The sequence below is a fragment of the Ditibartonella apihabitans genome (assembly GCF_002007485.1).
Taxonomy (GTDB): Bacteria; Pseudomonadota; Alphaproteobacteria; order Rhizobiales; family Rhizobiaceae; genus Bartonella; species Bartonella apihabitans.
In genome coordinates this window covers 807,400-1,038,085 of sequence record NZ_CP015820.1, presented here as the reverse complement: position 1 = coordinate 1,038,085, position 230,686 = coordinate 807,400, and the positions used below count along the sequence as shown (strand labels likewise).

200 protein-coding genes, 2 tRNA genes, 3 pseudogenes and 1 riboswitch (2 of these 206 running past the window's edge) are annotated in these 230,686 nt (G+C 45.1%); of the genes and pseudogenes, 90 read left to right on the top strand and 115 right to left on the bottom strand.

Going from position 1 to position 230,686, the window contains the following annotated elements; genetic code table 11:
• Window positions 1-364: the start of a nitrogen assimilation response regulator NtrX gene (ntrX, locus tag BBC0178_RS04660; protein WP_077971127.1), read on the bottom strand. It extends 1,001 nt beyond the left edge of the window; the window shows 364 of its 1,365 coding nt (coding positions 1-364); it begins with the start codon at window positions 362-364; the stop codon falls past the left edge of the window.
• 14 nt (window positions 365-378) lie between these two features.
• Window positions 379-2,631, bottom strand: coding sequence for a sensor histidine kinase NtrY-like (locus tag BBC0178_RS04655; protein ID WP_078039383.1), 2,253 nt, complete (start codon window positions 2,629-2,631; stop codon window positions 379-381).
• A gap of 706 nt (window positions 2,632-3,337) precedes the next feature.
• Here BBC0178_RS04655 and rirA point away from each other — a divergent pair.
• The 3 genes from rirA to BBC0178_RS04640 are packed head-to-tail and all read left to right on the top strand — an operon-like array spanning window position 3,338 to window position 5,603.
• Entirely contained in the window at window positions 3,338-3,805 is a 468-nt protein-coding gene (gene rirA, locus BBC0178_RS04650) for an iron-responsive transcriptional regulator RirA (protein WP_077971124.1), read from the top strand.
• A gap of 50 nt (window positions 3,806-3,855) precedes the next feature.
• Window positions 3,856-5,112: a bifunctional 2-C-methyl-D-erythritol 4-phosphate cytidylyltransferase/2-C-methyl-D-erythritol 2,4-cyclodiphosphate synthase gene (locus BBC0178_RS04645; protein ID WP_225868362.1), complete on the top strand. Its 1,257-nt coding sequence runs from the start codon at window positions 3,856-3,858 to the stop codon at window positions 5,110-5,112.
• Window positions 5,109-5,603 carry a CinA family protein gene (locus tag BBC0178_RS04640; protein WP_078039382.1) on the top strand — a complete coding sequence of 165 codons (495 nt, stop codon included), beginning with the start codon at window positions 5,109-5,111 and terminating at the stop codon, window positions 5,601-5,603. Before BBC0178_RS04645 ends, BBC0178_RS04640 begins: the two co-directional genes overlap by 4 nt.
• Window positions 5,604-6,026: 423 nt before the next feature.
• Here the strand turns inward: BBC0178_RS04640 and BBC0178_RS04635 are convergent, their stop codons facing one another.
• The 16 genes and pseudogenes from BBC0178_RS04635 to tpiA form a co-directional block, all read right to left on the bottom strand.
• Window positions 6,027-7,379, bottom strand: a complete 1,353-nt coding sequence (locus BBC0178_RS04635) for a ferredoxin reductase family protein (protein WP_078039381.1) — start codon at window positions 7,377-7,379, stop codon at window positions 6,027-6,029.
• A gap of 190 nt (window positions 7,380-7,569) precedes the next feature.
• Window positions 7,570-8,031, bottom strand: coding sequence for a type II toxin-antitoxin system RatA family toxin (locus BBC0178_RS04630; RefSeq protein ID WP_077971118.1), 462 nt, complete (start codon window positions 8,029-8,031; stop codon window positions 7,570-7,572).
• Between the two features lie 3 nt (window positions 8,032-8,034).
• Window positions 8,035-9,003, bottom strand: coding sequence for a lipoyl synthase (gene lipA, locus BBC0178_RS04625; protein WP_075869990.1), 969 nt, complete (start codon window positions 9,001-9,003; stop codon window positions 8,035-8,037).
• Window positions 9,004-9,076: 73 nt separating this feature from the next.
• Window positions 9,077-10,537 carry a dihydrolipoyl dehydrogenase gene (gene lpdA, locus BBC0178_RS04620; RefSeq protein ID WP_078040367.1) on the bottom strand — a complete coding sequence of 487 codons (1,461 nt, stop codon included), beginning with the start codon at window positions 10,535-10,537 and terminating at the stop codon, window positions 9,077-9,079.
• A gap of 26 nt (window positions 10,538-10,563) precedes the next feature.
• Window positions 10,564-11,205 carry an SGNH/GDSL hydrolase family protein gene (locus BBC0178_RS04615; RefSeq protein ID WP_078039380.1) on the bottom strand — a complete coding sequence of 214 codons (642 nt, stop codon included), beginning with the start codon at window positions 11,203-11,205 and terminating at the stop codon, window positions 10,564-10,566.
• 2 nt (window positions 11,206-11,207) lie between these two features.
• Window positions 11,208-12,593, bottom strand: coding sequence for a pyruvate dehydrogenase complex dihydrolipoamide acetyltransferase (locus BBC0178_RS04610; protein ID WP_078039379.1), 1,386 nt, complete (start codon window positions 12,591-12,593; stop codon window positions 11,208-11,210).
• 13 nt (window positions 12,594-12,606) lie between these two features.
• Window positions 12,607-13,995: a pyruvate dehydrogenase complex E1 component subunit beta gene (locus BBC0178_RS04605; protein WP_078039378.1), complete on the bottom strand. Its 1,389-nt coding sequence runs from the start codon at window positions 13,993-13,995 to the stop codon at window positions 12,607-12,609.
• A gap of 17 nt (window positions 13,996-14,012) precedes the next feature.
• On the bottom strand, window positions 14,013-15,053 hold the full coding sequence (gene pdhA, locus BBC0178_RS04600) for a pyruvate dehydrogenase (acetyl-transferring) E1 component subunit alpha (RefSeq protein ID WP_078039377.1): 1,041 nt from the start codon (window positions 15,051-15,053) through the stop codon (window positions 14,013-14,015).
• 128 nt (window positions 15,054-15,181) lie between these two features.
• Complete coding sequence (locus BBC0178_RS04595) at window positions 15,182-15,511, bottom strand: FtsB family cell division protein (protein ID WP_078040366.1); 330 nt, start codon at window positions 15,509-15,511, stop codon at window positions 15,182-15,184.
• Window positions 15,512-15,799: 288 nt separating this feature from the next.
• Window positions 15,800-16,210, bottom strand: a complete 411-nt coding sequence (locus tag BBC0178_RS04590; protein ID WP_078039376.1) for a TM2 domain-containing protein — start codon at window positions 16,208-16,210, stop codon at window positions 15,800-15,802.
• A gap of 221 nt (window positions 16,211-16,431) precedes the next feature.
• The gene (gene eno, locus BBC0178_RS04585; RefSeq protein ID WP_078039375.1) at window positions 16,432-17,706 is read right to left on the bottom strand and encodes a phosphopyruvate hydratase; all 1,275 of its coding nucleotides are present in this window, start codon (window positions 17,704-17,706) and stop codon (window positions 16,432-16,434) included.
• A gap of 92 nt (window positions 17,707-17,798) precedes the next feature.
• The gene (gene kdsA / locus BBC0178_RS04580; RefSeq protein ID WP_078039374.1) at window positions 17,799-18,632 is read right to left on the bottom strand and encodes a 3-deoxy-8-phosphooctulonate synthase; all 834 of its coding nucleotides are present in this window, start codon (window positions 18,630-18,632) and stop codon (window positions 17,799-17,801) included.
• 481 nt (window positions 18,633-19,113) lie between these two features.
• Entirely contained in the window at window positions 19,114-20,742 is a 1,629-nt protein-coding gene (locus BBC0178_RS04570) for a CTP synthase (protein ID WP_077973499.1), read from the bottom strand.
• A 250-nt stretch (window positions 20,743-20,992) separates the two neighbouring features.
• Window positions 20,993-21,450, bottom strand: a pseudogene (locus BBC0178_RS04565) (L,D-transpeptidase); the annotation flags it as partial.
• 753 nt (window positions 21,451-22,203) lie between these two features.
• The gene (gene secG / locus BBC0178_RS04560) at window positions 22,204-22,713 is read right to left on the bottom strand and encodes a preprotein translocase subunit SecG (protein WP_078039372.1); all 510 of its coding nucleotides are present in this window, start codon (window positions 22,711-22,713) and stop codon (window positions 22,204-22,206) included.
• A gap of 80 nt (window positions 22,714-22,793) precedes the next feature.
• Window positions 22,794-23,558: a triose-phosphate isomerase gene (gene tpiA / locus BBC0178_RS04555; RefSeq protein WP_077971085.1), complete on the bottom strand. Its 765-nt coding sequence runs from the start codon at window positions 23,556-23,558 to the stop codon at window positions 22,794-22,796.
• Between the two features lie 160 nt (window positions 23,559-23,718).
• Between tpiA and BBC0178_RS04550 the strand changes: the two genes are divergently transcribed.
• From BBC0178_RS04550 to BBC0178_RS04530, 5 genes and pseudogenes are all read left to right on the top strand, one after another.
• Window positions 23,719-25,608, top strand: coding sequence for a peptidyl-prolyl cis-trans isomerase (locus BBC0178_RS04550; RefSeq protein ID WP_078039371.1), 1,890 nt, complete (start codon window positions 23,719-23,721; stop codon window positions 25,606-25,608).
• Window positions 25,609-25,615: 7 nt separating this feature from the next.
• Complete coding sequence (gene trpD, locus BBC0178_RS04545) at window positions 25,616-26,644, top strand: anthranilate phosphoribosyltransferase (protein ID WP_078039370.1); 1,029 nt, start codon at window positions 25,616-25,618, stop codon at window positions 26,642-26,644.
• Window positions 26,634-27,428, top strand: coding sequence for an indole-3-glycerol phosphate synthase TrpC (trpC, locus tag BBC0178_RS04540; RefSeq protein ID WP_188317783.1), 795 nt, complete (start codon window positions 26,634-26,636; stop codon window positions 27,426-27,428). The genes trpD and trpC overlap by 11 nt, the downstream gene beginning before the upstream one ends.
• Window positions 27,429-27,510: 82 nt before the next feature.
• A pseudogene (locus BBC0178_RS04535) lies at window positions 27,511-27,932 on the top strand (cyclic pyranopterin monophosphate synthase MoaC).
• Window positions 27,913-29,139, top strand: a complete 1,227-nt coding sequence (locus BBC0178_RS04530; protein ID WP_078039368.1) for a molybdopterin molybdotransferase MoeA — start codon at window positions 27,913-27,915, stop codon at window positions 29,137-29,139. Before BBC0178_RS04535 ends, BBC0178_RS04530 begins: the two are co-directional and overlap by 20 nt.
• Window positions 29,140-29,246: 107 nt before the next feature.
• On the opposite strand, the gene BBC0178_RS04525 is transcribed toward BBC0178_RS04530, so the two are convergent.
• The 4 genes from BBC0178_RS04525 to yajC all read right to left on the bottom strand — a co-directional run bounded on the left by BBC0178_RS04525 (window position 29,247) and on the right by yajC (window position 33,511).
• Entirely contained in the window at window positions 29,247-30,098 is an 852-nt protein-coding gene (locus BBC0178_RS04525) for a phytoene/squalene synthase family protein (protein ID WP_078039367.1), read from the bottom strand.
• On the bottom strand, window positions 30,095-30,481 hold the full coding sequence (locus tag BBC0178_RS04520; protein ID WP_078040365.1) for an Mth938-like domain-containing protein: 387 nt from the start codon (window positions 30,479-30,481) through the stop codon (window positions 30,095-30,097). The genes BBC0178_RS04525 and BBC0178_RS04520 overlap by 4 nt, the downstream gene beginning before the upstream one ends.
• Window positions 30,481-32,727 (bottom strand): protein translocase subunit SecD, encoded by a 2,247-nt coding sequence (secD, locus tag BBC0178_RS04515; RefSeq protein WP_078039366.1) that lies wholly within the window; start codon window positions 32,725-32,727, stop codon window positions 30,481-30,483. Before secD ends, BBC0178_RS04520 begins: the two co-directional genes overlap by 1 nt.
• A 247-nt stretch (window positions 32,728-32,974) precedes the next feature.
• Window positions 32,975-33,511: a preprotein translocase subunit YajC gene (gene yajC / locus BBC0178_RS04510; protein ID WP_078039365.1), complete on the bottom strand. Its 537-nt coding sequence runs from the start codon at window positions 33,509-33,511 to the stop codon at window positions 32,975-32,977.
• Window positions 33,512-33,755: 244 nt separating this feature from the next.
• Here yajC and BBC0178_RS04505 point away from each other — a divergent pair, with 244 nt between their 5' ends.
• Window positions 33,756-34,619 carry an ATP-binding protein gene (locus BBC0178_RS04505; protein WP_078040364.1) on the top strand — a complete coding sequence of 288 codons (864 nt, stop codon included), beginning with the start codon at window positions 33,756-33,758 and terminating at the stop codon, window positions 34,617-34,619.
• Between the two features lie 74 nt (window positions 34,620-34,693).
• Here the strand turns inward: BBC0178_RS04505 and BBC0178_RS04500 are convergent, their stop codons facing one another.
• The 12 genes from BBC0178_RS04500 to BBC0178_RS04445 all read right to left on the bottom strand — a co-directional run bounded on the left by BBC0178_RS04500 (window position 34,694) and on the right by BBC0178_RS04445 (window position 46,775).
• Entirely contained in the window at window positions 34,694-35,878 is a 1,185-nt protein-coding gene (locus tag BBC0178_RS04500; RefSeq protein ID WP_078039364.1) for a peptidoglycan DD-metalloendopeptidase family protein, read from the bottom strand.
• A gap of 262 nt (window positions 35,879-36,140) precedes the next feature.
• Entirely contained in the window at window positions 36,141-36,800 is a 660-nt protein-coding gene (locus tag BBC0178_RS04495; protein WP_077971062.1) for a protein-L-isoaspartate(D-aspartate) O-methyltransferase, read from the bottom strand.
• Between the two features lie 4 nt (window positions 36,801-36,804).
• Window positions 36,805-37,569 (bottom strand): 5'/3'-nucleotidase SurE, encoded by a 765-nt coding sequence (gene surE / locus BBC0178_RS04490; RefSeq protein ID WP_078039363.1) that lies wholly within the window; start codon window positions 37,567-37,569, stop codon window positions 36,805-36,807.
• Between the two features lie 20 nt (window positions 37,570-37,589).
• Window positions 37,590-38,867: a serine--tRNA ligase gene (gene serS, locus BBC0178_RS04485; protein ID WP_078039362.1), complete on the bottom strand. Its 1,278-nt coding sequence runs from the start codon at window positions 38,865-38,867 to the stop codon at window positions 37,590-37,592.
• Between the two features lie 61 nt (window positions 38,868-38,928).
• On the bottom strand, window positions 38,929-39,726 hold the full coding sequence (gene tatC, locus BBC0178_RS04480) for a twin-arginine translocase subunit TatC (RefSeq protein ID WP_078039361.1): 798 nt from the start codon (window positions 39,724-39,726) through the stop codon (window positions 38,929-38,931).
• Window positions 39,727-39,747: 21 nt separating this feature from the next.
• Complete coding sequence (tatB, locus tag BBC0178_RS12310) at window positions 39,748-40,524, bottom strand: Sec-independent protein translocase protein TatB (RefSeq protein WP_078039360.1); 777 nt, start codon at window positions 40,522-40,524, stop codon at window positions 39,748-39,750.
• Between the two features lie 62 nt (window positions 40,525-40,586).
• The gene (locus BBC0178_RS04470; protein WP_077971052.1) at window positions 40,587-40,916 is read right to left on the bottom strand and encodes a twin-arginine translocase TatA/TatE family subunit; all 330 of its coding nucleotides are present in this window, start codon (window positions 40,914-40,916) and stop codon (window positions 40,587-40,589) included.
• Window positions 40,917-41,030: 114 nt separating this feature from the next.
• On the bottom strand, window positions 41,031-41,735 hold the full coding sequence (gene scpB, locus BBC0178_RS04465; RefSeq protein ID WP_078039359.1) for an SMC-Scp complex subunit ScpB: 705 nt from the start codon (window positions 41,733-41,735) through the stop codon (window positions 41,031-41,033).
• Entirely contained in the window at window positions 41,728-42,561 is an 834-nt protein-coding gene (locus tag BBC0178_RS04460) for a segregation and condensation protein A (protein WP_078040363.1), read from the bottom strand. Before BBC0178_RS04460 ends, scpB begins: the two co-directional genes overlap by 8 nt.
• A gap of 81 nt (window positions 42,562-42,642) precedes the next feature.
• Window positions 42,643-43,659 carry a beta-N-acetylhexosaminidase gene (gene nagZ, locus BBC0178_RS04455; protein WP_078039358.1) on the bottom strand — a complete coding sequence of 339 codons (1,017 nt, stop codon included), beginning with the start codon at window positions 43,657-43,659 and terminating at the stop codon, window positions 42,643-42,645.
• A gap of 90 nt (window positions 43,660-43,749) precedes the next feature.
• The gene (locus BBC0178_RS04450) at window positions 43,750-45,870 is read right to left on the bottom strand and encodes a molybdopterin oxidoreductase family protein (RefSeq protein ID WP_078039357.1); all 2,121 of its coding nucleotides are present in this window, start codon (window positions 45,868-45,870) and stop codon (window positions 43,750-43,752) included.
• A gap of 53 nt (window positions 45,871-45,923) precedes the next feature.
• On the bottom strand, window positions 45,924-46,775 hold the full coding sequence (locus tag BBC0178_RS04445) for a DMT family transporter (RefSeq protein ID WP_078039356.1): 852 nt from the start codon (window positions 46,773-46,775) through the stop codon (window positions 45,924-45,926).
• Window positions 46,776-47,061: 286 nt separating this feature from the next.
• Here BBC0178_RS04445 and BBC0178_RS04440 point away from each other — a divergent pair, with 286 nt between their 5' ends.
• The 9 genes from BBC0178_RS04440 (at window position 47,062) to BBC0178_RS04395 (ending at window position 55,353) form a co-directional block, all read left to right on the top strand.
• Complete coding sequence (locus BBC0178_RS04440; RefSeq protein WP_078039355.1) at window positions 47,062-47,826, top strand: L,D-transpeptidase; 765 nt, start codon at window positions 47,062-47,064, stop codon at window positions 47,824-47,826.
• 25 nt (window positions 47,827-47,851) lie between these two features.
• Entirely contained in the window at window positions 47,852-48,712 is an 861-nt protein-coding gene (locus BBC0178_RS04435) for a 23S rRNA (adenine(2030)-N(6))-methyltransferase RlmJ (RefSeq protein ID WP_078039354.1), read from the top strand.
• A 61-nt stretch (window positions 48,713-48,773) separates the two neighbouring features.
• Window positions 48,774-49,259, top strand: a complete 486-nt coding sequence (locus BBC0178_RS04430; protein WP_078040362.1) for a hypothetical protein — start codon at window positions 48,774-48,776, stop codon at window positions 49,257-49,259.
• Window positions 49,260-49,987: 728 nt separating this feature from the next.
• On the top strand, window positions 49,988-50,752 hold the full coding sequence (locus BBC0178_RS04420) for an SDR family oxidoreductase (RefSeq protein WP_078039352.1): 765 nt from the start codon (window positions 49,988-49,990) through the stop codon (window positions 50,750-50,752).
• 2 nt (window positions 50,753-50,754) lie between these two features.
• The gene (uvrC, locus tag BBC0178_RS04415) at window positions 50,755-52,767 is read left to right on the top strand and encodes an excinuclease ABC subunit UvrC (protein ID WP_078039351.1); all 2,013 of its coding nucleotides are present in this window, start codon (window positions 50,755-50,757) and stop codon (window positions 52,765-52,767) included.
• Window positions 52,768-52,937: 170 nt separating this feature from the next.
• Window positions 52,938-53,522 (top strand): CDP-diacylglycerol--glycerol-3-phosphate 3-phosphatidyltransferase, encoded by a 585-nt coding sequence (gene pgsA / locus BBC0178_RS04410; RefSeq protein ID WP_188317781.1) that lies wholly within the window; start codon window positions 52,938-52,940, stop codon window positions 53,520-53,522.
• A gap of 9 nt (window positions 53,523-53,531) precedes the next feature.
• Window positions 53,532-53,783 carry a molybdopterin converting factor subunit 1 gene (moaD, locus tag BBC0178_RS04405; protein WP_078039350.1) on the top strand — a complete coding sequence of 84 codons (252 nt, stop codon included), beginning with the start codon at window positions 53,532-53,534 and terminating at the stop codon, window positions 53,781-53,783.
• Window positions 53,784-53,786: 3 nt separating this feature from the next.
• On the top strand, window positions 53,787-54,260 hold the full coding sequence (locus BBC0178_RS04400; RefSeq protein ID WP_078039349.1) for a molybdenum cofactor biosynthesis protein MoaE: 474 nt from the start codon (window positions 53,787-53,789) through the stop codon (window positions 54,258-54,260).
• A gap of 241 nt (window positions 54,261-54,501) precedes the next feature.
• A complete protein-coding gene (locus BBC0178_RS04395) occupies window positions 54,502-55,353 on the top strand; it encodes a YbaY family lipoprotein (protein ID WP_078039348.1) in 852 nt (283 codons plus the stop codon).
• Window positions 55,354-55,494: 141 nt separating this feature from the next.
• Here the strand turns inward: BBC0178_RS04395 and ndk are convergent, their stop codons facing one another.
• Window positions 55,495-55,917 carry a nucleoside-diphosphate kinase gene (ndk, locus tag BBC0178_RS04390; protein WP_078039347.1) on the bottom strand — a complete coding sequence of 141 codons (423 nt, stop codon included), beginning with the start codon at window positions 55,915-55,917 and terminating at the stop codon, window positions 55,495-55,497.
• 232 nt (window positions 55,918-56,149) lie between these two features.
• Between ndk and BBC0178_RS04385 the strand changes: the two genes are divergently transcribed.
• Both BBC0178_RS04385 and BBC0178_RS04375 read left to right on the top strand, forming a co-directional pair.
• On the top strand, window positions 56,150-58,036 hold the full coding sequence (locus BBC0178_RS04385; RefSeq protein WP_078040361.1) for an ABC-F family ATP-binding cassette domain-containing protein: 1,887 nt from the start codon (window positions 56,150-56,152) through the stop codon (window positions 58,034-58,036).
• A gap of 643 nt (window positions 58,037-58,679) precedes the next feature.
• Complete coding sequence (locus BBC0178_RS04375) at window positions 58,680-59,969, top strand: MFS transporter (protein WP_078039345.1); 1,290 nt, start codon at window positions 58,680-58,682, stop codon at window positions 59,967-59,969.
• A 21-nt stretch (window positions 59,970-59,990) separates the two neighbouring features.
• Here BBC0178_RS04375 and BBC0178_RS04370 read toward each other — a convergent pair whose 3' ends face one another.
• Genes BBC0178_RS04370 through BBC0178_RS04355 form a run of 4 tightly spaced genes read right to left on the bottom strand, consistent with a single transcriptional unit; the run spans window position 59,991 to window position 62,344 of the window.
• The gene (locus BBC0178_RS04370; RefSeq protein ID WP_078039344.1) at window positions 59,991-60,242 is read right to left on the bottom strand and encodes a hypothetical protein; all 252 of its coding nucleotides are present in this window, start codon (window positions 60,240-60,242) and stop codon (window positions 59,991-59,993) included.
• Complete coding sequence (locus tag BBC0178_RS11825; protein ID WP_188317772.1) at window positions 60,239-60,406, bottom strand: hypothetical protein; 168 nt, start codon at window positions 60,404-60,406, stop codon at window positions 60,239-60,241. Before BBC0178_RS11825 ends, BBC0178_RS04370 begins: the two co-directional genes overlap by 4 nt.
• Window positions 60,406-60,855 (bottom strand): DNA polymerase III subunit chi, encoded by a 450-nt coding sequence (locus BBC0178_RS04360; protein ID WP_078039342.1) that lies wholly within the window; start codon window positions 60,853-60,855, stop codon window positions 60,406-60,408. The genes BBC0178_RS11825 and BBC0178_RS04360 overlap by 1 nt, the downstream gene beginning before the upstream one ends.
• 1 nt (window position 60,856) lies before the next feature.
• Window positions 60,857-62,344 (bottom strand): leucyl aminopeptidase, encoded by a 1,488-nt coding sequence (locus BBC0178_RS04355; protein WP_078039341.1) that lies wholly within the window; start codon window positions 62,342-62,344, stop codon window positions 60,857-60,859.
• A gap of 338 nt (window positions 62,345-62,682) precedes the next feature.
• Between BBC0178_RS04355 and lptF the strand changes: the two genes are divergently transcribed.
• The 6 genes from lptF (at window position 62,683) to rsmA (ending at window position 70,249) form a co-directional block, all read left to right on the top strand.
• Complete coding sequence (lptF, locus tag BBC0178_RS04350; protein WP_078039340.1) at window positions 62,683-63,873, top strand: LPS export ABC transporter permease LptF; 1,191 nt, start codon at window positions 62,683-62,685, stop codon at window positions 63,871-63,873.
• Window positions 63,870-64,961 carry an LPS export ABC transporter permease LptG gene (gene lptG / locus BBC0178_RS04345; protein WP_078039339.1) on the top strand — a complete coding sequence of 364 codons (1,092 nt, stop codon included), beginning with the start codon at window positions 63,870-63,872 and terminating at the stop codon, window positions 64,959-64,961. Before lptF ends, lptG begins: the two co-directional genes overlap by 4 nt.
• The gene (locus BBC0178_RS04340) at window positions 64,962-67,325 is read left to right on the top strand and encodes an LPS-assembly protein LptD (RefSeq protein ID WP_078039338.1); all 2,364 of its coding nucleotides are present in this window, start codon (window positions 64,962-64,964) and stop codon (window positions 67,323-67,325) included.
• A gap of 107 nt (window positions 67,326-67,432) precedes the next feature.
• Window positions 67,433-68,404, top strand: a complete 972-nt coding sequence (locus BBC0178_RS04335; RefSeq protein ID WP_078039337.1) for a SurA N-terminal domain-containing protein — start codon at window positions 67,433-67,435, stop codon at window positions 68,402-68,404.
• A gap of 2 nt (window positions 68,405-68,406) precedes the next feature.
• Window positions 68,407-69,429 carry a 4-hydroxythreonine-4-phosphate dehydrogenase PdxA gene (gene pdxA, locus BBC0178_RS04330; protein ID WP_078040360.1) on the top strand — a complete coding sequence of 341 codons (1,023 nt, stop codon included), beginning with the start codon at window positions 68,407-68,409 and terminating at the stop codon, window positions 69,427-69,429.
• Window positions 69,419-70,249: a 16S rRNA (adenine(1518)-N(6)/adenine(1519)-N(6))-dimethyltransferase RsmA gene (gene rsmA / locus BBC0178_RS04325; protein WP_078039336.1), complete on the top strand. Its 831-nt coding sequence runs from the start codon at window positions 69,419-69,421 to the stop codon at window positions 70,247-70,249. Before pdxA ends, rsmA begins: the two co-directional genes overlap by 11 nt.
• Window positions 70,250-71,123: 874 nt before the next feature.
• Here rsmA and gmk read toward each other — a convergent pair.
• The 11 genes from gmk to BBC0178_RS04270 form a co-directional block, all read right to left on the bottom strand.
• Window positions 71,124-71,792 (bottom strand): guanylate kinase, encoded by a 669-nt coding sequence (gene gmk, locus BBC0178_RS04320; protein ID WP_078039335.1) that lies wholly within the window; start codon window positions 71,790-71,792, stop codon window positions 71,124-71,126.
• 57 nt (window positions 71,793-71,849) lie between these two features.
• Window positions 71,850-72,737 carry a YicC/YloC family endoribonuclease gene (locus BBC0178_RS04315; RefSeq protein ID WP_078039334.1) on the bottom strand — a complete coding sequence of 296 codons (888 nt, stop codon included), beginning with the start codon at window positions 72,735-72,737 and terminating at the stop codon, window positions 71,850-71,852.
• A gap of 10 nt (window positions 72,738-72,747) precedes the next feature.
• Window positions 72,748-73,614 (bottom strand): IclR family transcriptional regulator, encoded by an 867-nt coding sequence (locus BBC0178_RS04310; protein ID WP_078039333.1) that lies wholly within the window; start codon window positions 73,612-73,614, stop codon window positions 72,748-72,750.
• A 93-nt stretch (window positions 73,615-73,707) separates the two neighbouring features.
• The gene (locus tag BBC0178_RS04305; protein ID WP_078039332.1) at window positions 73,708-75,000 is read right to left on the bottom strand and encodes an MFS family transporter; all 1,293 of its coding nucleotides are present in this window, start codon (window positions 74,998-75,000) and stop codon (window positions 73,708-73,710) included.
• An 84-nt stretch (window positions 75,001-75,084) separates the two neighbouring features.
• Window positions 75,085-76,830 (bottom strand): thiamine pyrophosphate-binding protein, encoded by a 1,746-nt coding sequence (locus tag BBC0178_RS04300; protein WP_188317771.1) that lies wholly within the window; start codon window positions 76,828-76,830, stop codon window positions 75,085-75,087.
• A gap of 1,416 nt (window positions 76,831-78,246) precedes the next feature.
• Window positions 78,247-79,227: an endolytic transglycosylase MltG gene (gene mltG, locus BBC0178_RS04295; RefSeq protein WP_225868361.1), complete on the bottom strand. Its 981-nt coding sequence runs from the start codon at window positions 79,225-79,227 to the stop codon at window positions 78,247-78,249.
• A 559-nt stretch (window positions 79,228-79,786) separates the two neighbouring features.
• Window positions 79,787-81,049, bottom strand: coding sequence for a beta-ketoacyl-ACP synthase II (fabF, locus tag BBC0178_RS04290; protein ID WP_078039331.1), 1,263 nt, complete (start codon window positions 81,047-81,049; stop codon window positions 79,787-79,789).
• Window positions 81,050-81,154: 105 nt separating this feature from the next.
• Window positions 81,155-81,391, bottom strand: coding sequence for an acyl carrier protein (locus tag BBC0178_RS04285; RefSeq protein ID WP_075870044.1), 237 nt, complete (start codon window positions 81,389-81,391; stop codon window positions 81,155-81,157).
• A 366-nt stretch (window positions 81,392-81,757) separates the two neighbouring features.
• Window positions 81,758-82,495, bottom strand: coding sequence for a 3-oxoacyl-[acyl-carrier-protein] reductase (gene fabG, locus BBC0178_RS04280; protein ID WP_077971010.1), 738 nt, complete (start codon window positions 82,493-82,495; stop codon window positions 81,758-81,760).
• Between the two features lie 15 nt (window positions 82,496-82,510).
• Window positions 82,511-83,455 (bottom strand): ACP S-malonyltransferase, encoded by a 945-nt coding sequence (gene fabD / locus BBC0178_RS04275; RefSeq protein WP_077971008.1) that lies wholly within the window; start codon window positions 83,453-83,455, stop codon window positions 82,511-82,513.
• An 87-nt stretch (window positions 83,456-83,542) separates the two neighbouring features.
• On the bottom strand, window positions 83,543-84,127 hold the full coding sequence (locus BBC0178_RS04270) for an undecaprenyl-diphosphatase (RefSeq protein ID WP_078039330.1): 585 nt from the start codon (window positions 84,125-84,127) through the stop codon (window positions 83,543-83,545).
• Window positions 84,128-84,464: 337 nt separating this feature from the next.
• Between BBC0178_RS04270 and rpsF the strand changes: the two genes are divergently transcribed.
• The 10 genes from rpsF (at window position 84,465) to BBC0178_RS04220 (ending at window position 94,731) form a co-directional block, all read left to right on the top strand.
• Window positions 84,465-84,875, top strand: a complete 411-nt coding sequence (rpsF, locus tag BBC0178_RS04265; RefSeq protein WP_077970990.1) for a 30S ribosomal protein S6 — start codon at window positions 84,465-84,467, stop codon at window positions 84,873-84,875.
• Complete coding sequence (rpsR, locus tag BBC0178_RS04260; protein ID WP_075870048.1) at window positions 84,875-85,123, top strand: 30S ribosomal protein S18; 249 nt, start codon at window positions 84,875-84,877, stop codon at window positions 85,121-85,123. Before rpsF ends, rpsR begins: the two co-directional genes overlap by 1 nt.
• Before the next feature lie 119 nt (window positions 85,124-85,242).
• Window positions 85,243-86,223: a hypothetical protein gene (locus BBC0178_RS04255; RefSeq protein ID WP_078039329.1), complete on the top strand. Its 981-nt coding sequence runs from the start codon at window positions 85,243-85,245 to the stop codon at window positions 86,221-86,223.
• Window positions 86,224-86,245: 22 nt separating this feature from the next.
• A complete protein-coding gene (rplI, locus tag BBC0178_RS04250) occupies window positions 86,246-86,854 on the top strand; it encodes a 50S ribosomal protein L9 (protein ID WP_078039328.1) in 609 nt (202 codons plus the stop codon).
• A 245-nt stretch (window positions 86,855-87,099) separates the two neighbouring features.
• Complete coding sequence (locus BBC0178_RS04245; RefSeq protein WP_188317770.1) at window positions 87,100-88,458, top strand: SAM-dependent methyltransferase; 1,359 nt, start codon at window positions 87,100-87,102, stop codon at window positions 88,456-88,458.
• Between the two features lie 311 nt (window positions 88,459-88,769).
• The gene (locus BBC0178_RS04240) at window positions 88,770-90,272 is read left to right on the top strand and encodes a replicative DNA helicase (protein ID WP_078039327.1); all 1,503 of its coding nucleotides are present in this window, start codon (window positions 88,770-88,772) and stop codon (window positions 90,270-90,272) included.
• A gap of 5 nt (window positions 90,273-90,277) precedes the next feature.
• On the top strand, window positions 90,278-91,678 hold the full coding sequence (gene radA / locus BBC0178_RS04235) for a DNA repair protein RadA (RefSeq protein ID WP_078039326.1): 1,401 nt from the start codon (window positions 90,278-90,280) through the stop codon (window positions 91,676-91,678).
• Between the two features lie 139 nt (window positions 91,679-91,817).
• Window positions 91,818-92,396 carry a CvpA family protein gene (locus tag BBC0178_RS04230; protein ID WP_078039325.1) on the top strand — a complete coding sequence of 193 codons (579 nt, stop codon included), beginning with the start codon at window positions 91,818-91,820 and terminating at the stop codon, window positions 92,394-92,396.
• Window positions 92,397-92,488: 92 nt separating this feature from the next.
• Entirely contained in the window at window positions 92,489-93,979 is a 1,491-nt protein-coding gene (purF, locus tag BBC0178_RS04225; RefSeq protein ID WP_418214911.1) for an amidophosphoribosyltransferase, read from the top strand.
• Complete coding sequence (locus BBC0178_RS04220; RefSeq protein WP_078039323.1) at window positions 93,979-94,731, top strand: SDR family NAD(P)-dependent oxidoreductase; 753 nt, start codon at window positions 93,979-93,981, stop codon at window positions 94,729-94,731. The genes purF and BBC0178_RS04220 overlap by 1 nt, the downstream gene beginning before the upstream one ends.
• A gap of 459 nt (window positions 94,732-95,190) precedes the next feature.
• Here BBC0178_RS04220 and pssA read toward each other — a convergent pair whose 3' ends face one another.
• The 4 genes from pssA to BBC0178_RS04195 all read right to left on the bottom strand — a co-directional run bounded on the left by pssA (window position 95,191) and on the right by BBC0178_RS04195 (window position 99,758).
• A complete protein-coding gene (pssA, locus tag BBC0178_RS04210) occupies window positions 95,191-96,048 on the bottom strand; it encodes a CDP-diacylglycerol--serine O-phosphatidyltransferase (RefSeq protein WP_078039321.1) in 858 nt (285 codons plus the stop codon).
• Between the two features lie 6 nt (window positions 96,049-96,054).
• On the bottom strand, window positions 96,055-96,753 hold the full coding sequence (locus tag BBC0178_RS04205; protein ID WP_078040357.1) for a phosphatidylserine decarboxylase: 699 nt from the start codon (window positions 96,751-96,753) through the stop codon (window positions 96,055-96,057).
• A 120-nt stretch (window positions 96,754-96,873) separates the two neighbouring features.
• The gene (locus BBC0178_RS04200; RefSeq protein ID WP_078039320.1) at window positions 96,874-98,754 is read right to left on the bottom strand and encodes an ABCB family ABC transporter ATP-binding protein/permease; all 1,881 of its coding nucleotides are present in this window, start codon (window positions 98,752-98,754) and stop codon (window positions 96,874-96,876) included.
• Entirely contained in the window at window positions 98,751-99,758 is a 1,008-nt protein-coding gene (locus BBC0178_RS04195; protein WP_078039319.1) for a LysM peptidoglycan-binding domain-containing protein, read from the bottom strand. The genes BBC0178_RS04200 and BBC0178_RS04195 overlap by 4 nt, the downstream gene beginning before the upstream one ends.
• Before the next feature lie 150 nt (window positions 99,759-99,908).
• On the opposite strand from BBC0178_RS04195, the gene BBC0178_RS04190 reads away from it, so the two are divergent.
• Window positions 99,909-100,484: an LOG family protein gene (locus BBC0178_RS04190; RefSeq protein WP_078039318.1), complete on the top strand. Its 576-nt coding sequence runs from the start codon at window positions 99,909-99,911 to the stop codon at window positions 100,482-100,484.
• A 94-nt stretch (window positions 100,485-100,578) separates the two neighbouring features.
• Here the strand turns inward: BBC0178_RS04190 and rarD are convergent, their stop codons facing one another.
• The 4 genes from rarD to BBC0178_RS04170 all read right to left on the bottom strand — a co-directional run bounded on the left by rarD (window position 100,579) and on the right by BBC0178_RS04170 (window position 104,693).
• Entirely contained in the window at window positions 100,579-101,541 is a 963-nt protein-coding gene (gene rarD / locus BBC0178_RS04185; RefSeq protein ID WP_418214910.1) for an EamA family transporter RarD, read from the bottom strand.
• Window positions 101,542-101,579: 38 nt separating this feature from the next.
• Window positions 101,580-102,248, bottom strand: a complete 669-nt coding sequence (locus BBC0178_RS04180) for a DUF421 domain-containing protein (RefSeq protein ID WP_077973494.1) — start codon at window positions 102,246-102,248, stop codon at window positions 101,580-101,582.
• Between the two features lie 45 nt (window positions 102,249-102,293).
• Entirely contained in the window at window positions 102,294-103,799 is a 1,506-nt protein-coding gene (gene cysS / locus BBC0178_RS04175) for a cysteine--tRNA ligase (protein WP_078039317.1), read from the bottom strand.
• A gap of 102 nt (window positions 103,800-103,901) precedes the next feature.
• On the bottom strand, window positions 103,902-104,693 hold the full coding sequence (locus BBC0178_RS04170) for an SOS response-associated peptidase (RefSeq protein WP_078039316.1): 792 nt from the start codon (window positions 104,691-104,693) through the stop codon (window positions 103,902-103,904).
• Window positions 104,694-105,042: 349 nt separating this feature from the next.
• Here BBC0178_RS04170 and BBC0178_RS04165 point away from each other — a divergent pair, with 349 nt between their 5' ends.
• From BBC0178_RS04165 to BBC0178_RS11680, 3 genes are all read left to right on the top strand, one after another.
• Complete coding sequence (locus tag BBC0178_RS04165; protein ID WP_077970952.1) at window positions 105,043-105,414, top strand: TIGR02301 family protein; 372 nt, start codon at window positions 105,043-105,045, stop codon at window positions 105,412-105,414.
• 83 nt (window positions 105,415-105,497) lie between these two features.
• Window positions 105,498-105,755, top strand: a complete 258-nt coding sequence (locus BBC0178_RS04160) for a hypothetical protein (RefSeq protein WP_077970950.1) — start codon at window positions 105,498-105,500, stop codon at window positions 105,753-105,755.
• Between the two features lie 14 nt (window positions 105,756-105,769).
• Window positions 105,770-106,438 (top strand): hypothetical protein, encoded by a 669-nt coding sequence (locus BBC0178_RS11680; protein ID WP_149867418.1) that lies wholly within the window; start codon window positions 105,770-105,772, stop codon window positions 106,436-106,438.
• A gap of 91 nt (window positions 106,439-106,529) precedes the next feature.
• Here BBC0178_RS11680 and BBC0178_RS04150 read toward each other — a convergent pair whose 3' ends face one another.
• Window positions 106,530-107,234 carry an HAD family hydrolase gene (locus BBC0178_RS04150; protein WP_078039315.1) on the bottom strand — a complete coding sequence of 235 codons (705 nt, stop codon included), beginning with the start codon at window positions 107,232-107,234 and terminating at the stop codon, window positions 106,530-106,532.
• A gap of 9 nt (window positions 107,235-107,243) precedes the next feature.
• Window positions 107,244-108,581, bottom strand: coding sequence for a dihydroorotase (locus tag BBC0178_RS04145; RefSeq protein WP_078039314.1), 1,338 nt, complete (start codon window positions 108,579-108,581; stop codon window positions 107,244-107,246).
• A 65-nt stretch (window positions 108,582-108,646) separates the two neighbouring features.
• On the opposite strand from BBC0178_RS04145, the gene ygfZ reads away from it, so the two are divergent.
• The 3 genes from ygfZ to BBC0178_RS04130 are packed head-to-tail and all read left to right on the top strand — an operon-like array spanning window position 108,647 to window position 110,658.
• On the top strand, window positions 108,647-109,522 hold the full coding sequence (gene ygfZ, locus BBC0178_RS04140; RefSeq protein WP_078040355.1) for a CAF17-like 4Fe-4S cluster assembly/insertion protein YgfZ: 876 nt from the start codon (window positions 108,647-108,649) through the stop codon (window positions 109,520-109,522).
• Entirely contained in the window at window positions 109,523-110,143 is a 621-nt protein-coding gene (locus BBC0178_RS04135; RefSeq protein WP_078039313.1) for a YfbR-like 5'-deoxynucleotidase, read from the top strand.
• A complete protein-coding gene (locus BBC0178_RS04130; RefSeq protein WP_078039312.1) occupies window positions 110,143-110,658 on the top strand; it encodes a tyrosine phosphatase family protein in 516 nt (171 codons plus the stop codon). Before BBC0178_RS04135 ends, BBC0178_RS04130 begins: the two co-directional genes overlap by 1 nt.
• A 72-nt stretch (window positions 110,659-110,730) precedes the next feature.
• Here BBC0178_RS04130 and panB read toward each other — a convergent pair whose 3' ends face one another.
• From panB to BBC0178_RS04080, 9 genes and pseudogenes are all read right to left on the bottom strand, one after another.
• Window positions 110,731-111,552 (bottom strand): 3-methyl-2-oxobutanoate hydroxymethyltransferase, encoded by an 822-nt coding sequence (gene panB, locus BBC0178_RS04125; RefSeq protein WP_077970940.1) that lies wholly within the window; start codon window positions 111,550-111,552, stop codon window positions 110,731-110,733.
• A 16-nt stretch (window positions 111,553-111,568) separates the two neighbouring features.
• Complete coding sequence (gene panC / locus BBC0178_RS04120) at window positions 111,569-112,411, bottom strand: pantoate--beta-alanine ligase (RefSeq protein WP_078039311.1); 843 nt, start codon at window positions 112,409-112,411, stop codon at window positions 111,569-111,571.
• Between the two features lie 97 nt (window positions 112,412-112,508).
• On the bottom strand, window positions 112,509-112,955 hold the full coding sequence (locus BBC0178_RS04115) for a GlcG/HbpS family heme-binding protein (RefSeq protein ID WP_225868343.1): 447 nt from the start codon (window positions 112,953-112,955) through the stop codon (window positions 112,509-112,511).
• Window positions 112,956-113,683: 728 nt separating this feature from the next.
• Window positions 113,684-114,414, bottom strand: a pseudogene (gene recO / locus BBC0178_RS04105) (DNA repair protein RecO).
• A 2-nt stretch (window positions 114,415-114,416) separates the two neighbouring features.
• Window positions 114,417-115,322 (bottom strand): GTPase Era, encoded by a 906-nt coding sequence (gene era, locus BBC0178_RS04100; RefSeq protein ID WP_077970932.1) that lies wholly within the window; start codon window positions 115,320-115,322, stop codon window positions 114,417-114,419.
• Window positions 115,315-116,022 carry a ribonuclease III gene (gene rnc, locus BBC0178_RS04095; protein WP_078039308.1) on the bottom strand — a complete coding sequence of 236 codons (708 nt, stop codon included), beginning with the start codon at window positions 116,020-116,022 and terminating at the stop codon, window positions 115,315-115,317. Before rnc ends, era begins: the two co-directional genes overlap by 8 nt.
• An 8-nt stretch (window positions 116,023-116,030) precedes the next feature.
• Window positions 116,031-116,810 (bottom strand): signal peptidase I, encoded by a 780-nt coding sequence (gene lepB, locus BBC0178_RS04090; protein ID WP_370541275.1) that lies wholly within the window; start codon window positions 116,808-116,810, stop codon window positions 116,031-116,033.
• Window positions 116,811-116,881: 71 nt separating this feature from the next.
• Window positions 116,882-117,292 carry a holo-ACP synthase gene (gene acpS / locus BBC0178_RS04085; protein ID WP_077970926.1) on the bottom strand — a complete coding sequence of 137 codons (411 nt, stop codon included), beginning with the start codon at window positions 117,290-117,292 and terminating at the stop codon, window positions 116,882-116,884.
• Complete coding sequence (locus tag BBC0178_RS04080) at window positions 117,289-117,900, bottom strand: DUF2062 domain-containing protein (protein ID WP_077970924.1); 612 nt, start codon at window positions 117,898-117,900, stop codon at window positions 117,289-117,291. The genes acpS and BBC0178_RS04080 overlap by 4 nt, the downstream gene beginning before the upstream one ends.
• 175 nt (window positions 117,901-118,075) lie before the next feature.
• On the opposite strand from BBC0178_RS04080, the gene BBC0178_RS04075 reads away from it, so the two are divergent.
• Window positions 118,076-119,272 (top strand): MFS transporter, encoded by a 1,197-nt coding sequence (locus BBC0178_RS04075; RefSeq protein ID WP_078039306.1) that lies wholly within the window; start codon window positions 118,076-118,078, stop codon window positions 119,270-119,272.
• Window positions 119,273-119,403: 131 nt separating this feature from the next.
• Here BBC0178_RS04075 and hemN read toward each other — a convergent pair whose 3' ends face one another.
• The 5 genes from hemN to rpoZ form a co-directional block, all read right to left on the bottom strand.
• A complete protein-coding gene (hemN, locus tag BBC0178_RS04070) occupies window positions 119,404-120,738 on the bottom strand; it encodes an oxygen-independent coproporphyrinogen III oxidase (protein WP_078039305.1) in 1,335 nt (444 codons plus the stop codon).
• Window positions 120,739-120,811: 73 nt separating this feature from the next.
• Window positions 120,812-121,564, bottom strand: a complete 753-nt coding sequence (locus tag BBC0178_RS04065) for a helix-turn-helix domain-containing protein (protein ID WP_188317769.1) — start codon at window positions 121,562-121,564, stop codon at window positions 120,812-120,814.
• A gap of 87 nt (window positions 121,565-121,651) precedes the next feature.
• Window positions 121,652-122,230 carry an orotate phosphoribosyltransferase gene (pyrE, locus tag BBC0178_RS04060; RefSeq protein WP_077970919.1) on the bottom strand — a complete coding sequence of 193 codons (579 nt, stop codon included), beginning with the start codon at window positions 122,228-122,230 and terminating at the stop codon, window positions 121,652-121,654.
• Between the two features lie 138 nt (window positions 122,231-122,368).
• On the bottom strand, window positions 122,369-124,597 hold the full coding sequence (locus tag BBC0178_RS04055) for a RelA/SpoT family protein (RefSeq protein ID WP_077970918.1): 2,229 nt from the start codon (window positions 124,595-124,597) through the stop codon (window positions 122,369-122,371).
• 133 nt (window positions 124,598-124,730) lie between these two features.
• A complete protein-coding gene (gene rpoZ, locus BBC0178_RS04050) occupies window positions 124,731-125,135 on the bottom strand; it encodes a DNA-directed RNA polymerase subunit omega (protein WP_077970917.1) in 405 nt (134 codons plus the stop codon).
• A 196-nt stretch (window positions 125,136-125,331) separates the two neighbouring features.
• Here rpoZ and BBC0178_RS04045 point away from each other — a divergent pair, with 196 nt between their 5' ends.
• Complete coding sequence (locus BBC0178_RS04045) at window positions 125,332-125,925, top strand: LabA-like NYN domain-containing protein (RefSeq protein ID WP_077970916.1); 594 nt, start codon at window positions 125,332-125,334, stop codon at window positions 125,923-125,925.
• Window positions 125,925-126,623 (top strand): uracil-DNA glycosylase, encoded by a 699-nt coding sequence (locus tag BBC0178_RS04040; protein WP_078039304.1) that lies wholly within the window; start codon window positions 125,925-125,927, stop codon window positions 126,621-126,623. Before BBC0178_RS04045 ends, BBC0178_RS04040 begins: the two co-directional genes overlap by 1 nt.
• A 401-nt stretch (window positions 126,624-127,024) precedes the next feature.
• Here BBC0178_RS04040 and smpB read toward each other — a convergent pair whose 3' ends face one another.
• Window positions 127,025-127,501 carry an SsrA-binding protein SmpB gene (gene smpB, locus BBC0178_RS04035; RefSeq protein WP_078039303.1) on the bottom strand — a complete coding sequence of 159 codons (477 nt, stop codon included), beginning with the start codon at window positions 127,499-127,501 and terminating at the stop codon, window positions 127,025-127,027.
• Window positions 127,502-127,522: 21 nt separating this feature from the next.
• On the bottom strand, window positions 127,523-128,407 hold the full coding sequence (gene dapA / locus BBC0178_RS04030) for a 4-hydroxy-tetrahydrodipicolinate synthase (protein ID WP_078039302.1): 885 nt from the start codon (window positions 128,405-128,407) through the stop codon (window positions 127,523-127,525).
• A gap of 280 nt (window positions 128,408-128,687) precedes the next feature.
• Here dapA and BBC0178_RS04025 point away from each other — a divergent pair, with 280 nt between their 5' ends.
• Entirely contained in the window at window positions 128,688-130,796 is a 2,109-nt protein-coding gene (locus tag BBC0178_RS04025; protein WP_418214909.1) for a lytic transglycosylase domain-containing protein, read from the top strand.
• Window positions 130,797-131,394: 598 nt separating this feature from the next.
• Here BBC0178_RS04025 and BBC0178_RS04020 read toward each other — a convergent pair.
• Window positions 131,395-132,069 carry a hypothetical protein gene (locus tag BBC0178_RS04020; RefSeq protein ID WP_149867416.1) on the bottom strand — a complete coding sequence of 225 codons (675 nt, stop codon included), beginning with the start codon at window positions 132,067-132,069 and terminating at the stop codon, window positions 131,395-131,397.
• A gap of 549 nt (window positions 132,070-132,618) precedes the next feature.
• On the opposite strand from BBC0178_RS04020, the gene BBC0178_RS04015 reads away from it, so the two are divergent.
• From BBC0178_RS04015 to BBC0178_RS03990, 6 genes are all read left to right on the top strand, one after another.
• Window positions 132,619-134,751, top strand: a complete 2,133-nt coding sequence (locus BBC0178_RS04015; protein WP_078039300.1) for a TonB-dependent hemoglobin/transferrin/lactoferrin family receptor — start codon at window positions 132,619-132,621, stop codon at window positions 134,749-134,751.
• A gap of 233 nt (window positions 134,752-134,984) precedes the next feature.
• Window positions 134,985-135,155 carry a hemin uptake protein HemP gene (hemP, locus tag BBC0178_RS04010; RefSeq protein WP_078039299.1) on the top strand — a complete coding sequence of 57 codons (171 nt, stop codon included), beginning with the start codon at window positions 134,985-134,987 and terminating at the stop codon, window positions 135,153-135,155.
• A gap of 14 nt (window positions 135,156-135,169) precedes the next feature.
• Complete coding sequence (locus BBC0178_RS04005; protein ID WP_078039298.1) at window positions 135,170-136,213, top strand: hemin-degrading factor; 1,044 nt, start codon at window positions 135,170-135,172, stop codon at window positions 136,211-136,213.
• Between the two features lie 102 nt (window positions 136,214-136,315).
• Window positions 136,316-137,164: a heme/hemin ABC transporter substrate-binding protein gene (locus BBC0178_RS04000; RefSeq protein ID WP_225868341.1), complete on the top strand. Its 849-nt coding sequence runs from the start codon at window positions 136,316-136,318 to the stop codon at window positions 137,162-137,164.
• Window positions 137,165-137,294: 130 nt separating this feature from the next.
• Complete coding sequence (locus BBC0178_RS03995; RefSeq protein WP_078040353.1) at window positions 137,295-138,374, top strand: FecCD family ABC transporter permease; 1,080 nt, start codon at window positions 137,295-137,297, stop codon at window positions 138,372-138,374.
• Window positions 138,371-139,156 (top strand): heme ABC transporter ATP-binding protein, encoded by a 786-nt coding sequence (locus BBC0178_RS03990; RefSeq protein WP_078039296.1) that lies wholly within the window; start codon window positions 138,371-138,373, stop codon window positions 139,154-139,156. Before BBC0178_RS03995 ends, BBC0178_RS03990 begins: the two co-directional genes overlap by 4 nt.
• Before the next feature lie 47 nt (window positions 139,157-139,203).
• Here BBC0178_RS03990 and BBC0178_RS03985 read toward each other — a convergent pair whose 3' ends face one another.
• The 3 genes from BBC0178_RS03985 to BBC0178_RS03975 form a co-directional block, all read right to left on the bottom strand.
• Window positions 139,204-139,806, bottom strand: a complete 603-nt coding sequence (locus BBC0178_RS03985; protein WP_078039295.1) for an alkylhydroperoxidase domain protein — start codon at window positions 139,804-139,806, stop codon at window positions 139,204-139,206.
• A 61-nt stretch (window positions 139,807-139,867) separates the two neighbouring features.
• Window positions 139,868-140,452: a CMD domain protein gene (locus BBC0178_RS03980; RefSeq protein WP_078039294.1), complete on the bottom strand. Its 585-nt coding sequence runs from the start codon at window positions 140,450-140,452 to the stop codon at window positions 139,868-139,870.
• A gap of 42 nt (window positions 140,453-140,494) precedes the next feature.
• On the bottom strand, window positions 140,495-141,505 hold the full coding sequence (locus BBC0178_RS03975; protein WP_078039293.1) for a putative FMN-dependent luciferase-like monooxygenase: 1,011 nt from the start codon (window positions 141,503-141,505) through the stop codon (window positions 140,495-140,497).
• 973 nt (window positions 141,506-142,478) lie between these two features.
• Between BBC0178_RS03975 and BBC0178_RS03970 the strand changes: the two genes are divergently transcribed.
• A complete protein-coding gene (locus BBC0178_RS03970) occupies window positions 142,479-143,642 on the top strand; it encodes an MFS transporter (RefSeq protein WP_078039292.1) in 1,164 nt (387 codons plus the stop codon).
• An 802-nt stretch (window positions 143,643-144,444) separates the two neighbouring features.
• Here BBC0178_RS03970 and BBC0178_RS03965 read toward each other — a convergent pair.
• From BBC0178_RS03965 to BBC0178_RS03950, 4 genes are all read right to left on the bottom strand, one after another.
• Entirely contained in the window at window positions 144,445-144,840 is a 396-nt protein-coding gene (locus tag BBC0178_RS03965) for a hypothetical protein (protein WP_149867414.1), read from the bottom strand.
• A gap of 149 nt (window positions 144,841-144,989) precedes the next feature.
• Window positions 144,990-147,197, bottom strand: a complete 2,208-nt coding sequence (locus BBC0178_RS03960; RefSeq protein ID WP_078039290.1) for a DUF262 domain-containing protein — start codon at window positions 147,195-147,197, stop codon at window positions 144,990-144,992.
• Window positions 147,145-149,340: a DUF262 domain-containing protein gene (locus BBC0178_RS03955; RefSeq protein ID WP_078039289.1), complete on the bottom strand. Its 2,196-nt coding sequence runs from the start codon at window positions 149,338-149,340 to the stop codon at window positions 147,145-147,147. The genes BBC0178_RS03960 and BBC0178_RS03955 overlap by 53 nt, the downstream gene beginning before the upstream one ends.
• Window positions 149,341-150,650: 1,310 nt before the next feature.
• Window positions 150,651-150,741, bottom strand: a tRNA-Ser gene (locus BBC0178_RS03950).
• A 592-nt stretch (window positions 150,742-151,333) separates the two neighbouring features.
• On the opposite strand from BBC0178_RS03950, the gene BBC0178_RS03945 reads away from it, so the two are divergent.
• The 12 genes from BBC0178_RS03945 (at window position 151,334) to BBC0178_RS03885 (ending at window position 163,453) form a co-directional block, all read left to right on the top strand.
• The gene (locus BBC0178_RS03945) at window positions 151,334-152,617 is read left to right on the top strand and encodes a porin (RefSeq protein ID WP_078039288.1); all 1,284 of its coding nucleotides are present in this window, start codon (window positions 151,334-151,336) and stop codon (window positions 152,615-152,617) included.
• Window positions 152,618-153,599: 982 nt separating this feature from the next.
• Window positions 153,600-154,721, top strand: a complete 1,122-nt coding sequence (locus tag BBC0178_RS03940) for a pyridoxal phosphate-dependent aminotransferase (protein ID WP_078039287.1) — start codon at window positions 153,600-153,602, stop codon at window positions 154,719-154,721.
• 5 nt (window positions 154,722-154,726) lie between these two features.
• A complete protein-coding gene (locus BBC0178_RS03935) occupies window positions 154,727-155,092 on the top strand; it encodes a DUF423 domain-containing protein (protein ID WP_078040352.1) in 366 nt (121 codons plus the stop codon).
• Window positions 155,093-155,248: 156 nt separating this feature from the next.
• Window positions 155,249-155,375, top strand: a riboswitch (TPP riboswitch).
• A gap of 160 nt (window positions 155,376-155,535) precedes the next feature.
• Complete coding sequence (locus tag BBC0178_RS03930) at window positions 155,536-156,498, top strand: FAD-dependent oxidoreductase (RefSeq protein ID WP_078039286.1); 963 nt, start codon at window positions 155,536-155,538, stop codon at window positions 156,496-156,498.
• Window positions 156,499-156,503: 5 nt separating this feature from the next.
• A complete protein-coding gene (gene thiS, locus BBC0178_RS03925) occupies window positions 156,504-156,701 on the top strand; it encodes a sulfur carrier protein ThiS (protein ID WP_078039285.1) in 198 nt (65 codons plus the stop codon).
• Window positions 156,702-156,706: 5 nt separating this feature from the next.
• Window positions 156,707-157,477: a thiazole synthase gene (locus BBC0178_RS03920; RefSeq protein WP_078040351.1), complete on the top strand. Its 771-nt coding sequence runs from the start codon at window positions 156,707-156,709 to the stop codon at window positions 157,475-157,477.
• The gene (locus BBC0178_RS03915; protein ID WP_078040349.1) at window positions 157,477-158,082 is read left to right on the top strand and encodes a thiamine phosphate synthase; all 606 of its coding nucleotides are present in this window, start codon (window positions 157,477-157,479) and stop codon (window positions 158,080-158,082) included. Before BBC0178_RS03920 ends, BBC0178_RS03915 begins: the two co-directional genes overlap by 1 nt.
• Window positions 158,082-158,837, top strand: coding sequence for a hydroxymethylpyrimidine/phosphomethylpyrimidine kinase (locus BBC0178_RS03910; RefSeq protein ID WP_335617868.1), 756 nt, complete (start codon window positions 158,082-158,084; stop codon window positions 158,835-158,837). The genes BBC0178_RS03915 and BBC0178_RS03910 overlap by 1 nt, the downstream gene beginning before the upstream one ends.
• Window positions 158,838-158,974: 137 nt before the next feature.
• Entirely contained in the window at window positions 158,975-159,496 is a 522-nt protein-coding gene (locus BBC0178_RS03905; protein WP_078039284.1) for an O-acetyl-ADP-ribose deacetylase, read from the top strand.
• Window positions 159,497-159,998: 502 nt separating this feature from the next.
• A complete protein-coding gene (locus BBC0178_RS03900; protein WP_188317768.1) occupies window positions 159,999-161,015 on the top strand; it encodes an endonuclease/exonuclease/phosphatase family protein in 1,017 nt (338 codons plus the stop codon).
• Between the two features lie 173 nt (window positions 161,016-161,188).
• Window positions 161,189-162,298 (top strand): acyl-CoA dehydrogenase family protein, encoded by a 1,110-nt coding sequence (locus tag BBC0178_RS03890; RefSeq protein WP_078039281.1) that lies wholly within the window; start codon window positions 161,189-161,191, stop codon window positions 162,296-162,298.
• Window positions 162,299-162,622: 324 nt separating this feature from the next.
• The gene (locus BBC0178_RS03885) at window positions 162,623-163,453 is read left to right on the top strand and encodes a uracil-DNA glycosylase (RefSeq protein WP_078039280.1); all 831 of its coding nucleotides are present in this window, start codon (window positions 162,623-162,625) and stop codon (window positions 163,451-163,453) included.
• Window positions 163,454-163,470: 17 nt separating this feature from the next.
• Here BBC0178_RS03885 and BBC0178_RS03880 read toward each other — a convergent pair whose 3' ends face one another.
• Window positions 163,471-164,385 carry a DMT family transporter gene (locus BBC0178_RS03880; RefSeq protein ID WP_078040348.1) on the bottom strand — a complete coding sequence of 305 codons (915 nt, stop codon included), beginning with the start codon at window positions 164,383-164,385 and terminating at the stop codon, window positions 163,471-163,473.
• A gap of 303 nt (window positions 164,386-164,688) precedes the next feature.
• On the opposite strand from BBC0178_RS03880, the gene pepN reads away from it, so the two are divergent.
• Entirely contained in the window at window positions 164,689-167,316 is a 2,628-nt protein-coding gene (pepN, locus tag BBC0178_RS03875; protein WP_078040347.1) for an aminopeptidase N, read from the top strand.
• A gap of 288 nt (window positions 167,317-167,604) precedes the next feature.
• Window positions 167,605-169,929 (top strand): PAS domain-containing sensor histidine kinase, encoded by a 2,325-nt coding sequence (locus tag BBC0178_RS03870; RefSeq protein ID WP_078039279.1) that lies wholly within the window; start codon window positions 167,605-167,607, stop codon window positions 169,927-169,929.
• A gap of 402 nt (window positions 169,930-170,331) precedes the next feature.
• Here BBC0178_RS03870 and BBC0178_RS03865 read toward each other — a convergent pair whose 3' ends face one another.
• The 9 genes from BBC0178_RS03865 to BBC0178_RS03825 all read right to left on the bottom strand — a co-directional run bounded on the left by BBC0178_RS03865 (window position 170,332) and on the right by BBC0178_RS03825 (window position 181,893).
• Window positions 170,332-173,253, bottom strand: a complete 2,922-nt coding sequence (locus BBC0178_RS03865; protein ID WP_078039278.1) for a bifunctional [glutamine synthetase] adenylyltransferase/[glutamine synthetase]-adenylyl-L-tyrosine phosphorylase — start codon at window positions 173,251-173,253, stop codon at window positions 170,332-170,334.
• Between the two features lie 183 nt (window positions 173,254-173,436).
• Window positions 173,437-174,858, bottom strand: a complete 1,422-nt coding sequence (locus BBC0178_RS03860; protein ID WP_078039277.1) for a sensor histidine kinase — start codon at window positions 174,856-174,858, stop codon at window positions 173,437-173,439.
• Entirely contained in the window at window positions 174,855-175,541 is a 687-nt protein-coding gene (locus tag BBC0178_RS03855) for a response regulator transcription factor (RefSeq protein ID WP_077973485.1), read from the bottom strand. The genes BBC0178_RS03860 and BBC0178_RS03855 overlap by 4 nt, the downstream gene beginning before the upstream one ends.
• Window positions 175,542-175,617: 76 nt before the next feature.
• Window positions 175,618-177,120, bottom strand: a complete 1,503-nt coding sequence (locus tag BBC0178_RS03850) for a Do family serine endopeptidase (RefSeq protein ID WP_078039276.1) — start codon at window positions 177,118-177,120, stop codon at window positions 175,618-175,620.
• A 155-nt stretch (window positions 177,121-177,275) separates the two neighbouring features.
• The gene (locus BBC0178_RS03845; protein ID WP_078039275.1) at window positions 177,276-177,746 is read right to left on the bottom strand and encodes a cytochrome c-type biogenesis protein; all 471 of its coding nucleotides are present in this window, start codon (window positions 177,744-177,746) and stop codon (window positions 177,276-177,278) included.
• Window positions 177,746-179,728 carry a heme lyase CcmF/NrfE family subunit gene (locus BBC0178_RS03840; RefSeq protein ID WP_078039274.1) on the bottom strand — a complete coding sequence of 661 codons (1,983 nt, stop codon included), beginning with the start codon at window positions 179,726-179,728 and terminating at the stop codon, window positions 177,746-177,748. The genes BBC0178_RS03845 and BBC0178_RS03840 overlap by 1 nt, the downstream gene beginning before the upstream one ends.
• A complete protein-coding gene (ccmE, locus tag BBC0178_RS03835; protein ID WP_078039273.1) occupies window positions 179,718-180,212 on the bottom strand; it encodes a cytochrome c maturation protein CcmE in 495 nt (164 codons plus the stop codon). Before ccmE ends, BBC0178_RS03840 begins: the two co-directional genes overlap by 11 nt.
• Window positions 180,213-180,231: 19 nt before the next feature.
• Window positions 180,232-181,386 carry a c-type cytochrome biogenesis protein CcmI gene (gene ccmI / locus BBC0178_RS03830; protein WP_078039272.1) on the bottom strand — a complete coding sequence of 385 codons (1,155 nt, stop codon included), beginning with the start codon at window positions 181,384-181,386 and terminating at the stop codon, window positions 180,232-180,234.
• Window positions 181,387-181,485: 99 nt separating this feature from the next.
• Window positions 181,486-181,893 carry an RT0821/Lpp0805 family surface protein gene (locus BBC0178_RS03825; RefSeq protein WP_077970860.1) on the bottom strand — a complete coding sequence of 136 codons (408 nt, stop codon included), beginning with the start codon at window positions 181,891-181,893 and terminating at the stop codon, window positions 181,486-181,488.
• A gap of 237 nt (window positions 181,894-182,130) precedes the next feature.
• Here BBC0178_RS03825 and BBC0178_RS03820 point away from each other — a divergent pair, with 237 nt between their 5' ends.
• A complete protein-coding gene (locus tag BBC0178_RS03820; protein WP_078039271.1) occupies window positions 182,131-183,498 on the top strand; it encodes an LLM class flavin-dependent oxidoreductase in 1,368 nt (455 codons plus the stop codon).
• A 136-nt stretch (window positions 183,499-183,634) separates the two neighbouring features.
• Here BBC0178_RS03820 and BBC0178_RS03815 read toward each other — a convergent pair whose 3' ends face one another.
• The 3 genes from BBC0178_RS03815 to BBC0178_RS03805 are packed head-to-tail and all read right to left on the bottom strand — an operon-like array spanning window position 183,635 to window position 185,993.
• A complete protein-coding gene (locus BBC0178_RS03815) occupies window positions 183,635-185,089 on the bottom strand; it encodes an ATP-binding protein (RefSeq protein ID WP_078039270.1) in 1,455 nt (484 codons plus the stop codon).
• Between the two features lie 13 nt (window positions 185,090-185,102).
• Window positions 185,103-185,768, bottom strand: coding sequence for a response regulator transcription factor (locus BBC0178_RS03810; RefSeq protein WP_077970857.1), 666 nt, complete (start codon window positions 185,766-185,768; stop codon window positions 185,103-185,105).
• A 21-nt stretch (window positions 185,769-185,789) separates the two neighbouring features.
• On the bottom strand, window positions 185,790-185,993 hold the full coding sequence (locus BBC0178_RS03805) for a hypothetical protein (RefSeq protein ID WP_078040346.1): 204 nt from the start codon (window positions 185,991-185,993) through the stop codon (window positions 185,790-185,792).
• Window positions 185,994-186,356: 363 nt separating this feature from the next.
• Between BBC0178_RS03805 and BBC0178_RS03800 the strand changes: the two genes are divergently transcribed.
• Genes BBC0178_RS03800 through BBC0178_RS03790 form a run of 3 tightly spaced genes read left to right on the top strand, consistent with a single transcriptional unit; the run spans window position 186,357 to window position 189,677 of the window.
• The gene (locus tag BBC0178_RS03800) at window positions 186,357-188,522 is read left to right on the top strand and encodes a transglycosylase domain-containing protein (protein WP_078039269.1); all 2,166 of its coding nucleotides are present in this window, start codon (window positions 186,357-186,359) and stop codon (window positions 188,520-188,522) included.
• A 32-nt stretch (window positions 188,523-188,554) separates the two neighbouring features.
• Window positions 188,555-189,151, top strand: a complete 597-nt coding sequence (locus tag BBC0178_RS03795; protein WP_078039268.1) for a DUF1214 domain-containing protein — start codon at window positions 188,555-188,557, stop codon at window positions 189,149-189,151.
• Window positions 189,144-189,677, top strand: a complete 534-nt coding sequence (locus tag BBC0178_RS03790; protein WP_078039267.1) for a DUF1254 domain-containing protein — start codon at window positions 189,144-189,146, stop codon at window positions 189,675-189,677. Before BBC0178_RS03795 ends, BBC0178_RS03790 begins: the two co-directional genes overlap by 8 nt.
• Before the next feature lie 5 nt (window positions 189,678-189,682).
• Here the strand turns inward: BBC0178_RS03790 and BBC0178_RS03785 are convergent, their stop codons facing one another.
• The 3 genes from BBC0178_RS03785 to BBC0178_RS03775 form a co-directional block, all read right to left on the bottom strand.
• A complete protein-coding gene (locus BBC0178_RS03785; protein WP_078039266.1) occupies window positions 189,683-190,030 on the bottom strand; it encodes a DUF1491 family protein in 348 nt (115 codons plus the stop codon).
• A gap of 244 nt (window positions 190,031-190,274) precedes the next feature.
• Complete coding sequence (locus BBC0178_RS03780; RefSeq protein WP_210187170.1) at window positions 190,275-191,090, bottom strand: peptidoglycan-binding domain-containing protein; 816 nt, start codon at window positions 191,088-191,090, stop codon at window positions 190,275-190,277.
• An 88-nt stretch (window positions 191,091-191,178) separates the two neighbouring features.
• On the bottom strand, window positions 191,179-192,327 hold the full coding sequence (locus tag BBC0178_RS03775) for a sensor histidine kinase (RefSeq protein ID WP_078039264.1): 1,149 nt from the start codon (window positions 192,325-192,327) through the stop codon (window positions 191,179-191,181).
• Window positions 192,328-192,744: 417 nt separating this feature from the next.
• Between BBC0178_RS03775 and BBC0178_RS11820 the strand changes: the two genes are divergently transcribed.
• Together BBC0178_RS11820 and BBC0178_RS03765 are read left to right on the top strand one after the other, a co-directional pair.
• Complete coding sequence (locus BBC0178_RS11820; RefSeq protein WP_225868340.1) at window positions 192,745-193,134, top strand: DUF5330 domain-containing protein; 390 nt, start codon at window positions 192,745-192,747, stop codon at window positions 193,132-193,134.
• A gap of 148 nt (window positions 193,135-193,282) precedes the next feature.
• Entirely contained in the window at window positions 193,283-193,708 is a 426-nt protein-coding gene (locus tag BBC0178_RS03765; protein ID WP_078039263.1) for a SufE family protein, read from the top strand.
• Between the two features lie 134 nt (window positions 193,709-193,842).
• Here BBC0178_RS03765 and BBC0178_RS03760 read toward each other — a convergent pair whose 3' ends face one another.
• Window positions 193,843-194,280 carry a Ros/MucR family transcriptional regulator gene (locus tag BBC0178_RS03760; RefSeq protein ID WP_078039262.1) on the bottom strand — a complete coding sequence of 146 codons (438 nt, stop codon included), beginning with the start codon at window positions 194,278-194,280 and terminating at the stop codon, window positions 193,843-193,845.
• 413 nt (window positions 194,281-194,693) lie between these two features.
• On the opposite strand from BBC0178_RS03760, the gene msrB reads away from it, so the two are divergent.
• The 4 genes from msrB (at window position 194,694) to BBC0178_RS03740 (ending at window position 198,316) form a co-directional block, all read left to right on the top strand.
• Window positions 194,694-195,113, top strand: a complete 420-nt coding sequence (msrB, locus tag BBC0178_RS03755; RefSeq protein ID WP_077970834.1) for a peptide-methionine (R)-S-oxide reductase MsrB — start codon at window positions 194,694-194,696, stop codon at window positions 195,111-195,113.
• Between the two features lie 31 nt (window positions 195,114-195,144).
• Window positions 195,145-197,232, top strand: coding sequence for a S9 family peptidase (locus BBC0178_RS03750; RefSeq protein WP_078039261.1), 2,088 nt, complete (start codon window positions 195,145-195,147; stop codon window positions 197,230-197,232).
• Between the two features lie 430 nt (window positions 197,233-197,662).
• Window positions 197,663-197,944: a hypothetical protein gene (locus BBC0178_RS03745; protein ID WP_225867992.1), complete on the top strand. Its 282-nt coding sequence runs from the start codon at window positions 197,663-197,665 to the stop codon at window positions 197,942-197,944.
• 33 nt (window positions 197,945-197,977) lie between these two features.
• A complete protein-coding gene (locus tag BBC0178_RS03740; RefSeq protein ID WP_077973481.1) occupies window positions 197,978-198,316 on the top strand; it encodes a hypothetical protein in 339 nt (112 codons plus the stop codon).
• A 93-nt stretch (window positions 198,317-198,409) separates the two neighbouring features.
• On the opposite strand, the gene BBC0178_RS03735 is transcribed toward BBC0178_RS03740, so the two are convergent.
• Window positions 198,410-199,006, bottom strand: a complete 597-nt coding sequence (locus tag BBC0178_RS03735; RefSeq protein WP_078039260.1) for a superoxide dismutase — start codon at window positions 199,004-199,006, stop codon at window positions 198,410-198,412.
• A gap of 361 nt (window positions 199,007-199,367) precedes the next feature.
• Between BBC0178_RS03735 and BBC0178_RS03730 the strand changes: the two genes are divergently transcribed.
• Window positions 199,368-200,066, top strand: a complete 699-nt coding sequence (locus BBC0178_RS03730) for a L,D-transpeptidase (RefSeq protein ID WP_078039259.1) — start codon at window positions 199,368-199,370, stop codon at window positions 200,064-200,066.
• 403 nt (window positions 200,067-200,469) lie between these two features.
• Here the strand turns inward: BBC0178_RS03730 and BBC0178_RS03725 are convergent, their stop codons facing one another.
• A complete protein-coding gene (locus tag BBC0178_RS03725) occupies window positions 200,470-201,990 on the bottom strand; it encodes a helicase HerA-like domain-containing protein (protein WP_078039258.1) in 1,521 nt (506 codons plus the stop codon).
• Between the two features lie 523 nt (window positions 201,991-202,513).
• On the opposite strand from BBC0178_RS03725, the gene BBC0178_RS03720 reads away from it, so the two are divergent.
• The 3 genes from BBC0178_RS03720 to BBC0178_RS03710 all read left to right on the top strand — a co-directional run bounded on the left by BBC0178_RS03720 (window position 202,514) and on the right by BBC0178_RS03710 (window position 205,189).
• Complete coding sequence (locus BBC0178_RS03720) at window positions 202,514-203,827, top strand: methylmalonyl-CoA mutase family protein (protein ID WP_078039257.1); 1,314 nt, start codon at window positions 202,514-202,516, stop codon at window positions 203,825-203,827.
• Between the two features lie 3 nt (window positions 203,828-203,830).
• The gene (locus BBC0178_RS03715) at window positions 203,831-204,859 is read left to right on the top strand and encodes a magnesium transporter CorA family protein (RefSeq protein ID WP_078039256.1); all 1,029 of its coding nucleotides are present in this window, start codon (window positions 203,831-203,833) and stop codon (window positions 204,857-204,859) included.
• A 96-nt stretch (window positions 204,860-204,955) separates the two neighbouring features.
• Window positions 204,956-205,189, top strand: coding sequence for a hypothetical protein (locus tag BBC0178_RS03710; protein ID WP_077970824.1), 234 nt, complete (start codon window positions 204,956-204,958; stop codon window positions 205,187-205,189).
• A 190-nt stretch (window positions 205,190-205,379) separates the two neighbouring features.
• On the opposite strand, the gene BBC0178_RS03705 is transcribed toward BBC0178_RS03710, so the two are convergent.
• Window positions 205,380-205,454 (bottom strand) — tRNA-Gln (locus BBC0178_RS03705).
• A gap of 641 nt (window positions 205,455-206,095) precedes the next feature.
• On the opposite strand from BBC0178_RS03705, the gene BBC0178_RS03695 reads away from it, so the two are divergent.
• Window positions 206,096-207,001, top strand: coding sequence for an MBL fold metallo-hydrolase (locus BBC0178_RS03695; RefSeq protein ID WP_078039254.1), 906 nt, complete (start codon window positions 206,096-206,098; stop codon window positions 206,999-207,001).
• Here the strand turns inward: BBC0178_RS03695 and BBC0178_RS03690 are convergent.
• The 8 genes from BBC0178_RS03690 to BBC0178_RS03655 all read right to left on the bottom strand — a co-directional run bounded on the left by BBC0178_RS03690 (window position 206,986) and on the right by BBC0178_RS03655 (window position 218,009).
• Window positions 206,986-207,771 (bottom strand): DUF1499 domain-containing protein, encoded by a 786-nt coding sequence (locus BBC0178_RS03690; protein ID WP_077970820.1) that lies wholly within the window; start codon window positions 207,769-207,771, stop codon window positions 206,986-206,988. The two genes, BBC0178_RS03695 and BBC0178_RS03690, sit on opposite strands and share 16 nt — an antisense overlap.
• Window positions 207,768-208,565, bottom strand: a complete 798-nt coding sequence (locus BBC0178_RS03685) for a polysaccharide deacetylase family protein (protein WP_078039253.1) — start codon at window positions 208,563-208,565, stop codon at window positions 207,768-207,770. Before BBC0178_RS03685 ends, BBC0178_RS03690 begins: the two co-directional genes overlap by 4 nt.
• A gap of 7 nt (window positions 208,566-208,572) precedes the next feature.
• Window positions 208,573-211,239 carry a pyruvate, phosphate dikinase gene (gene ppdK, locus BBC0178_RS03680; protein WP_078039252.1) on the bottom strand — a complete coding sequence of 889 codons (2,667 nt, stop codon included), beginning with the start codon at window positions 211,237-211,239 and terminating at the stop codon, window positions 208,573-208,575.
• 190 nt (window positions 211,240-211,429) lie between these two features.
• Window positions 211,430-214,888 (bottom strand): chromosome segregation protein SMC, encoded by a 3,459-nt coding sequence (gene smc / locus BBC0178_RS03675; protein WP_078039251.1) that lies wholly within the window; start codon window positions 214,886-214,888, stop codon window positions 211,430-211,432.
• 68 nt (window positions 214,889-214,956) lie between these two features.
• Window positions 214,957-215,649 carry a DsbA family protein gene (locus BBC0178_RS03670; RefSeq protein WP_078039250.1) on the bottom strand — a complete coding sequence of 231 codons (693 nt, stop codon included), beginning with the start codon at window positions 215,647-215,649 and terminating at the stop codon, window positions 214,957-214,959.
• A gap of 100 nt (window positions 215,650-215,749) precedes the next feature.
• The gene (locus BBC0178_RS03665) at window positions 215,750-216,271 is read right to left on the bottom strand and encodes a DUF721 domain-containing protein (RefSeq protein WP_078039249.1); all 522 of its coding nucleotides are present in this window, start codon (window positions 216,269-216,271) and stop codon (window positions 215,750-215,752) included.
• Complete coding sequence (locus BBC0178_RS03660; RefSeq protein WP_078039248.1) at window positions 216,271-217,245, bottom strand: SDR family NAD(P)-dependent oxidoreductase; 975 nt, start codon at window positions 217,243-217,245, stop codon at window positions 216,271-216,273. Before BBC0178_RS03660 ends, BBC0178_RS03665 begins: the two co-directional genes overlap by 1 nt.
• Window positions 217,242-218,009 (bottom strand): glycosyltransferase family 25 protein, encoded by a 768-nt coding sequence (locus BBC0178_RS03655; protein WP_078039247.1) that lies wholly within the window; start codon window positions 218,007-218,009, stop codon window positions 217,242-217,244. Before BBC0178_RS03655 ends, BBC0178_RS03660 begins: the two co-directional genes overlap by 4 nt.
• 638 nt (window positions 218,010-218,647) lie before the next feature.
• Here BBC0178_RS03655 and mutY point away from each other — a divergent pair.
• Window positions 218,648-219,754 carry an A/G-specific adenine glycosylase gene (gene mutY, locus BBC0178_RS03650; protein WP_078039246.1) on the top strand — a complete coding sequence of 369 codons (1,107 nt, stop codon included), beginning with the start codon at window positions 218,648-218,650 and terminating at the stop codon, window positions 219,752-219,754.
• 101 nt (window positions 219,755-219,855) lie between these two features.
• On the opposite strand, the gene BBC0178_RS03645 is transcribed toward mutY, so the two are convergent.
• Window positions 219,856-220,989 carry a site-specific DNA-methyltransferase gene (locus BBC0178_RS03645; protein ID WP_078040344.1) on the bottom strand — a complete coding sequence of 378 codons (1,134 nt, stop codon included), beginning with the start codon at window positions 220,987-220,989 and terminating at the stop codon, window positions 219,856-219,858.
• Between the two features lie 365 nt (window positions 220,990-221,354).
• Between BBC0178_RS03645 and BBC0178_RS03640 the strand changes: the two genes are divergently transcribed.
• Window positions 221,355-222,047, top strand: coding sequence for an HAD family hydrolase (locus BBC0178_RS03640; RefSeq protein WP_077970809.1), 693 nt, complete (start codon window positions 221,355-221,357; stop codon window positions 222,045-222,047).
• Window positions 222,048-222,336: 289 nt separating this feature from the next.
• Here the strand turns inward: BBC0178_RS03640 and BBC0178_RS03635 are convergent, their stop codons facing one another.
• Entirely contained in the window at window positions 222,337-222,882 is a 546-nt protein-coding gene (locus tag BBC0178_RS03635) for a hypothetical protein (protein ID WP_078039245.1), read from the bottom strand.
• Between the two features lie 189 nt (window positions 222,883-223,071).
• On the opposite strand from BBC0178_RS03635, the gene thrC reads away from it, so the two are divergent.
• The 4 genes from thrC to BBC0178_RS03615 all read left to right on the top strand — a co-directional run bounded on the left by thrC (window position 223,072) and on the right by BBC0178_RS03615 (window position 229,368).
• A complete protein-coding gene (gene thrC, locus BBC0178_RS03630) occupies window positions 223,072-224,469 on the top strand; it encodes a threonine synthase (protein WP_078039244.1) in 1,398 nt (465 codons plus the stop codon).
• Between the two features lie 80 nt (window positions 224,470-224,549).
• Window positions 224,550-225,836 carry a M16 family metallopeptidase gene (locus tag BBC0178_RS03625; protein ID WP_078039243.1) on the top strand — a complete coding sequence of 429 codons (1,287 nt, stop codon included), beginning with the start codon at window positions 224,550-224,552 and terminating at the stop codon, window positions 225,834-225,836.
• A gap of 22 nt (window positions 225,837-225,858) precedes the next feature.
• The gene (locus BBC0178_RS03620) at window positions 225,859-226,473 is read left to right on the top strand and encodes a GNAT family N-acetyltransferase (protein WP_078039242.1); all 615 of its coding nucleotides are present in this window, start codon (window positions 225,859-225,861) and stop codon (window positions 226,471-226,473) included.
• Window positions 226,474-226,485: 12 nt separating this feature from the next.
• Entirely contained in the window at window positions 226,486-229,368 is a 2,883-nt protein-coding gene (locus tag BBC0178_RS03615; RefSeq protein WP_418214908.1) for an EAL domain-containing protein, read from the top strand.
• A gap of 251 nt (window positions 229,369-229,619) precedes the next feature.
• Here BBC0178_RS03615 and BBC0178_RS03610 read toward each other — a convergent pair whose 3' ends face one another.
• The gene (locus BBC0178_RS03610; RefSeq protein ID WP_077970800.1) at window positions 229,620-230,204 is read right to left on the bottom strand and encodes a YqgE/AlgH family protein; all 585 of its coding nucleotides are present in this window, start codon (window positions 230,202-230,204) and stop codon (window positions 229,620-229,622) included.
• Window positions 230,205-230,320: 116 nt separating this feature from the next.
• Between BBC0178_RS03610 and BBC0178_RS03605 the strand changes: the two genes are divergently transcribed.
• Window positions 230,321-230,686 carry the start of a protein-disulfide reductase DsbD domain-containing protein gene (locus BBC0178_RS03605; protein ID WP_188317765.1) on the top strand. 444 nt of this gene lie beyond the right edge of the window, so 366 of the gene's 810 nt are visible here — the first part of the coding sequence; it begins with the start codon at window positions 230,321-230,323; its stop codon lies beyond the right edge, outside the window.

Here is a 230,686-nt window from a genome sequence, read left to right as displayed (position 1 = left end):
TTTCAAGCGCCCGCTCGGCAACCAAAATCAAACGATCCGCTTTGAACGGTTTTTCGATAAAATCATAAGCACCGCGTTTAATCGCCGAAACAGCCGTTTCGATATTTCCGTGGCCGGAAATCATCACAACGGGTAAATCAGGATAACGCGTTTTGATTTTATCAAGCAGTGCCAAACCATCCAGACGACTTCCCTGCAACCAGATGTCGAGAAAAATCAAACGCGGAACACGGTTTTCAATTTGCTGAAGTGCTTCGTCCGAATTGGCAGCGAGACGCGTTTCGTGCCCTTCATCCTCTAGTATTCCGCCGACCAGTTCGCGTATATCCGCTTCATCATCGACAATCAAAATATCTGAAGCCATCTTACTTAACCGTCCTATTTCTCAACATCTACTTTAACAACATCAGATTTGCCATTACCTGCTGCCGGAAAGACCATACGGATCATTGCACCACGACCATTATAAAAATTTACCGGTGCATCATGTAATTCCATATAGCCTCCATGTTCCTCTACAATTTTACGCACGATTGCCAGTCCCAATCCGGTCCCCTTCTCTCGTGTCGTTATATAGGGTTCCAATAATTTTTGTCTTTGTTCCTTGGGGAGGCCTTTGCCATTATCTATTATATCGGCAACGAGTTTATCCCCTTCGCGATAAGAACGCACGAGGATATGTCCCTCGATCGCTTTATCGACCGCAATTGCATCAATTGCTTCACTTGCATTTTTTATCACATTTCCGAATGCCTGCCCGATGAGCCGGCTGTCAAATTCGCCCATGAGTGGCTCTTCTCCCAAATCCCGCTCGAATTTGATATCATGACGTGACACTTCAACAAGGAAAAAGGCCTCTCTTAACGGCTCCCGCATATCAAGCAGGTGCATTTCCGGCTTAGGCATTCGGGCAAAAGACGAGAACTCGTCGACCATTCTTCCGATATCGCCAACTTGCCGTATGATTGTGTCGACACATTGGTCAAAAACATCCCGATCATCCGTAATCACCTTACCATAACGCCGGCGTATGCGTTCGGCCGATAATTGTATCGGTGTCAGTGGATTTTTTATTTCATGGGCGATACGACGGGCAACATCGGCCCATGCACTCGACCTTTGAGCCTCCACAAGATCGGTTATGTCATCAATTGTTAAAACCCATGATTGCCCGTTACCATCGTTTTCCTCCATCGTAACCTGCACATTATAAACCCGATTACGTCCGTCTTGTGAAAGTGTAACCTGTTCGCGATGATTTTTGCGTCCCGATGAACGCGCAACCTCGAATACTTGTCCAATATCCGCATTGAGCGACATAAGACTTTTCCCGACAACTTCGTTCGGATCAAGATTGAACATTGTCTGCGCAGAACGATTGATAGTCGTAACATCCCCGTTTTCGTCAATTCCCGCAACCCCTGCATTAACACCGGCAAGGACTGCTTCCGAAAAGCGGCGCCTCTCGTCTATCTGGTCACGCGCTGAAATCAACTCATTGCGCTGACTTTTAAGCTCGCTCACCATATAATTGAATGTCCGGGACAGTTGACCGATGTCACCATCCTTGGCACGAACGGGAACCACAACATCCATATTGCCGGAAGCAACATCATCGGCAGCGCCAATCAACAGGCGGATGGGCCGCACCAAACGGTCTGCCACGGCAATGCCTGTCCAGATTGCCGAAATCAACAGACTGAGAAACAGACAAAGATAAAGGACAGCAAAAGCTATTTGTGTCGGAACTCGATTTTCATTAAGATCACGATAACGTGCTGTATTGGCTTCAGTCAGACGCAAAGCCGATAAAACGCGTTCGTCAACATCCCGTACAAGATAAAGAAATGTATTTGGTATATCGTTCAGTTTTAATATGATACCGAAATAATCATGCTCACCGGGTTGAAAAGTGAACGGACTACCATTTGTCGCTTGAACAATGAGATTTGCTGGCGGTATTGGCAATTTGTCCTCACCACCGAGATTACTTTGCAAAAAAACCGTGCCGTTCGGACTTAGCAAAAAAGCTCCGCGCAAATCCCGCCCTGCCGCATGGCGCGTAAGCTGTAACCTGTATTCAGTGGGATTTAATGCCAGAAGCCTGCGGTTATCGAGCGCGAGAGCCATGGCATATGAAGAATTTTTCAGGTTTTGCAATGTCTCATCTGCGTAACCATTGGCGAGATCGATCGAGGAAGCCACAATCTGTCTAGTTGTTGTATCAAACCAACGATCGAGCCCCTGATTGAGTGTTACACCGGCAACAATTGCAACCACAACGGCAGGCAATGTTGCAACAAGTGCAAAAAGCGAAATTATTCTGACGTGAAGTCTTGAAGCAGCCCTTCTTGCTCTCCACGCTTGAATAATCGGCATTAACTCATAGCAAGCGATAGCTATAAGCCCGAGCACCCATACGCTATTGACGGCAATAAGGACAAGCGTCACGAAAGTGCTTGGAATAATTGGCGTAAAGCCCAACAGAATAGCAAAAGAAACAACTGCCGTTAGCAAAGCCAATGCAATAACCATGATTCCGAAGAATGCATGCATATTCCGTCGTTTGACGCCATATAAGCTTTTATCTTCCGGTTTTACCAATTCGCGATTCTTCCCGATCCAACCCATTGTTTCGACAATGATGCAACACTTTGTGGCGAAAATGCAACAGAAAGAATTGAACCTTCCCTAATTATGAAGGAAAAGTCCCCTTTTACAAAATGATAATGGAATTCATATCGAGTGAATTCATGATATTCATTCACATGCTTACCGAAATTTTTCTATAAAACTCGTTTATCATTCTAAAACGACTTCGGCAGATGTCCACTCATTGTCACCAATAATATAAATTCGCTCTATAAAATAGTCAGCACTTGTTCCTTTTGAAAAGCGGATAACGAATTTTGCAAAAATCGAATTTGTTGCATCTTCAAAATTCTGTTGTCATTGATGTTAAAATGGGTTGGAGCATATTCTTTTCCAATCACTAAACCGGAATAGATTCTGTCGGACGTTTTTCCCTATTTCACCTATGCGCTATTCGAGCGTCACAGGCATTGTCTAGTCTTTAGCTTCTCTTTCTTGTCATGTTACAATGTCTGGATATCCGGCTTGGTTTGTCAAAATCAGGACAAATTATGCTGCTAGGATAGTTTTAATGTTATTATTCTCGTCCACTTCATGCCGGTTGATTGCTTCCAATTACCAAAGCCAAAGACGCTTATTGACAATGATTTGCTAAAACCTTCTAAAAAAAGTAAAGAAAACATCTTCACATTTTTAAGAATCGTTCTAAATTATAGAGAGATGTCTCTAACAGAAAGGAATGGAAATGCGGCTCACAAAACAGACGAATTATGCCATCCGGATGTTGATGTATTGCGCTGCTAACGAAGGAGAGTTGAGCCGCGTACCGGAAATTGCCAAAGCCTATTCGGTTTCCGAACTGTTTTTGTTCAAAATTCTTCATCCACTGGTCGAAGCCGGATTAATGCAAACCGTGCGTGGACGTAATGGCGGCGTTAAGCTTGCCAAGCCGGCTGACGAGATTTTTGTTTCCGACGTTGTGAAAGTTACAGAAGAAAATTTTGCAATGGCGGAGTGCTTTGAAAGTGGTGCCATTGAATGCCCATTGGTGAATTCGTGCGGCCTCAATGCAACATTGAGTAAGGCTTTAAAAGCTTTTTTCGACGTGTTGAAGGCAACTTCCATTGCCGATTTGCAAAGGCCAACTTTCAGGGAACGTCTCGGTATCCATGAACATGACGAGCATGATGAAAACGCGAAAGTTTTGAACTAATATCCCAGTCGGAATTCACGTTATAATCTATTGTTTTGTTGTTATAATCAATTTTGAAGGGGCGCATCATATCCAACGCAGCCATCATATTAGCCGCTGGCAGGGGTGAACGCATTGGTTCGCCTGAAAATGGCCCCAAACAATATCGACCGCTTGGCGGTCATGCAGTCATTTTTCACACGCTCAAGCATTTTCTTGATAGCGGGCTGTTTTCAACCATCATATTGGTCATCCATCGCGATGACGAAATGCTTTGTCAAAAAGCAATTGGTGACTTGGCAGACCATGTCACGATTGTTCACGGTGGAAACACACGACAGATATCGACCCTTTGCGGTCTCCGCGCATTGAATAGTCTGAGTGTAGCCAACAAACCTCAATATGTATTTATTCATGATGGTGCACGGCCTTTTGTTTCCGGTTTACTTCTGGAACGGATTGATAATGCGCTGTCTCAAGATTTCGGAATCTTACCTGCTGTAGCCGTTTCCGATACACTAAAACGTGCCGATGATAACGGCATAGTTGTCGAGACAGTGCCGCGCGATCATCTCTTCGGGGCGCAAACGCCGCAGGCATTTCCTTTTTCTAAAATTTTAGAGTTGCATGAAAAAGCCGCGAACCTCGGATTAACCGGTTTTACCGACGATTGTGCCTTGGCGGAATGGGCGGGGTTCGGTATAAAACTTGTGGCTGGCAGCAGTGAAAATATGAAAATTACCTGGCCTGCAGATCTTGCTATTGCCGAATTGCGTATGAAAAAGGAAACCATGACAAATCAGGAAAAGCAGACACCCGCTTCTTTCCAATTTCCGGATGTTCGCACCGGTAATGGATATGATGTCCATCCATTCGAACCGGGCGACGGAGTGACGCTTTGCGGCGTAAAAATCGCTTATGAAAAGAAATTGAGCGGCCATTCCGATGCCGACGTTGCTCTTCACGCTTTGACGGATGCATTGCTTGCTACACGGGGCGCTGGAGATATCGGTACACATTTTCCCCCTTCCGACCCAAAATGGAAGGGTGTCTCGTCCGATATTTTTGTGCGTCATGCTGTATCCATTATAAAAGAATCCAAGGGGCGCATTGCCAATGTGGATATTACGCTGATTGCAGAAGGGCCGAAGGTTGGCCCCCACCGCAAGGAAATGACCGAAAAACTCATGGATATGCTCGGCATATCCGCCGACCGTATTTCGGTCAAAGCCACGACCAACGAAAAATTGGGATTTGTCGGGCGCAAAGAAGGAATTGCTGCAATTGCAACTGCGACAGTTATCTATCCGGGGAGTGTTCCAGAATGACTCTTATTGCTGAAGCCAAGGCAAAAAAAGTTCTTGAAGCCTGCCGTTTACACCATTTAAAACTGGCAACTGTGGAATCCTGCACGGGCGGCTTGATCATCGGTAGCCTAACCGATATTGCAGGCTCGTCCGACGTTGTGGAATGTGGTTTCATTACCTATTCCAACGAGGCAAAAAATAGGCTTGTCGGTGTTCCTTCCGATATGATCAAAACATTTGGTGCTGTGTCGAAAGAAGTCGCTATTGCAATGGCCGAAGGCGGTGTCAAACATTCAGGTGCCGATATTGCTGTTTCGGTTACAGGGGTTGCGGGTCCGGGTGGCGGCAGTGCCGAAAAGCCGGTTGGACTTGTTCATATGGCTGTCGCATTGGCAAATAAACCGACGCTTCATTTTGAAGCCCGTTTCGGCGATCTTGGTCGCGAAAACGTTCGTCATGCAACTGTCAAACGGGCATTGGATCTGGTTCTAGAAGCGATCGACAAAGCTTAGCCTTTTGATGATTGCTGCGCGTTACCACCACTAAGCGGCCAGTGCGATTTCAGTCTGGTACGGAAATCACTACCTTCCTTAGCTTTAATCGCAGTTTGCGATGGAGATTGACTTCAGGACACCGGTTACGGTCAAAGCTCCTCGGGGAATTGAAACCGGACCGGAGGAAATCAACTAACGATTCTTAATCAAGCTTGGCGAAATCTATATTTGTCGCCAATTTTTCACCCGCAACATATGCTATTAGGCGCGCTCCCCCTCGTGCAGGAGTTAAAGTTTCTGCGATTTAATACAGGTAATCTTGATAGAGCCGAAAAATCGGAATGAGGAGCGGCCTTTAACTATCCGATTTAAAGGCGTTCATGAGCAAGTTTGCCCCCGTTCCGACGATAAAATCGTACAACCTTTTGGAGCTATGTGAACCTATCGCAGTTGAAATAATTCCCGATGAAAATGCCGACGGGCAAAGCCACTTTTAACCATGTCATCTTCCAGCGTCTCACCGAATTTTATAGGCCCGCAAAACCATATTGACGATTGTTTCCAGTTCACAAATAGGTGCCTTAACAAGGATCCATTGAACCTTCCCTCTTCAGGCGTTAGCCAAATTTTCAATCTGACACCAGCCGATTGCGCCAATTCGACAAGCTTTTGTTTCTCGCTTTCACTAATCGTTTGGGCAACATAAACAAAGTCTATTTGTGCTTTATTGTTTTTCTTTGATGAAGCCAACTCGTCAAGTCTTGCAAGAAATGGCGTAATTCCTATGCCTGCGCCAATCCATATTTGTTCGTGTGATTTGTCGTCGCTAAAACAAAACTTTCCGTAAGGCCCGTCAACGCGCGCTTTCCTGCCGGTTAGATTCTGTTTTACGAGTTTATCGGTATAGTCTCCCAAACCTTTAACAAAAAACGTCAAAAAGGGTTTTTGCGGATTCCAATGGGACGCTATTGTGAAAGGATGTGCGCCTTCTCCTTTATCCAGTGTGACGAATGCGAATTGTCCGCTTTTGTGACCGGCCCAATTATTGGAAACTTTTAAAGTCAAGCGTACTGCATCATTGGCTTTATCAATCGCATAGTCCGTGACCGTCGCCGCGATATGACGGCCGAAGCCGAACCGTTTGAGCAAAACTGTAATTGCAGCAATGACCCCAAAAATTGATGAAACACCTACCAGCAAACCGAATGGCTCGCCCCAATAGGCAAATTTTGTCAACACAACCGCATGAAACACTAAAACAAGATATACCGCTGCAAAAATTGTATGGACATGAGCAAAAAACCGGTAAGGAATAAGCTTTATCAACGCAATAAGACACAAAACAACCGCTATATAAAAAGCCCATTCCCCAAAAAACTCGGCATTCTTTCTGGAAATCGAGAACACATATTCAAGCCCGACTTTTTGAGGCAAATTGGCTATATCAATATGTTGACGAACAGGCTTTACGAGCCATCCCCAGCCGACGGCCCATTTTGTTCCTTTGGCAAGGAGAAAATGGATAACAGCGGTAACAAGTGCGGTAATGCCAAGCCATTTATGAAGCCGATAGGCTTTATCAAGCCCACCCAATGCATCATCTATCACTCTAAGACGACAGGCAATTACCACGTCCATACTCATTGCCACAAAAGCGAGAAGACCTGTGAGCTGGATTGCTTCCCGCCTGAAAGCAAAATAACCATCTTTGATGCCGTAAAATTCGCCGGTTGCCAACCAGACCGCGACACAAATGAAAATGAACACAAAATACGTAATCTTCAAGTTTCTCATCAAGAGCCATAACCTGTCTTCTGTTTTTCGTCAGAAAATAGAATGGAATTGATAAAAATAAAACTTAAACTTATTTAATATATTGATTTCATTAAACTTTATAATTTTTATCCAGTTTAAAACCACATTTTGAAAACTGCTTTCAAAATGTTTTTTAAATCAGATGGCAAACTTCGTGATTAAACCGTCTTCAGGCCTCTGCCGCCCCGTAAATCTTGTCTGCCCGCATCTCGAAAGCTTCGGTAAAACGCTTGAATGCTATATCGAACATAGCGCCCATAAGCATGCCAAGCATCCGGCTTTTAAACTCGTAATCAATATAGAATTCAACTTCGCATGATTTGCCATCTTCAAGGGGCTTGAATATCCAGCGGTTTTCAAGGTAGCGGAATGGCCCGTCAATATAACGAACATCAATACGCCGCTCTTCTTTATCCAAAAGAACCTGCGTTGTGAAAGTTTCCCTGATCATTTTATAGCCAACTGTCATATCGGCAGTAAGCAGGGTTTTATTTCCCCTCTCTTCGCTCGAGCGAACGTTGAGGGATTCACACATTGGCAAAAATTCGGGATATCGTTCAACATCCGAAACAAGATTGAACATCTCAAGATCGGTATGCTGAACTTTCCGCTGGGTATTAAATTTTGGCATTCTTTATCCGCGTTGATGAGCCAGCTTTTCTGCGCGAGCTTTTCTCAGTGCTTCAAAATCTTCGCCCGCATGGTGTGACGAACGGGTTAGCGGACTTGAAGACATATGAAGGAAACCCTTGGTTTTGCCGATAATGGCGTAGGATTTGAACTCTTCCGGCGTAACAAAGCGGATAACAGGATGATGTTTACGCGTTGGCTGCAAATATTGGCCAATGGTCATGAAATCAACATCGGCCGAACGCAAATCATCCATCAATTGAAGAACTTCATTCCGTTCTTCACCAAGTCCGACCATAATACCGGACTTTGTAAAGATGGATGGATCAAGCTCCTTGACCCGCTGCAACAGTCTGATCGAATGGAAATAACGCGCACCCGGACGCACCGTCAGGTATTTTGACGGCACAGTTTCAAGATTATGGTTAAATACATCCGGCTTGGCCGCAACCACAGTTTCGAGAGCACCTTCCTTATGACGAAAATCAGGTGTGAGGATTTCAATGGTGGTACCAGGTGACTTTCTTCTGATTGCATGAATGACATCGGCATAATGCTGGGCACCACCATCGGGAAGATCATCACGATCAACAGAAGTGATTACCACATGTTTAAGCGCCATTTGTTTGACTGCATCGGCAACGCGTTCCGGTTCATCCTTATCGACAGGAAGAGGTATACCGGTTGCAACATTACAAAAGGCACATGCACGGGTGCATATTGCCCCTAAAATCATAAAACTTGCGTGCCTTTGCGTCCAGCATTCGCCTACATTCGGGCATCCGGCTTCTTCGCAAACTGTCACCAGATTGTTATCACGCACAATATGACGGGTTTCCGCATATTGCCCACGCAATGACGGCGCTTTCACCCTGATCCAATCAGGCTTTTTTAAAACCTCTGAATCCGGTCGATTGGCTTTTTCCGGATGCCGGACCCGTTTCTGCGATAAAGTGTCAACAACGGTAACCATTTAGTACCTCACGCTCTTTCTCCCCTCATATGGAGTATAAGCAATAAGAATGCAATTCACTTCTTGATGTTCGTCAGGCGTTCAAAACCTGCCCATAAGCATCAAGGACACTTTCCTTCATCATTTCCGAAAGCGTTGGATGAGGAAAGACTGTATGCATCAGCTCTTCTTCTGTGGTTTCAAGATTCATCGCAACCACAAAACCTTCAATCAGTTCGGTTACTTCCGCTCCAACCATATGTGCACCAAGCAACTGGCCGGTTTTTCGGTCAAATATGGTTTTGACGATACCCTGATCCTCTCCCATAGCAATTGCCTTGCCGTTTGCAGAAAACGAAAAATGCCCGACCCTTATGTCATAGCCTGCGGCCTTGGCTTTGGCTTCGGTCAATCCGACGGAAGCAACTTGCGGTGTGCAATAGGTGCAACCTGGAATCTTCCTCTTGTCCAAAGGTTCGGCTGTTTCAAGACCGGCAATATGCTCGACACAAATGACGCCCTCTTCTTCGGCCTTGTGGGCCAGCATAGGAGCACCCGCAACATCGCCAATGGCATAAATACCGGGCACATTGGTGCGTCCCCATTCGTCAATTACCACACAACCGCGTTCGGTTTTTACACCTAACGCTTCAAGCCCGATATTTTCTATATTTCCTTGTACGCCTACCGCAGAGATCAGACGCTCTGCAGTAACGGTCTCGGTTTTGCCATTTATATCAATGTGAGCTGTCACAGAATTGGACGTTTTTTCGATTTTCGAAACTTTCGCTTCGGTAAGGATTCGGATTCCCTTTTTCTCCAATTGCTTGCGGGCAAATGCAGAAATCTCCGCATCTTCAACCGGCATAATCTGCGGCATCATTTCCACAACTGTAACTTCCGCGCCCATGTCACGATAAAAGGAAGCGAACTCAATTCCGATGGCGCCCGAGCCCATAACGACGATGGATTTCGGCATAGTTTCAGGAACCATTGCTTCAAAATAGGTCCAAACCAGTTTCCCGTCCGGTTCGATACCCGGCAATGTACGCGGACGCGCGCCGGTTGCGACAATAATATGCTTGGCCTGATATGTCCCCTCGCCCAAAGTACCCTTCGGAATCGGGTTTTGTGGCTGCATAATTTTTTTGGTGATTTTGCCAACGACAATTTCACCAAGACCAGCGCCGGCAGCTGCCTTAGTGAGCTTTGCCTCACCCCAGATAATGTCGATCTTGTTTTTTTTCATCAAATAGCCGACACCGCCATTAAGACGGGCAGAAACAGTGCGGGAGCGTTGCACAACATCCTTGATGTTGGCCTCAATCGAACCGTTGAGTTTCAAGCCATAATCTTTGGCATGTTCGCTAAAATGTTTGATTTCTGCTGTTCTAAGCAGCGCTTTTGTCGGAATACATCCCCAATTCAGGCAAATACCGCCAAGGTGTTCGCGTTCGACAATAGCGGTCTTGAAGCCCAATTGGGCAGAACGGATTGCGGTAACATATCCGCCGGGGCCAGAACCGATAACAATAACATCATATGAATTTGCCAATTTTTCCTCCATGGGGAAAGATAGAACTAAAGGCCGAGAACGACATGTACCAACGGTTGAAGCCCTTTGCCAATTGCTTTTGTGTTGTTTTCGTCAAGATGAACACCATCCACAGGTGATGCGACTGCGACAGATGCAGCATCGAAGAAGGCACATTCCATCTCGTCAGCAAGATCCGAATAAAAAATCGACAGCTTTTTGGATTCTCCAATAGCACCACTAAAACGCTCGCCACTTAAAGGATGAGTGGTCTCCGCCAGATGAGGCGGAGAAACAATAATAATTTCCGGCGGTTCGGTCTGCGACATATAAGGATAGGATCGGACAATATTGACAAGCCGTTTCATGCCCAGACATGCTGCCATTGCGGAACCCGCAACAAATTTCTTCAAGTCATTGGTGCCCAGCATCATGATCACCAGATCAAGCGGATGACATGAACCCAGGACTGTCGGGAGGATTGCTGCACCATTCCGGTCGTCGATTGAAGTTTTATCATCAAAACAGGTCGTGCGGCCGCACAATGCTTCCTCGACAACTTCAATCGCGCCGTTGAATTGCTGTTCCAGCACACGCGGCCAACGAATTTCGTTGGTATAACGTGTTTGGTTTATCGGATTTAAGCCCCATGTCAGGGAATCCCCATAAGCCAGAACAGTTTTTTTCATTATTACACCAGCATGCTCATCGGGTTTTCAATGAACTTTTTGAAAGCTTGTGCAAGCTCGGCTGCCAATGCTCCGTCTACTGCGCGATGGTCGGTTGACAATGTCACCGACATAACCGTTGCGATAGCCAAGGCACCATTTTTAACGACAGCGCGTTGCTCACCTGCACCGATCGCAAAGATCGTCGCATGTGGCGGGTTGATAATGGCGCAGAAATCCTTGACACCATACATGCCCATATTGGAAACAGCAGTCGTTCCGCCCTGATATTCCTCAGGTTTCAACTTGCGTTCCCGCGCCCGTTTTGCCAAATCTTTCATTGCATTGGAAATTGTCGAAAGCGATTTTTCCTCAGCATGTTTGATGATCGGCGTAATCAAGCCGTTCGGAATGGAAACAGCGACCCCCACGTCCACAAATTTGTGGCGCATCATACCGCTATCGAGCCAGGAAACATTGGCATCCGGAACGGCTTTAAGTGCCAATGCAGTCGCTTTGATCACCATATCATTGACTGAAAGTTTGTAGGCCGGTTTTTCGCCTGCACTTGTTTTAACCATAGGGGCTGCTGCGTTCAATTCTGCACGCAATTTCAGCAATGCATCAATCTCGCAATCAATTGTTACATAAAAATGCGGAACTGTATGTTTGGATTCAACGAGACGTTTGGCAATGGTCTTTCGCATACCGTCGTGAGGTACGATTTCGTATTCATCGGTATTGAAAAGCTTCATTGTCAATTCGTCTGAAGACGAGCTTTCGAGCGAGACAGAAGACTGTACAGACTGCTCCACATTACTTGCAGCCTTGCCGGTGCCGTTGGCAAGAGCACTGTCAATATCGCGCTTGATGATACGACCATGCGGACCTGTGCCTGAAATAAGCGACAATTGAAGCCCGTTTTGTTTGGCAAGCCGCCGTGCCAATGGCGAGGCAAATATACGGTTGCCCTTTTCTGTACCCGGTGCTTGGGAAGTAACAGTGGCAGGCTGATTTAAAGCCGGAGATGCCTGAGCAGGCTGAACGGGAGCCGTAGCCGCTTTTGCGGGTGCAGCTGGTGTCGTCGGCTGAGCCGGTGCCGGAGAAGATGAAGGCTGTTTTTTCTCTTCGTCTTCAATCGCTTTGATGGCATCCTCGGCACTTTCGTCATCTTCTGCGAGAATACCGATCAAGGCATTCACTTTTACACCTTGTGTCCCTGCCGGAACGACGATTTTTACAAGTGTGCCTTCATCTGCGGCATCAACTTCCATCGTTGCCTTATCTGTTTCAATCTCGGCAACCGTATCACCGGGTGAGACTTTGTCGCCCTCTTTGATATCCCACTTTGACAAAGTGCCTTCTTCCATTGTCGGGGAAAGCGCCGGCATCGTGATTTTTATAGCCATAGTGCGTTCTCCTTCAGGCTTTGTAGGTGACAGATTTTACCGCATCAACAACCTCGGCAACGCTCGGCAAAGCAAGTTTTTCAAGGTTGGCTGCATAAGGCATAGGAACATCCTTGCCTGCAATTGTAGCAATCGGCGCATCAAGATAATCAAACGCCTGCTGCATTACACGTGTTGCAATTTCTGTTCCGACAGATGATTGTGGGAAACCTTCTTCGATCGTGACCAAACGACCGGTTTTCTTGACCGATTCAATAATTGTCGGCAAGTCCATCGGACGAACAGTTCTCAGATCTATCAACTCGACATCAATTCCGAGTTTCTCGAATTCCGGCAGTGCTTCAACCGCGTAATTCATCCCCATGCCCATGCCGACGATTGTTACATCATTACCGGCTTTATGGATGCGGGCTTTGCCGATTGGTAAAACAAAATCATCAAGCTTCGGCACGTCGAACTGATGGCCGTAAAGCAATTCATTTTCAAGGAAAATGACAGGATTGTCATCGCGGATTGCAGCTTTCAAAAGCCCTTTGGCATCTGCGGCCGTATAGGGCATGATAACCTTCAAGCCCGGCACATGACTGTACCATGATGCATAGCATTGCGAATGCTGGGCACCAACACGAGCGGCTGCACCATTCGGACCACGGAAAACCATAGGGGCATGCATTTGCCCGCCGGACATATAATGGGTCTTGGCCGCAGAATTCACAATCTGGTCGATTGCTTGCATGGCAAAGTTGAATGTCATGAATTCAACAACCGGACGCAAGCCACCGAACGCTGCACCAACACCAAGGCCGGCAAATCCCTGTTCGGTAATTGGCGTATCAATAACACGGCGTGCGCCGAATTCATCAAGCAGTCCCTGACTGACCTTATAAGCGCCTTGATATTGTGCAACTTCTTCACCAATCAGAAAAACCTTGTCGTCACGACGCATTTCTTCAGCCAAGGCTTCGTTCAAAGCTTCACGAACGGTCATTTTGACCATTTCTGTTCCTGCCGGAATATCAGGGTCGGATTGAACAACCCGCTCTGCAGGCTTCGGTGCAGCCGGAGCCGGAGCGGCAGGTGTGGATGCAGCAGATTGTGGTGTCTGTGGTGCTGCTTCTTTTGCCGGATTGACGGCATTTTTAATATCTGCCGCCGTTTCACCATCTTCAAGCAAAACTGCAATAGGTGTGTTGACCTTTACACCTGCTGTTCCTTCCGGAACAAGAATCTTGCCGATTGTTCCTTCATCAGCTGCATCGACTTCCATAGTGGCTTTATCGGTTTCGATTTCGGCAATCACATCACCGGCCTCGACCTTATCGCCTTCCTTTTTAAGCCATTTTGAAATTTTGCCTTCTTCCATTGTGGGCGAAAGCGCCGGCATCAAGATATCAATAGACATAGTCGCTTTCCTCGCTATTAAAGAAGAACATCGGTATAGAGCTCGGATACATCCGGCTCGGGATCATTTTCAGCAAAATCTGCCGCATCGGCAACGATAGCACGAACTTTTTTGTCAATGTCTTTCAATTCGTCTTCTGTTGCCCAACCCTTTTGAATACAACGGTTCTTCACCTGATTGATCGGATCATGTTCGGTCTTGACCTTTTCCACCTCTTCTTTGGTGCGGTATTTAGCCGGATCCGACATCGAGTGACCGCGATAACGATAGGTCTGCATGTCGAGAATAATCGGGCCTTTGCCTGAACGTGCCCATGCAACAGCCTCATCGGCTGCCGATTTTACAGCACAAACATCCATACCATCGACAACATAACCGGGAATTTCAAAAGACAAACCGCGACGCGAAAAATCAGTCTCGGCAGAAGCACGAGAAACTGCCGTTCCCATGGCATATTGGTTGTTTTCAATAACGTAAACGACAGGAAGTTTCCAAAGCGAAGCCATATTGAAGCTTTCATAGACCTGCCCCTGATTGGCCGCGCCATCACCGAAATAGACAAGCGTTACATTATCGCGTCCAAGGTATTTATTGGAAAAAGCCAATCCTGTTCCGATCGGAACCTGCGCACCGACGATACCATGCCCGCCAAAAAAGTTCTTTTCCTTGGAAAACATATGCATCGAACCGCCCTTCCCTTTGGAAAAGCCATCTTTGCGACCGGCGAGTTCAGCCATAACACCGCGAGGGTTCATACCTGTTGCCAACATATGTCCATGATCACGATAGGAAGTGATCACCTGATCGCCTTGTTTTATTGCTTTGACAGTTCCGGTGACTACCGCTTCTTGTCCGATATAAAGGTGACAAAAGCCGCCAATAACGCCCATGCCATAAAGCTGACCGGCTTTTTCTTCAAACCGTCGGATCAAAAGCATATCATGATAAAACTGAAGTTCTTCTTCTTTGGTGAATTCCGCCGGCTCAGGTGATCTGGCGGTATTGGTTAATACGGTCTGCGTTTTTTTCGCAGAAGTTTTTTTAGCCCGTGCTGCCATATTAAACTCCCTTAATTGGTGTTTTAAAAAATACGCTTTCCCCGCCGAACATACAAGCACTATAAATGTTTGTAAAACTTGGTGTAAAATATTGATTTGATTGTTTTTTAGAAATAAACAGAATTTTTTTATTTTGACAGATCACCTTGACCCGTCAGAACAACAAATTCATTCGGCTTGGAAAGATTTAGAATTTTACGGGCATATTCGTCAAGCATATCGCGCTCGATATGCCCGTCTTTTAAAAGCGAAACCTTTTTTTCAATTCCCTTGCGCTGCTCTTCAAGGGATTTGAGCTCGCTATTGAGACTTTCTATATGCCGTTCTACTTTAACGCGAGAATATAAACCATATTCACCGTGATAAATGTGGTAGCCAAAATAACTCAGCACACCAATCGTCATAAGCGGCAATATAAAGCGCCCCTTGATTGATCTGCGTTTCTGTTTTGTCCACATCATATTCTTTCCTGTCGAGCTTCTATCAGTCATGCACGATTTTGATTAAAGATAGATTACCGGAAGGCTAAATTCCTAAAAACAAAATGACGAAAAGCTTTTGCCGGTTGGATTTTTGGCATTTTAAAAAATAAACGTTATAGACATTTCAATCAATGCTATCTCGACCACTTGTCTCGTACAGACACATCAAAAGACAAACTTCACGAAGTTCATTGCCTGACAGATAATCCCAAAAATATTCACCTCTGTTTACCGGTATTGAACTTTCTAGTGATTATTTCCAAGTCAAAGATATTCGCTTGTGATCGGATTTCCGTCTTTATCTTTGAATTTCCCCATAAGGATCAGAATAAAATCGATAATTGACCAAATAAACGAAATGATCGAACCGATAACTGTAACCGTGAGCAGAAGCATCAATACGCCAGTACCGATTTTTCCGACCATAAAACGATGAACTCCGAAAATTCCGAAGAACCAGCATACGATTGCCATAACGACTTTCGAATGCTTGCTATCAATGCTTAAGGGAAAGATATTTTTGGCGATCGCCCCTTCTGCCACAAAATCAACCTTGATTCCGGCCGCCGGTTCACCTTGTCCGCTCCAGTCAAGCCGCGTAAATTCGTAACGGTTGTTATCGGCTCCCGAGATAAGACCTTTGTTCCTTGTGTAACTTATAATCGAACCGCGCATAAAAACTCCTGATCTTTTTAAAAAGCAAAGTGCCTCGGTTGAGTGAGCATTCAACTTTGCTTTTTGATAAACATTGCTATTTTGTGGGGTCAGACCACTGGTTTAAATATGTTGCGTGTTTCAAAAAGCTAGTCCGTTATAAAAATTAATGCAAAAATCAACAAAGAGCGGACTCTAAAGTCCGCTCTTCAAAAAAGAGTTTTGATATTGCTAATCTTCAATCAGATCCGAAAAGCGGAAATACCGGCATAGCGAGCCTGACCGCCCAGTTCTTCCTCGATTCGCATCAACTGGTTATATTTGGCAAGCCGGTCTGAACGGGCAAGAGACCCGGTCTTGATCTGCCCACAATTGGTGGCAACAGCCAAATCGGCAATGGTCGAATCTTCGGTTTCACCGGAGCGGTGCGACATAATTGCTGTATAACCGGCTTTATGAGCTGTTTCGACAGCATCAAGTGTTTCACTCAAAGTACCAATCTGGTTGACTTTGACCAGCAGCGAATTGGCGACGCCCATTTTGATACCGTCGCGTAAACGTGCAGAATTGGTAACGAAAAGATCATCTCCAACGAGTTGGCATTTTTTACCGATCCGGTCGGTCAGAATTTTCCAACCATCCCAATCGTCTTCTGCCATACCATCCTCGATTGTGATAATCGGGAAATCGCTAATGAGTTTTTCGAGATAATCTGCCTGTTGTTCGGCACTGCGCGTTTTGCCTTCGCCAGTGTAAACATAGGAACCGTTTTTATAAAATTCCGATGATGCACAATCAAGGCCGAGCGCGACCTGTTCGCCCGGCTTGTAACCGGCTGCCTTGATGGATTCGACAATGAATTCGAGCGCGGCTTCGGCACTCTTGAGATTGGGGGCAAAACCGCCCTCGTCACCGACATTGGTGTTAAGACCGGCGTCTTTCAAACGTTTTTTCAATGTATGAAAAATCTCGGCTCCGTAACGAACAGCTTCCTTGATTGTAGGCGCACCGACCGGCAAAATCATGAATTCCTGAAAATCAATCGGATTGTCAGCGTGAACACCGCCATTTATAATATTCATCATCGGTGTCGGCATCAAATGGGCTTGTGTGCCGCCAACATAGCGATAAAGAGGAAGACCGGCAGAGTTTGCGGCAGCTTTTGCAGTTGCCAGTGAAACTCCCAAAATTGCATTAGCACCAAGGCGCGACTTGTTTGCTGTACCATCCAGCGCAATCATCGCCTCATCAATCGCTATTTGATCTTCCGCATCAAGACCACCAATTTCCTGAAGAATTTCGCCGTTGACTGCATTCACCGCTTTTTCAACGCCTTTACCCTGATAACGTGTACCGCCATCGCGCAGTTCGACAGCTTCATGAGCACCTGTCGAAGCCCCCGAAGGCACCGCTGCCCGTCCAAATGCACCATCTTCCAAAACTACATCAACTTCGACAGTCGGATTGCCACGACTATCCAGAATTTCACGGCCAACAATATCTACAATTGCAGTCATCTCGCGTTTCCTTCCCGATCAGGGTTCGTTAGTTCTTTCATGATTAGACAAACTCTCTTTGCGAGGGAATACCTAACATCTCATAAAATCGATTAAAGCTTTTTTGCCAACCGGTCAAACGCCATCAATGTTTCCAACAGTTTCGGCAAATTTTCGAGCTTGACCATATTCGGCCCATCAGAGGGAGCATGATCCGGATCCTGATGTGTTTCCAGAAAAACACCGGCAACACCGACTGCCACAGCCGCGCGGGCAAGCGTTTCAACAAATTCGCGTTGTCCGCCCGAGGATGTGCCCTGCCCACCCGGCTGCTGAACAGAATGGGTGGCATCAAAAATGACCGGCGAGCCGAATTGTGCCATAATCGGCAATGCCCGCATATCCGAAATCAAGGTATTATAACCGAACGAGACACCCCGCTCACAAGCCATAACATTGGGATTTCCGCTCTCGGTAATTTTGGCCAGAACATTTTTCATATCCCAAGGGGCGAGAAATTGACCTTTTTTTACATTGATAACGCGGCCGGTTTTTGCTGCTGCCACCAGAAGATCGGTTTGACGACACAAAAATGCAGGAATTTGCAAAACATCGACATGAGGTGCAACAAGTGCACATTGTTCTTCTGTATGAATATCCGTCAGTACAGGAATACCGAATTCCCGTTTCAAATCATCGAAAACATCCATAGCCTTTTCAAGGCCGATGCCACGCTTGCTGTGCAAAGACGTCCGGTTGGCCTTGTCAAAACTCGACTTATAAACAACACCAATACCCAGTTTTTCTGCAATCTCTTTAATCTTACCCGCCATGTCAAACGCATGTTCACGGCTTTCCATTTGACATGGACCCGCAATAATTGAAAGCGGCGCACTATTGGAAAATACAACATTTCCTACAGAGACAGTGCTATTCGGTTTCGTCATCTAGTCCTCTAATCTAATCACTTTGATATGATTTTTGCTGATTGTCAGACCTTACCTTAAAAAACACAGTCTATTCAATATGATTGTTTTCAAATGCCGCTCAAAAGCAACAATCAACTGCTTTCGGTAATTTTGTACAAAAGAAAGCATCAATCCGGAAAGTTTTTAAAACCGTGACCGAGAATGAAATGCTCAATATCAAGATATCCGGTTCCGGTTTTTTGAGCCGAAAAGAAAAAATCCAAAAGCCGGTAATTAATCCAAAATCACGGACCTGATGAAAGCGTTATAGTGGAAAAACAATCACTATATCCCTGCAATCATTATATTCCTGAATAAATTTAACTGATCAAACAACTCGCAAAATTATTCAAACAAGTCGCAAAATTATTTGCTGCCAAAAAATTTGCAAAGCCCCTTATTGGAACTTTGCAAAATTCAAATATCAAAAACGAATACGATATTAAACCGATCGCCCTTATTAAACCAATCTGCCTTGTACCATCGCTGCTTTTATAAAAGAGGCAAAAAGCGGATGAGGCTCGAAAGGACGGGATTTCAGCTCTGGGTGATATTGAACCCCGATAAACCACGGATGATCCTTATATTCGATCGTCTCCGGCAAAACACCGTCCGGTGACATCCCTGAGAAAATCAAACCACAATTTTCAAGCCGCTCTTTATAGTCGATATTGACCTCGTAACGATGGCGATGGCGTTCGAAAATATCGGTTTTTCCGTAGATTTTTGCAATGGCACTATCTTCTTTCAGGATTGCTTCATAAGCGCCAAGGCGCATTGTGCCACCGAGATTGCCCTTTTCAGCACGTTTTTCCAAAGCATTCCCTTTAAGCCATTCTGTCATCAAACCAACGACCGGCTCGTCCGTGGGACCAAATTCGGTCGACGAAGCATTTTTGATACCGCCGAGATTACGGGCCGCCTCTATACAGGCCATCTGCATACCAAAGCATATACCAAAAAACGGAACTTTACGCTCGCGAGCAAAACGAATGGCCATGATCTTGCCTTCGGCACCACGTTCACCGAAAGCGCCGGGAACAAGAATACCATGCACTTTTTCGAGATAAGGCGTCGGGTCTTCTTTTTCGAAGATTTCCGATTCTATCCACTCGAGATTGACTTTGACCTTATTGGCAAGACCGCCATGAGTTAAAGCCTCGTTAAGAGATTTATAGGCATCTTTTAAGCCGGTATATTTACCGACCACAGCAATAGTGACTTCGCCTTCCGGATTGTGAAGACGACGATTAATTTCGATCCAGCGATCCATTTTCGGTTCCGGAGCCGGATCAATTCCGAAAGCAGCCAGAACTTCCGAATCCAGCCCCTCACGATGGTAGGCGATCGGAACGTCATAAATCGTATCGACATCAAGCGCCTGAATCACGGCTGACGGACGGACGTTACAAAAGAGCGAAAGTTTGCGCCGTTCCGATTCCGGAATAGCCCGATCGGCACGCACAAGTAATATGTCCGGAGCAATACCCACAGACTGTAATTCACGAACCGAATGTTGTGTCGGCTTGGTTTTCAATTCTCCGGCAGCGGGAATATAGGGCATCAATGTCAGATGCATATAGACCGTTGTATGAGGCGGTAATTCATTATGAAGCTGCCTTATTGCTTCCAAAAACGGCATTGCTTCGATATCGCCGACCGTGCCGCCAATCTCGCATAAAACGAAATCGTAATTCTCATTCCCTTCCATAATGAAATTTTTGATTTCATCGGTAACATGCGGAATGACTTGCACAGTCGCGCCTAGATAATCGCCACGCCGCTCACGCTCGATGATATTTCGATAAATGCGGCCGGTCGTGATATTGTCCTGCTTGTTTGCCGAACGACCGGTAAAACGCTCGTAATGCCCAAGATCAAGATCGGTCTCGGCGCCGTCATCGGTCACGAAGACTTCTCCGTGCTGATAAGGCGACATCGTGCCGGGATCAACGTTAAGATAAGGATCCAGCTTGCGGATCCTTACACGGTACCCGCGAGCCTGTAACAATGCAGCTAAAGCTGCTGCGGCAATGCCTTTTCCAAGGGAAGAAACCACGCCACCAGTAATAAAAACATATCGTGCCATGGGCTTATGGAGATAACCGTTCATTGATGATTCTTCCAGAAAAAAATTGGGTTTTCGCAATTTTTTCTTTTTAATTACGATTCCCGAAGGGCTATCCAAAAGACCCTATTTTTATGCTCTCTGCCGATTTTCAGCTTAAAAAGCCGGCCAAGACTTGAAAAACTGATTCGTTTTCAGCATTAAGTCATTGTTTTTATTAACAAAAAGCCCCGTATTAAACGGGGCTATTAAGAATGGATTTTTTACAGTTTCAAAGCACAACAACTTCTGTACCGACATCGACCCGATCATAAAGATCAAGCACGTCATCGTTGATCATACGGAAGCAACCATTGGAAGCAGAAGAACCGATTGTCCAAGGCTGGACTGTCCCATGAATACGAATATAGGTGTCTTTGTTACCCTGCCAGAGATAAAGTGCACGTGCTCCGAGCGGATTTCCCGGGCCCCCATCCATACCATTGGCAAATTTTGCGTAATGCTGGGACTACGTTTAACCATATCTTTTGTCGGAATCCAACGTGGCCATTCGCGTTTAAAACGAATATTGGCTGTTCCTTTGAACTGAAGCCCGATTTTACCAACAGCAATTCCGTAACGCCTTGCTGTTGTCGGTGTCTCGATCAGATAAAGGAAATAATTCTTGGGATCGATAACAATCGTCCCCGGTTTATAGCCGGAAAAGGATACGGTCTGAGGACGATATTTTTCCGGTACGTTATAACTTTTGACCGTTGGTATCTGAATATGTCCAACGGGCGCAACCGATGCGACTTGCGCATTATCGGCATCATCGCTATCAGCAATTTCTTCTGAAAAGGCAGCATGACCTGACAAAAAAAACAAGCCGGACAAACCGGCAATCAATAAACGGTGGATCATTTCAACTTCAATTCCGCGATGAAAGTTCGAGAGGTTTTACAACAAATTCGGTTTTAGCAACACTGTTGCTGTTCATACGACCAAATTTGTTTGTGCTCAATCTTTTTCAAGTAGCGCCATAAAAGTTGATTGACCGCTATGGCAGTCATGCAACACTTTGTTAAGATTTGGAATTTTTTTCTATTTGTCTGGGTAGAAGCTATTCTGCTAAAGTAATATTTCGCTCGGCCAACCACCAGAGAAAACAAAGTTAAAACCCACGTTCAAACCGTGAGATAGAAAATCCCTAATAGAAAATTTATTTGTTTTTCTTGCAGCTCTGAATGGTTTTTTTAACGAATACCATTCTTTTTTCGGTAAACCCTTCAGAAAATTTTAAACCCGATTTCCCGATTGGATGAAGAATTTAATCGGCGATAAAAATTATTTAATTGATCTAACGAACTACTATAAAATTTTTTGGGCCTAAAAATTCAACAGAAGACAACTGAGCGGTTTAAAAAACAAAAGGGCGAAAACCGCCCTTTATTTTCTGTAACCAATTGATCGGAATATCAAACTCCTACACCAAACCCTCGTTTAGTTGTTTGGAACCGGATTTTCCTGTTGCTGCGGCACCGGATTTTCCATAACCGGAGCTGATTTATTGCCATCTGTGGAAGATTTCTGGGCATCCGGCGTTGTCGTGCTTTGACCACTCTTCTGATCTTTACCACCAGACTGTTCAGAACCTGCCGGCTGATTTGCATTATTTGCCGGTGCTTGACCTTCACCTGTCGGTATCTGTCCCGATGTTGTCGACGGTGTATTTTGAGTCGGAGCTTGTGTTTCCTTTGCAGGAATACGATTGATAATATCGGCAGCAGGATTGGAAACACTATCCAGAACTACTAGAGCAATTGATGTTGCAAAAAAACAGAGGGCAAGAATTGCCGTCAGCCGTGTCAGCGCATTTTTTGTACCGCGCGCTGTCATAAAGCCGGAACCACCGCCAATGCCCAAGCCGCCGCCTTCGGAACGCTGTATCAATACAACGCCGACAAGTGCGATGACAATTAGAAGATGAATGACAATCAATACTGTCTGCATAAGCTCTGCTCTATTATTACCGTTCGCGGCTGTTTACACGTAATTTTACATAATCCAAGAGGCAAGACAAAAATCTTCAACTATAATTTCCGATAAGCGCCGCAAATTGCCAGAAAATCATTGGCTTTCAAGCTCGCTCCGCCGACCAGCGCACCGTCGACATTATGAACGCCCAATAATTCGACAGCATTATCAGGCTTGACGGAACCACCATAAAGCAAACGGAAGAGTTTTCCCGATTGTCCAAAACGGGCAACCAGCTTGTTGCGCATAAATTCGTGGACTTCACCAACGTCTTTAGCTGTCGGTGTTTTACCGGTACCAATTGCCCAAACCGGTTCGTAGGCAATCACGGTATTTTGCGGTGTTGCATGATCGGGGACAGAACCAGCCAATTGTTTTTCAATGACATCAAGCGTCTTTCCGCTTTCGCGTTCTTCAAGTTTTTCACCAACACAAATTATCGAAACCAGACCGGCTCGCCACGCCGCTTCGGCTTTTTGCCGAACAAGATCGTTGCTTTCATGATGGTCATTCCGTCTTTCCGAATGGCCGACAATGACGTAACTCGCTCCGGCCTCTTTGAGCATGGGAGCGGAAATATCTCCGGTATGGGCACCAAAATCGGCTGTGTGGCAATCCTCCCCGCCGAGAAGAAGTTTTTCGCCATCAAGACTGTCGGCGGCTCTGGAGAGCAAAGTAGCCGGTACACAAATTAATGCTTCGAATAAACGTCCAAGATCCGAATTAACACCAGCGGAAATTGCCCGCAACTCGGCAAGAGATTCGCCAGTGCCATTCATTTTCCAATTTCCTGCGACGAGCGGTCTAACATTCGGTGTCATGATTTTTCCTCAATAACAGTCTTAAAACAGCGCATTAATAGCCTTAACTAACAAATTACACCACTAAAGCAAGTGTTAAACCTTGCATATTGTGCGCCTTTGTTGCACATCCTATCAGAGCTTTTTGCTTAAATGAAGCCAATTAAAACGGAATTCGCCGATGCTTGATACAATACGAAGTGCTGTCAATTCTTGGATTGCCAAGGTTTTCCTCGGTCTGCTTGTTCTATGCTTTGTCCTTTTATGGGGAGTGCCGGAATTAAGAAGAACAAGTGGACATGACTTGTTCACATCGGGAAAATCCACAATCAAAGCCAATACTTACAGATTAGCTTTGCAAGATCAGATCAAGCTTTTTGCGAGCACCAATCAGCTACCACGTTTGCTTTCCGAAGCCGAAGCCAAGCAATACGGTCTTCCGCAAATGGCGCTTAGCCAGCTTCAGCAGGATGTATTGCTCGACGAGCAGGTTCGGCTGATGAAAATCGGCGTTTCAAAAGATGGAATTGCCCGTGCCATAGGCGCCGACCGGTTTTTTCAACAGCAAGGGCAATTCGATCGCACTATTTTTCTGAGCTATCTCAAACAAGAGGGGCTTCCCGAGGCTGATTTTATTGATTACCTGGCCGGTAAAGAGAAACGTAACCAGCTTGTCTATTCCGCAGTCAACGACATGGCTGCGCCCGACGTATTTTACTCGGCACTCCTAAATTACCGCAACGAAACACGCTCTGTCGATTATCTTCTCGTGACGAAAAAAGAAATTGGCGAAATTAAAGCCCCCACTTCCGAACAATTGCAAAAATCGTTTGACGCCCATAAGGCCGAATTTCACGCACCGGAATATCGTCAGGTCACTTTAATGGAAATGACACCGGAAAGCTTGCTTAAACCTGCCGATATTTCCGAGGATGAAATTAAGGACTATTATACCCGCAATGCTTCGCGTTTCATGTCACCCGAAGAACGTACGGTTCAAATATTGCGCTTCAAAACAAGACAAGAAGCAGACAACGCTTCCGCCAAACTCCGTAATGGAACGACTTTCGAGGATCTGGTCAGCAGTGAACATAAAACACTGGAAGACATTACCAAAGGTCCCGCAGCAAAAACCGGTTTCTCGTCGACCATTGCAAGAGACATTTTCGAACTGGAATTAAACAAGGTCAGTGATGTCATCAACGATCTTGAAGGACCGGTCATCATGCGTGTTGTAAAAATTACACCGCAAGGTCCTACTCCATTGGAAAAAGCCGAACCGGATATCCGCAATAGATTAGCCAAGGAAAACGCCGCAAATGCTATGCGCGATAATCATGATGCCATTGAAAATGCCCGTTTCGAAGGGGCGTCGCTTGATGAGCTCGCAAAACAATATAAGCTCGATTTGCGGAAGGTTACGATTGATTCAAAGGCCCAAACGCCTGATGGAAAAGCAGTAGCTGATTTACCACAACAATCTATGCTCGTTGATAATATCTTTCAGGCTACAGAAGGAGCCGATCTTGATCCCATTGCGATCAAGGGAGGCGGTTACTTATGGTATCGCGTTGACAAAATTGTCGATTCCCGTGACCAAACTCTGGATGAGGTTAAAGATAAAGTCGTCGCTTTATGGAAAGCCGGGGAAACACAAAGGCTACTCGACGAGAAAGCTTCGAAACTGGAACAGGAATTGAAAGATCACAAAACACTTGATGATTTGGCTCGAGAGCTTGGTGTGGCGAAAAAGACAGCTCGCGGGCTTAAACGTGGTGGTTCGGATGAAGTCCTGGGAGCTGATGGTATCAATGCGGCTTTCTCCGGTCCCAAGGGGCATAGCGGTGTGTCCAAGGCCGCTGATAAGGACCAGCGGATTGTTTATCTTGTAACAGAATCGGTTCAACCTTTGAACACCGACCCCAAATCGCTCGAGCCTCAGCTAAAGGCCAATATCGATGCTATGGTGGGAGCAGATCTCGGTCTTGCAATTTTGGAACTTGCCAATGCAAAGGCACCTGTCAAAGCCAATATCGCGAATCTTAAAGCAATAACCAACAACCTTCAGTGAGGATATCATGAGTGACCTTAAGCCTTTTATAAACAAGGTTGCAACGGGTGCTTCACTCACAAAAGATGAAGCCGAAGCAGCCTTTACAATCATGATGTCCGGTCAGGCAACACCTGCCCAGATTGGTGGTTTTTTAATGTCGCTCAGGGTTCGCGGCGAAACCATTGATGAAATCACCGGTGCTGTTGCGTCCATGCGTAAGAAAATGTTGCGGGTCGATTCAGTAGATGGCGCTGTCGATATTGTCGGTACTGGTGGAGATCAGTCAGGTTCTTACAATGTTTCGACCGCTACGGCTTTTGTTGTTGCCGGTGCCGGAATTCCTGTGGGTAAACACGGAAACCGTGCCTTATCGTCAAAATCAGGTGCTGCCGACGCTTTGGCGGCCCTTGGTGTGAATATTGATGCTACCCCTGAAATGATCGGACGCTGCATCCGTGAAGTGGGGCTAGGCTTCATGTTTGCACCAACCCATCACTCGGCGATGCGGCACGTGGGGCCTGCGCGTGTCGAACTTGGTACACGGACAATCTTCAATATACTCGGACCGCTTTCCAATCCTGCCGGCGTTACGAACCAGTTGATCGGCGTCTTTTCACCCCAATGGGTTGTTCCTATCGCCAAAGTTCTTCAGGGACTTGGCTCGAAATCACTCTGGGTCGTTCATGGCAGCGGCATGGATGAATTGACAACAGCAGGCGAAACCGACGTTGCTGCTCTCAAAGACGGCGTCCTAACAACTTTCACAGTGACCCCCGAAGATGCCGGTTTGAAACGTGTTACAATGGCAGACCTCAAAGGTGGCGACCCTCAATATAATGCACAGGCATTGCGAGCCGTTCTTGAAGGGCAACACGGAGCTTATCGTGATATTGTTCTTTTGAATGCTGCCGCCGCTTTCATCATAGCCGGAAAAACCGACACACTGAAACAAGGTGTCGAAATTGCCAAGCAAAGTATCGATCAAGGTAAAGCTAAAGAAAAGCTGGAACAATTGATAAAGGTTTCGAACGACCTTGGTGACAATAATGAGTGATATTCTAAAGAAAATTGAATCCTATAAACGTCAGGAAATAGCCAAAGCTAAAGAAGCTTTGCCGCTCGAAAACTTAAAAAAATTGGCCGCAAAGGCTGAAAAACCACGCGGTTTTTATAAAGCACTGAAAGCCAAGGAAGATAAAGGTCTTTTCGGTTTGATTGCCGAAATTAAGAAAGCGAGCCCGTCAAAGGGGCTTATCAGAGAAGATTTCGACCCGCCGGCACTTGCAAAAGCTTATGAAAAAGGTGGGGCAGCCTGTCTTTCGGTTCTAACCGATACCCCCTCTTTTCAGGGATCTCCAGAATTTTTGCGATTGGCACACAAAGCTTGTAATCTTCCTGCCTTAAGAAAAGATTTTCTCTTCGACACCTATCAGGTTTATGAAGCCCGCGCATGGGGAGCCGATTGCATTCTCATCATTCTTGCGGCGGTTGATGACAATTTGGCTAAAGCACTGGAAGAAACCGCATTCGAACTTGGTATGGATGTTCTCATAGAAACCCATAATGAAGCCGAAGTTGAGCGGGCATTAAAACTCAAATCGCCGCTTATCGGGGTCAATAACCGCAATTTGCGCAATTTTGAAGTTGATCTTGCCAATTCCGAGAGACTTTCCCATATGGTTCCTGATGATCGCCTGTTGGTGGGAGAAAGTGGCATTTTTACCCACGATGATCTGAAAAGATTGGAAAAAAGCAACATTCGTTCATTTCTTATCGGAGAAAGTCTGATGCGGCAGAACGATGTAACAAAGGCGACAAGAACCTTATTAGGACTATAAAATGAGCGATAAACTAACCCATGTGAATGCCAAAGGTGAAGCACACATGGTCGATGTCGGGGGAAAACGCGAAACCGACCGGATAGCTATTGCCCATGGTTCTATAAAGATGGCAAGGGAAACACTCGAAGCAATCGAAAATGGCAACGCCCCGAAAGGCGATGTTTTGGCAACAGCCAGAATAGCGGGCATTATGGGGCAAAAAAAACATCGGAGCTTATTCCGTTATGCCATCCCCTCATGCTCACAAAAATTGCTATCGACATTACCGCCGATCATGATTTGCCCGGCTATCAAATTACTGCAACCGTCAGTCTTAACGGCAAAACCGGTGTCGAAATGGAAGCTTTGACGGCTGTATCCATCACATGTTTGACGATTTACGATATGGCAAAAGCTCTCGATAAAAACATGATCATCAGCAATATTTGTTTATTGGAAAAGCGGGGAGGAAAATCTGGCACATGGAAGCGAGAAGAAAAAAATGCCTCTCATCAATGTTGACGAATCTCTAAACCGTTTACTTGCAGCAACTGAAACGCTTGAAAGCGTGCTTACTCCATTGACCAAGGTTGGACAGGCGCAAGTTCTGGCTCAGGATGTTATAGCCGAATTGACCGAACCTCCCTTCCGTTCCTCTGCTATGGATGGTTTTGCCATACGCTATCAGGATTACCGGCAAGACACGAAATTCCATGTTGTCGGAGAGGCCGCAGCAGGCAAAGGCTATGACGGAAAAATCGGCAAAGCCGAAACTGTCCGGATTTTTACCGGTGCTCCCGTTCCTGACGACGCCGATACCGTTATAATTCAGGAAAACGCCGTCATAGAAGGCGATAGCGTCTCTTTTACAAAAGTGCCCGAACCGAATGCCAATATTCGTCCCAGAGGCGGAAATTTCGAAAAAGGTGACAGTGTTCTTAAAAAAGGGCGTGTCATGACGCCTTCTGCTTTGGCACTTTGCGCGTCAACCGGCCATGGAGCGGTAAAAGTTGTCAGGCGTCCGAAAATTGCTGTCTTGGCAACAGGAAATGAGCTTGTAGAAGCTGGCGAGATCCCCGGAAAAGACCAGATCGTATGCTCGAATTCCTATGGTCTTACCTATCTGATAAGGGGCCATCATTGCGACGTTGTCGATCTCGGGATAGCTCGCGACAATGAAGAATCAATCCGCGAAAAGATTCACCGTGCAAAAGAAGAAAAAGTTGATCTTCTTGTCACCAGTGGTGGTGTTTCTGTCGGTAAATATGACCTTGTGCAAACTGTTTTGAAGTCGGAAGGTATGAAACTCGACTTCTGGAAAGTTGCAATGCGTCCGGGTAAACCCCTCATGTTCGGGGTTTTGCCACATGACCATAAAATGCTGGTTTTGGGGCTTCCCGGTAACCCTGTGTCAAGCATGGTTTGCGGCCATATTTTTCTGGTTCCGATATTGGAAAAACTTTCAGGAAGAACTTATCGCCCTCATATCGAAGACGCACTTCTTGCTGTCCCGTTGCCGGAAAACGGCCCGAGACGACATTTTGTCCGTGCCAATCTCACCGTTAACGCAAAAGGTGAAAGATGGGTCACACCGGTGCGTAGTCAGGATTCATCCTTGATACGGCTCATGGCCAATGCGAATTGTCTCATCATTCGGGAAGAAAACGGCACGCCGCTTCAAGTGGGCGAGCCATGCCGCATTTTCATTCCTGACGGCGCCGGCTTATAATATTTTCGGCGTGGTCCAGCTAATGCCGCGCTGAAAGACGATAACGACGCGGCATGCCATTTAAAATCGGGAACTATGCATGCATTTTCAAACCCGATGGTGCGGGTCTACAATATTTTTGGCATGCGTCCGGTTATAGCTGCTTTTGTAACAGCGAGATAATGGCGAAGCGGAGAAGGTGTGACACATTCTTTGAACGCCAATGTGCCTTTCTTTTCAATTTTTCGTAGCGCCTCCGGTATGATGGCCAGAGGTAGAAAAACCGGACGCACACTGACTGGCAAGTTTTTATAATATTGATAGAATTTCTGATAATGTTTTTTATCGAATTCGATTGCGGCGTTTAAAAGTTTTTTCTGCTGTTCTGATTCTTTATGAGGGGCAGAAACAATAAAATCCTCTGCCGTTGCCTCAACAATATTCTTCGGAAAATATTGGCGCCCATTTGCTTTTAACAAGGGGAGCGAACGTAAGAGCCGACACATAAAATCTGCAACACCGCCGTGTCCTGACGCTTCCGCCGTCAATGACGACGCATTTTTTTCGAGAATCTGGCATGCAAGTTCCAAAAGCGCACTTGTTGTTTCACCGCAATAGCCTTCAAGACTTGTGAGATCAGGCATTTGATCATCATAAAAATCAAACACACGTGCATCACAATAGCGTAGCAGCGCTGCTTTCGGTAAATCATATTGCCGGATAGTTGAAAGCAATGCACTTAAGACGGGATTGCCCTCACCCGTTTTACCGGCTTCGATTGCATCACGCCACCAACGCAAACGAATTTCACCAATCATCGGCTCATGCACTGTTTCCGAAATTCGATTGATCTCGACATTAAAAGCAAAAAGGCTCGCAAGTCCTTCGCGATATTGTAGCGGTGCGAATAATATCGAGAGATAGCGATCTCTATCGCTCTCTTTTAACAGTTTTAAACAATAGGAAGCTTCTTTATTCATTCAACTGCATAAAGGAGTGCGGCGACTGCACGATCTTCCGCCAAGAGAACATTAAATGTACGAACTGCAGCGCCGGTACTCATCGTGTCTGTAGAAATATGTTTTTTGCGCAGAACCATTCGCAAGTTTTCAGGCAACCTTAACAAATTTTCTCCTGTACCAACGAGAAAAACCTCGATTTTATCAGCTTCATCAAGAACATGCTTTATGTCCTCCATGGTCGGCACAGGCGTTTTCATTTCCAGACCATATATGCCGGACGGAACGCAAATGATCGAGCCCCGATTCGACATATCGGCAAACCGGAAACCACCATTTCCATAAGCATCAATAGGCGCACGTCCGGGGAAATGTGCCTCCCTCATCTTGATTGCATCAGACATCATGAACCCTTACCGTCGGTCTGGTTCGGCTTGACTCTCAAGAGCACCAGCAATGGACCGGCTATAAATATAGAAGAATATGTGCCTATGATTATACCAATGAGGAGAACCGATGCAAAATCTTTCATATCGGCGCCGCCAAAGTAATAAAGAGGGACATGTGCCAGCAAAGTTGCAAGAGAGGTCAAAATTGTGCGCGACAAGGTACGGTTGATAGCTATATCAACGAGACTGCGCATATCTATATTGCCGCGTTTTTTAAGGAGCGAACGGACCCGGTCGTAAACAACAATCGTGTCGTTCAAAGAATAGCCGATAATAGCAAGGAGTGCGGCTATGCTCCAAAGATTGAATTGCCATTGGAACAGCAGGAAAATGCCGACAAGAATGATAATATCATGAACCGTTGTCAAAACGGCTCCGATTGCAAATTGCCAGCGGAAACGCCATAGAACATAAACAAATATTGCCAGCAATGACACGAAAATAGCAAGTGCGCTGACACGGCTCAATTCTGCCGAAACTGTCGGACCGACAATATCAAGGCGCTGCAAAGTGTAATCACTGCCGAATTCGCCCCGAAGTTTTACCGCGACAGTTTGTTCGGCATCTTCGCCATTTTCCTGACTTGCAATTGTCAATTCGGCTTCCGAAGGCCTTTTGGTTGGCGAAACATTGACTCCCCCGATATTGAGATCGTTAACCCGCGAGGCAATGTCGTAAATATCGGCCTTACCGTTTTTAGCTTCGAGAACCGCTAAAGATCCACCGGCAAAATCGATTCCGTAATTTACCCCCGCTGTCACATAGAGACCGCCAGTTAAAATAATCAGCACCGTCGACAAGGCCAGAGTTATTTTGCCAAGTTTCATAAAGCGGATACTGGTATTGGGGGGAATAATCCGAATGATACGCTGTGGTATTTCACGAGGATGGAATGTCCGGATCCACCAGCTGATCATCATCCGCGTGAATGTGAAGGTCGTAAAGAGCGAGGTCAAAATGCCGATCGTAACTGTGAGCGCAAAGCCATGAATGGGACCGGTGCCCAACATGAACAAAACCAGTGCGGCAATGAAAGTTGTGACGTTCGCGTCAACAATCGTGCTCATGGCGCCGGAAAATCCGGCTTCAACGGCTTGGGTAACCGAATAATTGTTGCGTCTTGCCTCGCGTACGCGCTCGTAAATCAAAATATTGGCATCAACCGATACTCCGATAATCAGAACAAGACCTGCAAATCCGGCAAGCGTCAGCGGTGTGCCGACAAGACTTAACACTGCAACCAACATCATCAAATTGGCAGCCAGTGCCACATCGGCAGTCAGCCCCAAAAGGCCGTATGACAAAACCATGAAAACGGCAACAATAATAAGAGCGCCAAAAGCAGCGTGCAAACCGGCTTTTGCATAGGCTGTTCCGAGGTCTCCTCCCACTGTTCTTTCTTCAATAAAAGTAAGATCTGTCGGGAGTGGTCCGGTTGTCAGAACAGTTTCGAGATTATGGGCTACATCATCCGGCAATGGCCCTACCCGAATATAGCCGTCGTCAATCGGTACCGGAAATCTCATCGCTGCCAGCACTTCATTGTCAAACACAATGATAAGCCGCTTGTCAGGAATTTTTCGGGTAAATTCGGAAAGTTTTTGTTGTCCTTCGCTATCCAATGCGACAGTTAATAACGAGCCGTCCGTATCGGTGTTTTTTTCTGCATAGGCGCTCGCAATATTGTCATTGGTCAAAAACGGACGATCTTTCAGCAAATAGCTTACCGGCGGGTCATCCATTGAATAGGTAACAATTGTGCCTTCGGGACGCGCAACTTTGCCCATAATCACATCGTTTACCGGAACAGATGTGTCTTCCTCATAAAGTGAAAAACGCGCAGTCACACTTACGATATCTTTGAGCAACTGGACATCGAAAAGTCCCGGTACTTCAATGCGGATTTTATCGCGGCTTTGCTTGGCAATAGAATAGTCTTTAAACCCCGCGGCTCCGATATCGAGACGTCTTTTCATGACGTCTATTGTCGCATCGCGTTCAGCAATTTCATTTTTTGGCAACTGGACCACAAGGCGCGAACCACCTTGTAAATCTACACCCATTGGCAAATGAAGCGTTGAATAGAATTGCGGTAAATGGGCAAGCAAAGCCTGAGGTAGAATATTGGGCAAGGCGATTATCACGCCAACAAGAACGACGAACCAGATCAGAAGCCGTTTCCAGCGAGGAAAATAAAGCATGAGAAGGCTCCCGATTTTACCTCAAAATTTTACGTTCCCAAAATTACAATCAATAGAGTGTGCCAATGACATTCGCGCCAAAGCAAGCATTTCAAACAGGAAAGACCCTGTTATTCAGAAACTTTCAATGACAATTCCGATAGGAACTCGTGGAAATTGCCATTTTGCAAGAATCAATGATTCCCGTTTAACGGGAATCATCTTTAACAAAGTTAAAAAAAACGTCAAATATCCGTTTTCTGTTCGTTCAAGCTCCGGTCTTTTCCTGACTTGCTGCACTATCGGACTTGTTTTCGTCTTTCTCGATTTTTGCGGTATCATTTCCGCTATTATTGTCCTCGGCCGAAGCTGCTTGTTCAGTCTGATCAGTGTTTGACTCTTGCCTATTATCCGACTGTTTTTTCTTATTTTTGCCTTTAGCAGCTTTTAGTGCAGGCTTGGACTTTTGTTCACTAACCGGCTCTCCCTTGACCTCGACAGTCAGAATTTTCGCCCGCATCACGCGAACGCGGGTATTTTCTGCAATTTCGATTTCTACTTCACCGTTAGCATCACCAACAACTTTCGTAACACGACCGATGAGGCCGCCTTCAGTAATCACTGTATCGCCACGACGAATGGCATTCAGCATTTCCTGACGCTTTTTCATCTGGTTGCGTTGTGGCCGGATAATGAGAAAATACATGATGACGAAAATCAGAATAAAAGGTGCAAACGTCATCAAAGTTGACACTTCCCCCGTCGAACCACCAGCGGCCTGTGCATAAGCGTTGGTAATAAACATTAACTATCTCCTAGCTTTGATAGCGGGCATTACCCGTTTTGGATTGATCCATGTAATTGACAAGTCAAACGCGACATCAACGAGCTTGAAGCTCATTCAACCGCTTCAAGCGATTTTTATTCAATCCTAGGCATTAAAGCTTTGCCTGCAAGAACGCAACCGGCAATGTTTTCATGAAGAAAAATTTTGGTTTTAATATTACACATGATAAAGATACGCTTCTACTTAATTGGCGGAAATGAAAATGATTGATGAAAATCTAAACCGCAAACTGGATCAACTGATTGCTATATTGTCGCGCATGGCCCCCGCAGAAGCCAAGCCTCTTAATATGGATAACTGTGATTGTTTTGTATGGAACCCTGATAAACTTGCTCTGACGCCTGTCAAACACGTAAATAGAATTGATATTGACCTCATCAAGGGGGTCGATCAGGCGCGTGATGCGCTCATTGAAAATACGCGCCAATTTGCTAACGGCTTGCCGGCTAATAACGTACTCCTTTGGGGAGCGCGAGGCATGGGCAAATCTTCATTGGTAAAATCCGTTCAAGCGAAAATTAACGAAGAAAAAGCCGATAAACTTCCATTGAAACTTATTGAAATCCACCGTGAAGACATAGGAACATTGCCGATATTGCTAACGGAACTCAGAAAAACGCCATACCGGTCAATTATTTTTTGCGATGATTTGTCTTTCGATCAGGATGACACGTCTTATAAATCATTGAAAGCTGCCCTTGATGGTGGTGTCGAAGGGCGTCCGGAAAATGTGGTTTTTTATGCAACCTCCAACCGCCGTCATTTAATGCCCCGCGAGATGATTGATAATGAATCATCGACCGCCGTGAACCCCTCCGAAGCAATCGAAGAAAAAGTCTCGTTGTCGGATCGCTTCGGTTTATGGCTCGGTTTTCATAAATGCGCACAAGATGAATATCTCGATATGATTGACGGATATGTTCGCCATTACGGACTTGATGAACCGCTTGATAAAATCCATCATGATGCGCTCGAATGGGCAACAACGCGTGGAAACCGTTCCGGACGCGTGGCATGGCAGTTTATTATGGGATTAGCCGGACGATTGGGCAAGAAACTCAATTAAGCGACTTCCGATAAAATAACAAAAAGCCGGTCAAAAACCGGCTTTCTCGTAAAATTCAGACTTTTATAGAGCTATCAGTTTTCCAGATATTTGATCGGGTTGACAGGGCTCGAATTCTTGCGCACTTCAAAGTGGACACGCGGCGTCGATGCATTGCCCGACATACCCGATTTTGCGATTTCATCACCACGGCGGACTTTCTGTCCGCGTTGAACGAGAATTTTGCTGTTATGTCCGTAAACAGTAACAATATTATTCTCGTGGCGGATAAGCACAGTGTTTCCGAATTCTTTCAAACCATCACCTGCATAGATAACAACACCGTTTTCTGCCGCTTTAACGGACGAGCCTTCCGGTGCCATAATATCGATACCGTCATTCGTGCTTGAACCTTCTTTCTGACCGAAGCTTGAAAGAATGCGTCCCTGTGCAGGCCAACGCATTTTGGAAATGCCGGTTGCCTGAGGTGCTACAACGGCTACATTTTCAGCCTGATTCATCGTCGTATCGCTGCTTTTTGCAACAGCAGGCTCGGCAGCAGGTTTTGCGGGTTCATTCTGTGCGGTCTTAACCGGTTCGGCTGCCGGTTGAGAAGATGCCGGCTGGCTTGCAGCAGCGGTCTTTGTCGGCGCTACCTGCTTTGTTTCAGGAGAAGCTGCCGGCGTTTGTGTTTTTGTTTGAGGAGCTGTTGAAGCTACTTCCGTATTATGACCGCCCGGAATAATTAATGATTGCCCGACACGGATTGCACCATTGCTCAAACCGTTAGCACTTTTAAGCGATTCGACGCTTACGCCGGTTTTCCGCGAAACGCTATAAAGTGTGTCGCCACTTTGTACGATATAGCTGCCATTTTTCTTTGATGCCGATTGTGAGGGCATTGACGAAGACGATGATGACATCTGCCCAAGATTGTGCGGCGGTGTGCCTAAGACCTGACCAGCAGATGCTACCTGCGTTGGCTGGGAAGCAGAAGAACCATAAGTCGGTTGGGATTGCGACTGGGCTGCCTGATAGGAAGGTTGACCGGCTACGGGCGGCAACTCGCTGCTCTGGATCGAGCCTGTGGTTTGCGGCATTTGTTGGTAACCGGCTTGTTTGTTGATCGCCTGTTGCTGATTGGCGGTAGCACCGGTATAAAAACTGTCGGTAAACCGTTGAGTACCTGAACTACATCCCGTGGCAAAACCAGCTAGGATGAACAATACCGCTGTTCGAAGATAGCGGTGCGAAGCTTTACTCATAACTTTCAAACGCATGTTTTTTGTCCATATACCCGATACTCAACTGTAGCCATTAAAACGTGTTAATGTTACTCGACGGTTAAAATTTCGATTAAGGTTAAAAAAAATTATTGCCCGTCGAAATAGACCCCCTGCCTCATAAACTGATCACAAGCACATATTATTATATATAATTTACGAGGAGTTGAAAAAAAGCCTATCAGAGGGATTAAGCCTTTTATCGTCTGACGATTTTCAATGAGGTTATTGATTTCAGGAAGCGATATTCCTGAGGAAATTACAGAATAGCTGCAACGCCTTCGATGAAGGGTTGGTAGCGCACTCTGAACATATCTGTCCTCTCGAACCTGCTTCCGGTCTTGCGATAGCGTACAACCATCTGTTCGCCTTCGTCCGGTCCGATAGCTTCTATAAGCACACCATTGGCTGCCAATAATTCGAGAAATTCCTGTGGATCACGATTACGTGATGGCCACACCAATATCCGGTCATAAGGGCCTGACCCGGACAAAGCGCGGCTGCCGTCCATTTGTCGCAAAACAATATTATCTATTTCCAGTGCGTGAAATCGTTGACGGGCAATGTCGCATAAAGTTTTATATCTTTCGACCGTCGTTACTCGACCCGCAAGTCTTGCAATCAAAGCAGCGGTAAAGCCCGAGCCCGTTCCGATCTCGAGCACACGATGTTTTTTTTCGAGAGACAATGCAGAAATAATATATAACTGTTCTTCAAGCCGCTCGATATATTCGCCGCACTCTATCGGGATAACCTTATTCTCATAAGCACTATCGGTAAAAGGTGCCGAAACAAAGTCCCGACGCGATGTGCGTTCCAATGCAGAAAATAAGGCCATATCATCAAGCCCCCTGCCCCGCATTTTCAGGACAAGGCTTATCAATTCTTCTCGTTCTGACATAGGGGGCATCGCTTCCATCCCTCTATTTTCCCAAGAGCGCTTTTTCTAATGCATCCAAAAATCTATGTGCCGTCAGATCAAGCTCTATTGGAGTAACAGAAATAGCCTTCTCCTGAAGCACATCAATATCTGTTTTGTCCTTGTTCTTGCCCTTTCCTCTGCTGAAATACATCCAGTAATAAGGTAGGCCACGACCATCAGCGCGTTTATCGATAAGTATCTGGTGTCCGCGGTTACCAAGCGGAGCAACAGACAATCCTGTCACCTCGTCAGCTTCGCAAGCAGGGAAATTTACATTGAGCAAAACACCTTCGGGAAGCGGAATTTTTACGAGCTTTTTCAAAATATCCGGAGCGAGAGATAAAACCGTATTCCAAGGTATATTGTCGCGCTTCGTTTCGTGCAAAAATTCTTGTGAAAGAGCAATCGAGCGGATCCCCTGCAGCATCCCTTCTACCGCACCTGAAACCGTTCCCGAATAGCTCACATCGTCAGCCAAATTACCTCCGGCATTAACCCCCGAAAGAACAAGATCGGGCGCTTCCGGCATAATATGCATGACCGCCATAATGACACAATCGGTAGGAGTGCCTTTCAAAGCAAAATGTTTTTCATCAATTTGACGCAAACGTAAAGGCTCTGAAATGGTCAAAGAATGTGAAACACCGCTTTGATCTTCTTCCGGAGCGACAACCCAGACATCATCAGAGAGTTGACGGGCGATCTGTTCAAGAATTTTCAGCCCTTCCGCATGAATACCGTCATCATTGGTTAGCAAAATACGCATATTGAAGTTCCCTGAAATTTTTACGCTTCAATCCGTTCCAATCCACCCATATAAGGGCGCAGAACGTCCGGAATAACCACGGAACCATCTTTTTGCTGATAATTTTCCATAACTGCAATGAGACAGCGCCCGACAGCAACTCCAGAGCCATTCAGAGTGTGAACGAAGCGCGTCGATTTTTCGCCTTCTTTCCGGTAACGCGCATTCATACGCCGCGCCTGAAAGTCACCGCATACCGAGCAGCTCGAGATTTCGCGATAGGTATTTTGCCCCGGTAACCATACTTCTAAATCATATGTTTTGCGGGAGCTAAATCCCATATCACCGGTACATAACGTAATTGTCCGGAAGGGAAGCCCCAGACGTTTTAAAATATCTTCAGCGCACCCTGTCATGCGTTCCAATTCATCCAAAGAACTGTCTTCGTCGGTAATAGACACCATTTCGACTTTCCAGAACTGGTGCTGACGCAACATACCGCGTGTATCACGACCGGCAGCACCGGCTTCCGAACGGAAGCAAGGGGTCAAGGCAGTGACACGAATCGGAAGCTTTTTGGCGTCCAGAATATCGCCTGCAACGAGATTCGTCAGAGGCACTTCCGCCGTTGGAATAAGCCAACGCCCATCTGTTGTCTCGAACAGGTCTTCGGCAAATTTGGGCAATTGGGCAGTGCCGAAAAGTGCGCTGTCACGAACGAGAACCGGAACTGAAACTTCACGATAGCCATGTTCCAGAGTGTGGACATCAATCATGAACTGGCCAAGTGCCCTTTCAAGCCGGGCAAGCTGTCCCGACAAAACTGTGAAACGCGCGCCGGAAAGTTTGACCGCACGATCAAAATCCATTTGGCCAAGTTTTTCACCAATTTCGAAATGTTGTTTGGGCTCGAACGGGAAAGACGGTGGTGTTCCCACCTTATAACGTTCAACATTGTCATTTTCGTCGCGCCCTACCGGCACATCATCAAGCGGAATATTAGGAATACGGGACAGTGCCTCATCAAGAGCGGCGGTCAGCTCTTTTCCTTTTGTCTCTGCTGTTGAAAGGAATGTTTTGAGTTCTGCCACTTCCGACTTCAAGGCTTCGGCCCGTTCCTTATCACCGGATGCCATAGCCTGTGCAATTTCTTTCGAAGCTGCATTGCGTCTTTCCTGCGCAACCTGAACGTGAGAAACGTGGTTACGACGCTCAAGATCAAGCGCTATCAGTTTCTCTGCCTGTGGTTCGGCACTACGTTTTGCCAAAGCTTCGTCGAGTTTCTGCGGATTTTCCCGAATCCATTTGATATCAAGCATCAAGATATTCCTGTACAAATTTTTTTAATTCTATTTCTGTTCTTAAACCACAATGGCCTAATCAGGAAGCCTTGTTATTTTGTTTTGCCTGTTTCTTTTCAATCCAGCGTGAAACAATAATAGAAACTTCATAAAGCAGAATTGTCGGAAGCGCGACGCCGAACATCGTAAAGAAATCGGAAGGTGTCACCATTGCCGCAACAACAACAGCGATTAGAATTGCCCATTTCCGTTTGGAAACAAGCATTTTCGACGTAATAAGACCTGCTTTTGTCAACAGGCTGGTAACAAGAGGAAGCTGGAAGATAAGTCCGAATATCAGAATGAAAGACTGCATAAAGCTCAGATAATCGGAAATACGTGCGATAAATTCAACTTTCAAATGAGAATCAGGCAATAATTGCTGTGACAGGGAAAACCACAACATCATAGGGGCAAGCACACAATAGACAAATGCACCGCCCAAAAGAAACAATACCGGCGCACTGACGAGAAATGGCAAAAAAGCGCGCCTCTCGTTGCGATAGAGCCCCGGCGCAATAAAGCTGTATAACTGGAACGCAAGATAAGGAAATGACAAAATGACACCGCCAAAAGCTGCAAGCTTCATTTTGGTCAGAAAAGTTTCCCAAACCTGTGTTGATTGCAAACGGATGCTGTCAGGATTACCACCCGAAATTTTCATTGCCCATTGATAAGGCCACAACAGAAAATTCAGAATATAATCCTTGACGAAAAAGCAAATAATAAAGGCAATGGCGAATGCAATCAAAGATACGATGATGCGGTGACGCAACTCGATCAAATGATCCAGTAGCGGTGCCGAGCTTGCTTCGACTTCGTCTTCATCCTCATGCACGATGATTTTTTCCTATTTTATTCAAACGTCGGCAACGGTTGTCTTTTTAGGCCGTGAAGCGGCCTGTTTTACAGTTTTCTGTTCTTGTGCAGGAGCTTTCACAGCTCCGGTACTAGCGGTCTTTTCAGGCGATGACGACTTTGTTGTTGCTGACACCTTACGCTTTGTTGCCGTTTTCGGCTTCAACGCTGCGGTTTGTTTTGCCGTCATCTTGCCTTTGGCCGGTGTTTCAACTGTCCGCTTTGTTCTTGTCACTTCGGAGGATGTTGGTGTTGCCGGATGTTCCTCTGTCGCCATGCTGTCAACTCCTGCAGAGGCAGTTGAAACTGTAGCTGACTGGAATTTTTCATCATCAACTATTCTGACAGAGCTTACTGTTTCTCTATTCGACGTAACAGCTTGCGAATTTGATTTATCCGATGCGCTATTAGCTTCGCCAGATGATTTATTATCCGATTGTTCCGAAGATTGATCGTTTATGCTTGATGTCTCTGCATCCTGATGCCCATCAATACTCGCTTTGACATCTTTCGCGACGTCCCGAATGGGATCGAATATTTCGGTTAGCTTTTTGCGAGGATCAAGGTCCTTTACATCGGTAAGAGTTTTTTGCAAATCATCAAGCTCGGCTTCATGCATGGCTTCGTCGAATTGGCGACGGAACTCGTTTGCCGTCGTGCGCATACGCGCCGTCGCCTTGCCAATAGCTTTCAGCATTTTCGGCAAGTCTTTCGGGCCGACCACAACAATCAGCACGATGAGGATAACAATAAATTCCGGTCCATCGATTCCGAACATTATTCAAAGACCCTTTCCAACAAGAAAGGCTTTCTCAACAAAAGCTCTGACAACAACAAACTTCACGATTTCGTTGTTTTACGTTGCGTTGTTTTAGCTTTCGATTTGGTTGAACGGGATGCAGTTTTTGTTGCCGCCGGTTTACGGGGACTCGCTACACGTTTGGCCGGCTGAACTGTTTCTTCCGGCTGAACATCAATGGTTTTAATTTCCGGCCGCTCTGCCGGTTGTTGAGTTTCAGCCTCGTCATCGTCTTCTTTCAGACCTTTTTTGAAACTCTTGATACCTTTAGCAAAATCGCCCATGAATTCCGAAATTTTACCACGACCGAATAGGACAAGGATGATGAGTAAGATCACTATGAGGTGAACAGGTGAAAGGAAATTTCCCATTATGTACTCTCTTCAATGCTGGAACTGTCTTAATGTGTACTTTTAGACACTTTTTTCAAGTCTTTTAAACACAACCACGTGTATTTACATTTTTAATTCCCAAACAAGGTGATTTTAAGATTTTTCTTCCCGATCAAGTGGACTTAAAAGTCCTAATTGTTCCAAATTGACATCTTCAAGCGGTTCTTCTTCATCGGTCAGAATATCCGGATCGGCTGTCGGTGACGGCATACGGAAATTGGCCGGTAATCTGGAAGATAGAAGACCTGCACCTTTCAGCTCTTCCATCCCCGGTAAATCCGAAATTTCCGGCAGGCTGAATTCATCCAGAAAAGCAAGGGTCGTTCCGTAAGTGACCGGTCGTCCCGGAACGCGCCTCCTTCCACGAATTTTCACCCAACCTGCTTCCATCAGCACATCCAACGTGCCTTTCGATGTTTCAACGCCTCTGACGTCTTCTAGTTCCGCACGTGTTATCGGCTGATGATAGGCAATAATTGCCAGCACTTCCAAAGCAGCACGGGAAAGTTTCCTTGGCCGCTCTTCTTGCCTGTTCAAAAGAAACGCAAGATCGGGTGCTGTCCGGAACGCATAAGCATTTCCCACTTTTACGAGATTGACCCCGCGTTTTTGATAATCCTGTTTCAAAACATCTATAATCGCCGAAATATTTGCGCCTTTGGGAAGCCGCTCTTCCAAAGCGCGATCAGTCACAGGTTCGCTCGACGCAAAAACAATTGCTTCGGCCATGCGAACAAGTTCGGGCGTTATGTTGAGCTCGCCATTTTTATTTTTTTCTGCGTTTTTTTGTTCAGCCATCTTGCTTGCTTTCGGGCTTTACCCCGCCCCCGATATTTATGGTCTTCGGCCCATCAGCCTTTTTGTGCGCACGAAGATAAATCGGAGCAAAAGGCGCAGCCTGACGGATATCAAGCTGCTTTTCTCTCACCATTTCAAGACTTGCCGCAAAAGTGCTGGCTAAAGCTGTGCGGCGTTCATAAGCTGTCGGGATAAAAGCAAATAGAAACTTGTCTAATGCCTGCCAATCTTTTGCTTCGCCCATCAACCGCACCAATACCGCGCGCGCGGCTTTTAGCGACCAGACCTCTCTCTTTCCTACTTCGACGCGTTTCACTGCCTGCCTTTGGCGCAAACCGGCATAAGCCATCAACAGATCATAGAGCGATACATCATAGAGGTGCTTTTTTTCAACCACCACCATTTCCGGATTGGCGCGCTTGAAAATATCACGCCCCAAACGGTTACGGTTTACAAGCTGTCCTGCCGCTTCGCGCATGGCTTCAAGCCTCTGCAAACGGAATTGTAACAATCCGGCTAGCTCTTCGCCACTTTCACCTTCGTCATCCGACCGCTGCGGCACCAGAAGACGGGATTTGAGATAAGCAAGCCAGGCGGCCATCACCAGATAATCGGCCGCGAGATCGAGTCTCAATTCATGTGCTGTTTTAACGAAATCAAGATATTGTTGTACAAGTTCGACAATGGATATATGTGCCAGATCGACTTTCTGGTTACGAGCCAATTGTAACAATAGATCAAGCGGGCCTTCAAACCCCTGAACATCGATCACCAATGTCGGTTCACTGACGCCGTGTTCCTCATCCTGTTCCCAAATCGGTTCCATTGCTTTTTGAGCACGGTTTCCGTTCGCGTTTTTTAATTTCGGATTAGATTTTTTGTCGTTTTGAGCCAAATCCGATACCTCTTAGCTTAACGCAAGGAGATTTTGAAATTCCTCCCGCAATGCCTTCTCGTCAGCTTGATCGGGTTTGCCAACCCAATTGGTTGCATTTTTCGCGCGCTCGAGCGATTTTCCTTCAAGCCAGGGCGTTGCTGCAGCGATTTTTTGCATTTCTTCTTGTTCGCCATTGCAGTGTAAAACAAGATCACATCCGGCTTCGAAAGCCTCTTTTGCCAAATCACCCAGATCGCCTGAAAGCGCCTTCATCGATAAGTCATCCGTCATCAACAAGCCGTCAAAGTCAATCTCTTTACGAATAATGCCGCCCACGACCTTTTTTGACAAGGTTGCCGGTTTTTCGGAATCAACGCTTTCATAAACAACATGCGCCGTCATTGCTACCGGAAGATCGGATAATGCCTCGAACGGGGCAAAATCATTAAGACGTAAAGTCTCCAGTGATGCATCAACACGGGCAAGGCTTTTATGAGTGTCGCATAATGCGCGACCGTGACCGGGAATATGTTTCATGACCGGCAGGACACCGCCTGCCTTCAAACCTTCTGCGGCTGCTCGCCCCAAGGCTATAACTGTTTCATAGTCATTGCCATAAGCACGCGTACCAATGACATTATCTGCTCCTTCAATCGGCACATCAAGAAGCGGCAGGCAGTCGGCGTTTATTCCCAACCGGCGCAGATCAAATGCGTGAAGACGTGACATGATAAAGGTTGCGCGCAAACCTTTTGCTTTATCCTTTTTATAGAGTTCACCTAATGTTGCCGCTGGCGGATAATCGGGCGCTAGCGGCGCACGCAGCCTTTGGACACGTCCACCTTCCTGATCAATAAAAATAAAAACATCCTCTCGGCCACTTGCCAAGACGAGCGAAGAGGTCAATTGTTTAACCTCGTCTGCCGAACCGATATTTCTTGCAAAAAGAATAAAAGCCCAAGGCTGGTTTTCTGCTATAAAATCTTTTTCGGCTGCCGTTAGGCTCAGACCTGACACTCCGACAATCATAGCTTTCATATTTTGCATAGTCCTTAACTGTTTCGCCGTCTCAAGGCGCCTTTCCGAAATCAATTATAACGACTCTATAGCATTTTTCGAGTATTTGCCGTGACTTAGTTAACGTTGCGTCTTGGCGGAATTATCAAGCCTTTTCACCCAGACTTTTATATCGTGAACGGCTATGCCGCCATTAGGAGCCGGTGAATCTGCTCCGGTCAAAACATTTATCCCCTCTCCCCGAACAAAACTTGAATTGGCAAACAATCCTTGCGAGACCACAACATGTCTTTTTAAGCCTTTAAACAATTTTGCATGAAGCGCCACACTACCGCGTTGATTGCCTATCTCGACAAGATCGCCATCCTTTATATCATACATTGCCGCATCATCGGGATGGATCATGAGCGTTGGACGTATTTCTTTCAGTAAAGATGTCGGCGATTCCGAAAATGTTGAATTGAGAAAATTATGTGCGGGCGACGTTACAAGTTTGAACGGATGTTCTTCATCCGCTTTTTCAATAACATCCCACTGGTCGGGAAAATCGGGCATTTCTTGATACGGCCCTTGATACCCCATCGTATCAGGGGGAGTGTCGGGAGCTTCATAACCTGTCCATTTTGCCTTGAAACGGAATTTCCTGTCTGGCCAGGCAAAACCGTTCAGAAAATGGGCGCGTTCAAAAGGTGGCTGAACGTCAAGCCAGCGTTTTTCCTTAAGCTCTTCATAAGTCCCGCGGTGTGACGCTCTCAACATATTATCGATAAGTTCAACGGCTGTTTTATCGAACCCCGCCATGTGACCAAATCCGAGCCGTTTTGCCAATTCGTTTATAACATAAAGATTTGGCTTCGGTCCGAGCGGAGGTTCAATCAATTTCGGTCCTAAAAGAATATGCTGTTGGCCACCTGCCCGATAAATATCATCATGTTCGAGGAACATTGTTGCAGGCAGAACGACATCGGCCATTTTAGCGGTATCCGTCATAAATTGCTCATGAACCACTGTAAAAAGGTCCTCGCGTGCCAAACCTTTGTGGATTAACCGTTGTTCGGGCGCAACATTTGCCGGATTGGTATTCTGGATAAACAAAACGGTTACAGGCGGGCCACCATAAAGTGTTTCTTTATCGCCAAGCAAAATTCTGCCGATTTTCGATTGATCAAGCGAACGGATTTTCGGATCAGCGAAAGCCGTTCCTTCCACTTCATTTTTGTTAAGAGCAAATATCGAAGCGTTGGAATAGAATGCGCCACCACCTTCATATTGCCATGCTCCCGTAACTGCGGGCACCGAAAGCGCTGCATGCATTGCAACCGCACCATTACGTTGTCTCGTAAAACCGTATCCCAGCCGGAAGAACGTGCGTTTGGTAGTACCAACCCAATGGGCGAAAGTTTCTATCTCATCGACGGATAAACCGGTAATTTCGGCCGCCCATTGTGGCGTTTTTGTTTTCAAGTGGTGTTCAAGCCCGTGCGGGTCATCGCTATAGCGTTCGAGATATTTCCAATCGGCAAAACCATCCCGAAACAATATATGCATCACGGCACAGGCCAAGGCTGCATCGGTTCCCGGCCTTAAAATCAAGCCAAGATCGGCCTGACGCACCGTTGCACTCTCGAAAACATCAATCGCGACAATACGTGCCTGATGGTCTTTACGTGCTCTGGTGACATGGGTCATAACATTGACCTGCGTACTTGCCGCATTAGTTCCCCAGATCACCACGAGATCGGATTTTTCCATTTCGCGCGGGTCGACACCGGCGATTCGACCAGTACCAGCAAAATAACCGGTTGCAGCAGTATTGGTACAGAATGTCGAAAATTGCCGCGAATATTTTCCTGCATGCCGCAAACGATTGATTGAATCGCGCTGCACCAATCCCATGGTTCCGGCAAAGAAATAAGGCCATATAGTGGTTGAATCGTATTTTCTCTCTGCCTTTTGAAAGTTTTCGGCTATGAGGTCGAGTGCATCGCCCCATGAGACTTCCTGCCAATTACCCTCGCCTTTTGGACCTTTTCTGACAAGCGGTTTCAACACTCTTGCCGGATTGTGTACGCGCTCGCTATAGCGGGCGACTTTTGCACAGATAACGCCTGCCGTATAAGTGTTGTCTTTTGCTCCCCTAATCCGGCCTATTTTTGTTGGGGACAATAATTCCACATCAAGGGCACAGGTTGAAGGACAATCATGGGGACAGGCTGTATGACCAATTTTTACGTTGTTCATGGTAATTCCGACTCAATCAATGAAAACGGATGTATTTAGCAATTTTACTATTTTCAGGCTAGTCTTACAGCAATAACGCCAAGAACAATGATGATCGAGCCGATAAAGCGCGCGAGGCTCACATGTTCACGCAAGACGAAATAGGATAAAATAACGGCAAAGACTATTGCGCTTTCGCGCAAAGCCGCAACCAGCGCCACCGGTAACTTTGTCATTGTCCAAAGGGCAAGGCCGTAAGACCCGAGCGACAAAAATCCGCCAACAAGACCGATAAACCAATAACGTTGAAAGTGGGTCAAAAATGGTTGGCGCGTTTTATGATTGAAAAGTTCAAAAACAACTTTCACCAAACCAATCAGAAAAAATATCCATAAAATATAAGAAACAGGCGCCCCCGATAATCTGACACCCACCCCGTCAAGGAGAGTATAAAAGGCTATAAAAGCAGCCGCTAGCAAAGAAAGTGGAATGATAGATGGGTCTATTCTATTGCTGCGTCTTACTGCTTCAACCGCCAAGGTCAGCACCCCGAAACATATAAGAATAACACCGCACCATGCCAACAAAGACAGTCGTTCGCCGAGAACCGGTTCGCTCAAGAGCGCAACAAAAAGCGGTGCTACGCCCCGCATCACCGGATAAGACTGGCTTACATCACCTTTTTGATAAACGATTCCGACAAGCATCATATAGACGACCTGCACAAAGACAGAAATGAGCAAAATCGGCAGGCTCGCAAGTGATGGCAAGGATTGAAAAGGAATACCTGCAAGTGCCAGAATAGAAGAACCCGCCATAAAAACCGTTATATTAGCCTTTGCCTCAACGGTTAACTTTAATAGGATGCTCCATAGCGCATGCATCAATGCAGCCAAAAGCACAAGTGACACCATCAAGCCCGACATCTGGCATACTTTCCGGTCAACAAACCGATAAAAGGGAATTTTATAAGAGGAAGTTCAAGTTAATCCAAAAAAATTAGAAAATCAGATTCAAAGACCTCTATCAAGTCAGGTTAATTTTGTGTTAAAAGCTTCCCACATAAAAATTGATTTGCAGAAAAGAGTCGATGTCCATTTTCTTTTATCTGCTCATCAAACCTTATTGAAGGATATTTGCTTTTTCCAATTATGACGGACCAGAACTTGCTTTATAATTTTATGGTCTGTCCGGGCTATCGAGATCTTTAAAATGAACAGACGCTTTTTCCTTCTCTCGGCACCGCTTTTTCTTGCCGGTTGTACTTTTCGCCACCCCTTACCCAAAATGGTTCCAATTGATACCGGCGAGCCGGTAACGACAACAACCTATGTTATAAGGCGACACAAGGCAAAGCCGAAGGTTACGCCCAAAAAGAAGAAGGTCAGTTACGGCGAATATCCGTTAAATGAAAAATACGCTTCCATGTATGCCGCTACCACCGATAACGGTTTTCCAGTGAGTGCTGTTGATACAAGGCGTATCAATCCGGAATATCTGCGTCAGGAAGTTGCATTTCATATGCCTTATAAGCCCGGAACAATTGTTGTCGATCCAACCAACTTCTTCTGTTATTTTGTGCTTTCGGAAGGACGCGCCATGCGCTACGGCGTCGGTGTTGCGCGGTCGGCTGCTGCAGATTTTCAGGGGGAAGCAACAATCGGTCGCAAAGCGGTATGGCCGACATGGCATCCGACTTCAAGCATGGTACAAAAGCAGCCTCAAAGATATGGCCATCTGACTGATGGCATGAAAGGTGGTCCCGGTAATCCGCTCGGCGCCCGTGCACTTTATCTCTATAGGGGCGGAACAGACACACTTTTCCGTTTGCATGGAACGGTCGAACCCTGGTCAATCGGCAAGCGTGTATCATCGGGATGTATCCGCTTCCTCAATCAGGATATTATCGATCTTTATAGCCGTGTGCCGGTTGGAACCCGCGCTGTTGTTCTGCCCCATAAAATCGGCCTCGGCTGATATCAGAAACAGTTAGAACAAAATAATGAATTATCGTCATATCTATCATGCAGGCAATTTTGCCGATGTGTTCAAACACATTATTATCGCCCGCATCATCGAATACTTAAAAAAGAAAGACCATGCTTTCCGTGTGATTGATACACATGCGGGTATCGGCATTTATGACCTTGCTTCGGAAGAGGCACAAAAAACCGGTGAATGGATTGACGGTATCGGCCGTATCCTTCATCAACCTATCGCACCCGACATCGAATTGCTCATCAAGCCGTGGCTTGATATTGTAAACGACCTTAATGGCGGAAATAGCAGCAAATTGACCCGTTATCCGGGCTCCCCTTACCTCGAGCGGAAGCTCTTAAGGAAACAGGACCGCTTAACGGCAATAGAGCTTCATGAAGCCGATTATAAAAAATTGGCGAATAATTTTGCCGGTGATTATCAGGCCCGTATCATCCATCTTGACGGATATCTCGCGCTTGGTGCCCACGTGCCGCCGAAAGAAAAGCGCGGACTTATTGTTGTTGATCCCCCATTTGAAAAAACCGATGAATTCGAACGGCTTATCGAAGGTCTCGAGAAAGCATATAAGCGCTTTTCCGGTGGAATTTATGCCCTTTGGTATCCTGTCAAACATTATAATGAACTCAATTGGTTCATGAACGAGTTGAAAAGCACTTCGATACCAAAAATCTTGCGACTGGAGCTTAGAATCAAACAACGCTCCGAAATGCCGGGACTTGATGGCTGTGGCATGATTATTGTCAATCCACCTTATGTGTTGCCCCAGGAAATGAGCAAGCTCAAAGCATTTTTACTTGATCGCCTTGGAGCAGACAAACATGCACAATTAATCAATGAATGGATAAATGGTGAAACTGTTTGACCTTGACGGATTTGAGACAATGAAACATATTGAGCCCAGAAATGGTCAACGTGGAATAATCATGCAAAAGTCATCGTTCTTTAACGCAAGTTTTCGCAAAGTTTTGTCTTTCTCGGTTTTCGGGCTTGGCTTCTATGCCTGCGTGAATTCTGCAACAGCAGCCGATTTGGCGGCATCATCAGCCCCTCAAACGCAAGCTTCTGCAGTGAACGATGCAGGCGTGTGTGGTTATAAACGCATTCTCTGGGAAGTCGGCTACAAGTTCCGCCAAGAAGTGCATAACGTGCCCGGTTTGCCGGCCGTTCATATTGATCAGGTGAAAGATATAGAAATGACTCGGGGCGAAAACCCGGCAACAAAGCTTAATATTCCCCGTCAATTTTGCCGCGCGACAGCCATTATGAATGACGGGTCGAGCTATCCGCTTTATTATATGGTGGAATATGGCCAGGGCTTTACCGGTGTCAGTGGCTATAATGTCGAATTTTGTGTTGAAGGTTTCGACAAATGGCGAATTCAGGACGGTAACTGTCGCGCAGTCAAATAATCGAAAAGCCCGTCGCTGATCTGCCACTCTTCGTCTAAAGCAACGTCTGCTGAAAAATCTCTTTTCTGCTGCGCTCTCGCAAGACAATTCTGCTGTGCTGGCGCAAGACAATGCAGCTTCTAAAAAACGTTTTGACGGGCTGACTTCAAGATAATCGTTTTTAGAAAATTCGTGGGATTAGCTTTCCCGAACGAATGCCCCTGCTATCAGCGCTCATGCAATAGTTTCCGGTTAGAAGCAGTTTCTAAGTTAACCCGATATGATTGCTACCAACAAGCACAGTAATTTCGCCGAATTCTGTCACAGTACACAACATCACTTTTTTTCCTCCTCGAAAGGTAAAAGTGGAATGAAGTGCGGGAAAGCAGAAAAGAGGATGGCCGCTACCGACCTTCAAGCGCTTGGCTACAAACAACCATACTCTTCAGAAAACAGATGAGCTTTTTTCGAGCCGTTTGCACCGGTTTTCTGGGGCTCATTTTCCAAGCCTTGTAAGTTTTACAATCATCTGTCGATGAAAGCAGCATTCCATTTATAGTAATGTGCTATGAGCGCCTTATGGCTGCATAAACTTCAAAATTCTTTTCTCTCAGCAAATGATTGATTTGTTTTGTGATTTTACAAGCCTTGATTTCAGCAGAAAATATCGCCATTTTGGATTGTAAAGGTTCGAACTTGACGAGAGTTTGAGCGCTACAAAAAATTGTCAACGGAAACTGTTTGATCAAATGGAGAAGAGGCGTCCTGTCGTTCTGATTACAGGCGGTGCCAAACGTTTAGGCGCCGCAATGGCGCTTGATTTGGCTCAACATGGTTTCGATCTCGCAATTCACTATAACGAAGGGAAAAATGAAGCCGACGAGCTCGTGCGCAAACTGGAAGTTTCTGGAGCCAGAGCATTGTCTTTTCAATCCGATCTCCTGAAAACCCATGGCAAAGGCCTTCTGGAAACTGTGACAGAAAAAATGGGACGGCCTGTTGAAATCCTTGTCAACAATGCCTCTCTGTTTCTTGATGACCACATCGGCGCACTTGATATGGATGTCTGGGATAAACATTTTGCAATCCACCTGAAAACCCCCGCCCTTTTGGCTGACCGCATGTTTTTTCTATTGCCGGACAATTTGAAAGGGTTAATCGTCAACATTATCGACCAGCGCGTTTTAAAACTTAATCCCAATTTTCTGTCATATACCCTATCCAAGTCATCGCTCTGGACATTGACAAAAACACTCGCTCAGGCACTTGCACCCCGTATCCGCGTTAACGCCATTGGTCCGGGACCAACACTTAAAAGTCCAAGACAGGACGAAGAAGATTTTTTAAGACAGGCGCGCTCTGTTTTGCTTGAACATGGACCGGAATTGTCCGAATTTGGCGCAACGATACGTTATTTTTGGTGCCAAACGTCAATAACCGGACAAATGATTGCTTTAGATGGCGGCCAACATCTTATGTGGCAAACGCCCGATATTGCAGGACGAATTGAATAATTATGAAATCCTTGAATGAACAAAACACTGAGGCCGCTAAAAATCAGAAAGCGAAATCGGATGAAGATCGTCATTCAGCTTCTCTGACACCTGATATTATCTGGGATAAAGGTGGTTTCAAAAATGATGATCTGAAGCTCACCGGTGCACCGCTCATTCAAGAGTTTGTTAAAAATTTGCCGAATAAACCGGGCGTTTACCGGATGTTCGACAAGGATGGTAACGTGCTTTATGTCGGCAAAGCGCGGAATTTGAAAAAACGCGTGTCCAATTATGCACGTGGGCATGGACACAATAACCGCATCGCGCGCATGATACGAGCCACCCATTATATGGAATTTGTGGTCACCAGCACAGAAACCGAGGCTCTTCTTTTAGAAGCCAATCTTATCAAGCGGTTGCGCCCGCGTTTTAATGTTCTGCTGCGCGATGATAAAAGCTTTCCTTATATTATCATTACGCGCGACACACGCGCTCCTGCTATCTATAAGCATCGGGGTGCACGGTCTCGCAAAGGTGATTATTTTGGCCCCTTTGCTTCTGCCGGTGCAGTCACAAGAACAATCAACGCCATGCAAAGGGCGTTTTTACTCAGAACATGCACCGATTCTGTCATGGAATCACGCACGAGACCCTGCCTGCTCTACCAGATCAAAAGGTGTTCAGCACCTTGTACACATGAAATCAGCGATGCCGATTACATGAAACTTGTCGACGAGGCGGAAGCATTTCTTTCAGGAAAAAGTCAGGCTATTCAAGACAATATGGCAAAAATCATGCGGGAGGCAGCCGATAAACTCGACTTTGAAAGGGCTGCTGTCTATCGCGACCGTTTGTCGGCCTTGTCCCATATTCAGGGTCATCAGGAAATCAACCCGCAAACAGTTGACGAAGCGGACGTTTTTGCGATTGCCCAACAGGGCGGCATGACATGTATTCAGGTGTTCTTCTTCAGAACCGGACAGAATTGGGGAAATCGTTCCTATTTTCCCAAAGCTGACCCTTCGATTTCTGCTCCCGAAGTGCTTGGAGCTTTTCTTGCCCAGTTTTATGATGACAAACCGGTGCCGAAACTTATTCTGCTTTCCGACCATGTCGACGAAGAAGAATTGCTCGCCACGGCCCTTACCGAAAAAGCAGAACGCAAAGTCACAATTTCTGTGCCGCAACGGGGCGAAAGAAAGTCACTGGTTGAACATGCCCTGACCAACGCACGCGAAGCATTGGGACGCAGGCTCGCCGAAACGTCGACGCAGGACAAATTGTTGCAAGGAGTTGCCGAGACATTCGGTCTTGAAAAAGTACCCCGCCGTATCGAGGTCTATGATAACTCGCATATCATGGGAACCAATGCGGTAGGCGGTATGATCGTTGCCGGACGCGACGGTTTTATCAAGAACCAATATAGAAAATTCAATATCCGCTCGACCGATATTACACCGGGTGACGATTTCGGTATGATGAAGGAGGTTATCGACCGGCGGTTCAAAAGGCTCATCAAAGAGCATGGTATACCGATGCCCGAAGCCGATGACAATGCCGGCAATGATGACAGTTTTCCGGCCTGGCCCGATATTATTCTGATTGACGGCGGCGAAGGCCAGATGACAGTTGTGCACGAGATGCTGAGAGAACTCGGCATTGACGATGTTGTGACTGCTATCGGCGTTGCAAAAGGTGTCGATCGCGAGGCAGGACGGGAACGGTTTTTTGTCTCCGGTCGTCCACCTTTCATGTTACCACCGCGTGACCCCGTGCTTTATTTTCTGGAGCGGCTACGTGATGAGGCTCACAGATTTGCCATCGGTACCCATCGCATAAAACGTAAAAAAGAAATGATGAAAAATCCGCTCGACGAAGTGGAAGGCATCGGACCGGCCAGGAAACGCGCTTTGCTTGGCCATTTCGGCACTGCAAAAGCCGTTGCCGGTGCAGCAGTGGAAGATTTGATGAAAGTCGAAGGAATATCAGCAGCAACAGCTCAACAAATTCACGATCATTTTAATGAAAGATAATGCTTGTTTCTGTCAATTCTATCGCTAATTTATATATGTATCTCGATTCAATCGATGGCCTTTTTGTTAAAAAGGTATATTCGATTAATTTTTAAAAAATGCAATCAATTGGCCGCTTTCTATGTTTCGCCCTAAAGCAGTCATAAGACATTAAAAGGATTGATTACGGCATAATGAAAAATCATACTTTATCGTTGCCAAACATCCTTACATATGCACGCATTGTTGCTGTACCGCTTGTCGTCTTGTGCTTTTTCGTAGAAGGCCGTCTGCAATCGACCGATACGGCACGCTGGTGGGCCGTTATTATATTTGTGGTTGCCTCTATTACAGATTTTTTCGACGGTTATCTTGCCCGCGTCTGGAAACAAACCTCGAATATCGGTCGTATGCTTGACCCGATTGCCGATAAACTTCTTGTCTCGGCTTGTCTTCTGTTGCTTGCTGCCGATGGTACAATTGCGGGGTGGGCTCTCTGGGCAGCAATCATCATTCTTTGCCGCGAAATTCTGGTTTCGGGATTGCGTGAATATCTGGCATCTCTCAAAGTAAGTGTGCCGGTTTCAAGGCTCGCAAAATGGAAAACGACTGTGCAAATGTTTTCCATTGTTTTTCTGCTTGCCGGCCCTGCTGGTGACAAAGTTATTCCTTATGCAACCGAATTCGGACTTGTCATGTTGTGGGTCGCCGCTATTCTTACTCTATGGACGGGTTGGGATTATTTCCGTGCCGGTCTTAAACACGTGATTGATTGAAGGATACGCATGAAATTACAGTATTTTGCCTGGGTTCGCGAACGTATCGGTCGCGGAGAAGAAACTCTTGAATTGCCGGAAAACGTCAAAACGGTAGACGATCTTCTCTCCTATCTCAAAACTCTCGGGGAAAATTATGCCTATGCGCTGGAAAAGCCCGAACTTATCCGTGTGGCTATTGACGAAGAACATGTCGATCATGATAGTCTGATTGGAAAGCCGCATGAAATCGCGCTTTTCCCGCCGATGACAGGTGGTTGAGCCATGGCATTCAAAATTGTTGTGCAGTCGGAAGATTTCGATATGGGAAGCGAGGTTGAAAAAATCCGCACCCTTTCGCCTTCCATTGGCGGCATTGTGTCCTTTTGTGGTTTGTGCCGAAGCGAAGGCGGGCGTCTTTCTGCTCTTGAAATAGAGCATTATCCCGGAATGGCCGAAAAACGCATCAAACAGATTGTCGATGACGCCGCGTCTCGATGGTCATTGAACGGGGTTACCGTCATTCACCGTTACGGAACGATCAAGGTAGGCGAACAGATTGTTCTGGTTGTCACCGCCTCCCCTCACCGCAGAGAAGCTTTTGATGCAGCAAATTTCATTATGGATTTTCTGAAGACCGAAGCTCCGTTCTGGAAAAAAGAACATCTTGTTGATGGTACGCCGCAAAACTGGGTTGAAGCAAAAGACGCAGATCTTCATACACAGGAGAAATGGCAAAAAATCCGACCTCAAAAATAGAAGATAAAAATCGATCCAAATAATATTGGATGCAAACTCTTGTTCGTCACGTTATACGGAATTTTGGAAACTATCGCCTGTTAAATATAATTGTGGTGGAAGAATCACCGTTGTGCCTTATTTTTTCCCGAAAAAAAGGGTTAAATTCTATCGGTCACTGAACGAAGCTCATCAATAGCTCTCCATAAAAAGCATCGTTGGCAGTCAATGGATCGTTCATCAACAAAGGTTATATCACTTTATGAAACGGAATATCTTTGCGGCTCTTACATTTGGTGCAACTGCATTGGCCGGAGTTTCACTCCTTACAATCCCCTCTTTCATTATGAATACAATTGTTCCAGCCTATAGCTCTTCTCTGTCCCCTTCTATTCATGGCGATGTTACTTATCTGCAGCGCATTACCCTGCCCCGGCATGCTTATCTTGTTGTTCAGCTTGTCGATGTGACCAATGAGGGCGGACCTTTCCCTGTTGTGGCAGAAATTTCCCAACAACCCGATGGTTCTGTTCCTATTGAATTCGATTTGCCATTGAACGAGGCCAATATCGTTCCACAGCATAAATATGCACTTCAAGCCCGCATTGCGGTCGGAGATATTTTATGGTTTGTGAGCGACGAAAGAAAACCGATCAATCCGCAAGATAAAGATGCCCGTTATGAACTGGTACTTGGCATGGTCAACCAGTCCACAACCACTCCAAAACCGGTTTCAACAACAATCTCCGGCAGAGAGTGGAAAGTGGAGGATATGTTCAGTGCGGGTATCATCGACAACTCGAATCTGACCGTTTCTGTGAACAACAAAGCGGAAGATAAAACAACTGACAGTTTACCAAAATATCGTGTCAGCGGTAGCGGTGGTTGTAACCGTTATACCAGCTCGGTTTCAATCGATAATGATCGTGGCATCATCGCTTTTGACCCGCCTGCCATGACTTTTATGGCCTGTGCAGAGGCAATTTCGCAGCAGGAAAACCGTTTCATTGAAATGCTTGCCAAAGCAAAAACATTTATGTTCGACGATCTCGGTCGTCTTATTTTGAAAGACGAGAACGGAAATTATGTAGCCCGCCTCGTGCCGGAAATCTAAAACTTCTGCTCTAACCAACCAGTTGGCCCTGCTTACCTATCGCCTCTTCTAACATAATCCGAAGACTTGTAAACAGAATTAAGAAAGCCCGGCACTCATGCCGGGCTTAATCTGTTTTTATAATTGTTGTTGGTCTAACAATTAGCCGACAATTTCAGTGCCGGAGAACCAGTATGCAATTTCTTCCTTGGCTGTTGTTGGTGAATCCGAGCCGTGAACAGAATTTTCGCCGATCGACAAAGCAAATGTCTTGCGAATTGTCCCCTCAGCAGCATCTTTCGGATTTGTGGCTCCCATGATCTCACGGTTTTTGGCAATGGCATTTTCACCTTCAAGTACCTGAACAACAGTCGGACCTGATGACATAAATTCAGTCAATTCGCCAAAAAACGGGCGGTCTTTATGAACAGCATAGAAGCCTTCTGCTTCACGCAAACTCATCCAGACACGCTTGGATGCGACGACGCGTAGACCCGCTTCCTCAAGCATTTTTGTAATGGCACCCGTCAGATTACGACGTGTTGCATCCGGTTTAATCATAGAAAAAGTACGTTCTATAGCCATTTTGCCACCTTTAAAATAAATTCCAGTTGCGTCTCTATAGACGTATAAGCGGTTTTTGCCAAGTCAAACACTTCTCTCTTGTCAAACCCTTTTCCATTAAAGGAACATTTTGACATCTCTCGTCCATTTTTCACGCATAAATAATCCGGCTTTCAGTGAACGCAATTATTAACTCGGGATCCAAACGATTTTTCTTGCGTTCATAACAAAACCCATGCAAAAGCCTGTGATTATGTTGATTTTGAACGATATTACGGTCCGTGTCGCTGGACGTCTTCTGATTGATCACTCCAGTGCAACACTTCCTACGGGGTCGAAAACCGGATTTGTCGGCCATAACGGGGCTGGCAAGTCAACGCTTTTTCGCGTCATAATGGGGGAACTTGCTCCTGAAACCGGCGATGTGACCATCCCTAAAGATACCCGCATCGGACAAGTTGCCCAGGAAGCTCCCGGCACCGAGGATTCGCTCATTTCAATAGTTCTTGCAGCAGACAAAGAACGGGCTCAATTGTTAAAGGAAGCTGAAACGGCAACCGACCCGATGAGAATTGCTGCAATTCATACACGTCTTAGTGATATCGGTGCGCATTCTGCCGAAGCCCGTGCCGGAAGTATCCTATCAGGATTGGGATTTGATGCAGAAGCGCAACAGCGCCCTGCCTCTTCCTTTTCCGGCGGATGGCGCATGCGCGTTGCACTTGCAGCCGTTCTGTTTTCCGAACCCGATCTTCTCTTGCTTGATGAGCCGACAAACTATCTCGATCTCGAGGGTACATTATGGCTTATTGAATATGTGCGTCGTTACCCTTACTCGGTCATCATCATCAGTCATGACAGGGAACTTCTCAACAGTGCAACGACCTCGATTCTCCATCTAGAAAACAAGAAACTGACACTCTGGCGCGGAAATTATGATCAATTCGAACGCCAACATGAGCAAACAAAAGAACTCCAATTGAAGCAGGCAGCCAAACAGGAAGCCCATCGCAAACATATGGAGGATTTTGTACGGCGTTTCCGTGCCAAAGCAACCAAGGCAAGACAAGCGCAATCTCGGTTGAAAGCATTGGAGAAACTGAAACCTATCAGCGTTTGGCAGGATGAACATGTGCAACCTTTTTCATTTCCCTCGGCGGAAAAAACGGCTGCATCGCCAATTATCGCACTGTCAAAAGTCGATGTCGGATATGAACCGGGAAAACCGGTATTGAAAGGTCTTGACCTCAGAATCGACAATGATGACAGAATAGCCCTGCTAGGTTCGAACGGTAACGGAAAATCCACTCTGGCAAAATTGCTCGCAGGTCGCCTTAAAGCCGAGGCTGGCACAATGACAGTGTCGCCCAATCTGAAAGTGGCATTTTTTGCCCAACATCAAATGGATGATTTGAGGCCGGAAGAAAATCCTATCGAACATGTGCGTCGTCTCATGCCAAATCAACCGGAGGCAAAAATCCGCGCAGCGGTTGCGCGTATGGGGCTGTCGACCGAAAAAATGATGACCAAAGCCAAAGAGCTTTCGGGTGGTGAAAAAGCCCGCTTGCTCATGGGGCTTGCAACTTTTGAAGGGCCGAATCTTCTCATTCTTGATGAACCGACCAACCACCTTGATATTGATAGTCGCGAAGCTCTTGTCATGGCTCTCAACGATTTCGAAGGTGCTGTCATTCTCATTGCACATGATCGCCATCTGATTGAGGCGACAGCCGACCGGCTTTGGCTGGTGCGCAATGGCACAGTCCATCCCTATGAAGGTGATATGGACGATTATCGCAATGAAATATTGGGTCTGCCAAAATCCAGACACGTTGAAAAACAAGAGAAAGCGGCTTTGGCTCCTAAATCGAAGAACGAACAGCGTAAAGCAAATGCTGAAAAGCGTGCCGGATTAGCGCCACTCAAGAAACAGATAACCGATACAGAAGCGCTGATGGAGCGGCTGCAAAAACTTATCGCGCGTCTGGACGCAGAACTTGCAGCACCGGATCTCTATACAAAGTCGCCCGAAAAAGGCGCGGAGCTTGCAAAAGAACGTGCCGATGCGGTAAGCAGGCTTGAAGATGCAGAAAGCCGCTGGCTGAACATGAGTGCCGATTACGAGGCCGCCATTCAATAACAAAGGTCTGGTAATTATTGAATGGAATTATAACCACATAAAATTTTTTGGACATGTCTTACAAAATTAATTGTTGAACGGCGGCTCCTTTCTTTTCTCGCTTAGTGCTGCTCACGACTCTAACAGTTTATGTTGTGCTAATTGGACATAATAGATTTATAGTTATCAAATGTCAGAGCCAAGAAACCGAAGATAATCGTTCATATTCATCAGCTTGTCGGTCATGCAACGACTAATCCATCTTTCTGACGCCAAAACCGACTTGATCAAAGTCCGTCACAATTACATTTTTCTAATAGAAATTGAGGCAGTGCCCCCGTGCTGCTTCTACAATGCCATTAAAATCTCGTCGTTGTGATTTTCAGGCTCAATAAATCAATTTGTTTTTTCCTCCCGAAATGTGAACCGGAAGCTTCCGCTATTTTTTACTTGGCAGGAGAACTGCGCTGCCTGCATGAAAGCCAGTCAATCAAAAAAACAGCCATTCGGCTTTTTAATTATTTCCATATGAGGAGCGGAAAAGTTCAGTTGCTCACAACAATTTTTATCCGAACCGGACTCGACAGTTCAACGAAATTTTTATAACTATTGCAGACTGTTTTTATAATTTCATTACGTTTATTTGGGTGGAGACTTTCTAATCATGTCAACAGCTACCATCGAAGAAAATGCACAACCTCATAATTCGGTTGCGCAGATTTTGCTTGCCAGTATGATCGGTACGACGATCGAGTTTTTCGATTTTTATGTCTTTGCAACGGCAGCAGCGCTTCTGTTTCCCGTGTTATTTTTTCCGAGGGGTGATCCGACTGTTGCACTTCTAAGCTCTTTCGCCATTTTTTCGGCGGCGTTCTTTGCCCGTCCTTTAGGATCAATTGTCTTTGGTCATTATGGTGACAAATTAGGTCGCAAAGTGACACTCGTGGCTGCATTGCTCACAATGGGTATCTCGACTGTTCTTATCGGTTTGCTACCGACATATGCATCCATCGGCTGGTATGCCCCGTTATTGCTGACGCTCTGCCGTTTCGGTCAGGGACTTGGTTTGGGAGGTGAATGGGGCGGCGCTGTCTTGCTGGCAACAGAAAATGCACCGAAGGAAAAACGCGGCTGGTATGCGATGTTCCCGCAACTTGGTGCGCCAATCGGACTTATCCTTTCTGCTGGTACATTCTGGTTCATGTGGAATTTTTTAAGCGAAAGCCAACGTTTTGAATGGGGATGGCGGATACCTTTTATCGCTTCGATTATCCTGATTATAATCGGCCTTTGGGTACGGCTTTCCATCAGCGAAACGCCTGAATTCAAAAAAGCGATAGAGCGTGCCGAACGCGTCAAAGTGCCATTGATCGACGTCTTTGTTAAATATCCGCGAGCGCTTTTCCTCGGTAGTTTCGCCGGTATGACCACCTTTGTCTTGTTCTACCTGTGCAGCGCATATTTGTTATCCTATTCAACCCACCACCTTAACCTCACTTTCGGCCAAGCGCTTGAAATACAGATGGTCGGTGCCGTATTCTTCGGTCTACTCATTCCTTTTTCAGGAAAGATATCCGACCGTATCGGACGCCGTACTCTGATGATCTGGGTTACAATTTTTATCGGGCTTTTTTCTTTTTCCATGCCCTATCTTTTGGATGGAGGTGTGTTCGGCAGCTTCATACTTTCAGCCGTTGGCCTCGGCCTGATGGGGCTTACCTATGGTCCGATCGGCGCAGCCCTTGCATCACCTTTTCCGACATCAATCAGATATACCGGTGCATCAATGACATTCAACCTTGCGGGAATTTTTGGCGCATCATTCGCGCCTTATATTGCCGAGACACTCGTCCAGAATTTCGGCACCGCTTATATCGGTTATTATCTGTTATTGTGTTCCTTCATCTCTCTGACATGCTTTGTCGGCTTTACAGACAAAGAAATTTCACACTGATAAATTGAAAATATCAAACTATCAAAACACTAAAAATAGCAGTGGTAGAAGAAATGTTACCACTGCTATTTTTTTCGACATAGATTTCGGTATGATTAAATTGAGTACCAAGGCTGATAAAATCGTTGCCGTAATGAATATGACATTTGCCGCAATATCGATACGTTCAATATGAAAAGTGCTGGACAGAAGATGTGTCGAGCCAATCCATGACGTTATGACAAAGCCGAAAAAAACAGCCCAAACGAGAAGTGCCAAGCGCGTAAAATTCATCGGCTGCTATTTCGTCTGGCAGATCGCAAAATCGTCCAAACGCCCAATGCGATAATAATGACAAAAACCCAACGTCCTCCGCCCGAACCATCCTCTAAAAATTTTTCCGGATAGATAAGGCCGGCAAGACCGATAAAAATTAGAATAACGGGAGTTATACGCATCAGGCTTTTTTCTCCCATCGGCGGTCTTCGGTTTGCTGCCAGTAAGTCAATTTATGATTTTTAGCCTTATAACTTTTCCATTGTTGGCGCGTTTGAGCCAATAGATCCTCGTCATGACCGTCAAACATGACAACAAGTCTCTCGTAATTGTCGGGTTCAGTACAATTTGATCCTTCAAGCATGAAACGAACTTGTGAACCATTCGGATTTTCTTCCCCCACGGTCAAATAAATCGGTTGAAGATTCGGGTATTTATCCCTTTCAGTACCGTGGCCAATAAAGGAATCATCCGAATAGACCCAAAGGTAGGAATCCATTGCATCGCGCCGTTCGTCACTCATAAACTGGATAGTCACTTTCCAGTCGCGAGCCAGTGATCGCTCGAGAAGTCCCGGTAAGGCGTCTTCGAGCGTAGACTGTGTCAGGTGGTAGAATAGTATTTCTGCCACTTCAACCCTCGTAGCTATCCTGGATAAGACGATCAAGCAAACGAACACCAAAACCCGAGGCCCAGGACTGATTATATTCGTTTAAGGGGGACTCTATTGCTGTACCGGCAATATCAAGATGCGCCCAGGCTGTATCGCCGACAAAACGCTTTAAAAATTGGGCGGCAGTAATGGAACCGGCGTGACGCCCACAGCTATTTCTCATATCCGCCACTTTCGAATCGACCAATTTGTCATAAGTTTCATTCAATGGCATCCGCCAGAGTTTTTCGCCGGTTTCAAGCCCTGCCTTGATGAGGTTATGAGCCAAATCGTCCTGATTGCTGAATAGTCCGGCATGATCACTACCAAGTGCAACCATAATTGCACCGGTTAGCGTTGCAAGGTCGACCATAATCTTCGGATTGAAACGTTCTTTAGTGTACCACAACGCATCCGACAGAACCAAGCGACCCTCTGCATCGGTATTAATAACCTCGATTGTCTGACCTGACATCGACGTAACAATATCGCCCGGACGTTGGGCATTGGCATCAGGCATATTTTCTACAAGTCCGATAACACCGACAATATTGGCTTTGGCTTTTCGGGAAGCTGCAGCCTTTAGGAGACCGGTAACGGCGGCGGCTCCCCCCATATCGCCTTTCATTCCTTCCATTCCGCCACTGGATTTCAAAGAAATTCCGCCTGAATCGAAAACTACCCCTTTGCCGACGAAAGCCAATGGACGATCTTTTGTTTTTCCGCCCTGCCACTGCATAACCGCCAGATAAGGTGGACGTTTCGAACCACGAGAGACGCCAAGAAGAGCGCCCATGCCCAGTTTTTTCATATCTTTTTCGTCAAGAATTTCGACATTGACGCCAAGTTTTTCAAGTTTTTCAACTTCTTTTACAAATTCTTTGGTTCCAAGAATATTGGCCGGCTGGTTGATCAGATCACGCGCGAAAAGTACCGCGTCTGCAAGTGAATTTGCCCGTTCCAGAAGTATTTTTCCCGCTTTTTCATCTTCCAGTTGAAGAGTTATCTTGCAGGATTTCGCCTTCTTTTCTTTATTTTTCAAAACAGTTTTATAGTCGTCGAACGCATAGCCACGCAGCCGAATTCCGAGAATAAAATCGAGAATGCTTTGTTCTTTCAATTTTTCTCCCGCTACAGTCAAATATATATCTGCTTCTTCGCTATCTTTCAGAGCGGCAAATGTCGCGCCCCCGAGCTTTACCCAGTCATCTCCCTGAAGCCGAGCTACGTTTCCTACCCCGATCAGCACCAACCGATCAAAACCCTTTTTCCCATCGCATACTTCGTCGACGAGCTCCAACTTGTCGCCCTTGAAATGACGCACTTTCATAATTCTGTCGACAAGTGCTTTTCCAACCATTTTTTCTACTTCAAAAGCACTTTTACCGTCTTCGTTAACAAGAACGACAACAACGTTTTTTTTCGGTGCAGAAATTGTACTGCTTTCAATGACGATATTTTTTTGCATTCATAACTCCTGCCATCTGGTTACTGCAAAATATGGATTTGAAAAAATCCATAATGATCAAGTTTTCTTTTATACCTTTTAACGGCAAAGTGTGACTAGTTGGCACTGAATGTATTTTTTTATCCCGTTTACCGCAAGATAGCCCTTGCTATCTTGCAACTTATCCGTCACTTGTGGCAAAAGAAATCATTAAGAAACGGTTAACTATTTTTTTTGCCTCTTGTTAGACTCGTCATGCTATCAAGGGAAAAAAGAAATAGAGCGGTTCAAACATGGAACTCGGTTCCATAGACTCGTGGTTATTATGAACATCAGTGATGAGGATGTATTATCCATCAATGCGCATTATTGAATTATACATCCTACGACGTGTTTTCGTTCTGTTTATGGCAGTTCTCCTTGCTGCTGTAGGAATCAGCTGGACTGTTCAGGTTCTGTCCAGAATCAATTTTTTAACCACCAGTGGTCAGACTCTTTTTACTATTCTGCAATTCTCGTCCCTATTTATCCCCTCGGTCATTCCGCTCGTTATTCCGTTCGCTCTCGTTATCGCCATTGCCCAGACATTATCGACAATGAATCAGGATTCAGAGCTCGTGGTGATAAATGCGTCGGGAGCACCTCGCAGCACTGTCTGGAAACCGATTTTCCTCCTCGCTGTTCTTGCTGCAATATTTTCCTTTGTCATCACAAACTTCATAAGCCCGCAAGCACGTATCACAATGCGGGAAATGATGGCAACAACACATTCGGACCTGATCAATGTGTTCATACAAGAAGGAAATTTTCGTGAGCTGACAGACAATCTCTATATGGAAATCGGGGAACGCCATGACGATGGTACCATCGGGAGGCTTTTTATAGCCGACCAGCGTGATCCGACGACCGACCTCTATTATTACGCCGTCAATGGTTCGGTTATCAGCAATAATACCGGAGATTTTCTTGTTCTCAATAATGGCGAAGTGCAAAGGCGTGACAATAAAGCCGGAACCATGTCGATTATCAAATTCGGCTCCTATACATTCAACCTGAGCGATTTCACAGCAAGTGACGGAACCCCAACGATATTTCCGAAAGATCGTCCGCTGGTTTATCTTTTTCACCCCGATGCCAATGATTCCTATTATCAGAGACGGCCTTTGCAATACACTGCCGAATTGCATCGCCGCTTTACCGACTGGCTTTACCCGATTGTTTTTGCTTTGATTGCCTTGGCAGTTGCCGGTGACGCACGCTCACAACGTCAGGCGCGCATCTCTGCATCATTTTCGGCGATTTCCCTTTCACTTATTGTCTATGCTATCGGTTATTTTTTTGGCGACCGTTCCGATAATGATCTCGCTTACATACCGCTTCTCTACATTTTGCCGATCGGCGTTTGCTGCTTTATTCTATTTCTGTTCCTGACAAATCGTAAAATGACATTGCCCGATCAATTCGGTTACAAAATATGGAATGGCCTAAAACATTTGAAAGATAGAATTTTTCGCCATAAACAATCTGATGTAAATGGGGGCGCATCATGATTGGATGGACATTAGGACGGTATTTCTTCTCGCGATATGTAAAGACAACTGTCTATTTTTTGCTGGGAATTTTTGTTCTTTCTCTTTTGATCGATTTTACGATCAATGCCGGAAGACTTGCAGGTTTACCCGGTTATTCGCCTTTCGGAGCGCTCGCAATATCGTCATTGCGCATTCCGTTCAACATGCAACAATTATTTCCGTTTGTAGCGTTGTTTTCCGCAATGGCAACGCTGATCTCTCTCAATAGAAAAATGGAACTCGTTGTAACCCGTTCTATAGGCGTATCGGCATGGCAATTTCTTACGCCTTTATGTTTTGGTGCTTTTTTATTCGGTCTTTTCGGCGTTGTAGTGGTCAACCCTGTTGCAGCATGGGGAACAGCACAATCGGAAAAAATTCTTTCCCAGTGGAAAGGCAAGAATGTAGAAACGCCTGTGGATAAAGAACGTGTGCCATGGTTAACGCAACGTACCGACTTCGGGCTTACAACCATAGGTACAAAATCTGTTGCGGATGGCGGGCTGACGCTGATTGATGCGACTTTCGTCGAATATAACGATGATCAAACGATCAAAGATTGGTTGAATACATCACGTGCCCACCTTGTTCAGGGGTATTGGGTGCTTGAAAATGGCGGCCGTTATAGAGCTGGTCATGAGCCTGAATTGTTTACAGAATTAAAGATTCCGAGCAATTTGCGGCCGGAATTTGTCGAAGAAAAATTGGCGGATCCGGCAACGATTCCGTATTATGATTTGCCCCGCAAAATAGAGGTCGCCCGTTCATTCGGATATTCGGCCAATTCTTTCGATATGCAACTACAATCATTGGTTGCACTTCCTGCGCTTCTTATAGCGATGACATTGATCGCGGCAACTGTTACATTGAAATTTGTAAGATTCGGACAATCTCGCACAATGATTTTGGGTGGAATCATTGCCGGGTTCGTGCTTTATGTGGTTACGGTTCTTGTGCAGGCATTCGGTAAGGCGGCTTATGTGCCTCCGGTAATTGCTGCTTGGGTGCCGGTTGTTATTGCGTTATTTTTTGGTATATCCTTTTTGTTGCATAAAGAGGATGGCTAGGTGAGACAATTGACAAGTGGAATGAAAATTTCGAACAGCCTAAGGGCTCTGGCACTCGGCACCGCGTTAGGGTGTTCTCTGGGAGTGGGCGCAATTTATGTTGCCTCTGCACAAGATTTTAGTGCCATGACAGCCACTCATAAAACTGATCCGGATGCACGCATGTTACTTTCGGCGGACGAGCTCGTTTACGATCGTGACGCCAATACAGTCACTGCCCAGGGAAATGTGCAGATTGAATATGACGGAAACCGAATCGTTGCACGCAAGGTCGTTTACAACCAGAAGACAAATCGTGTCCTAGCCGAAGGCGATGTGGAAATTGTCCAACCGGATGGCAGCAAATATTATTCGCAACAAATTGATATGACCGAAGATCTGGGGGAAGGTTTTGTCAATTCGCTGCGAGCTGAAACGCCTGACAATACCCGATTTGCAGCAGTGAGCGCAGAACGTAGTGGCGGCCAAATGACGGTATTCAACCGCGGTGCCTATACGGCCTGCGAGCCCTGTTATTATAAGCCGGATAAGGATGTGCTCTGGCAGATTAAAGCGAAAAAGATCATATGGAATGGTGCCACAAAAACCATGCGTTTTGAAGACAGCCATTTCGAGTTTTTCGGCATGCCCGTTGCCTGGTTCCCGGTTTTCGAGATGCCGGATCCGACGGTAAAGCGTAAAACGGGTCTTTTGACACCTAATTTCGTCTATACAAATGATCTCGGTTTCGGAGTTCGCAATTCTTATTTCTGGAATTTGGCTCCAAATTATGATTTTACGCTGTCGGCAACCGGATATACAAATCAGGGTCTGTTAACCGAAGGCGAATGGCGCCACCGTCTGGAGACAGGTACATATAATATTCGTTTTGCCCATATCTATCAGGTTAATCCGGATGATTTCGACCATGATACGATTGATAGCAATAACGATAATCGTTATATGGTGGCAACAAAAGGTGATTTCCGGATCAATTCAAGCTGGACATATGGGTGGGATATTCTTGCACAGTCTGACAGGAATTTTAGTCGCACCTATGATCTTGAAGGTTACAAGAACGATGTGTTCCGTTCGCAAATCTATTTGAACGGACTTGCCGGCCGAAACTATTTCGATATGCGCTTTTATCATTTTGAAGTGCAAGATTCGATGCTCAAAGATAATCCGAGCGAACGTTACACTCGCCAGCCATGGGTTCTTCCGCGTATAGATTATTCTTTCACTCCGGACGAATCGGTCTATGGCGGTGAATTTACTTTCCATACAAATTTACAATCCATCTATCGTGATAAGGCGGATTTTGCTTTTGCTGACTGGCAAGGTCGTCCTCTTAACACCGCACGACTGGCAGGTATGTCCGGCACAGACTTCCGATTGACAACAGATGTTGAATGGAAAAGAAGTCTGATCAGTCAAGGTGGTCTGGTCTTCACGCCAATTCTGGCATTGCGCGGCGATGGTATAGGTACCGATGCCCATGGTAACTATGGTGGTTACATGCCTGACGGCAGCTTTAGCAAGATGGATATAGAATCAGGCGCATTCCGCGGCATTGCAACGGCCGGCTTGGACTTGCGGTATCCCCTGCTTTTTACTGCCGGTAGTTCCACCCATGTCATCGAGCCTATCGCTCAAATTTTCATTAGAAATAATGAACAATATACCGGTCGCCTTCCCAATGAAGATGCTCAAAGCTTTGTTTTTGATGCCACGACATTGTTTGAACGTGACAAGTTTTCCGGTTATGACCGTGCAGAAGGCGGAACACGCTCGAATGTCGGCCTGAGATATTCGGGTAACTTCAATAATGGTTGGTCACTTTATGGTTTGGCCGGCCAATCCTTCCAGCTTTTCGGCAAAAATTCTTATAATGCAAAAGACTTTGTTAGTGTCGGTGCTGATTCCGGACTTGAAACTGCCCGTTCCGACTATGTTGCGATGATCGGTGCAAGCAATGAAAATGGTTTTGCCATTGCTTCGCGCGGCCGTTTTGATGATGAGACCGGTTCAATCCGTCGTGGTGAGGTCGAAGCTTCACAAAACTGGAAGCGGGTATCGCTTTCATCGCAATATGCGTATATCCAAAGCCAGCCGGATTATGGTTATGCACAGGATCGTCAAGAAGTTAGTCTTTACGGCAATTATAAATTTACTGACCATTGGTCGGTTCATGCCAATTCAAGTTACGACCTAGTTTCCGATACATTTGTGAGATTGGGCACAGGTTTGAATTATCTTGATGAATGTTTTGGCTTCAATCTCGGCTATTCCCAGACACGTAACCCTTGGGAAAACGAGCCTAAGCACACATTCGGCTTTCTATTGTCCTTCCGCACTGTGGCAGATATTGGCAAAGCCATGTAACAATATTGCAAGTTACAGGCAGTTTTTTTGGTAAAATACTGTTTTTGTGATATTCAAATTTGTAAACTGTTTGGAAAATAATCGGCAAAAAGTGGAAGCTGGAAACAATGAAAAAGATGAAAACACGCTCCTTGGCATTAATCATTGCGTCGATGCTTGGCGCAACTTTCTTGTCGGCTGACGCTTTTTGCGCTCCAAAAGCCTCCCAAACAGAAAGTTCCGGATTAACTGCAGTTGCTGTTATCGTCAACGGTAATGCTATAACCAATTACGACATACAAAGACGAGCGGCATTTCTTAGACTGCAGAGAAAAACCGGCAATCTTGCAGCTCAGGCTAAAGACGAGCTCATTGAAGACATGCTCAAACGGGTCGAGATGAAAAAGCGTAATATGGACGTCAGCGATGATGAAGTCGACAAAGCTTTTGCCGGTTTCGCTGAACGAAACCATATGACTGTGGCTCAATTGACAGACATGTTAAGCAAAGCCGGCGTCACTGCCGAACATTTCAAAAATTATATTCGTGTCCAAATGGGATGGGGACGCCTTGTCAGTGCCCGCTTTCGCGCAGAAGGCGGTATGGTTAGCGAGCAAGAAGCAGTACAGCGTATGCTGAAAAACGGCGGGGTAAAACCCACTGCCAATGAATACGAGTTGCAACAGGTGATCTTTGTTGTTCCCAATAACCGGCGTAGTGCTATATTGGGAAAACGCAAGCAAGATGCCGAAATGTTCCGTTCGAAATTTTCCGGATGCTCAAATCTCAAGCAGCAAGCGACCGGTATGATTGATGTCACAATCCGCAATCTTGGTCGTGTCCTTGAACCACAATTACCTGAAGAGTGGGAAAAAGCGGTCAAAGCAACACCTGCCGGTCGTATGACACCCCCGCAAGAAACACCAAGAGGTGTTGAGGCTCTAGCCGTCTGCAATATTAAAAAAGTTTCCGATGATAAGGTGGCCCAACTGGTCTTCACCGTTCAGGACAATGAAAAATCCGGAGACAAAAAAGCTGAAGATCTCAGTGCAAAATACCTCAAGGAACTGCGGGAAAAAGCCCGCATCGAGAACCCCTGATGATGCCACCACTTGCGGTTAGTAGCGGTGATCCCGCCGGCATTGGACTGGAAATCGCTCTGAAAGCATGGTTATTGCGCCAATCTCGCGATATACCGCCATTTTTCGTCCTTGCTGATCCGGATATGACAAATGAGACCATATCTGCGTTAAAGTTTAATGTTCCTTTGAAAATCGTTGAACCCGACGCCCTGACAGGTGTCGTGTCGCTGTTTCATGATAATTTTCCGGTCCTCAAGCTCGATAACCGCCAATCCGGTAAACCCGGTCATCCGTCTTCAAAAAACGCCGCCGGAATTGTCGAGGCAATCGAACGGGGTGCCCACCTTGTTAATGCCCATAAAGCCTCTGCACTTGTTACCTGCCCGATAGCAAAAAATGTGCTTTATGATGCCGGTTTTCATTTCCCTGGTCATACAGAATATTTGGCTCATCTCGCAAAACAGATGAATGGGAAGACATATCAACCGGTCATGATGCTTTGGGGGCCAGAGTTAAAAACAATACCTGTAACAGTCCATATTCCACTTCAAAAGGTTCCCGGTTCTCTCTCGGAAGACCTTCTGGTTAGTACCGGTCTCATCGTCGCCCATGATCTGCGTAAACGATTTGGGATCAATAAGCCGAGACTTGCTATAGCGGGTCTTAACCCTCATGCAGGTGAACGGGGGGCAATGGGAAAAGAAGAAAGTACTATAATTGAACCGGCAATAGAAATATTGCGTTCCCATGGCATTGATGTTACCGGCCCTTTCCCCTCGGATACGATGTTCAACGTCAGAGCAAGAAAAAATTATGATGTTGCACTATGTATGTATCATGATCAGGCACTCATACCGGTGAAAACAATCGGGTTCGATGATACGGTGAATGTTACTTTAGGATTGCCCTTTATTCGTACTTCACCGGATCATGGAACAGCCTTTGACATAGCTGGTAAAGGGATAGCTTCACCGGACAGTTTTATTGCTGCATTAAAACTTGCTCAAACGCTTGCAACAAATGCCCGCCATCATGACAATTGACTCACTTCCACCGCTGCGAGAAATTATCGCGAAATTCGGTTTGCAGGCTAAAAAATCGCTTGGCCAAAATTTCCTTTTCGATCTTAATTTGACATCCAAAATTGCCCGGCAAGCCGGTGATCTTTCTGGCAAACCGGTTCTGGAAATCGGTCCTGGCCCGGGTGGTTTAACACGCGCTTTATTGGCTCAAGGGGCTATTGTTACTGTTATAGAGCGCGATACACGATGTGTTGGTGCTCTCAAAGAAATCTCCGGGATTTATCCTGATAAACTTCGCATCATAGAGGGAGACGCTTTAAAACAGAATTTTAATGCCCTTTTCAACACAAACGAAAAGCCTGCAATTGTTGCCAATCTTCCTTATAATATCGGAACAGAACTTTTAACACGCTGGCTATTAACCGAACCTTGGCCGCCTTTTTATAAATCCATGACATTGATGTTTCAAAAAGAAGTGGCTGAACGTATTGTCGCTCTTCCTGACACACCTCATTACGGACGGCTCAGCGTTCTTACCGGATGGCGGTCTCTTGCACGAATAGCATTCGACGTTCCAAGACAGGCATTCACACCACCGCCCAAAGTTACATCTTCTGTTGTTCACATCGTTCCTTATCAAAATCCGCTCTCCTGTTCATCGCGCAATCTGGAAAAAGTCACCAGAGCGGCATTCGGACAAAGGCGCAAAATGCTTCGCCAAAGTCTGAAATCTCTTGGCGGAGAGTTGTTATTGGAAAAAACCGGAATTGACGGAACAAGGCGTGCTGAAACACTTGAAATAAAAGAATTCGTCGCCCTTGCCAAAGCGCTAGAGACTTGAAAATAAATCAATTTTCAAGACCACGAGCAAAAATCACCCTCTTATGTATCATCGTTCAGAGCTGGTAAATCAGAACTCGACAGAAAATGACGTGGAAAGTTTTCATTTATTTCTATTTTGCCTGCCAAGACAAGTAGGAAAACGTGAACAAGGTGAATAAGCGTAACTGGAACAATTTTGAAACCAAATTATAATAACAGCAACACAAAGCTTTATTGAATTTCAAGGCGAAAAATATTTTCGTTGCGCAATCTGGATGGTTATCGCCTATATCTTTGCTACCATAGAATATCCGGCCTACCAGCGACGAGAGATTGACTAAAAAGCCACTTTGCTAGATAGCCTTACCCCACTTTAAACATGCAGGAATTCACGAAGCGCCCTCTTCAAACGTCACTTTCGGAAAAGAATGAATGTTCATTCATCGTAATACTGCTATGTGCCGATCGTCGTTTCGCAATTTGTCGGCTGGAAAAGCATCAATTGTTTGAGCTAGATTTGTCAGGGATATGAACGTCAGGAAAAATCATACTATTCGCCGAAAAGAGCAGACACTGAACCGGACTTTTGTTTGAACACACGGTTGTCATCATTTGACAAAGCCCCAGACATTACACTCATATTCTCATAATCAGAGTACCGTCATAGCAGAAGATTAAGCCGGAAAATTTTCAAATGGACAGACAAAAAAGCTAGAAATCTTTGATTTTTTCTTCCCCTTTTGAAGAGAAAAATCGCGTTTTTACATCATCGCGTGCGAATGAAATATCTTGATACCATCGCGAAAACTCGGGACAAAGAAAGTTATAAGCGCCTGACGGAAATTCCGTCGTCGGGGTTAAGATTTTTACTTAAAGATTATTTCTTCAAGAATTTATTCGATCTTTTCATCCAGCAAACTCTTTACGAACGAATCGATATAGAGACAGCGCCGGCGTTTTATAGCCTCGGCAAGATGAATTGCTTTGATCAATGCAAATGATTGCTCCAAATCCTGATTGATAATGACATAATCATAGGATTTGAAGTGCTCGATTTCACCACGCGCATTATGGAGCCGTAAATTAATTACATCTTGTGAGTCTTCGGCTCGACGATTTAATCGTGATTTCAACTCCTTCATTGAAGGGGGCAGAATAAAAACCGAAACAACATCATCCGGCATTTTTTCCTGCAATTGTCTCGCCCCTTGATAGTCGATATCGAAGAGCATATCCCGCCCGCTTGCGAGAGCCGTTTCAATGGTTTCCCGCAATGTGCCATAATAATGTCCGTGAACTTCCGCCCACTCTATCAGCTCGTCATTATCGCGTTTTTGTTCAAACTCTTTTCGGGTTATGAAGTGATAATGAACGCCATTGACTTCGCTCGGTCGACGTTCGCGCGTGGTAACGCTGACAGACAATCCAAGATGCCCGTCTTCCAGCAATAAACGAGATAAAGTAGACTTACCGGCTCCCGAAGGCGAAGACAAAACCAATAATACACCGCGCCGTTTGCCGGTATTTTTCAGGTTGAGCGCGCGTTCAGTTGTATTTTCCATTCTATAATGTCCTCATCAATTATCTCGAAACAGTCGCATATCCCTCTTCTGTCCGCCCTATTCAACATTTTGCAGTTGTTCGCGAAACTGGTCAATAACGGTTTTCAAGGACAATCCTGCGGCAGAAAGGGAAGCTGTATGGGCTTTCGAACACAGAGTGTTGGCTTCCCGATTGAATTCTTGCGCCAAAAAATCCAGTCGTCGGCCCACAGGTTCATCCAGAGCCAATAGATATCGCGCTGCCTTTACATGTTCGTCGAGTCGATCAAGCTCTTCCTGAACGTCGACTTTGGTGGCAATAAGAACAGCTTCCGTCTCCAATCTTTGTGGATCGAGTTTGTCACTTGTAACAATGAGCGATTCAACAAGTGTCTTTAACCGCTCCTTGATAGCTTCTTGCGAGCGACAAGGGTCATTCCTTGCCTTGCTAACGAGATTTTCAATTTTATCTACTTGACCCGATAATATATTTTTGAGGCTATTTCCTTCGTGTTCACGGGCAGACCGGAGCTCTTGAAGGGCATTTTCGTAAGTTTCGATGATCGCTGTCTTTAAAACGTCGTTTTCCAACGTTTCATCCGTCGGCGTTCCATATTCCAGCACACCCTTTAACCCTAATAGACCATCTATCGTCGGCTTCTGGATCCCATGAACTTTTTCAAGCCCGGCAGATAATTTCAGTATCCAATCAAGATAATCCTGATTGATAACGGGGTGGTTATCACCCGTTTCAAATGTCACATTCAGAGAACAGGTTATATTTCCACGCGAAAAAACTTCGCCAGCTTTTTTCCTCAACTCGTATTCCACTGTGTCAATCGCAATGGTCGAGCGGAATCTCAAGTCGAGATTCCTTCCATTAACCGAGCGCGTTTCCCAAACAATGTTGGCATTTCCGGCCGATTTAGTTGTTCTGGCAAATCCCGTCATACTCTGCAATGTCACTAAACTCCTGTTAAATAGAGAATTTTTCGTCGTTTTCGATGTCGTTTATAAGACCAATGATTTTATTAGCTTTGATATTCATATAGCTGACAAGCATTGAGCACCGCTCTACATCCATACGGCTGTCGACAGCAGCGATGCTTAACGAACCCAATAGTTTGCCTGAGTAACTTGATAAGGGAATACCTACTGCGCGCATACCGGAAATATATAAACCCGGATTGTAGGCAAATCTTTTCTCGCGAGCTTCAGCGACAAATCTTTGAATGTCTTGCGATGTTATCTGAGGATAATTGGATAACCGTTTGGTATTACGCTTCATAACGTGCTCGCATTCTTGTGGCGGTAATGCAGCAAGAAGTGCAAGACTACCTGCCCCGATACCTAATGGCCTTCGATCGCCAACCGAGAGTGTCAACGTTTTAATCGGGTAATTTCCTTCACAGCGATTAACACATACAGCATCATCGCCAGACCTTATTTGCAGGTAAACAGTATCACCGGTCTCCTGCGCCAAGTCTTTCATGCTGCTTTCAGCAATTTGCGACAGGCAAAACCGCCGCGACGCTTTTCTTCCGAGGTCATAAAGAACGAAGCTCGGAAAATAACGCAATGTTTCAGGGTCTTGTTCAATTAATCCTTCTTGCACCATACCTGATAATAAACGATGTGTTGTTGAAGGAGATAGTTGGGTTTGATCGGCGACGTCTGCAAGTCGCACACCGTCAGTGGGATGATTGGCTACGGTCTTGAGTAAGGCGACTGTACGCTCTATTCCTTGATATTGATTTGGTGAAACAGCCATAGCATTCAAACGTGTATTAATGACCTCACGTTTGTATATGATCCAGGCAAAACACGCAATCATCTTAGCCATTACGACATTGAATCTTTAGCATGTTCGCTGGATCTTTTTAGCAATTTTGAATGGGGATAGTAACTCAACAAATGCATTCAAACAGGTTTTATATCAATAGATACCTTTACGCTGTAGGTAACCGTTTTTGCGTGAGTCTGGCATAGCCACGACCGCGATGAAGGTTATCACCATCATAAAAGTAACATACCAAAAAAATCCTCCTTCCATACCCGCAGATTTAAACCATAACGCCACATATTCAGCACTTCCTCCGAACAATGCATTTGCAATTGCATAAGGCAGCCCCACTCCGATTGCCCGCAAATGTGGTGGAAACAATTCAGCCTTAACAATGCCGCTAATGGAACTATACATACTTATCGCCACCAACCCAATCATAATGAGCAGGAACGCCGCAGAAACTGACTGGACGTGACCGATTAACGAGAGTAGTGGAACGGTAATAAATATTGAAATAGCGCTCCAAATCAACAGCGTTGTTTTGCGTCCAATTATATCAGAAATAAAACCGAATACAGGTTGAATTATCATACAACAGAGCAAAGCCCATGTCATAATGGTCGAAGCATCCATCTTGGAAAAATTCGCCGAGTTAACCAAGTATTTTTGCATATACGTCGTGAAAGTATAGAAAAACAGTGATCCGCCTGCCGAAATCCCCATTACACAAAGTATCGCTTTTTTATGCCCGCTCCAAAGCTTTATAATACTCCCTGCTTCATCCATTGTTCTTGTTTCTTGTGTTGATGTTTCATCGAGATTACGTCTCAATATAAGTGCAACAACTGCAAGCAAAGCCCCTATAATAAAAGGTATTCGCCAACCCCATTCATGTAACTGGTGTTCATTCAGCACCGTTTGTAACAAGACGATGGTTAATACAGCCGTGAGTTGTCCGCCAATAAGTGTGGTATGAAGAAAAGAGCTTAACAATCCTCTGCGACCCGAAATCGCTACTTCGCTCATATATGTCGCTGTCGTTCCGTATTCGCCTCCCACGGAAAGCCCTTGCATCAAGCGTGTTAGCAATAACAATATAGGTGCAAAAATACCAATTGATGCGTAAGTTGGCAAAATTGCAATGATGAACGAACCTGCGCACATCATTGTCACTGAAATCAACATCGATGTTTTTCGTCCAAACCGATCAGCTATTTTTCCGAAGAGTAAACCGCCTATCGGTCTCATCAAAAAACCCGCAGCGAAAATTGCTGCTGCGTTCAAGAGTTGAGTAGTTGTATCCCCATCGGGAAAAAATGAAGATGCAAAATATAAAGCAGAAAACGAATAGACGTAAAAGTCATACCATTCCACCAAATTTCCGGATGCACTCGATATTATAGCAACAATACTTTGCCGAGTTTCTTTAACATTCCTCGTCATTTATCCCTCCCCTGAGACGTATGGAAAAGCTTCCTCCTGCTTTTCCAAAACGTTCACTAAATCTATACCTCCAACAAACCCATGTCAGGCAATGCGATCGCCCTTTTTAATTGTGGCTGCACGATTATCGACACCGGGAAGCATTTTTGATGGATCTCTTGTTACAACGACATCAATTACAACAGGCCCTTTTGTGGACATTGCGGTTTTCAGCGCATTATGGATTTCGTTTGGATCTTCAACGCGTATGCCTTTACAGCCAAATGAATTTGCAACTGATGCAAAATCGACTTCATGTAAATCGGATGAATGATAATGTCCTGCTCCGTAAACGAGGTGTTGCAACGCTTTTACATATCCAGATGCAGCGTTATTGACGACAATAATTGTTATATCCAGGTCAAGTCTCTTAGCTGTTTCCAAATCTCCGATGACCATGCAAAAACCACTATCACCGGTTAAAGCCATTACCCTCTTCCCGGGCGCTGCCAATGCCGCACCTATTGCTCCTGGAAGACCATAGCCTATGGAAGCAAAACCGCGATCTGGCAAGAAACCGCGCCCGGCACGTTTTGTATCGTACAAAAGTCCGCTCCAATGTGCGGCGAAGCCGCCATCAGCGACAAGAATCGCGTCTTCCGGCAAAACGTTATTCAACTCGGTCATTAATCGAGCCATATTGATAGGACGTTCATTTGAATGGAGACGTTCTGATACTTCATTGCGCCAATTGGACATCCGTTCTATAACTTCATCACTATAAAGCTGCAATCGTTGATGTAAAGCGGAAGCCCCACTACCGATAGCCTCCAATAAATCTTCTAAACCGCAACGCGCATCCCCCCACAACTTCACATCGACATCTGTGGTGCGTTCAAATTCTTCAGCGACAAGATCAAGATGAATGATAGTTTTATCTTTTGGTAACAATGTGTAGCGTTTCGTCGCTATTTCCCCAAGCTTGCAACCAATTACAAACAGAACATCGGCCTCCTCAATCAGTTTATTTGCTATACGGTCATAACGACCGAATAACCCCGCGTTAAGTCGGTTTGTACAAGCAATCGAGCCTTTACCGGTTAAAGTATGGGCTACCGGAATATTTGTGGCTGATACAAATTTTGTCAGTTGTTCATTCGCACCCGAAAGGTGCACTCCTCCACCAGCGAGAATAAGGGGACGTTTGGCTTGCATAAGCAAAGCTGCGGCCTTTTCGATAGCTTTTTTGTCTGGCCGACAACGTAACGCCGGAATTGATTCATTTGCTATATCTACTTCAAAATCGGAGGGTGAAAACGTATAGTAGTCATGCATTATTTCTTCAGGAATATCGACCACAACGGGTCCTGGCCGTCCGGATGTTGCTATTGAAAATGCCCTACGTATGAGTTCGGGAATGCGCTCAATCATTTCAACACGAATAAGTTCTTTGCAAACTGGACGTAAAATATCGTTTTGCCGCACTTCTTGAGTCATGTTTTTCCATGAATGCAGGCGGTGCGTGTCTCCAATAATACACACCATAGGTGTTCCCGCATTCAATGCTTCACCAAGCCCTGTAACAAGATTCGTCGCGCCAGGTCCCAATGCAGCATCGGCCAATCCAACCCGTCCAGAAACTTTCGCATAAGCATCTGCGGCGAAAGCGGCGACACGTTCGTCATTTATTAAAAAATGTTGCAAATTCATTTTTCGGGCAGCTTCGTACATTGGTAAAAGCTGAAACCCACCCATTCCGAACATCGGTCCGCAATGAAAAGCTCTAAGCATTCTCGCAACAGCTTCCCCGCCCTGAATTTTTAAACCTTGTTTAATATTTTCTGTACTCATTCAAATGCGCCCTCCCAGACATTATTTTCATCTAATGAAAAATTTTTTCCGTCTAATAGAATATTATGAATAGATTTAAAACGTCAAGTTATTTTAATCCGGATAGCTGCATTCAACCGTCACTTGTCTTATGCCGTTTCCAGACGAACGAATTTTTCATGAATTTTCCAAAAATCCCAACCTATTTCAGTATGACAGCAATATTTCCGGGCAATTAATATCATGCATTTATTGCCGGGGAAGAATTGCTTCTAAACCATGTCATACAAGACTTATTTTCGCTTTAAGAAAGAATGAAGATCATAATTCACCCGTTTCCGGTTGCTCTTCGTCATTATATTTCCAGCTCATTTCACTCTATTTTTTGACAATCAGGAAAAAGGAAAATGAATTAGACCTTTCCATGCGACCATTCTGTTCATAAACATCGCATGAAAGCACCATTTCCAAAACCAACTGAGACTCTGGCTTTTAAATAAGACATGTTTGACTGCGTTGTTTGTGGACGCTTAATCCAATGTTTAGGCATTCAATCAAATTCGCCGGAGGGTTAGACGACGAATAAAAGCAGGTAATGAAAATGGATCATGCTAAATTGTCTTGAAATAGGTGTGAAGCAACACCGAACACATCTCGACAAAAAGATCTAACCTATAAAAATATCCAATTTGTCACGACTAACAAACCGAAGAACTCGAGCGAGAACCTCACATGACAGCATGTGCCTTGGCCTATGGTATAAATTGCCGCGACCCGATTCAAGCAAATCAGATCACATCACTCATTGCTGATGTTTCGGAAAATTCTAAAGGTGAACCAGATTTACGGAAATGCTGCCTTCAATCACCAATTTTCTGTATAAGGAAGAACCGGAAATGTTGAAAATATGGGGTATCGACAATCAATTCCAAACATACAAAATGGCCGGAATTCGACCTTATTGATTTGCTAAATTGGGTGCTCCTGGTTACATTTATTACAAGCAACCTTTAGACGGATGCGATCAATGCTTGTCACATAATAATCATATCGCATTTACGCAATAATTAATTAGTTAAGTTCAAAATGTATTTTTAAAAAATATTCTAAAATTAAAACAATCGACCGTACCTATACATTAGATACCTTGGACAATACAGTTTCAGGACGTAAATTTAATGTTTCAACGAATTTCAAAATATTATTCGAATTTCATGGAAAAATATTTTTAAAATTAAAATAATTCTCAAATATTATTTATATTTAAAATGAATAAATTAATATATATTTTTAATTAAATAAAATTTTATTATCTTTTTCTACAAAAATATTAAATACATATGATTTTAAAAAAGTTATAATTTTATTGATGTTTTAACAAAATATAATTATAGTAATATATCTCAATATATTATTTGTCTAACTCTTATCTTTATCTTATTCGTTCTTTTGCAACGCACGCCATTTGCGTACATTTGCATTGTGTTCTTCCAGCGTGTTCGAAAACACATGCCCGCCCGTACCGTCTGCGACAAAATAAAGTGCGTCCGTTTTTGGTGGATTCGCGACTGCTTCCAGAGCATCACGCCCCGGATTGGCAATCGGTGTGGGGGGAAGACCGTTAATCTTGTACGTATTATATGGCGTTTCTTTATCGAGATCGGACTGGTAAATCGGTCGATCGGATGGTTTTCCTTTTCCGCCAAACAGCCCATAAATAACCGTCGGGTCGGATTGCAATCGCATATTTTTTGCAAGTCTGTTAAAAAACACCGCAGCGACTTGCGGTCGTTCAGATGCAATGCCGGTTTCTTTCTCGACAATCGAGGCAAGTGTCACAAATTCATTGATGTTCTTGAGCGGTAAATCGGGTGCACGTTTCGCCCATATATCGGCGATGAGCTTTTGTTGGCCGTCCCGTAACCGCTTTATTATTTGTTCACGAGTCGTACCACGGGTAAAATTGACGGTATCGGCCATTAGACTACCCTCGGGAGGGAAAGTTTTTGGCAACTCGCCTACCAGAATATCATTGGCTGCGAGACGGTCAAAAACCTGCGCAACAGTCAACCCTTCAGGAACGGTGAATGAATGCTCGATTGATTTTCCGTTGACCAATATATCCATGATCGTCTTCATAGAAGCATGGGCAGGAATAGCATATTCACCCGCTTTCAGGAGCCGCGCTTTACCTTGATAATTTACTCCGTAAACAAAAATGTCGGCTGACCTTATCAGACCCTGTTTTTCAAGTATCGAAGCAATTTCCCTGATTCCCGCGCCTTGATTAATAAGAACCACATGGTCTTCGGTTAGCGGACCAACCGCTATAAACATATTTTTCCCGACATAAACCGGTATTGTGACCGCCAGAATAATGACGATAACCAGCATCAGAAAGAAATTACCAAGTATAATGAGCGGATTACGCGCAACTTTGGAACGGCTTGGTTTGGCCTTTACTTTTTTTTCGTCATTTTGCCGAGAATCATTGTCACCGCTACTTATTCCCTCTCCATCGTTGCCACTTGGCGTAGATAAAGCTGCCCCGTTATTTTTTTCGTGGACAGCGTCAAGTGGGGAAGATTGATCTTTTTCAGGAAGAGGTGATTGGCTCCCCGATATTTGCTCGGATGATTGTGGGCTTTCTGTCGCTTCTGTTTTTGATTGCGCGGGCGAGTTTTCGGGTTTCGATTGATCCAGCGGAGATTGGCCCGAATTGGTCTCGTCTTGTGGCGAATCCTCAACGATCAAGGAATGATCTTTCGCCGAAGGTGTTTTTGCCTCTTCAGATTGCGATGGTTGTTGTTCTGACCCGGATGACGAAATTTTACTAGAATCGGATGTCATCTTCTTTTCTTCGTCAGACATAAACGCACATCCTGTTTGCTATAAAAGGCTTGTCATTTCCACTTATCTCAAGATTGCGGCGAAATTTCAAGGCGTGCCAAATCGTGTAGATTTACATCAACATTTATTATTTTGAAAACCGGCGCATGATCAATGACGCATTGGTTCCACCGAAACCGAACGAATTCGATAGAATAGTATCTATCTTGCGTTCCCGCGGTTTGTGCGGCACGAGATCGATTTTGGTCTCGACAGATGGATGATCGAGATTGATCGTAGCAGGTGCTATGTTATCGCGAATAGCTAGAACACTGAAAATAGCTTCCGCAGCACCAGCTGCACCCAAAAGATGGCCTATTGACGACTTGGTCGAGGACATCGAAACTTCGGATGCATGTGCTCCCATGACACGTTCAACAGCAGCGAGTTCGATTGTGTCGGCCATTGTAGACGTACCATGCGCATTGATATAGTCAATTTCGGAAGGGTCAATGCCGGCACGTTTTATAGCTGCCCGCATACAACGTTCAGCCCCTTCACCGCTTTCGGATGGCGCAGTAATATGATGGGCATCGCCAGACAAACCATAGCCGATTACTTCCGCGTAGATTTTTGCCCCACGTTTTTTCGCGTGTTCGAGTTCTTCCAGAACGACGATGGCAGAACCTTCTCCCATTACAAATCCGTCACGATCAATATCGTAAGGGCGTGACGCATGTTCGGGATCGTTATTGCGGCCTGTCGAAAGCGCCTTACACGCTGCAAAACCCGCGAGCGAAATACGATTGACGGGCGATTCTGTTCCGCCGGCGAGCATAACATCGGCATCATCAAGAGCAATCAGCCGTGAGGCATCACCAATGGCATGAGAACCGGTAGAACAGGCCGTTACCACAGCGTGGTTCGGACCACGCAACTGATGTTTTATCGAAACATAACCGGATGCCAGATTGATAAGACGGCCTGGAATAAAAAATGGCGAGATGCGCCTTGGCCCTTTATCACGCAGCGTATATCCGGCCTCGACAATGCCTTCGACACCGCCAATACCGGAACCGATCATAACGCCGGTACGAATCTGATCTTCATCACTTGTTGGATGCCAACCTGCATCATCAAGTGCCTCGTCCGCCGCTCCCATTGCATAGAGGATAAACGGATCAACTTTACGTTGTTCCTTGGGTTCCATGTGAAGATCGGCATTGAACGTGCCATCCGAGCCGTCACCCAACGGGATACGGCCGGCAATTTGACACGGAAGATCATCGACATCAAATTCGGTAACACGGCGAACGCCGCTCTTACCTTCGAGAAGCCGCTTCCAGCTATGCTCGACGTCGCCGGCCAGTGGAGAAACCAATCCCATACCGGTAATGACGACACGTCTCATACTTCCAATTCCCAATCTTCTACAAACAAACCGGATTACCCGTTCTCTACGAGTAAAAAAGCAATGGAGACAAAAACTTTATATCGTTTCTGTCTCCCAAAGAAATCAGGCCGAAGCCTTGTCAATAAACTTGACTGCATCGCCAACGGTCAAAATGGTTTCGGCAGCGTCGTCCGGAATTTCTACACCGAATTCTTCTTCAAAAGCCATGACCAATTCTACGGTGTCAAGACTATCGGCACCAAGATCGTCAATGAAACTTGCGTTTTCGGTTACTTTATTTGCATCAACACCAAGATGTTCGATGACGATTTTCTTGACGCGTTCTGCTGTATCACTCATGTCGGATCCTCGACTTTTGTTGTTTCCCTGCCTTGGTTAGCGGCACGGGCTCATCTAATCAAGCAATAGATGCATTTACACCTATGATTTTTAGGTTTTCAAATGCATCCTGTGGATATCCCTCTCAAGGGATTAACCGGTTTTATGAACCGGCCTTAAAGGCGCCAATTACCATGCTCGGCGCCAAGACGCAAAGATATTTTAACGAATTTCGCGTCTTTATTTTAATTTTATGCCAAAATCCTGTGTTTCTCCTCGAGCAAAATTAAAAAAATCACAGACTTGGCATAAAATAATGCGTTTCCGCTTTGACAATATTCGCCTGCTTTCTTCGAATATGCATGCGAGTCTCGTTGCAAAGCTCTATTAGATCATAGCCATACCACCGTTTACGTGTAATGTCTGGCCGGTAACAAATGCAGCTTCATCGCTTGCAAGATAAATTGCCGCCGCCGCCACATCTTTACTTGTCCCCATTCTTCTCATCGGAATAGCCGACATAATTGTCTCTTTCTGTTTATCGTTGAGCTTATCGGTCATGGCCGACTCAATGAAGCCTGGAGCAATACAGTTGACAGTTACATTACGACTTGCAATTTCCTGCGCCAAGGATTTCGAGAATCCGATAACTCCGGCTTTTGTTGCACAGTAGTTTGTTTGCCCAGGATTGCCGATAACGCCGACAATAGAAGAAATATTAATAATACGACCATAGCGCCGGCGCATCATCGGATGCGTTAGGGCGCGTGTGAGAAGAAATACGGCGGTCAGATTAACCGCCAGTACATCATCCCAATCTTTGTCACTCATTCGCACAAAAAGCCCGTCACGGGTAATCCCGGCATTATTGACCAGAATATCGATCCCTTCCATCTCGCTTTCGGCTTTTTCAGCCAATTTGGCGATCTCTTCACGTTCCGACAGATTGGCGGGAAAAACAAAACAATTGTCACCCAGATCTTCAGCAAGACTTTTAAGCTTTTCTTCACGCGTACCATGAAGTCCAACAATAGCGCCACGTTCATGGAGTTGACGAGCAATTGCTTCTCCAATGCCGCCGGTTGCTCCGGTTACAAGCGCTTTGCGCCCTTTAAAATCAAACATTGTCAAATTCCCTGATTATACCCCTAGCGCTTTCAGCGCATTTTCTATTTCTTCCGCAGTGCCGACCGTCATGCCATTCAGATTACGGTCTATTCTTCTTGCAAGCCCGGTCAGCACTTTACCGGAACCAATTTCAAAAAGCGTATCGACATGATGGGCCGCAAACCATTCGATGGTTTCACGCCACCTGACACGGCCTGTTACCTGACGAACCAACAACTCGATTATTTTTTCAGGATCTGTTTCCGGTTCTACAGAAACGTTTGGAATAACAGGAACGACCGGCGCCAATTTATTGACGTCAAGAAGTGCATCATGCATCGCATCTGCAGCCGGTTGCATCAAGCTTGAATGGAACGGCGCAGAAACCGAAAGAAGAATTGCTCTTTTTGCTCCTTTTTCGGTTGCAAGCTTTACCGCTGCATTAACGGCTTTTGTAGCTCCCGAAATAACCAGTTGACCACCACCATTGTCATTGGCAATTTCGCAAATCCCCTCGCCCAGAACCGAACTACAAATTTCCGAAACGACTTCTTCTTCAAGACCGATAATTGCTGCCATTGCGCCCTCGCCTACAGCCACAGCTGCCTGCATAGCGTTTCCACGAATTCTCAAGAGACGCGCAGTATCGGCAAGACTGAACGTTCCGGCAGCGCAGAGCGCCGAATATTCCCCTAAAGAATGCCCCGCCACGAACGATACTTTGGATTTCAAATCGAGGCCGTTTTTTTCCAGCACCTTGATAACAGCCATGGAAACCGCCATTAGTGCCGGTTGTGCATTGGCTGTCAAAGTCAGCACATCTTCAGGTCCTTCGAACATGACAGACGACAGCTTCTCGCCCAATGCATCGTCTACCTCTTCAAATACAGCCCGTGCTTCGGCAAACTGCTCCGCTAGCGCTTTCCCCATACCAACGGACTGACTCCCCTGACCGGGGAAAGTAAATGCATAAACCACTAGAGTGCACTCCTTGGTTCAAAAAAAAACAAATATTATCCGGTCTTGGCCTATAAAAGCAACAAAAGTCAAGCCGGACATGGTTGACTAGACATCCAAATCCGTTCCTCTTCCTTTTGGTGAATAAGGTAACTGATAAACAAATTTGGGAACAAATGGCATAACAATATGAATGACAAACATTGCGATAACAAGTCCAAGAACTACACCGCCCAGAATATCCGACGGATAATGCACAGCTGTAAAAATGCGTGCCCAACACGTCAATAATCCGATTACAAGCCCAAATCGCGCGACGTGCTTATAGCGATAGAAATAAAGAGAGGTTACGTAAATTGTGAAAATTAGCGCGTGATTACTGGGAAACGAGGCATTTTCTTTATGTTCTATCAGAGCTTTCGCGATTCCGGCCACAAATGGGCGGGGTCGATAGCACAAATGTCCTATAACGAAACTAAAAAATAAACCGATCACGACGGCGAAGGAAATTGCAAGCGCAGTCTGGCGTTCTCCGCGCCCTCCCAGAAACCACAATATTATCAAATGAAAGGGGATGAAATAAATCAGGAATTTTGCGCAAATTATCCCGAAATATGCCATAATTGTCGGGGTTTGAGGCGTTGCAGCGAGAAAGTTGAAAATGAGAATATCGATATTTTCCAGAAATGCCATTTTGGCCTAACTCCGAATTTTGGCAGTTTGCAATTTCGCCACTCATATATCGACATCATCATTCTTCCAAATAAAAAACAGTTTTCAACCGCTTCCTTCTTGCTATTTTTACAAAATGACTGTAGAAACCGCCCGTTCATTGTCGGCATTTGGCCGGGGGTTGAACGGAGGGTCGCGTTTTCAAGCGACAGGAAACATTAATGTTTCAAGCCTCCCGTGTCTCCGCTCTCGAATGTCTCGAAACACGCGTCCTTTCTTCTTCGGGTTTACCGAAAAGGCAAGTCGCAGAGGCTCTGCGCTAGAAGTCGACAAAGATTAACCGAAGAAAGGCAAAACAATGGCTCTTTATGAACATGTGTTCCTTGCCCGACAGGATATTGCACCGCAACAGGTTGACCAGCTTGTAGAACTCTACAAGGGCGTTATCGAGGCCAATGGCGGTAAAGTCGGGCGTATTGAAAATTGGGGATTACGCACCCTCACCTATCGTATTCGCAAGAATCGCAAAGCCTATTACACTTTGATGAATATTGACGCTCCCGCTGCAGCCATTGCAGAAGTTGAACGTCAGATGCGCATCAATGAAGACATTCTCCGTTATATGACCATTCGCGTTCACGAGCTTGAGGAAGGCCAGTCAGCTATGCTATCCCGCCGTGACCGTGATGATCGTTATGGTAAAGATGACGAGCGTCCCCGTCGTTCGCGTCGCTCACGCGATGATGACAATAATGAAGGAGATGAATAATGGTTGATATTAGTCAGATTCCAACCCGTCGTCCTTTCCATCGCCGTCGCAAGACCTGCCCGTTTTCAGGTCCGAACGCACCAAAGATCGACTATAAGGATGTGAAACTTCTTCAGCGCTATATTTCCGAGCGCGGCAAGATCGTTCCTTCACGCATTACTGCAGTGAGCCAGAAAAAACAGCGTGAATTGGCAAAAGCCATCAAGCGCGCCCGTTTCCTTGGCCTTCTGCCTTATGTTGTGAAATAAGTAATTTTGGCAGCCGGCTTGACCGGCTGCTTTTCCCCTGCTTTCGGTGCAGGTTCAAATAAAACCGGAGTTGGAGCAGTCATCTTAGCCCCTAACTGCAAAGGCAGGACAGCGAATCAATGTTTCAAAAAAAATCGTATACATTTCCGGCAGGTATTTTGGGCGGGCTGTTTGCTGCTGTCCTTGCAACGGCTATTATGAGCTTTTTTACGGTTTTCCCGCCATTTGCATTGTTACTCGGTTGCTTTATGTCGCTACCGATTTTCATCGTGGCCTTTGGTTGGGGCACGGCTGCCAGCATCATTTCTCTTGTTACAGCAGCAATCGTTCTGATATTTGCGCAAAATTTCTATATCGGGCTTGGCTTTACATTGCTGTTTTTCCTTCCCGCCGTCTATGCATCCTGGCTATTAGGGCTTGCCGAAATGGACGAGGATGGTCATGCCATCAAATGGTATCCGCTTTCGTCAGTCATATTTTTGTTGACCGGCTTTATCTCTATTATATGTGTTTTCATTGGCACAATCTTATACAATAACCCGACCACGCCGATCATTGCCGGTGAAATTGCAAGTTTCGTCACAAATTCCTTGCGTGAAACCAATTCTGCAAGCGAGGCCGACATCGTCACCTTCCACGACTTTCTGGTAAACAATATCGTTCCATTGTTATCGAGTAGTCTGGCCACTTACGGGGTGCTCTTTCTAACCGGAAATTTGTATTTTGCGCTTGTCGGTGCACAACGCATGAAACGGCTCGCCCGCCCGCGCGATGACTGGCCGAAAAAATTTCGTCTGCCATTGCCTGCACTGATCATTTTTATTGTCGCCTTTGGCGCCACGTTTTTCCAATTGGGGACATTTCTCAATCTGTGTGCATTGGTCTTCAACACGACTTTTACATTGGCAATTTCGATGACCGGACTTGCCTATTTACACAATCTGACACGCGGCATTAGTGGACGCATTTTTATATTGGGATTCGTCTATATTGCCCTTTGCACTTTCATATTCGCTGTTCCGGTATCGCTCATTCTTCTTCTGATGGGAATCTGGACAACCATTCAAGTGAGCCGTCAACACGGCCAACCCAAACAATAAATGCAGCTGAAAGGAATTCAAAATGGATGTTATACTACTCGAACGCATTGCCCGTCTCGGCCAAATGGGTGATACTGTCTCTGTGAAAGACGGCTTTGCCCGCAATTTCCTTTTCCCGCAGGGAAAAGCCTTGCGTGCCAACGAGGCCAACAAAAAGAAATTCGAAAACGAGAGAGCACAGCTCGAAGCCCGCAATCTTGAACGCAAGAGCGAAGCCCAACAGGTTGCCGACAAGCTTGACGGCAAGACATTCGTTGTTATCCGCTCTGCCGGTGAAACCGGACAGCTTTATGGTTCTGTTTCGACCCGTGACATTGCCGATATTATCACTTCGGAAGGTTTCACAATTATTCGCACGCAGGTTGAACTTAATCACCCGATCAAAACAATCGGCCTTCATAATGTTGCGGTTAATCTTCACCCTGAAGTACAGGTTAATGTGACCGTCAATATTGCCCGTTCTGCCGAAGAAGCCGAACGTCAGGCTGCCGGTGAAGATTTGACTTCGATCGAAGCAATCTATGGCATTGAGGAAAAACCGCTCTCGGAAGAAGTTTTCGACGAGGAAGGTGCCGAACACGAAGCCGAGAAAAAGGCTGAGGAAAAGGCCGAGGAAAAAGAAGCCGAATAAGCATTTACCAGCTTATCGGGACACAATTGTTATAAGTGCGACGCACTGCCCCAGTAATTTGGAACAGTTGTTCCTTGACATGTCAAAAAAAAATGAACACACCCGATCTTCTGGTCGGGTGTTTTTTTTACAAATTGGCACTATAAACGCCACGTTGGACGGAATAGATTTTCGTGAACTTTGATAGACGCTTGTTTGTGCATAAAAGTCGGCCAAATTATTGATTGAAAGATGGGACTCGATAGATGTTTGCTTTATTGAAGACGGCTGCCAGCCACATTATTACGAAAGGTAATTTGACAATTACCGATTCACGAGGGGTCACATACCAGTTCGGTGACCAGACGGGCAAGCCAATTCAAATACGCTTTACATCAGCAAAATGGGAACGCGAAGTTGCTCTCGACCCTGCTTTGAAACTGGGCGAAGCCTACATGAATGGCGGGTTCGAGTTTATTAAAGGCGATATTTATTCGTTGCTGGAGACAATCTTCGAAAGCACGGGTCCGATCGCAGAAAACCAATTGTGGATGAAAGCATTTTCCTTCATTCGCACGGCGACAAAACGATTCGTACAGATGAATACGTTACGTCGTTCGGCAAAAAACGTCGAACACCATTATGATCTGTCCGGCAAACTTTACGAGATGTTTCTTGATCCCGATCGCCAGTATTCCTGCGGTTACTTTGAAAATCCGAATGTCAGCCTTGGCGAAGCACAACTTGCAAAAAAGCGCCATCTGGCGGCAAAGCTTCAGGTAAAAGAAAACGAGAAACTTCTCGATATCGGTTGCGGCTGGGGCGGATTGGGACTTTATTTCGCACGGGTTCTTGGTGCAAATGTCACAGGTGTCACGCTTTCTCATGAACAGCATGGTATCGCCAACCAGCGCGCCAAAGATATGGGACTACAAGATAAAGCCAAATTTTTGCTGCTCGACTATCGCAAGCTTGATGATGCTTTTGATAAAATCGTCTCGGTGGGTATGTTCGAACATGTCGGTATCGGCCATTACAAAGAATATTTCGACCACGTCAAAAGATTGTTGAAGCCGGATGGACGTTTTGTTCTCCACTCGATTGGCCGTTCCGGTGAACCGGGTGCTACCAATCCGTGGATTGCCAAATATATTTTCCCCGGTGGCTATATTCCCTCATTATCGGAAGTCATTCCCGTTATTGAAAAAAGCGGTCTGATTATCACCGATATAGAAATATTGCGTTTGCATTATGCCGAAACATTGAAAGCTTGGCGCGAAGCTTTTCTTGCACATTGGGACGAAGCCAAGGCACTTTATGACGAACGTTTTTGCCGGATGTGGGAATTTTATCTTGCGGCATCAGAAAGCGCTTTCCGCTGGCAAGGCATGATGGTTTTCCAGATCCAGCTCGCTCACAAGCAGGATGCGGTCCCCTTGACACGTGATTACATTGGCGAGGAAGAAGCCAGACTCAAAAAAATTGATGCCGACCCCAATCTTGAAAAATCCGAAGGCAATGTAAAATCCGCGACAAAAACTGTTGAAAAAAAAGGTGATGGTGCCACTTCCCAAGCGCCCAAGTCGCGCCGCAAGACAACGACCTCTCAAAAAGACAAGAAATAGCCTGTGCAAAGTCGGTTTCCCCTGTTTTGCTCAATATTGGGCAATCCGATATTGGACAATCCGGTCTGATCTATCGGAAAATGCTATATATCCGGATATATCAAGCGTTTTCGGCGTTCGAAATGCGCTTTCCGGATTTACGCTACATAGGATAATCCTATCGACACAACAGCAAAAGCCTTTGTAAAAAATTGATCCGACCGCATAAAAGCGCATTTATCTGGAAAAAAAAGTGGCAGTCCCTACCCTGAATGGGTTAAAGTGGTGGGGTTTTCCAATTCAATAAAATTCAGGCGAGCAGCAATAGACTAATGTCAGAAGCAAAAGTTCTCAATATCGGGCAGACCAATGGTGACGAGGCACTCCCGTTCAGGCAGATTCCGCATAATATCGAAGCGGAACAAGCTCTTCTCGGTGCAATTCTCATCAATAATGATGCGCTTGACCGCGTATCCGATTTTTTGAAGCCCGAACATTTTTTCGAGCCATTGCATCAAACGATTTTTGCTGTTTTGAGCGAGATGATCAAAAATGGCAAGCTTGCCAATCCGGTCACAATCAAACCGTTTATTCCGGCCAATGAAAAAATCGGTGACATGACCGTTTATACCTATGTTGTTCGGATGGCGACGGAAGCTGTCACCATCATCAATGCAGAAGATTATGGCCGTGCCATTTATGACCTTTATACACGACGCTCTTTGATTGATCTTGGTAACGAGATTGTCAATACCGCATATGATGCACCGATTGATCTTACCCCTTCGAAACAAATCGAAAATGTCGAACAAAAACTGTTCACACTTGCCGAAACCGGCAAATATGGCGGTGGCTTTGAAAGTTTCGATGATGCGGTAAAAAAAGCCATCGATATGGCCGGAGCTGCCAAAAAACGTACCTCTCGGCTTTCCGGCATTCCAACACAGCTCAAGAAACTCGACGAGCAAATGGGCGGCTTGCAACGTTCCGACCTTATCATCCTTGCCGGTCGTCCGGGCATGGGTAAAACGTCGCTTGCAACCAATATCGCTTTCAATATTGCCAATGCCTATATCAAAGCGAAGGAAAACAACCTTCCGGCAGAAGAAAATGAAGGTGGAATTGTCGGTTTCTTCTCGCTCGAAATGTCGTCGGAACAATTGGCAACACGTATTATTTCCGAGCAGGCAGAAGTATCTTCGTCAAAAATCCGTCGCGGTGATATTACCGAAGACCAGTTCGCCAAGCTTCTCCATTCAATGACGAGATTACAAAAAGCGCCGCTTTATATCGACCAGACCGGTGGCATTTCGATTGCGCAGCTTTCAGCCCGCGCGCGGCGGCTTAAACGCCAGCATGGCCTTGATGTTCTGGTAATTGACTATGTTCAATTGATGACCGGCGTTTCGAAACGCGCGTCAGAAAACCGCGTGCAGGAAATAACCGAAATTACGACCGGTTTGAAGTCGCTTGCCAAAGAGCTCAATATCCCCATCATTGCCTTGTCGCAGCTTTCCCGTCAGGTTGAGGCACGCGATGACAAACGCCCGCAACTTTCCGATCTTCGTGAATCCGGTTCTATCGAACAGGATGCCGATGTCGTGTTGTTTGTTTATCGCGATGAATATTATATCAAAAACAAAGAGCCGAAGCTTGGTAGTGAAGAGCATTTGAAATGGCAAGCCGAGATGGAAGAAGTCTTTGGCAAGGCCGAGGTGATTGTGGCCAAACAACGTCATGGACCGACAGGAACTGTAAGATTGGCGTTTCAGGCCGAATATACCCGCTTTTCCGATCTTGCTGAAAGTGACAAGTTACCGGATCAATTCGGCTGATCGTAATGGCAAAAACACGCACCCAGTTTGTCTGTCAAAATTGCGGCACAGTCTATTCCCAATGGGCTGGAAAATGCGATGCCTGTGGCGAATGGAACACCATTGTCGAAGAGGGAACCAGCGGTGGAATTGGCGGAGGACCTGCCAAAAGCAGCCGTAAGGGACGCGTTGTCGCACTCACATCGCTTTCGGGCGCTATTGAAGACGCACCACGGGTAAAATCGGGAATTGCCGAACTTGATCGTGTTACAGGGGGTGGCTTTGTCAGGGGCTCGGCGCTCCTTGTCGGTGGTGATCCGGGCATTGGAAAATCGACACTTTTGACACAAGCAGCAGCAGCGCTTGCCCGTCAAGGCTTTCACGTTATCTATGTTTCCGGTGAAGAAGCAGTAGCGCAGATACGCTTGCGTGCACAACGTTTGGGTGCGGCCAACACAACTGTTGAGCTTGCTGCCGAAACCAATGTTGAAGATATTCTCGCAACGCTCACTAATGCCAAAAAGCCTGATTTGGTCATTATCGATTCCATACAAACGCTTTGGTCCGAAACGGTTGATTCGTCTCCAGGAACAGTGACACAGGTGAGAACCGGTGCACAGGCGATGATACGCTTTGCCAAGAAAACGGGGGCTGCTGTTGTGCTTGTTGGTCATGTCACAAAAGATGGACAAATTGCCGGCCCTCGCGTTGTCGAACATATGGTCGACGCGGTGCTTTATTTTGAAGGCGAAGGCGGACACCAATACAGAATTTTGAGAACCGTGAAAAACCGCTTTGGTCCGACAGATGAAATCGGTGTTTTTGAAATGTCGGACCATGGCTTGCGGGAGGTTAACAATCCTTCCGAGTTATTTCTCGGCGAGCGGAACAACAATGCACCGGGCGCGGCAGTTTTTGCGGGCATGGAGGGGACAAGGCCTATCCTTGTTGAAATTCAGGCACTCGTTGCGCCAACTTCGCTGGGGACACCAAGACGGGCAGTTGTCGGATGGGATAGCAACCGGCTTTCCATGATTCTTGCGGTTCTTGAAGCCCATTGCGGCGTACGTTTCGGGCAGCACGATGTTTATCTCAATGTTGCCGGCGGATACCGCATTTCAGAGCCCGCAGCTGATCTTGCGGTCGCAGCGGCGCTGGTTTCTTCTCTTGCAGGAATTGTGCTGCCTCAAAATTACGTATTTTTCGGTGAAGTCAGTTTGTCGGGGGCTCTGCGCGCAGTCTCGCATTCAGGTCAAAGACTGAAAGAAGCCGACAAGCTCGGTTTTAAAGGGGCAATTCAACCGTCCGGCACAACCGAGAACATCAAATCGCCGTCTTTCAGGCAAAGGAGTTTCTCTGACCTGCCCGAACTTGTGGCTGCAATTGCTTCCGGAAAAAAGCGCAGCACGCCTCCAGCGCAGAATTGAGTTTGTGGACAAATGGCTGGCTTGGCACTTTTAAAATACAGGAAATATTGATATTGGTTTTCCAAACTGGCAATGAAGATGTAATCGACGCCACTTTTATTGTCTTTTGCCGATTGAAGCGAACTTAAGGACAAGCCTGATGTTCATGACAGCCCTCGATGGCCTGGTTATTGTAGTGATCCTCTTTTCCGCCTTTTTGGCGATGGTGCGTGGTTTTTCACGTGAAGTTTTATCCTTGGCATCATGGGTCATTGCTGCTATCGCGGCTGTGCTTCTATACAAAAACCTCCTGCCCTTTGTAGAAGCTTATCTTTCCAATAAAACCATTGCACTCATTGCAAGTCTGGCAATTATTTTCGTTATTGTTTTCATTATTGTATCCATCATAACGATGAAAATTGCCGATGTCATTATAGATAGCCGAATCGGTGCGCTCGACCGCACGGTAGGATTTATTTTTGGCATTGTTCGTGGGCTTTTCATTATGGTGATCGCCATGTTGCTCGTTAATCAGCTCATCAAGCCGGAAGATCAGGCGCCTTGGCTGAAAGACGCAAAAACCAAACCCATGCTTGATTCTATGAGCAATAAAATTTGGGATTTATTGCCAAAGGATCCTGATTGGATATTCGACAAGGCTTCCAGTGTTTTGAAAAAAGATGAGCCGTCCAATGCCGACAATAGCGTTGGCGATAATCCGGCTCAATCGGGTGATTAAATTAAAATGGGTGGCCTTAAATGCCACCCATTTTACCTATATTATATGTTCTAACAAAGAATATTCTTAGATATCTCTACGGGATGGTCAAAATGGCAAAAGAGGTCTTTTGTGAACCGGATTTTTCTTTCGACGACGATAGTTTACATGAAGAATGCGGAGTTTTCGGAATTCTGGGGCATGATGATGCGGCAACACTAACGGCACTTGGCCTCCACGCATTGCAGCATCGTGGACAGGAAGCAGCCGGTATTGTTTCTTATGATGGGCATGTATTCCATCAGGAAAAGCATATGGGGCTTGTTGGCGACCATTATACCAACCCGCAAACCTTGGCCAATCTCCCCGGTAACCGGGCGATCGGTCACACACGTTATTCGACCACGGGAGAGACGGCACTGCGCAATGTTCAGCCGCTCTTTGCCGAACTCGAAGTGGGAGGCATTGCTATTGCCCATAATGGCAACCTTACCAACGGGCTTACAATACGCCGCCAGCTCATTGCTTCGGGTGCAATTTGCCAATCAACCTCCGATTCGGAAGTTGTTCTTCATCTCATCGCCCGCTCGCGTCACGCAAAATCTTCCGAACGTTTTGTTGACGCTATCCGCCAGATCGAAGGCGGTTTTGCAATGATCGCGATGACCCGTTCAAAGCTCATTGCCGCTCGCGACCCCGTCGGCATCCGGCCGCTCGTCATGGGTGAACTTGATGGCAAACCTATATTCTGCTCGGAAACCTGCGCGCTTGATATTATCGGCGCCAAATATATCCGTGACGTCGAAAATGGCGAGGTTATTATCTGTCAGCTCCAAAAAGACGGTGACGTCACAATCAAGACGATCAAGCCGAAAGATAAAAAACCGGAAAAACTTTGTCTTTTTGAATATGTCTATTTTGCCCGCCCTGATTCGATTATTGGTGGACGCAGTGTCTATAATGCGCGCAAAAATATGGGTATTTATCTTGCCAAAGAAGCTCCTTGTGATGGTGATGTGGTTGTCCCTGTTCCCGATGGTGGCACACCGGCAGCACTCGGTTACGCACAGCAAAGCGGCATTCCATTCGAACTCGGTATTATACGTAACCATTATGTAGGCCGGACATTTATTGAGCCGACACAACAAATCCGTGCCTTTGGTGTCAAACTCAAACACTCAGCCAACCGCCCTGTTATTGAAGGAAAACGCGTTGTGCTGGTTGATGATTCAATTGTTCGGGGCACGACGTCCATCAAAATCGTACAAATGCTGCGTGACGCAGGAGCCAAGGAAGTCCATATACGCGTTGCAAGTCCAATGATATTTTATCCCGATTTTTACGGCATCGATACCCCTGAAGCATCGAAACTCCTTGCCAATCAATTTCCTGATTTGAAATCCATGTGTGAATTTATCGGTGCTGACTCGTTACAATTTTTGTCTCTCGACGGGCTTTATATGGCTGTCGGAGGTGAGGTGAGAAACAATGCCGATCCGCAATTTACCGACCATTACTTTACCGGCGATTATCCGACACGTCTGGTCGACGAAGAAAATGCCGATAATGTTCATAAACTCGCTGTTTTGAATTGTGGACGATAATGGAAAAAAATCAAACATTCGACCTTAAGGGGCGTGTTGCTCTTGTAACCGGTGCTTCACGAGGTATCGGCTATCATCTTGCATTGGAACTTGCAAAACGCGGCGCTCATATCATTGCTGTCGCGCGAACTGTTGGCGGCTTGGAGGAGCTTGATGACCAAATCGTCAAAGCAGGTTCCACTGCAACATTGGTACCGCTTGATCTCCACGATATGGAAGCCATTGACCGGTTGGGAAACGAGATTAACGAACGTTGGCATAAACTGGATGTTCTGGTTGCCAATGCCGGTGTTTTGGGGTCCATTTCACCGGTTGCGCATGTCGAAGCAAAAACATTTGAAGATGTATTTGAAATCAATGTCATCAGCCAATGGCGTTTGATCCGCGCTGTCGAACCGCTTTTAAAAAAGTCGGATTGTGCGCGTGCAATTCTTTTTTCTTCCGGTGTTGTACATAAACCAAGAGCTTTTTGGGGACCTTATGCGGCTTCCAAGGCTGCCTTCGAGGTGTTGGGACGCTGTTGGGCCGACGAATTGAAGAACACCTCTGTAAAGGTGAATATGGCAAGTCCGGGAGCAACACGCACCGCTATGCGTGCGCAAGCTATGCCGGGAGAAGACCCGAACACATTGCCATCTGCGGAAGAAATTGCAGCCAAGATTGTTCAACTTGCTTCCCCCGACCTTGAAGAGACCGGCGGTTTTTTTGACGCTCGTAAAAACCGTTTTCTCACCTATCATGTTCCTGATTAGAAAAACCGGAATGAAAGGCAGGAAAAGCCGAACAGTTTTTCCTGCATGGTTATCTTCTAAAAACTCCATCCGCGTCCAGAAATGGCGCAGATCGCGCAATGCATTTTTCGTCAGCAGAAAGAACCTCACGAAAAATGGGTTTTTATAACCCCCTGCACTTTTTAACGCCCACAACTGCAGCAGTTCTTATCACGCACATATTGCCGGAATATTTTATGACAATCCTATAAATTCCGACCGGTACACGTCGCGTAATGAATTTTGACAGCCTGAAGATTCCGCGCAAATTCCGGAAACTGTCTTAAAACAAAAAAGACCTTCGAACCTGAAAGCCGGTTTTTCAGATTTCGGATTTGTCAGCCCGATGTAGAACACAACCAGTTCAATCAAAACATCAAGATGCAAGAATTCATCATGTATGAAATAAATTAGATAAAGACGAGAAATCCGATTGGTAATCTAGTCCTTGTCTTCCTCTTCTTCATCCTCGGTTGCAGCGCCGTCTTTTATTTTTGCTGCTTCACGAACCGAGCGTTTTTGATAGGCCATCAAGCTGAATGGAAGGAATGCCATATAACCGATTGCAGTAACGAGAAGTACCTGCCACGTGTAAGTGGCAAGAAAGCCGACATAGATCACAACAACAAGCATACCGGGTATGACGACATCGCGGCGCAATTGCTGACCAATTGTTTTACCGTTCCAGACAGGCAGACGGCTAATGAGTAGGAAAGCGATAACAACTGTATAAAGGCTGAAAACCAAAGCCCAGCCAGCCCCCGGTTCAAGCCCGAGACAACCAAGATAAATTGGTAGCAATACCAACAACGCACCCGCCGGAGCCGGTACACCGACAAAATATTCCCTCTGCCAGCGCGGAATATGTTTGTTATCAATCATCACATTGAAACGGGCAAGGCGCAAACAGCAGGCAATACAATAAACCAGTGCCGCTATCCAGCCCACCTGATGAGCCTGATTGAGGAGAAAAGAATAGACAATCAATGCCGGTGCAACACCGAAGTTTACCACATCGGCCAAAGAGTCCATTTGCGCACCGAATGAAGAGCCACCGCCCATAAGACGCGCCAACCGGCCGTCCACACCATCGAGCACAGCAGCAAGCAAAACCATTAAAATCGCCGTTTCGAAACGGTGTTCAAAAGCGAGCCTAATACTGCTTACACCAGCGCATATAGCCAGAATTGTGATAACGTTAGGAAGAACAAAGCGTATCGAAATTGATCGACGCGGCTTCACATCATCATTTTTGTGTCCCTCGGGGTCAAAAGAAGAAAAAGGCGAAGAGCTCTCCATTAAAATCTAATCCAGTCTAAAGTCTGTTATGGTCGCGCTTTTGTCAAACGAAGCAAAAACAGTTTCACCGGCAATAGCCTTCTGCCCGATTGCCACCCGTAATTTTACATGGGCTGGCAGATAAACATCAAGTCTGGAACCAAAGCGGATAAGACCGAACCGTTTGCCTGCGACCACAGGTTCATTTTCCTTCGACCAGCATACTATGCGACGGGCAACAAGACCAGCCACTTGTACAACGCCGATATCGCCGTGCGCTGTTTCAATGACAAGGCTGTTTCTTTCATTATGATCGCTTGCCTTGTCGAGCTCGGCATTTCCGAACTTTCCCGGACGGTAGATGATGGATTTCACAACACCATCCATCGGAATGCGATTGATGTGGCAGGAAAATATATCCATGAACACCGATACCCGCATCATCTCTTCGTTGCCCAAGCCAAGTTCCTTTGGCGGCATAAACATACCGACGAAGGAAATGCGGCCGTCAGCCGGACTCATAACAAGGTTCATGTCAATCGGTGTGACCCGTTCCGGATCGCGAAAAAAATAGATGCACCAGATAGTTAGGACCAAACCGAACCAGAAAAGCGGATCCCACATCCAGCCAAGGACCAGCGATAAAATGAAGAATCCGACGATAAACGGGTACCCTTCCTTATGGATGGGCGCAAAACCGTTACGAACCGATCTTACAATGCTCATACGCGTATACCCCATTTATCTTACACCGTACCCACCCGTTCAATACGAAGCCGGTTCCTATTTATCCAATCAATGTGAAAAAAGCGATAGTTTGTTTCATCATTCTACGCAAGATAGTTGTCAATGAGGGGAGACAATGCCCAACTCATCTTCCTCGCGAATTTTGCGCAATTGTTCTTCTGCCTTGGAAGCTTCAAGCTGTTTGTGCCACATTGAAGCATAAAGACCACCTTTGGCGAGCAATTCATCATGTTTGCCGCGTTCGATAATGCGTCCGCCTTTCAAAACAAGAATTTCATCCGCCCCGATGATTGTGGAAAGTCTGTGAGCGACGACCAAGGTCGTCCGTCCGCGACTTACAACATCAAGTGCATATTGGATTTCCAGTTCCGTTGCTGTATCAAGTGCGGATGTTGCTTCATCAAGTATCAGAATTGGCGGAGCTTTCAAAATCGTGCGGGCAATAGCAACACGCTGTTTTTCGCCGCCTGAAAGCTTCAACCCGCGTTCGCCAACCATTGACTGGTAACCATCAGGCAATTGGGCAATAAAATCCCCTATTTGCGCCATTTCAGCCGCTTTTTTCACTTCTTCGTCAGAAGCATCCGGACGACCGTAACGGATATTATAAGCAATTGTATCATTAAAAAGCACTGTATCCTGTGGCACCATGCCGATTGCATTGCGTAAACTTTTCTGCGTCACTGAACGGATATCCTGCCCGTCAATCATAATCGAGCCTTTTTGAACGTCATAAAAGCGGAATAACAGCCTTGAAATTGTTGATTTTCCCGCCCCTGAAGGCCCGACTATGGCAACAGTTTTTCCCGCCGGTACTGAAAAATCTATATCTTTTAGAATTTGCCGGTTTGTATCGTAAGAAAATTCGACATGATTGAAGCGGATTTCGCCTTCTTTAACAATCAATGGCTTTGCATCGGGTGCATCGGTCACTTCCTGTTTGACATCCAGAAGATCAAACATGGCTTCAATATCTGTCAAACCTTGACGGACTTCGCGATAAATCGAACCGATGAAATTAAGCGGTATCGAAAGCTGCATGAGCAGCGCATTGATGAAAACAAAATCGCCAAGCGTTTGTGTGCCATGCATGACTTCATATGCCGACATCAGCATCATTGTTGCCATGCCGGCACCGAATATGATCGCCTGCCCGAAATTGAGCCATCCCAGTGAAATCCAGGTTTTGATGGCTGCCTTCTCATAGCCCGCCATGGAGCTATCAAAACGTTTTGCTTCAAGGTCTTCATTGCCGAAATATTTCACAGTCTCGTAATTCAAAAGCGAGTCGATTGCCCTCGTATTTGCTTCGGTATCCGACTCGTTCATCTGACGGCGAATTGAAATGCGCCAATTGCTTGCCTTGATCGTAAACCATGTATAGAGGCCGACAGTAATTGCGACAACGCTCATATAATGCCAGCCGTAACTGATATAGACTACCAAGGCAGTGAGCGCGAACTCCAGAACGGTTGGTGCCGTATTTAATATTGAAAAGCGGACAATGGCCTCGATGCCTTTTGTCCCGCGTTCTATCACACGTGATAAACCGCCGGTTCGCCTTTCAAGATGGAACCGCAAAGACAGCTCATGCATGTGAACGAAAGTCTGATAGGCCAATCTTCTGACAGCATGCTGACCGACTGTTGCAAACAAAGCGTCGCGTAACTGGTTTAAACCGGCCTGTAAAATTCGTGCCACATTATAGGCAAGAACCATCATAAATGGCGCGGCAAAAACAGCCGGAAGCCATGAAGGCGGCGTATAATCGACATTCAGAGCATTTGTGGCATATTTGAAAAAATAAGGAACCGAGATCAGAACCAGTTTTGACAAAACGAGATAAAGAACTGCCCATAAAACGCGCAGCTTTAGATCCGGACGATCGGATGGCCACATATAAGGCCAAAGATTGAGGATTGTACGAAATGTATTTCCGGAATCGGCCGAAACGGTTTTTGCTCTGTTTGGTTCTGTCATTTTTCTTTCAAATTGGTCTGGGCATTTGCTGCTTTGGATTTTTGCGAGTTGTCTATCTCGGGCAAAATCAATTCCTGCCCTTTCGTGATATGGTCAGGGTTTTTTAAGATAGCAGAATTAGCCGAATATATTGCCTCGCTATAACGGCTTGATCCATAAGCTTTTTCGGCAATAGACGATAAACTGTCTCCCTTTTCGACAATCACGGTTTTTACCGGCTTGCCATCCCGATAAAGCTGGTTCACAGGATGATGGCGTTCGTCAATACGAAAAGGTATGGCTAACGAACCGACATTTTCTCCGCCGTCATTAAACAAATCAATGCGAAAAACATGGTCACCGGAAAAAAGTGACACAAAACGGGAGAGCTCGAATTTCCCGTTAATGTCTGTCTTGTCACTGCCAAGGCGCATATTTCCGAGTGTCGCGATGATTTGCATGTTCTTTTCAGCCTGACCGCTGATCGTCAGAATACTGTTTTTATAGGTAATTCTTGTTACATCAAAATTATTATGCGTTTTCTTGCCGATTTCGATTATTCCCGGTGCATTGGAAATAAACCGCGAGGCGCCTGCCGGATCGTTCATAAAAGCAGCCATGCCATCCGGGACTTTATGGGATATGATAACCGTTACAGTTTCAACCGATGTGAATGATTTTCCCGACTGGTCTGTCGCTCTTAAGACAAAATGGTATTGACCTTTCCCGAGTTTTTTTTGCAAAGTCAGGGTGAAGCTGCCTTTGTCGTCAGCGGTCGTCTCGCCGAGTTTTCGGGCTCCGTCGATGAGCTCGACTTTGGCATTTGCAGGAGCCTTTCCGACGATGACGGCAAAGCTTTCATCGTTCAACATGAAACTCTCGAAACTCGGACTTTCAAGTTGATCGGGCTGGCCATTATTTTTCAATTCGTCAGCATGAAGAGTGCCGACAAACAAAATAACCGCCGCGATAAAGTCGAGCGTCAAAGTTACGGCAAATTTTTTCATCGACAAAAAGAATGCCATGAACAATCCTGTTTAAAGCACAATAAAAAACTTTTTATGTCCTATTCCATTTGCCACACAAACGGAATACCAAACTGGTTCAATTGAACCTTTTCCTCAATCTTAGGTTTTTTCTTGACGAAAATTTTATTAAACGGCAAAACATCCCCCATGACAAAAATCAATTCTATCTGTGTTTATTGTGGTTCTTCATCGGGCAACAATCCCGATTATGTCCAATCGGCCAACCGGCTTGGCCAATTGCTGGCTGAAGCCGGCATTACGCTTGTTTATGGTGGCGGCACGAGCGGCATTATGGGCACAATTGCGCGGGCGGTAAAAAGCAATGGTGGAAAAGTCGTAGGAATCATTCCGGATTTTCTTATCAAAAAGGAAGCGCGGAATAAAAATGATGATCTCTTTGACGAATTCATTGTTACCGAAACAATGCACCAGCGCAAACAACTGATGTTTGATCGCTCCGATGCATTTCTCGCCCTACCTGGTGGCATCGGAACACTGGAAGAAATTGTCGAGATCATGACATGGGCACAACTTGGGCGGCATACAAAGCCGATAGCCTTTGCCAACATAGACGGCTTTTATAACCCGATGATTGCACTTCTCGACCATATGGCGAGACAAGGCTTCATCCACTCCAATCACAAGCTGAAACCGCTTGTTATTGACGACATTGAAAAAATTGTCACCGCCATTTCAAGAAATCAGGAATCTCACCCATTATAAGGCATTAAAATTTTTCGATGCCCTTCCATCAAGGCTAAAGTTGAACGACGTTCCATTGTCGGAATTTAACGGTTCATTATGGTCGAAATATCTCTTATTTTTGCGGATGTTTTTTAAGTTCGATTATCGTTTCTTTTGGTTGTCTATGTTTCATCGTCGAAAGGCTGGCTGCGGTGTAAACGATAAGACCCAGCCAGATCAGTGAGAAAGCAAAAAGTTGCACCGTTGAAAATGGTTCATGAAAAACGAAAATTGCGATTAAAAATAGAAATGTCGGCGTTAAATATTGCATGAGCCCCAAGGTCGTCAAATTGAGCATCTTCGCACCGACCGCAAACAGGATAAACGGAATTGCGGTAAAGGGACCAGCCAATACGAGCAGCCCCACATCTTTCCATGTACCGTGGAAAAAATAATCTTGGCCCGTTGCAATAAAATAACCCCACCCGATGATTGCCGGAATAGTCATAATCAATGTTTCGAGTGAGAACCCTTCTGTCGGTCCGATGGGCAAGGATTTTCTGAAAAAAGCATAAAACCCGAAAGTCAGCGGTAACAAGATCGCAATCCACGGCAGGCCGCCGGCATTGATCGTTAAAATGAGAACAGCAACAATCGCCAACATGATGGAACACCATTGCCAGCGATTAAGCCTCTCGCGTAAAAAAATAAGCCCCAACAGGACATTGACGAGCGGATTTATATAATAACCGAGCGCTGCATCAACAGCATGATTATTGGCAATTGCCCAAATATAGATGCTCCAATTGGCGGTAATTAACGCCGATGTGAGACAGGCCATAGCCACCATTTTCGGCTGCTTTAATGCAGTCCAAAGTGCTCGACCGTGCCCGATCACAATAATGATACCAAGACCTATAGGAAGCGACCACAAAATGCGGTGAACGACAACTTCCATAACCGGAATATGGGCAACCGCTTTCATATAAAGGGGAAAGATGCCCCAAATGACATAGGCACCCAGTGCCGCCAAAAAACCTGAAATATTGGCAGGAAATATTTTAGTCTCTTTTGAAACAGGTTTTGTCATGAGCATTTGTCAAACGGTCCCGCTCTTTTAGAATCTCGTCAAAATCAGGAAGTAGTGCCTTTTACAATAAAAAGTCCAGTGCGCGTTCTGCCATTACGGCTTTTTTCCTCGTACCACTCGGCGGCATAGATATCATCAATGGAAACTTTTTTCTTCTTTAACTGCTCTTCGAGCCAGGCTTCATCTTTTCCTATTTCGTCGAGACTGCCATCAACAATGCTACCATTCTTGACCACAAGCGTTGCGTTTTTGCCTTCTTCCTTCCGAATAACCGAAAGACTTCCATTTGATTCAAGACGCGCAAAAGCAACTTCGTGAAGTGCGCAACCCTTGATTCTGAGCATGGTTGCAAAGTCGTTCACATCAATATTGAGCCGCTTGATTTCATCCATCTGGAATTTTCCGTCAAGCACCAATGCGACATCGCCACCTGCGACAAGATTATGAAAAAACACCGAATGACGACGGAGATAATTCAAACCGATAACCAGTAATTGCCAGATAATCAAAACAATCAGTAACTGGATAACGGTGATTTTCGGATTATAGATGACGCCGCCGATAATACCGCCCATAACAAAATTGCTGATCAAATCCGTCGGGGTCATTTGACTGAGACTTCCCCGACCGCTTGTTCGAAGCACCAGCAAAAAAACTGCAAGTCCTATAAAAAGCTTGAGTGCCACATAGCCATAGCCAAAAAGGTAATCCATTTCCGAGACCTTCTTTATCATTGCCAGTGGCGAATTCTGGCGGGATTAATGTTTGATTTCCCAATGTGTCACGCGTTCGCCTGTTTGCGGATTTTTCTCGTCCCTCAGCGATATATTTTTGTTTCCAAGCTCGTCTCTGATACGATCTGCTTCAGCCCAATTTTTCTCTTTGATAAACGACAAGCGTTTGGCAATTTGGCTCTCGACATACTCGCTATCAATGCCGCTTTTTTTATTAAAGAGCGGGCAATTGTCCTCGTCCAACCAGTTTTCATGCAACAACCCCATAAGCTCCATGCCGGACTTGAGGGCACTAACATTTTCCGATTTAAAATATTGCCGCAGATAGGTAATGGCGCTCCAGCAATTGAGATCCTCGCCCAAAGCCTCGACGAGTTCGTCTGCAGGATGTGCCGGAGTTGAAGAACGAACGTTTTTTTGGCGTAGCAGTTCATACCAGCGATAGAGTTCAGTACTTGAGTCCGCAAGGCGCTGGGCTGTCCAGTTTAACGGTTCACGATAATGCGTTTGCAACATCGAAAGACGCGCACTTAATCCCACCCATTGATGACGCATCGTTTCATCAATATCGGAAGTTAGTTCCGCAAGTTCGGTCTCCAACACATCATGAATGGTAATAAAATTGCCCAGACTTTTGGACATTTTCTGCCCTTCGACCTGTAGAAAACCGTTATGCATCCACAAATTTGCCATGCGCTCTGTTCCAAAGGCCGAACAGCTTTGGGCAATCTCGTTTTCATGATGGGGAAAAACCAGATCGATGCCGCCACCATGAATATCGAAAATATTATTGGCAGGATTATCGCATGTGAGACCACCCCCAAAGGGTACCAATAATTTTGCCATAGACATTGCGGAACATTCAATGTGCCAACCTGGGCGCCCTTTGGCTTTAATTCCCGCAGGTGAAGGCCAACCCGGTTCCCCCTCTTTCGAGGGTTTCCACAAAACGAAATCCATTTCGTCACGCTTATAGGCTGCAACATCAACACGGGCGCCAGCCATCATTTCATCAAGCGAGCGGCGGGCCAAAGCACCATAACGGGGATGATCTCCCATACTGGAAACAGAAAACAATACGTGATCTTCTGCAACATAAGCGTGACCACGTTCGATCAACCGTTCGATCATTGCACGCATATTATCGAGATTATCTGTCGCACGTGGTTGCGTTGTAGGCGTTAAGCAACCAAGAGCTGCAACATCTTCCTGAAACTGCTTGTTGGTTTTTTCTGTTAGAATGCGGATAGCATCATTTAACGGCAGTTCCGGATAATCGCGGGCAGCACGCGCATTGATTTTGTCATCCACATCCGTAATGTTGCGAGCATAGATAACATGGTCATTTCCATAGACATGACGCAATAACCTGAACAAAACGTCAAAGACCACGACCGGACGCGCATTGCCGATGTGGGCATAGTCATAAACTGTAGGGCCGCAAACATAAAGGCGCACTTTATTGGCGTCTATCGGATGAAAATCCTCTTTTGTTCTCGTCAACGTGTTATAAAAATGCAAATTGGTCATCAATCGTCTTTCGTCTGTCAGGTAAGGCCAAAACTTTGCCAAGCTATTCAAAAACAGTTAAGGCATTTACCCTAATTATCCTTAAATATTCCAGTGACGCATTTAGAAAAGATCAAACTGGTCTTTAATCTTTGGACTTTTCCCCCGTTTTTGATCCTTATTGTTTCGCTGTTGAGCTTTGTCGCCGGAATCTTCGACAGGATTTATCCTTTCTTTCACATCGCTCCTTGAATAAGCAGCATTATTGATTTTATCGGACACAGGATAAACATGAAGGTGTTCGGCTGGTGTATTTTTTAAAATATCCATAACATCGGCAGGGCGAAAATTCCGGCAATCAAGCCATCTATCAATATCTTCCCGCCTGACAATGACGGGCATACGGTGGTGGATTTCTGAAAGCGGCGATTTTGCCTCTGTTGTCAAAATAGCAGCCGTGTCGATTTGCGAGCCTTCGCTACCACTCCATGTTTCCATGAGTCCAGCGAAACCGATGATAGAGTTATCGTCAAGTGCAGCGTGATAAGGCTGTGATCTGCCGCGAGATTGTTTTTTCCATTCATAAAAACCTGTTGCCGGAATAATGACACGGTGATGGCGAAGCGCATTGGTGAAAGACTTTTTCACCGCTACTGTTTCTGACCGTATATTGAATGTTAGCGGCCATTGATCGGGATTTTTTGTCCAGGAAGGAATGAATCCCCAGCGCACTAGCAAGGCATCATGTTTGGGTTTGTTCGACAAAGCATCGCGATAGGCTTCAGGTGCCTTGATAACCAAAATCGGTTGTGTGGGCGCAATATTATAGCGTTTCGGGAAATCTTCTTCTATCCAAGCGTCAAATGCATTTGCAACCTCGCTTTTCGAGGCATCAAGCTCATACCGCCCACACATGGCTACCCTTCTTAATTCATCAGTTTAACGTTTTTGCGATCAAAAACCGGTTTTTCCAAACGGAAAATGACAATTGCTGTCGCTGAATATTCTTACCGTCACCGGAAAATATGTATCGTAAAGACAAAAGGCCAATCTTTCTTCGCTGGATAAGTCAGGAAATTTATAACCACCATAGCCGGTTCAGCCACCAAAAACAAAATATATGATGAAGGACTTGATGGACAAAAACTCCGGCTTTCAAAATCTCCGGTTACGTTTTGGCATTGCTTATAAGCTTCAAAAAGACCTATAGAAATATCCTTATCAAGATAGCTTTTTGTCTGAATAACAAAATGAGTCCGAAAACATGAACAAGTATTTGAAAACTCTTGTTATTATGGCTTTTCTTTTTGCTGCTGCGCCGGCCGATGCCGAGCCTGTCCCCCAATATGATGCCAAAATGTTACGGCTTGCCGAAATACTTGGTTCACTCCATTACCTGCGCAATCTATGCGGAGAGAAGACATCCCTGTGGCGCGACAAGATGGAAGAGCTGATCAAAGCCGAAAACCCGACACCAACGCGTCGTGCACGACTTTACGCAAGCTTCAACGATGCCTATCGCGCTTTCTCGGATAATTATCACACATGCACAAAAGCAGCCGTTGATGCTGATCGCCGTTATATCAAGGAAGGAACAGCCCTTTCACATGAACTTTTGAACCGGTACGGCAATTAACCTTTTTTGACTATTAGGACTGACAGGCGGTGAAATTGTGCTAATGTATTTCACCAAACAGCACTGATAGAACGAGTTCACTGATGAGCCAAACGAATACTGATCTTTCGGCCATTATCGCTGAAGAGCAAAAACACGCAGCCCATGAGTTTCAATCCGAAGCATGGGTTGGCGGTATTTCCAATGGTATCGAGCCAGAAATTCTGGCCGAAGCGGCCTTTGATACCGCGCTTAAATATTTACTACAGGCGCGTAACGAAAAACAGGTACTCAAATTTCTATCCCATATGCGCGATAAAGTCGTAATGGGTGAACTTAGCGATCATAAAACGATTCAATAAAGGATTTTATTTCATTGAAATCATTCGGTTTTTGTTTGCTCTTGGGGGCTTTGGTGCTCGCTTCTCCTCTGGCCAGTTCTGTTAGCGTTGCGTCAACAGATATGACCAATGACGATATAAAAGTGCACACCGATGTCCCGAAAGTAGATGACGCTGCTAACCCCATTCCGTTACCGGAAGCGAAGAAAAGTAAAACTTCGAACAACGACGATACGCCACCAAAGGTTGAATACGATATTGAAAAACTGCCCGCGCCAGTAAAATTGATGCGGCAAAAAATTATTGATGCGGCAAAAAGTGGTGATGTCAACAATCTGAAACCGTTACTGGGTACCAGTAGCGACCCGACGCAACTTTCCGTTTCCGATAATGTCAAGGATCCGATCGCTTATATCAAGCAGCTTTCCGGTGATGGTGATGGGCTTGAAACCATGGCTATCATGATTGACCTTCTCAATTCCGGTTATGTGCATCTTAACGACGAAGACGACGAGGAAATTTACGTCTGGCCCTATTTCGTTGCCATGCCGATCGATAATCTTTCAAAGCCTCAGCTTGTCGAGCTATTCCAGATTATGACGGCCGGTGACCTTGAAGAAATGAAAGAAATCGGCACATATTCCTTTTTCAGAATTGGCATTACACCTGACGGTAAATGGCGGTTTTTCATCACCGGTGACTAGTCGTTTTCTTCAACAAACCGAATAACGATGATGTTAAAGCGGGTCTTCCCACTTTGTAAGCTTCACCATTCCATGTGGTGGAAAGAACGGTTTACCCTTTGTGGTCGATCATCTTTAAAAATTCGGGAAGATCGGCAAACTTGTCGACTTTGAAATAGCGGGCATTGTCATACGGTTCCTCTGCCATTTCATGAACCCACGTAATATCATAGGGTATGTAGACTGCATAAGCACCTGCTTCGAGAGCCGGTAGAATATCCGATTTCAACGAATTACCGACCATTACAAATTCGTTTCCATCCACTCTGTTACGTTTTAACAGTTCTTCATAAACAGGTTTGTCTTTATGGCTGACAATTTCGATGCCATCAAAATAGCTTTTCAATCCCGATTTTTCGACCTTTCGGTTTTGCTCGACGAGATCGCCTTTGCTTATCAGCAACAAACGGTAATTTTTACGGAGTGCTTCAAGCCCTTCGACGACACCGTCGATCAAGTTTACCGGTTTATCCATCAAGGATTGACCAAGCGAAATGATCTCTCTCATCTTTGAAGACGGGATAACCTTGTTATAAAGGTGACTCGCTGTTTCGATCATCGAAAGTGTGAATGATTTGAAACCATAGCCGTAAAGGCCGAGGTTACGAGCAATTGTCGAAAAAAGTGTACGCTCAATTATTTCGTTATCGGCACAACGTCCAAGAAGCTGAACAAAATATTGTTCAGCCTCCCGAAATATTTTCTCGTTATGCCAAAGCGTATCATCGGCATCAAGGCCGACAGTTTTGATACCCATTCTGCATAATCAGTTCGTGTGGTGCAGGCATTCCAGAAATTCGATCGGCTCGCCGGTTGATGGTGTAACGATTTCGCCCTGCCACATAACAGTTTTCCCACGAATGATCGTGCCAACAGGCCACCCCTTGACCTTCTTGCCGTCATAAGGTGTCCAACCGGCTTTCGATCCGATTTGTTCGTTGCGGATAATTTCTTCACGTTTCAAATCGACGATTGTGAGATCGGCATCATAGCCGGCGGCAATACGCCCCTTGCGGCTGATACCGAAAACACGATTGGGGCCATGGGAGGTAAGATCGACAAGACGTTCCAGCGAAAGCCTGCCAGCGTTAACATGGTCAAGCATAATGGCAGCTGTGGTCTGGACACCGGTCATGCCGGACGGAGAAGCCGGATAGGTTTTGTGCTTTTCTTCCAATGTATGTGGTGCATGGTCGGAACCGAGAACGTCAATAATGCCTTGTCTGACGCCATACCATATACCGGCGCGATGGCGGCTTTCACGGATTGGCGGGTTCATCTGGATGAGTGTACCGAGGCGGGCATAATCATCTGCTGTCAAAGTCAGATGATGTTGTGTTGCTTCCAGAGTGGCAACATCCTTATGGCCCTTGAGAAACTCGATTTCTTCGGCTGTTGAAACATGAAGAACGTGAATGCGTGCACCGGTTTTATGAGCAATTTTTACAAGCCTTTTTGTGCAACGAAGTGCTGCTTCCACGTCGCGCCAAACCGGATGGGACGTCGGGTCACCTTCGACACGCAAATGTTTGCGTTCGTTAAGCCGTGCTTCATCTTCGGAGTGGAATGCCGCCCGACGATGGGTGTGTTTCAGAATTTCGGTAACACCTTCATCATCGGCAACCAGCAGATTACCAGTTGATGACCCCATGAATACCTTTATACCGGCAGCACCGGGCAAACGTTCAAGCTCACCGACATCGCGGGCATTTTCATGTGTTCCGCCGACCCAGAAAGCAAAGTCGCAATGCATCCGGTGGTAGCCGCGTTTCACTTTGTCGGCAAGGGCAGCCTCGCTTGTTGTCAATGGATTGGTATTCGGCATTTCAAAGACCGAGGTTACGCCGCCCAATACGGCAGAACGTGTACCGGTTTCAAGATCTTCTTTATATTCGCCACCGGGTTCGCGAAAATGCACCTGACTATCAATCATACCAGGCAGAATATGAAGTCCCGTGCAATCAACCGTTTCACCAGCCGAACAAGCCGACAGATCGCCTATTTCGGCAATGCGTCCATTAAGAACGCCAATGTCCCTTTGACCGATACCGTCATGATTGACAACTGTTCCGCCTTTAAAAATTTTATCAAATGTTCTCGACATTACTTTTGCTCCTTGCAGCCCATAACTATACCGATTACGTAAATGCGAGAAGAAAGGCAAGGAAAATGGTCGAAAATCACTGCTCTCTCACCCTAGAAAACCGCCGTATATTGACAATTACAGGCGAAGATAGAACGCATTTTCTCGAACGGTTGATCACTACCGATGTCGAAAAAATAGGTGCCGGAGAAATGTGGCCCGGTGCGCTGCTTTCGCCGCAAGGGAAGGTGATTTTCGATTTTTTGATCGGTCGCATTGACGACGGTTTTGTCATTGATATTTCGGCCGACCTTGCCGACAGTTTCAAAAAACGCTTAAACCTCTATCGCTTGCGGTCAAAAGTTGAAATTAGTGAGTCTCCTGAACCGGTTATAGGGATTTCTTGGCAAAGTGATTCACTTATTTCAGAAAGTGATTCAAGTTTTGCTGATAAACGGTTTCCACCACAAGAAAAAGTCACCCGCTTTTACGGGAAAAACATGGCCGCCCTCCCCTTTTCGCAAAACTCCGCCGATCAGTGGGATCTTCTGCGCATAAAATATGGAATTGCCGAGAGTGGAAAAGATTTCAAAATTGGCGATGTATTCCCGCACGATATCAATTTTGATCAAACCGGTGCCATTTCCTATAAAAAAGGATGTTATATCGGTCAGGAAGTGGTTTCCCGTATGCACCATAGAGGCACTATCCGCCGCAGGATGTTGGTCGTCGAAGGAAAAGATAATTTACCCGCCACTGGCTCTATCGTATGTGAGGGAAAAACCGTTGGCAATCTCGGTACAGTCATTGGCAAACGTGCCTCGGCAATTGTGCGGATTGACAAGGTAAAGGCCGGCATTGACAAAAACGTTCCTTTTTTCGTGGAAAATGTGCCAGTCACTCTGACAATTGCACCGAATATGAATTACGGTTTTCCGGAAGATGTGTCGGAAGGTGAATAAATGGCTGATGCCGAAATAACAAGGACAGGAGAAGCACGTGCCTGGCAACGGATGTTGTCGGGACGTCGGCTTGACCTCATAAATCCCTCTCCTCTCGATGTCGAAATTACCGACATTGCTCACGGTCTTGCGCGTGTTGCCCGCTGGAACGGCCAGACAAAAGGCGAATATGCCTATTCGGTTGCCCAACATTCTTTGCTGGTCGAGAAAATCTACCGTCGCTTGTTTCCCGAAGCCACGGCTGATGAAAAACAACTCGCCCTTCTCCATGACGCGCCCGAATATGTCATTGGTGACATGATTTCTCCCTTCAAAGCCGTGATGGGCGGAAGTTATGAAATGATTGAAAAAAGGCTCGAAGATGCAATCCGCATCCGCTTCAGCCTTCCGACCGAACTTCGGGTAAAAATCGTAAAACAATTGAAACAAGCCGACCGTATAGCAGCCTATTTTGAAGCAAGCACTCTTGCCGGTTTCAGCAAAGCTGAAGCAATCCGTTATTTTGGCGAACCGGAAACGATAACTCCCCAAGGTCTTGATCTGATAGCGCGACCAACACCGCAAATTGAAGGCGCGTTTTTGGCCCGTTTCAATGTAATCGAACAAGAAAGAGCACATTGATGGCCTACCTGATCGTTTCCCCTCTTTCAAAACTCACAGAGACTGCAATTCGCCACCAACCGCGGGAACTCATCACTTTGATGAACAAGGGCACGCCTATGGATCGCCCGGCCATGATTGAAGAAGAGTGTCATTATTTTCTTGAATTCAATGACATTAACGAGCCGCAGGAAGGGCTTATTGCCCCGAGTGAAACCGAAATTTATAAAATTCTTGAAATCGCACAAAACTGGAACCGTGCCCATCCGCTCCTGATAAACTGCTTTATGGGGATTTCGCGCTCGACGGCTGCGGCTTTTGTCATTGCCTGCGCACTTCAGCCGCAAAAAAGTGAAGCGTCGATTGCCCGACTTTTGCGGGAAAACTCTTCAACCGCCACACCGAACAAATTAATGGTTTCGCTTGCCGATAAAATTCTTGATCGTGGCGGGCGTATGCGTTCTGCGATTGCCGATATAGGCCGCGGCGCGGAAGCATTTGAAGGAACGCCTTTTATTCTGCCTGTCGAGGCTTAATGGTTCGGGATAGATAATCTATCCTCCAAAATTCGGGGGTTCCACTTTTGCCTTTATCAATAGCAAAATCGTCTATTCTTCGGGCTTAGAATAAGTCTCTTTTTCAGCCGGAAATGAGCGTGTTTTCACGTCACTTGCATAATGTTTGATAGCTTCGGCCATTTGCTCTTCGAGATTGCCATAACGGCGAACAAATTTCGGTACAAATGCACCAAAGCCCAGCATATCTTCCATCACAAGAATTTGCCCGTCACATTGGTTGGAAGCACCAATGCCGATTGTCGGGATAAACAGATCGCGTGTAATTTTTGCCGCTAATGGTTCGACAACACCTTCAAGAACAATGGCAAAAGCGCCCGCTTCGGCGATGGCTGATGCATCACCTTCAATACGTGGCCAATCACTTTGGTGAAGACCTTGCGTTTTAAATCCCCCAAAATTGTTGACAGATTGTGGCATCAAGCCGACATGTCCCATAACAGGTATGCCGCGACGCGCAAGAAAGTGGACGGTCTTTGCCATTTCGGCACCACCCTCAATTTTGACTGCCCCGCAACCAGTTTCGGAAAGAATACGGGAAGCATTGGAAAAAGCTTGCTCGGGACTTTTTTCATAAGAGCCAAAGGGCATATCAACAACCACAAGTGCGTGTTTCGAACCACGCATAACTGCCTGTCCGTGAAGAATCATCATATCGACAGTAACCGGCAGAGTCGTTTCAAAGCCATGAACCACCATACCCACGCTATCTCCGACAAGCAGAAAATCACAATAAGGATCCGCAATTCGTGCAGAATTGGCTGAATAGGCAGTCAACGAAACAATAGGGTCGTTGCCTTTTCTCGCTTTGATTGCCGGTACTGTCACCCGCTTTTGTTCATTCTGCCGGCTCAATCTCTGTCACCTTTTTTTAAAAAACATATTGGTCGATCAATCTGACAGAACCAAAACGCACCGTCAATAACAGGACGGTCGGCTTATCAATGCAATCTTTGACTTCTTCCAAAGTTTCTGCATCACGAAAATCTATCGCTTCCGGAACGGCGCGTGGTTCCTTATTCAATATATTTAAAACAGCAGAACGGAGAGCTTCTATTTTTCGTTCTCCGCTTTCAAAGAGATGGGCAGCAGCTTTCCAGCTTTGCGGAACGACGATAGCAGCTTTCCGATCGTCCGGCGTAAGAAGTTTGTTGCGCGAGGAGCTTGCAACACCATCTTCTTCGCGCAGGATAGGTACACTCACTATCTTTACAGGAAAACCGAGATCTTTGGTCATATGTCTGATGATGACAAGCTGTTGGTAGTCTTTCTCGCCAAAAAAAGCATAATCGGGTTGAGCAATATTGAATATCTTGGCAACAACGGTGGTTACGCCACGAAAGTGGCCGGGCCGCAATTTGCCAATCAATATGTCCGATAACCTCTCGACTTCAACGCTCGTCATATTTCCCGAAGGCCACATCTCGTCTACTGACGGGGCAAATACATAATCAACACCCGCTTTATCGAGGAGAGCGCAATCGCTTTCGAGATCGCGAGGATAAGCTTCATAATCCTCATCCGGTCCGAACTGTTTCGGATTGACAAAAATAGACACAATTGTTTTTTGACAGACTGTTTGCGCTTTTTCCACCAGTGACAGATGTCCTTGATGCAGAGCGCCCATGGTTGGAACGAGCCCTATTACCAGACCTTTTCGTCTATCGTCCATCAATTGGCGGCGGATATCATCAATCGTTTCGAATATCTGCATGAGAAAAAGAGTCCGTTAAATAAGGATTCCGTTCAGTCGAGGAGCCCATTCGTCCGCGATCGCAATGATATTATTTCAAAGACTTTTCCGAACCGGCTTATTTTGTCGGTATAACACCATATCCGGCGACCATTGCCTCGGCAATCTTGACTTCCATTGCGTTGGTAGCACCGCTTACACCGACCGCACCGACGACAATATCATTATTCGTGACCGGTACACCACCGCCGAGAGGAACCATATGAGGGATACTTGCAATAGCCGGTTCGTCTCCATTCACGCGTTGCATATTAACCGACGTTTTAACACGAAAGAGAGCAGCCGATTTGGCCTTTGCTATAGCCGCATCGACACACCCATAAGGCGCGCGGTCCATGCGGTCAAAAGCAATCAGACTGCCACTCGGATCAACGACAGCCATGCAGACATTCACCTTCAAACTATCTGCAGAGGCATGTCCTTTGGTAATCAATGCACGTGCGTCATCAAGCGATAACATTGATGTCGTATATTCGGCTATGGCTACAGAGGATAAGACCGGCACGACAAGCGCCAAACAGAATAATTTCTTGAGCAGTTTTTCATTGTTTTTCCATAACAGTGATGTTTACGAACTTAAAATAATAGGAAAGCGATTTGATGCAACAATAAGCTGGTTTTATGTGGCTGCAATAATCAAAACTCCGAGATTTCATGATTATCCCATTGAATAGAGGGTTGAAAGAAAAACGATCGCGATTTCGATTTTAGATAGATAAACATTATCAAGCCATATAAATCAGTTAAATAGTGCTAGACAGGCAATCGGCCAGATTGCCGTTTTTCTTGAACTCTACCTCAAAACACAGACTTTCAGACAAGACGCACTAAAAATATTTTTAGAAAAATGTCACAGAGCTTTTAAAATTTTTCCATTTCCTCTATCAAACATTTAAAATAAATTTTTCTCTATCCAACAAACGTTTTCGGCTGTTTTTATGTCTTTTTTTCACAAAAACACGAGACAAAAAAACAAAAACCGCCCATAATTGACTATCTTCGGTCCAACGCACAATCAGAACTGCTCGCAGCCCAGCCGTATTCCGGTCTGCCGCCACCTTTTCGAATTTTCTACATGTCGTTCCGGATGAACATTATCAAGAGTTTTCGGTGCTTCGCTTTCTTGTTTTGATGAGTATCTGCAAAAACCAAGGCAAGATTATTACAGTCCCATTCTGCTTAGCGTTTGCTTTAGAAAGTGATCCTCTCAATGCCGTTGGTCTTACCAACCATTTATTTATTTAAAAAACGGGAAAGTGATTCAAGAAAACCCTCCCTCACCTTCGGTGGTTCAATACCGCGAGCATTCCAAACATTACGGGTTAAAAAATATCCGGTTAAAAAAAGCCTTGTTTGATGTCTTCGAAATTTTTCGGGCGCTCCGAACTTTTTAGCAAAAATTCCGGAAGCGGCAATAATTTATCTTTCCATGGTTCCCCTGCCTCTTCACAAATGGCTCGTGCCGTTTTTGGCGAGACATATTTGAGGTTTTCGTGCTTTCCTGTAGCCCCGCATTTTGACAGATCAAGGCCGAATCCCGTCGCCTCCAGCAACTTTATTTCGAATCTCACCATCAATTCGCCGGTAATAAGCTCGTCGTCGATATTGTTGATCAGAAGCTCGAATATATCGTAAAGGGCGGGATAAGGGTCCCGTTCGGGAAGGAGTCTGATATGGGCTGCCGCCAATTGCAATGCGTATAATGCATGCGGTTCCACCATCATACGGGAAGCGTTAAAATCAACCGGTTCGAGTTTAAAGATTCCCAGATGTTCGTCGAGCCTTGCCCACCAATCGGCAATGACCCTGTTTCCGGGCTGGAGAACAGCGCTCATCTTGCGGGATCTTCCGCCTTTGACCAATCCCATATGACGACCGTGCGAGCGGGTCATCACTTCAACTATGGCGCTCGTTTCACCATGTTGTCTGGTACCAAGAATAAACGCCGGTTCTTTCCATTCCATTGTTAGTTCGAATAGTCCAATCCCATTTCGCGATAGCGTTCCGGATCATCGCTCCAATGATCGCGCACTTTGACGAATAAAAAGAGATGCACCTTTTGTTCGAGGATATCCATCAACTCTTTTCTGGCGGCCTGCCCTATTGCTTTGATCGTTTCGCCTTTTGTGCCCAGAACAATTTTTTTCTGCCCCTCGCGTTCGACATAGATGATCTGGTTAATTTTTACCGATCCGTCCGGCCGCTCTTCCCAGCTTTCAGTCTCAACCGTGGAAGCATAGGGTAATTCATTATGCAGCCGCATATAAAGCTTTTCACGTGTAATTTCGGCTGCCAATTGACGCATCGGCATATCCGATATCTGGTCTTCGGGATAATACCATGGGCCCTCGGGTAGCTTTTTTGCCATATAATCAAGAAGATCATCGCAGCCGGTTCCCTTTAAAGCCGAGATCATAAAGGTTTCGGAAAATGTTTGGCCTTCATTCAACTTCTTCGTAAGTTCAAGAAGCGAAGGACGCGGTACCGAATCCACTTTATTGATGACCAGTATTTTTTCCTGTTTTACCTTGGAAAGAGACGCAAAAACTTCTTCGGTTTCCTCGTCCAGTCCCTTTGCCGCATCCACAAGGACAAGGACAATATCGGCATCTTTCGCGCCACTCCATGCTGTTGTGACCATCGCCCGATCAAGTCGCCGTTTGGGAGTAAAAATACCCGGTGTATCGACGAGCACAATCTGGGTATTGTTGTGAATGATGATACCGCGAATAAGTGCACGTGTGGTTTGCACCTTATGGGTAACAATCGAAACTTTGGTTCCCACGAGCCTGTTGACAAGTGTGGATTTACCGACATTCGGAGCACCGATCAAAGCAACAAAACCGGAATGTGTCTTATTATCATTATTCATTATTCTGGCTTTCGCTTTCTTCCCAGACATTTTCACGCACGAGGAGTTTTTCTGCTGCGTTGCGCTCGGCCTCACGTTTCGAGCGACCCCTCCCCGTTTCGGGGGCAAACCCCGCAACACGGACTTCTATATCGAAAATCGGGTCATGATCGGGCCCATGGCGTTTTACAACACGATATTGCGGCTGCGCACCATTTTGGGTATGTGCCCATTCCTGCAATTCGGTTTTAGCATCTCTGCGAGCAGCACCTGACTGGCGGGCGCGTTCTTCCCAATACCGGCGTATAAATGGACGTACTGCATCAAGGCCACCATCCAGATACATCGCTGCAATCAATGCTTCTACGACATCGGCATGCATATTTGCCAAACGCCGCTCGTCAAGATTTTTCATTTCCGCACCGACATAAACGATATCGGGCAAGCCGATTTCCTGTGCAATTGCTGCACAAGTTACTGCATTGACCAAGCCGTTCAATCTTACCGAAAGCTCTCCTTCGCTGGCACGCGGATAAAAACCGAAAAGCATTTCCGAGACTAAAAGTCCCAGCACCCTATCGCCCAAAAACTCCAAACGTTCATAATTGCCATGTGTCTGATCCTGAACACTCGAATGTGTTAAAGCGCGTCTCAAACGCTCTTCGTTCAGAAATTTATGACCTGTCGCCTGTTCCAGTTTTTCGACTTTTTGATGATTCATCTTGATACCTATTTATCAGGCGGAAAATATTTGATTGTCTTCACAGACGAAAACAATCTGTCCCACCTTATATCTGCTGGCCAACGCCAGATTTGCCATGCACTTGCACCGTTTCCTATCGAAAAGAAAATAATATTGGCGCGGCCGACAAGATTTTCATAAGGCACATAACCGATACTCAACCGGCTATCGTCCGAGCGGTCACGATTATCGCCCATCATAAAATAATAGCCTTCGGGCACTTCGAACACTTTGGTATCGTCCAGTTGGGGATAATACTCCATATCAAGTGTATTATAAGTCACCCCGTTCGGCATGGTTTCGCGGTAAACATCGACTGGTCTTGCGACTTCGGTCACATCCGCATTGGTAATTTGTCCCACGAGTTTACGCGGTACTGCTTCGTCATTAATGTAGAGCGTACCATCGCGAACCTGTATCCTGTCACCGGGCAGGCCTACAAGTCTCTTGATATAATAATCGTTTATTCTGTTCGGCGGGCGGAACACAATAACATCACCGCGTTTTGGCTCACCCCCGAAGATACGTCCGGAAAAAAGATTCGGTGAAAAAGGAATCGAGTAACGTGAATAACCGTAGCTATATTTTGAAACAAAAAGATAGTCGCCCACAAGCAAAGTCGGCCGCATCGAGCCGGAAGGGATTCTAAAGGGCTGGAAAAGAAGTGTTTGAAACAGAACTGCAATAATGAGCGCCTGTATGACGATAGAAACAAGTTCGCCAACTCCTCCACTCTTTTGTGTCTTGGGGGAAAGAGTGTTTTCCATTTCGTTCATTTCTGTTTCGCCCTTATAATAAAGATTGCTCTATTCAATATGAATTCTATTTATATCGTACTTCAAGCAATCTCTTGAAAAGAAACCGCCTCGATAATTACAAAAGCCTGAGCCCAAGGAAAATCGTCTGTAATTGTCAAATGAATAATCGCTTTGTGCCCTTCGGGTGTCATTTTTTCAAGAAATCTTTTTGCATTATTGGTGAGCTCCATTGTGGGTTTTCCGCTTGGCAGGTTGACAACCCCCATATCTTTCCACCACACGCCGCGAGAAATGCCGGTGCCAAGCGCTTTTGCACAAGCTTCTTTTGCTGCAAAACGCTTGGCATATGAGGCAACGCGATTTTTCCTTCCCTCCGATTTTATTCTTTCGACAGAAGTAAAAATCCGTTCGGTAAAACGGCTGCCATGACGCGCAAGAGTTTTTTCAACCCTGCGAATATCAATCATATCATTGCCAATACCAAGAATCACTGCCAAGCACCTTGTTTTTCTTCCTTCTCAAGCCGCACACGCACCTTTTCGGCCATTTTTTCCTGCCTGTGTTTTTGAAAGCGGGCGGTTGCGCGATAAGCACAAATATAGGCCAAACTTCCCAAAAACAATCCGAGGATCAATCCTCCAAAAAGAATGGGCTTCATGACTGTGTCCCACGCTTCAAGCAGAATTCCCCAGGCTTGAGAAACTGAAAGACCTTCAAACATTGCACGTATTTCAGCCAATGGTATTTCGTCAGCATTGCCAAAAAACGAAAAACAGAAATGTCCAAGTTTATAATCGAGCATCACAATCGGCAGAAATGTCAACGGATTGGAAAGCATTGTACCGAGAATGGCTGCCGCTACATTTCCACGCAAAAGCCAGGTTACCAACCCTGCGAGAATGATATGAAGCCCGAATAATGGGGAACTGGCAGCCAAAACACCAATAGCAAATCCCAACGCCACCTGATGCGGCGTTGCAGAGATACGTAACAAGCGTTTTCCGTAATATTTCAATGAACGAGAAAATGACCGCCGTGGCCACAACCACACACGTATCCGTTCCAAGAAACTTACAGGTTTTCTTCGGCGAAAAAGCATTTTGTCTTCATAAACGCCCCGACAGCACGAGACAATCTTTAATATTCAAATTATTGTCCTAACCTGAATTTTTCGCTTCTATTCAACAACACAATCACTTTACCCTACAGATTTTTAGCTTGCTGGCCATTATTTTAAAAGTTAAAAAATCTTCATCCATGGGAGAGAAGAGGACATGACCATACCGAAAAGCGGTACCGCCGGACAAGTGGAAACTACTTTTATTTCCATAATCTTCGCTGTGAGTTGTGGACATTTTTTGAACGATGTCATGCAATCCATGCTTCCCGCCATTTATCCCATTTTGCGTAACAATTATGGCCTGACCTTTCTCCAGATCGGTATTATCACCGCCGTTTACCAAATGACCGGCTCGGTTCTACAACCTCTTATCGGCTTTTATACAGACAAGAAGCCAAGTCCCTATTCTTTACCTTTTGCTTCTGCTTCAACCATGGTCGGGCTGCTTTTGCTCGCCAATGCACATCATTATTACATTCTATTGATCGGCTCGGCCTTTGTCGGACTGGGATCATCCATCTTCCACCCCGAGGCTTCACGTGTTGCCCGTCTGGCGTCCGGCGGGAAATATGGCATCGCACAGTCTATATTTCAAGTTGGCGGCAATTGCGGTTCGGCAATCGGACCGGTGATAGCGGCTGCATTTATCAGCCAGCAACAACGCATCGGCTGGCTTTCCCTTCTTGCCTTTTTCGGTATCATAATTCTGACTTTTGTAAGCCATTGGTATGCCAATAACCTCAAAAGACGTTTGACCAAAAAAACGTCTGCCAATCAACATCACTTGCCCAAAGCCAAAGTTCGTAATGCCATATTCGTTCTTGTCGGCTTAATGTTTGCCAAATATGTCTACATGGCCAGCATGCAGAACTATTATATGTTCTACACAATGGAAAAATTCGGTGTCAGTCTCCATCAGGCCCAGCTTTTGCTGTTCCTCTATCTCGGAGGAATTGCAATCGGTACGATATTCGGTGGACCCATAGGTGATCGTATCGGTGCCAGAACCGTCATCTGGGTGTCTATTCTGGGCGTATTTCCTTTCACCGTCATTCTGCCCTATGTGAGCTTGCCTTTCACGGCAATTCTCACCGTTATTATCGGAATGATTCTGGCGTCGGCATTTCCGGCAATAGTGGTTTTCGCACAGGAACTGATGCCCGGAAAAGTCGGAACGGTGGCGGGGCTGTTTTTCGGTCTTTCATTCGGAATTGGAGCTTTATCTGCTGCCGCACTCGGTCGTGTCATGGATATTGTCGGTTCGCAGACAATGTTTGAAATTTGCTCTTATATGCCGGCACTTGGCCTTATTGCGGTTTTTCTTCCGAAAATACGCACCGGACGAGCCTGACAAACGCAATTCTCGCAATCGGCTATTTCCGCAACGGGCTATATGCCAACCGGCTATTTGTCTTAGAACAAAATTCTTGGCAACAAAATTACTGGTAACAAAATTTCCGGCAACAAAATTTTCAGGATAATCTAAACGGCTGCACTGAATTGGGCAATATTCTGCTGGCGATATGCATCAAACAGGCTCGCAACCGCCCGAACGAAAGGCCGACCTTCTTCTGTCATCTCGATAACACCATCATGTTCAACGGCAATCCCGTCGGCAATAATCGGTTTTAGGCGGTCCAGAGCATCCTGAAATTTCGCTTTTCCGCCAAATTTCGAAAGATCCAGCTTAAAATTGCACATGAGTTCGCCAATCATGACCGCACGGAGCCGGTCATCGTCATTTGTTGCAATGCCTCGCACCGTTGCCATTTCATTTGCATCAATTGTACGGCGATATTGTGCAATTCCCGCGACTGTCTGGGCAAATCCGTCATGAAATTCCGATATTGAAGAACAACCGAACCCGATGAGAACCGGACAGTCATCATCGGTATAACCTTGAAAATTACGATGTAGATTATGTTGTTTTGCCGCAACCGCCAAATGGTCTTCGGGAAGCGCGAAATGATCAATACCGATCGGAATATACCCCATAGCGACAAGATTTTTTTCAACTGCTTCAGCCTGATGAAAACGTGCAAGCGGACCGGGAAGCAATGCCGCATCGATCAGGCGTTGATTGGCACGCCTTTTCGGCAAATGAGCATAACCATAACAAGCGATACGATCAGGACGATAGTCTCCGATTGTCCGGCATGTATCATTCAGCGTCTCGATTGTCTGAAGTGGAAGCCCATAGATCAAATCAAAATTGATATGCTTGATACCTGCCTCGCGGAGATTATCGACAGAACGTTTAACCACTGATGCAGGCTGGATGCGGCCGATTGCTTTTTGAACTTGTGGATTGACATCCTGAACACCAAGGCTTGCACGATTGACACCTATTTCCAGTAATGTCTTGACGAGATCACGGGTAACAGTGCGCGGATCTAGCTCTATGGCGTGTTCTGCTTTTTCATCGAAAGTGAAGAATTCATGCAAGGTTTCCATAATCGCAAGAAACGATTGACGTGGCAGAATGGACGGTGTTCCGCCACCCCAGTGCAAATGCACAATGCGGGGTTTGCCATGTAAATGTTGCGCTTGCAGCTTGATGTCTTTCACGAGACTTTCAGCATAGCCGACGATTGCATCATCTTTCTTCGTGGCTTTGGCATGACAACCACAATAATAGCAAAGTTGCCTGCAATATGGCACATGGATATAGATTGATACAGCCTCGTCAGCCTTTATCTTGCCAAGCCAAGCTGCCCTTTGCTGATCGGAAACAGTAACAAAATCTGCTGCTGTAGGATAGGACGTGTAACGGGGGACCGCCAATGTCGCGTAATGCAACAGTGTTTCCGTTTTCATCTTTTATCCTTCCATGTTGGATTTGCAGATTTTTTCGTTTCACATTCTCTAACACATAATTATAGATCAGACACTATTCAACCTCGCCGGTAATCGCGGCAATCTGCTTCAACAATGTCTGGTCAACGATCTCGACCTGATTGACGGAGAGGAGTTTTATTACCCCTTGCACTTTGAGTTTTGAAAAACAGCGACTGACAGTTTCGATTGTCAAACCGAGATGATCGGCAATGTCTGTTCTATTCATCAGCAAAGTAAGAGGTGAAGCGCGTAAACGATTGTTTTCCATCCGCCTTATCATATCAAAAAGAAACCGCGCGACTTTTTCGACAGGTGACAAACGGCTCAAAATAAGCTGGTTTTCGTAAGAACGCTGCAAAGCATTCTTTGCCATATCAAGAACACGATCACGCACTTCGGAGTGTTGGCGTAAATAGTTTTCAATCATTCTTCGATCAAAAGAACAAACAATAACCGGCGTAATGGCTTCTGCTGTTAAAATATGTGACCCCGCTTCGACAAAGCCTAAAAAATCACCGGCAAAAGCAAATCCGGTAATGCAGCGACGACCATCGTTCAACGTTTTGACAAGCCGCACAGCACCCGAGACGATCGTGTAAATCTTCTCGCGTGCACTCCCTTCCTGAAAAATGGCAGCTCCGGACGAAAAGCTTTCACGATTTTTCAAACTTTCAAGTTCGTTCAAGTCATCGTCGTGCAACGGGGCGCACATTGCCAAATCATGCACCATACATAATTGACAACGCTCACCATTTTTGATTTCGCCCGAACAATTCGGACAATGTGCGTCAGTGCTTGAAATCAAATCTTCTTCCATCAATGATAATTGTTGACCGGCCCGCTTTTTCTCAACCTATGATAAATGAGATAAGGCGACATTTAAAGAAAACAATTATATATTTCTGCTCCCCGGTTTTATTGCCGGAATTTTAGCCAACTCGGCCGGAATTTGATCGGCCGGATAAGAAGGAACTGCATATTCGGCAAGTGGAATAAGCGGCACACCTACGTCTACTTTTCCAGCCGACCGGTCAACGATACAGGCCGCAGCCAGAATTTCCGCCCCTGCTTCACGCATAGCCTCAATGGTTTCTCTTATGGAAAGGCCTGTTGTTACAATATCTTCGACAATGACCACACGCGAACCTTTTGGAATGTCGAACCGGCGCAATCTGAATTTTCCGTTTTCACGCTCGACCCAGATAGACGGTACGCCTAAATGACGGGACGTTTCATAAGAAGGGATAAGTCCGCCAATAGCAGGTCCTACAACGTAATCTATTTTGCCTTTTACATTTTCGCGTATTTTATCAGCAAGAGCGCGACACAATTTTTCAGTCATATCGGCATGCATAAAGACCTTTGCCTTCTGCATGTAGATTGCGCTATGTCGGCCGGAGGTCAAAATGAAATGACCTTCCAATATTGCACCCGCTTTTTTAAAAATATCCAGCACATCTTGCGTATTCATAGATTAACCTCAGTCATTCAGGCGAAACAATTCGCCTTGTATTATCAAGTCGATAAAATTCCGACAATTTTTCCATCTATCACGAGCAACCGCTTAGAACCCAATTACTCAGCACCCGATTACTCAACCCCGTATTACTCAGCCATTGACACGCTCAGCCGTACTTACCGATGCAGCCTCTTTAAGTTGAGTAAGAATTCTGTTCAAGTGTTTTAAGTCCCAAACTTCAAGATCGATGATCATTTCGGTAAAATCCGGTGCGGTTCGTACCATTGACAAATTCTGTATATTCGCATCATTGCCCGCTATTGCTTGCGAGACCTCGGCCAATGACCCGGGAGAATTAATTGCCAATACACTGATACGGGCAGGAAAACGTTCTGTCATTGCCGCATCAATGTCCCAGCGCACATCAATCCACCTTTCCGGCTGGTCATCAAAAGCCTTCAAAGCAGGTGACTGTATAGGATAAATGACGATACCGGCTCCTGGTTGCATAATTCCGACAATTCTGTCACCCGGAACCGCTCCTTCCGGCGCAAAACGCACCGGAACATCACCATGTGTACCACGAATTGGCAAAGCATGGTCTTCCTGATAGGGTCCAACCGGCTTGCTCTTATCGCCTTCGGGTACTTTAAACAGCATACCCTGTGCATTCTGGATATTGAACCAACCTTCTTCACGCGGATTGACGTTCGGCTTTTGTTGGGCGCGGTTATCCTGATAATCGGGGTAGACTGCTTTGACAACATCGGAAGAAGGCAATTCTCCACGTCCGACAGCCGCTAGAACATCATCGACATCCAGCCGTGCCAAGCGCGGCAAGACCTTTTTTAATTCCTCTTTGGAAAACTGCTTGCCGGCACGTTCGAATGTCCGCTCCAATATACGCGTTCCCAAACCAGAATATTGTTTGCGAACAGCCACACGCGTTGCCCTTCTGATGGCTGCACGTGCCTTACCTGTAACAACAAGTGATTCCCAGGCAGCCGGTGGTACCTGCGCCTTCGAGCGGATAATTTCGACTTCGTCGCCATTTCTAAGCGCTGTCATGAGTGGCATGATGCGTCCGTTGATTTTTACGCCGACACAGGAATCGCCGACATCTGTATGGACAGCATAAGCAAAATCAATAGGCGTTGCCCCTTTAGGTAATGCAATAAGGCGTCCTTTTGGTGTAAAGCAGAAAACCTGATCCTGAAACAATTCCAGTTTTGTATGTTCGAGAAATTCTTCAGGATTATCCCCTTCGGATAGTGATTGTATCGTTTGGCGTAACCATGCATAGGCATTGGTTTCGTTTTCGAGCTTGCTCGGGGAATTATTGGAGCCGCGGTCTTTATAAATCGAATGAGCCGCCACACCATATTCGGCTATCTCGTCCATTTCCCGTGTTCTGATTTGCAGTTCTACGCGTTGGCGTGATGGCCCGACAATAGTGGTGTGGATCGAACGATAGTCATTCTGTTTGGGAATTGAAATATAGTCTTTGAATCGTCCGGGAACCATCGGCCAGGTTGTATGAATAATACCCAAAGCACGATAACAATCGGCAACACTATCAACAATCACACGGAAACCATAAATATCCGACAATTGTTCGAATGAGAGCGCTTTGGTTTCCATTTTTCTAAAAACCGAATAAGGCTTTTTCTGCCTGCTTTTGACATAGGCTTTTATGCCATGTTCGGCAAAAAGCTTGGTCAAATCTTTTTCAATTGTCGACAACAGGTCACGATTACGCTCCGAAAGATCGGCCAGCCGATCGGTAACTGCACGATAAGCTTCGGGATTAAGATAGAAAAAAGCGCGATCCTCGAGTTCTTCACGCATATCCTGCATACCCATACGACCGGCAAGCGGGGCATAGATATCCATGGTTTCTTCTGCAATACGACGGCGCTTTTCCTCGCGCATTACACCAAGAGTGCGCATATTATGCAAACGGTCGGCAAGCTTGACCAGAAGAACGCGAACGTCTTCGGAAATAGCGATAAGAAGCTTTCTTAAATTTTCCGCCTGTATGGCTTTTTTCGAAACCAGATCAAGTTTTTTAAGTTTCGTCAGCCCTTCAACCAATTTGCCGATTTCGGGGCCAAAAAGTTGGTCGATTTCCGCACGTGTGGCACTCGTATCTTCAATAGTGTCGTGGAGCAGCGCCACAGCGATCGTTGCTTCATCAAGATGCATATCTGTGAGGATTGCTGCCACTTCCAAAGGATGGGAGAAATAAGGGTCACCGGACGCACGTTTTTGCGAACCATGCTTCTGCATGGCATAAACATAGGCTTTATTGAGCAATGCTTCGTTGACGTCAGGCTTGTAACGCTGGACACGCTCGACAAGCTCGTACTGACGCATCATTCCGGCATACTCCCCTTCTTAAGCGATATGCATATCATGTAACTAAAAATAACAATACAACAAGCAAAAAGCACAAAAAATATGCGCTGCCAAACCGGAAGCGCATATTCACAGTTAAAATATAGAAAAATGATCAATAGTCGTCATTTTTTTCCGGAGCGACCAAGCCTTCAATACCGGCAAGAAGTTCATCTTCCGACATATGATCGAATGAAACCTTGTCGTCCGACTTTTCGCCATTCGAACCGAATACATCATTGGCCTCTTCGCTATGACCAATCAAAGCCGGTTCCGGCTCTGGCTCGTCCACTTCGACATGCTTTTGCAACGAGTGGATGAGATCTTCCTTGAGATCTGCCGGTGACAATGTCTCGTCAGCAATTTCGCGCAAAGCCACAACAGGATTTTTGTCATTGTCTCGATCTACAGTGATCTGTGCGCCTTGCGATATTTGGCGCGCACGATGGGCTGCCAAAAGCACCAGTTCAAAGCGGTTATCAACCTTATCAATACAATCTTCTACCGTAACGCGGGCCATAGATGCCCCTTTCCTAAGAGTTCGCAAATTGATGGAATTGCTTTTGGCATATACAATTTGAAATCAAAAAACAAGAAAAACCGCATTCACTTGATAATTTTTCCAAAAACCTCTCTTGGCAAGTGCCCACAGAGCTGACATATCTAGCGGTAATAATTTGTTAATTAGACCTTTATGGTAAAATGGATATAAAATTATGTTTGACCCAAGAGAAAAAATAGCCCTTTTTATCGACGGAGCGAACCTTTACGCGACCTCGAAAACACTCGGATTCGATATTGATTATCGGAAACTTTTAAAAGCTTTCCAGAAACGCGGCTATTTGCTCAGAGCCTATTATTACACAGCCCTGATCGAAGATCAGGAATACTCGTCAATACGTCCTTTGATCGACTGGCTCGATTATAATGGCTATCGTGTAATCACCAAAAATGCTCGTGAATTTACCGATCCGGCAGGACGGCGCAAAGTAAAAGGCAATATGGACATCGAACTCGCAGTTGATGCCATGGAGCTTTCTGACACTGTCGATCATTTTGTCATTTTTTCCGGCGATGGTGATTTTCGTTCCCTTGTTGAAGCGCTTCAGCGGCGCGGACGCAAGGTAAGTGTTGTTTCGACACTGACAACGCAACCGGCAATGATTTCAGATGAACTCAGGAGACAAGCTGACCACTTCATTGATCTTACAACCTTGAAGCCTGAAATCGGTCGTGCTCCATCTGATAAACCGCAAAAAGAATATCCGGTTGGCAGTGACGATGACACGGACGATGATGAACTCTACTGATGCTTCGGACTTTGAATAAAGAAATTGCGGGGAATAAAGAAATTGCGGGGATTTGTCCGGAGCCTCCGCAAAACTGTGGCCTATGCCCGAGGTTGCGCGATTTTCGTGAAGAATGGCGAAAAAAAGAACCACTTTGGTATAATGGACCTGTTAAGCCCTTTTTACCTTTTGACGGAATCGATTCGACCCGACTTCTCATAGTTGGTTTGGCACCGGGACTAAGAGGTGCGAATCGCACTGGCAGACCGTTCACTGGCGACTATGCCGGTGACCTTCTCTATTCGACGTTAAAAAAATATGGCTTTGCCCGCGGTATTTTTGAAGCAAGAGTTGATGATAGTTTGGAGCTGGTTGACACAACAATTGTCAACGCTGTGCGGTGTGTTCCACCTGAAAACAAGCCGACAGGAGCAGAAATCAATCAATGTCGGCAATTTTTTGCGCCGCTTCTTGAAAATTTGCCAAGATTAAAGGCCGTTGTAACTTTGGGATCAATTGCGCATCAATCAACTGTCCGCGCCCTTGGTGCGAAAATTGCGCAGCACCCCTTCGGACATGGCAAGGTCACAGATATCGGACATTTGCGGATTTTTCCAAGTTATCATTGCTCAAGATATAACACCAACACTGGCCGACTGACCGAGATGATGTTTCATGAAATTTTTTCGGCAGTACGTGATTATCTTGATCAAAACTAGTCTGATTTAATGATCGAATGTAATTGATTTGCTTTGTATTAACGTAAACGCTGTTTGTCCGCTACCGATCTTCCTGCTTTGGAACATCGAAGCGGCAATTTTTTTGAGTAAAAGTCTTATCATTAGATAAGACGAAATCGCTTTTTGAATATGAACACATCCTTTGGCTGTTTCAGGCTAAAGTGCCCCTTGCCTGTTGGGCAATTGCGTCCTCTTATAAAAGTCTTTTGGCTCGTCCAATGGCCGGTTTTCTTCCGGCATCCGTTTCTTGTCAGTTAATTTTCTTTCAAGGCGGATTGATTTCTATCTAAAAAACGAAAAGCCGCGAATGAAACCTTTTTACAGAAGCGCATCAGATAATAAACAAGCGCATCAGAAAAATTTTCGAGTTATATAGACCATTAACCGCGTTCACGCATGAGGCGTGCTTTTTCACGATTCCAGTCACGTTTCTTTTCCGTTTCGCGTTTGTCGTGAATCTTTTTGCCTCGGGCTAATGCGATCTCCAGTTTGACCCGCCCGCGATCATTGAAATAAAGTTTCAAAGGAACGATCGTCATTCCTTCTCGTGCTACGGCATTTGCCCAACGCGACATTTCATGCTTTGAAACAAGGAGTTTTCGCAATCGACGTGGATCGTGATTGAATCTGTTTCCTTGCACATATTCCGGAATATAGGAATTGATCAACCAGAACTCGCCATTTTCAAAACTTGCATAGCTTTCGGCAATGTTTCCGTGATGCGAGCGTAGAGATTTGACTTCTGTACCCTGCAGAACCACCCCGGCTTCCAATGTGTCCAGAATTTCATAATTGAAACGTGCCTTGCGGTTATCAGCGACGACTTTATAGGCCGAGGAAGTGTTCTTTTTATTCATGAATTACCAAATAGCCAGCTATTAATCGTTGACAAGACCTGCATGCTTCAATGCAGCATCAATAATATGTTTTGTCGTATCTTCGATTGGCACAATTGGCGAACGCACAACACTTGTGCAGATACCGAGTTTTTCAGCAGCATATTTGACACCGGCAGGACTCGGCTCCAAAAAGAGAGCACGATTAAGCGGCATCAAGCGGTCGTTCAATTCAAGTGCTTTGGCAAAATTGTTTTCGCGGCATGCCTGAAAAAGCTCGGCACATTGTTTAGGCGCAATATTGGAAGTGACAGAAATACAGCCAACACCGCCCTGCGCGTTAAATCCCAATGCCGTGCTATCGTCGCCCGAAAGTTGAACAAAATCCTTGCCGCATTTTTGCCGTTGCTCACTAACACGCTCGATCTTGCCCGTTGCGTCCTTGACACCGATAATATTTTTACAATCATGGTGGAGCTTGGCCATTGTATCGGCCGTCATATCGATTACCGAGCGACCGGGAATATTATAAATGATAAGCGGAATAGAAATGGCTTTTGCGACGGTCGAGAAGTGTTGATACATTCCTCGCTGGTTCGGCTTATTATAATAAGGAGTAACCACCAGAACCGCGTCTGCACCGGCCTTTTCTGCAAATTCTGCAAGTTCAACCGCTTCTTTTGTGCTATTGGATCCGGCTCCTGCAATAACCGGAACACGTTTTGCGACCTGCCGGACACATAGTTCGATGACGCGTTTGTGTTCCTGATAGCTTAGTGTCGGCGATTCTCCGGTCGTTCCAACGGGGACAATACCGTTAATGCCTTGTTTGACCTGCCATTCGACAAGATCACATAGTGTTTTTTCTGCAACATTACCGTTTTTGTCGAAAGGTGTAATAAGTGCGGTCAGTGCTCCCTTGAGCATGGTAAACTCCCTGATTATATATTCGGTATTAAGGCATTTGCCCCTTCAATAAGCCTTTTAAACCATAGTATCGCCATACGAATGACGCAAGTTGATTTTAACTTACCGACATGTCTTGGTCGAGGGAAATAATTCGCTCTTGCAAAAGAGTTTAACAAGACAAAAATTCGATAACATGTTTTCTTTTTATTGATAGGCGAAAGGAAGAAATCGTTAACCCGTCTTTCACAGTTGGCACTTATGCTCTTACAAAAATGATGGAAATTGGGTCTTTGGAAGTATGATGCACAATCACACATCAGCTGTTCTAGAAAAAACGATGATTTCATTCTTCGCGGTGAGCACCATGCTTTCCACGATTTTTGACAGTCATGCGACTTCGGCTTTAAGTCAAGCGCCTGTGCCACTTGCCCGCCCGTCCATTGCAACATCGAAAAGCGCTGTCACGATAAAATCCGATGCTATTGTAACAAATGGCATTCCGCGGACAGTCAACAGCATAGCCACGGGAAGTCTTAAATCGGGGCTCGACGCGCTCTACAGCAAACAAGCATCGAATGCCATAGCAATCCGCAACAATATGCCGAAAAACAGTCTGGACCGACACATTCTGACTTGGGCAATCGGTGTATCGGGAGTTCCCGGCGTGCCGAGCTCCGAAATATTCAACGCAGCGCAAGAATTGCACGACTGGCCCGGCATGACAGCAATGCGCCGCAATTCAGAACGTGCGCTTGCCAGTGAAATGAATTCCCCGCAAGCAATCATCAGCGGCTTTGGAAATTATGTTCCTGTAACCGCACAAGGCATGGCAGCCCTTGGCGGTGCTCTGATTGAAACCGGCCAAACGGCACGCGCACGGCAAATCATTGCACCTTGGTGGTATAAAGCGAAACTCAGTGCACAGGAAGAACAGCTCGTGTTGAAAAAAGCCGGCGCGGCATTGCTTCCGGCAGATCATCTCCAACGCATGCGCGCAATGCTTTATGCCAATCGTATTTCTTCTGCCGAACGGGTAGCAAAATTGGCAAATGCCCAGTCTCTCTATGCCGGTTATGCGGCTGTTGCCAATAATGACTCGAATGCCCGCCAAAAACTTGCAGCCGTTGATAAAAGCTTCCGCAAAGATTCGCTTTATCTTTTTGCCCAAATTCAATATTTGCGCCGCTCCGGCCAATGTGATGACGCGGCAAAGCTCATGTTAAAAGCGCCGAAAGATGCTCTAACGCTTGTCGACCCGGATGCGTGGTGGATTGAACGGCGTGTTTTGTCACGCGAAATGCTTGATGAAAACAAGCCGAAAATCGCCTATCAACTGGCAGCCGCCCATTCGGCCGAAAGTCCGACACTGGCAGCCGACGCAGAATTTCATGCCGGCTGGTATGCTCTGCGATTTTTAGGTGATAATAAAACGGCAATGCAACACTTTTCCCGTATTGTGCAAATTTCCTCACGACCGGTTGCGGCCTCCCGTGGGTATTATTGGATGGGCAGAACTGCCGAAGCACAAGGAAATCGTAGCAACGCCATCCAATATTTCCGCCGCGCCGCCCATTATGGCACTACTTTTTATGGCCAACTTTCTGCCGCCCGACTTGGAGAACAGAGGCTTGAAATTCCTTATCCGAAGCCAACCGCAAGTGATCGCCAGCGTTTTGAATCACGCGAACCGGTTATGGCTATAAAGAGACTTGAAGCGATCGGATATTCCGATCGTGCAGGTGTCCTTTATCGTGAACTCGGAGAGGAACTTGATAGCCCGGGTGAGCTTGCTATGCTCGCTGTTATGGCAGAGCGTAAAGGCGACCATTATACGAGCTTGAAGATCGGCAAAAGTGCGGTCATCAGGGGTATGGATGTCGGATCCCTCTCCCACCCTGTCGGAGCAATTCCCGAAACGGCCAATATTTCGGCTTCCGGCAAGGCACTTGCCTATGCCATTGCAAGGCAAGAAAGCGAATTTAAAACCGATGCGGTTTCAGGTGCGGGTGCCAAAGGCATGTTGCAACTTCTTCCGACAACGGCAAAAGCGGTTGCAATCAAAAATTCGATAAAATGGCAACCGGAAAAATTGGCAACCGATGCCGGCTATAATGCGACTTTAGGTGCACATTTCCTCGGCGAACAACTTGACCGCTTCAACGGCTCCTATATCCTGACCTTTATCGGCTATAATGCCGGTCCACGACGCGCCAATGAATGGATCGGTCGCTATGGTGACCCGCGCGGGCAATCGGTCGATTGGGTTGTCGACTGGGTCGAACGTATTCCTTATTCGGAAACCCGCGACTATGTCATGCGTGTCATGGAAAACTATCAGGTTTATAAAGCACGCCTTACAGGCACTGCCGATATTAATGTTGACCTAACCGCCGGTCGTCACAGTTGAAGAATAAATGAATTTCGCTCTTCAATTCCGTCAAATCGGCGCAATAGACCATAAATCCGAGTATTTACGAAATAATATATCTCATAATGTTGGTAAAAATCGTCAAAATTATTTCTTAAATTTTTTTATAAAATAATTATACTAAAATAGTGTATTTAATAAAGACGCGTTCAGATAATCATATTTTTCATTGGGTAGCCGCTACTTAAATGTTTATTTTATATCGCAATTTATCATGATTTTTATATACTATATATACGAACGAGACCGTGTATAGACTATAGCCCTGATTGAATGAGCTCGTCATGAAATGAAACCATATCCAGCACCGATATAATAACATGGATTATATTGGTTATCAGGATTATCGAGGTCATAGGGATTCCGGCTTGTTAACGGATTGGTTCTGACACCTACCATCTTCGAAGTAACGGTTATGACATTGCCGAGTTGAAGCAAATATTTATTAACTTGGAACGATAGATAATTTAACTTCTACCGGATGGCAGTCAAAATGGTTTGGCAAATAATCGTTATGCTTTAGTTCTTTCTATCCGCGCCAAGCAAAGCCGGTTTCGATAATGATAGGTTCGATTTTTCATTCCGAACAAGAATTTTGCCAATAACCGCCTTCAGGTTTATCCCAGATACATCTATCATCCAATTGGTAACTTTCCGGTATTTTAATACTTTTATCCGAAGTTTGACGGTCTTTTATTTTATAGAGCGTAGCGCGGTCTAGCGTCAATTTATCACCTTTGAGGGCAATGACACCCGTCGTCATATCCGGCAATATATCCAGAAAGAAAGAAAAAGCCTGTTTGAATTTTTCAGGCATAATGGCGCCTACATCCAGTTCGTCATACACCATCATTCCCGGCTTTATGGCAGATATCTGGTTGATCAAACCAAATCGAGCAAGCCCAATCGGGATAGTTCCGCGAATTGTAATGCTATCCTGATCGACAACAAGCATAAGATAATTATTTGTCTGGTCTGAAAGCAAAATAATGTCGGATTCGACAGTTCCGATATTTTTCAAGGCTTTAACCTTGGCAAGCACCTTGTCACGTTCTCCGCTATCGGGAGCATATCCATGCAAAGTGACATCAAACCCGTCAATGTCATAAGATAGCCAGTTTGTTTCACTGCGCAATTGCCCAAGCTCTTCCGACAGATGCTTTTCCTGGCCGCCTACACCAAACCAGACTGCCATCACAACCACAAACACAGCAATAGTTATGAAAGGCCAGAAGAATTTACGAATTACCATGAACATTTCCCGACAGAGGTCTCACCGTTAACCGTTTTAATCAAAGCTTTTTTCCCATACAATGGCTTTTTAACCCAATTTGAATGATTATAAATAAATTCTTAGAAAACCGTTTCCCGTAAAATGATATAAAAAATATTTTATAATACATGAGATAATATTAGTTTTTTAATATAAATTATAACAATACTCATTTTATTAATTAATAAAAATTCATTATATATTTGTTTTTTAAAAATAAAAATATTTTATGAATTAATGTATTTTTGAATTTATTTAATTTTGTCATCTAAAAATTGCTTATGCACGCCCTCCCCGACAGTAGGAGCTTAACACAAATTTTTCTTGATTAATATTGTCATGTTTTATATAACCGAAAACATCAACGTTCGGGGCGTTGATATTTTGCTCAGCCAGCCAGCCTATAAGCCTAGCAAGCCAAGCGCTTTTTATTGACTAGATAGCACTCAAAAGCGAGGGATTAGGCATGTTGCTGAAAATTGGGACAAGACTGAAAACATGTGTTGCGTTGGGGGACTCATAATCGCAATGCCGCTATCGGTTTTTGCCGAAAACGTTGATAATGATACGGCTAAAAATACACCGCTCCTCAATCCTGTCATCGTCAAGTCACCATCAAATTCTTTAAAATTGAACAGCCCGACTATTTTGACAACTCGTAAAACGGCTGAAGATATTATTGAAAAACAGGTGGATGATGTCCATGACATCGATCGTCTCGATCCATCCATCAGTTACAATTCGGATAGCGACAGTTTCAATATTCGCGGACTTGATCAAAATCGCGTTTTGACGACAATCGACGGAATTCGTCTTCCTTGGCTTTATGATGGCTCCCGACAAGTCAAAAGCGGCATCTCTATGTTCGATTTTTCTTCGCTTTCGACATTGGATATTATCCACGGATCGGATTCCAGCCTTTATGGATCAGGCGCTTTGGGCGGAGTTGTGGCACTCCGGACGCTTGACCCGGAAGATCTTCTGACACTCGAGAAAAATTGGGCAAGCCTGACCAAAGGCAGTTACGATTCGACCGATCGTAGCTGGCGCATTAATGAAGCCTTCGCCATGCGGGCCAAACAGACATATGCCCTCTTTCAGGGAGGATACGCACGCGGCAAACAGCGCGAAAATAACGGTAACGGAGGCGGCTACGGTACAAACAGAGTAGAAAACAACCCTGCCAATTTTGATCAGGATAATTTGCTGTTCAAACTTTACCAACATATTGATGGAAGCCAGCGTTTGGGCTTCACCGCAGAACGTTTCAATCTTTCGAAAGATATCGATACATACAACCTTTCGACGACAACCTATCGTCCCGGTTCCGGTACAGAAGAAGACGAAAAACGTCGGGAACGCCTATCCATGTCGTATGACTATAATGGTGGTGGCGTTATCGATGAAGGCCACGCCATTTTATACTGGCAGCGACAGCGAAATGATGAAAAATCCGAATCTGACCGCTTATCTATCCCGAAGGGGTATTATATGCGCGACAACCTCATTCGTGATACCGATTATGGACTTAATCTCGCGGGCTTAAAAAAGTTCGACGCGGGTTCGGCTACCCATACTCTTCGGTTGGCAACCGAAGCTTCGTCTTCAAAATTTCAGCAATATGCTGCCGGTCACGATAACTGCCCCCCGCCCCCTTTCAAAGGGCCTTTTATGGCCTGTAAATTCATGCACATCAATCAATCGGATTCTCCCGATACCGACAGCGTTATATTCGGTTTATCGGTCGAAGATGAAATCGGCATGATTAATAACCGTTTACGGTTAACTCCGGGACTGAGATATGATTGGTATGACCATCGCCCGCAAGACACTTATGCTTATGAGCACGCCGCCGGTTTTAATGGCTATCCATCGAGTAACAGCGATTCTCATCTTTCGCCGAAATTGCGCCTGGAATGGGATGCAGTCCAACAGGTGACATTATATGCGCAATGGGCTCAAGCCTTTCGCGCTCCCAGTGTTACAGAACTTTATCTGAACTACACCAATCCCGGCTTCTATTATACGCGCGGCAATCCCGATCTAAAACCGGAAACAAGCAATGGTTACGATATCGGAGCCCATCTCGGCGATGACAATCTCGGTGGCTCTATCAGTCTGTTTTCCAATTACTATCGCAATTTTATCGACGAGATCGATCTCGGTGCCGACCGCGATTTCATGCTGCAACGTTTAAATTATATCAATCGGGCCCATGTCCGGATTTCGGGTGTCGAAGCAAGAGGTCATATTGTTTTTTCTAGCGGCTGGCATAGCAATCTTGCAATTGCCTATGCCGAAGGCAAAGACACAGATAATGATGAACACCTGAATTCAATCCCTGCTTTGAAGGGCGTTATCGGAGTTGGCTATTCGCGTGAACAATGGGGGTCCGATCTTTCACTGACAGCCACAGGCAAACGCAATAAGGTCGAAGAAAACTCCGATTTTGCAAAAACCCCCGGATATACCCTTCTTGATCTCACCGGTTGGTGGGAACCTGTTGGTAAAAAAGGTCCACGATTGCAAGCCGGTATCTACAACTTATTCGATAAACGTTATTGGAATGCCGTTGATCTTCCATCAGCGCCATTGTCACCAAAAGATGCTTATAGCCAGCCGGGACGGACATTCAAAATATCGTTTACCCAGAAATTCTAGCAGAGTGAGAAACATCGGGACAATGAATAGGAAAGATGCATCTCTCTATCAATTTTACACGCTAAATGTTCGGAAAATGTCACGAAAAGGTTGTCTGACGTTTGAAGAACAACATGGGTAAAGAGAGAGCTAAAAATAACTCAAGGCATTTTGTAATTCCGAATTCACAAATATGTCGCAGTCGCCTAAAAAACATGATAAATATTATCATATTTAAAATTATTGGGTAAAATATGATGGGAACGAACACCAAAAGGCAATCGGACGGGCGACTGAAAGCGGCACCGTTAACGATTGATAGCAAAGCATTATTCGGCGCGAATAATGAAATATTTATTCTTCATGACGGGGCCACATATCGGCTGAAAATTACCCGTTTTGGTAAACTTATTCTGAATAAATAGAAGGGCGAACATTCATGGCTATGGAGAGCGAAAAAATTCTTTCTTTACGTGAAAAACACAAGGATTTGCGTGATCGGGAATTTGCCAAATCAATCGGTATTTCAGAAGCCGAACTGGTCTCGGCACTCACGACAGTCGGTCAAGCCGAACAATTGAAAGTTGATATTCCGCTATTGTTGAAAAATGCCCACAAGCTCGGAGAAATCATGGCGCTCACCCGCAATGACTATGCCGTGAGCGAGAAAAAGGGGCATTTCCAGAATGTGTTTCCCGGTAATGACGTTTCAATGACACTCGGTCAAATAGACCTTCGTATTTTTCAGAAAAATTGGAAATTTGCGTTTGTCAGAGACATGCAGGTTCATGACCGCGCGGTAAAAAGCCTTCAATTTTTCGATGCCTATGGTTCGGCAGTTTTCAAACTTTATCCGGAAATGGCTACGAATATTGACGAATGGAACAAGCTTATTGATCTTTTTAAAGTCGGCGCTCCAAAAGCACCTATCGAGGTTTTAGTCCCTAATCCTTCGAGCGATCATCCGCCTCATAATGCCGATATAGAAGAATTCCGTAATCGTTGGCGACAAATGACAGACGTGCACCAACTCCATGACATATTGAAGGAATTAAAAATCGGTCGCCATGAGGCCGTAAAAATCGTTGGTAGTGAATTTGCCAACGAGGTGCGATCGGATTCGGTAGAGCTTTTACTTCATGGTGCGGTTGAGAACAGTGTGCCTATTATGTGTTTTGTTGGCAATAGTGGCTGTATCCAGATATTCACCGGCACAGTCGAGAAATTGAAAAAACTCGACGACTGGTTCAATATTCTTGATGAAAAATTTCATCTTCATCTCCTCACATCCGGTATTTCACGTATCTGGCACGTCAGAAAGCCAACCAGCGACGGCTATGTGAGTTCTCTTGAAGTGTTTGATCATAATGGTGAAATGATCATCCAATTTTTTGGAAAACGAAGTGCAGGAGAACAAGAACGGGAAGATTGGCGCGCTTTGCTCGCGAGCTTGCCACCGGCACCGGAAACGGCGGTCGCATAATAACACGGCACTGACACAACAATGAATTATTTCTCTCTTTATTCGAACTTTCGTTTTTGCCCTTGGCTGTCATATTCCGTAATAAGCCGGCTCAGCGTGGTGATGTGTATTTTTCTTGCTGTCACGACAACGCCCCAATCAGCGCGCGCAAAAAAAGCCGATGTTTTTCCCGAAGGTGCCAAAATTATTTCTGTTGGCGGTGCCGTAACAGAAATTGTCTACGCTTTGGGGGCTGGAGAGCAACTCATCGCGCGCGATACAACAAGCAGTTATCCGGATGAAGTGCAAAAATTGCCGGATGTCGGATATATGCGTAATTTATCGCCGGAGGGCATTTTATCCCTCGCACCGGACGCCATTTTACTTGATCAAGGCAGTGGGCCGGCTTCCACTGTCGAAATTCTGGAAAATGCTTCAATCCCCATGCTGGAAGTACCTGAACATTTTACTCGTGAAGGAGTCAGAGAAAAGATTGAAAAAATCGGTCAGGCATTACATAGGCAAGACAAAGCGGAAGCTTTGATAAAAGAGGTCGAGCAGGAATTTGCGAAAAATGATCAGCTTATCAAAGATCATGGTGACGCAAAGCGCATTTTGTTTGTTCTTACCGTACAAAACGGCCGATTGATGGCTGCCGGAAAGGATACGGCTGCCGATGGTATAATCAGATTATCCGGCGCCCGGAACGCCATTGACGGCTATAATGGTTACAAGTTGCTAACAGACGAAGCGATCATTAATTCCTCCCCTGATCTGATCTTGATGATGGGGCATTCGGGCATAAGTGCAACTGTTGAAGATCTCTATAAAATACCTGCAGTAGAAACGACGCCCGCCTTTAAACACAAAGCGATAAAGCAGATGGATGGCCTCTATCTCCTTGGATTCGGCCCCCGTACACCATTGGCGGTTCGTGAAGTTATAGATGCGCTATATCAAAACGGACAATGACCCCGCCTCTACCCAACAATTTCTATTTAAAAATCTATGACTTGGATGAAACTTCGAAACAATATGACAACTTTTTTCGGCTTTCGGGTAATTGGTTTATCCATTCCCCGAAGCCTGGAAAGAAACAGCAATGATATCTGCATTTTTTAAAATCCGCCCGGTTGAAGGAGACCGCAGCCATAGAGGAAAAATGGCGATTATCTTGCTTATAATTGTCCTGCTTATAACGATATATTGCGGACTTGTAATCGGTGCCTATGATGTTTCAGTTGCGAATTTTTTGACCTCGATCCGGCGATCAGGCTTGAATGAAATTATCAAGACGCGCGACTATCTTGTCCTTGTCAATATCAGACCACCGCGTGTTATTCTAGGCATGTTGATAGGTTCGGCACTGGCGGTTTCCGGTACTTTAATGCAGGGATTGTTTCGCAATCCGCTCGCCGACCCTGGTATTATGGGAGTTTCCTCAGGTGCTGCTTTGGGAGCGGTGTTGATGATCGTGGTTTCGTCTGCGCTCCCTATACCGGTCATCAAAATTCTTGGCAGTTTTAACGTTGCAACCGGAGCGTTTGTCGGCGGGCTTTCGTCTACTATCATACTCTATTTCATAGCAACCCGTAACAAACAAACATCAATTGCGACAATGCTTCTTGCCGGAATAGCGCTCGGGGCATTTTGCGGCGCATTATTGGGTATTCTCATTTTTATGGCGAATGATAACCAGCTCCGTGATATTACATTCTGGAATCTCGGTTCCCTTGCCGGTGCAACATGGTCACGCGTAGCAATCGCATCTCCTTTTATCATTATCGGGTTGATTCTGGCTCCTTTCCTTGCTCGTGCAATGAATGCCTTGGCTCTTAATGAAGCGGTTGCCGGACATTTGGGGTTTCGGGTGCAACGCATAAAACACATGACAATTTTTGTTGTTGCATTCATGTGCGGAGGTGCCGTTGCAGTGAGTGGAAGTATCGGCTTTATCGGCATCATTGTGCCCCATATATTGCGCCTGACAATTGGCCCTGACCATCGTTACCTTATTCCATGTTCCGCACTTTTTGGGGCTTCATTGCTTATTGCTACCGACACAGTTTCGAGAATAATCGTAGCACCGGCCGAACTGCCGATCGGCATTATTACCTCGTTAATCGGAGGACCATTTTTCTTGTGGATTCTGTTAAAAAGACGGGGGGCTCTGGAGCAATGATCGAGGTTGAAAATCTTTCACTCACTCTGGGTAAAGTCGAAATACTTCATTCTTTGACATTACATGCGCATGCCGGACAAATAACCTCAATTATCGGAACCAACGGGTCAGGAAAAACCACGCTTGTCAAAGCGTTGAGCGGGGAACTCCGATATAGCGGCAAAATAAAATTTAATGGCGCTGATATCGCTCTGAAAAGACCCGACGAAATGGCTTTGATACGAGCCGTTCTTCCACAATCCACGGGGTTAAGCTTTCCGTTTCTTGTTCGGGAAGTCGTCGAGCTCGGCCTTTCCGCCAGTTTATATTCAAGAGAAATGAAAAAAAATTTGCCGGAAATGGCTTTGAAAAAAGTCGACCTAAGCGGCTATGAAGGGCGTTTTTATCAGGAACTATCAGGCGGCGAACAAGCACGCGTTCAGCTCGCGCGCGTGCTTTGCCAAATTTGGGAACCGGTCATTGACGATAAACCCTGCTGGTTACTGCTCGATGAACCGGTTGCCAGTCTGGATATTCGCCACCAACTCATTGTGATGGATATTGCCCGTGATTTTGCAAAAGCTGGTGGCGGCGTTCTCACTATTCTGCACGATCTCAATCTGGCTGCGCACTATAGCGACAAAATAATCGTTCTCGATCACGGCCACATCGTCAAAGAGGGAGCACCTCGCGAAGTCCTGACAACGCAATTATTGCACGACGTATATCATTGCAAATTGACCGTAGGAAAAATTCCGGAAGATGGTATCCCTTTTGTTCTCCCCCAATCCGCTTTTCTTTGATGAGAAAAGTTACTTTCACGGAAGAATTATCAAGAACAAATCCCGATTTAGCCGATTTTCGGCTCTCCGAGAGACAACATCAGCCGATTAGCCCAATTAAAAAAGCTGACGGCATGAATAACGTCAAAAATTTCATCGTCATCAAGACCTGCTGCTCGAAGAGCTTTGATCTCGGTTTTTCCGAAGGCCGGCGGTGTTTGGCTGAGCGTGGTAGCAGCCTTAACAATAGCGTTCCAGCGCTCTCCCAAATCGGCAGATATGCCCTTATCAAGAAGTTCATCAACATCGGCCGGTTTTTTGGAATAAACAGCCGCATGTCGGGCATGCACAGAAGCACAATAAATACAGCCGTTAAACCGCGATGTTGCTGCGGCTGCAAGTTCCCGTTCGGCACGGGGCAAGCCATCGACAGTATTGTAAAAAATATCCTTATCTGTCCTTGTTCGCGCTTCCAATATGTCGGGATCGCGTGCCAATAACCGGAAATAATCCGATTTTGCACGCGCCGCCTCGACCAAAGAGTCACGCTGGCGTTCGCTCAAACTCTCTTCTGCAACCGGTTCGATCCACGGAACCCAGTCCAGATTGTCGCGCGTAAAGACGTTGGGTCTTTTGATTTCTTTAGTCGAATTATCTGACTTTGTGTTCATTCTCGCTCAATTCCAATTGTAGAGGTGCGGTTATTAAGAAGCTTTTCAACAAAAATTGCCGTTAATCTGCGCTTTTAAAGGCAAACAGAGCTTGTAGCCCCAGAGCAAGTCTTAACTGGAAGCTTAAAAAAGCAACCAGTTGCGAAAGAGTGACGATTTCATCATTGTTCCAACCGGCTTGCTTGAGAGCTTCAAGATGGGTCGGCTCACTATCGCGTGGGTGGAAAACCAGAAGATGACTGTGTTTCAATGCGGCTGCCAATTTTTCTCCCAAGGAATTTTTTAGCTCCGCACCTGCACTCCAGCTTTTTCCAACCGTATTCTCTTTTGTGAGAGGGCCATCGGGGTATCTGCCGAATGGCCCTGTGCTTTTTGCAGCGTTCGCCGCCTCTTCTATAATTTTAGCCCAATCGGGTTGTAATTCTTTCAATTCATTTTCATAAAAATTGATTGCATTATCAAAACCATGTAGTCGGGAAACAAAAGTTGCAATCGCAAGGCGATCTTTCAAAGAAAAGCCGCTATCCTTGACGTTTGAAAACAGCGCTTCATAACTCTTTTGCGCTTGATCTTTGGTAATTGGCCGACGCTTGCGTAACTCTAACGGCGAGCCAACAAGCTCGTCAATTATATCATACTGGGACATTTGTTGGTTCCTTATAGCGGACAGTCGGTAGCAAATTTCATTTCAATGTGCGGCAAGGCTCAAGCCCAATGCAGGAGCAACTTCTTTTGCCGTCAGTTCTAACGATTTCAAGATCTCTTCATGAGGCGGATCAATGGAGTGAACCTGAAAAACAACATCTGTTGCGCGATTGAGCGAGGTATCTTTTTTGAGCGATGCAATCACATCTTCCGGCGTTCCAACATGTTGGTCAAACGCGACAATAAGATCTTCAAGCGAGCTCCCTTTAACATTCGTTAGTGCTTTCCCCAATCGCTCGGCGGCGCTTCTTAATCCTTTTTCAGCCAATTCGAGAGCATGGGCACGATCGCGCGATACAAATAAGCTTCGAGAAGCCATGATGCGCGGTTTTACGCCTGCCGGTAATGCAGAGAGATAAGCGTCAATGATAGGGTTTTGTATTTCATCAAGCGTTGCTTCGGGATTATCTGCCGGGCGCGGTTGTGTCCTTGACAACATTAACCCGTCGCCTTTTTCGCCCGCAAGTTTGCCTCCAAAAGGTGAAAAGGTCGCCATCCAGAAACGCCGTAACAAATGTGGGGCTGCCGGATAAAGCCGGTTACCATCCAACAGATCTTCGCCGGCAAAGGCCTGACGCAACACGTTTAGATGGTGTGCATAAACTTCGCCACGTTTATCCGGATCAACGCCGAAAACTTCAAACGATTCACGTGTTCCACCTGTGCCAAATCCCAATTCCAACCGACCATTCGACAACAGGTCAAATACGGCAGCATCCTCGGCCACTCTTACCGGACTTTCCATTGGCAAAGTGATGACACCGGTACCAAGTCTTATCTTCTTTGTTTTTGCTGCAATATTGGAAAGAAAGACAAAAGGAGACGGTAACCCACCCTCTTGAGGATGGAAATGGTGCTGAGCAACCCATGCGGTTTCAAAGCCCAACTTTTCAGCATAAATTATTTGTTCTTCAGCCAATCTATAACGTTCGCCTGCCGGAACAGCATCAAGAAGACGTGAAAAGAAGCCAAGCTTTTTTTGATTATCTGCCATTATAAAATCCATTGTCAAAAATGAAACATTTTCCGACAAAAAGCCTAAACATTTGGCACTTGACCGACAAAGAATGGATTTTCCGATTTCAGCTTGGATAAAAATTTAAATGGCATAATTTTTAAGATTGTTAGAAAATTCGTCTCAAACCTGTTCAGATAGCTTTCGTGCCGACCGAACGTCCCTTCCCTCTTTCACTATTTGAATGTTATATTTTCAATAAACGATGATATAAAAATCATATAAAAATCTCAAAGTTGAAAATTATATTTTAAAATCATAAATATATATATTTTTTTATATAAAACATCAAAATAAACAATAAAAATATATTTTAATTATTATTTATTTTTAAAAATTCAGACAGCATAATATAATTTATTGTCATATGATAATGTCATCAAATTCAATTTAGAAAATACTATTTTCGGGGCACATTAAAGACAATATTCGGCATAGGGTCTTAAAATTTCCCGATCCGAATAAGCACCAGCTCCGTTTCCATTTTCAGAGGTCTCCAGCCTCTTTAGACCTCCAGCTGACGATAGAAAAATCATCCATCGCGTTAAACTTTATCGAATAATGATAAACGCGCATATCATTAAATTCATGCCATTCCTTCATCAACTCCCTTTGTTGGTTTTTACTTTCTGTGAGGTTTATCAGGTCGTCTGACACTGTGTCATCTGACCATATGTGTGAGTTATCTTTTACAAAAGTTCCATTTAAAGTTGATAAATAAAGTTAAGTAAAAACCATTTGATTTTACAAATTGATGCACTTGTAATGGTATCACTGCTCTGGAACATATAAGCGAAGTCTCCCTTCGAGAGAGGTCCGATAGCGCGGTATCTTCCTGTGAAAGATTAAAATATCATTCGCTATTTCAAGTAATAACCGTTCCGCCCTCATTATTTTTAATACGCCCGACGCTAAAAGCTAAAAATACCGGAATGAGAAGGAGCGTTGTGACATGTCATCTGTCAGAATATCGTCAATCTGTTTATCTTTGTCGGCATTGGCCTTGGGGCTTTCTTCTTATATGACTGCCGGTTTGATACCTCTGATTAGCAACGACTTTGATGTTTCGATTGGCTTGGCTGCACAGTTGGTAACCGCTTTTACGCTACCCTATGGTCTTTTGTCTCCTGTTCTAGTGGGAATGACGGGGCATCGTGATCTTAAAAACAACGTCTGTATTTATCTTGGTGTGTTTGTTATTGCCAATGCCGCATGTGTGATTGTTCCGGAATTTTATTTTTTAATTCTTCTTCGCGCTATAGCGGGAACCTCTGCCGGTGCGTTTCTTGCCTGCGGAATAACAGCATCGACCCGACTAAGCAACAACGAGAAAAAGGGCAAATCCATTTCAATAATAATGGCGGGTATGGCCATTGGAACTGTCATTGGTGTACCCGCTTCGCTCGTTATAGCCGATCATTTCGGTTGGCGAAGCGCTATGATAATCGTAAGCATTCTTGGTGGAATCGCGTTCATCGGTTTATATCTATGTTTACCGACCTTGCCATCAACAATGATAAAATCCGAAAAATCCCGTTTTGCCCTTTTATCCGAATGGCCCGTTGTGAGAGTTTTATTGATCTCTCTTTTTGCAGCAATATCGAGCTTGGGAATGTATACTTTCCTATCTCCATTCGTGAGCGCCGTAAATAAAGAGGCATATGTGACGGTTTATTTATGGTATTGGGGCTTAGGGGGCGTCTGTGGAAGTATTCTGATCGGATATTTTGTCGATGACTATGATCTGAAAAAAATCCTGTTCGTTATTCTCGGATTGCTTTTACTATCATTTATCGGTTTGGCTTTACTGTCACATATCTATCTGCCGTTGATCGCATTGCCCCTCGTTATATGGGGTGCGGTTGGCTGGGCGCTGCAAGTCCCCCAGAACAACGAGCTATTAAAAATCAGAGAGGATAAAGGCGATGGTAATCTGGCGGTCGGTTCAAACCAGTCATCCGTGTATCTCGGAGGGTCGATCGGCTCGTTAATTGGTGGCGTTCTTGTTTCGTACGGGGTTAATCCAGCAGCACTACCCGCTTATTTTATGCTACCTATCATTATTGCTCTTATTCTTCTATGGACGAGTAAAACTAAGTCTTCTGTCGACGGATAGTACCAAACGTCAGAGCGCGCCCGGGCTTTATTCCCTGTTGCTTTATCATTTTGAATAACCGCGCTTTTAACTGATACTTTATCAGAACGGCGCGGTTTCAAAAATTCTCACAAATAAACACGTTATCTAAGTCCATTCTTTTTCAATCCGTAAAATCACCACACACCGCGCCATGGTTTTCTCTCAAGGAAAAGATGCAACGGGCAAAAACTTATTGTTAGCAACATTCATTTAAAAATAAGCCAGATCGATTTTGGCAAAGCCGGTCACTGTTCTTTGTCAATCAAGGGCTCATTGGCTTCGCCAGATATAACGCGTGGAATTAACGGTGTGGAGTGGCATTAACACGCGCTCCGTAAACTGTTGTTGGTTGATATGACAAAGGGCACCGCGGCAAGCAGGTAATCAACGAAAGAATGAGTATTCTTTCCGCCATCCTGTCACGTAAGCACTGTTGAACCGAAAATTCGGGAGATAAGCTTAATCACAACAGACTATATACGGGTTAGATGAATTTTCTCGACTTGAAGTCCGTTGAAAACAGGCAAAATGGGAAAAGTGAGAGCGACAACTGAAAATTAATTCAAGATCATGGCCCCGCAGTTACCTGCAGCAAAAATCACGATATAAAAATCCCGACATATACGTAAATACTCCGATATCTTTTCAATAAAACAGCAAATCATCCAAAATACTTGGTTTCCAAAATCTACAAAATAATTCTAGTGGATTTGGACAAAGCGCATCCGGAATATTTTTTGAGAATGAAAATAATTTATGCCATGATCTCTATCATTATTGTTTAACTTACACGATTTTTGAAAAACTTGACAATGTAATCAATACGATCGACTTTGTCATAAAATCGACATGTCTCGTCCCATCCGTCAATCTTAAAATCCACATCCTTATCCTCCCCCCTCAACACTATAATGCCTTTTTCGTCGTCTGACGACGCAACATCATCATTATTGAATAACGGAGCAAGATCATTTTTGTCTTTAAAGCGCTTTATTAGCTCTTCGCTACACTGAGCACTATCATTAGGTGACGATGAGATCCGCCAACCCGTATCGTCTCCATGGAGATAGACTCCTTTTTCTATTTCCAGACCTTCATCCTCAAAATCGCGTTCCGAGTTCTGGTCGTAAGGCCCGATTGGTAAAAATTTTATTTCTTTCTTCAAATCGTTCTTCAACTTTTCCGCCACACAAAATAGAAAAGGGTTCCAATACACTTTCACCTTTTGTTTAAAATATACCTTGCTAGTAAATATATGTCCATATATTTCTTCTTTCAACAATTTATACTTTGATTCTTTTGGTATAAAAAAATTTGAATATTTTACTAAATAATATCTCCAGAAAAATTTTCTATATTTTTCGCAATCTTCAAGCCAGTTGTCTCTTTTAACTTCAAGTATATTTTTAACGTGTCTTCTATTTTTTGTTTATCAATATCTTCTTGATAAAGAAAATCCTGTTCTGCAATATAGTTGCATAATTTTGTGACTGCTCGCCGACAATTTATCCGTTGATTGTATAAGCTTCTATTAAATATTGAATTCCACGTAGATTGCCTATGATAGACGTCCTGTAAAGCTCCATAGGTAAAATATGATCCCGTTGGCAATGCATAATCGTCCTCGCACAATAAGGAGTTTTTTAGTAGCTCACTTTCGGAATTTTCTGCAAATTGGCTGAAAAGTTTATCTCCTGCCTCGATAATTTTGGGATCAAAGCAAATGAACTTTTCCGGTTCCTTCCGTACACTCTTTTCCGCCTGTTCATGCCCTTCTGTTTCCTGCTGTTCACACAGAGAAAATGCGCCTAAATTACCACGAAAAAATTCATGATTTTCAAGCCGGTTCAGTGCGTTCAGAAATTTTTTGTCGTCGTTATGTTCGCGACGCAGTTTCAATTTCACGGCTTCTTCATTTATTTGATAAACATTGAAACTGCTTCTCTTGATCCATTCGTTTTCATTGTCAACTTGGTTCCTTGGAACAATGCTCAACAGATCGGGTGAAACAATATCCTCTTTTTCACTTAAACGATCAGTTAAAATAATCTTCACCAGTTCACGTAATTGATCCGCATAGTTTTCATATCGAAGATCGTCGGCTGAATTCTCAAGAAGATTACGAATGGGACGCAGCGATTCCCGCATCGCTGTTATATCTTCGGCTCCAACCACCAAGTTGGTATCCTTATTATCCGAAATTTTTCGCCATATTAATAATAAAAATGCAAATAATAGAAGGCGAGCGGCAACCGGTTCTTCCTTTTCATTATTGATTAAATGATCGAATATATTTTCTTCTGTATTATTCAACAGAGCAATTTTTAAAGATGAATTATCATTGTTAAATTCGTTTTGTCTATTCAGATCCTTTTTATAAAATATTCCCCTAAGTATCCGATCTATTTTATCGTTACCAATGTCATTCATTCCGTCGAGTAAACGTTTTACCCCGTCAATATCGTTACCGTCTATATTTGACAAAAAAGATTTTGTTTGAACCACATGTTTGAATATTTCGAACAATTTCATGGTTCGGACGTCGTCTGGCGGATTTGTTGTTTCATTTTCTTCAAAGAGGATTTGCTCTTCGTTCAAGAGGTATAAAATAGTGCCAATATAACGCAAAAAGCGCTCAAACGCCTCGTCGCATAAAATCGCTTGATCAAATTTGTCGGGCTTATCTTGGGATCGAATATTATCCCAAAAAATACTGATCCATGTTGTATCAAAACATCTTTCAATATCGTCCAATGGCGTTTTGGTTTTCAGTTCTCCTCGGGAGGATTTTTCTCTCAACAGTTCCACTAATTTCGCTTTGAAATTTTCAAATTGGGTCAGCTGTTTGCCGCGAGCGTTCATTTTTATGTATAGCTCGTCGCTTGACAAAGACAGATCCTGCAATGGCTTATAAAAAAATGTGATAAGTGGCGGTTTTTCTATTAATATTTCCCAAAGATCAGGGATATCTTTAAATTTTGTATGAATCGCGTCCAGCATGACCAGCATACCGGATATTGATTGATCAAATTTCCATCTTGCAACATACCAGGGAGCATCTTTGACAATTCTCGAAATGTCCTGGTCATCGGAAAGACGTTTAAATAAAAAATCGGCTTCGTTATTAAGCTTTTGAATAAATATCCTCGTGCTTTCACGAATTTCATAACAAAAGCGGTTAAAAAATTGTTCTACCTCGGCCAATTTTCCGGCTTTTCCTGCCGCGTACCAGTGCAGCAAAAATAATGTGGTCAATCGTTGTTGCCCATCAAATGGCTTAAAGTGTCCTTTATCTTCCTCCCCATAGATAAAATCGAGATGCAGCGGCTTTTTATCCTTACATGCTTTATAAAGTGCGTCCAAAAAGTCGTGACGAATAGACTTTACTTTTTCCGTGAGACGCCCTTGCGCATAATCACGCTGTATCATCGGAATAACAACTTCAGTGTCTTTTAAAAGTTGATAAAAGCTTTGGACCTTGCTACTCCCCATAATCTTCCCCCAATAAGCCCTTACGTTTTGCTTTGATGTCATCTTGATATTTCTGACGATCTTTCACTGTCCAATAAAGCTTACCTTGTTCTTCCATGCTAAACAGGCGCAAAAATACAGCTTGAGTAGCAGGAGGAATGAAGCTGCCTTGCTTCATTTCTTCAACAATTTTGTTCTGTTTGACACGAAAAATCGAATTGTTCAGAGCACTGTTTGCCGAACCGTCAAGAAGTGCAAGGTTCGACAGCTCGTGTACATCATCCTCATCTCGCACATTGGTTTCGCCGGGTGCTTTATCGCCATCTAACGCATTCGTCTCGCCCGCTCTTTTATCAAAAAATTGCAATATACACTCTGACAGCGTTAAAAATTCATCTTTTGTTTCAGGAAGTTTGAATTGCTTCGAATATTCGAATAGTTCCGAAGATTTGAACCGTTCCGAAGATTTAATCTTCTCCATCAACTCTTCAACGCGGTCAGACAGGTGCTGAACGGCATCCTTTTTCCGAGGTGCATCCGTTTTCTGGAAGGAGTCCGTTGGAAAAATACTCGTCAACACTTCCAAATGGCCTTCCAACCAAGTCAACCATTGCTCTTTTGTATTAAGCCCCTCAACATTTTGCGCGTTGATGTGTTCTATGGTCCATTTCTTTTGGTGATGGGCCGAGAAGTCATATCGCGGCTTTTTGCCGGCTGTTTTCATACTTCTTACAAATTCAACATTATATAAAAACAGGAATTTTTTGCATTCCTCTTTATTGGTGTCATAAGTATATTCTCCGAATTTATCCTCATCGGGATAAAATTCTTTGACAATAGACTTAACTTTTTTCTTTAACGCGTCTTTTTCCAGATCTTTAAAATTCAAAAACAGAGCTTGATTCATCTGTTTTTCGGCAAATAAATAACCAATCCAATGATAAAGGTCATTATCATCATACCAGGTTTGTAACTTCCACAGATCAAGCTGGATTGATTCCCATATCTGCTTTACATTTTTTTTAGAAAACTTGTCTTTTTCGGCATTTTTCAATTCTTCGGCCAGCGCTAAGAAGGAAGCAAGTTTATTATCTTCACTGCTTTTTTTGTTAAAATGGAAATCGAGAAGAAAATCTATGCGCGTTTGATAACGTTCGTCTTTAAAATTTGACAAATGGTTATTTTCTGAAAAACCGAGAAATCCCCAAAATTCCGGTTTTCGCAACTCGTATTCGAGATTATCCCACCCAACGCTAATCAAGCCACGTTCCGTTTCAATATCCGGCAAGTTTTGATTATCGTCTTTGTTATCCTTCGATTTGTAATAAGCAGGATTGAGGAGTGCTGCGCGGCTTAGCTCGGCATTTGTCAAGGGAATTTTTCCGCTATTCAAACGTGTAAATGCAGCTATTTCACCACCGGAGTCATTATTATCAATTACATACCAAAGTACTTTTACTTGATTAGCAAATATGCCATAAAATTCTATCCAATTGATACCTTTCTTATTCTTCTCATCAATATATTGCCTTATTTTATCGTAAGCCTTATATAGAAAATATAAATCTATACTCGCGCATTCCTGTTTTGTGGGTTCTATACCTTTTGCTACACGTTTTAAAAATTCATCACTTTCATTCCGTGTATTAATGGTTAGTGTATAATTAATAAATTTATTCTTTTTAATATCGAAACGTGGTTTGTCGTTTTTTACCTCGACTTCGTTGGAAAAAATGTAATGAATAGCTTTGTCAAAAAACTCATAATAAATGGCATCGCGGTCTAGTTGTTTTTTAATTGACTTCCTATAATCAATATTTTTTGGAACATAGTTGTTCGACGGATTTAACAGAACTGCGTTTAGTAAAAGCACTGTTGTTAAACGTTGTTGCCCGTCAACAATGTTTATTTCGGGTTCGTTTTCTTTTTCATCATTACCTGTTCCCTCGTTATAGTTCTCCATAACTACAACAGGTTGAAGAAAATAGATTTTATTTTCTTTTCCATTCTTGAATTGTTCGTAAAACTCGAAAATATCATTTAAAAAATCATAAATTTGCTGGTCATTCCATCGGTAACCACGTTGATAACCCGGAATAATAAAATTTCCCTCCAATTCAATGAGGGCGCGTAATTCGCCACTGTTTCCAGATGGTTGTTTGGAATGTTTGTGGTCTATAATTCCAGTGTTTTGCTCAGTATGCATATTGAATTTCTGACAATTTTTAACAGATTAAAAATATGATCGAGATTTATATTGTTTTGTCTCGCTACGCAATTACTCCAAAAAAAATTACGCAAAAATTTTCAATTATAATTCTATATATTATCCGTAAACGATTTTTATCATTTATTTTTAATTTACATTAAATTTTATTTTTTATGTTTAAAATTAAAATATAATATTAATACCTATAAATTTTCGTATATATATTCTATATTCAATAAATTAAAAAACCTAATTAAGTTTTTACCAGAATAATTATCTATATTTTTAAATCTGATAAAATTGAATGGAGTTTCCATTAAAAAATTAAATTAAAACGCAATTTTCGAATAAATTTAATTCTTGTGTCCTACTCGCGGGGTAATATCCTGCTTATTAAGCTTTCACACTTTTTAAAGCCAAACAAGCTCACTTTTGGAAGTGGGTTGACATTGATGAAAATTCCCTGCCAATATTGGAATTCGATCAAGAGAAAGAATGATTAATAATTTAATTTCCTAACATGCAGTGAAGAGTTTTTAAAAAAGTATGGCTGATTATTATTTACAGCACCGAAAAAAGCCATTAGCAGAAAACAAGCTGTGTTCCGTTCTCTTCATCAAAACTGGTTGATTTCGTAACAATAGATCAATAGCTGCAAACTGCTACAAACAACAACATTCGAAAAATGTTCTGTTTTCGTTACGCACCTCTTCTGGTTTCTACTCCGTATGAAATCCTCTAATGGTAGGAGGTTCGAGTTCCCCTATTTATCTGTTCTTCCAGACTGTCCGTCGATATCGGCAATTGTTGCAAAAGCAAATTAGGCGAATTTCAAGCGCTTGAATGTGAATAAAAGCTGACAATAAAAACCGTATGGGGGGGGCAATAAGACAAAGAGATGATTTTGCGAGGTAATAAATAAAATACACCACCCACGTGATAAATTTGATATTCGCTCGATTTTTATGCCTGACAGATAAATGTTTCCGGCATGACGGATTTAAATAGAGTCCCCGACGTAAAGCACCGCTTGATTGCATCACCGCTTTTATCCGTATGTGATGAAAATTCGAACCGGTTACCACCAAAAATATGTACAAAAAGCTACATAAGAAAATAAGTGCCGATTAAATTCCATTTCAAGACGAACAGAGCGGCGACATTTTATAAATTCGTTACAAATTTTATTGCCAGCCAGTATCAAGGGAAAGCGAGAATGCTCAACCCGCATGATATATTATTCCAACTCTATCTCTTTCGGAATATTGCAGAGATTTCGGAACATAGCGGAGAATTTAACTAAAAAATGGCGGAGAAGAAGGGATTCGAACCCTCGAGAGCCTTTTGAGCTCTACTCCCTTAGCAGGGGAGCGCCTTCGACCACTCGGCCACCTCTCCGAGAGCAGCCAATAAACATTCTTTCACGGAAGTTCAAGCGATTTTCTCAAAAAATCCTTTTTTATACATAATATATAATAATGAAGGTTCCGCTGCCTCCTCCAAGTTCGTTCGAACAGAGGAGATCATTTGAACAAAAGACAGTGAGAAAATCTCGTTTTCACGAAAAGCCTCCGTTACGCGAAGTGAGATTTATAAAACCTTCTGCCTAGCGATAAATCGCATAGTGTTGCTCAGGCATAACCAAACTGGCCTCTTTTTGATTAAGAGCGACAGCGACTCAAAAAATGGTTTATCACCGGTCAAAGTTTTGGGTTAAAGTTAATTTAACACAAAAAATATGGTTAATAATCCACAAACAAATCATCTGAGCCCCTATTTTTTTGTGTCATTTTTGCAACAAGGTGCAACGATACTCGCTTCAAAACCCCGCTTTTTCCTTTTTCACGGTTGAATCAAAAATATCGTCGGGTATGTTCGATCCATGAAGAAGGAGCGCTCGCGTGCGACTTTTTCGGTTAAGGGGATCGGGATTCAAACTTTCTGAACTTCGTGAACCCGACCCAATTTTAACTTTGACTGGAGGTCAGATATGAACATTAAGAGCCTTCTTCTCGGCTCCGCTGCAGCTCTCATTGCAGTTTCTGGCGCTCGTGCAGCCGACGTTGTCGTTGCAGAGCCGGAACCCGTTGAATATGTACGCGTCTGTGACGCTTATGGTGAGGGATATTTCTATATTCCTGGTACTGAAACTTGCATGCGCATTTCCGGTTATGTCCGTGCCGACATTGCGGGCGGTGACAATGTCTATGCCCGTAAGCGTGGTGACATCGATCGTGATACTTACGCTTGGCGTACACGTGCAACACTTCGTTTCCACACAGCATCTGAAACAGAACTTGGCACATTGCGCACATTCGTTGAATTGCGTTCACAATGGGACGAAGGTGCAGAATATGATCACAAAGGCGATTCCGCTAGTGGACAGCTCCGCTTTGCATTCATCGAACTCGGTGGCATCCGCGTAGGTCTTGATGAATCCATTTTCAGCCATTGGACAGGTTATTATGGTAATGTCATTAATGATGACATCCTGACCCCGATGGCTTACACACGTACCAATGTTATCAGCTACACATTCAATGCAGGAAATGGTTTCTCCGCTATCTTGGGTGTTGAACAAGGCAATGATGACGCGGATGATTATGGCTATAGATACCACAACGATTATACTGATGTTAGAGATGTCAGAGAACATAAGCTGAGCGGCAAAATTGATGACTACACACCGAATGTTGTTGGCGGCTTGAAATTCGTTCAAGGTTGGGGTGGTGTTTCGGTTGTTGGCGCATATGATGCCTATTATGAAGAATGGGCTGCTAAAGCTCGTTTGGATTTGAACGTTACCGATCAGTGGAGCGTTTGGGTCATGGGTGGATATAAGTCTGCTGATGATTACTATAACGGTGATGACACGTATGGTACGGTACTCAAGGACAAAGACGGAACCCATGACACCGATTATTCGTATCGTTACAGAAATGGCTTAACGAAATATGGCGTTTATCGTCAAGTTAACTCCATCTATGGTGATTGGGGCGGCGATTGGGCTGTTTGGGGTGGTACAACCTTCAAATTCAACAAGAAGACCAGCTTCAACGCTCAGGTTGCTTATGACGATACAGATACTTTCGCTGCATCTGTTAACGTAAAGTATGAATTGGTTCCAGGCTTGGTCATTACTCCTGAATTAACCTATATTTCTTGGGACAATGACTACAGCATCCGTAACGAGATTAAAAACGAAAAGATCGTTGACTCTCTGAAAGGTCAGGATGCTTTCCAGGGTATGCTTCGTATCCAACGTTCGTTCTAATTCTTGAATATATTGAAAATAAGAACCGGTGGTTTTACCACCGGTTTTTTTATGCCGCAAAATAATTTTAGTTTTGTATCAAAAACCAATCAAATTGCGTCACTAATCGGATTGGAGTATTAAATCACGTTCGATCATTCTGGCAGTGAGCAGGACAAGCCCGTTATGGAAAAATAGAGTTTGGATGCCTTCCTTCAACCAACTTGTTTTTCAAGAATTTTTGCAATGGGTTTTAAGATATTTTGCGTGGTTTTGTTCCTCATTTCCGATCTTCTACCGACGAGATTCAATGCTGAGTTTGAATTTTCCCATTTATCGACACCCCCAACCATTTACGCCTGATCATATTCAAATTGTGATAGAAATAACCACCGTGATGTCGATGACCACCTTTCGATGTTAAAGAAAACCGAGAGTATCATCGCGCCTCAATAATGAATTGCCAGATCGTTCATTTCACATTTGTGTAAGCAGCAAATTTTTCTTAATTTCTGGCATGTATAGCGGAAATAAATTCACTCCGATAATCTAACCGATAAGCTCATTATGAAAATAATTAACGCACAATGTTTTATTCATAATCGTTATTTTTTCATATAAAATTTATTTTATATTCTTTTATTTTAATTTTTAAATTTATATTATTTTTAATTTTTAAATGCAATAAAATTAACGAATAAAATTTCATTTTTTTATTTATAAATAAATGTTTTATATATATTTCATAAACTATATTATTTAACGATGCTATTTCAATAATGGATATTTAATAAAATTTCATTATATATTTTATATCAATTGATATTTAAAAAATGAATATCATTCGTTGCAATATGCCATTGCCAAAAAACAACTTCAATTTTCAAAATTCCGGATTAAAATCATAGGCATAACGATTTATTGATATCTACGGTAGAGCCTTTTTATGCTAGTCGTTTTAGAATGCTTTGGTGCATATCGCCCGCTGTAACTGGATTGGATTATGTCAGACAAATACGTTTTTCCGGCTGTCACGCCTCTTGTCGCTTCATTACCTTCGACTGTTCCTTTTACAGGTCCCGAGGCTATCGAGCGAAAAACGGGGCATTTATTTCGTGCAAGATTAGGTGCCAATGAAAATGGTTTTGGGCCTGCACCTTCCGTCATTGAGGCTCTTAAAAACTCTCCTAATGAAGTTTGGAAATATGGTGACCCTGAAAATTACGACCTCACCAATGCGCTCGCAGAGCTGTACGACCTAAAGCCGAATGAGCTAACCATCGGTCCCGGAGTGGACTCTCTTCTGGGGGTGATTGTACGCCAATATATCGAGCCTGGTGATGTTGTTATCAACTCGCTTGGCGGATATCCGACATTCAACTATCACGTAGCAGGTTTTGGCGGAAAACTCGTGGAAGTCCCCTATCTGAATGACAAGGCTGATCTTCAGGCTCTATCGGATGCAGCGCATAAATATAAAGCAAAAATTGTTTATCTCGCAAATCCGGATAACCCTTTGGGGACATGGCATAACGAAAACGCGATTGAGGCTTTTATCAAGAGTTTGCCTGAAACTACACTATTGGTTCTTGATGAAGCTTATGGCGAACTTGCTCCAAAAAACGAATTGCCTGCCATGTCAAAATTATGGCCCAATGTTTTGAGAATGCGCACCTTCTCCAAAGCTTATGGCCTTGCCGGATTGCGCTGTGGTTATGCAATCGGGTTTTCCGAGCTGATCAACATGTTCGATAAAATTCGTGACCATTTTTCTGTCAATAAAATGGCACAAATTGCAGCCTTGCAAGCTCTGGCGGATCGCAAATATCTTGAGGAGGTCATCAAGAAAATCGAAACGGCAAAACAGCAAATTGTAACAATTGCTGGAAAAAACGGATTAAAAACTTTGCCGTCTGCAACCAATTTTGTTGCCATTGATTGTGGTCGTGACGGGAAATTTGCGACAGCTGTTTTAAATGAACTTATAAAACGGCAAATATTCGTACGAAAACCTTTTGTGCCTGTTCTTGATCGGCTCATTAGGGTGAGTGTTGGTCCTCGCAAAGAACTGGACCTTTTTGCAGAGGCTTTCTCATACGCGCTGATTGCGGCAGATAAGGGGTGAAAAATATGTCTGATTTGAATAAACGTATATTATGCGGCTTTTCCGGCCTTTATGGCGCCGGTGGTATTGCTGCTTACGCGGCTGCCTCGCATATCGGCGGCTATTACGAAGCAGTAGCACCCGTCCTTCTTGGCAATGCAGCTGCACTTCTAGGCCTCTCGGTTGCAACAAAAACAAATATCGTCATGCGCCTTTCAGGTGTTCTTATCATTATTGGCGTTGCGCTTTTTGCACTGGATATCATGTGTCGCGAATTTGCCGAAACACGGCTCTTTCCTTATGCAGCCCCGCTTGGAGGCACAATCAACATTCTCGGCTGGCTTTTGCTGATCATTTCCGCATTTTTGCCTTTCGAAAAAGAAGACGTTTAACATCTCTATTGCTTATCGAAACTTCTCTTGCATTTTAAACACCTTGAATGCCGTATTTTGGGACTTCTATGTTCAACGATAAGCTGCGTTCTTTTTAAAGAGTCATCAATCACGTTTTATAGATGTTGACAAAATAACCATTTAAGCCAAACATGCGCACCAACCTTGGGGAGCCTTTCGGGGCTGAGAGTCTGTATTGAGATTGATTTAAGTCAGATCATTACAGTGACCCATTGAACCTGAACCAGTTAGGACTGGCGGAGGGATGGTGGTTATATTTGACATGCTCGACGAAGAGCAGTCATTTGATTTTCAATCATTCCGATCCGGTTTTTCGTTGCGTTCCAAGAATTTACATTCTGGATATCACACAGCTGGTTCATTCCGGCTTAACGGGATTGCAAATTTTTCCTTGCAACCTCATTTGATTGTGGATGATGCGAATGCAAAAAACGAACAAGAAAATACTTGTCAAAGGATGTGGCGTTGCCGGCTTGACCAGCGCTTATATGTTGGCAAAAGCGGGAGCTGAAATAACGATCTCGGCTCCGGCTCACTCTCCCCGTGGAGCTGCAAGCTGGTATGCAGGCGGGATGCTTGCCCCCTATTGCGAACGAGAAAGTGCAGAAGCACGTGTTGAAGAACTGGGGTTACAGACAATGAAATGGTGGGCAGAGACCCTACCCGATCTCGTAAAACATCATGGTACCCTCGTTGTTGCTCCCCAAAGAGATGCCGCAGAATTGAACCGTTTTTCAGAACGCACGGGTGGGCATCGTATAATCGATGGAGATGAAATTGCAAAATTGGAGCCCGATCTTGCCGGGCGTTTCAACCGCGGTTTATTTTACGAAACCGAAGGCCATATTGATCCTCGCAAAGCGCTGTTGGCTTTGAAACAAAAATTGGTAGATATGAACGCTCATTTTGTTGACGTCGGAGCAAGTGAAGACGGTTTTGATTTTATTGTCGATGCAACAGGTATCGCCCGTCTTGGACAGGATAAAGACATGCGTGGCGTTCGTGGCGAGATGCTGCTTGTGCACAATACCGAAATTTCCTTTTCAAGACCGATCAGGCTCGTCCACCCGCGAATTCCGTTATATATTGTTCCGAGAGACAACGGAATTTTCATGATTGGCGCAACTATGATCGAAAGCAATGATGATAGGCCGATTACAGCGCATTCGATGATGGATTTTCTGAATGCCGCCTACACTATTCATCCGTCCTTTGGTGAGGCCGATATTGTGGAAATCGGCGTTGGCGTTCGCCCTGCCTATGAAGATAATTTTCCGCGAGTAAAACAGGACGGCAATCACATTTATGTCAACGGAATGCACCGCCACGGATACCTCATCTCGCCGGAGATGGCCCGTCAGGTGACCGAAATTGTGATGGGCTGATTAAAATGCAGTTATTCGTTAATGGCGAAGAAAAAAATGTAGGCGCTGAAACGCTTTCGGCTCTTTTGAACGAGCTCGATTATGAAGGCGATTGGCTGGCAACAGCCGTCAATGGCGAGCTTGTTAGTGAAAGCGAGCGCGAAGAATTCAAATTGAATAACGGTGATAGAATAGAAATTCTAAGCCCTATGCAGGGAGGTTGAGCAAGTTGCTTGAACTTTATGATAAAAAATTTTCATCCCATCTTCTGTTAGGAACGGCGCAATATCCATCGCCCAAAATTCTTGAAGATGCAATTCGTGCTTCCCATACAGAGATTGTAACATTATCTCTGCGTCGTGAAACGGCAGGCGGAAAACAAGGGGGGCAATTTTTTTCGCTTATAAAATCTCTCGGGGTATCCATCTTACCCAACACAGCCGGATGCTTTACAGTAAAAGAAGCTGTCACAACGGCGCATATGGCGCGCGACATTTTCAAAACGCCCTGGATTAAACTGGAAGTCATCGGCAATGCCGACACGCTGCAACCGGATGTGTTTGCTTTGGTCGAAGCTGCCCGCATCCTTAACGAAGATGGATTTCAAGTCTTTCCTTATACCACAGATGACCTCATTGTCGCAGAAAAGCTGGCTGATGCAGGATGTCGTGTGATTATGCCTTGGTGTGCCCCTATCGGTTCGGCAAAAGGACCAAGGGACGTTGATGGCTTACGCACAATCCGCGCCAATTTTCCGGAGCTTTCTTTGATTGTGGATGCCGGAATTGGTCGCCCGTCTCATGCGGCAATAGCCATGGAACTCGGTTATGATGGTGTATTGCTCAACACAGCCGTCGCCAAGGCTGGTGATCCGGTATTGATGGCGGAGGCGTTTGCAAATGCTATAAAAGCCGGACAAAGTGCATATAAAGCCGGAATGTTGGAGCCCCGAGATGTTGCAGTTCCTTCAACACCGGTGTTTGGAAAGGCAATATTTTGATCAAATTAGACCCCTTTTATCTTATCGTTGACAGTGCAGACTGGATCGAGAAACTGATACCGCTTGGTGTCAAGTTGGTGCAATTGCGCATGAAAAATGTGCCTTTAGAGGTTCTTAACCAGCATATCCAGAGAGCAAAACTTGTTTGCAAACAATTTCATTGTCAGTTGATCATCAATGATTATTGGAAAGCGGCAATTGAGGAAAAATGTGATTTTATTCACCTCGGGCAGGAAGATCTTGTCGATGCCAATGTCGAGAAAATAAAGAAAGCAGGATTGAAACTCGGCGTCAGTACCCATGATGCAAGCGAGCTCAATAAAGCGCTTGCCGTGAAGCCGGATTATGTCGCTTTAGGGCCTGTTTATCAAACCATATTGAAAAAGATGAAGTGGCAACCTCAAGGGTTGGAAAAAGTGACCCGCTGGAAAAAGCTCGTTGGTGATCTTCCGCTGGTTGCAATCGGTGGATTGAATCCGGAACGTGCCAAGGCTGTATTGGAAGCCGGTGCCGATAGCGCTGCCGTGGTAACCGATATTGCCTTGAACGAAAATCCTGAAGACCGTGTTAAACAATGGTTGGAAGCAACACAAAAATGGCGCTGATGCCCAAAATACTCATTGTTGCCGGAACTGATCCAACTGGTGGTGCGGGTATCGTCCGTGATATCGAAACAGCAAGCCATTTTTCGGTCAGAACGGGGCTTGCTGTCACGTCCGTTAATGTGCAGGATGACCACCACGTCGGAACAAAGCTGCCGATGAATGGAGACATTATCCGTGGGCAAATGTTGGCCGCACTGCGGTCGGATAAAATTTTGGCTATTAAAGTGGGAATGACGGGATCACCTGAAATTGTCGAAGCAATATGCAGCGTTCTTGACAATTTTTCCGACATTCCGGTTATACTTGATCCGGTTATCCGTGCTTCATCGGGGGGTGTCCTTGCAGACGACAGAACAGTAACAGTCATCAAAGAGAAATTTTTGAAATATTGTTATCTCGTCACGCCCAACCTTCCCGAGCTTGCTACTTTGACCGGTGAAAAACTTTCTGAAAATCATAGCCGGACAATTGAGCAGGCAAAAAAACTGTTAGCTTCCGGTTCGAAATATGTTCTTGCAAAAGGTGGGCATGAAACAGGAGAGATTGCAATCGATAGTCTTGTTTCCTCTTCCCGTACCACCAATTTTTCGAATGCACGTCTCAACGCAACGATGCGAGGAACAGGATGCACCTTATCAACGGCCATTGCCTGCGCGATAGCCCAAGGTAAATCATTGGAAGATGCGGTCAAAACTGCCAAAAACTATGTCTATCAATTATTGCGGGAACGTACCGCTTCTTTTTCAAAAAGTTGACCAGGTCTTTTCAATCACCGCACGATTTTCAGGCTCGTTTTTACTGATTTTTCTAATAATTTTTGGCTATTTCCACTTCGCTTGAAAAGGGTCACAATTGAAGCAATCGATATTTCTAAATGAAGGGGAAATCATTGATGATAGACAAAAACCGTATTTCCGTCATTTGTGGCGACATTACCAAGCTTGATGTCGATGCCATTGTCAATGCGGCCAATACAACTCTTCTTGGTGGCGGTGGAGTGGATGGCGCAATCCATAAGGCTGCGGGCCCCGAACTACTTACCGAATGCAAAGCGCTTAATGGTTGTAAAACAGGTGAAGCAAAGCTCACAAAAGGTTATCGCCTGCCCGCCCGCTACATTATCCACACAGTCGGACCGATCTGGTATGGCGGCGTTGACCATGAAGCGGAAAAACTGCAATCATGTTACGAGAATTCACTTGCAATAGCAAAAAATAAGCAATTCCAATCGATCGCATTTCCGGCAATTTCTGCCGGTGTCTATGGTTATCCTCATAAGGAAGCTGCAAAAATTGCTGTTTTCACCACTTGTCAATTTTTAAAAAAGAATGACTTTCCTCAAAGTGTCATCTTTTGTTGTTTTTCCAAAGATATGATGGATATCTATCGCGATCAGCTTCACGTTTTATCATGACCCATAGTCGATTTTATCAACTATGGGTGCCAGATCACATGTGTATTTGTTAGACGTTTTTTTTCGGGAAAGTTCACATGAAAGCTAACCCGACTTAACTTGTTTACAGTCCGAATTTTTGGCTTTGGCGATATAAAGCGATAAAAAGGGATAGTCCTGTTCGGAAACGACGCCACCTATTTTATGATCAATACAACATCAGTAAACGGTATTACCCCAAAACAACAGAACAGTTGATATGATAATAAATCTCGCTTCTTCATGAAAGATAACTGGTTTCAAATGAAATAATTTATGCAATATGGTTAACGAAGGGAGCCAAATTATGCTGATTCGTCGCTTTTCTATATTGTTTTTGACTTTGGTTTTTGTGGCGGTTTTAGGCGCGTTTGCTTTGTTTCATGCCAAGACTCCGGCCTATGCAAAGCCGATTTTTGCTCCCCTGACAAGTCAATCGACGAATTAATGATTGGCTTGTGCCGCATTTATGGCGGCAATCAAAATGGGTAAACATTCCGGAAAATCCGTTTGTCAGACTCTTGCCCTTATTTGGTTTATTGTCGTCGTTTTGTCGACTTTGCCGTTATTTGCGAGTTTATTCACAGCTTTTCATCCGCTTTTTGATTCACTTGCCGATATCCGCATTCCACTCGCATTTTTGACTATTTTACTTACCTTTCCTCTTATTTTCACAAAACTTCGGCAACAAGCGGTTTTTCCGATAATATTTGCGGCTGTCCTTATCAGTTTAAGCTTGAATGATGGTGGCGTGTCACAAAACTCCGGAATGCTTAAAAGCTCGACTGTCAAACTTCTTCAAGCCAATCTGCGTTTTGACAATCAAACTCCGGAAAAATTCCTGACTCTCATAGAAAAAGAAAAGCCTGATATTATCACGGTGCAAGAAGCTTCTGCAAAATGGCGCGAATTTTTTCAAAACAACAATTTGACGATTATCGGTTGCGTTGCCGACAATGACCGCGCAGGTGCGACAGGCGTTATCCTGTCAGATAGTTTTTTATCCCGCTACGGTTTTACCAATTCTCCCGTTGTTACCTGTTATGATGCAACAACCACCCATGGTTATATAGCAAAAATAGAATTCCTGTCGGACAAACCAAATCGCCCTCCCCTTGATATCATCTCTATCCATCTTGCCTGGCCGTGGCCATTCGGGCAGAATTTACAATTAGACGAACTGGAAAACGGTGCATTCAGAACCGACTTCAAGCACAAATTTTCGCAAACGATTGTTGCAGGTGATTTCAATAGTGTAACGTGGAGCAATACCGTTTCCAGAATGGAAAGACTAACCGGTACACGGCACATTTCCGGCATCGGTGCAACATGGCTTTCATATAGCTTCCCCGCTCGTCTACGGCCTTATTTGGGACTTCCTATTGACCAGATTCTGCTTTCCGAAGACATCGAACCTATAAGCGTTAAACGTCTTTCTTTTTTCGGTTCCGATCACCTGCCGGTACTTACTGAATTCAGCTTCAATTCTGACCGGTTTTGATACAGCCAATCTGCCAAATTCCGGCATTTCCATGAAGTTTCAAGAAAACAAAGCCAAATCCCGACTGAATGGCCCTTTTTCCTTTTTGTTTTTGAATTTCTTCGATCCTTGCGCATTTAACTTCCGAGCATTTTCTCCTAACGAGATTTTCTGAAATGTTTATGGAAAAACCTATGTCCACGGATAATAAAGCCCTATTCGACCTCATTTCGGAGAGTGCCGATCATGTAGAAGAATACGGGCTTACTTCAGATTTACAACGGTTGAATGAAAGTGGCGCACTTCGTGCCTGTCTTCCCAAAAAACTTGGCGGCAGCAATTGGGCTTTGACAAAAAATGAAGATGAAACCAAAGCCGCATTCGATTTTTTACGCAGGCTTGGCAAAGCCAATCTGTCACTCGCACGCCTTTTCGAGGGGCATCTTCATGCCGTGCGTCTTATCGAGCTCTATGCCGAAAACCGTTTGAGAAAAACCATTTTTTCCAAGGTCAAGGAAGGTGCTCTTCTGGGAGTTTGGGGTGCCAGTCTCAATCAACCTTTGAGATTTACCACTTTGCCGAACGGAAAAATCAGGCTCCATGGAGTAAAACGTCTGGTAACCGGCTTGGGAATGGTTGAATTTGCAATTATACGTCTTCGAAAAAATGAAAGAGAAGCCGATCAACTCGCTGTGGTAGACGTCACCGACACCTTACGACAAAATATCGAATATTGGGATGCTTCCGGCATGCGTCCGACGCTGACCGGTTCGTTCGATTTTTCCGATATGGAAATTAAAGAAGGTGATCTTTTTGGAAAACCGGGGGATTTTCATCAGGAACCACATTATATAGGTGGCGTCTGGCGCCATAGTGTCGCTCATCTTGGCGGTGCAGAAGCGATTATTGATACGTGGCGCGAAATGCTTATTCGCAAAAACCGGCTTGATGATCCGTTCCAGCTAACACGCCTTGCAAAAGCACGTTCCGAAACATTGGCGGCTTCTGCCATGCTTTTTAAAACTGCTTGTCTTGTTGAAGAAGCAACACGAAAACCGACGAAGGAAAATGTCGACGATGCTGTTTTGGCCTGCCTTCTCGCACATGACCAGATGGAGGATGTCTGCGTTAGAATTCTTAACCTTTGCGAGAAATCGCTTGGTATGGAAGCCTTTATCGAACGTTGCCCGATCGAACGAATGCGCCGTGATCTATCAATGTTTATCCGGCACATTGCTCCCGATGGCCGTCTTTTGCAGGCTGCGGAGTTTTTAATGGCAAGACACGGAGAGCCTCTCTGGTAACTCGATTTGCGGCGCGATCTGTCACAGCTTCATATTCCAGTGTTATTTTCTAGAGCATTGAAATATAAAAAATCACATGCTTTTTTGAAAAACAAAATTCTTAAGAACGATTCAAGTTCCCGCTCTGACTTGGCCGGGCTTTCTCCCGTACATTTGCAACAGGAGAAATTTTGAATAGGGCTTCTTCTCTTGACGTAATATCAGGCGGCTAAATTTCAAACTTGGGGCGTTGCTTTATTGTCTACAAATCAAGCAACTGATATCCGGTCTTGAAGAGCTCTATTGCTTGGTCTATTCATTGGCGTTGAAAGACTAAAGGTTATAATGTCAGAGCGTTCAAACGGCACGATTTCATATGAAGAGTTGCTTGGCTTCTATTCCGAAGCCGGCGTTGACACGCCACTTGATGACAAACCTATCGACCGTTTCAAACAATCGGCGGAAATTATAAAACAAGTAGCCGCCGCGCGTGAAACAGCTGTTCCTCAGGAAAGAGCAAATGTTCGCCACACTCCCCGCCATGCTCCTCCTCAACGCATTTCTGTTGAAGGACAAGTTGCAACAGCACATGAACTTGCCCGCAACGCCAAAAATCTTGATGAACTCTTCGAAGCGCTCAAATCTTTCAACGGATGCACACTGAAACTTACAGCAAAAAACACCTGTTTTGCCGATGGCACACCACATTCGAAGCTTATGCTCGTTGGCGAAGCTCCTGGGCGGGAAGAAGATTTGCAAGGCATTCCTTTCGTCGGCCGTTCCGGTATGTTGCTCAACCGCATCCTCGCGGCAATCGGCTTGAAACGGGAAGACGTTTATATTGCCAACACTATACCTTGGCGGCCACCTGGTAACCGTACTCCGACACCGATGGAAACCGAACTTTGCCGCCCGTTTATCGAACGGCAGATAGAATTGTCTGCGCCGGAAATTCTTGTCGCTCTGGGTGGACCGGCCATGCAAGTTCTGACCGGTGTCAAAAACGGTATTATCCGCACCAGAGGACAATGGCTCTCGCATCACTTGGAAAACGGGAAAACTATTCCGGTGATGCCGACATTCCATCCGGCCTATTTATTGCGCACGCCAAGCCAGAAGAAACTAGCCTGGGCAGATTTTCTGGAAATCCGCAATGCGCTTGACCAGCCGGTTTAAGCATTCCGAATTTGCGCTCAACGGTGTTTATGAGACAGTGCACGGTGGCGTGTATGGTTTTTCCCGATGACATGGGATTCTCTCAGGATAATGAAAATACCCGAGCCGATGACGAGGCACGCACCGAACAACATTGCGAGCGTCGGGATTTCGTTAAAAATAAAATAACCACTCAAAAGGCTTAACAACATTGACGTATATTCAAAAGGTGCAACCGTTGAAGGTTCGGCATGTCTGTAAGCCTGCGTCATAAAAATTTGTGCAATACCACCGAAAAGCCCGGCCAGAATAAGCATGGAAGCTTGATAAAAATTCGGAACGACCCATCCGAACGGAACTGTAATCAACGATATAATGCTTGATGTTATCATGAAATAGAGGGTGATTGTTGTTGTCTTTTCGGTAAACACGAGTTTCCTGACAAGCAACATAGCAATGGCTGCCATTATTGCCGCTCCAAGAGCAGAAAGAGCACCAATTGAAGCTCCGACATCGGCATTTGCTGACCCGAGAACAGTGAGACGTGGCCAAACAATGATCAACACACCGATAAGGCCGACAATAACCGCACTCCAACGATAAAAATAAACTTTTTCATGAAGAAAGATTGCACATAGAACCACAAGTATAAGCGGTTCTCCATAACCGATGGCAACTGTTTCAGGAAGCGGCAGAAGGGTCAAAGCATAAAAGCTGAATAGCATTGAAAAAGTACCGAACATTCCCCGAAAAACATGTCCGGTCAGATTTTTGGTGTAAAGCACCGTTTTAAGCTCTTTTAATGACATGACCCAAAGGATGATCGGGACAATGCCAAAAAACGACCGGAAGAAGCTCAGTTCACCTGCCGGAACACCTTTTGCCGATTTCAAAAAGCTGTACATAACGACAAAACAGACCACCGACAAAATCTTCATCCAGATTCCGAGCATGACATTTCCCGATGGGGCATCCGGAATAGCCGGTGACTGTTTTTCCACGAGTTCTCTCCTGTCGGTAAAGCATTTATCCGGCAGTCAATAAGACTAAACGAATAAAATTGCCGTTTGCTTTGCACGAGACATTTTCTTCATTCATATACAAGCTGGTTACCAAAATAAACGTATTGAAGGTTGGGCAAATGCTATTTCCCATTCACATTGGTGTGCATGAACAGAGATTTCTTTTCGAGCCGGTTGTCGTTTCGACAAAATATGCTTACCTTCATGATAAACTTCTATAAAAAGGCACGATTTATGACCAAATCTGACACTCCAGTATATCGTCTTGAAGATTACAAGCCCACCGATTACGCAATTTCCAACACCGAGCTCGATTTTTCGCTTCATCCTACCGAAACAATCGTAAAATCGAAGCTTTCCCTTTCACCACGCAAAAACACCAAAGCGGGAACACCATTGGTTCTTGTCGGGGATGAATTGAAATTGTTGTCAGTGGCAATCAACGGTCAGAAGCTCGAGCCTAAAGACTATTCGGCAACACCTGATAAACTTGAAATTCACAATCCCCCTTCAGGCAAATTTACTCTTCAGGTTACCACGCAAATCAATCCCAAGAAAAATCGCCAATTAATGGGGCTTTATCTCTCCAACGGCGTCTATTGCACACAGAACGAACCACAGGGCTTCCGCCGGATCACCTATTTTTATGATCGTCCTGATATTCTTTCGGTTTTCAGAACACGGATCGAAGCTGATGAAAAGAATGAGCCGATACTTCTTTCCAATGGCAATCTTATAGAAACCGGCAAAGTTGAAGGCGGGCGCCATTATGCAATCTGGGAAGATCCGCATCCCAAACCATGCTATCTTTTTGCCCTCGTTGGCGGCGCTCTTGACCATTATGACGACAGTTTCACCACTATGTCGGGGCGGAAAGTAAAACTCGGAATTTATGTCGAAAAAGGAAAAAGAGAACGCGCAGCCTATGCGATGGATTCACTCAAACGCGCAATGCGTTGGGATGAACAAAAATTCGGGCGCGAATATGACCTTGATATTTTCAACATTGTCGCTGTTTCCGACTTCAATATGGGGGCAATGGAAAACAAAGGTCTTAATATTTTCAATGATAAATATGTCCTTGCCGACCCGAACACCGCAACCGATTTCGATTATGCGGGCATAGAACGCGTTATCGCACACGAATATTTTCACAATTGGACAGGCGATCGCATTACCTGCCGTGACTGGTTCCAACTTTGTTTGAAAGAAGGTTTGACAGTCTATCGCGATCAAGAATTTTCCTCTGACCAGCGCTCGCGCCCTGTTCACAGGATTTCCGATGTTCGTGTATTGAAAATTGCACAGTTTCCTGAAGATGCGGGGCCGCTTGCCCACCCTGTCCGCCCACGGCAATATCGTGAAATCAACAATTTTTATACGACAACCGTCTATGAAAAAGGCGCAGAGGTTGTACGCATGGTTCATACCATGCTTGGCGACGAGCTTTTCCGCAAAGGCATGGATCTTTATTTCCAACGCCATGATGGTGAAGCTTGCACAATTGAAGATTTCATCGCCTGTTTTGCCGATGTTTCAGGACGAGATTTATCACAATTCATGTTGTGGTACGAGCAAGCAGGAACACCGACAGTGACCGTTGATAGCCATTATAAAGATGGTGTTTTGACACTTGATTTGACACAAACTGTTCCCGACACTCCCGGTCAATCCAATAAAAAGCCGATGGTCATACCGCTTTCTTTCGGGCTTTTGGGCAAAAACGGCAAGGATATGCCTTATCAGGCCGATAACCACATTGAAAACAATGTTATCGTTTTGTCTGAAGCAAAGCAGACCGTTCATATCCGTGATCTGAAAGAAAAGCCGGTTTTGTCACTGCTGCGCGGATTTTCTGCACCAATCAATTTAAAAATGGAAGAAAGCGATGATGACCTTGCTTTCCGTGCACGCTTTGATGCCGACGAGGTCAACCGCTGGGAGTCACTCAACCAGTTAATGGGTAAGGCTCTGGTTGATGCGATTGCCGATCGTTCAAATGACAAACCGGCTATGCCTGAAAAACTTCAAACACTGATTGAAGCGCTTCTTGACGATGACACATTGGAACCTGCTTTCCGTTCGCTATGCTTGCAATTGCCTTCGGAAATCGAGCTTGCACGTATGATAGGCAAAAATGTCGATCCCGACCGCATTTACAATGTTCGCCAATCGTTCATGAAATCTTTGGCCGATCATCTGAAACAGAAAATGTTGCACGTTTTCGACAAGATGAAGACCGAAGGTCATTATTCGCCAAAAGCCGAACCGGCTGGTAAACGCGCTTTGAAAAACACTGTCCTCAATTATCTCACACTTGCCGAGAATACTCCGACACGTGCTTTCGAGGCCTATAAGAAGGCTGACAATATGACAGACCGGATGGGGGGACTGTCCATTCTTGTTCATCTCTTCAATGAAACAAAAGAAGCTAAAGAAGCACTATCCGATTTTGAAAAGCGTTATGGCAAAGACCCGCTTGTTATGGATAAGTGGTTCTCCGTACAGGCAACAGTTCCGGGCGAGAAAACCCTGGCACATGTCAAAGAGCTTATGAAACATCCGCTCTTTTCGCTTGATAATCCGAACCGGACGCGTGCGCTTATTGCCGCATTTGCAGCTTCGAACCAGACCGGCTTCAATCGGGTTGACGGTGAGGGCTACAAGTTACTCGCCGATATTATCCTGACTGTGGACAAAGAAAATCCACAACTTGCTGCTCGCCTTGCAACGCTCACGCGGTCATGGAAACAACTGGAACCGAAGCGCCAAAGCAAGCTCAAGGAACAATTGGAACGCATATTGAAAGAGCCAAAACTTTCAGTCGACGTTTCCGACATCGTAAGCCGTACACTCGGCTAACAATTAAAATTCTGGCGGGGAGAAGATATTTCTCCCCGCTTTTTTCTCGAAAATTTTCTGGAATATTCCTTGTTACTACCCGTTAAAACGGTCTTTTTCTTTGAGTACGCTATGACAGCGTTAAAAAATTATTAAAGCTTTTATTCTAAGCTTGATTAATGAAAAAAGGTCCCACGCAAAGAAAATACTGGACAGGACGAATCAGTTTTGATTCATTGGGCTTGTTCGGGTGTTTTGCGTACCGAATCAGTTCGCCAGTTTATCCGTTAATGTTAGAGGGGGCCAGAAATGGCGCATTTGGACGCGTTTAACGCGCCCACAGGGACGTTTGTTGATTCAAAACCTTCGCTGAAAAAGCGCAAGGCCGGGTCAGCGCATGTCGATTTGCTCTCAGGTCCAGCCTATAAAAGGCTGCTCGCCATTGAGCCATGGCTGCGTCGTGCCATTCCTCTGATTATCCTTGTTTTTCTTGTCATCCTCGCTGCAACACGTCTCGTTCTTCTCTATGAGTGGCGGCAAGGTATTGATACAAATACACGATCTGCGATGATGCTTTCTACCGGACATCTTGCAAGTTCAATTGATCGTGCAATTTACGGCAAAGCAAATGACGGCAAGGACACGCCCGACTTGTCGAACAATGATCTCGAAAACATCCTTGTCGATTTCCGCACACAAGGGTTGATTACAAATGCCGCACGTATCGCCATTGTGGATGATCAGGGTGTTGTTGTTGCAGCTTCCGGACTGGAAACACACATCAATCACCCGCTCACAGATTCTGTCGCTGATAGTCAGGCTTTATTCGTTCTCGGCCGCAGTGCCGGAGTGATGCAAGTCAAGATTGACGGAAAAGCTTCTTTGGCTGCATTCGATCAGGCAGCGCAAGGAAAATACGGCGTTTTCGTTGGTGAAGAAACAGACGAAATTTACCTTGAATGGCGTAAATCCATATCGGTCAATATTACCATTTTCGCCGGAACAGTCGGGGTCATATTAGCCATTCTCTATGCCTATTATGCACAGGCCGCCCGTGTACGTGATACCGATCTCATTTCCGAAAAAATCCAGAACCGCATTGACATGGCGATGATGCGCGGACGTTGCGGCCTATGGGACTGGAATATGGCAAGCGGACGTGTTTATTGGTCGCGTTCCATGTATGAAATGCTCGGTTTCAAACCGAAAGACGCACTTCTGTCGATCTCTGAAATCACGTCCATCATCAATCCGGCGGATGCCGATCTTTACGAATTGGCACGCGATTTGATGAGTGGAGAGAAAGATCACATTGATATCAATCTTCCTATGCGCCATGCCGATGGCCACTATGTCTGGATGCGTATTCGTGCCGAAGTTGCCCAAGAGGAAGAAGCCCACCTCGTCGGCATTTCATTTGACATAAGCGAGCAACATCAATTTGCCGAACAGACAGCACAAGCTGATCTGCGCATTCGCGATGCAATAGAAAACATCTCCGAATCCTTTGTTTTGTGGGATTCGGACGGGCGTCTCGTTATGTCGAACAGCAAATTCCGCGAATATGCTTCGCTGCCCGATCATATGCTACAGCCCGGTGTTCAAAGGGCAACAGTCGAAGCAATGGCAAAACCTGCCATCAATGAAATGTCGGTTGAACATGATGACACCGGCAATTTTACCAGTATCCGCCAAATGTCTGACGGAAGCTGGCTCAAAATTAACGAACGTCGTACGCAGGACGGTGGTCTGGTTTCGGTTGGTACCGATATTTCCGAACTCAAACAACAACAAAAAAGTTTGGAAGATAGCGAGCGGCGGCTTTATTCCTTTATTCAGGAATTGAAACTTGCGCGTCAAAGCGCCCAACAACGCGCCACCGAAGTTGAAAAACTGAACGAAAGTCTGCAATCGGAAAAAGAACGTGCCGAAAGCGCCAATAAGGCCAAATCCGAATTTTTGGCAAATATGTCGCATGAATTGAGAACGCCGCTCAATGCCATTATCGGTTTTTCGGAAATGATGATACAGGGCACTTTTGGCCCATTGGGTTCGGAACGTTACGCCGAATATATGAATGACATCCACAATTCGGGCACGCATTTGCTGACACTGATCAATGATATTCTTGATATGTCGAAGATTGAAGCCGGACGTTTTACCCTTTCAAGCGAGAATGCAGATCTCGAGCCGATTATCAGCGAGACATTGCGTACTTTGACGCCGCAGGCACAAGAAAAAAATATCACTGTAACAGCCGATATTACCCCCAAACTTCATGGCGATATTGATCGCCGCGCCATTCATCAGGTGTTCCTGAATATTCTTTCCAATGCAGTCAAATTCACGCCGTCCGGTGGACATATCGACGTTAAAGGCTATCAGAAAGACGACAAGCTAGTTTTTGTTTTCTCCGATACCGGTGTAGGCATTCCTGAAGCTGCTATTGCAAAACTTTGTCAGCCTTTCGAGCAGGTCGAAAACCAGTTCACCAAGACCCATGCCGGTTCCGGTCTCGGACTTGCCATTTCCCGCTCCCTCGTAGAGCTCCATGGTGGCGACCTCAATATTACATCGAAAGAAGGCAAAGGAACAACCGTTACCATCACCTTGCCAGTCACGCAGAAGCATTAACTGTTTGTGTAAACTGAAAGTCTATTTTCAAGATATAGTCCGGTCATTTTTGAAATAATCGAGACTATTAAACATAAAGAAAATATAGCTTATTATCTCTTACCGATTTTGTTTGTCTAAAAGACATATCTCACTTTTGTTATTACACTATTAATTATGAATAGTTGGCCTCTCTTCCTTTTGTTTTACCGTTCAGCCAACTTTAAGTTCGAATAATCATAAAAATAACAGGCAGATTTCCGTTGAATTCTTGAAATTTTCCAGCCTGCCAGTTTATCATGACTGATAGTGTGTTGGCCTGCCCATTTATCAAGAGTAACGCCTGATAACTCGGAAAAATACCGGACAGCGTTCTGATTGTCGTATTATTTATGAAACCAGCTCACAAACGAAGTGCGCCAATTAGACCACCACCTCGTCAAATATTTGACCAACGGTGTTTGCCATTTCGGCAATCAGGCTTTCAACGTGGCTCAAATCGGGTTCGCCGACAGTTCTTTGTAAGAGATCTGCAAGACCGGGCGGCATGTCATCCGGATCAAGCTTTTCGTTAAGACATAACCGCATCATCTGGCTCAAATTCGTATATACACGATAAGCATGATGAAGTTCGCCAACCGAGGAGACCAACAGAAATGCTTGAGGCAATCTTTCCAGAACTTCACCTGTTGTACGGCCTACAACAAATTCGCTTTGGTGTGTAATCAGCGCGAATTGGGCTATAAATTCGAGATCGACTTGCCCGCCGCGCATCGTTTTGAAATCCCATATATTGATGGACGGTTTTTCTTGCTCGATTAATTCGCGCATTTCGCGCACATCATGGGAAACCTTTTTCTTATCGCGCTTTAAAGCAATAATAGCGGCCACTTCATCTTCGAGTTGTTGTAAAAACATTGGGTCGCCGGCCACAGCGCGAGCACGTGTGAGTGCCAGATGCTCCCATACCCATGCTTCATTTCGCTGGTATTTGCCAAAAGCTTCGAACGGTACAGCAACCGGCCCCTTGTTTCCCGATGGGCGAAGTCTCAAATCGACCTCGTAAAGAACACCTTCGCCGGTCGGTGCCGACAATGCGGAAACCAGACGTTGCGTCAAGCGCATATAATATTGGGAAATATAAAGCGGCTTTTCGCCATCCGACATTTCTGTCTGCTTATCATAATCATAAAGCAAAATAAGATCGAGATCGGAACCGGCGGTAAGCTCATGGCTACCGAGTTTCCCCATTCCCAATATTCCGACCCGACCGCCTTTGACAAAACCATGCACACGAGAAAATTCCTGTTCGACTGCCGCAAGTGTATTGGCAATCATCAAATCGGCAAGATCTGTAAAAGCACGTGCTGCGCGTTCACCTTCAATTGCACCGTTAAGAAGCCTGATACCGATGAGAAACCTTTGTTCACTTGCAAAAAGGCGCAACTGGTCGAGTATATCTTCATAATTGGTAACACCACTCAAGAAAAATTCGAGCCGATTTTGCAAATAGGTTTTTGTCGGCAATTCGGCAAAAATTGCCGGGTCGAGCATACCGTCAAAAATATGCGGCTTTCTGGTAATAATATCTGCAAGACGCGGTGCCGAGCTCATGATGAGAACCAGCATATCAAGCAATGAGGGATTGGACTGTAAAAGACTAAAAAGCTGGATGCCGGACGGAAGACCCTGTAAAAAAGCGTCAAAACGCGACAAGGCCTCGTCGGCTCTTTTGGTAGCACCGAACGCTTTGAGAAGCGCAGGCGTCAATTCGGTCAATCTTTCTCTCGCCTCCGCAGATTGGGTAGCGTGATAACGTCCGAAATGCCAGGTTCTGATAATGCGACAAATATCACTCGGACGAGAAAACCCCAATTTTGACAATGTTGCAAGCGTTCCCGGATCATCATCTTCACCGGTAAAAACCAGATTTCCAGCATCCGAACCCAGTTCTTTCTCCTGTTCGAACAGTGCAGCATAATGGTGTTCGACAGTTTTCAGCGTTTCAAGAAAATCGCGTGTAAAGTCATTGGTGTTCGTATAACCCATCATGTAAGCAACGCTTGTAAAGCCATCGTCATCTTCCGGCAGAATATGCGTCTGTTCATCTTCCAGCATCTGGATGCGATGTTCGACATTGCGTAAGTAAGCATATTTCTCTGTCAAAACATCGCGCGTATCCGCACTAATCCAACCGAGCGAACAAAGTTCGGCAAGCATATCCACTGTGCGTCTCCCACGAAGTTCAGGAAAACGCCCGCCAGCAATCAATTGTTGGGTCTGAACAAAAAATTCTATTTCACGGATTCCCCCACGTCCGAGTTTGACATTGTGGCCACGGACAGCAATTTCCCCATGGCCTTTATAAGCATGGATTTGACGTTTGATTGAATGGATATCTGCAATAGCAGCATAATCAAGATATTTACGCCAAATATAAGGAGAGAGTTCATGCAGCACCGCGTCGCCTGCCTTGATATCTCCGGCGACCGGCCGCGCTTTGATCATTGCCGCGCGTTCCCAATTCTGGCCCCTGCTCTCGTAATAATGAAGCGCCGCACTGATTGGAAGTGCAAGTGGGGTAGAGCCTGGATCAGGACGCAACCTTAAATCAATGCGAAAAACATAACCGTCGGCAGTGCGTTCCTGCATGATACGGATAAGCCGACGCATCATTTTGGAAAAAACATCGATACTCTCATAGGGATCACCGATATGGGACGAAGTTTCATCGATAAAGACAATAAGATCTATATCTGATGAATAATTGAGTTCACGTGCACCGAGTTTTCCCATCCCCAGAACAACAAGTCCGCAATCGTTTTCAGGATTGTTATAATCGGCGAGACTTATTTTTCCTTGATTGTGGGTATCCCGTAATAAAAACCGCAATGCCGCCCCTAATGTCGTTTCGGCAAGTTTTGTCAACCATTCCGAAGTCATTGCAGAAGTAAAAATTCCGCCAAGATCGGCAAGAGCAATCAAGAGATGCATTTCAAGCTTCTTTTGCCGTAATGCCGCCATTAAAAGCGCTTCGGTAATATTCTCACTTGTATCGATCTTGCTGATATCAACGAGAATTTCATTCAAACGCTGCAAAATGTCTTTATGAACAAGCGGAGCGATAAAGGACGGATTGCGTATGATCGTTTCACGCAAAAAAGGTGAAAGCGTCATGACTGTGCCTAAAAATTCCGACTGACCTTTTCCGTTTTCGAGTTCAGCCGCCAGCTCTTCAAGATGATCTGCACGAGCTTTTTCTGTCATATCGGCCAACCATTGGGGGCCGGTTTCATTGAGCGGGGTTAAATGTTTTAACGTTTGTTTCCAGAAAGCCTGTTGCATCTGTATTCAACTTCCCTGCTTTATTTCCAGCTTTTTCAGCGGACTATCCAATATCTATTGAAAACGATAGAAAACCATTTGCTTCAAACTGGCAATGACTAACGCAGATTTTGATGTAATGATTGACCGTTTTTAGAAATCAGGAAGTTATCCGCTTCTAAAATCCTACGGGAAAAACGTTTTTTATGAGAGTTTTTTCAGATCTGTTTTTTCTTCCGCCAATTTTGGAAAAGACAAAACTGCTTTCAGTCCAGGATTAGCATCCTCGAGCATAAGCTCACCACCATGAAGTTTCATGACCGCTTTTGCCAAACTCAGACCGATTCCGAACCCCGGCTTGGTCCGGCTGTCTTCCAGTCTTACAAAACGTTTGGTGACCCTTTCCCTATCTTCGGGATTAATACCGGGGCCATTATCACTAACGATAATTTCGATATGACCGTCATTATCATTCATGGACAGTGATATTGTCGGTGTTCGTTTACTGGTCGCACCATATTTGATGGCATTGTCGATCAGGTTGATCAGAGCCTGAGCCAGAAGTTCCCGATTTAACAACAAATTTACGTCGAACGTTTTTCCCATCTCGAATTTGACACCGGCATCCTCGACAACCGGACCATAGAGTTCGGCGACATCTTCGACAATTGGTCGAGCGTCGAGTTTCTCCAAATGCTCGACAGCAGTGCTTGCTTCAATACGAGAGATCATAAGAATAGCGTTGAATGTACGGATGAGCTGGTCCGATTCAGCAATAATTGCCTCAAGAGTCTGGCGATAATCAACATCTTTATCACGCCGTGAAAGCGCCTCGTCCGCGCGATTCCTCAATCTTGTCAAAGGTGTTTTCAAATCATGGGCGATATTGTCAGAAACCTGCCGCAAGCCGCTATTGAGCTCCTCTATGCGTTCCAACATAATATTCAGATTGTGAGAAAGCCTGTCAAACTCGTCACCGGCACCAGTAACAGGAAGTCGCCCGCTCAAGTCACCCGACATAAGGCGTTGTGATGCTGCGGTTACCTGATCAATACGTTTCAATGCCCGCCTGCCAACAAAAAACCAGATGAGCAACGCACCGACGGCCATTGCCGCAAAGGCAATCATCAGGGCTTTTCTTATAATGGTGATGAATTTTTCCGGCTCGCTTATATCACGTCCCACCAGTAATTTCATACCATTCGGCAAATCGATAACGGCTGCAATAGCACGGTGTTCGGTCTTATCTCCGTTGTCGCCAAAACGCGAATAAAATACCGAATTCTTGAGCAAGCCGCTCCCGTTCAAAAGTCCCGGTTCAATATTTTGCACGTTACCTGCCAGAAATCTTCCCTGAGGATCGGCCACAAGATAAAGAAAAGCGCCCGGTTGACGCGACCTGCGGTCAATCGTGCGCACAAGAAGAGGTAATCCGCCATGTTGATAGGCGTGCTCGATATTTGCGATTTCTTCATTCAAAGTCTTTTGGGTCTGATCGGTCAACATAGAAATGGCAAGCGATGTCATATAGATCGAAAGCCCTACAGCAACCAGCCCGAAAAGAATGATATAAAGGGCTGACAAGCGCACTGCTGTTGTGCGCAACAAGCTTTTGATCCTGTTCATGATGGCTTATCGACCGCTTTCAACATGTAGCCGGCACCACGCACTGTTTGAAGGAGTGGTGTATCAAAACCTTTTTCGATCTTAGAACGAAGTCTCGAGATGTGAACATCAATTACATTTGTTTGGGGATCAAAATGATAATCCCAGACATTTTCAAGCAACATGGTACGCGTGACGACCTGTCCGGCATGACGCATCAAATATTCAAGGAGACGAAATTCGCGGGGTTGCAGGATAATATCCTGTCCGGCACGCTTTGCAGTGTGAGCCAGCCGATCAAGTTCAAGATCGCCTACCCGATAAATCGTTTCCGCTTCTTTGGGATTTTTTCGTCTCTGCAAAACTTCAATGCGGGCGAGAAGCTCCGAAAAAGCGTAGGGCTTTGTAAGATAATCATCACCACCAGCGCGTAAACCGGTTACCCGATCATCAACCTGTCCCAATGCCGAAAGAATAAGAACCGGCGTTTCAATGCCTTTGGCACGCAATGCCATAATAACGGAAAGCCCGTCCTTTTTTGGCAACATCCGATCGATGATCATAACATCATAATTGCCGTTTTCTGCCAGTGTCTCTCCTGTTTCACCATCACCGGCAACATCGGCAGAATGACCGGCCTCATTCAAGGCCTTTTCAAGATAGCGTGCTGCTTCACGATCATCTTCAATAACAAGAACTTTCATAAAGGGCACCTCTCTTTGCTCAAGCAACGTTTTGCTATGGCAAAAATTTGCCATAGCCTTTCTTGTTGGTTAAAGCCTATTTGTTGGCAATTGGCAAAGCAACAAAGCGATTTTGGCCATTGCTTTCGACTTGTAATAGAACTGCGGTACGTCCTGATTTCTTTGCTTCTTTTATAGCGTCAACAAATTCGGAAACCTTTTTGACCTGACGGTTATTGACCGACATAATAACATCGCCAGGGCGTATTCCCTTCTCGGCCGCATCGGAATCCGGATCTATATTGGTGACCACCAGCCCCGGACCATCTTCTGATGGTGTGACTGTCAAACCATAATCATCAAGAGTTTCTGACGAACCGCTCTCGCCGTTTGGAATAACCTTTCCATCGCTTTTGTTCTCGTCTTTCGGCATAGCGGCAATTTTGACCTTTATATCGGTTTGTTTGCCATCTCTCCAAATGCCAAGCGTTGCTGTTTCACCCGGTGTAATATTGGCAATATGGCGAGCAAGATCACGAGCATCAGCAACCTCATCACCATTGACAGAAATAATTGCATCACCGGCTTTAACACCTGCTTTTGCTGCCGGCCCATCAAGCGGATCGGCAACCATTGCACCTTTGGCTTCTTTCAAACCGATCGAATCGGCGATTTCTTTGGTAACGGGTTGAATTTGAACACCAATCCATCCGCGTTCGACCGAACCTTTTTTAATGAGCTGGTCAACAACCTGTTTTGCTGTTGACGAGGGAATAGCAAAAGCAATACCGACATTGCCACCGGAAGGGGAGAAAATCGCTGTATTAATGCCAACAACCTGACCATTAAGATTAAAGGTCGGCCCGCCGGAGTTACCACGGTTAACTGCCGCATCAATCTGGATAAAGTCATCGTAGACGCCGGCGCCAATATCACGTCCACGTGCCGAGACGATACCGGCCGTCACCGTTCCGCCAAGTCCGAACGGATTACCGACAGCCACAACCCAATCGCCAACACGCACTTTTGAATCGTCGGCAAAATCGACATAAACGAATTTGCGCTTATCATTGACCTTCAACACGGCAAGATCGGTACGTGGGTCTGTTCCAACCAACTTGGCATCAAGCTCGGTTCCATCGTCAAGGACAACAGAATAGGTTGTGCCATCGGAAACAACGTGGTTATTGGTGACGATATAACCATCTTCCGAAATAAAGAAACCCGACCCCTGCGCTATCGGCCGCGGTTTTCCACGCTGTCCCCGACGATTTTGGGGACGTTGGTGTTCATTAAAATCTTTGAAAAAGCGTTTCAACGGATGATCGTCAGGAAGCTGATCTATTCCCGGGCCACCGAAAAAGCCGCTAAAAGCCTGTTCTTCATTTTTTTTGTCGCTTTTAACCTGAACGGAGACAACTGCGGGTTTCACCTGTTCGACAACATTGGCAAAGCTTTGTTGCTGCACACCTTCAACAAATACCGGCTTGGCTTGTGCACTATTGAAAGAAAAACCGGGACCCGCAAAAAACATTGTTCCCGCCAAAGCCGTTGACACGGTAATTGCTGCCAACGTTTTGCGAATAGGGGAAATTTGCATTCTTATAAACTCCTTTGAGACTGCGCTTTAACGCATATGTTGACGGAAAGATAAGATGTCAAACCTTACCACCGCCTGTCCATTTTATTAAAATTCTGTAAGGTTGCGAAAAATTTGCAAATTTTAAAAATTAAAAACAAAAAAAGCCTTGATAATTATTGCTTATTCGATCGCATGATTTCGTCAAGACGTTTCTTTTCGGTTTCGCTCAATGGCATCAATTTATTGTTTTCACGGCGTTTAAAGCGCCAGAAGATCAGGCTAGCCGCAATTACGATGATGAACAAAGGAGCAAGCCATAAAAGGAGCGTTTCCGCATTGAGACGCGGTTTGAGTAAAACAAATTCTCCGTAACGAGCCACCAAATAGTCGATAACCTCACTATCGCTGTCACCAGCCTTCAGACGTTCTCTCACAATCAGCCGCAAATCCCGCGCGAGTGGTGCGTTGGAATCGTCAATCGATTCATTCTGGCAGACAAGACAGCGCAAATGTGAGGAAATATCGCGTGCGCGCTGTTCAAGTGCTTGATCTTGCAACACTTCATCAGGCAATACGGCCAACACGGCACTGTTCATAAAACATATGAAACAGAAAGCAGCCAATAGTCGTGAAAAAAACCGCATCAAGCCCTCTTTTCCGGTCGTTTGCTCCGTGTTGCTGCGCGTTTCGGGGCTCCGACACGAAGCCTGCGATCCGACAACGAAAAAATTCCGCCTATCATCATAAACACTGCGCCAAGCCAGATACAGACTACCTCCGGTTTCCACCAGATATGGACCACCAGACCTTTGTTATTAACATCACCCGGAGCAATATAAAGTTGCGATAATCCATAATTTTTTATGCCGGATTCGGTCGTTGGCATATTTTGCGAGGGATAAAAGCGCTTGGCTGCTGTGACACCTCCCAAATCCTTGCCCTCTTTCGAAATCGAAAACTGGAATTGGGTTTCCGAATAATTGGGGCCATTCAGATTACGCGCACCTTCAAGCAGGACCTTTTTGTCTGCTATCATTGCGCTTTGACCTGCTTCAATCCGCAAAATGTTTTCTTGTCCGAAAGTTGCAACGGCAACAATGCCGAATAATGTGATGCCCAAACCGATATGAGCCAAAGCAGTGCCATAATTCGACCTCGGCAATTTTCCAAGGCGCCTCAACCGAACGAAAAAGTCTGTATTTTTGGTACCGCTTTTGAACCAGAGGTCATAAAGTCCCCCAAAGAAAACAAAGGCAGAAAGCCCGATTCCTAACGAGGCAAGGATTGACCGAAAAGATGTCTGGTAAAATACAATCAATGTGGCAATAATTGCCAATACGAAAACACCGAAGAGCCGCTCGACAACAGCAAGCATATCTCCGCGTTTCCACGCCATGAGAGGCCCAAAGGGTACCATCAATAAAAGCGGCACCATGAGAGGCCCGAAAGTCAAATTAAAAAACGGTGCACCAACCGAGATCTTTTGTCCTGTCAGTGTTTCGAGAAGCAGCGGATAAAGCGTGCCAATCAGAACAGTCGCTGTTGCCGTGGTGAGAAACAGATTGTTAAAAACCAATAGACCTTCGCGCGAAATCGGGCGAAACAAACCACCGGTTTTGAGTGACGAAGCACGCAATGCAAAAAGAACAAGTGCCGCACCGATAAAGAAAAACAGAATGGCAAGAATGGCGCGCCCGCGTGCCGGATCAACAGCAAAACTGTGTACCGAGGTGAGAATGCCGGAGCGGACAAGGAAAGTTCCCATCAATGACAACGAGAACGTTAAAATAGCAAGAAACAGCGTCCAGATTTTCAAGGCGCCACGTTTTTCGAGAACAATTGCAGAATGGAGAAGCGCTGTACCGGCAAGCCACGGCATCAGCGAAGCGTTTTCAACTGGATCCCAAAACCAATAGCCACCCCACCCCATTTCATAATAGGCCCAATAGGAGCCGACCATAATACCGCCGGTTAAAAATATCCAGGAAACCAAGGTCCATGGTCTTACCCAGCGCGCCCATGCTGCATCAACACGTCCATCAAGCAATGCGGCAATTGCGAAAGAAAAACACACTGAAAAACCGACATAGCCGAGATAAAGAAGCGGTGGATGAATAGCCAGACCAATATCCTGCAAAATAGGATTAAGATCATGCCCCTGCAAAGCCGGCGGATTAATTCTTATGAACGGGTTTGACGTAAAAAGAATAAAGAGTAGGAAAGCCGAGGTTATAGAAGCCTGCGTCGATAAAATCAGCGCTTTCAACCGCTCGGGTAAATTACCGCCAAAAAACGCAATAAGGGCAGAAAAAAAGGTGATGATGAAAACCCAAAGCAACATAGAGCCTTCATGGTTTCCCCATACACCGGTTATTTTATAAAGAAGAGGTTTTTCTGAATGCGAATTTTGCACAACATTCAAGACTGAAAAATCGGATACCACATAAGCGTGAATTAGTGTTGCAAATGCTATAAGCACCAACAAGAAAACGAGATAGGCAAGTGGTGTAGACGCATTTATTAAACGACGGTCGGAACGGTAAACCCCGATAGCCGGAATTATGGTTTGAAATAGAGCTACAGCGAGTGCTGCACAGAGTGCAAGAGAACCGATCTCAACGCTCATGTTTCTGATAGGCCTCCCACAATCCTTGGGCTTTCAGCCTGTCAACAATATCTTTTGGCACATAGGTTTCATCATGTTTTGCAAGCACACGATCGGCGATAAAATTGCCATCGGGGGTAAAATGTCCTTCGGCAATTATCCCCTGCCCTTCACGAAAAAGATCAGGTAGAACGCCTTCGAATTTCACGTTTTCCTTGTTTGAAAAATCGGTAATTGCAAAGCTGATCCGGGTTCCGTTTTCTTTATTGACGGATCCTTTTTCGACAAAACCACCGAGGCGTAATGGCCTGCCGGATGAAATATCCTCACTCGTTATTTCAGAAGGCATACGAAAAAAACTTGCCGTGCCACGCATAGCATAAAGGACAAGCGCTGCAGCAACCGCGAGCACAATGAGCCCACCCAATATCATCATCAGACGTTTGGTCTTACGACGCCGCAACCCTTTCTGGATTGTCAAACGTACGGCTGTTTCATTGCTCATAATCTTGTATTCCTGACTTTCACTTTAACGCCAACCCTTGTTCTTTGGCATAAGTTTCAAGCTCTAACGCTTTTTCTTTTGTAAGTTTGGATTGTCCCTCTTTTAACGCATTTCTTGCCTTTTCGGTTTCCTTCAAAACGAGCCAAGAATGAATCAATTGTTTCCATCCTTCAAGATTGTCCGGATTTTGATCAAGTCTTTGCGCAAGTTTTCCAACCATAGCGTAAATGCCATTGTTTATTTTATCTTGCTCGCCAACAGAACCGTTTTCTGCGGGCGCGGTGGCTTTTCCTTTTTCTGTCAAAGGACCATGCGAGGCGGAATCGGCTTTTGCTTTTTCCAATTCTTTGATTGTGTCTTCAACGCGCTTGCGAGCGACATTATCTTTAACCGAACCGGAAAGATAATTTTTCAATTCTGCAATGGCTTCATCGAATTGACCGTCTTGACGAAGCGATTCAGCAATGAAAAGGCGCGGATAAAAATCGTCGGGTGCCAATTTTGCTGCTTTTTGAAAACTTTCTTTGGCATCTTCGTTGATTGTTCCACCATTATAACCGGCAAGAGCCATACCATAGCCAACAAGCCGAGGGGCAGATTCTCCATTCAACCGCAAGGCACTGACATATGTATTGACAGCATCCTGAAAACGTCCCTCTACAAGATAGCCGGTTGCCAGTTCATCTGCCAATTTCCCGTCATCGGGATTGCGCGCAAAAAGCGCTTCGGTACGGACAAGCCTTTCTTCGGCAGTCAAATTCGAGGGGTCTTTCATCATGAGATCATTGAAAGGGTGGCTTTCAAGACCGGGGCTTCCCAAAAATAAATAACAACCAATTGTAATCAGCGGGACACAAAAAATCGCCACTGTGATGACCGTTTTTAATCCACGACTGCGTTTATTGATAAAATCTGCCTGTTTTTTTTGTTTTTCCGCAGCCAATATATTGCGGGCAAGTTCAAGACGGGCTTCTTCTGCACTTTCATTATCGATGAGATCTCTTTGCAAATCCGCATCAACTTCAGACAACTGGTTCTTATAGATTTCAATGTCGGAAGAAATGGAATCGACAACCGACCGCTCCTGCCCTTTTTTTCTCGGGCTACTTACGGCATAGAGCACAACCAGAGTAACGATGGTTACAAAAATAGATACAAAAACCCAGAATGTCATGATGAGTTCAATATAGAAACGTTCCAGAAAAAACCAGAACCCTTGATATTTTCTCTCGCCAAATTGATTGAATATGTCACTTTTAATTGATCAAATGTGTCAAATGAGCGGCGACCATGTTCCGTTTACATTACGACATGCACTACCATGAACCGTTTGCGGAACACCATTAATGACAAAAGAGTGGCTGTATTGGCGACAATTTTGCGATCCGACCTGATAGGGTTGACCGGGGGTGACACTTCCCGATGTTCCTTCCTTTGTCGATGTCCAGCTCACTGTTTTTCCTGCATCGGTATATTCCAGTGCTTTATATTCGGCTTCGAGTGCTTGTTTACGATCAGCCGAAGAGAGCGATTGTATGGATGCTCCCAATAATCCGTTACCCATTGTTTGTAAGATAACACGTGTATTTGCTGGAACAACAGTGCCAGCGGGTGCACGACCATGGCTGCAAGCTGATAAAACTCCTAACGAAACCAACAGGACTAGACTGCGTATATTCATGCTGACACCATCAAATTTCGCCCACCGGAGTTTCTCATATCGGGTTAAAGGCGAGATTACAAAACTTTTTTTCGTCACAAAGCGGAATATAATGTGCAGAAAAAGCAATTAAAAAACAACGGGATATTGATATTCACGGAATGTTTTATGGAATTTTGGCAACAAAATAACGTATATTCCGCATTAAAAGAAACAATTATTCTATTTTTCCCGCTAAAAATATAAGAGGACTGATCAATGCGGCGGATGTATTTGAACGCCTTGGTGTTCGGTTTGGGAAGTCACATAGCTTCCTGGCGTTTGCCGGATGTCGATCCATTGGCAATTACCCGCTTGTCTTACTGGACCGATATTGCAAAACGTGTCGAAAAAGGCCAGTTCGATTCCTTATTTTTAGGAGATATTCTCGCTCTTCAGCACGAACCGAAAAACAGTGTCAGTGGTGCACTTGATACAGTTGTTGTGCTTTCGGCATTGGCTGCAACCACCGAAAAAATAGGTCTTATCGGTACTGCATCAACAACATTCGATCATCCCTATCACATAGCACGGAGATTCGCTTCGCTTGACCATATTTCAAACGGTCGCGTGGGATGGAATATTGTGACATCAACCACATTGTCGGAAGCAAAAAATTTCGGGCGGGATGTCATTGCTCCGTGTCAGGAACGTTATGCACGGGCGGAAGATGTTTTGAATGCGGTTATGGCTCTTTGGGAAAGCTGGCAACCGGGAGCCCGTATAGCCGACAAGAAATCCGGCCTTTACCTTGACCCTTCGGCTGTTCATGGTGCCAATTATACCGGTTCGTATACGCGCTCTATCGGCCCGCTTACTGTCCCGCGCTCTCCTCAGGTAAAGCCTTTGTTGGCGCAAGGCGGAGCATCCGAAATCGGACGTTCCTTTGCCGCCTGCTACGCCGATCTCGCATTTACCGTTCAATCCAATATCACCGGCGCGCGGCAATATTATCGGGATATCAAAGAACGGGCGAAAAAAAGTGGCCGTCATGATGATGATATACTGGTGTTTCCGGGAATTGTTCCGGTTATAGGAAAGACCCACGAAGAAGCGGAAGCAAAATTTAAATATCTAAATAGTTTTGCCGTTCCGAAATCGGGTATTCGCCGTCTCTCTTATATTTTTGATAAAGATTTGTCAGAATTCCCGCTTGATAAAGCTTTACCGGATAGTTTCCTGAAATTGGCCGATGAGGAAAAGACACCAAGCAGGACGCGACTGATACTTGCCGACGCACGTTTACGCAAGCTTACGCTAAAAGAGATGATCGAGCGTTTCATGTGTTCACGCGGACATCTTCTTGTCGTGGGAACGTCGGAAGAGGTAGCCGATACAATGCAAGAGTGGTTTGAAAACGAAGCTGCAGACGGATTTAACGTGCTCTTTCCTGCATTGCCGTTTGATATAGATGTTTTTGCCGAAACTGTAATTCCGCTTCTGGAAAAACGTGGCCTCTATAAATATCCGCAACAGGGTGAATTATTGCGAGAGCGCTACAAGTTGCCATTCCATGAAACAAAAGTCGCCCACGCAATAGCACATGGTCAGTATATAGCTATGAGCAGCACGAGCACACATCACTGAAATTATTCGGAGTGCAATGATTTCCCTATCCGGAAAATTGGCATCTCATGAGGATATTTGCTTTTATCACGTTCTCTGAGTTTTTCGAGATTAGTGAAACTGTTGAAATTGGCGAAGCCTTCGAGATTGAAGGGCTTCAAGAATTTGCGTAAGGCAGCCGCAAGGTTACGCAAAGCCCTCCAAGTTTAGAAACCGACAATTCGACATTCCCGTCATATTCGCCCACAAGTTCGGCAACGATTGAAAGGCCAAGTCCGGTTCCGGGCTTGCTTTCATCCAGTCTTTTTCCCCGTTCAAGGGCTTCATGCCGCCGGTTTGTCGGAAGCCCTGGTCCATCATCTTCAACAGAAAGTGCAAACGTCGGGTGTACAGAGCCCGCTTCCCTCATTTTGTCGTTTGCCGTTTCACACCGCAAAACGACATGTTTTCTAGCCCATTTACACGCGTTTTCCAGTATATTCCCAACCATCTCCTCAATATCTTCTTTTTCTCCGATAAAAATGATATCGGCCTCGTTCATAGAGAACGTTATTTCTTTGGAAGGATAGAGTTTACCCATAACTCTCACAAGTCGTTCCAATAATGGTCGCAATGCTGTGCGATAAATGACGCTATCGCGTTGGGCGGCAATGCGCGCTCGTTGCAAATAGCGTTCAATCTGGGCGCGCATAATACCAGTCTGTTCTTTCAACAGTTTTATGCCGGAAGAAGAAAGAGCTGAATTCTTCTCGTTCAACTGATCAATTTCATTGCCCATGACCGACAATGGTGTTTTCAAAGAATGGGCAAGGTTTCCCACCTGAACACGAAAACGTTCGACAATACGTTGATTATTGTCAATGAGAGCATTCATTTCTCCGACAAGTGGCATAACTTCCAGTGGCAAGTCGGTATCAAGATGATTGGCTTTACCAGCGCGAATATCTGCCAATGAATGTTGTATGCGTTGCAAAGGACGAAGACTGATATAGATTATCACCAAATTTATTAGAATACTCGCAACGCCGAACAAAGACAGATATAGAAGTAACGTTGTTTTGAATTTATCGAGACCGGCGCGTGTCTCATCAATGTTGCCCATAACCCGAAAGCGCGCAACACGGTTTTTATTATCCAGAATAATGTCGCTTTCCACAACCCGCAAATGCTGGTTATCCGGCCCGTTGGTCCGATAGGAGCGGAAAAATTTCGGGTCGAAAGGTTCGGTTTTTTCACTTGGAGAAGAGATCTTGCGTGCCCCTAAAGATGAAGACGTCAATCTGCCCTTCAAATTTCCCGATAGGGCAACAACTTCCCAATACCAGCCAGAGGATGGGTCAGAATACCGGATATCTCCCAATTCCGGATTTCCCTGTAATTTTCCCTCAGACGAGACACTGACTGCCGAAATCAGGCTATAGAGATGGGCGGTTAAAATCCGTTCCATATAATCATTGTTGGATTGGCGATAAAATACGAGACTGACAACGGAGATAAATGCCAATGCCGCGATAATCCACAAGGTCAGAAATACATTGACGCGGAGCCCCAGCGATTTACTAACGGTTTTAAAAAGAAGCTTAAATCCGGTCTCGCCCTTGACTGTTTTCATCAGAAAACCACCGCTATTTTTCCGGAGACTTCAAGCGGTATCCCATACCGCGGATGGTTTCTATGACATCAACCCCGAGTTTCTTACGGAGCCGCCCGATGAACACCTCTATCGTATTGGAATCTCTGTCAAAATCCTGATCGTAAAGATGCTCGGTCAAATCGGTTCGTGAAATAATCTCCCCCTGATGGTGCATGAGATAGGATAGAAGGGCAAATTCGAGCGAAGTCAACTTGATCTGGTTGTCATCGACTGTAACACGCGATGTCTTGGTATCAAGCACCACAGGGCCACAAACAAGTTCACTCGAAGCATGACCTGAAGCGCGTCTGATCAGTGCACGCAGACGTGCCAGAACTTCTTCCATGTGAAAAGGTTTTGTTACGTAATCATCGGCACCCGCATCGATACCGGCAACTTTGTCCGACCAACGGTCACGGGCTGTCAAAATCAATACCGGCATTGACCGTGAATTTTCGCGCCAATGTTCGACGATACTGATACCATCCATTTTCGGCAAACCGATATCAAGAACAACCGCATCATAAGCTTCTGTATCGCCGAGAAAATAGCCCTCTTCCCCGTCATAAGCATGATCCACGACATAGCCTGCACTGTTGAGTGCTGCAACGAGCTGGCGGTTGAGTTCCCGATCATCCTCTACCACGAGAATTCGCATGGATTATTATCCGGCTCAATTCTAATTAGCGGGAACAGCAACTTCAACGCGACGCGGCTTCTCACCATCACGAGCAGGTATCAGCACAATGACAACGCATGTATTGCCATTTTGTGTATCAAGTGTAGCGCGCGCCAAAGTTCCGCCCTGCTCTGTTGCAACACGCTTTCCCACTTCTGTACAATCGGCTGCATGGGCTGTTGTTATGCCGGCAAGAGATGTCATAATTAAAAAAACAGATATTTTTTCATGATAGTGCACTCATACCCTATTGAACCTGAATATAAAATGAACAAACCCGTTATTTACTGTCCGATCCATCCAACATTCTATAATTCCTTAAAAAACCGCTTTTTGCAAATTACGGTTGTTGTTTCTCTATAATATTAGGAGAAATGCCCATTTTTCAATGTGATCACAATGCGTCGGGTTCAATTGAAAAATTGTTCGATTGCGATCTTAACCTTTCACCGTATTTTAATCCTAAAGAGAGAAAAAACTGTTTCGTTCCCTGGTTCGGATACGATAATATAAAAGCTCGATTTATCGTTGGTTTAACAACGTATTCATTTACACGGATTGCGTTTCATGTTCGGCTTCAAAAAAAATCATAACAAAAATAAAAGGAAGCGCTTCCGTAGCCCACGTCTCATCGAACTCGACTCGCTAATCGATACGGGTTTTTACCGTCTTCGCAGCGGCCTTTCCACCTTCTGGGAAAATGCGACAATCATTTCACGTCGCTTTCGTGTACGTGGCTTTAAAAGATTGCTTGTCGAAATTCTCGACGAAGGATTAACTCTTGGTCTCATCGGTTTTGCCATTTTCACGTTCATCGGCGTTTCTGTTTTTACATTGACAAAAAAGGACTGGCATTCACCGGAAGATTTTGCCGTCAATTTTCTTGACAGGCACGGTAATTACATCGGAAGTCGCGGTTCTTTACATGGTGAACCGGTACCGATTGAAGAAATGCCCGATTTTGTCATAAAAGCCGTTCTTGCAACGGAAGACCGCCGTTTTTTCGAGCATTGGGGAATCGATTTTTACGGCCTTTCACGGGCATTTAGCCAGAATTTACGTGCTCACGGGGTGGTTCAGGGTGGTTCCACGCTTACTCAACAATTAGCCAAGAACCTTTTTCTGAGCAACGAAAGAACGCTCGAGCGCAAGATCAAGGAAGCATATCTGGCTATATGGCTCGAAGCCAATCTTTCCAAGAAGCAGATATTGCAGCTTTATCTTGACCGCGCCTATATGGGCGGTGGCGCTTTCGGCATTGCCGCCGCATCGCGGTTTTATTTCGGAAAAGATATTCGCGACGTTTCGCTTGCAGAAGCTGCAATGCTTGCCGGCCTTTTCAAAGCACCCGGCAAATATGCCCCCCACGTCAATTTGCCAGCCGCACGGGCACGCGCCAATGTGGTATTGTCCAATCTTGTTGACGACGGTCTGATGACGGAAGGTCAAGTTATCGGTGCCAGACGTCACCCTGCAAGTGTTGTAACAGAACTGGATAATAACGAGCCAAACTATTTTCTTGATTGGGCTTTTGACGAAGTACGCAAACTCGGCAATAAATTGCCCAATCATAATGTCATTGTGCGCACCACGCTTGATCAAGGCATCCAGAAAGCAACCGAAGAATCAATTGAATATCATCTTCAGCAATATGGCCCACAATATAAGGCTACCCAGGCAGCAGCCGTTATTTTGGACAATGACGGTTCGGTACGGGCAATTGTCGGCGGGCGTGACTATCAACAAAGTCAATTCAACCGTGCGACCCAAGGCGGAAGACAACCGGGTTCGTCTTTCAAACCTTATGTCTATGCTGTAGCCATGGAACGTGGATTGACCCCGAAGACAATCATTTCGGATGCGCCGATCAATTGGGGCGGCTGGTCTCCTAAAAACAATTCCGGACGTTATAGCGGCAATGTCGATCTTGCGACCGCTTTGGCTTTCTCGATCAATACGGTACCAGTTCGTATTACATATCAATATCTTAACCGCGACACCCAGCCGATCCGCGACCTCATTAAAAATATGGGTATTGATGCCAATATTTTTTCTCATAAAACCATGGTACTCGGCACATCCAACATGACACCAATGGATCAGGCAACCGGTTTTAATGTTTTTGCAAATGGCGGCATGGCAGGCAATCGTCACGGTTTTACACAGGTCATGACGACCGACGGCAAGGTCATATGGGACTGGTCGCGTGATGGTGATAAACCTCACCGTGTCATGAGTGCCCAATCTGCAGCCTATATGAACCAGATGATGGTTGGCGTGACCACACGTGGCTCGGGAAAACGTGCCCAATTGCCAATGACACTCGTTGCCGGCAAGACAGGAACATCGCAAGCTTATCGTGACGCATGGTTTGTGGGTTTTACCGGAAATTATACGGGCGCTGTGTGGATGGGAAACGATGATTTTTCATCAATGAACCGTGCTTTTGGCGGTGTCGTTCCGGCGATGATGTGGGATCGTATTATGCTTTACGCCCATCAGAATATTACAATCAAACCGCTATTCGGTGTTGAAAATTCAATTCTTTCCAATGCAAAAAAATCTAAAGACGATAATGCAAACGAAAATATTGCTCCTGATCTTCCGCAGGTGCTCTCGCCCAGTTCATCAAAAGTCATTCAATCGCTTATCGACGAGTTTCAAAAAGCTCCGCTTCTGACACCGGCGAGTTCGGCGCATGTTGTTTCATCTTCAACAAGTCAGATACGTTAAGACAGATAGCTCGCAAACAGGACAGACAATTTATGTTTTATCGTATATTTCTCGTCATTTTGAGCCTTGTTATAGCCATTGGCGGAGGAGCATGGAGTGTCAGCTATATTCTTGATACATTTGACGGCTTCGGACGGTTAAAAATTGGCCAATGGGAAGCCTATCCGCTGGCTGGAACCGCAGAAGCAGACGCTTATGCCCGCGCCAGAGCTGCCAGACGCGGCGACATTTCTTTAGGGCGAACCGAAGGACTGGTTTTCCAGCTTTGGCGGGATGACCACAATCACCCTCTAAAAAGTCAATGCACGTACCAACTGAAAGGCTTTTTACCTGAAACCAGATTATTTACTCTCTATGCGGCCGATCATGAGCTGCGCGCGCAATGGATTGACGACAAACTTCCTACCGAATTGTCGAGTAGCAATGTCATCTGGAATCCGGACGGGACATTAAGCGTTCTTATTTCCCCGAATGCCCAGCCAAGAAACTGGCTGGCGACCCGAGGCAGAAGCGAATATGGATTGATATTGACACTTTATGATACGCCAATTGTTACCTCGACTGCCCTTCAGAAACTGGATATGCCTTCACTGAAGCTTGTTCCGACAGGAGGGCGCGATTGTGACTAGACTGATCTATGCATTGTTGGTCGGAATTGTCGGCGCCGTTATCGTGCACATTTGTGTGGTATTGATGGTGCCCCATTTTAGCGAACTCAATATTTGGAAGCGGCTCAACGCTGCCGATAATAAATACAATTTTGCCCCCCTTTCCAAAGATAATCCGATTGTTGTTGCGAGCGATCCTTTGTTCCGTTTGAGGGCATGTCGTTTCAATCTGGATGACGGCCCTGTCCATATTATGGCTGAAGGAACAGCGCCTTTCTGGTCAATGTCGGTTTATGATCGCAACGGAATGAATTTCTACAGTTTGAACAATCATACCATGCCGAACGGAAAACTTGATCTGGTGATCGGCAATCCGGGACAAATCATGGAATTGAAACAGTCAACACCCGTTGATGCGGAAAATTCTGTTCTTGTTGGCGAAGATCTAAGCGAGGGATTTGTTATCCTGCGCAGTTTAAAAATGAAAATGACCAATGTTGACGACGACTTTATCAATCATGTCCATTGTCAGACACTAGACTATTAGGTGTTTTATGCATCCACCGTATTAAAAGGCAATGTCAAAGGATTATAATTTTCGAATTCGACCAACCACAAATCGGCATCAAATTCCAATTCTTTTTCGAGTTTCTCGACAGCAACCGTTTCTTCAACGTCAGCCAGAATTTTAATAAAACACCTCTCGTCGCGGTCGGACTCTTCTGTATAAAAGCTTTGCGGCGCCGGTCCATAAAGATCTACGTGGCCATTTGAACCGCGATCAAGAATAAAAATTGTACCCGCTTCATTGGATCCCCGACGTGTAAGATAGGCAAAACCGCCTTCTGCGCGAACCCTTCGCATCAAGGCTGCGGTCCAGAAATCCGATGTCAAACGCATTCACTACTCCGCAAAATTATACAGCATGATTATAAAGCATAATAGTAAAGTCCGGCAGAGAAGAAACAATTAAGCTCGCTCACCGATATCGTTCTACCTTGTAATCATTCTTCTAAGAAAAAGCGACAATCCTTTGTTCCCCCTATCGAATACTGAACAAGATTTTCGAGTGGCTCGTGAAGCTTACTCAACCGGATAGCATGTTTCAGGCCGCAATTATTCTCACCACTCAAGGTTGTTCCTATTAACCTATGAGGCCGATATCCTTCATCTTGTCAATCACTTCCTGATTGATCTTACCGGTAACTGTCAGACTAAACATTTTTTGAAAATTTCTTAATGCCTCCGCAGTGTTCTCGTCTTCGGTACCGGTGACCACAACGTGATCGTCGCCAAAAGCTCTCAAACCAGCCTGAACACGCATAACATCCGCCGTATTTGGTTTGAAATTATTAGCTATGCTATCGTGTTTTGCTTCGCCATTCGGGGCGTTTGTTTGCGGTATCGTCATTCCGGTAACCACATCATTTGCCTTGGGGGCAGACTGAACAGACGTCTTCGGGTCGGAGAGAGACTGGGTCGTGACATGATCAACATTATCATTCTTTGATAATGCTCCGCTAATGAGCGAGGCAATATCGTCATGTTGTTTTTGACTTTCCCCTTGACCGCTAACCGGTTTTGAATTTTGCCGCCATAAAGCTATAGCGTTTCGCGTTTTCGGACCATCCAACCCGTCAAGCGGACCATCATAAAGGCCCATGGCTGCAAGTTTTTTCTGAATATCCAGCAAATTTTCGGGGTTATTATCGGGTAAAGTTTTAATCTCATTCGGGGCAACATTTGACTGTGGTGATGAAGATGTTGCTACCGTATCAGAAGATGTATTCGACGATTGCGCTGCTTTTTCAGGAGCATTCTGAATTGTCGCATTTGTATTCTGGTTTACAAGAGGCCGTGTCTGGATAAAAACTGTTCGTTGGCTCGCACTTTGGTAAAACAGCGCGTTGAAAGTAACAAAACAAAATCCGACCACAAATAGAAAAAAACCGCAGGCCATAAGCGGATTCTTGCGAGCGTGACGGAAAATCCACCCGGCAAATAGACGCAGCAAATGACCCAATCCGGCAAGAATCGATAAAAGAAGGCTATGCCGTTTTGCGGTTTGGTTTCGTGGTGTTTTTCGTAGTCTTACCATTGTTCCCAAGTTGTGTTTCTGGAGTTAAAATATATCCGTTGTTAGCCGCCGCATCGCTACCAACAATATCGATTTTCGAGGTTTGAATTGAACCGGCGGAATTTTCCTGCATAATAGGCAAAAGCAACCTTACCCTTGTGCCCTTGCCTTTTTCGCTTTCGAAAGTGATCTGACCTTTGGCTCGTTTGACAAGATCGAACACCATTGCCAGCCCTAGTCCGACACCTTCGATTTTACAGGCAACAGCATCAGACGCACGCAAAAATGGCAACCCCAGACGAGCAATATGTTGCTCATCCATTCCGATGCCGTCGTCTTCAACTGTAATTTCACAATATTCATTATCAAGAATGGCGATCGTAACGCCGATATGTCCATCGTCACGGCTATATTTGATGGCGTTGGATATCAAATTGAAACATATCTGGCGGAACGATAATGCATCAAGACAGCAAGCAACCGGTGTTGCAGCCCCTTGACCAGCTATTTTCCTATGACCATGGAGCGGTAAAGTCAGTTCCAATGTTTCGGTCAATATACTCCCGACAGAGCATATTTCGGAAACAATATCATCCGTCGATCGGTCGCGGTCCTTCAATGTCTTATTAACAATATCAAGCAGGTGATTACCGGCTTTTTTTATCATTGCGATATATTCATGCCGCTTGGTATTTCCCTTGTTTTGTCGATCAAGATAATCAAGCAAATCGGCAAAACCCAATATTGCATTCAACGGTGTGCGCATTTCATGGGCGGCCTGCGTAAAAGGTGAAACCGCATTCATACCCAAACTGCCGATTTCCTTGCTATTGGCTTCTATAGCAAGTGCAATCGAATTCTCGTGAACCGACAGACAATGAATCAAAACCGAAATAAATCGGGTGCGGTCACGGCCATTCATACGAATTGTTATAGGCGAGGCCAGACGGTTTTCCCGGACATCTGCCAAAAATGACAGAAATATAATGCGATCATTGATATGGACATGGTCAGACAAAGCTTCGCTTTGCTTGAGACATCCCAAAAAACAGTCTGGCAAGGCATTTTCCAGCACCGTGCCCTGACTATTTACCTTTAGAATAGCATTCAATGTTTCCATTGTTCCGATTTACACCTTGTTGTTTTCAGCACTATCAAACCCTTTCGGGTGTGGCATTGCCGATCAAAAACAATTTTTCGCTTGTTTGATGCTAATCTGACGACAACTTTTTAATGAAAAGATAATAAATAGATCATGGTGCGATGTTGCGTTATCTGTTTGCCATTATGGTTAACAACTTCACAGATAAAGCTCGAAAAATTAGAAATTTAACAGGCGAAATCCTGTTTCTGTAAATATTTCGTCAATCATAAACGGTTAGTCTAGGCTTCATCCTGCTTATTTGTAACTGCGTTATGTCGGGGCGTCATGATACGTTTTCTTATCAAGTCATTCTGTTTTCTTACCCTTTTTCTGGTCGTCATATCTTTCTTTGGAACTTCCGGAAAAAATAACGGATCCCAGCCTGATCAATATATGAATACTGTTGAAGCATTGTTGGCGGTAAAAGATACAGTCAATGACCTCGGTAATTTTTGTGAACGTAATTCAGACACCTGCGAGACCGGAAAAACATTTTTTGGTTCTCTTGGCGAGCGCGCGCGTGACGGGGCACGCATTGCTTACGAATATCTCGACAGAACATTCGGAAGCGACAAAGGTGAAAACAAGCTGCCACCTGAAAATATCAATACCGGTTCGATAACGCCGGAAAATGACCACGAGGATCACTTGAATAAAGTCGATAATAAAAAGGTCGACAACAAAAACGGGTCAACCAAATCTCTGACATCTTCCAATACCGGTCATAAACAACCGGCGGAGCCGGAGGAGAAAAAAATGCACCCGTCGCAGAAGCCCCAATAAACGGGTTGTTTTTTCAGAAGCGGTTGTTCCCGACGTTTTGATGTGATGCCGGAAATGATTATGCCGTTAGAAAATTTACTTTTTTTCTAAAACGGAGTAAATGTTCCAGCGTAAATTCAGACATCAAAGACAAAGCAGACAAATAATAATGACCGATTCAATTGACGATATTCTGGAAAGTTTTTCTCTCCTTGATGATTGGGAAGATAGATACCGCTATGTCATTGAACTGGGAAGAGAGCTTCCGCCCTATCCGGAAGAATCACGTGATGAAGCCCATAAAGTTCCCGGCTGTGTGAGCCAGGTCTGGCTCGTTACCGAACATGGTTCGGGGCATGATCCCGTTATGACCTTTAAAGGTGATTCAGACGCTCATATTGTGCGCGGTCTGGTCTATATCCTCATTACTTACTATTCAGGAAAACGGGCATCGGAAATTCGTGATGCCGATATTGAAAAGGTCTTGAAAACATTGGGTCTTGACGAGAATTTAACGCCCCAACGTTCAAATGGTTTACGCTCCATGGTCGAGCGTATTCGTCTTGAAGCTGAAAATACATTAAAGAACCAATAAGTTAATCCGGCGTCCCCATTTGGAAGTGCGTTCCATTCAATCTCTGATTGAGTAAGCAACCACTTTCTAATCGATTAAAAAAAACGGGCGCATTAATCAATGCACCCGTTTTGTTTTTCACGCTGAAAACAATATTATTTCGATTTTCTTTTGCCGGGTTTACGGCCTAATCCCATTTGTTTGGCAAGAGAAGAACGGGCTTCCGCATAATTGGGCGCAACCATTGGATAATTAGGATCCAGGTCCCACTTCTCGCGATACTGTTCCGGAGTAAGCTCATAATGTGTCATCAAGTGGCGCTTGAGTGACTTGAACTTTTTACCATCTTCCAAACAGATAATGTAGTCGGGGAAAACCGAACGCTTCGGGTTGACTGCCGGCTTCTGTTTTTCAACTTCCGCTTCGCCAGCTGTTTCGCCACCCGCTTTAACAAATGCAGCGTGAACGTCTGCGATTAAACTCGGCAATTCGCCTGGTCTGATTGAGTTATTGCCGACATAAGCAGCTACAACATCAGCAACCAGTGTAACAATGAAATCGCTCTCATTCTCGCTGACGGCTTGATCATCCATCTTCTTATCCTTTTTATATTTTACTTATGTTATTCCAGCCTGCTTTTTGCAAAGTAGCAAGCAAATGTTGACTTTCATATAGCTAGGTAAGAAACCTTGTCAATTACAAATGGGAAACAATTCTATAAAATAAAGGTTCCATACTGATATAACATTTATTTTTGCGTTTTTTGTCCGACCACTGCAAGTTGTCTTGAACAAATATATTTAAATTAAGGCACTTTGTCTCATTTTTACCATTATATCGGTAAAAACCGACACATCATTTCAGTATAAATTGTATTTCTTACACATAGATACCATATAATGAAAGTGACCGCTAATTTGATTGACTTTTAGCAGCAATTGTTTCGACTGTCAAAGCTCTTAGCCCACTTAATCTGTAATATGTTTTGGTTCAACAAGGATAAATTATGGCGAAGCCTCATCATTTCAAAGTAAACAAGTCTGACGAAGAATGGCGTAAAGAACTAACGCCGACACAATATGAAATTACTCGTAATCACGGTACCGAGCGGGCTTTTTCAGGCCCGGAATTCGACACGTCGAGGCCTGGAACATTTTATTGTGTATGCTGCGGAAAACCTCTTTATCGCTCTGAAACGAAATATGAATCGGGTAGCGGTTGGCCGAGTTTCTTTCGCCCCATCAATGCCGATGCCGTCGTCTTGCAGCAGGATTATTCCCACGGCATGGAACGAACGGAAGTTTTATGTGCAGATTGTGGTTCCCATCTCGGGCATGTTTTTCCTGATGGTCCAGAACCTACAGGGTTGCGTTATTGCATGAACGGTTATTCTCTGAAATATCAGCAAGACAAAACAGAAAAGTGATCAAACCAAGAACTATATTTCAGGATCGATAATGACCGAATCAATAATTTTTCCACCCGAAACAAAAAAAATTGACCATTCAGAAGAGCATCACGGCATTATACGTCACGACTTCTACAATTGGTTGCGAGCAAAAAACTGGCAAGATGTTTTTAAAACCCCTACTTTGCTTGATAAAGAAATCCGTGCCCATCTGGAAGCGGAAAATGCTTATCAAAAAGCTCAGATGGCCGATACAATAGGCTTACAAAAACAGCTCTTTGCGGAAATGAAGGGGCGCATCAAGGAAGATGACAGCTCGGTTCCGGTAAAAGATGGCCCCTATGCTTATGGTGTTTCGTTCACGACCGGAGGTGAACAACCGCATTATTTCAGAACACCACGTAGCGGCGGAAAAGCGAGCGTCTATGTCGATGGCGATGCATTGGCCAAGGGGAAAGATTATTTCCGGCTCGGAGCTGTGCAACACTCTCCGGACCATAGTAAGTGCGCATGGACTTATGATGACAAGGGGTCCGAATTTTATACAATAAAGTTACGCGACATGACTTCGCTCATGGACACTACAGAAAATATCATCAATACTTCCGGCGATGTTGTGTGGGACGCCAATTCTGAAGGTTTTTTCTATACCAATGTTGATGAAAATCATCGTCCATCAAAACTCTACTACCATAAAATCGGAACAGACCAGAGCGTTGACAAGTTAATATTTGAAGAAAAAGACCCCGGCTTTTTCCTGGGCGTCGGCGGATCCTCTCTTAACGATGTCATTTATATTGATATTCACGACCATGAAACTTCGGAGGTTTGGCTTATTCCCGCAAAAGAGCCGATGGCCACACCGAAATGCGTCAGAAAACGTCAAAAAGGCGTTGAATATAGTCTTACCGAAGGCGGCGATATTTTTTATATTCTGACCAATATAGATGGTGCCAAAGATTTCAAAATCATGTCGGCTCCTTTTGACAAACCGACCGAAGAAAATTGGATTGAGGTTGTTCCTCATCAACCATCAAGGCTTATTCTTGCCCATGATGCTTACAAGAATTTTCTTGTCTGGCTTGAACGACGCGACGGTCTTCCCAGAATTGAGTTGCTGGATCGTCGTGACGGATCGATACATGCGATTGCGTTCGAGGAAGAAACATATTCTTTAACGCTTCACGGTGCAGCAGAATATGACAGCGAGACAATCCGTTTTGCTTATTCGTCTATGACCACTCCGTCCGAGCTTTATGATTATGATATGACGACGAGACAGCGCGTCATGTTAAAACGGCAAGAAGTGCCCTCGGGTCACGAACCGAAAAATTATATAACACGCCGTTTAATGGCCAAGGCCGAAGATGGTGCCGAAATTCCCATCTCACTTTTTTATCATAAAGATACAAAACTGGATGGCAGCGCTCCTTGTCTTCTTTATGGCTATGGAGCCTATGGAATTTCTATTCCGGACAGTTTCAATAGCAATGCATTATCTTTGGTCGATCGCGGCTTTGTTTACGCCATTGCACATATCAGGGGTGGAAAAGAAAAAGGCTTCGACTGGTATGAAAAAGGAAAACACCTTTTTAAACGGAATACTTTCACCGACTTCATTGCCTGCGGACGTTTTTTAGTCGCCAATCATTTCACTTCTCACGACCGATTAATTGCAGAAGGCGGATCGGCCGGTGGCATGTTGATGGGCGCCGTTGCCAATATGGCTCCTGAAGATTATGCCGGAATCGTCGCCATTGTTCCGTTTGTCGACGTATTATCGACAATGCTTGACGCCACCCTTCCACTCACACCTCCCGAATGGCCGGAATGGGGAAATCCCCTTGCATCAAAGGAAGATTACGAGCTGATAGCCTCCTATTCTCCTTATGATAATGTTCGTGCACAAAATTACCCGGCCATTCTTGCCATGGCAGGTCTCACAGATCCGCGGGTAACCTATTGGGAACCGGCGAAGTGGGTTGCCAAATTGAGAGAATTTGCAACAGGTGACAATCCGGTTTTACTCAGAACCAATATGGATTCCGGTCATGCCGGTGCGTCGGGACGCTTTTCACGTCTTGAAGAAAGCGCTTATATCTATGCTTTCATCCTTAAAGTAGCAGGAAAGATTTAAGGCTTCTGTTATTGTTTTGAAAATTACCGGATTAAAGGCGGCTTACCTGATCTTTCATATTTCTTGAGAGCGGGAGCCGCCTTGCCACCGGATATTTTTCCTGAATTCTTCGTTGCACAAAATTTTTTTGAAGAATCCGTTGGTCCCACAATTTTTCTTGAATTTTTCGTTGTCCTTTGTAACCGATGACTAAAGAGGCAAAAAAATGCCCGCAACTCCAACCAGAATATTCATGTTTTAGCTGTTATCCGTAACCATATATTTTTTAAGCCGAATGAACAATGCACTTGTCTATTGCTCATAGAAATACCAAATGCTTTCTTATAGCGCTTTTGAAAGGGTGCTGTTTTGAAAGGCAACATGAAACCTCTCCGCATTTTTATGGAATAGCGACCGAATGATGAAAACTTCATGCCTATTGCTGTTGCTCATGATCGGCTTTTCCTTGTCACCGGCATATGCTGCCGGTATCAGGAAAGATGTTGATGAATATGCCGGCAGCCGTTGCAATACACCGGCCAAAGGAAGTGGCATTGTGGCGGGGTATTTTAGCGGCGTTACGGATAACCCGATTGTAAGCTCTGACGGTTTCGTTCCTGTCGACCGGTTCAGATGTTTCAAATCAATGGATGAGTGCCGCGGCTGGCTTTATACTATGGAGTCACTCTATGGCTCACCACCGCCAAGGGCTACAAAATGTACAAGATTCTGATAAATTGAAATGGCACAAGGAGGCCTTTTCTTCATGAAAAACGGATTGATTGTTTTTGCCGCAATTGGCCTCGGGCTTTTCACAATGTCCCAAAGCGTCTATGCAAGTGGTCGAGACCCTGCAAAAGTTGCAAATATGACCAGTGAATATGCCGGGAAACGTTGTTCAACACCACCCAAGGGAAGTGGCATTGTTGCCGGTTTTTTCCGTGGATGGGAACAAACTCCATTTCAAAACCGTGGTTCCGGCCTTATGCCGGTCGAGCGCTATCATTGTTTTAAAACGATGAACGAATGCAAATCCTGGCTAAAAACAATGAATTATCTTTATAATGATAAATCCATTGATGCGAGCATGTGCACCAAGTTCTAACAATCGAAGTGAATTTTCTCATGCAATAAACATGCAATAAAGAAGCCACCATTGCGAAAATGGTGGCTCTTTGAATTGTTTATGAAAAATCGATCAGGCTTTTTCAAAAAGCTCCAACACATAATCCCAATTAATCAGATGATCGACAAATGCCTCAAGATATTTCGGACGGGCATTACGATAATCAATGTAATAAGAGTGTTCCCACACATCGACACCAAGAATAGGTGTTGCACCATGAACCAGCGGGTTTTCTCCATTTGGTGTTTTCGAGATTTCCAACTTCCCGTTTTTTACAGCAAGCCAAGCCCATCCCGAACCGAATTGGGCAGCACCGGCTGCAAGAAAGTCTGAACGGAATTTATCATAACCACCCAAATCGCTATCAATCGCTTTTTGCAATTTTGCCGGTAGTTTCTTGCCACCACCGTCTTTCTTCATCCATTTCCAGAAATGGGTATGATTGTAGTGTTGTGCTGCATTGTTGAAGAGCCCCTGATTTTTGCCAAAGCTTGCTTTGACAATTTCTTCAAGGCTTTTACCTTCAAGGCCTGAATCCTTCAGCAATTTATTGCCATTGGTAACATAGGCTTGATGGTGCTTGTCATGGTGATATTCAAGTGTCTCGCGTGACATATAAGGCTGAAGTGCTTCATAAGCATAGGGTAGTTCAGGCAATTCGAAAGCCATTTTCAATACTCCTTAAAATATATTCTCTCCCGGAGAAGGTGCGGTTATTTATTTGGTGCGCTCATGCATTAAAAGCAAGGGAAATTGCCGCTTTCACAAGAGTTTGACCGGATAAACCGGATTTCCGGGTCCTTAACCTTACGAATAAGGAACCCGACAATCAGGATACTCCTTTTCGGCTTCGAGCGGCAGCCCATAAATTGAATAACGACATTCTTCCCGTATATTTTGCGGGCAATGGTTACTTGCAAAAAACACCCGGCATCATATGTCAATTGTTTGATATTCAAACATAATTGTTTGTCTGTTCTTAACTTTTATGCGGCAAACATGAACAATCGCAAACAAATTGGATTGACTAATGCCCTCTACCCTTTCGCGCCGCTTTTTTTTAAGATCAATATCGATCGGTGCAACAATGGCCGGTCTTTCCGCCTGTATGCCTTCAGGATTCAAAGAGATTGAACTCGCACCCGTAAAACCAAAACCAACTGTTGATAATAATGCGCTCGTCCCTTTTGCATCAATGTATGCAGAAAGTCGTGATGGTGATTTTGTGCTCCCAGCCATTCCTTACCAACACATTGATCCACAATTCTTGCGTCAGATTGTTGATGATCCGACAGGCGAACAACCCGGAACGATTGTTGTCGACACCAAACGTCGTTATCTTTATCTGGTTCGTCTTAACGGCAAAGCTATCCGTTACGGTGTCAGCGTCGGAAAGGAAGGTTTTGCGTGGTCCGGTCGTGGTATCATCGAATATAAACGCAAATGGCCGACATGGACACCTCCCGCCGATATGATTGCGCGCCAACCGCAGTTGAAAAAATACAGCGCTGAAAATGGCGGAATGAAACCGGGACTGAAAAATCCGCTTGGTGCGCGCGCCCTTTATATTTACCAGAATGGAAAAGACACACTCTACCGGCTTCATGGTTCACCCGACTGGTCGTCTATAGGCAAGCGTGCTTCTTCGGGATGTGTCCGGTTAATTAATCAGGATATTGTGGACCTTTATGAAAGGGTTCCGGAAAAAGCACCGGTGCTTGTCGTATAAGCTCAAGAAGATACGCGCTATTTTCCAACAGATTGATTTGCAAGCTTTGCGTTCTGTTTTCTACTTCGACAATTCCATTCCGGTCTTATTTCGAAATTTTGTGCGCATTATAATTTTGCACATTACGAAAAAATGTCACAAACGAGATCAGGCATTTTTAGGCCTCTATCATATTTTTTGATAAATTCGCGACATCGGTCATTTATAACATATCAACCCGATTTAAATGCGTTTTGCAGAATATGCGTAAATGCGGTCTGAAAGAACTGCGCTTGCTTTTGAATGGCAAATCACACACACAATATGCGTTTTTGAAATGAAAATATCATTTCCAAACGCGTATAAGTACCATTTCCAAACGAATATAATGCGTGCAATTATTTTGCTGCGCGATTATTCCGGTTTATTTCCGTTTGCCACCAAGGAGATTGCCTAATAGGCCGCGCACATATTGTTCACCAGCCTTTGCAAGTGACCGGCCAATCGAATTTGCGGCTGTGCGTGTAATCGACTTGACTGCGGTCTCAGCAACCGATTGACCGCGACTATTCTTTTTATCCTCTCCGAAAATTGTATCCCAGAAACTTCCCCCTTCCTGCTGATTATTATTCGATTGCTTTTCTTCTGTATTTTTCTGCAACATTTCGTAAGCTGACTGACGATCAACGGTCTCGTCATATCTTCCGCTAACAGGACTTGTTTTTATCAAATTTTGCCGCTCTTCAGGGGTAATCGGGCCAATTCGGGATGAAGGTGGGCGAATGGTTGTTCTTTCGACGATGGATGGAACACCTTTGTCTTCCAAAGTAGACACCAGCGCTTCACCCGTACCGAGATCAGAGATCGCTTTCATCGTGTCAAAATCGGGATTGGCACGAAAAGTAGATGCTGCGGCTTTGACCGCCGCAATCTCGCGCGGCGTATAGACACGCAAGGCATGCTGAATACGGTTTCCAAGTTGCGACAGAACCGATTCCGGCACGTCCAAAGGATTTTGCGAAATAAAATAGATGCCGACACCCTTTGACCGGATCAAGCGGACAACCTGTTCAATACGTTCGATCAGAGCTTTTGGCGCATTATCGAACAGGAGATGAGCTTCATCAAAAAAGAAGACAAGACGCGGTTTTTCAGGATCGCCAACTTCAGGCAATTGTTCGAATAGTTCCGACATCAACCACAAAAGAAAGGTCGAATAAAGACGTGGATTGGACATAAGTTTATCGGCAGCAAGCACACTGACAAAGCCCCGTCCATCAGTCGTTGTACGCATGATATCTTCAAGCTTCAGGGATGGTTCACCGAAGAAATGTTCGCCGCCTTGCTCCTCGAACACCAACAATTGGCGTTGAATGGAGCCAACAGACGATTTCGAAATATTGCCATAGCGCGTGGAAAGCTCGGCGGCCTTTTCTCCAACGTGGTTGAGCATTGCCTGCAAATCTTTCAGATCAAGCAACAACAGTCCTTCGTCATCGGCAACACGGAATGCAATATTCAACACGCCTTCTTGTGCTTGCGTCAAATCCATGAGGCGCGAGAGCAACAACGGCCCCATTTCAGATACAGTCGCTCTGATCGGGTGCCCGTCAACACCGAAAAGGTCCCAAAAAATGACCGGCGGGGCTTTCATGTCGATTGACGAGAGCCCGACACTTTGAGCGCGCGAACGAACCTTGTCGTTCAGAATACCGGGTTTTGCTATACCTGACAGATCGCCTTTCACATCGGCGCAAAAGGCCGGGACACCGGCGGCTGCAAAAGATTCGGCAATAACCTGCAGCGTTACAGTTTTTCCTGTTCCCGTGGCACCTGTTATCAAGCCATGACGGTTTGCATATTTGAGCCATATATATTCGGGTTTTAACGCATTACCCTGCTTCTGGTGACTGGCGCCCAAAAAAATTCCGCTCTTGTCGATCATACCCAATTAATCCCTCGGCATGTTTTCTCAATTTTTAAATGTACCAGCATTAGACAAATTCAATAAGCCCTTTATGTGATGCAACACACATTAAAAAAAATTTCTATCCCATAAAAAGTATTCCTATTTTATATATAATCTATTTCATATTATTAAATTATATTACATTGATTTTAAAAAATAATTTATCATAAACATAATAATATATTTTTAAATAAATATAATATAATTTTTTTTAAAAATTAAATAAAATAAGTATTAAATCAAATAGTATTTATATACAACTATTTTTTATTAATTTTTGAATTTATTTTTCTGATTTTGAGACGTCTATAAAATTCAATATTCATTTTTTGTCTTTTTTGTGATCGACAATTTTTTGCGTAGCGATTATTTTTTGTTAAATGAATTCTCAATGAAATTGCAATAGGTTTGTCTTGCACCATTTAGGGCTTTGTGATTGTGTTATATTAACCTCTTAACAGATGGTGTGAAATTGATTTATTAGGATTTTGATTTGCTTATGAGCTCGAAACAGTCCCATCCATCCGACAATGTAACATCCCGTCAGGCAGGCTGGTCTGTCATGCAACGTGCCGACGATCCGGATATCGAACGCGCCCGCTTCCAACTTAAAGAAGATATAGCCAATGGTGCAACCGGCATCTCGCTCGTTTTCGAGGGCGCTAATAGTGCCTACGGCTTCGGTTTGCCAGCCAAAGCTGAAACAATACCTACCCTTTTTGATGGTGTAAGCCTTGATGGCTTGCATATCCGTTTGGATAATCACCCTCATGGTCGCGTTATTGCGGACAGCTTTATCGATTATCTCCAGCATCGGCGCATAAATCCGACACGAACGAAACTTACTTTCAGTACCGATCCGACCGCTGTTTTAGCGACAACAGGCAAACTCAAAATGTCTATTGAAGCATTGAAAGCTTCGCTGCCGCAATCCATGTCGGTGTTCTTTTCTTCAGGCATTCCGGGTGTTGTACTTGAGGCAGACGGGCGCCCCTATCATAATGCCGGCGCTACTCCGGCACAGGAAATCGGCGCTATGTTGTCGGTTGCTCTCGCCCATTTGAAAATGGTTGAAGAAGCACGTCACCATATCATCTATGCTTTGCCGCATATCGGTTTTGCTACAGCGCTTGATGAAGATCCCGTTATGGGACTGGCAAAAATGCGGGCCATAAGGTTGCTTTGGCGGCGCCTTCAGGGCGAACGTGGTGTTTCGTCTCCATTTCCTGCGGTCATTCATGTGGAGACCTCCATGCGGATGATGACAAGACAGGATGCCTTTAACAATATTTCCCGTTCTTCTATTGCGGCCTATGCTGCAATTTTAGGGGGTGCTTCTTCATTATCCGTATTGCCATACAGTTTTGTTTTCGGCCTGCCTGATCAAACGGCACGACGCATTGCCCGCAATAGCCAGCTCATCTTTATCAAGGAGCTTGCTAATCCGCTTGCGAAAAGCACGAGTCGCCGCGATAGTGATGCGGATGCTCTCGCCGAAGCTGCGTGGGTTGAATTTACCCGTCTTGAAGATGAAGGCGGCGTCATGCAAAGCCTGATTGACGGCAATTTGGCCAAGCGTATTGAAGAGGCGCGCGATCTCAGACTGGCGAGTTATCACAAAAATGAACGCGCCATTATCGGCACATCCGAATATCGGCAAGCCGATGATAGAGTGACTGGCATTGTTGATACTAAACCTGTGCATTTTGAGGCAGAAGGCATCTCCCACTGTCACCCGTTGGTATCAGGACGTTGGGATCAGGACTTTCTGGAAGTACAAAAAATCGCTCCGGTCGAAATCACAAAGGATTAATATATGATCCGCAGTTTCCGTTCCGCAACTGACCGTCTTGTTGAAGTCCCCTTGAAAGAAGACGGAACGCCTGAAAATGACGTGCTGTGGATTGATCTTTCCGATCCGACTGCGGGAGAAGAAAAAGAGCTGGAAAAGTGGCTCGGTATTCCTATACCGACTCATGATGATATGACGGAGATTGAAGAATCGAGCCGCTTTTATATGGAAAATGGAGCGCAATATATGACCGCTCCATTGATTTATACCGTTGATGGAGACAAGCGCGATATTGCACCGGTCACCTTCATTCTGACGGGTTCTCGGCTCGTTACAGTGCGTTATAGTCACCCGCAAGCTGTCGAACTTTTCATTTTACGCGTTACCAAAGCAGGTAATGGCGTTATCACCCAGCAATGTACAGGCTTGACCATTTTGACAGCCGTTATGGAAGCGGCAACAGACCGGCTTGCCGATCTTCTTGAAGCGGTCTCGGGGCGCATCGAGAAGGCCTCGCGCAATATCTTTCATCGAGATGAAGGTGCCATGCCGATGTCGACAGTGGATTTTCGTAAAATTCTCAACCAGATCGGCAATCAGGGTACGTTGCTTTCAATGGTGAGAGAAAGCATTGCCGGCGTTAGCCGCCTTCTTGTTTATGTCGAAGCATATGGAAAAACCGTTACACCGAAATATATTGAAGCCGATGGCAAAACGGTAACGCCGAAAAAAGATATGAAGACCACTGTCAAGTCGCTTGAACAGGATACCCAGTCACTCGAACATTATGCCGATTTTCTTTCGGCAAAAATGACATTCCTTCTTGATACTGTCGTCGGAATGATTTCGACAGAACAAAATGCCATTATCAAATTTTTCTCGGTCGCTGCTGTCGGTTTCATGCCGCCGACGCTGGTTGCCTCCATCTATGGTATGAATTTCCAATTTATGCCGGAACTCAATGAAAAATGGGGCTATCCTTTTGCCCTTTTTCTCATGATTATTTCTGCCGTTATACCGATTTTATATTTCAGAAAAAAAGGCTGGCTTTAATTTTTAGTTGTTTCCGCGCTCTGGAAATCAACCGACGGATGTATTATATTCAATTTGTTGAAGTATTTCTTATCCTCAACAGAAGGAGTGGATTCAATGTCTATTGATTCAGCAATGCGCATTTCGGTCGGTGGTATGAACAGGCAAGTGGATACACTCAATCAAGTTGCCCAAAATGTCGCCGTTGGAACGACTGTTGGTCGTGAGACATATGATGCAGGCGACGATATGGTCAATATGGATTTTGCCGAACATAATTTCAAAGCCAATTTTAGGGTTTTCCAGATTGCCGATGAAACCATGGCACAAATCATTAATATGAAACGGTGATTTGATTGGCCTTTGGCCAATCATCGAAGTTTTCTATTTCAGAATAGATTATAAACCTTTTTTGAAATCGGGAAAATACTCCGAGCGTCGCTTGGAAGATGAGTAAATTTCGGGCGAAGGGTTGCTTTTCAAACCTATTTTACGGTTTAAAGCTTCAATTTTTCAAAGATAAGCGGTTTTTGAAGATAAATGGCTGGGGTACCTGGATTCGAACCAGGGAATGCCGGTACCAAAAACCGGTGCCTTACCGCTTGGCTATACCCCAAAAAGTATGCTCGGCATACTTCCTGCGCGCCTTATAACGAGTTCGAAAAGAATGTGCAATATGTCTGAGAGCACGTGCAACCTTTTTTTTGCTAAAAAACTTGCAAACATTGTTTCAAGACATTGATTGCAATGCACTATCAAGGCGCCTTTGTTAATGAGGTTATTTTTACGAAACCGAATTTTTCAGGAAATGAAAGTTCTAGCTTATTAAACCCGTTCACTATCGATCTTTCCAGTCGGGTCATTGACAGCAATTCGAAAAAACAACGAAGCAGAAAACCGCCCCGGCTCCCGCTTCTTACTTTGGCCTTTTCCATTCTATTCCGGATGTTCTGGCAATAAATTCAAGACTATATTGCTATTTTCGGGTTTAAAAAATTTCTTGATAAAATAAATGTCTATTCCAATTTTTTTGATTGGCATATTTTCAAATTTACTAGACAAATTATTCTATTCCGTTTTCCATAAAGATTTAGTGCCATAAAGATTTAATGATTGTATTTTTTCGAATTTGTGAACTTGATTGCAACTGCGCTAGTGATTTGACGAGAGAATGTTCACACTGAAGTTTGCTGTCAAGTTTGACCGGATGTTCATAAGCCGGATATTTATAAGGCCATATGTTCATAAAGGAAGCCGATGTCGATAAGTTTTAATGAAGAGTTCTCTCCGAATTACGGGCGCGCGGTGTTGCTTCAAAATAATGTCAGGCGACTAACAGCCCATAATCCGTCTCCGTTTACCTTTACCGGTACGAATAGTTATATCCTTGGAAATGAAGAACTGGCGATTATCGACCCCGGTCCCGATGATGAAGAACAATTGGCAACCTTGCTTCGGGTCATTGATGGTCGCCCTCTTCATTACATTTTTATTACCCATAGTCATAGTGATCATAGCGGGATAGCAAAACGATTGAGCGAGCTGACAGGCGGCGCAATTGTTGCAGAAGGTGGTTATCGTCCGGCATCCACTCAAGTTTCAGACCCCGCAATGACTGTTGATGCGAGTTGCGACAAAAACTTCACTCCCGATATCTTTCTTGGAGATGGTGAATCAATCAAGGGAGATGGGTGGGAACTCACGTCTATTACAACACCTGGCCACATGGCCAATCATACAGCCTATGCACTGGGTGAAACCGGTATAGTTTTTACCGGCGATCACGTTATGGCGTGGTCGACGACACTCGTTGCACCGCCTGATGGTTCAATGAAAGATTATATGGAATCACTTGATAAGCTTGCCCGGCGTGAAGACAAAATTTACTTGCCCGGTCATGGAGGAGCCGTTACCAACCCGAAGACTTATGTTCGTGCCATTATTGCGCACAGGAAAATGCGTGAACGCGCAATTATAGAACGACTGTCCATTGGTGACCGCACGATCGAGCAGATTGTCAGCGCGATTTACCGCAAGCTTGACCAGCGTCTTCTCAAAGCAGCAACGCTTTCGGTACTTGCCCATTTGGAGTTTTTAGTCACAAGGGGGATTGTCAAAGTTGAAGGGAGAATAGCGCTTCAAAGCTGTTATTCTTTGTCCTGATCAACCGGCGTCGAGAGCATCTCTGTGTCCAGAGCATCCATAAATGTAAGAATGAAAGCAGCATTTACCCCGAGATCACGCGATAAATATCGGGAGGCGGAACGCATATCCACGAAAGTTGTATCTCCTTCATCGGTCAATCTGATAACGATGTCGGATGCAAACCCCAGATAAAAAGTTTTTGCTTCCGTTTCTATAAAAAGTTGTTCATCTTCGCCATCGACACCCCGTTGAGCCTTGATCGGCCACCCCTCAGTATCAAGAACATTGCGTACAGATTTCAAAATACGATCGGGAGAGCCGTCATAACGACGGCCGGAAAGTTCAGGCCATTCTTTCAATTGCAAATGAGCCTGATCGGACAAGTCAACAGCAACAGGTAAAGCATCAACCGGTCTTGTCCCTGTAATGAAACGTGGTGGTGTATCGGTATCAGTCGAAATATCGGCAAGCGGCGGCATGACAGACCACATTAACAGAAAAGCCGCAATTGGTGTCAGCGTTATGAACGAATAGACAATTCCTTTTAAGGATTTTAGCCCGCCACGATCACCGTTTTTCCAGAGGTCAAAAAGACCTTTTAACGCCAAAGCCAATGCTGTCAGGGCAAACACTCCGGCCAGTGCTGAAAGAATAAGGAATACATTCGTGCGGATAAATGAAAACCGGTGCAGAAGACTCGAAATGACAAGCAGCAAAAGACTTAAGCCACCAAAACGAGGCGACCATGAAGCAGCATATGATGTCAAGCGAACGTATTTTTTTCTCATTGTCCAACAACTGTTTTCTGCAATGCGTCGGTTTGTTTCAACACATTGCAATCCTCAAGGCTCGCCTGTCTATTCACCGGTTTTATTGCATCTGACAATCTTACAAATTTGAAGCCCCTTTTCTGAAGCTCCAGAATACCAGTTGCAACACCCTGCCCCGATGCGCGTTTGGGTTGGTTCATATGGGCGATAATGACATCCCCATTCTTAGCAGATGAAATACGTGCGGCAACAGTTTTTGCCGGTAGTGATGCGCCCATATCGGCATTCAAAGAAAAACCGCCTATCTCATAGCCCATGTCATGAACAAGTTTGATTGCATCTTTTGAATAACGTGCAGATGCATCACGATACCAGTTAGGCTTCGGAAAACCGGCCGCCATCAGGCTTTCTTCGCCGCCTTTGACCTCTTCACACACCGCCTTGAGATTGCCAGCCGTCTTCAAGCCGTAAATATCGGGCTGGTTATCAATAGCGGGAATATGATTTTTGCCATGATTTTCCAGTTCGAACAGTTCAGGATGCGCCTTGATGACTTCGACCGTTTGCTTGTTGCGTTGCAGCCAGCGGGCCGTAACAAATAAGGTGGCTTTAATCTGATGGGAAACAAGAGTGTCGAAAATGCGATGATCAATATCACCCATACATAAATCAAGTGTCAAAGCAACTTGCGGACTCGAAGCTTCACCTTTTTCTATATGCAGTGATGGTTCGCTCGTACCGGCCAGACTTATAGCCGGTACGCACAGACTTATGATACCGGCAAAAATGCACCGGTGAATATATTGCAACATCCAATACCTACTTCTGGTGTCTGATTGCCGCTTGTGCTGCGGCAAGCCTTGCTATTGGCACACGGAATGGCGAGCAGGAAACATAGTTCAATCCATTTTCTTCGCACAAGTCGATTGATGCAGGATCTCCGCCATGTTCGCCACAAATGCCAAGTTTGATATCGTGCCGTTGGCTTCTTCCCCGCGTTGCGCCTATCTTGACAAGTTCACCGACGCCATCACGATCGATCGAAACAAACGGGTCCTGTTCCAACAAGCCTTTTTTAATATAGGTTGAAAGGAACGGGCCAGCGTCATCACGTGAAATACCGAAGGTCGTCTGTGTCAGATCATTGGTACCGAAAGAGAAAAACTCGGCCGATTTGGCAATCTCGGCAGCACAAATCGCAGCTCTTGGCAATTCAATCATGGTTCCAACCAGATATTTTATGGTTACGCCATGTTCTTTCATAACCGCTTTGGCTGTTTCATCAATGCGTTCCTTGACGTAATCAAGTTCCGCCTTGAGTGCTACCAATGGCACCATGATTTCGGGTATAACAGTTTCTTTTGTAGCTTTTGCTGCTTCTATCGCAGCTTCAAAAATCGCACGCGCCTGCATTTCGGCAATTTCAGGATAAGTAATTGCCAGACGGCAACCGCGTAGCCCAAGCATCGGATTGAATTCGTGAAGCTCGGCGGCTCTCTCTTTGATTACCCCGGCCGGAATTGACATTGCTTTGGCAACTTCGGCAACCTCGACATCCGTTTTCGGCAAGAATTCATGAAGCGGGGGATCCAACAGCCTTATTGTCACAGGAAGACCATGCATGATTTCGAACAATTCGACAAAGTCCGAACGCTGCATAGGCAAAAGTTTTGCCAATGCTTTTCGACGCCCTTCTTCGTCATTGGCCAAAATCATTTCACGCATTGAAATGATACGGTCTCCGGCAAAAAACATGTGCTCGGTACGGCAAAGCCCGATACCTTCTGCCCCGAATGAACGGGCCATTCGCGCGTCTTGCGGTGTTTCGGCATTTGCGCAAACATGCATACGCCGTTTTTCATCGGCCCAAGACATGAGTTTGGCAAAATCACCCGACATTTTCGGTTGCAACATAGCAACTTTGCCTTTGTAAATTTCGCCATTACCACCGTCGATTGTTATAATATCTCCTCTATGGAAGGTTTCACCACCCGCTTTCAGTGTGCCTGCGCGGTAATCGATATGGATAGTTCCTGCACCCGAAACACAAGGTTTTCCCATTCCACGAGCAACAACAGCCGCATGGCTCGTCATACCGCCACGTGTTGTCAAAACACCTTCTGCCACATGCATACCGTTAATGTCTTCCGGGCTTGTTTCCACCCTGACCAAAACAACCTTGTGTCCTTCTTTGGTTGCATTTTCTGCTTCCTCGGATGAAAAAACAATTTCACCGGTAGCCGCCCCCGGAGAAGCCGGAAGACCTGTTCCCAAGACTATCTTTTTAGCTTTGGGGTCAAGTGTCGGATGGAGAAGCTGGTCAAGTGACTTCGGATCAATACGCGCGATCGCTTCGGTGCGGTCAATCAACCCTTCCTCGACCATATCGACAGCCATTTTGAGTGCGGCGCGCGCTGTACGTTTACCGATACGGGTTTGCAACATCCACAATTTACCCTTTTCAATGGTAAATTCCATGTCTTGCATGTCGCGATAATGTTTTTCGAGTTTATGGGCAATATCGTTGAAAGCAGCAAAGGCTTGTGGCAACGTCTTTTCGAGAGACGGTTTGTCGGAACCGGCAGCAATGCGTGCAGCTTCGGTTATATTCTGTGGTGTTCTGATACCGGCGACAACATCTTCCCCTTGTGCATTGACAAGAAATTCTCCGAAAAGTGCATTTTCACCTGTCGATGGATTGCGGGTAAAAGCAACACCTGTCGCCGAATCATCCCCCATATTGCCGAACACCATTGCCTGAACATTAACGGCTGTGCCCCAGCTTTCAGGAATATCATGAAGTTCGCGATAAGTAACAGCTCGTGGTGTCATCCAGCTCAGGAAAACGGCGCTAATTGCTCCCCAGAGCTGTTTTTCAGGGTCTTGGGGAAATGGCTCTCCCATTTCTTTTTCGACGCATTCCTTATAGGAAACGATGACATCCTGCCAATCTTTGGCTGTCATCTCTGTGTCGACCTCATAACCGTGACGCGCTTTGGCATCATCAATAATTTCTTCAAATAATGCGCCATCAAGCCCTAGCACAACATTTGAATACATCTGGATAAAACGGCGATAGCTATCATAAGCAAAACGTTCATCACCAGTTTCTCTGGCGATTGCTTTGACCGTTTCATCATTGAGCCCGAGGTTCAACACTGTATCCATCATGCCGGGCATGGACGCACGAGCACCCGAACGCACCGAAACCAGTAAAGGCTTGTCTTTGTCGCCGAAGCGGCGCCCTGTCAGCTTACCAACCTCTGCAAGGCACTTTTGAACAGTTTCATCGAGTTTGTCCGGATAGGTTTTATTGTTATTATAAAAATAGGTGCAGACTTCTGTGGTAATTGTAAAGCCGGGAGGAACGGGCAATCCCAGATTGCTCATCTCTGCCAAATTTGCGCCTTTGCCGCCCAAAAGATTACGTTCCGATGCCGCCCCGTCAGCCTTTCCATTACCAAAGCTGTAAACCCATTTTGTCATTTTAAACAAATATCCTCCGATTGATTTGAATGTCTAATATTCAAATATGAAATTCGTGCTTCCCCACAAAGAAGAAATACAGTTTTCAACTTTCGTCCCTAGCTTAAATGACATTTAGTCTAATACCAACATCAATTTTTTTTACAATTCAACCAAATCGATTGAATAACAAAAGCTTGACTGTAGAATATTAACTGACATCACGCATTTTTTCTGCAGTTTGCAAATCAACCGATACGAGCTGCGAAACCCCCTGCTCGCCCATTGTCACGCCGAACAGACGATTCATCCGCGCCATAGTAATCGGGTTATGGGTGATAACGACAAAACGCGTTTCAGTCGATTTCGCCATTTCCTCCATCAAATTGCAATAACGTTCGACATTGTGATCGTCGAGCGGTGCATCAACCTCGTCAAGGACACAAATCGGTGCAGGACTGGTCAGAAATACAGCAAAAATCAAAGCCATAGCCGTCAAGGCTTGTTCGCCGCCGGACAATAATGTCATGGTTTGCGGTTTTTTCCCCGGAGGTCGTGCCAAAATCTCGACGCCGGCATCCAGAGGGTCATCCGACTCAATCAGTTGCAGCTCGGCAGTACCACCGCCAAAAAGATGGTGATAGAGACGCTGGAACTCTTCATTCACTCTGGTAAAGGCCGAAAGCAGGCGTTCCCGTCCTTCGCGATTGAGATTGACAATTGCAAGGCGTAACTTTTTGATTGCTTCAATCACATCGTCGCGTTCATCGGTAATTGAATCGAATCGCGAACGCAGCTCTTTTTCTTCCTCGTCGGCACGTAGATTGACTGCTCCCAACCGTTCGCGTTCGATACGCAATCGCTCGAGTTTATGGTCAAGCGTTTCAATGTCGGGCATTTCTCCTTCCAGAGAAAACCCAGCGAGACGCAGCGTTTCATGTGGTGGGCAGTTCAAAGCTTCGCTAATTCTTGCTTCAATATCTTTGCGGCGATCGACCGCCGCATTAAGCCGCTCTTCGGCGCGTGCACGTTCCTCGCGGCTTGTAGACAATTTGACAAAGGCTTCCGAAGTTTGTTTATCAAGCGTTGTCTGGATCGCCTCCGCCTCGGCCAAGCGATCCATGATCTCATGTCCGTCCTGTTCTGTTTTAGCAATCACATCAAGCAGTTTTTGGCGCTTTTCCTCTATTCCTTCCGGCGTCTCGGCCAATTGTTCAACTTCAACTATTGCTTCTTCGCGACGGGCTTTTAGAGACTTTATCTGATTTTTTGCGTTTTCGATGCGGTTCTGCCAATTTTTCCGTTCAGAACCGATAACTTCAAGCCTGCGTATACGAGCACTAGCGTTCTGCTTCCAATTTTGAAGTTTAGCCAATGCTTCCGAAACCATTTTCCGCTCGGAAGAAATTTTTTCTGAAAAAATTTTCAGTTTTTCTTCAATAGAGGAGATATCGGGCAATTTCTCTTGTTCGCTCGAAACAGCTTCAAGTTTTCTGGCGTTCTCGGCTTTCTCCTGTCCAAGATTTAAAGCATTCTCTTCCAGCGCAGAAAGACGCAAACGATGTTCGGAATGTTCGCGTTCAATTCTCGTATAGAGCTGTCGGGCTTCCTCACATTTGTCACGGGACGAGCGTAATTTTGCCCGTATTTCACGTTCATAGAGCTGTGCATCTCCTGCTTTCTTTGACAATTCAGCGAGTTTTTCTTCCGCTTTGCCCAATGCTGTTTTTGCCTCATTGACGAGATGTGACAAAACTTGAAGCCGATTTTTTTGAGCCAGACGTTGCGCACTTGCTGTCGGCGCATCGGCTCGTGCTCTTAAGCCGTCCCAACGCCAGACGGCTCCATGGCGGCTTACCAGTTTTTGTCCGACTTTTAATTCCGGCTGTAGCCGTTCGCCTTCTTCCTCGTCTACAACACCGATCTGGGCAAGTGCTTCAGTCAGTTCCTCCGGAGCTTTTACAAAATCGGCCAATGGCTTGACACCATTTGGAAGAGCGGGACGATCATATTTGCCTTTATAACCGCTCCAGAAAAGCGGAGCGCCCTCGTCGAGTGATCCTTCAAGGTCATCACCCAAAGCTGCCCCCAGTGCAACTTCCAAACCGTCGTCTACAGTAATTTCATCAACCACTGGCGGAAATTCTCCGCTGATCGAGCTATTCAGGAGCTGTTCGAGAGTACGTGCTTCCGTTGTGAGGGCATTTAATTGATCGCGACAATCCGAAACCGCAGGACGGGCAGCATTTTCTTCTTCCCGCGCTTTTTCAGTATCAAGTTCGCATGTCTGTAGCAGTTCTTCATTTTCTGCAAGTTGCGCTTCTGCTTCAGTCAATGCAGCTTGAGCCGCACCGATCTTATCTGCAGAATCAAGATCTGCCTTCAAAATTTCGATCTGCTGTTTGACCTCGGCTATCGTTTCGTCAAGCCGCTCGCCGCGTTTCGTAAAGTCGGCGATCTGGTCAAGAATTCTTGCTTTTTCAGCCCTCGCCTCTGCCAGAATTTTGGTGAGTTCGCCTGCCTCGGCTTCACTATTATTCAACCGGCTTTGTTGCTCTTCATAAAGAACATTAAGCTCTATTTCGGTTTCCTGCTGGTTTTCCGCCTCAAGCTTCAACGTCTCTTCCTCGTCAACCAGCCTTTCCAGACTTTGTTCATTATCTTTTGCAAGCTGTTCTTCGCGAGCAATGTCGGAGTCAAGCTGTTCAAGCCGACGCATCAAATCCAATTGCCGTTGACGATTACGATTTTTCTCCTCATCAAGTTGTTTCAGTTCAAGACTCAATCTTTGATGAGCAGCAGAGGCTCTGGCTGCTTCCTCTCGCAAGGGAGGAAGTTTATTTTTGCTTTCTTCCTGTGCTTTTTCGGCACGCATATGTGCCTGAGCTTTTTCTGCGACAAGCATAGTCGCACGATTGAGTATCGTTGTCGCTTCGACTTCTTGCGTTTTATTTTCAGACCAGCGCAAATAGAAAAGCCCCGCTTCGGCCTGCCTGATTTCTGCCGAAAGAGCTTTGAAGCGATTTGCCTGCCGTGACTGGCGCTTCAAACTTTCAATCCGCGATGAAAGATCTCCTACAACATCTTCAAGTCTATCAAGATTGCCTTCTGCCGCTTTCAGACGTAATTCTGCTTCATGACGGCGCGAATGAAGCCCCGAAATGCCTGCCGCTTCTTCCAATAAAGCACGGCGTGCCTGAGGTTTTGCCTGTATAAGCTCGCCAATACGCCCCTGACCGACCATGGAAGGAGAACGCGCTCCCGTTGACTGGTCAGCAAACAATAATTGGACATCTTTCGCCCGCACTTCTTTCCCATTGATCCGATATACCGAACCTGAATCTCTCTCGATGCGGCGAGAAACCTGTAATTCATCTGCATCATTAAAAGCCGCAGGAGCGCTGCGATCGGAGTTATCAAGAAACAGTGTGACTTCAGCAAAATTACGGGGTGGGCGTGTTGCAGAACCGGAAAAAATCACGTCATCCATGCCGGAAGCACGCATGTTTTTGTATGAATTCTCTCCCATGACCCAGCGAAGAGATTCAACAAGGTTCGATTTTCCACATCCGTTAGGGCCGACGACACCTGTTAGCCCACGTTCTATCACGAATTCCTGGGCTTCAACAAAGGATTTAAAACCGACCAGTCGCAGTTTCGTAAACTGCATAAACCTACCTACGAATTAGAAAAAAGGATGCAGCTCATCTTCTGCACCCTTTTTATGACATATTTTTCTTATTTTAGAAAACTATCTATCACAGAAGACATCTCGTCCACAGACAATGCGCCTTCATACTTCTTGCCATTGATAAAAAATGTCGGTGTCGAAGTAACGCCGAATTCTTTTCCACGTTCGAAAGAGCTTTTCACTTCATCCAGAACCGACTGGTTTTTCAAACAGGCTTCTACGCCATTTTCGTCAAGTCCTGCCATGGCTGCAATTTTTTTCAAAGGAGGCAATGCATCATCGGCGGCAGCCCATTCCATTTGCCGTTCAAAAAGAACCTGTATCATCGGGAAATAACGGTCTTCCGGAACACAGCGCGCGAGCATATAGCCTGCTTGTGCCCTTGCATCATAAGCAAATTCCCGGAATACCAAACGTGCCTTGCCGGTTTTAATGTATTTATCACGGATGGATGGCAGCGTTTCATTAAAGAAAGCAGCACAATGGCCGCAAGTAACAGAAGCATATTCCACAATTGTTACCGGCGCGTCAGCATTACCTTCTACCATTTCTTTGCCTTTGCCCGGTTCCAGCAGTTTTGTCATATCAACTGTACCGTTAGACTTGACCTCGACTGTTTTGGTTTCGGCAGGTTTATTATCCGCGCCAAAAGAAGGCAAAATAGCAAAACAGGTCGTTGCAGCCAACCCGAAAGCGGCGGCAAAACAACGGAGACGTCGACTGTTTTTCGTATTAAGCATAATATTACCTTTTCTTTTTATTTCGTTCAAACTTGAAACTCGCTATTTAGAAGGCAAGCTTTATTATTTTTATAAGTCATAGACCAATAATTGTCTTGAGCTAATTATTAAATTTTTTGTCACGAACAGAATGTTTCTGTGCGAAAATAGATAGCCCCAAATCTTTCAAAGAATTGCGCAGAGCATCACTTTCTATCCGGCAGGTAAGTTCGTCAATCCGCTTGCGATCATTGTCGTCGACCGGAAGAGGCCCTGAGCGGACGACTTCCTCTTTTTCAATCATATGTTGTTCTATTTTTATACGATTGATTGCAACAAAACCAAAAAATGCATTTATCCGCTGAAGAACCTCATTTGTTTCATGGGTTAAAATCATCGCCGCGTAAGCTTCGCAACCGACAACAAGAGTTGCCGGTTTAAATGGATCGTCGATGCTGGCGCGCCGTGCCCATATGATTTTCAAAGGCATTGTGCTATCAGCGATATCCTCGCCGACAAGGAGTGGCCAATTTGTCATAAGTTCAAGGCTTAGACCCGTTTTTTTACGTAAAATTGGATCAAGCAATTTTGAACTTGTTTCAGCAAGTGAAGAAAAATGTCGTTTTTTCGGTTTCCACCCCATTATTTGCCCTGATAATGTTTAAACCATTGAACGAAGCTTGCCATGCCTTGCCTGATCGACACTGTCGGATGAAAATCCAAATCCCTTTCAGCCCGTGAAATATCCGCATAGGTTTTTTCAACATCCGCTGGCGGCATAGGACAAAGTTCGGTAAGCGCTTTTTTTCCTGTTGCCTGTTCAATAGCTGCAACAAATTCCAATAGTTGAACCGGTTGGTTATTGCCAAGATTGTAGATATCGGCCACTTTTTCCGGTTCATTTATAATTTTTTGTACCACAGACATAACGCCGCGCACAATATCGTCAATAAAGGTAAAATCACGTTGCATTTTACCGTAGTTAAAAAGTTTTATCGGACGGCCAGCCAGAATAGCGTCTGTAAAAAGCCAAGGGGCCATATCGGGTCTCCCCCAAGGGCCATAGACGGTAAAAAATCTTAATCCGGTTGTTTTGAGGTTGTGAACATGGGCATAGGAGCGTGCAAGCAACTCGCCAGCCCTTTTTGTTGCAGCATAAACCGAAACCGGATCATCCACTCTGTCTTCTTCGGAAAAAGGTATCTTTCTGTTAGCACCATATACAGATGACGAGCTTGCATAAACAACCGGCGGACAGGACTCAAACTTCAACGCCTGTTCGAAGATTCTGACTTCACCTTCGACATTCGCACTTACATATGCAGAAGGATTTTCTATGGAGTAACGCACCCCTGCCTGTGCTGCCAAATGAACAATAACGTCTACATTTTTTTCATTGCCGATAGCCCGCTCGACTTGTTCTTTATTGGCTATGTCGGCCAGAACAAAACGAAATGATGAATTGTTGTTTATCTCCTCAAGACGTGCTTTTTTGAGCGAGACAGAATAATAATTGTTCAGATTATCGACCCCGACAACCTCGAAACCTTGCTTCAAGAGTTCTTTTGTCGTTGCAAAACCAATAAAACCGGCTGCACCTGTGACAATTGCTTTCATTTTTTCACCCTATCTTGAAGTTTCAAACCGGAAGGCTGAAGCCCATAAATGATACGACGGATATAATCCGATATCCGGAAAAACAGGGTTCCAATCCGTTTCCATTTCGGTAACTGCATTTTATGATAGGATTTTCTTCCCTCCACGATTGTCGAATGATCGATATGAAAAAATTTTACGATATTCTTGTTCGTCGAGAAAGCTTTGTACCCGCTCCAACCGCGTTCAAGCGCTACATCGTAAGGAAGACGCATCGGCGTCAGTTTATCAAGAAGCTTCTTCGCCCCCTCGCGGGTTACCATATAGGCTGCGGAGCTACCCAACGGGCCATGTAAATATCGGCCGATAGACACTTCATCGGTGATATCCATCATTTTACGAAAAATCCGGTTACGATGATTGGCAAATTTTATGACATCCCACCCGTCAACTTCAGAGAGCTTTTCGATAAGTTTGTTAAAGTCCTGATTAAATCCGACATCATCCTCTACAATGACAGCATAAGGAGACTGGCCATTTGCAATAACAGACAGTGCTTGAAGATGACTTAAATAGCACCCGGCTTCTCCGGGAAGAATATTCTTCCCGTGGCAACGCTGAAACCTTTTAACATCAATTTCCGGCATATTCTGAAAATTGATCTTGCTGCCATCAACCGCCGGTATACGATGATAATCGAGCCCCGCCGCTTCGGCAGATTGTGCAACTTTATTGAAGCGTTCTTTCGAGCGATCAAGATTGATAATATAAACGGGAATATTCACGGTGCCCTCGACAATGAATTTACGAAAACGGGTTCAAACGGACACAGCGCCATTCTCGACCTTGGCTTTAAAAAGCGGCTTCCAAATTAACCGTTAGCAGCTCCGATGTAAACAATTTTGATTGCCTGACCTTGGTTCGGAAATATCTTATAGGCATTCATATATTAATCGTGGAACCAATATAAAAAATCTCTTTTTATCAAGAATTATCTATTTCAAACGATATCCTAGCAAAGAGAACGCATTTATCAGATAGGCGTTATTTGTTGTTTTTCGTGGTTTTAAGAAACTTTTTCGGGCGTTTTAACAGTTTATCAGTCACCGAAGGGTCCTAGCCTCATACTCCTTAACAATCTAAAAGGTTGCTTTGGAATATCCACCTAACACTCCTGCGACCACCGCTCCATTTGTCGGGTAATTATGAATTTCTAAGGATATATTTTTTAAAAGATTCCCGCTAACGTCAAAGTCGATATGTTTGATTGTTTTATTGGGCTGTTTCGTCAGACGTCTGCCACAACCTGATGTCACCAAAATGCTTTATTTTTCTCACATAGGAAGGATCAAAACGGAGAACTCGGCATTAGCCTGCTACCTTTTCTTTTGATTTTTTAGATAAATTATGGTTGGAGAAATACATGACAGATTTTTCCGACAAGCTACTTTTCTGGTATGATCACTATCATAGAACATTACCATGGCGAATTGCTCCGGCTGATCTTTTGAACGGTGAAAAACCTGATCCTTATCGGGTTTGGCTCTCGGAAGTGATGTTGCAACAAACCACCGTCGAAGCTGTAAAACCGTATTTCAAGAAGTTTGTCACCAAATGGCCTGATGTTTTTAGTCTTGCGAAAGCCGATCTTGAAGATGTGCTGAAAGCATGGGCCGGCCTAGGTTACTATTCGCGTGCAAGAAACCTTAAACAATGTGCTAACCAGGTTGCAAGCGACTATGATGGCGTATTCCCGTGTTCGCTCGAAAAGTTGAAAAAACTTCCCGGAATTGGCGATTATACAGCGGCAGCTATTCTTTCTATCGCCTATAATCAGCCGGCTGCCGTCGTTGACGGCAATGTCGAACGGATTGTTGCCCGCCTGTTCGCCATTGAGGAGCCATTGCCGCAGGCAAAAGCAATTATAAAAAACAAGACGCAAGATCTGACACCATCTACACGTTGTGGAGATTTTGCACAGAGCATGATGGATTTAGGTGCATCAATCTGTACTCCGCGTGAACCAAAATGCATGATTTGCCCTGTTGATAGCCTTTGCAAGGCGAAGAAAATAGCAAGGCCCGAAGCATTTCCTGTCAAACCGCCAAAGATAAAGAGGCCACAACGTCATGGCGTTGCTTTTATAGCATTAAGCAGAAATGATGAAATCTATCTGGAGAAACGGCATAGTTCAGGGCTGCTTGGTGGAATGACACAAATTCCCAATCAGTTCGGCGATCAACAAACTTATTCTGTTGCTGACGCCCCGTTTAGCGAAAAATGGTTATTCAAAGGACAGGCTCATCATATTTTTACCCATTTTTCTCTCACGCTTGATGTTTATTTGGCAGAAAATGTCGAAAAAACACGAGCCGGAAACGGTTGGTGGTGCCGGTTAGATCAGCTCGACAATGAAGCATTGCCAACGGTCATGAAAAAAGCAATTGCTGTTGCCTTTCCGGAAATTTTTAAATCGAAAACAAGAAAAAATCGGACACCACAAAAACACGCATTGCAATTTTCAAAATAAATAAAATTCAAAAATACGCGCAAAAATAAAAAGGCGGCGCAATTCATGCGCACGCCTTTTGTATAAGACCGGAGACTGGAGGTTATCCGGCCATTTGAAGTTTAAACGCCATGCTTGGCCATTTGTTCCCGAATAGTTAAACGCAGTTCGTCTATCAAAACGAGCTGACCATTTTTTTCAAAATACCAGAACGTCCACCCATTGCAGCTTGCGCTGTTTTGCACCTTTCGTCCCATCATATGGATCGAACCGGCTTCACCATCAACCACGACAGTTCCATCTGCACGGACAATGGCTGTATGCTCACGTTTTTTGTCATAAAGAACGCTGCCCGGTTTCAATAATCCTGCTTCAAGCAGGCTTACAAAGGCGACACGGGGTTCCGACCGTTTCCCCGAGATCATTGCAAGTTCAGGCTTTTCTAACGGTTCGACCGCAGCAATTCTTTCCAAAGCCGCATCAATATAGGATTGTTCACGCTCGATACCCACAAAATCGCGGCCAAGGCGCCTTGCAACCGCGCCGGTCGTGCCCGACCCGAAAAACGGATCCAGAATAACGTCGCCCGGTTTTGTCGACGACATGATGATACGGGAAAGCAAAGCTTCCGGTTTCTGTGTAGGATGAATTTTATGGCCGTTTTCGTCCTTCAAGCGTTCAGCTCCGGTACAGATCGGAAAGAGCCAATCAGAACGCATCTGCACGTCATCATTGGCTGCTTTCATCGCTTCGTAATTGAAGGTGTATTTTTTTGCATTCTGGTCGCGCGATGCCCAGATCAATGTTTCATGCGCATTCTGAAACCGGCGTCCTCTGAAGTTCGGCATCGGGTTGGTCTTACGCCAGATAATATCGTTGAGCATCCAGAAACCGAGATCTTGCAAGGCTGTACCAACGCGAAAAATATTATGATAGGAGCCAATCACCCAGATTGTGCCATTCGGCTTCAATACTCTGCGGCAGGCAAGAAGCCACGCACGGGTGAAAGCATCATAGGCTGCAAAGCTCTCGAACTGGTCCCAATCATCATCCACAGCATCCACCAATGATTGATCGGGACGATGAAGTGTATTTGCAAGTTGTAGATTATAGGGAGGATCGGCAAAAATTACATCAACCGATTGACTGGGCAATTTATTGAGCGCTGCGACGCAGTCACCCTTTAAAATCTGGTTACGCCATACTTCTTCAGGAGAAGACTGAACGAGATCTTTTACAAGACGGACAACACTCATAGGATACTCGGCTACAAATACTCGAAACACATAAACTTCCGTGACCAAACGAATCACGGTTTCAACAAGCATAAATTGGCGAAATAGGGTAAATATCGGGTTAAAGACCTCAGGTTTTAAAAACGGTTATTGTCACAATATAAAATTCTACAAAGAGCGGACCGGAATTCGAGCCACACATCCGGAAAGACAACTGGTAAACTCAAAACTTTTATCAATCGAATTACCAAAACCAGAATTTTTCAAAGCTGATAAGCCGGAAAAACAAAATAGAAATCGACGCTAATTTTTCAGCTATTGCCAATGCCCGACCGAAACGTCTAAAAGATCGGAACTTGTTATGACACATTACGGGATAAAAGCTGATGCCGCAGATAGATCTTGTTATTTTTGATTGTGATGGAGTCCTTGTTGATTCGGAATATCTGGCGGCCCAGATTGAATCGCAATTATTGGCAGAAGCAGGCGTTGAAATAACACCGGAGGAAATATCGGAACGTTATGCAGGACTTATTTTTCTCGATATTCTCAAAGAAATTGAAAAACATTCGGATGTTCCCCTGTCCGTCGGTCTGATTGAACAGGTTCCCGAACTTTTCAAAAAGCGCATGCAAGATGAATTACTCGGCATTGATGGTGCACGAGAGGCTGTCGAAGCTGTTGCCAAACTCTATCCTTATTGTATCTGCTCGAATTCGCGATCAGAAGACATTAAGCGCATGCTTACTATTACCGGTCTCTACGATCTTTTTGAAAACAAGATTTTTTCTGCACCCGAAGTTGGAACGAAAAAGGTAAAGCCGGCTCCCGATGTCTATCTTTATGCGGCAAAAAAAATGCACGCAAAGCCCGAAAATACAATTGTTATCGAAGATTCGGTTCACGGCGTTCGAGGTGCCGTCAAAGCCGGAATGCGTGTTGTGGGCTTTACCGGCGGCTCCCACGCCTATCACGGCCTTGCCGATGTTTTAACCGAAGCGGGAGCTGAAACAGTCATTGCACATCACGTGGATCTGCCTGCCGTACTCAAAGCTTTGTCCGAGTGGAAAGATATATGAGCTACCGCCTTTGACGGCCACAATGGCTAAGCCGGAATGGTTCTTTTACAATATCCGAAATCAGCATTTTGAACGTGCCAATATGACGATTTCTGAAAGTGCCATTTCATCTATCAGGAAATCTTTCGCCGCTTAAAAGATAATCCGGTCAAAAAAGTTTAAACGCGAAAAACCTTATAAAAACACCGGAAGCGTTATAGTCTTCCGGTGTTTTCTGACTTCGGGCAGTTTATAAGTTGCAATGAAGTACCGTTTTTTCTGGAACATTCCCCGCATTTCTTGCAAGCAACTACTTTTTCTGATCTCTGTCATATCCGACAAAAATCCGGATATTTTTTGCTGTCGGTTTTGGAAATGAAATTTGATCATCCGAAAAGATGAATTGTGTCGCATCAACCCCGTTGCTGATTTCAACAGGATAGTTACGCAATTTCGAATAGATTACAGAATCGCCTTGCATTACTGTGACCCGGATCGGGAGTGACACGGTGCCTTTTTTAAACATCGGGCCAGGCACCACCCGCCCCGAGGCTGCAACTGTCATAGATAAAGTTGTGTCCGTGGTGTTACATGTTCTGGTCACGTCTCTTATAGCAGCCTGATACATGACTTTATTGGCGTCCCCCTCCCCGCCACGTTCATAAACATCATAAAACGCCGTATTGTCGCGCATGAGAACGATGGGGCAATAGGCGCGCAATTGTGCTTCGGTAATTTTTGGCTCGGGCGGCACATTGTCAACTTTCTTATGGATAAAGCATCCCGAAAGAAGTGACGAAGCAGCAATCATAAGGCCAAAGCCGAATGAAAAACGATAAATCGAATTTTTATCCATGAAGTGGACTTTCCTCAACTAGTAAACCTGGTCTATATCAGCGTTTGAAAAGAGTGATTTGTTGTTGTCTCGCTTTTTATATATTTTGGCAAGTCTGGTAAAATAGAGGACCTTTTCAATCCCGTAAAGGTTGTAAAATAGCGCGATAGCAAACAATTTACGTTTGTTGATAAGCCGAGGAGTATTTGAATGAAATATATCAGCACGAGAGCCAATGCGCCGGTACTCGGCTTTTCCGATACAGTTATGACCGGTCTCGCGCGTGACGGCGGGCTTTATTTGCCTGAAACTTATCCGCATTTTTCACCGTCTTCGTTAAAAGCTTTGCGGGGGAAATCCTATGCAACAATTGCCAAGACCCTTCTTTGGCCATTTGTAGAAGGAGATATCGAGCGCAACGATTTCGATTCCATGGTTGACGAAGCCTATCAGACATTCCGTCATCCTGCAGTTTGTCCCCTTGTCCAGACCAATACAAATGAATTCATACTTGAACTCTTTCATGGCCGCACCTTGGCATTCAAAGATGTTGCAATGCAATTGCTTGGCCGATTGATGGATCATATACTAAACCGGCAGAACAAGCGGGCAACAATTATCGGTGCAACATCGGGTGATACCGGCGGAGCTGCAATTGAAGCCTTTGCCGGACGCGAGCGCTGCGATATTTTTATTCTTTTTCCGAAAGGTCATGTATCGCCGGTGCAACAACGCCAGATGACAACCAATAAAAATGCCAATGTCCATGCACTGGCTATTGAAGGGAACTTCGATGATTGTCAGGCATTGGTAAAAGCAATGTTCAACGACCATGCCTTCCGCGATAAAACGGCTCTTTCCGGCGTCAATTCGATCAATTGGGCGCGCATCATGGCGCAAATTGTCTATTACTTTACTTCGGCAATTTCACTCGGTGCTCCTGACAGAGCGATTTCGTTTACTGTTCCTACCGGTAATTTCGGCGATATTTTTGCAGCCTTTGTTGCTTCCCGTATGGGGCTTCCCATTGCCCATCTCGTCATTGCAACAAACGACAATGATATTCTGGTGCGTACACTTGCAACAGGTGTCTACAAAATTCACTCGTTAAAACATACCACCTCTCCATCGATGGATATTCAGGTTTCCTCCAATTTCGAACGGTTGTTATTTGAAGCTTCCGGGCGCGATGCTGTATCAATCCGCAATGCTATGGAAAGTTTGAAACAGTCCGGCGAATTTAGGATTGATCAAAGTGTACTTCAAAAAATACGCACCCTCTTTTCGGCTGGTCGCTCTACTGAAACAGAAACCGCCCATATGATCGACCAACTTTATAAGGAAAGCCATTATCTTGCCGACCCGCATACAGCCATAGCTATCAAAGTTGCGCGTGAACATTTGGAAGAAACCATTCCTATGGTGGTTCTTTCTACCGCTCATCCGGCAAAATTTCCCGATGCGGTGAAGGCATCGTGCGGCATAACGCCGAAACTTCCTCATTGGCTCGACGGACTGATGGAAAGACCCGAGCACTATGAAACACTCAAGAATGATGAAAAAATAGTGAAAGATTATATTGGCAGCAAGTCACGCGCCTGCCATTAACCCTGTTCATTTTTTCTAAAAGACAGACAACGCATAATGTGGTTTTTTATTAAAGTTTTGAATGAAGGAGTTTCACACGTATGTGTGTAGAAATCAGCCGACTTGGCAATGGTTTGACAATCGTCACGCATACCATGCCCCAGATCGAGAGTGTTGCACTCGGCATCTGGGTAAAATCCGGCTCTCGTAACGAAACATATGACGAGCATGGCGTTGCCCATATGCTCGAACATATGGCCTTCAAAGGCACTGCAAATCGCTCTGCCTATGAAATTGCTGCCGAGATCGAGGATGTAGGCGGAGAAATCAATGCGGCAACAAGCGTTGAAACCACAGCATATTATGCACGTGTACTGAAAAATGACGTACCCCTTGCTGTTGATATTCTTGCCGACATTATCACTTCACCGAAATTCGACGAAGGTGAGCTTGAACGCGAAAAACAGGTTGTTTTGCAAGAAATCGGTGCTGCAAATGACATGCCCGAAGATATTGTGTTCGACCATTTTACCGAAACAGCATTCCGCCATCAAACAATAGGCAGACCTATTCTTGGCACGGCCCAATCCGTTCGTGCATTGACCTCCGATAATTTGCGGAATTTTATGAACGAGCATTATAGCGCCGACAGAATGATTTTTGTGGCAACAGGCGCCGTTGACCATCAGGCATTTGTAAAAGAAGTTGAAAAACGGCTTGGCAGTTATCGTGCCCATTCACCGGCTCCCCTTGCCGATCTTGCCAATTATGTTGGCGGTGATTTCCGTGAATATCGCAATCTCAAAGATGCGCAGGTGCTTTTGGGATTTGAAGGGCGTGCCTATCATATTCGTGATTATTACGCTTCCCAAATTCTATCCATCATTCTTGGTGGCGGGATGTCTTCACGTTTATTTCAGGAAGTGCGTGAAAAACGTGGGCTTTGTTATTCAATTTACGCTTTTCATTGGGGATTTTCGGATATAGGCCTATTCGGCGTTCATGCCGCTTCAAGTGAAGACGGCCTTAGCGACCTTATCCCCGTTATTCTGGACCAGCTTTATAAGGTCAGCGAAAAGATAGACCAGAAAGAACTTGATCGTGCACGAGAACAATATCGTGCCGGTCTCATTATGTCGCAAGAAAGTCCGTCAAGCCGGGCCGAAACGATTGCAAGGCAAATGTTGCTTTATGGTCGTCCTATTCCGGCATCCGAGACATTGGAGCGTCTGTCACTTTTGACTGTTGACAGATTGACCGATTTGGCTGAACGCTTATTTATTGATTCAAAACCGACATTGGCAGCAGTGGGGGCAATCGGGCCAATTATGAGTTATGGTGATCTTGTCGCGGCTCTATCCTCGGGAGCCGGACGGCGTCCTTATTAAGTTCGGCCAGAAAGGCAATGGCATGTTCAAAATGCCCTTCCGGCGACAGCCGCATAGACAACAGGAAAAAATCCACCTTCCGAATTTGAAGGCGGAACATATCTATCTGCGTTTTCCTATGCTCGATGATTATCAGGAATGGGCAACTTTGAGAACCGAAAGCCGTGCGTTTCTGGAACCGTGGGAACCACTTTGGCCGGCTGATGCCCATACGCTTATCCGTTATAAATCGCATCTTGACCGTTATATTGAAGGTCGCAAAAATGGCCAATTTTTTGTATTTTTCGTGTTTTTAAACGAAACAAACCATCTTATCGGCGGAATAAGCCTCGGAAACATTCGACGTGGGGTCGTACAATCAGGCGAGATCGGTTACTGGTGCGGAGAGAAATATTCGGGCCACGGTTTTATGCATGAAAGTTTGGAACTGATGATTGATTTTTCTTTTCAACAGCTCAAATTACATCGTCTGCAAGCTGCCTCTGTTCCGACAAATATACGTTCCATTGCTTTATTGGAGAAATGTGGTTTCGTCAGAGAGGGGCTGATGCGGGCTTATGTTAAAATTCACGGTGAATGGCAGGATCATTACCTCTATTCTTTGCTGGAAACCGAAAGACCAATAAAGTCAATTTGAAAGTGAGGCGTTGTGAAGATTATAGGCAAGACCGTATCTATTTTTATATTCTGGACACTGGGGATGATCGCCCTGTTGTGCCAGTCGGCATTGTCTGTTGAGCCCGTCAAAATATCTTCGCAAGATACGGCACTTGATTTATCCCGCGCTGTCGAAATCCACCACATCAAGGGAAACACTTTTCAAACATCAACGGCGGCCGGACCGGATGGTATTGTTCGGCGTATCGAAATGCAGGGTAATGGCGACCACGCAGAAAGTGACTGGGCGGTTTTTGCCATAGCCAACCCAACCGATGACCAGATTGACCGCCTCATTGTTACACCGCATTACCGGATGGCAGGATCCGGCCTGTTATGGCCCGATCTTGGTTCGGTGCGCATACAATCCATCACCCCGTCTGAAGGTTTTGCTCTTGATAGGCAATCCAGTCCTGATTCGGATGTTTTTAGAATTACCATCAATCCGGGGGCAGTTGTCACACTTGTTGCCGAACTCGGTTCATCAAAACTGCCACAGGTCTATTTGTGGGAACCGGAAGCGTATAAGGATACAATTAACTCTTATACGCTCTACCATGGTATATTGCTTGGCATCTCCGGACTTCTCGCCCTCCTCTTGAGTGTTCTTTTTGTGGTGCGGGGAACCGGCCTTTTTCCGGCAACAGCAGCAGTCGCCTGGGCAGTGCTTGCCTATATCGGCATAGATTTCAATTTTCTGAACAAATTATTCGTTATCTCGGCGCAAACCGAACCGATGTGGCGAGCGGCAACGGAAGTGGCACTGGCTGCATCTCTTTTTATCTTTCTCTTTACCTACCTCCACTTAAACCGCTGGCATTACCATTTCAGCTATGGTGCGGCGGCCTGGATAATCGCTTTATGCGCACTCGGAGCTTTCGCGGTCTATGACCCGACAAGAGCAGCCGGTATTGCCCGACTTTCCTTCGGACTGACCGCCCTACTCGGTATTGTTCTCATTGGCTATCTTTCTATCCGCGGCTATGACCGTGCCATTATGTTGATACCGACATGGCTTCTCATTATCTTTTGGCTTTGCGGAGCTTATGTGTGTGTAACCGGCAAGCTTGATAACGATATTGTTCAACCTGCACTTGCCGGCGGACTGGTTCTCATCGTTCTTCTTATTGCCTTTACGGTTATGCAACATGCGTTTTCTGGCGGCGCGTTCCATCAAGGCATATTTTCCGATCTTGAAAGGCAGGCTCTTGCGGTTATGGGAGCAGGTGACATTGTCTGGGACTGGGATGTGCGACGTGACCGTGTGGTCATCAATCCCGATCTTTCGATTTATCTCGGTTCCACTGCGGGTGAATTGAATGGAACAATCCGCAACTGGGTTGAAGCTTTGCACAGCGACGATCGGGATCGCTTTCGTGCGATACTCGATATGATTCTCGATACCCGCAAAGGCCGGATTGACCAAACATTGCGTTTGCGTTCCGGCGACGGACACTATTATTGGTTTGCATTAAGAGCCAGACCAGTCATCGGTTCTGACGGAGAAATTGTGCGGGTGGTGGGAACACTTGTCAATGTTACCGATCACAAGAAAGCGGAAGAAAGATTATTGCAAGACTCTGTCCATGATAATTTGACAGGTTTGCCCAATCAGCAGCTTTTCCTTGATCACCTGCAAACTTTTGTCAATCTCGCTGTTGCAGGTCGGCCGATCAGACCGACAGTATTCGTTATCGATTTTGACGGTTTTCGTAATATAAATTATCAGTTCGGCATGTCGGTCGGTGACACATTCCTGCTGACAATTGCGCGCCGTCTCGGGCGCCTGATTACACCCGAAGATACCCTTTCGCGCCTCTCGACAGATCGTTTTGCAATCGTACTGACAAGCCAGACCGATCCTGCCAAAATTGCAGCATTCGCCGACCAATTGCAAAGAACAGTTGCTGCTCCCATTATTTTTTCGGAACGCGAAGTCAAATTATCCGCATCTATCGGCCTCATCACATGGACCGAAGGCAATTCGAATGCCGAAGACATGTTGAGTGATGCAGAACTCGCGATGATTCACGCCAAAAAAGCCGGTGGCAATAAAATAGAACCCTTCCGTCCCAATTTCCGCACTTTGGGGCTTGAGCGTAACAGCATGAGCAATGATATTCGTTATGCGCTTCAACGCAACGAAATCAAAGTGCTTTACCATCCGGTTCTTGACCTCAACGACGGACAAATTGTCGGTTTTGAAGCGTTGATGGAATGGCACCACCCCCGCCATGGCAACTTGTCGGCTGTCGATTTCATTCACACGGCAGAAAGTGAGCAAGTCGTCATGCCGCTTGCGAAATTTGCTATGTCAACTGTTGTTGAAGATCTCGCTCATATTCAGGACCGTTTTCCGAAACAATCCTTCTTTATTTCAGTCAATATACCGAGCGCAGAGATGGTTCATCAGGAATTGATCAATGAATTGAAAGCAATTTTGATGCGCAATCCTGTCAACAAGGGACGCTTGATGATGGAAATGTCGGAATCCATTCTGATAGAAAATCCGGAGCAATCATCCAATCTTCTTGAAAAGATCAAGGCTCTCGGCATCGGACTTGCACTCGACAATTTCGGTACCGGTTATTCTTCTCTCGCTTTTCTCTTACGTTACCCCTTCGATATGATAAAACTCGATCGTTCACTTCTTGAAGTCGATAGTTCGAAGAAACGTCTGGTGTTGAAATCCATCATTACAATGGCCCATGATCTCGAGCTGAAAGTGATCGCCGAGGGGGTCGAAAAGGAAAACGAAGCCGTTATGTTGCGTGAAGAAGGCTGCGAATTTGTTCAAAGCAATGTATTTACCGAACCTGTGGGCGTTGAAGAGCTTATCACGCTGGTCACGAAACATCCGAAAGCCGGAATTTAAAGCTTGAATTATTGAAATACATGTTCACCATCATCTGGCCGGTCTGCCACAGCAAAAGGATAAAAAGCCGGTCAGCTTATCAGGATAGAGTGAGGTTATCGGGAGAGTATAATCGGCACAAAAAAATCAAATCCTATGGAGTGCCTCTCCGATTTCCTTAAAAATAAAGTGTTTTTCAATTTTTTTTAAAAACTCGCTAAAACGGGCTTCTTCGCAATAAAAAGATTTTCGCGTCAGCGACCCGTCTTTTTTCAAGCATGTCCTGCCTGTCCGACGAGAAATGTCGGGTCAATACCCATCTTCTTCAGGCTTTTTTCATATTGATGATCGAAATCCTGAGCAAACAGGAAATCGGCATCGACCGGGCTTGTCAGCCAGCCATTGGCAGCAATTTCCGCTTCGAGTTGACCACCTGCCCAGCCGGCATATCCGAGTGCAATAATTGCGCGTTCCGGCCCTTTGCCCAAACTCATTGCCTTCAAAACATCCGTTGTCGATGTCAGACAGATATCACGGGTCACAGGAATAGTTGTCCGGCATGCATAATCATCTGTATGAAGGACAAACCCACGTTGACGATCGACAGGTCCGCCATTTCTCACCGGAAATAGTTTTATCGGTTCCGGCAGATGGATAGCCTGAGCAGCATTAATAATGCCAAGTTGTAAAAGAAGATCAGGAAATTTTACGTCCTTACGCCGATTTAACATAATCCCCATAGCGCCCTCGTCAGAGTGCGCACAAATATAGATAACCGCATGGGCAAAACGTTCATCTCCCATACCCGGCATTGCAATAAGCAGATGGCCATTTAAAAAGCCGTCGCGTTTTTTCATTGTGCTAATTTTATCCATAATTTAAAAGTAATCGTACATTGACGAGTTGCAAGAAAAAAGTGAAGTTTTTGACAAAACTCTTGTATAAATTGTTAGTTGATGACGAGGACGGAGAATTGCGTTTTTTTTTAAAGCTGGTTTGCTTTTTCGTCTTCACCTCGTTTGTATCTTTACCGACATTTGCACAAACAAATTCACCTGTTCAATTGTTAGCCACTCCCTGGCATGAAATTGAAGGCGGGCGGGTGCGTGTTGCGCTGAACAACGGTAAAGAAGGCAAGCATTTTGAAGGAATAATAGAAGTCGATCTTAAACCGGGTTGGAAAACATATTGGCAAAATCCGGGGAGTTCAGGCATGGCGCCAGAATTCGACTTTCAACCATCGCTCAATCACCAGATTTTATTTCCTGTTCCTCAGCTCTTTATAGACGGTAATGATTGGTCTATCGGTTATAAAGGCGAGGTAATGCTCCCATTTTAT

Coding starts and splice junctions, on each gene's coding strand:
- pdxA (WP_078040360.1), top strand. CDS start 68,407: ATGCCACCACTTGCGGTTAGTAGCGGTGATCCCGCCGGCATTGGACTG.
- BBC0178_RS04000 (WP_225868341.1), top strand. CDS start 136,316: ATGTGTATTTTTCTTGCTGTCACGACAACGCCCCAATCAGCGCGCGCA.
- BBC0178_RS04170 (WP_078039316.1), bottom strand. CDS start 104,693: ATGTGTGGGCGGTATGAGCTTGATGCCTCGAAAAGCGAGGTTGCAAAT.
- scpB (WP_078039359.1), bottom strand. CDS start 41,735: ATGGCTGAACAAAAAAACGCAGAAAAAAATAAAAATGGCGAGCTCAAC.
- BBC0178_RS03845 (WP_078039275.1), bottom strand. CDS start 177,746: ATGCGGTTTTTTTCACGACTATTGGCTGCTTTCTGTTTCATATGTTTT.
- BBC0178_RS04595 (WP_078040366.1), bottom strand. CDS start 15,511: ATGTGGACAAAACAGAAACGCAGATCAATCAAGGGGCGCTTTATATTG.
- BBC0178_RS03620 (WP_078039242.1), top strand. CDS start 225,859: ATGTTCAAAATGCCCTTCCGGCGACAGCCGCATAGACAACAGGAAAAA.
- BBC0178_RS03815 (WP_078039270.1), bottom strand. CDS start 185,089: ATGAAAACAGTCAAGGGCGAGACCGGATTTAAGCTTCTTTTTAAAACC.
- BBC0178_RS04270 (WP_078039330.1), bottom strand. CDS start 84,127: ATGGCATTTCTGGAAAATATCGATATTCTCATTTTCAACTTTCTCGCT.
- lptF (WP_078039340.1), top strand. CDS start 62,683: ATGCGCATTATTGAATTATACATCCTACGACGTGTTTTCGTTCTGTTT.
- BBC0178_RS04145 (WP_078039314.1), bottom strand. CDS start 108,581: ATGTCGAGAACATTTGATAAAATTTTTAAAGGCGGAACAGTTGTCAAT.
- trpD (WP_078039370.1), top strand. CDS start 25,616: ATGAGTGACCTTAAGCCTTTTATAAACAAGGTTGCAACGGGTGCTTCA.
- BBC0178_RS04655 (WP_078039383.1), bottom strand. CDS start 2,631: ATGGGTTGGATCGGGAAGAATCGCGAATTGGTAAAACCGGAAGATAAA.
- BBC0178_RS03935 (WP_078040352.1), top strand. CDS start 154,727: ATGTCTGATTTGAATAAACGTATATTATGCGGCTTTTCCGGCCTTTAT.
- BBC0178_RS03785 (WP_078039266.1), bottom strand. CDS start 190,030: ATGCGTTTGACATCGGATTTCTGGACCGCAGCCTTGATGCGAAGGGTT.
- BBC0178_RS04605 (WP_078039378.1), bottom strand. CDS start 13,995: ATGTCTATTGATATCTTGATGCCGGCGCTTTCGCCCACAATGGAAGAA.
- era (WP_077970932.1), bottom strand. CDS start 115,322: ATGAATAATGATAATAAGACACATTCCGGTTTTGTTGCTTTGATCGGT.
- rsmA (WP_078039336.1), top strand. CDS start 69,419: ATGACAATTGACTCACTTCCACCGCTGCGAGAAATTATCGCGAAATTC.
- BBC0178_RS04530 (WP_078039368.1), top strand. CDS start 27,913: ATGCCTCTCATCAATGTTGACGAATCTCTAAACCGTTTACTTGCAGCA.
- BBC0178_RS03865 (WP_078039278.1), bottom strand. CDS start 173,253: ATGCAACAGGCTTTCTGGAAACAAACGTTAAAACATTTAACCCCGCTC.
- BBC0178_RS03735 (WP_078039260.1), bottom strand. CDS start 199,006: ATGGCTTTCGAATTGCCTGAACTACCCTATGCTTATGAAGCACTTCAG.
- BBC0178_RS04240 (WP_078039327.1), top strand. CDS start 88,770: ATGTCAGAAGCAAAAGTTCTCAATATCGGGCAGACCAATGGTGACGAG.
- BBC0178_RS03795 (WP_078039268.1), top strand. CDS start 188,555: ATGTTTTATCGTATATTTCTCGTCATTTTGAGCCTTGTTATAGCCATT.
- BBC0178_RS03985 (WP_078039295.1), bottom strand. CDS start 139,806: ATGAACACAAAGTCAGATAATTCGACTAAAGAAATCAAAAGACCCAAC.
- tatB (WP_078039360.1), bottom strand. CDS start 40,524: ATGTTCGGAATCGATGGACCGGAATTTATTGTTATCCTCATCGTGCTG.
- BBC0178_RS04630 (WP_077971118.1), bottom strand. CDS start 8,031: ATGCCAAAATTTAATACCCAGCGGAAAGTTCAGCATACCGATCTTGAG.
- BBC0178_RS04160 (WP_077970950.1), top strand. CDS start 105,498: ATGAGCCAAACGAATACTGATCTTTCGGCCATTATCGCTGAAGAGCAA.
- BBC0178_RS04075 (WP_078039306.1), top strand. CDS start 118,076: ATGACCATACCGAAAAGCGGTACCGCCGGACAAGTGGAAACTACTTTT.
- BBC0178_RS03720 (WP_078039257.1), top strand. CDS start 202,514: ATGAGCTCGAAACAGTCCCATCCATCCGACAATGTAACATCCCGTCAG.
- BBC0178_RS04450 (WP_078039357.1), bottom strand. CDS start 45,870: ATGAACAACGTAAAAATTGGTCATACAGCCTGTCCCCATGATTGTCCT.
- BBC0178_RS03870 (WP_078039279.1), top strand. CDS start 167,605: ATGGCGCATTTGGACGCGTTTAACGCGCCCACAGGGACGTTTGTTGAT.
- rirA (WP_077971124.1), top strand. CDS start 3,338: ATGCGGCTCACAAAACAGACGAATTATGCCATCCGGATGTTGATGTAT.
- BBC0178_RS04640 (WP_078039382.1), top strand. CDS start 5,109: ATGACTCTTATTGCTGAAGCCAAGGCAAAAAAAGTTCTTGAAGCCTGC.
- BBC0178_RS11820 (WP_225868340.1), top strand. CDS start 192,745: ATGAATACTGTTGAAGCATTGTTGGCGGTAAAAGATACAGTCAATGAC.
- BBC0178_RS03860 (WP_078039277.1), bottom strand. CDS start 174,858: ATGAACAGGATCAAAAGCTTGTTGCGCACAACAGCAGTGCGCTTGTCA.
- BBC0178_RS03800 (WP_078039269.1), top strand. CDS start 186,357: ATGTTCGGCTTCAAAAAAAATCATAACAAAAATAAAAGGAAGCGCTTC.
- eno (WP_078039375.1), bottom strand. CDS start 17,706: ATGACTGCAATTGTAGATATTGTTGGCCGTGAAATTCTGGATAGTCGT.
- ygfZ (WP_078040355.1), top strand. CDS start 108,647: ATGGTCGAAAATCACTGCTCTCTCACCCTAGAAAACCGCCGTATATTG.
- BBC0178_RS03840 (WP_078039274.1), bottom strand. CDS start 179,728: ATGAGCGTTGAGATCGGTTCTCTTGCACTCTGTGCAGCACTCGCTGTA.
- BBC0178_RS04165 (WP_077970952.1), top strand. CDS start 105,043: ATGAACAAGTATTTGAAAACTCTTGTTATTATGGCTTTTCTTTTTGCT.
- BBC0178_RS03695 (WP_078039254.1), top strand. CDS start 206,096: ATGTCGATAAGTTTTAATGAAGAGTTCTCTCCGAATTACGGGCGCGCG.
- BBC0178_RS03690 (WP_077970820.1), bottom strand. CDS start 207,771: ATGAGAAAAAAATACGTTCGCTTGACATCATATGCTGCTTCATGGTCG.
- BBC0178_RS03990 (WP_078039296.1), top strand. CDS start 138,371: ATGATCGAGGTTGAAAATCTTTCACTCACTCTGGGTAAAGTCGAAATA.
- hemN (WP_078039305.1), bottom strand. CDS start 120,738: ATGAAAACGGAAACACTGTTGCATTACGCGACATTGGCGGTCCCCCGT.
- rplI (WP_078039328.1), top strand. CDS start 86,246: ATGGATGTTATACTACTCGAACGCATTGCCCGTCTCGGCCAAATGGGT.
- BBC0178_RS03970 (WP_078039292.1), top strand. CDS start 142,479: ATGTCATCTGTCAGAATATCGTCAATCTGTTTATCTTTGTCGGCATTG.
- BBC0178_RS03635 (WP_078039245.1), bottom strand. CDS start 222,882: ATGGATAAAAATTCGATTTATCGTTTTTCATTCGGCTTTGGCCTTATG.
- BBC0178_RS04130 (WP_078039312.1), top strand. CDS start 110,143: ATGGCCTACCTGATCGTTTCCCCTCTTTCAAAACTCACAGAGACTGCA.
- tpiA (WP_077971085.1), bottom strand. CDS start 23,558: ATGACACCGAATGTTAGACCGCTCGTCGCAGGAAATTGGAAAATGAAT.
- BBC0178_RS03810 (WP_077970857.1), bottom strand. CDS start 185,768: ATGCGAATTCTCGTGGTAGAGGATGATCGGGAACTCAACCGCCAGCTC.
- mutY (WP_078039246.1), top strand. CDS start 218,648: ATGACAGATTTTTCCGACAAGCTACTTTTCTGGTATGATCACTATCAT.
- BBC0178_RS03670 (WP_078039250.1), bottom strand. CDS start 215,649: ATGCTTAATACGAAAAACAGTCGACGTCTCCGTTGTTTTGCCGCCGCT.
- BBC0178_RS04285 (WP_075870044.1), bottom strand. CDS start 81,391: ATGAGTGATACAGCAGAACGCGTCAAGAAAATCGTCATCGAACATCTT.
- secG (WP_078039372.1), bottom strand. CDS start 22,713: ATGCAGACAGTATTGATTGTCATTCATCTTCTAATTGTCATCGCACTT.
- BBC0178_RS04180 (WP_077973494.1), bottom strand. CDS start 102,248: ATGGATTACCTTTTTGGCTATGGCTATGTGGCACTCAAGCTTTTTATA.
- serS (WP_078039362.1), bottom strand. CDS start 38,867: ATGCTTGATATCAAATGGATTCGGGAAAATCCGCAGAAACTCGACGAA.
- rarD (WP_418214910.1), bottom strand. CDS start 101,541: ATGCTCATGACAAAACCTGTTTCAAAAGAGACTAAAATATTTCCTGCC.
- BBC0178_RS03945 (WP_078039288.1), top strand. CDS start 151,334: ATGAACATTAAGAGCCTTCTTCTCGGCTCCGCTGCAGCTCTCATTGCA.
- BBC0178_RS04025 (WP_418214909.1), top strand. CDS start 128,688: ATGATGCACAATCACACATCAGCTGTTCTAGAAAAAACGATGATTTCA.
- uvrC (WP_078039351.1), top strand. CDS start 50,755: ATGAAATCCTTGAATGAACAAAACACTGAGGCCGCTAAAAATCAGAAA.
- BBC0178_RS03975 (WP_078039293.1), bottom strand. CDS start 141,505: ATGGCAGATAATCAAAAAAAGCTTGGCTTCTTTTCACGTCTTCTTGAT.
- nagZ (WP_078039358.1), bottom strand. CDS start 43,659: ATGCAAAATATGAAAGCTATGATTGTCGGAGTGTCAGGTCTGAGCCTA.
- BBC0178_RS04570 (WP_077973499.1), bottom strand. CDS start 20,742: ATGGCACGATATGTTTTTATTACTGGTGGCGTGGTTTCTTCCCTTGGA.
- pyrE (WP_077970919.1), bottom strand. CDS start 122,230: ATGAATACGCAAGATGTGCTGGATATTTTTAAAAAAGCGGGTGCAATA.
- BBC0178_RS04220 (WP_078039323.1), top strand. CDS start 93,979: ATGGAAAAAAATCAAACATTCGACCTTAAGGGGCGTGTTGCTCTTGTA.
- BBC0178_RS03625 (WP_078039243.1), top strand. CDS start 224,550: ATGTGTGTAGAAATCAGCCGACTTGGCAATGGTTTGACAATCGTCACG.
- ccmI (WP_078039272.1), bottom strand. CDS start 181,386: ATGACATTCTGGGTTTTTGTATCTATTTTTGTAACCATCGTTACTCTG.
- secD (WP_078039366.1), bottom strand. CDS start 32,727: ATGCTTTATTTTCCTCGCTGGAAACGGCTTCTGATCTGGTTCGTCGTT.
- BBC0178_RS04550 (WP_078039371.1), top strand. CDS start 23,719: ATGCTTGATACAATACGAAGTGCTGTCAATTCTTGGATTGCCAAGGTT.
- rpoZ (WP_077970917.1), bottom strand. CDS start 125,135: ATGGCCCGCGTTACGGTAGAAGATTGTATTGATAAGGTTGATAACCGC.
- BBC0178_RS03685 (WP_078039253.1), bottom strand. CDS start 208,565: ATGTTGCAATATATTCACCGGTGCATTTTTGCCGGTATCATAAGTCTG.
- panC (WP_078039311.1), bottom strand. CDS start 112,411: ATGCAGATATTCGAAACGATTGATGATATCCGCCGCCAATTGATGGAC.
- BBC0178_RS03850 (WP_078039276.1), bottom strand. CDS start 177,120: ATGCAAATTTCCCCTATTCGCAAAACGTTGGCAGCAATTACCGTGTCA.
- BBC0178_RS04305 (WP_078039332.1), bottom strand. CDS start 75,000: ATGACGAGGAATGTTAAAGAAACTCGGCAAAGTATTGTTGCTATAATA.
- BBC0178_RS03905 (WP_078039284.1), top strand. CDS start 158,975: ATGATAGACAAAAACCGTATTTCCGTCATTTGTGGCGACATTACCAAG.
- BBC0178_RS04505 (WP_078040364.1), top strand. CDS start 33,756: ATGATTGATGAAAATCTAAACCGCAAACTGGATCAACTGATTGCTATA.
- BBC0178_RS04335 (WP_078039337.1), top strand. CDS start 67,433: ATGAAAAAGATGAAAACACGCTCCTTGGCATTAATCATTGCGTCGATG.
- BBC0178_RS03820 (WP_078039271.1), top strand. CDS start 182,131: ATGCGGCGGATGTATTTGAACGCCTTGGTGTTCGGTTTGGGAAGTCAC.
- BBC0178_RS03885 (WP_078039280.1), top strand. CDS start 162,623: ATGTCAGAGCGTTCAAACGGCACGATTTCATATGAAGAGTTGCTTGGC.
- BBC0178_RS04525 (WP_078039367.1), bottom strand. CDS start 30,098: ATGAATAAAGAAGCTTCCTATTGTTTAAAACTGTTAAAAGAGAGCGAT.
- BBC0178_RS04150 (WP_078039315.1), bottom strand. CDS start 107,234: ATGGGTATCAAAACTGTCGGCCTTGATGCCGATGATACGCTTTGGCAT.
- BBC0178_RS04375 (WP_078039345.1), top strand. CDS start 58,680: ATGTCAACAGCTACCATCGAAGAAAATGCACAACCTCATAATTCGGTT.
- BBC0178_RS04135 (WP_078039313.1), top strand. CDS start 109,523: ATGGCTGATGCCGAAATAACAAGGACAGGAGAAGCACGTGCCTGGCAA.
- yajC (WP_078039365.1), bottom strand. CDS start 33,511: ATGTTTATTACCAACGCTTATGCACAGGCCGCTGGTGGTTCGACGGGG.
- BBC0178_RS03960 (WP_078039290.1), bottom strand. CDS start 147,197: ATGACATCAAAGCAAAACGTAAGGGCTTATTGGGGGAAGATTATGGGG.
- BBC0178_RS04385 (WP_078040361.1), top strand. CDS start 56,150: ATGTTGATTTTGAACGATATTACGGTCCGTGTCGCTGGACGTCTTCTG.
- BBC0178_RS04195 (WP_078039319.1), bottom strand. CDS start 99,758: ATGGCATTCTTTTTGTCGATGAAAAAATTTGCCGTAACTTTGACGCTC.
- pdhA (WP_078039377.1), bottom strand. CDS start 15,053: ATGGCAGCACGGGCTAAAAAAACTTCTGCGAAAAAAACGCAGACCGTA.
- BBC0178_RS03610 (WP_077970800.1), bottom strand. CDS start 230,204: ATGAAAAAACGCGACGGCTTTTTAAATGGCCATCTGCTTATTGCAATG.
- thrC (WP_078039244.1), top strand. CDS start 223,072: ATGAAATATATCAGCACGAGAGCCAATGCGCCGGTACTCGGCTTTTCC.
- BBC0178_RS04460 (WP_078040363.1), bottom strand. CDS start 42,561: ATGGAACCGATTTGGGAACAGGATGAGGAACACGGCGTCAGTGAACCG.
- BBC0178_RS03710 (WP_077970824.1), top strand. CDS start 204,956: ATGTCTATTGATTCAGCAATGCGCATTTCGGTCGGTGGTATGAACAGG.
- BBC0178_RS03645 (WP_078040344.1), bottom strand. CDS start 220,989: ATGAGTGTTGTCCGTCTTGTAAAAGATCTCGTTCAGTCTTCTCCTGAA.
- BBC0178_RS04255 (WP_078039329.1), top strand. CDS start 85,243: ATGTTTCAAAAAAAATCGTATACATTTCCGGCAGGTATTTTGGGCGGG.
- rpsR (WP_075870048.1), top strand. CDS start 84,875: ATGGTTGATATTAGTCAGATTCCAACCCGTCGTCCTTTCCATCGCCGT.
- BBC0178_RS03805 (WP_078040346.1), bottom strand. CDS start 185,993: ATGACATCTCTTGCCGGCATAACAACAGCCCATGCAGCCGATTGTACA.
- BBC0178_RS04400 (WP_078039349.1), top strand. CDS start 53,787: ATGGCATTCAAAATTGTTGTGCAGTCGGAAGATTTCGATATGGGAAGC.
- lepB (WP_370541275.1), bottom strand. CDS start 116,810: ATGGAAAACACTCTTTCCCCCAAGACACAAAAGAGTGGAGGAGTTGGC.
- BBC0178_RS04020 (WP_149867416.1), bottom strand. CDS start 132,069: ATGGTAATTCGTAAATTCTTCTGGCCTTTCATAACTATTGCTGTGTTT.
- BBC0178_RS04430 (WP_078040362.1), top strand. CDS start 48,774: ATGCAAAAGTCATCGTTCTTTAACGCAAGTTTTCGCAAAGTTTTGTCT.
- BBC0178_RS03715 (WP_078039256.1), top strand. CDS start 203,831: ATGATCCGCAGTTTCCGTTCCGCAACTGACCGTCTTGTTGAAGTCCCC.
- BBC0178_RS04470 (WP_077971052.1), bottom strand. CDS start 40,916: ATGGGAAATTTCCTTTCACCTGTTCACCTCATAGTGATCTTACTCATC.
- BBC0178_RS04355 (WP_078039341.1), bottom strand. CDS start 62,344: ATGCAAAAAAATATCGTCATTGAAAGCAGTACAATTTCTGCACCGAAA.
- BBC0178_RS04300 (WP_188317771.1), bottom strand. CDS start 76,830: ATGAGTACAGAAAATATTAAACAAGGTTTAAAAATTCAGGGCGGGGAA.
- ppdK (WP_078039252.1), bottom strand. CDS start 211,239: ATGACAAAATGGGTTTACAGCTTTGGTAATGGAAAGGCTGACGGGGCG.
- BBC0178_RS03665 (WP_078039249.1), bottom strand. CDS start 216,271: ATGGGGTGGAAACCGAAAAAACGACATTTTTCTTCACTTGCTGAAACA.
- ndk (WP_078039347.1), bottom strand. CDS start 55,917: ATGGCTATAGAACGTACTTTTTCTATGATTAAACCGGATGCAACACGT.
- BBC0178_RS04435 (WP_078039354.1), top strand. CDS start 47,852: ATGAATTATCGTCATATCTATCATGCAGGCAATTTTGCCGATGTGTTC.
- BBC0178_RS04055 (WP_077970918.1), bottom strand. CDS start 124,597: ATGATGCGTCAGTACGAGCTTGTCGAGCGTGTCCAGCGTTACAAGCCT.
- dapA (WP_078039302.1), bottom strand. CDS start 128,407: ATGCTCAAGGGAGCACTGACCGCACTTATTACACCTTTCGACAAAAAC.
- thiS (WP_078039285.1), top strand. CDS start 156,504: ATGCAGTTATTCGTTAATGGCGAAGAAAAAAATGTAGGCGCTGAAACG.
- BBC0178_RS03725 (WP_078039258.1), bottom strand. CDS start 201,990: ATGATCGACAAGAGCGGAATTTTTTTGGGCGCCAGTCACCAGAAGCAG.
- cysS (WP_078039317.1), bottom strand. CDS start 103,799: ATGACCAATTTGCATTTTTATAACACGTTGACGAGAACAAAAGAGGAT.
- BBC0178_RS03775 (WP_078039264.1), bottom strand. CDS start 192,327: ATGGAAACATTGAATGCTATTCTAAAGGTAAATAGTCAGGGCACGGTG.
- ccmE (WP_078039273.1), bottom strand. CDS start 180,212: ATGAGCAATGAAACAGCCGTACGTTTGACAATCCAGAAAGGGTTGCGG.
- BBC0178_RS03825 (WP_077970860.1), bottom strand. CDS start 181,893: ATGAATATACGCAGTCTAGTCCTGTTGGTTTCGTTAGGAGTTTTATCA.
- BBC0178_RS03995 (WP_078040353.1), top strand. CDS start 137,295: ATGATATCTGCATTTTTTAAAATCCGCCCGGTTGAAGGAGACCGCAGC.
- BBC0178_RS03660 (WP_078039248.1), bottom strand. CDS start 217,245: ATGAAAGCAATTGTCACAGGTGCAGCCGGTTTTATTGGTTTTGCAACG.
- radA (WP_078039326.1), top strand. CDS start 90,278: ATGGCAAAAACACGCACCCAGTTTGTCTGTCAAAATTGCGGCACAGTC.
- moaD (WP_078039350.1), top strand. CDS start 53,532: ATGAAATTACAGTATTTTGCCTGGGTTCGCGAACGTATCGGTCGCGGA.
- hemP (WP_078039299.1), top strand. CDS start 134,985: ATGATGGGAACGAACACCAAAAGGCAATCGGACGGGCGACTGAAAGCG.
- gmk (WP_078039335.1), bottom strand. CDS start 71,792: ATGGAAAATACAACTGAACGCGCGCTCAACCTGAAAAATACCGGCAAA.
- BBC0178_RS03980 (WP_078039294.1), bottom strand. CDS start 140,452: ATGTCCCAGTATGATATAATTGACGAGCTTGTTGGCTCGCCGTTAGAG.
- BBC0178_RS04500 (WP_078039364.1), bottom strand. CDS start 35,878: ATGCGTTTGAAAGTTATGAGTAAAGCTTCGCACCGCTATCTTCGAACA.
- BBC0178_RS04230 (WP_078039325.1), top strand. CDS start 91,818: ATGTTCATGACAGCCCTCGATGGCCTGGTTATTGTAGTGATCCTCTTT.
- BBC0178_RS04015 (WP_078039300.1), top strand. CDS start 132,619: ATGCCGCTATCGGTTTTTGCCGAAAACGTTGATAATGATACGGCTAAA.
- BBC0178_RS04190 (WP_078039318.1), top strand. CDS start 99,909: ATGACAAAAATCAATTCTATCTGTGTTTATTGTGGTTCTTCATCGGGC.
- BBC0178_RS03855 (WP_077973485.1), bottom strand. CDS start 175,541: ATGAAAGTTCTTGTTATTGAAGATGATCGTGAAGCAGCACGCTATCTT.
- BBC0178_RS04635 (WP_078039381.1), bottom strand. CDS start 7,379: ATGAGAAACTTGAAGATTACGTATTTTGTGTTCATTTTCATTTGTGTC.
- pssA (WP_078039321.1), bottom strand. CDS start 96,048: ATGGAGAGCTCTTCGCCTTTTTCTTCTTTTGACCCCGAGGGACACAAA.
- purF (WP_418214911.1), top strand. CDS start 92,489: ATGGCAAAAGAGGTCTTTTGTGAACCGGATTTTTCTTTCGACGACGAT.
- smc (WP_078039251.1), bottom strand. CDS start 214,888: ATGCAGTTTACGAAACTGCGACTGGTCGGTTTTAAATCCTTTGTTGAA.
- kdsA (WP_078039374.1), bottom strand. CDS start 18,632: ATGACGAAACCGAATAGCACTGTCTCTGTAGGAAATGTTGTATTTTCC.
- msrB (WP_077970834.1), top strand. CDS start 194,694: ATGGCGAAGCCTCATCATTTCAAAGTAAACAAGTCTGACGAAGAATGG.
- BBC0178_RS03765 (WP_078039263.1), top strand. CDS start 193,283: ATGACCGATTCAATTGACGATATTCTGGAAAGTTTTTCTCTCCTTGAT.
- BBC0178_RS04080 (WP_077970924.1), bottom strand. CDS start 117,900: ATGCTTTTTCGCCGAAGAAAACCTGTAAGTTTCTTGGAACGGATACGT.
- BBC0178_RS04310 (WP_078039333.1), bottom strand. CDS start 73,614: ATGGCTAAGATGATTGCGTGTTTTGCCTGGATCATATACAAACGTGAG.
- BBC0178_RS04610 (WP_078039379.1), bottom strand. CDS start 12,593: ATGGCTATAAAAATCACGATGCCGGCGCTTTCCCCGACAATGGAAGAA.
- fabF (WP_078039331.1), bottom strand. CDS start 81,049: ATGAGACGTGTCGTCATTACCGGTATGGGATTGGTTTCTCCACTGGCC.
- BBC0178_RS03880 (WP_078040348.1), bottom strand. CDS start 164,385: ATGCTCGGAATCTGGATGAAGATTTTGTCGGTGGTCTGTTTTGTCGTT.
- BBC0178_RS04395 (WP_078039348.1), top strand. CDS start 54,502: ATGAAACGGAATATCTTTGCGGCTCTTACATTTGGTGCAACTGCATTG.
- BBC0178_RS03890 (WP_078039281.1), top strand. CDS start 161,189: ATGTCCACGGATAATAAAGCCCTATTCGACCTCATTTCGGAGAGTGCC.
- BBC0178_RS03940 (WP_078039287.1), top strand. CDS start 153,600: ATGTCAGACAAATACGTTTTTCCGGCTGTCACGCCTCTTGTCGCTTCA.
- BBC0178_RS03730 (WP_078039259.1), top strand. CDS start 199,368: ATGCCCTCTACCCTTTCGCGCCGCTTTTTTTTAAGATCAATATCGATC.
- rpsF (WP_077970990.1), top strand. CDS start 84,465: ATGGCTCTTTATGAACATGTGTTCCTTGCCCGACAGGATATTGCACCG.
- BBC0178_RS03740 (WP_077973481.1), top strand. CDS start 197,978: ATGAAAAACGGATTGATTGTTTTTGCCGCAATTGGCCTCGGGCTTTTC.
- BBC0178_RS04520 (WP_078040365.1), bottom strand. CDS start 30,481: ATGTCTGATGCAATCAAGATGAGGGAGGCACATTTCCCCGGACGTGCG.
- BBC0178_RS04045 (WP_077970916.1), top strand. CDS start 125,332: ATGTTTGACCCAAGAGAAAAAATAGCCCTTTTTATCGACGGAGCGAAC.
- BBC0178_RS04370 (WP_078039344.1), bottom strand. CDS start 60,242: ATGAATTTTACGCGCTTGGCACTTCTCGTTTGGGCTGTTTTTTTCGGC.
- BBC0178_RS04590 (WP_078039376.1), bottom strand. CDS start 16,210: ATGCGCGGTTCGATTATAAGTTACACAAGGAACAAAGGTCTTATCTCG.
- BBC0178_RS03900 (WP_188317768.1), top strand. CDS start 159,999: ATGGGTAAACATTCCGGAAAATCCGTTTGTCAGACTCTTGCCCTTATT.
- BBC0178_RS03760 (WP_078039262.1), bottom strand. CDS start 194,280: ATGGATGATCAAGCCGTCAGCGAGAATGAGAGCGATTTCATTGTTACA.
- BBC0178_RS11825 (WP_188317772.1), bottom strand. CDS start 60,406: ATGCGTATAACTCCCGTTATTCTAATTTTTATCGGTCTTGCCGGCCTT.
- BBC0178_RS04440 (WP_078039355.1), top strand. CDS start 47,062: ATGAACAGACGCTTTTTCCTTCTCTCGGCACCGCTTTTTCTTGCCGGT.
- BBC0178_RS04205 (WP_078040357.1), bottom strand. CDS start 96,753: ATGAGCATTGTAAGATCGGTTCGTAACGGTTTTGCGCCCATCCATAAG.
- BBC0178_RS04245 (WP_188317770.1), top strand. CDS start 87,100: ATGTTTGCTTTATTGAAGACGGCTGCCAGCCACATTATTACGAAAGGT.
- fabG (WP_077971010.1), bottom strand. CDS start 82,495: ATGTTTGATTTTAAAGGGCGCAAAGCGCTTGTAACCGGAGCAACCGGC.
- lipA (WP_075869990.1), bottom strand. CDS start 9,003: ATGGTTACCGTTGTTGACACTTTATCGCAGAAACGGGTCCGGCATCCG.
- lptG (WP_078039339.1), top strand. CDS start 63,870: ATGATTGGATGGACATTAGGACGGTATTTCTTCTCGCGATATGTAAAG.
- BBC0178_RS04005 (WP_078039298.1), top strand. CDS start 135,170: ATGGCTATGGAGAGCGAAAAAATTCTTTCTTTACGTGAAAAACACAAG.
- surE (WP_078039363.1), bottom strand. CDS start 37,569: ATGCGTATTTTGCTAACCAATGATGACGGTATTCATGCGGAAGGGCTG.
- BBC0178_RS04495 (WP_077971062.1), bottom strand. CDS start 36,800: ATGGAAGCGATGCCCCCTATGTCAGAACGAGAAGAATTGATAAGCCTT.
- BBC0178_RS04420 (WP_078039352.1), top strand. CDS start 49,988: ATGGAGAAGAGGCGTCCTGTCGTTCTGATTACAGGCGGTGCCAAACGT.
- BBC0178_RS03930 (WP_078039286.1), top strand. CDS start 155,536: ATGCAAAAAACGAACAAGAAAATACTTGTCAAAGGATGTGGCGTTGCC.
- BBC0178_RS03750 (WP_078039261.1), top strand. CDS start 195,145: ATGACCGAATCAATAATTTTTCCACCCGAAACAAAAAAAATTGACCAT.
- BBC0178_RS03745 (WP_225867992.1), top strand. CDS start 197,663: ATGATCGGCTTTTCCTTGTCACCGGCATATGCTGCCGGTATCAGGAAA.
- BBC0178_RS03640 (WP_077970809.1), top strand. CDS start 221,355: ATGCCGCAGATAGATCTTGTTATTTTTGATTGTGATGGAGTCCTTGTT.
- BBC0178_RS03780 (WP_210187170.1), bottom strand. CDS start 191,090: ATGGCCTGCGGTTTTTTTCTATTTGTGGTCGGATTTTGTTTTGTTACT.
- BBC0178_RS03910 (WP_335617868.1), top strand. CDS start 158,082: ATGCCCAAAATACTCATTGTTGCCGGAACTGATCCAACTGGTGGTGCG.
- BBC0178_RS04040 (WP_078039304.1), top strand. CDS start 125,925: ATGCTTCGGACTTTGAATAAAGAAATTGCGGGGAATAAAGAAATTGCG.
- BBC0178_RS04615 (WP_078039380.1), bottom strand. CDS start 11,205: ATGAAAAAAACTGTTCTGGCTTATGGGGATTCCCTGACATGGGGCTTA.
- pepN (WP_078040347.1), top strand. CDS start 164,689: ATGACCAAATCTGACACTCCAGTATATCGTCTTGAAGATTACAAGCCC.
- rnc (WP_078039308.1), bottom strand. CDS start 116,022: ATGAATCATCAAAAAGTCGAAAAACTGGAACAGGCGACAGGTCATAAA.
- BBC0178_RS03955 (WP_078039289.1), bottom strand. CDS start 149,340: ATGCATACTGAGCAAAACACTGGAATTATAGACCACAAACATTCCAAA.
- smpB (WP_078039303.1), bottom strand. CDS start 127,501: ATGAATAAAAAGAACACTTCCTCGGCCTATAAAGTCGTCGCTGATAAC.
- BBC0178_RS04200 (WP_078039320.1), bottom strand. CDS start 98,754: ATGACAGAACCAAACAGAGCAAAAACCGTTTCGGCCGATTCCGGAAAT.
- BBC0178_RS04445 (WP_078039356.1), bottom strand. CDS start 46,775: ATGTCGGGCTTGATGGTGTCACTTGTGCTTTTGGCTGCATTGATGCAT.